Here is a 228,154-nt window from a genome sequence, read left to right on the forward strand (position 1 = left end):
GGACTATGAGCGCCCGCGCCACTGGCTGGTGCTCGACGCCCTGCCCAAGAACCCCATGGGCAAGGTGCTGAAAACCGAGTTGCGCCAACGGTTCGAACCGGCTCCGGCGTGATGGACCAGACAGCCGCGCTCAGGCGCCGCGGAGGCTTCAACCCACGCGGTGGAAGAAGGCCCGCACTTCGGCGGCGGCCCGGTCCGGGTTCTCGTAATGGACGAAATGGCCGAGGCCCTCAGCCACCGAGGCCTCAAGATCGAGGAAATACTCCGGCAGCCGGTCCATCCATTCCGACCTGAGCACGGGATCGCGGTCGCCCCAGAACACCCGCGTGGGCACGGTGATGGGCGCCACCGGCGGGGCCTCCCCCTTCATGAGGGCGAGGCGGCCCGCGCGCATGCTCAAATACCAGTTGAAGCCGCCCTGCAGATTGCCCGGCTTCATGAAGTTGTCCACCCAGCGCTCCAGCACGTCGTCGAACGTGTGGGGATCGGCGGACCAGTGGCGTAGGAAGTGTGAGAAATACTGCCGGCAGGCCTCGCGCGATGACCCCACCATGGCCGCCGCCCACGGCAGGCAATGGAAGCTGTGGTACCAGATCTCGCGGATATGGTCGGGCTCCGCCCAGCGCCGGCCGATGCCCGGATAGGGGCAGTTGAAGAAGAACAGGCCGCGGAACCGCTCCGGATGGCTGCGCCCCAGGGACTGGCCCACCACGGCGCCCACATCGTGGGAGACGAGGCCCACCGGCCCCTCAAGCCCGAGCCCGTCGAGAAGGGCGATAAGGTCGGCGGCGAGCAGGTCCGCGCTCACCTTTTCGCTGGGGCCGGCATCGGGCTTCTGGGTATCTCCGAAGCCGCGCAGGTCCGGGGCGATGACGTCGAAATCGGGCGCGAGCCGCGCCATCAACGGCTCCCACACCCCGCTGAATTCCGGCCAGCCGTGCAGCAGGACGAGGGGCCGCCCCCGCCCGGCCCGAAGATAGTAGATATCCAGCCCGCCGGCCTGGATGCGATGGGAGGCGGGAGCATCAGGTTTCCGCATGGCCTCAGCCGGTCCGCGCGGCGCGCTCGGCCTGGATCGTCGCCACCGACTTTCCGGCGACGGCGAAGTCCGCATTGGCGAAATCCTGCACCATGATGCGCACCTGATCGGGCCGGCACTCCAGCGTGCGGCACAGGGCGTCGGTCACCTCCCGGTACATGTCGTCCTTCTGGGCCTGCGTCCGGCCTTCCAGCAAAACCACGTTGACGATGGGCATGGGGCACCTCCGCCCCGGAGTTCACCGTTTCCGGGCCCGCTCGAACAAGCCGGCTGCTGGTCTGGCGAGGAGACATCTCGCTCCTGCCCGAGCGTGCCGTTGCCCGCAGCGCAGGCGGAACCCGCACGCGGGAGGCGAAGTGGTCTTATCCGTGGCCCAGCCAATCCCTTGCCCGCCGGGCGCCACGTGACATCGTTGGCAAAAGACATGCGAGCCCCGGACGGCGCCAACCGCCGGAGCATCGCCACAAAACACGGTTCCACGTGTCATCATCCGGGAGGAAACCCATGCCCAGCGACGGACTTCGCCGCCCGCCTTCCTGTTCCCGCCGGGGACTTCTCGCCCTCGCCGCCGTGCTGTTCAGCGCCGGCACGGCACTGGCCCAGGCCCCCGCAGCGACGAGCGCACCAGCCACCATATCCATCGGCTGCGTGCTGCCGCTGTCGGGCGGCTCGGCCTCGGTGGGCAACCAGATCAAGGCCGGCACCCAGATCGCGGTGGACCAGATCAACCGCGAGGGCGGCATCAAGTCCATGGGCGGGGCAAAACTTGCGGTGCTGTTCGGCGACAGCCAGTCCAAGGCCGACATCGGCGTGACCGAGACCGAGCGCCTGATCACCCGCGAGAATGTCGCCGCGCTGTGCGGCGCCTTCAACTCGGCGGTCACGTTCCCGGCCACCGAGGTGGCGGAGCGCTACAAGACCCCCTGGGTGGTGCTCGGCGCGGTGAAGGACGAGATCACCGAGCGCAATTTCAAATATGTCTTCCGCATCAACAACAAGGCGAACTACGACGCGCGCGAGCAGGTCGACGCCATTGATTTGCTCGCGCAGGAGAGCGGCAAGAAGCCGAAGACCATCGCGCTCATCTATGAGGGCTCCGACTGGGGCCGCTCCCACGCCGCGAACATCAAGAAGTTCGCCGCCGAGTGCGGCTACGCCGTGGTGCTCGACGAAGCCGCGCCGCCCAACCAGGTCGACTTCTCCAACCAGTTGCTGAAGGTGCGCGCGAGCCGGCCCGACGTGCTCATCGTCGCCTTCTACACCCCCGATCACCTGATCCTGTCGCGCCAGCTGATGGACCAGCGGCTCGACATCCCCTTCGGCGTGCATTCGGTCGGCGGCGGCACCGAGGACCCGGCCTTCTACAAGGCCATCGCGCCCCGCGCCGTGGATTATTACTTCGTGCAGGAAGACTTCCAGATCGACATCGTCGAGGCCACCAAGGATCCGGCCATCCTCGATGCCGACAAGCGATCCAAGGAAATGCTGGGCTACGGCCTCACCGCCTATTCGGCCCAGGGCCTTGCCACCATCTATGTGATCCGGGATGCGCTGGAGCGCGCCGGCAGCGCCGACCGCGAGAAGCTGCGCGACGCCCTCGCCGCCACCGACATCGCCGCAGGTCCCGCCCTTGCCGCCGGCTACCAGCGCATCAAGTTCGATGCCCAGGGCCAGAACACCTTCGCCCACGGCGTGATCTCGGAGAACCTCGGCGGCAAGCGCCGCACCGTGTGGCCGAAAGACAACCGCCTGCCCGACACCAAGCCCGTGTGGCCGGTGCCGGAGTGGTCCAAGCGACCCAATTCCTGACTTCCGGGCTCCCTCGACGGCGCAGCCCGGACCAGGCCTCCGGTGCTGCGCCGCCCTTTTTCCCCCGCTCGGAGCGTCTCGCGTCCATGGATCCCCTCATCCTGTCTTTCGCCGTGGTCAACGGGCTGCTGCAGGGCGGCATCTACGGCGGCATCGCGCTGGGCCTCAGCCTGATCTTCGGCGTGCTGCGCGTCGTGAACTTCGCCCACGGCTCGTTCCTGATGCTGTCGCTTTATCTGTCGTTCTGGTGCTGGTCGCTCCTTGGAATGGACCCGTACCTGAGCGCGCTCGTCACCGTCCCCGCCATGTTCGCTCTCGGCTACCTGGTGCAGCGTCTCATCATCTCCCCGCTCATCGTGCGCGAGCGGGCGCTGGTGGTGGAGCCGCTGTCCGCGCTGCTGCTCACCTGCGGCATCTTCCTGGTGGTGGATAATCTTGCGCTCATGGCCTTCGGGCCGGACGTGCGCTCGGTTCAACTGTCCTATTACATGCCCTCTGTAATGCTGGGGCCGATCCCGGTGGACACGCCGCGGCTGATTGCGGCCGCCTCATCCATCGGCGTCGCGGTCGCGGTGTCGATGTGGCTGCGCTATTCCCATCTCGGCCGGGCCATCCGCGCCACGGCGCAGAACCGCGATGCCGCCGCCATGTCCGGCATCGACGTGCCGCAGGTCTATGCGGTCACCTTCGGCCTCGGCTGCGCCATCCTCGGCCTGTTCGGGGCGCTGATCGCGCCGTTCATCCCGGTCAATCCGCAGATCGGAGTCGCCTTCGGAATCAAGAGCTTCATCGTGGTGGTGCTGGGCGGCATGGGCTCGCTGCCGGGCTCCATCATCGGCGGGCTGGTAATCGGCGTGTTCGAGGCGGTCGCCTCGCAATTCGTCACTGCCACCTCGGCCGCCATCTTCTCCCTCGGCCTCTTCATCCTCGTCCTGCTGGTGCGCCCGGCGGGCATCATGGGCAGAGCATGAGCGTCACCCCCCATCCCCATCCCGTTCCCCTCACCCGGACGACATCCCCCATGGGCTTCTCCCGCGGCGGCATCGCCCTCGCAGTGCTGAGCGGCGCCGCGGCCCTGCTGCCGCTGGTGACGGCCGACAGCTTCCTCATCCACTCCGCCATCATGGTGCTGTTCTTCGCCTACATGGCCACGTCCTGGAACTTCCTGTGTGGCTATGTGGGACAATTATCCCTCGGCCACGCCATGTTCAGTGGCGTGGGCGGCTATGTCTCGGTGCTGCTGTTCACCACCTACGGCGTGTCGCCGTGGATCGGCATGCTGGTGGGCGGGCTGGTGGCAGCCGCGCTCTCGGTGCTCATCGGCTATCCCACCTTCCGCCTCAAGGGGCCGTATTTCGCGCTAACCACCATCGCCTTTGCCGAGATCGTGCGCATCTGGGTGGAGAATACGGACAGCTTCCTCGGCTTCCGCATCAAGGGCGCGGAAGGCCTGGTGGTGCCCGGCGTCGGCGGCGACAGCTTCTGGGCATTCCAGTTCTCGGGCAAGACGGCTTATTACTACATCATCCTTGCCATGCTGGCGCTCGCCATCCTCGCCACCATGGTGATGGAGCGCTCCAAGCTCGGCTATTGCCTGAAGGCGATCCGCGGCGATCACGACGCGGCGGAGGCGCTGGGCATCTCGCCCACCCGCTACACCCAGGCGGCCTTCGCCATCAGTGCCTTCATGACGGCGCTGGGCGGCAGCTTCTATGCGCAGTTCTTCCGCTACATCAATCCGGAGCGGAACATGGGGCTCGAACTGTCCATCGACATGGCGCTCATGAGCATCATCGGCGGCCAGGGCACCCCCTTCGGGCCACTGGTCGGCGCGCTGCTGCTGATGCCGCTGGGCGAGATCAGCCGCGGCTATCTGGGAGGCCAGTTCCTGGGACTTCACCTCGTCATCTACGGCGTCGTCCTGATGATTACAGTGCTTTACTTCCCCAAGGGCCTGATTGCCCCCATCACCGCGCTGGCGAACCGCCTGTTCGGACGCGGGGGCCGCCCATGAACGCGCCCCTGCTCTCGGTGGAGGCCATCTCCAAGCGCTTCGGCGGCCTGCAGGCAGTCAAGGACCTGTCGTTCCGGCTGGAGGAGGGCGAGATCCTCGGCCTGCTCGGCCCCAACGGTGCCGGCAAGACCACAGCCTTCAACATGATCGCCGGCTTCTTCCGGCCGGACGAGGGGCGCGTCCTCTTGGCCGGAAGAAATGTCGCCGGGCTCAAGCCCTGGGACATCTGCAAGGCCGGCATCGGGCGCACCTTCCAGCTCTCCAAGCCCTTCGGCGACCTCAGCGTGGTGGAGAATTTGATGGTGGGGGGCTTTGCCCGCTCCTCCGACCGCCGCCGCATCCGCACCAAGGCGGAGGAGATCGCGGTCTTCCTCGGCCTCGAAGCCAAGGCGGAGACCGAAGCCCACAACCTCACCGCCTTCGACCGGCGCAAGCTGGAGCTGGGGCGGGCACTGTCCACCGAACCGCGCCTGCTGCTCATGGACGAGGTGGTGGCCGGCGCCACGCCGAGCGAGGCGGTGGAGATGGTTGCACTGGTGCGCCGCGTGCGCGAGCGCGGCGTCAGCGTGCTCATCGTGGAGCACGTCATGAAGGTCATCATGGCCCTGTCCGACCGCGTGCTGGTGATGGATCGCGGCGCGCTCATCGCCGACGGGCGGCCGCAGGAGGTGGTGACGTCGCCGGACGTGCTCAAGGCCTATTTCGGAGAGCGCTATGTCGTCCCCCTCGCTTAAGGTCAAAGGCCTGCATTCAGGTTATGGCGACATCCGGGTGCTGCGCGGCGTGGACATCGAGCTGCCACCGGGCGCCGTGGTGGCGCTCATCGGCGCCAACGGGGCCGGCAAGACCACCCTGCTGCGAACCATCTCCGGCCTCGTGCCGGTGTCCGCCGGCAGCGTGGAGATCGGCGGCACGCCCATCACCGCTTTGCCCTCGCACCGGGTGGTGGAGGCCGGCTTCGTGCAGTCACCGGAAGGCAAGCAGCTGTTCTCCGGCATGAGCGTGATGGAGAACCTCATGGTCGGCGCCCACGGACGCCGGGCCCATGCGCGGCGCCACGAGACGCTGGAGGAGGTGTTCGACCTCTTCCCCATCCTCAAGGAGCGGCGCAGCCAGATCGCCTCCACATTGTCGGGCGGCCAGCAGCAGATGGTGGCGGTGGGCCGCGCGCTCATGGCCCTGCCGAGGGTGCTGGCGCTGGATGAGCCGTCGCTGGGCCTTGCGCCGATCATGGTGGATCGCCTGTTCGAGAGCATCGCCCGCATCAAGGCGCGCGACCTCTCCATCCTCATCATCGAGCAGAACGTGTTCCAGGTGCTGGAGATGGCCGACTACGGCTATGTGCTTGAAAACGGACAGATCTCCCTGTCCGGCACCGGCCCGGACCTGCTCGCCGACGCGCACCTGCGCGCCACCTATCTCGGACTGTGAGCGAGGCGTTTCCATGAGCATCGAGAACGGCCACCAGGACGGCCACAGGGGCAAGGTGGCGGTGGTGACGGGGGGCGGCTCCGGGCTTGGGCTCGCCTGCGCGCGGCGCCTCGCCAGCCAGGGCTTCCGCGTCCATGCCCTCGGCAAGGATCTGGAGATCGACCTGGAGACGGAGCCGGCGGCCGCAGGCAACGATGCCGCCTTCAGCTTCACCGATTTCGACGTGACGGACGAAGCCGGCGTCCTCGCCTTCGCCTCGCGGCTCGATGGCGTGGACGTGCTCATCAACGCCGCGGGCATCATCCTGCACGACATGGCGGAATATGCCCCGGCGGGCTTTCGCCGGGTGATCGACGTGAACCTCAACGGCAGCCAGCTGATGGCCTGGTCGCTGCACGATCACCTCAAAGCCCGCAAGGGCTGCGTGGTGAACTTCGCCTCCATGTGGTCCACCTTCGGATCAGGCCGCAACCCGGCCTATTCGGCGAGCAAGGGCGCGGTGCTCCAGCTCACCCGGTCGCTGGCGGTGGGCTGGGCGGCGGATGGCATCCGCGTCAACGCGGTGGCGCCGGGCTGGATCAAGACTCGCATGTCGGTGAACGCCATGAGCGATCCCGTCCGCGCCGAGCCCATCATGCGCCGCATCCCGCTCGGCCAGTGGGGCGAGCCGGAGGACATCGCGGCGGCGGTCAGCTTCCTCGTCTCCCCCGAGGCCCGCTACGTCACCGGCGCCATGCTTCCGGTGGACGGCGGCTATTCCATCTCCTGAAAAATCCGCGAGAAGCCCGCCATGCCATCGCCCAATGAAACGCCGTCCTTCTCCCATCTGCGGGACAAAGCCCTGCAGCTGCGCCGCAACATGCTGATCCAGGCCGCCGGCAAGGGGCAGGGTTATCTCGGACAGGGGTTCGGCCTCGCCGAATTCTTTGCCGCCCTGTATTTCCACGAACTGAACTTCGATCCCAAGTACCCGCAGGCGCCGGACCGCGACCGTTTCTACATGTCCACCGGCCATTACTCGATCGCCCTGTGGGCGGTGTTCGCCGAGATCGGCCTCATCCCGAAGGACACGCTCACCACCTACGGCGCCGACGAGAGCCCGCTGGAAATGAGCACCATCGAAGGCCACGTGCCGGGGGTGGAGATGACCGGCGGGTCCCTCGGCCACGGCCTCGGCATCGCGGCGGGGGCGGCGCTGGGCCTGCGGATCCAGCACAATCCGGCGCGGGTGTTCGTGGAGATTTCCGACGGCGAATTGCAGGAAGGCTCCACCTGGGAAGCCGCCACGGCGGCCAGCGCCTTCCGCCTCGATAACCTCGTCTGCTTCAACGACTGCAACGGCATCCAGGCCGACGGCGCGCTGGTGGTGCCCATGGAGCCGGTGGCCGACAAATGGCGCGCCTTCGGCTGGGACGTGCAGGAGGTGGACGGCAACGCGCTGGAGGAACTCATCGGAGCCATGCACTGGGCCCGCGCCCGCCGCGGCAAGCCGAAAGTCATCGTCATGCGCACCCGGCCGGGCCGGGGCATCGCCCGCCTCGAAGCCCGCGAGCAGGCCCATTTCATCCGGGTCGAAGGCAACGAATGGGACACGCTCGGGCGTGAACTGGAGCTTGAAAATGCTTAAGGGCCGCACTCTGGGCATGGGTGAGCTGGAAGCGGTGGAGAACCGCGCTTCAAAGCTCGCCCCCTTCGCCACCGGCGCCATCGCCGCCCAGGAGGCGCACGGCGACGTGGTGGTGCTCACCGCCGATCTCGGCAAATACACCGACACCTACCCGTTCCGCGACCGCTTTCCGGATCGCTTCTACAATGTGGGCATGGCGGAGCAGGCTTTGGTGATGGTGGCGGCAGGGCTCGCCCGTACCGGGCTTTCGGCCTATTGCACCACCTATGGCGCCTTCGCGACGCGGCGCGCCCACGATTTCCTCGCCATCGCCTGCGCCCATGGCGGGGCGAACGTGAAGATGTTCGCCGGCAATCCCGGCCTCACCACCGGCTATGGCGGCACCCACCAGGCCATCGAGGACCTCGCCCTCATGCGGGCGGTGCCCGACATGACGGTGATCGACCCGTGCGATGCCACCGAGATGCAGCAGATCGCCGAGCAGGCCCGCGAGATGGAGGGCACGGTCTATTGCCGCCTGCTGCGCGGCAACGTGCCGGTGGTGTTCGATCCCGCCACCCACCGCTTCGAGCTGGGCAAGGCGAAGCGCATCGGCTCCGGCACGGATATCGGCTTCATCTCCACCGGCTTCATGACCGAGCGCTGCCTCGACGCCGCCGCCAGCCTCGCGGAGCTGGGCATCAAGGCCTCCGTCCTGCACTGCGCCACCATCAAGCCGTTCGACACCGAGGCCGTGGCCGCCTTCGCCGCCTCGGTGGACAAGGTGGTGACCGCCGAGAACCATGTGCTCGTGGGCGGGCTTGCCTCCCTGGTGCTCGATGCCCTCTACGCCAACGGGGTGATGAAGCCCCTGCTCAAGATCGGCATTCCCGACCGCTTCATCGAATGCGGGTCCATCCCCTATCTGCAGACCCGCTATGGCCTCACCGCCGCGCGGGTGCGCGAGCAGGTGGCGCAGTGGCTCGGCGCCGGCGCGCAGGCGGCGGAGTAGCACCATGCGCGAACTCAAGGTGTTCGGCGCCCCCGGCCTCTATGTGCAGGGCCCCGGCGCGCTGCGCGAACTCGGCCGCCTCATTGCCCCGGTGGGCTCCCGCGCTTTGCTGGTGTCGGACCGCATCATGAGCGGCATGCTCGCGCCGCGCATCGCCCCGCTGCTGGAGGCGGAGGGCATCGCCTTCGCCGCCACCGGCTTCGACGGCGATGTCACCCACGCCAATGTCGATCGGATGGTGGCGGACGGCACGCCGCTGGCGCCGGACGTGGTCATCGCTGCCGGCGGCGGCAAGGGCATGGATGCGGGCAAGGCGGTGTGCCGCGCCTTCGGCGCCCGGCTGGTGAGCCTGCCCACCGCCGCCTCCAACGACGGCCCCACCAGCCGCAACTTCGTGTTCTATGACGACCATCACAAGCTGCTCTCGGTGGAGAAGCTGGTCCGCAATCCGGACCTGGTGCTGGTGGATACCGACCTCATCATCAAGGCGCCGGCCGCCCTGCTGGTCTCTGGCATCGGCGATGCGCTGGTGAAGCGCTTTGAGGCCGAGCAGGCGGTGGGCGCCGATGGCCCCAACATGTTCGGAGCACGGGCGACGCTCGCCTCCCTCACCCTCGCGCAGCGCTGCGACGAGGTGCTGCGGGCGGACGCCGTGGCGGCCCTCGCCGCCGTGCGCTCAAACCGGCCGGGACCGGAATTCGAGCGGGTGATCGAGGCCTGCTTCCTGCTGGCCGGCCTCGGCTTCGAGGGGTCGGGCCTGTCCATCGCCCACGCCATGACGCGCGGCCTCTCCGCGATCCCGGCCACGGCGGCGACCCTGCACGGCTGCCAGGTCGCCTATGCCCTGCTGGTGCAGCTCATGCTGGAGCGCCGGCCGCCCGAATTCATGGCCGAGCAGTTCGCCTTCTACCGGTCGGTGGGCCTACCCGTCAGCCTGCGCGACCTCGGGCTGGCATCCGCCGCCCGTGCCGACCTGGAGGTGATCGCCGAGCTGAGCCACCGGGCGCCGCACACGAAGAACTTCGAGCGCGCCCTCACCCCCGCCGACTTCGTGGATGCGATGGAGCAGCTGGAGGCCATTGGTCTTATGTGATCGCCCCCAATCAATCGCGACGGGGATGTCCCGTTGCCGCGGTGCCGGCGAGGTCCGGCGGGAACAGGCCGGCCTGGAAGCAGGTGCTCATGTGCTCCACCTTGGCGATGGCCCGCGCCGCCGCCACCGGCTCCAGCACGTGGGTCGCGGTGTCCTTGAACAGGGCGACCCAGCGCACGAAGTGCTCGGGCTTGAGCTGCAGTGGAATGTGCGCCGCGAACGGCATGCCGGAATAGCGCGTGGTGCCGAGCAGTGTTCGCGACCAGAAATTCTGCACGATCTGGTAGTGGCCTTCCCAATCCGGGATGGCACGAGCGAAGACCGGCCCCAGCACCGGATCGGCCGAGGCTTTGGAATAGAACGTCTTCACCAGGCGCATGAGGTCATCCTCGGACACCCTCATGTCGGCGCCGGGCTGCTCGCCATGGCCTGAAAAGCCTTCGGCCCGGTCGGCGACGAGGGCCGCGATCTCGGGCGCGGCCTGGGCGGTGCGGTTCTCCACATTGAGCGGCGGATTGAACCGGCCGACGATGTCGCTCAGCGTATGGGCGCGCACCCTCGCCAGTGCGCGTTCCATGACGAACAGCGTGTCGACCAGCGCGGCCTCGTCCGGGTTGGCGGCACGGAACGCGGCGACCGCCTCGGCCAGGTCCGCCCCCTCGCCGGCATAGACCGGATAGAGACTGGCACCGACGCGCTTCGTCAGGATGAAAAGGCCGGGCCTGCCGGGTGCCGCATCAACCGCCACGAAGGCATAGCCGCCGAAATCGGCCGTGCCGGCGCCTGCGGCCGGAAGCTTCAGCGCGGAAACCATGTCGGGACGGCTGCCGGCTTTCTGGCCGGCGGATGGCAGGGGTGCCGAGGCAGTCATGGGGACGGATCCTCTTGAAGGGTGTGCATCGCAACGCCGTCACGACAGGACGCCGTTGCGCGGGCGCGCGTCATTGCACAGGCCATCTGCCGCGCGCTCCGGCTTGAGCCACCCAGAGACGGGCGCGCGACACGGGCAGGCGATCTTGCTCAGGCCTTGTCCTCGCCGTCGGATGGCTTGGGCGCTTCCTTGGACGCTTCCATGGGCGTTTCAACGGGCGTTTCAACGACGCGCAGCTTCGGGCCTCCGGGGCGCGCCAAAGCGGAGGGGCGCTGCGACCCCGTCTTCTGCCATGGCGGACGGATGCGAATGGTGGTTCTGGGAACGATGCGCGCCATGATCGGCGTATTGCCTTTGTCCCACTTCATGCAAGCGCCTCACGAGCAGGGCCTTGGAACGGCGCCGCGCGGTCTCGCTACCCCATATCGGGCCGGACGCTGTCGTCGTCGCCATAGGAATACAGCTATATCCCAAGGGTACGAACGCTATCGGTCTATTGCAAGGTTGAACGCGGCCACAAGACGCTCAATCTTTAGCCTTGTCTACATTTTCAGCATAGTTGATCCACGCCCATGCCCCATGGAGCGACGGCGCCATGGGAGCCGACAATTGTTCGGCGGCGCCTTGATGAACATCATGGATGGCAGGTCTTCGAGAGGCCAGCTCAGCGCAATCTCGATCATCCGCGTCAGCTCGCCGCCGGCTGGCTGTAATCCGCCGCCGTCCGATCATGGCCGAATGGCCGCCGCCGACGTTTCGGCGCCCCTTGGCCCGCTGAATTCGATGCCCACGTCGGTCCGGCCGTGACGGGGCTGCTGCCGAAAGACACCACGGCCGCCAAAGTCGCTCCACCTCGCCACCCGGCTCAGGGTGCGCCCCGAGCCGGGTCTATGCCGTCTCGGGCCACCCTCACATGGCGGGGATGATGGCGATGTCGCTCACCGTGCCATCGAGGCCGGACACCTTCCCCGCGCTCGTCGCCTTGCCGGTGGCGAGATCCACGCGGTACAGCATGGTCCCGGCCATCAGCCAGCCTTCATTGGCACCGGCGTCCGCCGCCACGATGTCGAAGGCGTAGCCTTTGCCTTCCACGCCGATCGCGCCCACCGTGTTGAGGATGCCGTCATTGGGCGGCGCCTGCTTCACCAGCAGGCCCAGCTTGCCGTCGATGTCGTAGAGCGCGGTTTCCTTCACGCCCTTCATGGAATTGGTGTAGGCGCCGGCCACGATGGCCGCCGGCTTGCCCGTGTGCTTGTCGGCATCGGCGAACTTCAGCATGCCGTCGCGCACCACCTTGCCGTCGTCCACATTGGCCCGCAGGTTGGTGCCGTCGGTGCCGATGACGCGCAGGCGGTCGGCGACCGGGTTGAAGTCCACGGTCGCGGCGGTGCCTGAAGGCAGCATGGTCTCCAGCTTCGCCTTCACCGTGGCGGTGCCGCTCACCGGGTCGATGGTGGCCACCGTGCCGTCCTCGAACAGGCCGTAGAGCTTGCCATCCGCCGGGCGTACGTCGATGCCCAGCAGCTTGCCGGAGACGCCGGACACCTTCATCGGAGCGGCGGCCTTCAGCGCCTTGGCGTCCACCACGGCGATGCGGTTGCCATTCATCAGCGCCACCATGGACTGGGCCGAGGCGGCCGCGGGCGCCGTCATCGCGCCGGCGAGGGCGACCATCATGAGCGTGCTCTTCATCTCGTTCTCCTGCTGTCGCTCCGACCATCGCGGCCGGGTCGGAGCGGCTACACGCGGGCCTGCCGAACGGATGCAGCGATGTTGAGAATTATTTCATCAGACGCATCCGCCGTTCCTCGAGCGCCGTAACGGAAGGCAGGTCCACAGCAACGCGGAAGGCTGAGCAGGCGATGGCGGCGATGACATCGAGCGCCACGCGGATCGATCCGGATGCGCTGGCGCGTGCGCTGGAGGGCTGCGCGCGCGGCGACCATGCCTGCCTGCGGGAGATTTATGACAAGATCGCGCCGCAGATGACGGGCGTCGCGATCCGCCTGCTGCGCCGGCGCGATCTGGCCGAGGACGTGGTGCACGACACATTCGTGCGCATCTGGGAGAAGGCGGCGACGTTCGATCCCGCCCGCGGCAGCGCCGTCACCTGGATGTTCGCGATCCTGCGCCACCGCGCGCTCAACGTGCTGCGCGCCGAGGGCCGCACCGACCTCACCGACGATTTCGAGCCCCTGGCCCTTGCCAGCGATGCGCCCGACGCCGAGGCGGTGGTGTGCGCCCTGTCGGAGGCGGGCGCGCTGCGGCGCTGCCTGGAGCGGCTCGATCCGCCGCGCCGCGTCGCCATCGTGCTCGCCTATACGCGTGGCCTCAGCCATGGTGAACTGGCGGGCCGCATGGGCATTCCCCTCGGCACCGCCAAATCGTGGATCCGCAGGAGCCTGCTTGCGCTCAGGGAGTGCATGGCATGAGCGAGGATCTCGACGCCCGCGCCGGCGAATATGTGCTCGGGCTGCTCGACCATTCGGAAGCCGAGGCCTGCGCGGCACGCCTTGTGGCCGATCCCGCCTTCGCCAGGGCGGTGGAGCACTGGCGCGCCCGCCTCGCCGAATTCGATCTTTCCGCTCCCGCGCAGGTGCCCTCGGCCGCGGTCTGGGCGCGCATTGCTGCTGCCACCGCGCGGCCGGCCGCCGCCCCCTCGCCCGCCCGCACCGCGCAGCCGGCATCCGGCTGGCGCCTGGCGCTGGCCGCCGCGTGGGAGAGCCTGCCGGTGTGGCGCGGCATCGGCATGGGGGCCGCGGCGGCAACGCTGTTGCTCGCCATCGGCCTCGGCTTCCAGATGCGCGAGACGGCGCGCGCGCCGGTGCTGGTGGCCGTGCTGCTGTCCGATGACAACCGGCCGGCCGCGGTGGTCAATACCTTCAGGGACGGCCACGCCGAGCTGGTGCCGCTCGCCGCTCTGCGGGCGCCGGAGGGCAAGGCGCTCCAGGTCTGGACCCTGTGGGATCGGGCGCGCGGTCCAGTGTCGGTGGGCTTGGTGGACGCCCTGCGCAGCCTCGACCTGCAACTGAAGGGCCTGCCCACGGCGGTGCCGGAGCAGCTCTTCGAGGTGACGCTGGAACCAGCCGGCGGCTCCCCCACCGGCCGCCCCACCGGCCCCATCCTGATGAAAGGCACCGCCAGCCGCGCGCTGTAAGGGGCCGGCGGCTGCCTTCGCCTGTCGCTTGGCATCTCAGGGGGAGAAAGTTCGCCATCGAGGGGCGGGCCTGTCCGCCGGGCGCCTGCATTTGCCGGCTGTGCGGGTCGCGAACCAGTTTATGACCGAGGCGGCGCGCCTAGACGATGCAATGTGCCGGGATATCAATCCCACCTACACGCGAACGCCCGTCGAATTCGCTGGAATTGGCCGCTCAGCGTCAATCGTGAAAGACGCTACCAGACTCGTCAAATCATCAAATCGCCGCCCACAGCCTTCTTACGCGATTGGGGCGCGGGAATTTCTTGACTTGGGAGGAGAGCTATGCGAGCGTGACAGTAGAGAGCAAATCTCTCTATAGAAAAACCGAGGCCTTGCAGGGCCTCGGCTTCTATGATCCGCAACTGCCTACGAAGCCTTGCGGAAGGTCGTGTTCACACGCGCAATCATGCGCATTCGCGCCCTTTTGTCAAGCTTCGTAGGCCTCTTTAAAAGAGGTTTAAAATGAAGAGTGACCCCCGCAGCCCCTCCCCAAAACTCACGTTCGAAGATGCCGTGCGCATTTGGCCCCGGCATTGGAAGGGTGAATTTCAGAACCGAATCGCATCCGATTTCGACGTGAACCCCGGTCGCGTTAACGAAGTGCTCAAGGAGCGCAAGTTCATCGGAAGCAAGGAAGAGGCGCTGAAGCGCTTCGGCAAGCCTTCCTGATATCAGGAAGCTCAGAAAAGCCCGGCTTAGGCCGGGCTTTTTTGGTTCGCAGCCTTCGTTCCGGCCGGGAACCATCGTAACTCGGTCGGCCCTGGCGCCACCTTGTCCCAGACGAACCATGCATAGGCTACGGTGCCGGATCCGGCTTGCACGGCACCTTTAGGGTAAAACGTGATCCGCTCGGAAAAAACCCACACACGCGTCGGCGGCGTCGTGGCGAAAAGCGAACGCTGACGAGCGGCGCCCTCAAGAAAGGCGAGACGGAGTAGAAGGCAAACCTTCTGGCTAGCCAACTCCAAGCCGCGTGCAGCGAACCCTTCGGCGCTGTGATAGGGTGGATTTGTAATGATGTTTGCGGCTCGCTGCGATGCCGTAAGGAAATCAATACCTGGCGCGCCATAGCCACGGTCTACGATATCGCTGCTCACCACATCGCGGCCGGTCTCTGCCAGCACCTCCGACATGGCGCCATCGCCGCAGGCAGGCTCCCAAATATTGCCCTCAAACACCTCATGCCTGATCAGCGCACGCGTTGCCCAAGCAGGCGTTGGATAGAAATCGGGGCCGTCCAGATCAACGCGACGTTTCATCGTCGGCTGCGCGGTGCGGTTCAAGTGATAAGTCGCATCCATCGCTAATCCATACTCTAAATTCGCTAATTCGGATGGGCCGGACCGTTCACCAAATCGCTGCATACGGCTCATGATGCTTGTTCGCCCCCTACGCGCGAGGCGATAGCGGGTGCGGTCCACCGACCGACAAAAGGTGGACACCGGGGAGGATTGAAATCGATGCACCACGGTCAACATATTGAAAATAAATGTAAATTTCAGAAAGAATGGTGCGGGCGGTCGGACTCGAACCGACATATCCGTAAGGACGGCGGATTTTGAGTCCGCTGCGTCTACCAGTTCCGCCACGCCCGCAGGGCGGCCCCGCGAAGGCTCAGGCGCCTTCGCGGCAGGCTTCGCCGCTTGCGTTGCTATAGCGGCAAGGCGCTCGGCCGGCAACCGGGCGCCGGGGGCCATCTACCGCCGGCTCACGCCCCCCGTGGCACGAAATCGGAGCGCCAGGCGCCGGGCAGGCGCACCACGCTGCGGATGGCCGCCCGCGGCAGGCTCAATCCGCGCCGCTCCACCGTCGCGGCTTCCGGCGCCAGCGCGGCGAGATAGTCCGCCGCCCAGCGGTCGATGTCGCGAGCCTCCAGCACCTGCATCATCCGGGCATAGCGCTCGCGCCGCTCCGCCAGCGGCATCTCCAGCGCCCGGCGCAGGGCATTGGCCATGCCTTCCGTGTCGTGCGGGTTCACGATGAGCGCGCCCGTGCCCATCTCGGCCGCCGCCCCGGCGAACTGGGACAGGATGAGCACGCCGGGATCGGCGGGGTCCTGCGCCGCCACAAACTCCTTGGCGACAAGGTTCATGCCGTCGCGCAGCGGCGTCACCATGGCCACGTGGGCGGCCCGGTAGAAGCCCGCGAGCGCCGAGCGCGAATAGGTGCGGTTCACATAGCGCAGCGGGGTCCAGGACACGTCGGAATAGGCGCCGTTGATCTGCCCGGCCTTGTGGGAGACGTAGCGGTCCATCTCCTGATATTCCGGCACGTCGGTGCGGCTCTTGGGGGTGATCTGCACGAAGGTGACGCGCTCGTGCCAGTCGGGCTGGGTCTTCAGGAAATGCTCATAGGCCTCCAGCCGGTTGGGGATGCCCTTGGAATAATCCAGCCGGTCCACGCCGATGATGAGCTTCTTGCCCACGAGACTGTCGCGGAACGATTTCACGAAGGCGGCGCGGCTGGCGTGCCGCGCCCGCCGGGCAAAGGCCGCGGTCTCGATGCCCACCGGGAAGGTGCCGAGCCTGACCCGCCGCCCGCCGATATCGACGCCGGTGCCGTCGGGCGTCAGCTGGCCGCCGCGGATCTCCAGGTAATGGGCGAAATTGTCCCGGTCGCCCTCGGTCTGGAAGCCGACGAGATCGTAATAGGCCAGCGCGCCCACGGTCTCGCCGTGCTGCGGCAGGGCCTGGACGATGTCCGACGGCGGCATGGGAATGTGCAGGAAGAAGCCGATGCGGTTCTTGTGGCCGCGCTCGCGCAGATATTTGGCGAGCGGCATCATGTGATAGTCGTGGATCCACAGGATGTCGTCGGGGCGGATGATCTTCTCCAGGTGATCCGCGAACATGCGGTTCACCCGGATGTAGCCCGACAGATCCGAGCGGAAGAATTCGGAGAGATCCACCCGGTAGTGCAGCACCGGCCACAGCACCCGGTTGGCGAAACCGTTGTAATATTCCTGATGGTCCTCGGCCTTCAGGTCCACCACCGCATAGGTGATGCCGGCCTTGCGCGTCACTTCCGGGATTTCCGACGGTTCCGGGCAGATGCGCCCGCTCCAGCCGAACCAGATCCCGCCCTTGTCCTTGAGCGCGGCGTTGACCGCCACCGCCAGTCCGCCGGCCGTGACCCCCGAGCGCTGGGGGACCGCCACACGATTGGATACGACCACGATGCGAGACACGAGGGTCACCTCCGTCGTTGCTGCGGCACCGCCGCGAGGTGGGTGAGGAAAGCCCGGACCGACCGGGGATCGGCAAGCATCCCCTGGGTGCCCGGTCGCGGCGAACCGACCGCAAGGGCAAGGCCCCCGCGCGCGGCGACGGCGCTAAAGCCGGCCTCGTCGGTGACATCGTCGCCGATGAAAACGGGTATGCGCCCGGCAAACGGGGCGCGGGCCATGAAATCCGCCACTGCCGTGCCCTTGTCGAGGCTGGCGGGCTTCACCTCGAACACGCAGTGGCCAGGCATCAGACGCACATCCTGCCGCGCGCCGAGGAGCTCCAGCAGCGCGCGCTTGAGAGATGGCGCAGCATCGGGCGCGGCGCGGTAATGAACCGCGATGGCGGTGCCCTTGTCCTCGGCGAACACGCCGTCGAACCCGTCCGCCACCTCTTTCACCGCGTCGGCAAGTGCGGTGTCCAGCGCCGGCGCGGAGAGGATCCTGCCGTCGGGCGCAAGCCGCATCTGGGCGCCATGGCTGCCCGCAGCGGCGAAGCCGAACGGGTACAGCAGAATGTCGAGGGCCTGGATGGTCCGCCCGCTGACGAGGGCCAGCGCGCCGTCGGCCTGCTCCGCCAGCGCGGCCAGAAGCTGCGGGAGATCCTCGGGAACCTCCACGGCGTCGGGGTGGTCCGCGATGTCGATCAGGCTGCCGTCCACGTCGAGGAAGAAAGCATGGGTGTCGGCGCGTACGCCCGCGCAGGCCGCCGGGAACGGCGCGTCGGGCCGGTGCCCCTCGAACGCCTGTCCGGCCGAAGCTTCACGGGTCGCGGACGGGTGCAGTTGGGTCAGCACAAACCATCTCCTTATCCCATTACAGTCATCTCAACGCTCAAGCCCTCGCCATGGTTCCCCCGCATGTTTGACGCAATGCCGCCATGCCTGCGCAAACTGCGGCAGAACATCGGAACCGGAACCGTCGCAGGGCGTTCGATACACGGTTCAGGAGAACGCTCGATGCTCGGATGGCACAGGCAGACGACCGCTGAAAAGATCAGCAGCCGGATCGCGGCGCTGAAGGACGAACTGGATGATCTCCAGGACGCCCTGTGGCCCAGAGCGGGCGGATTGCAGCGGATGGCGTCGGAGGCCCAGGACTGGATTTCCGAACGGGCTGACGATTTGCGGGACGATTTGAAAAAGGTGCATCTGCCCAGGGTACGACTTCCCGACGTGCAGCTGCCCGCTGTCGATATGACCCGGATGGGTTTGCCCGACGTGCGGCGGCAGATGCCGACCTCATCCTCGGTGGCGGTGATCGCCGCTGCCGTGGTAGTGGGCGCTGGCGTGGGCTGCGTGCTATATGCCCTAACGTCGAGCGGCAAACGCCGCCCGGCATCCTTCGCGCCGAAGGGCACCTCTCGCTCGGCGTCGCAGGTGGTAAAGTGATTTGGACCGAGACCCGGCCTGATGCCGGGATCAGGCAAGGGAGAACATGATGAAAGCGGCTCTCATTGTGTGCGCGCTGGCGCTGGGGCTGGCCGGCTGCAGCGAATATTCGCGGCAGGACCGGGCCGTGGGTGGCGCGGCGATCGGCGCCGGCACGGGCGCGCTCATCGGCGCCGCGGCGACGGGCACGGGCACGGGCGCCCTGGTGGGCGGCCTGATCGGCGCCGGCACCGGCGCCATCATCGGCGCCGAGACCACCCCGCGGGCCTGCTGGGCGCGTGACGCCTACGGCAACCGCTACCGGGTGCAGTGCCCCTGAGACGGGGGTCCGTCCGCATGATGAAAGGGGCGCTTCGAGCGCCCCTTTTTTCGTATTGGGCCAGCCGGCGACTGTGGACGAGGGCGGCGGATCAACGCGGCATTTACCTTAAGGCGCCACAAAGAAGGCACTCCAAGCAACTTTAGGGCGGGCCCGCAGCAGCGGACCCGCCCTTTCTTTTCACTGTTCGAAGGTCGGCGAAGGCGCCTTTATCAGGACGTGCGCCCCCGGCGCATCAGGCCCGCCACGGCGGAAATCACGAACAGCACGATCGCCACGAAGAAGATGATCTTCGCAATTTCGATGGCCGTTCCGGCAATACCGCCAAAGCCAAGAACCGCCGCGATCAGTGCGACGACGAGGAATGTAACCGCCCAGCTCAGCATTTCAGTTCTCCATGTCTGGTGAGATCGCCCTGTGGGCGGTCCCGCGACGAAGATAAGCAAAGAACCAACCGGATCTTGTCCTGTCCTTGCCCTGTCTTCGTGCGCCACTTGCCTCAAGCACTTGCACATCCAACGGCAGAGCTGGGCAATGGGTTCCCGTCCGGACGCGAAAGTGAGGCCGCGACCTGCTGGAACCAAAGGCGCGATGGCGCGTTTCAGGACAGACCGAGAGACATGAGTGGAGGAGCGGCATGAGCGATCCGCAGAACAGCTGGCCTGCCAGCGCGGCACCCCACGGCTATGACCGAACCGAGTTCCGCCCCGGCGAAAGTCGCAGGGATTATCCGCGCCGGCCCCACGTGCTGGATGAGGAAACCCGCCTGTTGCGTGAGGCCGAAGCGGCCCTGGAGGGTGACGATCGCCGGCTCGACATCGACATCGACCTGGCGGGAAGTGACGGCGAAGGCGACCGGACGCCGGACGGCAAGGAACGCCCCTCCCGCCTCTATCGGGAATAGGCAGGCCGGAGCTACCCGGCCTGCGGCCGCGCGGCCGGCTTCGACCATCCATTCTAATCAATTGTCATATTGCAACGCACGCGGGCGGATGTCAGATGTGGAAACCGCCCGCGTCTGTCCAGAAGAACCGCCATGCGAACGGCACGCCCTGAAGGCCCCCTCGATACCCCCATGACGACGCACCACCAGAAAGAGGCCAGCGGCATGCGAACGCCTCACCGTCGCGACATCTCCGCACGGCAGGACCTGTTGGGCCGTGAGCTTCGCCAATTGTTCGACGACTACACCCAGGAAGACATGCCCGACGACCTGAAGAAGCTCGCCGAGCAGCTTCAGGCCGCGTTCGAAGGGCGCGGCGACGACGAGCCCGAGCCGGTTGAGAACGGCAAGGACGAAGCCGAGGCCGCTGCCGGCACGCCCGGTACCGACGGCGCCAACGATGGCGCCAAGCGCTAAAGGCACGGCTTTCGTCCCGAACGGGTCATGCTGGCTGCCGCGATGACGAACCCGGGGAACGCCCGGGTTCGATTGGGCTTAAGGCCATCGGGAAACGAGGCGCCGCCTCCCCGATCCTCGCGGCGCATCGCGTCCCCCCTTCCTGCCCCCTGACGCAATCCAGCTCACGTCCAGCTGAAACGCAGTTCCAGCCCCTCCCGCTGGGCTCGCGCCCTGACGCGCCCCGTAAATCGGGCTGACGGCGCGGCAGTGCCGCTGGGGCATGGCGCGCGCGCGCCCCATCCCATCGCGGATTTCACCCCTACTTTCTCAATCGCTGCGGCGCACTTTAACCCGTTCGCAACGCAGCCCTCGGCAAGGTGCGGCGCATGTCGCGCGTTTCCTTGTGGTTCCTTTTGCCTGCGCTGCTCCTCGCAGTCGCGCTCACCGGCTGCCGTTTCGGGCTCGAAACGCGCGATCCCTGGCGCGTGGAGGCCGAGGAGCAATGCATCGCCCAGAAGGGCGTCATTCCCTCCGCTTTCATGGAGCCCATCCCGGCCATCGACGGGCCGGGCATGTGCGGCATGGAGCATCCCTTCCGCGTCACCGCCCTCGCCGAGGGCAATGTGGTGCTGGAACCCGCCGGCAAGCTCGCCTGCCCGGTGATCCACCAGGTGGACATGTGGGTGCAGGACGTGGTCCAGCCCGCCGCACTGGCCTGGTTCGGCCAGCCGGTGGTGGCGATCAGCCAGATGTCGGCCTATTCCTGCCGCGGCATGAACGGGCAGGCCGGCGCCAAGATTTCCGAGCACGCCTTCGGCAACGCCCTGGACGTGGGCGCCTTCCGCATCGCCGACGGGCGTTGGGTCACCGTGAAGAACGGCTGGAAGGGCACCCAGGAGGAGCGCGGCTTCCTGCTCCAGGTGCAGGCCGGGGCCTGCGAGCGCTTCACCACCGTGCTGGCGCCGGGCTCCAACGTCTTCCATTACGACCACATCCATGTGGACCTGATGCGCCACGAGAAGGGCCGCACCATCTGCAAGCCAGCGCCCCGGCCCATGCCGGCGCCGCTCATCGCCAAGGCGCCGCCGATGGGCGCGCCGCAGCCCGAGTTCGCCCCGGCCAGCGCCCCGGCGGAGGCGCCGTCCTATACCCCGGCAGTCTACACGCCCCAGCCGCAGGCCGCCCCGCCGCCGCCCGCGCCGGAGCCGCAGCCCTCGTTCCTGTCCAACCTGTTCGGACCGCGCCCGGCCCCCGCCCCGGTGGCGGAGCCGCCGCCGCCACCGCCGCCGGCTGCGACCCTGCAGCGGCCGGCCGGTGTCATCACCTCGTCGCCGCTGCCGCCACCGCCATCCTCCCTGCCGCCCGCAACGGTGTCCTCGGGCCGGGCGCCGCAGCCCTATCCCGCTGCGCAGCAGCCTCCATCGCCGCAGGGCGTGCCCCCCGGCTGGCAGGTGGGTCCGCAGGGCGTGCCCATGTCCTATGCGCCGTCCAGCAACCCCGAGACCGGCTCGGTGAAGCGCAAATATTACACCGCGCCGATCCCCCAGGCCTCCACCCTGCCCCTGCCCAAGGCAAAGGCGGGAGAGGATTGAGGTGACGCCCGCCCTGCCGTTCGCCGGCATCGACGGATGCCGCGGCGGCTGGATCGTGGCGCGATGGGACGGGGCGGGCACCCTGCACCTGACCCGCGTCACGACCATCGCACCCCTGTTCGAGGTGCCGGACGCACCGCACATCGCCGCCATCGACATGCCCATCGGCCTGCCCGAACGCGTTGGCGCCGGCGGGCGTGCACCCGAGCGGCTGGTTCGCCCGCTGCTGGGCATGCGGCAATCCTCCGTCTTCTCGGTACCGGCGCGGGCGGCGGTGATGGCGGGCGTGGGGCCGGGCGACGAGACCACGCGCTACCGCGCCGCCTGCGCCGCCGCCCTTGCCTCATCCGATCCGCCGCGGGCGGTGGCCAAGCAATGCTTCCACCTGTTCCCCAAGATCGCCGAGGTGGACCATCTGCAGCGCAGCCGGCCGGAGCTGCGCACCCGGCTGGTGGAGTGCCATCCCGAGGTCGCCTTCTGGGCCATGAACGGACAGGCCGCCCTTGCCGAGCCCAAGAAAGTGAAGAACCGACCGTATCCGCCGGGCCTCGACCTTCGGCTTACGCTGTTGGCCGCATCGGGCGTGCCGGTTGATCTGCTGGATGCGCAGAACGCCCGTGCGCTCGGCGCAGGGCTGGACGACCTGATCGATGCCGCCGCCTGCGCCGTCACCGCCAAAAGAGTGGCCGAGGGCAAGGCCTTGCGCTTTCCGGACCCTGCGGAAGCGGACGCCTTCGGCCTGCCGGTGGTCATCGTCGCGTGATAGAGGTTTTCTCTTAAGTCGAATTCCAGCCATAGGCTGCCTCTCGCTATGCGCGATGGGATGGGCTCATGACAGGGACGGCCTCTCCATGCCTCACGCGCGTATCCGCCTCTCTTCCCTCGCCGATAAAATCGTCTCCGCCGAGGAAGCGGCCGCCCACATCCAGGACGGGATGATCGTGGGCATGAGCGGGTTCACCCGCGCCGGCGAGGCCAAAGCGGTGCCCATGGCGCTCGCCGCCCGCGCCAAGGAAGCCCACGCCGCCGGCCAGCCCCTGAAGATCACGCTCATCACCGGCGCCTCGCTGGGCAACGACCTCGACAAGCAGATGGCGGAAGCCCACCTGCTCTCGCGCCGCATCCCGTTCCAGTCCGACCCAGCGCTGCGCAAGGCCATCAATGCCGGCGAGGTCATGTTCGTGGACCAGCACCTGTCGGAGACGGTGGAGCACCTGCGCACCAACCAGCTTGGCCCGGTGGATGTGGCGGTGATCGAGGCGGTGGGCATCACCGCGCAGGGCGGCATCATTCCCACCACCTCGGTGGGCAATTCGGCCACCTTCGCCATCCTCGCCAAGAAGGTGATCGTCGAGATCAATCTCACCCAGCCCATGGAGCTGGAGGGGCTGCACGATATCTACATCCCCACCCGCCGGCCGTTCCGCGAGCCGATCCCGGTGGTGGCGCCGGAGAGCCGGGTGGGACTGCCCTTCATCCCGATTCCGGCGGAGAAGATCGCGGCCATCGTCATCACCCAGAAGCTGGACAGCGCCTCCAACGTGCTGCCGCCGGACCACGAGACGGCGGCCATCGCCTCCCACCTCATGGAGTTCCTGAAGCACGAGGTGAAGATCGGCCGGCTCACCAACCGTCTGCAGCCGCTGCAGGCGGGCATCGGCACCATCGCCAACGCGGTGATGCACGGCTTCATCGAGAGCCCGTTCTCAGACCTCACCATGTATTCGGAGGTGCTGCAGGATTCCACCTTCGACCTGTTCGACGCCGGCAAGCTGAACTTCGCCTCGGGCTCGTCCGTCACCCTGTCCAAGGCCAAGCACGACCAGGTGATGCCGCGCATCGCCGACTATAAATCCCGGCTCATCCTGCGCCCGCAGGAAATCTCCAACCATCCGGAGATCATCCGCCGGCTCGGCCTCATCGGCATCAACACGGCGCTGGAATTCGACATCTTCGGCAATGTGAACTCCACCCATGTGGGCGGCACCGGCATGATGAACGGCATCGGTGGCTCGGGGGATTTCGCCCGCAACGCCTATCTGTCGGTGTTCGTCACCAAGTCCATCGCCAAGGGCGGCGCCCTCTCCTCGGTGGTGCCCATGGTGAGCCATGTGGACCACACCGAGCACGACGTGGACATCCTCGTCACCGAGCAGGGCCTCGCCGACCTGCGCGAGCTGGCACCGCGCGAGCGGGCGCGGGTGATCATCGACAATTGCGTCCACCCGCTCTATCGCGACGCCCTGGACGACTATTTCGCGCGGGGTTGCGCGCGGGGCGGCCACACCCCGCACATCATCGAGGAAGCCCTTTCCTGGCATGTGAAGGCGCGCGAGACCGGCTCCATGCTGCCCGGGCAGGACCTGAAGATCGCCTGAGCGCCTGCCTGGAAATTCAGAAGAGCATAACCGCAATCATCCCCGGTCATGCCCGGCCTTGCGCCGGGCATCCACGCCGAGCCGCTTGCGACGACCTGCGAAACGCCTCCGAGCCTCACAGCGTCATGGCCGGAACCCGTATGTTTGCGGGTTCCGCTTCTCGGAGGCGGAAGTCGGCAACAGCCGACGTCCGGGACACGCCCGTCCATGACGCTGGCAAAGCGGCCGCGCCCGGCTACTTCAACCGGAAGAAGCGGGACGGGTGCTCGTCACAGGGAAATTGCACCGCGGTCTGGTTGAGCCCCGTCGATCCGCCCGCGATGGTCAGGCACAGCCCGCTGTTGACATTGACCAGCCGGAACAGGCCGCCGTCAAACGGTGCGTAGAGCCAGCGGCGGGACGGGTGGTCGTCGCAGCTATATTGCACTGAAGGCGTATTGCGATCGCTGTTCCCGCCCGCGACCGTCAGGCAGAGATTGCTGTTGACGTTCCGGATCTTGACGATGTTTCCCTCGACCGGCTCGAAGACCCAGGCCCGCGAGGGGTGGGTATCGCAATGGTACTGAACGGTCTGCTCGTTCTGATTGCCGGTCCCGCCGGCAGGGCTCAGGCACAGGTCGCTGTTCGCGTTGGCGATCTGGACCCGACCGGAGGGCGGTGGCGCCGCCACGGCCGGGACGGTGAACGCGGCCATGCAAACGACGATGGTGCAAACGGAAGCGGCGCCCCTGAAGGCGCCATGCCAGTTGAGCATCGTGCCATTCCTTCTGCTCAGCCAAGAATGACCCCCATGGGTGTCTTCTAAACATGGCAACCGGCAAGGGCGCATCCGCCGTTTGAGGGACGAAACGATCCCAATACCTTTAGCGAGGAAGAAGAGGAGCGGGCGTTGCTCCCCCTCCTCGACGGCCTCCTGCGCGCGGCGTGCAAGGTCTCGCGACGCTGTCTCACCACGCCCTCCCGCCATGCCGCCCCTCCATACCCCTCATGCCCCCACCGGGGGCCTGCCGGCTGGCTCTGGCAGCCCAATGGTGATAGGCGAGCGGCAATCTCATCACCGGAGCCGCTCCATGACCGCCGATATCCGTCCCGTGACCCGCGCCCTCCTCTCGGTGTCGGACAAGACGGGTCTCGTGCCGTTCGCGACAGCCCTCGTTGCCCATGGGGTTGAGCTGGTCTCCACCGGCGGCACCGCCAAGGCCATCGCCGACGCCGGCCTGCCGGTGAAGGACGTGTCCGAGCTCACCGGCTTCCCGGAGATGATGGACGGCCGGGTGAAGACCCTGCATCCCAAGGTGCACGGCGGCATCCTCGCCATCCGCGCCGACAAGGGCCACCAGGCGTCCCTCGCCGAGCACGCCATCGCCCCCATAGACCTCGTGGTGGTGAACCTCTATCCGTTCGAGGCGACCGTCGCCCGCAAGGCGGATTTCGAGGAGACCATCGAGAACATCGACATCGGTGGCCCCTCCATGATCCGCGGCGCCGCCAAGAACCACAATGACGTGGCCGTGGTGGTGGAAGCCGCCGACTATGAGGCGGTGCTGAAAGAGATCGCCGAGCACGGCGGCACCACCCTGCCCCTGCGCCGCAAGCTCGCCCAGAAGGCCTATGCCCGCACCGCCGCCTATGACGCGGCCATCTCCAACTGGTTCGCCCGCGAGCTGAAGGAGGAGGCCCCGGCCTTCCGCGCCTTCGGCGGCAAGCTCATCGAGGCCCTGCGGTACGGCGAGAACCCGCACCAGTCCGCTGCCTTCTACGCCTCGGACGAGATCCGTCCCGGCGTCGCCACGGCGCGGCAGGTGCAGGGCAAGCAGCTGTCCTACAACAACATCAACGACACCGACGCCGCCTTCGAGGCCGTGGCCGAATTCCACCCCGCCCGCACCGCCGCGGTGGTGATCGTGAAGCACGCCAATCCCTGCGGCGTGGCCGAAGGCGCCTCGCTGGAGGAGGCCTATGCCAAGGCGCTGGCCTGCGATCCGGTGTCGGCCTTCGGCGGCATCATCGCGGTCAACCGCAAGCTGGATGCGGCCTCCGCCCGCGCCATGGTGGAGATCTTCACCGAGGTGATCGTCGCCCCCGACGCCACCGAGGAGGCCATCGCCGTGGTGGCGGCGAAGAAGAACCTGCGCCTGCTGCTCACCGGCGGCCTGCCCGACCCGCGCGCGGGAGGCCTCACGGTGAAGACGGTGGCCGGCGGCCTTCTGGTACAGGGCCGCGACAATGCCAGCGCCGACGACCTCGACCTGAAGGTGGTCACCAAGCGCGCGCCCACCGACCGCGAGCTGACCGACCTGCGCTTCGCCTTCCGCGTGGCCAAGCATGTGAAGTCCAACACCATCATCTATGCGAAGGACCTCGCCACGGTGGGCATCGGCGCCGGGCAGATGAGCCGGGTGGACAGTGCCCGCATCGCCGCCCGCAAGGCGCTGGACGCGGCCGAGGCCCTGGGCCTCAAGGAGCCGCTGACCAAGGGCTCGGTGGTGGCCTCCGATGCCTTCTTCCCCTTCGCCGATGGCCTGCTGGCGGCGGTGGAGGCGGGCGCCACGGCGGTGATCCAGCCCGGCGGCTCCATGCGCGACAACGAGGTGATCGCGGCGGCGGATGCGGCCGGCCTCGCCATGGTCTTCACCGGCGTGCGCCACTTCCGCCACTGAGAAGCGGCGCGGAAAGCCCAGACAACATTACCTCGTCATGCCCGGCCTTATGCCGGGCATCCACGCCGATCCGCTGGGGCCCACGCGCGAAAGGACTTCCCGGTCGTTCCACGTGGATGGCCGGGACAAGCCCGGCCATGACGGTGTAAAAGTACCGGATCCGACTGCGGGCGCGAGGCCCAGCAGCCGGGACAAGGGCGCCCGCCCCTACCCCGCCAGCAGCTTGCGCACCAGCAGGCGGTCCACATAATGCGGGCCGTCGAACACGAACACCTCGAAGCCCGCGTAGGCCCGCAGCTGGGGCAGCAGCTCGGCGACCGTTGCTGCGCGCAGCAGGTCGCCGCCGGCCGGGCGGAAGGCCTCGGCGATCAGCCTGAAGCGCCCGCGTCCCAGCCGCTGCGACAGTTCCTGCGCATAGGAGCGGGCCGCCTCCGGGCTGCGGCTATAGACGCCCACCCCGTCCTGGAAGAACAGGCCCACGTCCCTGGGCAGCCAGCCCTCGACCCAGTCGGCGAATGCCTTGGCCCCCACGTTGGAATTGTCATAGGCGCTCACCCAGAGCGGCCGGGGAATGTCGGCGATCGCCGACGCCATCTGGCCCACCCCGGTCCAGGTCGGGTCCGCCTCCACCGGGAAATAGAAGCCTGACGGCGTGAACGGCAATCTCTGCCGCGCAACCCGCGCCGACAGCGCGCCGAGCGCCAGCACGTCGCGCCGGGCGTCCGGTTCCTTGAAGCGGCCGGCAAGGCCGGCGATGATGGACTGCGCCCACGGCTCGCGGGCGATGCGGCTCCAGTTGGGCGCATCGGCGATCAGCGGCAGGCCGAGGTCGGGCAGCGGCACGAAGGCGGTGCCGTCGGCCACCAGCCATTGCACCAGCAGGCTGCGGGCGCCGATCTCGTTCCAGTCGCCCCGCGGATCCAGCAGGCCGCCGTGCACCTGCCAGACGATGCCCTCCATCAGCCGCGGCGCGCGCCCAAGCCGCCGCACCGCCAGGTCGAGCCCCACAAGCCCGGCCCCGGCCACAGCCGTGGCGCCGAGGACGAGCGCAGCGCGGCGGCTCAGCCCGGTCATGGCTTGCGCCGACTGGCGCCGGCCCAGGCTGGCTGAAACAGGCCGGCGCGCCGGCTCACAGGGCGGCGACGGCGAGCCGGCGCTCCTGTTCGCGCACCGTGGCCTCGATGGCTTCTTCCTTCACGATGCCGCAGCGCACGAGATATTCGCCGATGCGCCCGTCCACGTCGGGACGGTAAAGCTCCATGGCCGCCTCGAACGCCTCGCGCTGCATCAGGCCCTTTTCCAGCAGCAGCTCGCCCAAAAGCGGCGGCGCCCGGTGGCCCTCGATGCCGGGGGTGACGCCGCGCAAGAGGCGCAGGCCGCCGTTGATCTCGCTCTCGCGGGCGATGCGCTGGACCGGCACGTCGCCCACCGCCTCGCGCACATCCTCGAGCGCCTTGTCCCCAAGGGGAGAGGGCACCGCCACCACCAGCCGACCGGTCTCGTCGCGGCCCACGGGCAGCAGCCGCCGGCGCACCATCAGGTCGAGGGGCAAAAGGTCGTGGAACTGGCGCACCATCTGCTCGGTCACATGGGTGCGCGGCAGGCCGGACTGGAAGGCGATGGCCTCGGCCAGCGTCTCCTCATCGAGCCAGCCGCGGGAGACGAGGATGCGGCCGAGGGGCTGCTGGCGCTCGTCCTGCGCCGCCAGCGCCGCATCCACATGCTCCGGCAGCACCGCCTGCCAGGTGAGCAGCAGTTCGCCGAGGCGCTGGCGCTGCTGGCCCAGCTCCGCCTGGTCGGGAAAGTCGTGCATCGTCTTGTCCCAGACGATACGGCGACCGAACAAGGCGTTGGCAAGGAACAGCCGCCACGCCCGCACGGTGGCAGCGAAATTGACGAAATTGCCCATCACCACCCGCGGCACGGACATGAGCCCCTGCTCCCAACCATAGACGCGGGCGACGAAATAGAAGCGCTGGATCAGCCGCAGCGCGAAGGCCACCGCATTGGCGGTCAGCACCGCCAGCAGCCAGCCTTCGGTGGCGAAGATGGACGGGTAGCGGGCCGGCAGCCAGCCGAGCTTTTCGGCGGCAAGGAAGATGAGGAAGTGCGCCGCCACCACATAGGCCAGCACCGCCACGATGGAGGTGACGATGCCCTTGCGGTCGCGGAACAGGAAATACTTGGTGGCAAGGCTGCCGCGCCAGCCCATGGAACCCCAGCCCTGGAACGCGATGCCCAGACCCCAGCGCGCCTTCTGCCGATAGGAGGTGCGGAAGGTGTCGGGGAAGAATTCGCGCACGCACAGGGGCATGCGGATGACGTGCTCGATCTGCGACCCGAAGCCGAAGAAAGTCTCGCGCGTCACCCGGTAGTCCACCGGCAGGCGGGCGATGATGGACTGCATGCGCGCCTCGGCCAGGCGCGCGCTGATATCATAATCCTCGGTGAGGCTGCCGGTGTTGAACACCTCGCCATTGCCGTCGGCGAGAAGATGCAGCATGGCCTTGCGCGAGAAGCAGGTGCCCACCCCGGCGGAGGGCACGGAGCCGGCGATGCTCTCGCGCACCACCAGGTCCTTGGCGTGCCACTCGGCGAACTCGTCCATGTAGATGCCGGCCACCAGCTCCGACCAGTGGCGCTCCAGCGACAGGACCGGGATCTGGATCAGGTCCTTGCGCGGCAGGAGATAGTTGAAGAAGCGCAGCTCGAGGGGGTGCAGCACATCTTCGGCGTCGTGCAGCACGAGACCGGCGAACTCGGTGCCGGTCATCTCCTCGTGCTGGAAGATGGCGCGCACCACCGCGTTGAGGCAGTCCGCCTTGTTGGTGGGTCCGGGATTCTTCACCTCCACCCGCACCAGCTGCTTGTAGCGCCGGCGCATGCGCTCCACCTCGGCGATGGTGTCGGGATCGTTGGGATAGGTACCCACGAAGATCACGTAGCGCCGGTAGTCCAGCACGCTGACCATGTTCTCGATCATGGCCGCGATCACGCCGGATTCGAGCCAGGCGGGAATCATGATGGCGAGCGGCTGCTCGTCCCGCTGGTAGAGGGCAGCAGGGGTGAGCGGGCGGATGAACGGCTCGATGACGAAGCGGCGGTAGATCCGCCGCCCCCAGTACCAGGCATCGACGAACAAATCGTCGAGGGAGGAGATCAGGATGATCACCGCCACCACCGCCGCAGCGTATTCCACCACGCGGATGTAATCGGCCAGGAGGAATGGCCAATAAAGGGACAGCCCGTCGAGGGACAGCGCGGTGGACATGGCGGTGATCTTTCCGGCGTCAGCTACCGCGACGGCGCACGTAGGAGGCGCGGATCAGCAGCAGGAAGAACAGGGCGGCGGCGCCGATGCCGAGCGGCAGGCCCCAGTCCGACGATTTCTGCCACAGCCGCTGAAGGGTGCCGGCCGGCCCGTCGGTGTCGGCGACCCGCACCGTGCCCGGCGCGGCGCCCGAGGCGCTGAGCTCGGTGAGCGTGCCATCCACCCCCACCAGGGCCACGTCGCCCCGGGAGAGGCGCACCGGCTTCTCCGGCGTCATCGCCACCGGGCCGATGCTCTGCCAGACGATGCCACGGGCGTCGTCCGCGCGCAGGGCCTGCACCAGCGCCACGTTCTTCAGGCCGGAGATGTCGAGCAGGCGCGCCTTGTCGTCGGTGCCGACGATGAGCCGGTCACCTTCCACCCGCGCCTTGGGAGTGATGCCCTGCACCGGCACGTCAAGGGCGAGGAAGGCCCCGGCGGCGCGGAAGGAGGCACCGGGACCGGCCACCTCGAAGCTGCTGGAGCGGGCCGGGACGCCGGCCGCCGCCGCCGCCCGGACCACGCGGGGCAGGCTCGCCTTGGCGCTGGCGAGATAGGCGTCGGGCACCACCAGGTGACCGCCGGAGGCCATGGCCGCAATCACCCCGAGGAAATCGCCGCCGGGAGCAGCCCCGCCCAATTCGAAATGGCTGGTGGGCAGCACCGAGACCGGGAACGCCTGGGGCGTCTCGCGGCAGCGGTCGCTCACCGGCTGGCGCTGGAAGGTCACGCGCAGCACGTTGCGGGCGGCCAGGGCATAGGGCGGCACGGCGGCGGTGAGATGCTCGGGATGGCCGGTGGCGTCGAGGCGCTTGGCGGCCAGCAGCACGTCGTTGAGGAACACCGCCACCACCGGCTCGGAGGTGGAGGCGCCGGGGGCGGCGGCCACGTCGAGATTGAGCCGGCTCGGCAGGGAATGACCGCCGGTGGCGGCGGCGAGATCGAAGCTCACCACGAAATCGCCGCGGGCCAGCACGTCGAGGTTGCCCTCCGCCGGGCCGAGGCTGGCGAGGGAGACCGCCGACGGCTTCAGCGGCGCCGCATCCACCGCGCGGATGGTCACCGCGCCGGACGCCAGCGAGGTGCGCCAGAAGCTGTCGAACAGCGCCGTCGCCTTGCCGCCGGCAGCGCCGCCCACTGCGATCACCGGCCGGCCGGCGAGGGACTGCAGGCTCACCTCATCCGCCGCCACGGTGGCCGCGCCGAGGCTCGCCGCCTTGGTGCGCCACTCAGTGAAGGCGGCCGAGGCCGGGCCGAGCCGGGCGCCGAGCGCGTCCAGCGCGCTCTTCATGGAGGTGAGGAGGCCAGCGTCGGCCACCGCCACGTCGGCGCCCAGCGGCGAGCCCGGCAGCACGAGGAGGGCGCCGAGATCGGCCGCGTCCTTGATGCGATATGTGCCGATACCGACGAAGTTCGAGAACGGTGCCACCACGCGCAGCGAAGCCGGAACCTCGAGGCCGGAGAGGTCCACCTCGTCGCCGATGGCGGGCAGGGTCTTCACCACGAGGCGCTTGCCGGCGGCTTCCAGTGCCAGCCCGAGCCGCCAGGCGGTGTCATAGGTGTCCTTGGTCAGCGTCCCGCCCGCCACCAGCAGGCTGCCCGATCCGGGCATGCCGCTCCAGGCGGTGGCCAGGTCGCGCACGGCGCCGGCCTCATAGGAATAGGTGAAGCGGCTTTTCGGGCTGATTTTCAACACGTTGCCGATGCCGCGCTCGTCCGCGCACAGATACTCGCCGATCACCGACGACCATGCGGTGCCCAAGCGCACGAAGCCGGTGGGGCGCGGCTTGCCGTCCACGGCGATGGCGGCGGAGGCGCTGCCGCTGTCGCCTTCCAGCCGGCGGGAATAGACCGGGGTGCCATCCACCGAAAGCACCAGCGTGGTGCGCCCGCCGTCCCCGCGCAGATACTCGCCGTCGAGGGCGATGGCCGCATCGCTCAGCGGCACGCCGGCCGGCACCGGAAGATAAAGGTCGCGGCGCGCATCCATGCCCTGGAGCACCACCGGCCCGTCGATACCGAGATCAGACAGGGTGTAGGAGCGCGTCACCCGCGTGTCCGCCGCCCGCTCCTGAATGGCCGAGACGATCGGGTCCGCCGTCTGCGCCATCGCGGGAGCCGCGCCGAACAGGCCGGCCATAAGGCCGGCCGGCAGCAGGGCCGCCGCAAGCCGGACGGCGAGGGTCCGGGAGGCCCCTTTGCCAGTCCTGGCGCGGCCGCACGCCGGGAGCACGGCGGGCGGGAGAGCCGGCGCGAAAGCGGGATGGTGTCTCATGTCAGTCTCTCACGGGCATGGCGGCAAGGCCGGCCGGACGCCGGGGCGCAGGCGCAGCGGAAGGGAAGGCGGGGGAGGAGAATGCAGGGGCAGCGGACAGCGGGGCGAATTCATCCACCGGCCGTCCGCAGAGGCAGTCGAGGATGCGGCGACAGGCCTGCCCGTCGCCATAAGGATTGATGCGGCCGCTATAGGCGGCATAGGCGTCGGGATCATCGAGCAGCCGCGTGACGGCGGCGACGATGGCGGCGCGGGCGGTGCCGACCAGTTCCACCGTACCCGCCTCCACCGCTTCCGGCCGCTCGGTCACCTCGCGCATGACCAGCACCGGCTTGCCCAGCGCCGGCGCCTCCTCCTGCACGCCGCCGGAATCGGTGAGCACCAGGTGGGCGCGCTGCAGCAGCCGCTGGAACGGCAGGTAATCGAGAGGCGGCACCAGATGGATGTTGGCCCGTCCGGCCAGTTCCTCGGTGACAGGGCCGCGCACATTGGGGTTGAGATGCACGGGATAGACGATCTCCACGTCGGACCGGCCGGCGATCTGTGCCAGTGCCGCACAGATGGAGCGGAAGCCCTCGCCGAAATTCTCGCGGCGGTGGCCGGTGACGAGCAGGATGCGCTTGGCGGGATCAAGGTCCGGCAGCGCGCGATCGAGGGTCGCGGCGAGGTCCGGGTCGCCATCGATCCGCGCCTGCGTCGCCTGGAGGGCGTCGATCACGGTATTGCCGGTGACCACCACCCGGCCGGCGAGCCGCTCGGCGGCAAGGTTCGCCCCGGCGCCGGCGGTGGGCGCGAACAGAAGGTCCGCGACCAGATCCACCACCCGGCGGTTCATCTCCTCCGGGAAGGGCTGGGCGAGATCATAGGTGCGCAGGCCCGCTTCCACATGCCCCACCGGGATGCGACGATGGAAGGCGGCCAGCGCCGCCGCCATGGCGGTGGTGGTGTCGCCATGGACCAGCACGCGATCGGGCTGGACCTGCGCCAGCACCTGATCAAGGCCGGTGAGCGCGCCGGCGGCAAGGCCGCTGAGCCCCTGGTTGTGGGCCATGAGGCCGAGGTCGAAATCGGGGCGGATGTCGAACAGGCGCAGCACCGGGTCCAGCATCTCGCGGTGCTGGCCGGTGACGCAGACCACGGACACGACCTCAGGCGCCCCCGCGAGGGTACGGACCAGCGGCGCCATCTTGATGGCCTCCGGGCGCGTGCCGAAGATCGACAGAATTCTCAAGGCGCGTCCCCGGCGATTCGATTTTGGAAAAAACACGAACCATTGTTGTCAAGGTCAAGTTTTTAGCACTGACGGAACGTGGAACGCAATTTACCGTTGGACGTGGTTTCCTCGGGCAGACTTGCGGGCATGCGGAGACCGCGTGCCGCCTCCCCTTCCATGGTCACGCACTGTGAACAGAGAAGGTTGAGCGACACTTAAGCCCAAAATCCTTATTTCGCAAAATGCGAAATTCACGCCTACATGGTGTTACCGCACCGGCGATGTGCTCGCGCCGGTCCCGAGCGCCGCGCGGACCAGAGCCTCAGCCTCGGCACCGCCCCATTCGGCGGGTCCCGCTAGGTAACCCATCTCGCAGCCGTCACGGTCCACGATGACCGTCGTGGGCAGGCCGAACCCCCGTCCAACCCCGCGCAGGGCCTGGAAAGTCTTCGTTGCCGGGTCGGCATAGAAGGCAAGGCGCTTCACCCCGATCTCGTCGAGGAAAGCCCGGGGCTTGTCGGGATCGCGGGTGTCGAGATTGACCGCCACCACCTCGAAATCCGGCCCGCCCAGGCTGCCCTGAAGCCGGTCGAGGTCCGGCATCTCCTTTCGGCAGGGCACGCACCAGGTCGCCCAGAGATTGAGCAACACCACCCGGCCCTTGAAGTCGGCCAGCGTGACCTCCTTGCCATTGGCGCCGGTAAAGGCGAGGGGCGGCAGGCGGCGCGGCTCGGTGGCCGGGGAGAAGGCGGCAAGGCCGCCCTTGGCCAGCGGCACGAACGCCCGCGCGCGCTCCACGGTGCCCTGGCAGGCGGCATCCGACACCTTGAACGCAGCCGGCTCCGCGGCCGGCGCGGAGGTGACCTGAGGCGCCTGTGCATTGCCGGGGAGGCGGTTCATCCCGTATAGGGCGAGCGCGCCGGCAACGGCGCCCGCCAGCGTCGCCAGCGCGACGAGACCGACGGTCCGCACGCCGGAGCCGCGCCGCCCCTTGGGAGGCGTCATTGCCGGCCCGGTCGCCGTCTCGTCTGTTTCGGTCGCGCGGGGCTGGTCGGCTTCGGTCATCACGAGGGGATCCGTCATGAGCAACAAGATGTGGGGCGGGCGCTTTACCTCCGCCCCCGACGCCATCATGGAGGAGATCAACGCCTCCATCGGCTTCGACCAGCGTCTTTATGCGCAGGACATCGCCGGATCCAAGGCCCACGCAAAGATGCTCGCGGCCCAGGGCATCGTGGCGGCGCAAGATGCCGACAGGATCGCGAAGGGTCTAGACACGATCCTGTCAGAGATCGAGGCCGGCAATTTCACCTTCAAGCGCGAGCTGGAGGACATCCACATGAACGTGGAGAGCCGCCTCGCCGAGCTGATCGGGGCCTCCGCCGGCCGCCTCCACACCGCCCGCTCGCGCAACGACCAGGTGGCCACCGACTTCCGCCTCTATGTGCGCGACACATTGGACGCCCTCGACGCCCAGCTCGCCGACCTGCAGCGGGCTCTGGCCGAGAAGGCGCTGGCCCACGCCGCCACCGTCATGCCCGGCTTCACCCATTTGCAGACCGCCCAGCCGGTGACCTTCGGCCACCACCTGATGGCCTATGTGGAGATGGTGGCGCGCGACCGCGGCCGCCTCGCCGATGCGCGCAAGCGCCTGAACGAGTGCCCGCTCGGCTCGGCGGCGCTGGCCGGCACCTCCTTCCCCATCGACAGGGACGCGACCGCGAAAGCGCTCGGCTTCGACCGGCCCACCGCCAATTCGCTGGACGCCGTCTCCGACCGCGACTTCGTCATGGAGACGCTTTCCGCCGCCTCCATCTGCGCGGTGCATCTCTCGCGCTTCGCCGAGGAGGTGGTGATCTGGACCTCGCCGTCCTTCGCCCTGGTGAAGCTCTCGGACAAGTTCACCACCGGCTCGTCCATCATGCCGCAGAAGCGCAACCCGGACGCGGCCGAGCTGGTGCGGGCCAAGGCCGGGCGCATCATCGGCGCGCTCACCGGCATCCTGGTGGTGATGAAGGGCCTGCCGCTGGCCTATGCCAAGGACATGCAGGAGGACAAGGAAGGCGCCTTCGACGCCTTCTCGGCTCTGTCCCTGGTGGTGGCGGCCTCGGCCGGCATGGTGCGCGACATCGTCCCGGACGAGAAGCGCATGGAGAAGGCGGCGGGCCAGGGCTATTCCACCGCCACCGACCTTGCCGACTGGCTGGTGCGCGCCCTCAACATCCCGTTCCGGGAGGCCCACCACATCACCGGGCGCATCGTCGGGCTCGCCTCCGACCGCGGCATTGCGCTGCATAAGCTGTCCCTCGACGACATGCAGGGGGTGGATGCGCGGATCACCCAGGACGTGTTCTCGGTGCTGTCCGTGGTGCGCTCCGTGCGCAGCCGGGTGAGCTATGGCGGCACCGCGCCGACCCGGGTGCGGGCCCAGGCCAAGCGCTGGCTCAAGAAGCTCGGGGTCCCGGCGTGACGCACCCTGCTCCATCACCCATCCTGCAGCGCGGGAGGCGGGGGCTCGCCTTTGGCGCGGCGCGGGCTATAGTGGCGGCCACCTTTTCCGGAACGGCCCCAACCGCCATGCGCCCTCTTCTCGTCCCCCTCGCCCTCTGCGGCACCCTCGCCCTCGCGGCGTGTGGCGTGAAGGGACCGCTTGAGCCGCCGCCCGGCGCCCATGCCACGCCCGAGGCCACCAAGCCGGCGGTCCAGCAGGCGGCGGTGACCTCGGCCAAGCCGGGCACGAAGCCGGGCGCGGCAGCCGATGCCCCCTATATCGCCCCCGCTTCGGATGGCGAGATCCTCGAAAGCGCCACCCCCCACGCGGAGTGGCAGAAAAAGAAAGCGGCCCCCGGCGCCACCACCGGCGAATCGCCGCTGCTGAAGGGTGTTACCAAGCCCGACCAGCCCTTCATCCTCGACAGCCTGCTCTGAAAGCAGGACCCAAGAGGTAAAGCTTCGCGCCCGGCGGACGGGCCCCGACCGTCCCGGCCCGAACGACAGCGCGCACGGACCGCCCCCTCTCCATGCACCATTTCGACTACCGCAACGGCCGCCTCTTCGCCGAGGACGTGGACATCACCCCCCTCGCCGCCGAGGTGCGCACCCCCTTCTATTGCTATTCCAGCGCCACCCTGGAACGTCACTACCAGGTGTTCATGGAGGCGTTCAGCGGCCGCGACGTGCTGCTGTGCTACGCTCTGAAGGCCAATTCCAACCAGTCGGTCATCGCAACGCTGGCCCGGCTCGGCGCGGGGGCGGACATCGTCTCCGCCGGCGAGCTGGCGCGCGCCCGTGCCGCCGGCGTGCCGGCGGAGCGCATCGTCTTCTCCGGCGTGGGCAAGACCCGCGAGGAGATGGCGGCGGCGCTGGACGGCGGCATCCTGTGCTTCAACGTGGAGAGCGAGCCCGAGCTTGCGGCCCTCTCCGAGGTGGCGACCGCCATGGGGGTGAGCGCCCCGGTCTCCATCCGCGTCAACCCGGACGTGGACGCCAAGACCCACAAGAAGATCTCCACCGGCAAGTCCGCCACCAAGTTCGGCATTCCCATCTCGCGGGCCCGCGAGGTCTACGACTATGCCGCCCGCCTGCCCGGCCTCGCCATCACCGGCGTGGACATGCATATCGGCAGCCAGATCACCGACATGGCGCCCTTCGACAATGCGGTGACATTGCTGGCGGAACTGGCGCGCGACCTGCTCGCGGCGGGCCACAGGCTGCACCACATGGATCTCGGCGGCGGGCTCGGCGTGCCCTACGCCGCCTCCGACCCGGTGCCGCCGCCACCCAGCGCCTATGCTGAGGTGGTCAGCCGCGCCCTCGGCGACCTGAAGCTGCCGCTGGTGTTCGAGATGGGCCGCATGCTGGTGGCCAATGCCGGCATCCTCGTCACCAGGGTGATCTATGTGAAGGAGGGCGAGGGCAAGACCTTCGTGGTGGTGGACGCCGCCATGAACGACCTCATCCGCCCCACCCTCTACGAGGCGCACCACGACATCATTCCCGTGGTCGAGCCGGCGGCCGATGCACCGCTGGTGGTGGCGGACGTGGTGGGACCGGTGTGCGAGACCGGCGATTTCCTCGCCCTCGACCGTCCGCTGCCGCGCCTGAAGGCCGGCGACCTGCTGGCGGTGATGACGGCCGGCGCCTATGGCGCGGTGCAGGCGGGCACATACAATACCCGTCCGCTGGTGCCGGAAGTGCTGGTGCGCGGCGCGGCGGCGGCCGTGGTGCGGCCGCGCCTGGAGGTGGCCGACCTCATCGCCCTCGACCGCCCCGCGCCCTGGCTGGCCTGAGTCTGGAGGGCGTTATCCGCCTGTCCTCGTCCGCCTGCCCTCGATGACGCTGCACGCAGGCCGGACCGGGCCGGCGCTCAGCTCGCCAGCCGGCGGTCGGCGATAAAGGCGAGCAACGCCTCTTCGGTCATGGGATGGCCGAGGAAGAAGCCCTGGACCTCGTCGCAGGAATCGGCCCTGAGAATGGCGAGCTGGCTCTCCGTCTCCACCCCTTCCGCCACCACCTGCATGCCGAGCGCGCGCCCAAGGCCCAGGATCGCCTGCACGATGGCAAGCGCGCCCTTGGAATTGTCCAGGTCGCCGACAAAGCGCCGATCGATCTTCAGGGCGTCGAACGGGAAGGTCCGCAGATAGCCCAGCGATGAATAGCCGGTGCCGAAATCGTCCATGGACAGGCGCACGCCCAGGTTTTTCAGGCCCTCCAGCACCTCAAGCGCCTTCTCGGCATTCTCGATCAGTACGCTCTCGGTGATTTCGAGCTCAAGCCGCTCCGGCGCCACGCGGGTGCTTTTGAGCACCGCATCCACCGTGTTGACGAGCGCATCATTGCGGAACTGCACCACCGAGACGTTGACGGAGACGTTCAGCTCCGGCAGGCGGGAGATGGTGTCGCACGCCTTGCGCAGCACCCATTCGCCGATGGGAATGACGAGGCCGCTCTTCTCGGCGATGGGGACGAACGCGTCGGGGGTCAGCAACCCCAGCTGGGGATGGTCCCAGCGGATCAGGGCCTCCACCCCGAGCAGCTTCAGCGTCCGCGCATCGCAGCGCGGCTGGAACAGCAGCACGAACTCGTCGGATACGATGGCCCGCCTGAGGTCGCCTTCCAGCGTCCGCCGTCCGCTCATCTCCTCGTTCACATCGTCGGCGAAGTAGGAACAGGTGCCGGGACCGTCGGCCTTGGCCTGCTCCAGCGCCAACTCGGCGCAGCGCACGAGACCCTCGGCATCCTCCGCATCGAGCGGGGCGAGGGCGATGCCCATGTTGACCAGCGGGTAGGCCACCGCGCCGGACGACATGCCGATGGGCGCGTTCAGGGCCGACTGAAGCCGTCGGGTCAGGCCGTCCACCGCCTTCGCATCCCCGACACCGGTGGCGACGATGATGAAGGTGTCGGCATCCACCCGCGCCACCAGGTCATGGTCGCGCACGCACCGGCGGATCCGCCGCGCGGTCTCGGCGAGGATGAGGTCACCCGCGTCCAGGCCGAACATCTCGTTGAAATGGCGGAAATTATCGAGGTCGATGCAGAAAACGGCCAACATCCGCCGGGTTTCCTGCGGCGAGCTGAGCGCGCCGGCGAGGAACTCGGTCATCAAGAGGCGATTGGGCAGGCTGGTCACCGGGTCGTGCAGGGCAAGATATTCCGATTTCCAGGGTCCACGCGCTCCATCGTCGGCGTCGCTCACAAATCACCCAATGCCGATCGTTGCGATGGCCCGCCGGCGACCGGGACGCCCCAGAAGGTCGGCCCCTTCGACGATTGGCACATCCCCTCGTCCCCCGGCCCTGCCCCGATCATCGTCCCTATCGGGTAGCTACCGTCTGCGCCCGACATGGTGACCCCCGCCCGGCCGGGTTGCAAGAGCGATATCGCCGCCAAGCTCTCTCCCGTCAAGGTAGCGCTTTGCGTCAGGACCGAAAACTCCGGACGCAGCGCCGGCTCGAAGCCGGCGGCGATGATTGAATACGTTAATACCGCATCCGCCTACGGTGCCTCTGGCAGGCGCGCGCTAGAGCCCGGCACCGGCACCCGCGCCAGCCGGCGCGGGGGTGGCGCTGAGGTCGAGGACCACCCGCATCACCGTGGGATCCTCGCTGCCGGCCGTGACCTTGAACCCCAGGTCCTCGGCCAGGTGCAGCATGGGCCCATTCTCGCGCAGCACGTCGCCGAACACCGTCTTCAGGCCGCGTTTGCGCGCATGGGCGAGGATCTCGGTCATCAGCTGGTAGCCGAGGCCTTTGCCCTTCATGTCCGAGCGCACCATGATGGCGTATTCGGCCGCCTCGTTGTCGGGATCGGAGATGATGCGCACCACGCCGCAGGTATCGCCGTTCGGCTCGATGGCCACGAACGCCATCTCCCGGTCGTAGTCGATCTGGGACAGGCGGGCCGCCATGAGGTGGGGAAAATCCTTCACCGAGCCCAGGAAGCGCATGCGCACGTCCTGCGGGTCGGAGCGGTGAACGAGATCCACGAGGGCCGGCTCGTCCTCGGGTCGGATCGGCCGGAGCGCCACCTTGGACCCGTCGGTCAGCGCCAGTTCGAACACCTCGCTGGAGGGATAGGGCTTGATGGCGAAGCGGTCGGTGCCCTCCACCCGCGTCTCATGCACCACGATGCGGGCGTCGAGGGCGATGACGCCGTTCTCGTCGGCGAGCAGGGGGTTGATGTCCAGTTCGGCGATCTGCGGCAGGTCGGCGAGCAGCTCCGCGAGCTTCACCAGGGTCCCGGCCACCGCGCCCATGTCGGCGGGCGGATGGTCGCGGTAGCCAGCGAGCAGCTTGGCGACGCGGGTGCGCTCGATCATCTCGCGGGCGAGGACGCCGTTGAGCGGCGGCAGGGCTACGGCGCGGTCGCCGATCACCTCCACCGCGGTACCGCCCTGGCCGAATAGCACCACCGGGCCGAAGGTCTTGTCATAGGCGATGCCGGCGATCAGCTCCTGGGCGTTCGGCCGGCGCACCATAGCCTGCACCGTGAAGCCGGCGATGTGCGCTCCGGGCCGCTTCTCGGCCACCGAGGCGATAATGGCGCGGCAGGCGTCCTCCACCGCGGCGGAGCTGCGCAGGTCGAGCCGAACGCCGCCCACGTCGGACTTGTGGGTGAGGTCGTGGGACAGCACCTTCACCACCACCGGCCAGCCGATCTCGGCGGCGCAGCGGCCGGCATCCTCCGGCGTCGCGGCCACCCGCGTCTCCACCACCGGAATGTCGTAGGCGCAGAGCACCGTCTTCGCCTCCACTTCAGAGAGGGCGCTGCGGCCTTCGCCCAGCACCTTCTCCACCAGTTCGCGCGCCTTGGCCCGGTCGGGGTCCTCGAAGGTGCGCGCCGGGGGCGTCTCCATGAGCTGGGTCTGGTTGCGCTGGTAGGAGACCAGGTGGCCGAAGGCGCGCACCGCCTCGTCCGGGGTCTCGTAGGTGGGGATCCGCCGGGCGGCGAAGCGGCGCCGGGCGCCGGCCGCCGCCGTTTCGCCGAGCCAGCAGGTAAGGACCGGCGCGCGCATGCGCGTCTCCAGTACCGTGATCACCGCGTCGGCGGCCTGACCACTGTCGGCCACCGAAGATGGACAATTAAGCACCAGAACCGCATCCGCCCCCTTGTCGGCGAGCAGCACCTTCAGGGCGGCGCCGTAGCGGGCGCCGTCGGCGTCGTCCACGATGTCCACCGGGTTGGCGCGCGCCCACGACACCGGAATGATCTTGTCGAGCGCCTCCACCGTCTCCGGCTTCAGGACGCCGAGGCGGCCGGGAATGCCCTCCACCGCATCCACCGCCACCACGCCCGCGCCGCCGCCATTGGTAAGGATGGTGAGGCGGTCGCCGGTGAGCTTGATACCCGCCGCGAGGGTGGACACCGCCTCGAACAGCTCGCGCAGCTCGTGCACGCGCAGCATGCCGGCGCGGCGGAAGGCCGCGTCATAGACGAGGTCGCTGCCGGCCAACACCCCGGTGTGGGACTGCGCCGCCCGGGCGCCGGCGGCGCCACGCCCGGCCTTGATGACGATGACCGGCTTGGACCGCGCCGCGATGCGCCCCGCCGACATGAACTTGCGGGCATCCTTCACGTGCTCGACATAGAGCAGGATGGCGCGGGTGGTGTTGTCGAGGGCGAGATAGTCGAGCATGTCGCCGAAATCCACGTCCGCGCTCTCGCCCAGCGAGACGACGTGGGAGAAGCCGAAGCCGCGGGTGTGGGCCCAGTCCAGCACCGCCGAGGTCATCGCCCCGGACTGGCTGACGAAGGCCACGTCGCCCTTGGCCGGCATCAGGTGGGCGATGCTCGCGTTGATGTGGGGTCGGGTGGAGATGAAGCCGAGCCCGTTCGGCCCCAGCACACGCAGGAGGTAAGGCCGCGCCGCATCCAGCATCGCCTGCCGCTGTTGCGCGGTCTCGATCTGCTCGCCCGGGCCGTAGCCGGCGCGCAGCACCACCGCGGCGCGGCACCCCTTCTCGCCCAGCTGGGTGATGATCGCGGGCACGGTATCCGGCGGGGCGGCCACCACGGCGAGGTCCACCGCAATGGGCAGGTCCGCCACCGAGGCATAGTTGAGGGAGGAGCGGATGGCGCGCTCCTTCGGATTGACCGTAAGGATCGGCCCCTCGAACCCGGCCTCGAACAGGTTGCGCGCGATCACCGCTCCGATGCTGCCGGGTCGGTTGCTGGCGCCCACGAGGGCGATGGCGCGGGGGTGGAACAGGGCGTCAAGATTGCGCGTGGTCATGAACGGCCTCGCTGCTGGTGCCCGGCGGCCTTCAGGATCAGGCCGATCGTGTCCGTAACCGGGACAGGTTACGCACGGGAACACCAAAAGAGTACGTCCCAATCATATCGCACTGCAACATGATCGGCAAAACGGTCTCTTTTTTGAGGTTTGAAGCCGGATTCACCGATGGGGTTTGGTCAACCGAACCGGACCCGGCTCCGGGGAGAGGCAGGCAGAGCGGAGCGAACCGTGTTCAGCACCGGCCCGAACGCGCGAAACTGTCGCGCACGGCCTCGCTGAGCTGGTTGCCAAGGAGGGGTTTCTCGATGATGGCCACGCCCTGGGCGGTGGCGCGGCTGCGCACATGCAGTGCGGGATTGCTGGTGATGAGGAAGGCCGGAAGATGCACGTCGCGCCGATCCAGCTCGCGCAGCAGGTCGAGGCCGTTCAGGCCGGGCAGATTGTAGTCCACGATCATGCAGCCGCCGTGGGACAGCTCGGCCGCGAGCACATCCGCCGAACCGGCATAGGTCCGCACGTTGAAGCCATCGACTTCAAGCGCGAACTTCAGCGAGTTGCAAACCGCCGGATCGTCATCCACCACATGGACGACGAAGCCAGGCGCCTCGTTGGACACGATCATTTCCCCGGTCCTTCCCACGACCACCTCGCGGGTCCACGCGGCCGAGCAGGGCGCAGCAGCACACATGGGCAATTGGCTTTTAGCCTACTTTGGGAGGAGGCGTCCGGCGTTGCGCTAGATCAAGCGGCGGCACGATAGTGCTACACCCCATGATGCTACCCCTATGCCGCCTTGGGCGAGATGCCCGCCAGCAGCGCCATGCGCACCAGCTCGGACAGGCTCTGCGCCTTCATCTTGGTCATCACGTTGGCGCGATAGACTTCCACCGTGCGAGGGCTGATGCCCAGCTCGTAGGCGATGGTCTTGTTGGCCTGGCCCACCACAAGGCATTCCAGCACCTGGCGCTCGCGCTGGGACAAGGCGGCGATGCGCTCCGAGACCTGCTCGCGCAGCGCATCATGCTGGTAGGCCTTCTCGCGCCGCGCCAGCGCGGACTTCACCGTATCGAGGATGGCCACATCGTCGAACGGCTTCTCCAGGAAGTCGGCGGCACCGAGCTTCATGGCCTCCACCGCCAGCGGCACGTCGCCATGGCCGGTGACGACGATCACCGGCACGGTGGAGCCCTTCTCCTGCAAATGCTGCAGCAAGTCGATGCCGGTCATGTCCGGCATGCGCACGTCGGTGATGATGCAGCTCATGGACGGGTCGGCGGCCGGCATGCCGGCGTCCAGGAAATGCCGGGCCGAGGCGTGGGTGTGCACCGTGTGGCCGGCGGTGGCGAGAAGGAAAGCCAGCGACTCGCGCACGGCCTCGTCGTCATCGATGACATGGATCACCGCAGACATCCGTGCATCAGTCATGAAGCGCCGCCTCCTCGCCAACGGCGCGCAGGGTGAAGCGGAACACCGCGCCGCCCTCCGGGTTGGGCTCGGCCCAGATGCGGCCGCCATGGCCCTCGATGATGGTGCGGGAAATGGATAGCCCCACCCCCATCCCGTGCTTCTTGGTGGTGACAAAGGGTGTGAACAGCTGCGGTGCAACCTCGGTCGAGATGCCGAGGCCCGTATCCGAGACGCTGATCATCACCATATCGTCCTCCGCCGCCTCGGTCTTCACCAGAAGCTGGCGCCGCGGCGCCTCCATCATTGCCTCCAGGGCGTTGCGCATCAAGTTCAGCAATACCTGCTGGACCTGCACTTTGTCGGCAAGCACGAGGTCGCACCTGGGATCATAGTGAAAGCGCACCTGGATACCGTGTTCCTTGGCGCCGACCAGGGCGAGGGCACTCGCCTCCTCGACCAGCTTGGACAGGCTCTCCACCCGCCGCTCGCTCTCCCCGCGCGAGACGAAGTCGCGCAGGCGGCGGATGATCTGGCCGGCGCGCAAGGCCTGCTCCCCGGCCTTTTCCAGCGCCCCCTGCAGCATCTCCACCTTGACGGTGCCGGCATCCAAAAGGCGCCGCGAGCCCTTGATATAGTTGGCGATGGCGGAAAGCGGCTGGTTCAGCTCGTGGGCGAGCGTGGACGCCATCTCGCCCATGGCGGTGAGGCGGGAGATGTGGACCAGCTCGGCCTGCAGTTCCTGCAGGCGCGCCTCGGTCTCCTGCCGCTCGGTCAGGTCGCGGATGAAACCGGTGAAGAAGCGCTCGCTGGCGGAGCGCATCTCGCCCACCGCCAGCTCCATGGGAAAGGTGGAGCCATCCTTGCGCTCGCCCACCACCACCCGGCCGACGCCGATGATGCGACGCTCCCCGGTGGTGTGGTAGCGCGCGAGATAGCCGTCGTGGGCCTCCCGATGGGGCGTGGGCATGAGGATCGAGACGTTCTGCCCCACCGCCTCCGCCGCCGTGTAGCCGAACAGGCGCTCGGCCGCGCTGGAGAAGGAGCGCATGATGCCGCGCTCGTCGATCACCACCATGGCGTCGGGCACGGTGTCGAGGATGGAGGAGAGGTGCGCCTCGCGGGCCAACAGGTCGCGGTTGCGGGCGGCGGCATCGAGCCTCGTGCGGCGCAGCCGCTCGCCGAGCACGGCGATGCCCAGCCCCACAGCGATGAACAGGGCCAGTGTCGCCGGATCGAAGGCGCCACCGGAGTTTCGCGCTCCGGTGACGAGAGCGAGCGCACCCCCGCCCGCGATGGCCACCGCCAGCGCGCTGCCGCCGGCGACCAGCCCCCGCCCGCTCACCAGCATCACGCCGGCGAGCTGGAGCATCAGCCCCTCGGCCCGGAACGGCGGGAAGCCGACCACCACGTCGAGCCCGAGGACGAGAAGCGCCACCGCGCCGCCGACCAGGGCATCAGGCCATGCGGCGCGCCCTGCCGGGCGCCTTGCGGCCGTATCGCTCACCACGCTGTCCATCGCGCCTGTCACGCCGTCCCTTGCCAAAACATCTTTGCGACCCTGCCCCTTCAGCCGGTTCCGGCCTCCGTAAAACTACTTAAGGGCACCGACTTAAGTGTTCGATCCGAATTTTGCGATGCGTCAATGCCGGTTATCCCTTTCTGCAACGTGATGGAAGGGTAAACCGATGCCGAGCCCCGCTGCAGCGATCGCCCAGAAGGCTTACGCTCATCCCATGACCGCTCCGCGCTGGGGCGACGAGGCCGAGAGCCGCTCCCCCATCGATGTGGTGGCCCGCCTCGGTATCGTGGCTTCATATGCCCGCAACGCTGAGATCTTCGGCGAAGATCAGCCCGCCGACCATCTCTACATCGTTCTGTCGGGCGCCGTGCGCATCTGCAAGCTGCTCGGCGACGGCCGCCGCCAGATCGAGACCTTCTGCCTCGCCGGCGACGTGTTCGGCTGGGAGATGGAGCCCCGCCACCGCTTCTCTGCCGAGGCCGTGAGCGAATGCAAGGTGGTGCGCGTCAAGCGGAGCATCCTGTTCTCCCGCGCCGCCGATGACGCCGAGCTGGCCCATGCCCTGTGGGCGCTGACCGCCTCCGAGCTTGGCCGGGCGCAGTCCCATCTTCTGGTGCTCGGCCGCAAGACCGCGCAGGAGCGGGTCGCCACCTTCCTGCTCGACATGGCGGCGCGCGCCGGCTCCGGCCAGGGCACGAGCGGAATCGAGGTGACGCTGCCCATGTCGCGTCAGGACATCGCCGACTTCCTCGGCCTCACCATCGAGACGGTGTCGCGGACCCTGACCCATCTCGAGGAGATTTCGGCCATCGCCCTTCCCTCTTCCCGCCGCGTCGTGTTGCGCGACGGAGCAGCGCTGCGGCGCCTGAATTCCTGACCGGTTTCCCCCGGCGTGCCGCATCATCTGCGGCATACCTCCTTCGGCACGCGCTTCCGGGCGCGTGCCTTTTCTTTTTTGGGGTGAAGTAAGGCGAGCCGCCACGCGGCTCGCTCATGGCGACGCCGTCAGACCGCCGCGGCGTGGCGCTTCTGCTCCGGGGCCGCGGCCCGGCTTGCCACCAGACGCGCGTCGAACACGGCGCAGACCACGCGGGTGAAGGGGCGGCTCGCCTCCGGCACCTCCACCACCGCGCCGTGGCGCCATGCGAGGCCATCGGCGATCAGCGGCTCCAGGGCGTGAATCTCGTCGGCGAAGAAGCCGCGCGGGAAGCCGTGCTGCATGCAGGCCTCATCCAGATCCACCGCGAGGTCGCACATCAGCCGCTCGATGACGTGGCGGCGCAGCCGGTCCTCGTCGGTCAGCGCGATGCCGCGCGCGATGGGAAGGGCGCCGGCCTCCACCGCCTTGTGCCACTGGGGCGTGGCGGGCAGGTTCTGCACATAGCCCTGCGGCAGCGCGCCGATGGCGGACGCGCCGAAGCCGATCAGCACCGGGGCGTCATCGGTGGTGTAGCCCTGAAAATTGCGCTTCAGCGTCCCTGCCGCCGCCCGTTCCGCCATGGCGTCCGAGGCGCGGGCGAAATGGTCGAGCCCCACCGGCACGTAGCCATGGGCGGCGAGCACGTCCGCCACCAGTTCCGCCTGCGCCAGGCGCGCGCCGGCGCCGGGCAACGCGTCTTCCGGGATCAGGGCCTGATGCTTCTTCATCCACGGCACATGGGCATAGCCGAACACGGCGATCCGATCCGGGTCGAGGCCGAGAGCCGCCTCCACCGTGCGGCGGACGGAAGCTTCGTCCTGATGGGGCAGACCGTACATGAGGTCGAGGTTGAGGGCGGCGATGCCGGCGGCGCGCAGGGCATCCGCCACCGCCTGCGTCTCCTCGCACGACTGGTGGCGGCCGATGGCCTGCTGCACGGCGGGATCGAAATCCTGCACGCCGAGGCTGGCGCGGTTGAAGCCCTCTCGGGCCAGCGTCGCCACCTTGTCCGCATCCATCACGCGGGGGTCGATCTCGATAGCGATCTCGGCGTCCGGGGCGAACACGAAGGTCTCGCGCAGCGCGCCCAGAATGGCGGCAAAGTCCTCATCCGCGAGCATGGTGGGCGTGCCGCCGCCGAAATGCAGGTGCGACAGCCTCAATTGACCCGGCAGGTGACGGGCCGCAAGGCCGATCTCCTCCACCAGGCGCTCCGCATAAGCCTTCACCGGCGCGCGGCTGCGGGCCACCGCCGTCTGGCAGCCGCAATAGAGGCACAGCTCGGCGCAGAACGGCACATGCACATAGGCCGACACGCGTGCATCCCCCGGCACGGCAGCGAGCCACGAGGCATAGGTCGCGGCATCGACGGCGGGGGAGAAATGGGGGGCGGTGGGGTAGCTCGTATAGCGCGGCACCGGCTGCCCGTAGCGGGCAAGGAGGGATGCGGCATCAAGCTTGGGGGCGGGGCAGGAGGAAGCTTGGGTCATGGCCGCGACCTTGCGGCGCCGGCCCTTGCGGCGCCTTGATGTGGCGCAAGGGGGCGGGCGCTGCGGCCACCCCCTTGAATGCCCCTTTGTCGCACCCGCTCAGACCAATGACGCGTGAGCTTCGCTCATGGGTCATTGGTCAAGCCCGCGCGGCGCCCGGCTCCGGCCATTGCCGGATCCGGCTTTGACATCCACAACTCGGGAACACCCGAGTTGTGGCGCGTACCCACTTGGCATCGGTCAACGACCGAGGCCGATGGTATTAATAGGACAGGAAGGCCCCGGCAAAGATGCCCTCGGCGCGATCGTCCCCCGCCAGCTTGAAGCGATATTGCAGCGTCAGGTCGAGGTAGGAGCGGGGCGCCGTGTATTCGTCCTCGTTGAACCAGTAGCGCAGGGTCGCACCCGGACCCGCGCCGAGGGCAAACGGCGTGGCATAGCCGGTGTCATAGCCGCCGCCGATGGCGAGATAGGGCCACAGCACCAGGTGGTCGGAGAGGGCGTCGAGCCGCCAGGCATGGCCGTAGCGCGCCTCGAAGGTGGCCACCGTCTGCGGCGTCATTAGGAAATAATTGTAGTCGGCATAGATCTGCCACGCCCGCCAATTGTCCACGTCAACCCGCAGATCGGTGCCCTCGCTCTTGGAATAGGCGGCGCGCAGCAGCACGTCGTCGCGGGCATACTGGCCCACCGGGAACAGGTACGACACCTCCAGCACCAGGTTCTCGCTCTTGAACGGCTTCCACCGCGCGCCGGCGCCGCCCTGGATCGTGTCGAAGCCGGTGGGTCCGCCGGCATCGCTGTAGAGCGTGCCGAAGCCGCGCACGAACAGCTCGAAGATGGATCCGTCGCGATAGCCGATGCCCGGCGGGCGCCAGTAGATCTCGCCGCCCGCGCCGATGGTGTGGTTGGCGCCCGGCGAGGGCGGGGCCAGGTAGGAGCCGGGGGCGACGCCCACCGCGCCGTAGCTCACCGAGGCATAGGCGCCCCAGGTCCGCGACAGCTCCGCCACCTCGCGCCGGAGGCCGAAGAGATATTGCGGATCAAGCTGGAGCTTGCCCTCGCGGGCCTCGTCGATGGCGGACTTGAAGTAATCCACCGCTTCCGCGTTGTGATAGGTGTGCCGCGCCGCATAGCCGGCATTGATCAGGTTGGTGCCGCGCAATTGCCAGCGGCTGTTGGCCTCGGAGAAGTATTCGTAGGCGAGATCATCTTCGCCCGCCTGGCTCGCCAGCACCGCGAGGTCCACCGCCTTCATACCGCGCAGGGCACCGGAATTGTAGGCGGAGAGGAACAGCTGGCGCGCCTCCTCCTTGCGCCCGAGCTGGGACAAGACGCCGATGCGCGCCGTGAGCATGGCCATGCGCTCCTGCCCGCTGCGCGCGCCGGCGGCGGCCAGGGTGAAGGCTTCAAGCGCCCCTTCCTTGTCGTCGAGGGCGAGCGCGGCGAAGCCGACCCGCGCCTGCACCTCGTAGCTCGCCTCGCCCCGGTAGGGCGCGAGGGCGTCAAGGGCGATGGCCGGCTGCTTGGCCGAAAGGCCGGCGTCGGCAAGGCTCAGACGCACCTGCCGCACCTGTCCGGCCGGCAGGCGGCCGGAGGCGAGGGCGGCGCGGAAATCCTGGATGGCGCCGGTGAAATCCCGCGCCCGCATGCGCAGATTGCCCCGCTGCACCAGCAGCGTCACATCGCGCGGGTTGCCGGCAAGCAGGCGGTTCGCCACCGCCTCGGCCTCCTGGTAGCGGCCCGCCGAGGTGAGGGCGTTGAGCAGGAGCACCTGGTAGGACGTATTGCCCGGCTCGGCGTCCACGGCGCGACGCGCCTCGGCAATGGCAGTTGAATAGTCGCGCCTGCCGAAGGCGGCATAGGCGGCACTGGCGGCGGCATAGCCCGGCGCGGCCGGGTTCAGGCCGGCCCCCGCCACCTGCATGGACTGGCCGGCGAACACCGAGCAGATGATGCCGTAGGACGTGGGCTGGCACAGCACCACCGGCTGCACTAGGGCCGGACGCGGGCCGCCCGGTGCCTTCACCAGTGCCTCCGCCTGCTTGTGTAGCGGCACGATTTCCTTGTTCTTGCCTGCGTCGAGGGGCTCCAGAAGCTTCAGCGCTTCGGCCGCCTGCCCGGCGGCCAGCGCCGCATTGGCGGCGATGAGGCGGAAATTGAGGTCTTCGAGATCGGTCAGCACCGGACTGGCGAGCGCCGTGTCGAATTCCTTGACCGCCTCGTCGCGCTGGCCGAGCTTCTGCACCAGATAGCCGCGCAGCACGTGGGGCAGCGGCTCGCGGGGATTGTCGGCGACCGCGCCGGCAGCGGCGGCCTCGGCTTCCTTGAGCTGACCTGCCGCCATCAGAGCGTTGATGAGCACGATGCGGAACACCAGCGCGTCCGGCGCCCGCTCCACCGCCTGCCGCGCGAGGGTGACGGCGGCCTGCGCCTTGCCGCGCGCCAGCTCCTTGATGGCCTGTTCCGCCAGCGGTTCGGCGAGGCGCTTCTCGTTGGCGGCGCGCAGGGCGAGCAGGGTCGGATCGGTGTCGCCCTGGGCGATGGCGTCGCGGATGGCGACGTCCAGATCCTTGAACTTCCTGGCGCGCTCCAGCGTGTCCACCAGCAGGCGGCGCCAGGTGGGATTGCCGGGATTGTCCTTCAGCGCCTCGCGGATGCGGGTCTCGGCCAACGCATCGTTGCCGTCGCGATAGGCGTTGAAGGCTTCGAGCGCAGCATCGTAGCCGGGCGTGTCGGAGACCCCGCCGCCGGGGGGCGTGGTGGCGGGCACGAGGCTGCACGAAGGACCGTAGGGCGTGTCGACACACTTCTGGTAGGGCACGGGCAGGCTCTGGAACGCCTTGTCCGGCACCAGATTCGGGTTCTTCTCCTGGGCCCGGGCCACACGCAGGCGCCCGGCGATGGCGGCATCCTGCGGCTGCACCTGCTCCAGCAGCTTGATCGCGCGCTGGGGGTGGCCGGCGGCGATGGCGGCATCGGCCATCACCAGGCGCACGTCGCGCGCGGTGGCCCCGCTCAGCACCTCGTCCTTGAGCGCGGTGTCGAAATCCTGCTCGGCCTCGGCGATGCGGCCGAGCCGCTCTCGCAGATAGCCGCGCAGGGTGCGGGGCAGGAAGGATTGGGGATCCACCTCCACCGCCTCGCCGGCGGCCTTCTCCGCCGCCTCGATCTGGCCGTCGGCGATGAGCGCGTAGACCAGCAGCATGCGGTAGCTGAGATCGTCCGGAACCAGCGCGATGGCCTTCTTCGCTGCCTCCACCGCCGCCTTCGGATTGGAGGCCTCCAGCGCCTTGTTGGCGGCGAGCGAGGGCGCCTGTGCCAAAATCTTGCTCTGCGCCCGTACCCGCGCCACCAGCGTCTGGTCGGTGATGCCGGCGGCGATGGCCTGGTTGCCGGCGGCCACCGCCTCGGCGGTCTTGCCCTGGGCCTCTAGCGCATCCATCAGCAGCAGCCACAGGCGCGGCACGTCGGGCCGCAGCTTCAGGGCCTCGCGGGCATAGGTGACCGTCTCCGAATATTTCTTGTCGCGCTGGGCGGCATAGGCCCGGTCGGCCGCGGCCCAGGCCGCGCCGGTCAGCTCGGGCGGCTCGGCGCGGGCCGGCATCGCCCCGGCGAGCAAGCCCACCGCCACCGAGGTGGACAGCATCAGGCCGAAGGCCGTGCGCTTGAGGCCCCTCGGGCGACGGGGCGACGGGGACGGAAGAGCCGTGCGGAGAGGATTCGCGGTGGTCATGGCGCCACCCTCTCAGGGATTATTTAAGCCATGGTTAACCTTAAGAAATACGGTGAATGGAATACTTCGATAAATACTTTGTTTACCATATCATCCGGCGCGAACCCGCAGGCGCGCACAAGAAACGCGCCATCTCCTTCACCGTGGAGGCGCGCCGGACCTCTCTTCTTAACTTGCTGTTTACTTCCCGATGGCCGCACGCATCCGCTCGCGCCAGGTCTCACCGCTCATGAGGGAGGGCGCATCCCACTGGTCGGCGGCGTGTGGGCCGCTGTGGAACGGCCCCTCGTTGAACTGCCACACCAGCACCTGCGGCGGCGCCTTGGCGAAGTCCGGCGTGCCCACGGCCTGGAGGAAGGTGACCCATGGCCCCACGTTGCCGGGGTTCCAGGTGAGAGAGACCGGCCGGTCGAGCCCATTGGAAAGCTTCTGCGGGAAGCCGAGATAGGGCTGCACGAAGCTGTTGCCCACCACATGGACGGGCGCCGGGCCGCCATCGAGAAGGGACGCCTTGGCGGCGGGCGGGGTGCGCACGGTGTAGAGGTCGGGGCCCACCTGCTTCTGCTGGTCGGGCGGCAGGAAGCGCTCGGCAAGGTCGCCCAGATGGCGCTGGGTGACCCACTCCCCCAGCTTGTCGCCGCCCGGCGAGCCCGCGAGCTTGGGCACTTTGGTCTTGATGAAGGCGGCCACGGCGTCCGCCGCCGCCTCGGACGACCAGGCGGTCCAGTGGTAGTCGGCCCGGTAGAAGCTGGTCTGCCGTCCGGTCTCCACCGATTTCAATGCGGGCCGCAAGTCCAGCGTGTCGATGCCGGCCTTCTTCAGCTCATCGAGGATGAAGTCGTATTGCCCCGCCACGTCCGCCGACAGGCTGGTGCCCTCGGGCAGGCGCGCCGCAGAGAAGCGCGCCTTCAGCGGCACCACGAGCGTGACGAGGGTGACGCCCCTCGCGGCAAGTGCCGCCTTGGCGTCCTTGATCAACGCCACATTGGCGGTGATGCCGGCCCGGTCCAGGACGGTGAGGCTCTCCCAGCCGGGAAACAGCCAGCCGTCCTTGCCGATGATGAGGGTGGTGCCGCCGGACGGGCCCTGCGCAGCCGCCGGAGCCGCCATCCCCGCGACGGCGAGCGCCGAGGCGAGGGCGACGCCGGCCAAAAGCCGGCGGCGGGTGAGGGCGTGACGCGTCATGTCGGATCTCCCAGAAATCGGCGTTCGGTCTCCGTCAGCGGGCGGGTGAGCGCACGCATGGGAAACTCCCACACGATGAGCCGTGTCTGCGCGAGACTTTCGGGCTCGTTCATCAGAAACTCCAGAAGCTGGCCGGCAAATCCGCTGCCGTCAGCGCTCTTCTGCGCCACCTCATAGCCCGAGGCCGCCTGCAGATAATCCAGAAAGCCGGAATTGCGCGAGAAGGAGGAGCCCGCCAGCACCACCGCGGGGGCGGGCACGTCGTCGAGCAGGCCGCCGCTGCGGGCGATGGCGACGGACACGTCCGGCACCTGATCGGGCTCGGGACCCGACCACGGCCAGGAGCGCTCCAGCCCGGCAAGGCGCATGAGGTCGCCCACGCGCGCATGCGGCGCGCTTTCCTTCAGCGTCACCTTCTGGGTCCCGGCGCCGATCTTGCGCGCCACATGCTCGGCCACACGCGTGGCGGCAAGGCGCGCGCCCAGAGGGTTCCAATGGGTGTCGGTGCGCAGGAAACCGTCCGCGCCGGGAAAGCCCGGCGCGATCTCCACCTGGTCGAGGCCGAGGCCACGGCTGCCCTCCCACCACGCGGCGGAACGCTTGGCCGCCAGATCCGCCACCGGCAGGCCGCAAAGCCTGTCTGCCGCCAGCAAGGCCTTGTCGGGCACCGGCAGCACCACAAGGTCAATGTTCTGCGCGGCGAGATGATCGCGGATCTTCGCGGCGAGCCGGATGCGCTCGGCCACAGGGGCCTCCCGCTCGCGCGGCTCGACGATCTCGTCGGCATAGAACAGCCAGCCCGGGCACCCGGCGCGCACCAGCGGCCCGGCATCGCCGAGAAGGCGATAGGCAAGGCCCGAAGCCATGTCGTCGAGCGCCGTCAGCTTGGGCAAGGCGGCCACCACCTGCTTGTCCAGCACGGCGGTGAAGCGGCCTTCGAGGAAGTCGGCCGGGCCGGCAACGGCCGCAAGCGCCTCCCGGCTTTCGGAGCCCGAGAGCCGCGCCGCGACGAAGCCGAGACCGGCGAGCATCAGCGCCAGGAAGGCCAGGGTGGCGAGGGTGCGGGCGAGGCGCGTCATGGCGCGTCAGAACTGGAAATAGAGGAAGGGCACGACAATCCGCCCTTGCAGCACGAACACCGCGAACAGGAACAGGGGCAGCGCCGTCCACGCTCGCAGCGCGTGGCCGGGATTGGGCGCGGAAGGGTCAATGCGCATCAGCTTCGGCAGATAGATGAGGCCGATGCCGAGGGCGAGGGTGACCAGCTCCAGCGGCCGGAGCGCCGCCCCCATGGCGGGCGAAAGCGAAAGCCCGTGGGCGCCGGCGAGGCCGGAGAAGATGCGCCCCGCCTCATCCCAACTCGCGGCGCGGAACAGCGCCCAGCCGACCATGACGAAGGCGAGGGTGAGCACATGGCCAAGAAGCGCGCGTCCTGGCAGCGCACCGGTGCCGGGCAGGCGCGCGGCCCTCCACACCCGCCCCACCATCAGGCCGAAGCCGTGCCACAGGCCCCAGATGAGGAAGGTCCAGCTCGCTCCGTGCCACAGGCCGCCGAGACCCATGGTGACCAGCAAATTCATGGAGACGCGGCCGGTGGATCCCCGGTTGCCGCCGAGCGGAATGTAGAGATAGTCGCGCAGCCAGCTGGACAGGGAAATGTGCCAGCGCCGCCAGAACTCGGAAAGCGAAATGGCGAGATAGGGATTGTCGAAATTCTCCGGGAATTTCAGCCCCACCATCAGCCCGAGGCCGATGGCCATGGCGCTGTAGCCGGAAAAATCGAAATAGAGCTGCAGCGTATAGCCTGCCACCGCCAAGAGCACGTCCGCCGTGGTCGGCTCGGCGAGGGCGTAGCCCGCGTCCACCATGGGGGCGAGCGTGTCGGCGATGAGCACCTTCTGGGCGAAGCCGAGCATGAAGCGCTCCACCGCGAACATGAACTCGGCGCGGTGAAAGGTGCGCGCCTTCAGCCGCTGCGCCACCCATTCGTAGCGCACCACGGGGCCGGCCACGAGGTGGCCGAACATGGACTGGTAGGTGGCGTAGTTCACGAACGAGGGCTCGGCCGCGACCGTGCCGCGGAACACGTCGGTGGAATAGGAGATGGCGCCGAACACGAAGAAGCTGAGGCCGATGGGCAAAAGTACGTCCTGCCAGCCCCAGACCGAGGCCCCGAGCGCCCCGGCCGAATGCACGAACATGTTGGCGTATTTGAACCAGACGAGGGAGGCCAGCGGCCACGCGATCCCCACCATCAGCGCCCGCCGCCGTCCTGCGCCGTCCGTCCGCGCGATCCACAGGCCCGTGGCCCAGGACCACACGGCGATGGAGACGATGAGCGGCAGGAAGTCCGCCCGCCACCACGCATAGAACAGCCAGGAGAAGGCGAGGATGGCAAGGTTTCGCGCCGCCCCCGGCGTCAGCGCGTAGACGATGAGGAACACCGGCAGGAACAGGAACAGGAAGCTGTCGGAGGCGAAGACCATGGACCCCGCCCGGCTAGTTGGCGGCGCCGCGATAGGGCTCCGTCTCGTCGCGCTGGCCGGTGAGCACCGGGCCGGAGGCGCCCGGCAGCAGGAACAGGCTGTAATGGTCCCCCGCCTTCAAGGGCGGCAGGGTGAGGGGGCCAGAGGCCGCCGCCCCGCAGGTCGCCGCAAGGATCGCCTCGATGGGATTGATGGCGCGCTGGCGGGTGGCGTTGGGCGCCACCGCCTCGAACACGGTGGGGCCGCCATCGGCCACGGTCACCGCGCCGTCGCAGCCGGGCACGAGATTGTAGAAGCGCAGCTGGGCCTTCAGGTCGTTGCGGCCCTCGGTGGAATCGGCGACGACCACAGCCGGGCCGCCCGCAGGCACCACCACGGTGGAGAAGGCGTCCGCCGCCGGCACGATCTCCCCGGCCACCGGCCGGCCATCGATGCTGAGGGCGAGCGGCGCCCCACCCTTCACCACGCGATAGATCGTGGCCGTGTCGTCCTGTGGCACCGGTGCCGCAGGACCCGATCCGAAGGCGATGGGCGCGCCGCTGCGGGACAGGTCGATCACCCGCACATAGGCCGAGCCGGCCGGGGGCTTGGGCGCATAGAGCCGGGTCAGCTCCTGCGCCTGTGCGCCGATGCCTCCCAGGGCGAGCGCAAGCGCGCCGAGGCCAACGGCGATCCGGCTTGCGGCGGCTCGCGTGACACGATGGAAAACAGGCATGCGCGGACCCCTGACCAGCCTGAAGACGGCTCAAGCCTTCGGCGTGGCCCCAAGATCAGATCCGGGGGTCGCGCCTCGCTCGAACGCTAGACAGTTAGGCCCTGCGCCGGCCGCAGACAACCGAGCCGCCCAACCATCGCCGCCTATGGTTACGCATGGTGACCGAGGTCGGCGCGCCCGGCTCAACCTTCGTACTTCTCCAGGAACGCCTCGATGGGGAGCGCGCGGAAGTCCGGCAGGGCCGTCCGAAGCTGCTCATGGCTCCAATCCCACCACCCCAGCGCCTGGAGGCGCGCGGCGATGTCCGCCGGGAAGCGCTCCTTCACCACCCGCGCCGGCACCCCGGCAACGATGGCGTAGGCCGGCACATCCCTGGCCACCACCGCCCCTGCCGCCACCACCGCGCCGGTGCCCACGCTGCGTCCGGCGAGCACCACGGCCCCATGGCCAATCCACACGTCATGGCCGAGGGTCAGGCGCTGGTCGCGGCGCCACTGGAAGAACTCCGCCTCGTCCTCCTCGCCGGGAAAATAGGCGGAGGCGCGATAGGTGAAATGGGCCTGCGAGGCCCGCCAGGTGGGGTGGTTGCCCGGGTTGAGGCGCGTCATGGCGGCGATGGAGCAGAACTTGCCGATGCGCGCATAGGCGATGTCGGCGTCGTTCACCACGTAGGAATAGTCACCCATCTCCACTTCGAGCAGCTTGGTGCGGGCGCCCACCTCGGTATAGCGGCCGAGGGTGGAGGCCTTCACCTGCGCGGTGGGATCGATGAGGGGGGTCTCCCCCAGCGCCTTCACAGGAGGCCCCCGCAAGGCTCACCCCCGAATGGCAGGCGCGTGAGGATGCGGAAGCGCGCGGCGGGCGTGTCCTGCACATAAAGGGCGATATCGCCAATGTTCACCGGCACCTCCGCGCCGCTGGCCCGGTAGGCGTCGGCAAGGGCGTTCATGGCGTGGCTGCGCTCGCCCTCGGCCAGCGGGCCGGTGAGCGTCATGTGGAAGCGGAACTCGTCCAGCACATAGGGATAGCCGTAGGTTTCAAGATAGCCCATCTGCCGCGCCGACAGGCGATCCGGCTTGCGCCGCGCCATGTCCGCCGGCGAAAGCTGTGCCCGCATGCCCTCCAGCTCCAGCACGCAGGAGGCGGCGAGGTGATCGAGCTTGGGCGCCGCCACCGCAGGCACCAGCGCCACGAACGGGCCGATGGCGCGGACCTCCAGAGGCGGCATCTCGAACGGATGGTGGCCGGCGGCGCAGGCGGCGGCCGCATCCACGAGGTCCTGTTCCGTCTTCCCCTCCGCAAGGCGGAACGGCGCCTTCAGCGTGCCGTGGAAGCCGTAGCGCCGGGGCTCGGCGGTGGCCACATGCCAGGCCTCGGCATCGAATCCGGGCAGATCGGGGCAGGTCGGCTCGCCGCCGGTCTGCGCATCGTAGCCGAGCACGCACGAGCCGAAGCGCCACAGGGCGCTCTCGGCGGACGGCGCGAGATAAAGGGCATAGCGCGGGGCGGTCACGGTGGCAGCGCCTCCTTGCGCGTCACGGGCGGAAGATCAACGCGGCAGAAACGGGTTGTGGGCCTTTTCGTCGCCGATGCTGGTGACAGGGCCATGACCGGGCAGGCAGACCACATTGTCCCCCAGCGGCAGCAGCTTGCCGACGATGCCCGCGATCAGCAGGTCCGGATCGCCATAGGGAAAGTCGGTACGCCCCACCGAGCCGCGGAACAGGGTGTCGCCCACGATGGCGATGCCGACGCCCTTGTGCACGAAGACGAGATGGCCCGGCGTGTGCCCGGGCACGTGCAGGATATCGAGGGTGAGATCGCCCACGCTCACCGTTTCACCCTCGCTGAGATAGCGGTCGGGCGTCACCGCGCGGGCATTGGGGATGCCATATTTGGCGGCCGTGGCGGGGATGTCGTCCATGATGAACTGGTCAGCCTCCCCCGGCCCCTCCACCTTCACGCCGAGGGTTTCGGCCAGCTCGGCGGCGCCGGCGGCGTGGTCCACATGGCCGTGGGTCAGAAGGATCTTGTCCACGCTGATCCCGGTCTCGGCGATGGCCGAGCGGATCTTGTCGAGATCGCCGCCGGGATCGATCACCACGCCCTTCATGGTCCTGGTGCACCACAACAGCGAGCAGTTCTGCTCGAACGGCGTAACGGGGACGACGGCGATCTGGATCGGCTGCATGAAGGGCTCCGCGAGAGCGCATTTGGAGCCGGCGGCGGGCGTGGCCCGTCTCCGGTAAGGTTGCAAAGGGTCCGGCAGGATGGGCGCGGACGCAAGATGGCCGATGGTCCGCGATGGGCGAAAGGCCTCCGGCGTCAGTCGCTGTCGCCGTGGGACCGGCGGATTCGCCGCACCACCGACCACACGCCGAGCACCGCCAACGGCACTGCGATCGCCGTCGCGAGACCCACGTCCAGATGGATGCCGAGGGTCCGCACGTCGATCCCGCTCTCGTGGATGCCCTCGGCCAGGTGGTGGAACAGACTGACCACATAATAGGAGATGGCCGCCACCGAGAGGCCTTCCACCGTGCGCTGCAGGCGCAGTTGCAGGCGGGTGCGCTCGTTCATGGAGGTGAGCAGGTCGCGGTTCTGCTGCTCCAGCTCCACGTCCACGCGGGTACGCAGCAGATCGGCGGCGTTGGAGAGCTTGCGGGCGATCTTCTCCTGCCGCTCCTCCACCGCGAAGCAGGTGCGCATGGCCGGCTGCATGCGGCGATCGAGGAATTGCTGCCAGGTGGGAAAGCCCGTCACCGGCACCTCACGGATGGTGGCAAGGCGCAGCCGCACGATCTCCATATAGGCCCGACTGGCGCCGAAGCGGAACAGGGCGCCGGCCGCCCCCGCCTCCAGCTCGGCCGCAAGGCCGACCAGCTGGTTCAGGAGGTTGTTGTTGTCCACCAGGCCTTTAGCTGAGGTCATGGCGGTCGCCGCGGTGGCGAGGCGCGCCTCGATGCGCGCCACCTCCGGCGACAGGCGCTGCGCCTCCGGCAGGCCGAGGAGCGCCAGCGTGCGGTAGGTCTCGATCTCCAGCAGGCGCTGCACCAGCGCACCAGCTGATTCCGCCCCGAGGCCTCGGTTGCGCACCAGGATGCGCACAAAGCCGGAGGGGTCAGGCATGAAGTCGGTGGCAATCTCGGCCAGGCCATCGTTCACGTCGGAGCGGGCAAGGCTGGAGCGGTCGAACACCTGGTCGAGAAAGAAATCCTCGGCGGTGTCGGGGACGAGATGGAGATCCACCGCCACCAGCAGCGGGCCGGGCTGCGGCACCTCTCCGAACGGGCTCGCCAGAGTTGCCGCCGGCGGCTGGAATGGCAGGCCGCCGGGCTGGATGCCGCTCGAGGGCAGGTCCCAGGTGTAGGTGCAGAATTCGGCGTGGCTCTCCCAGCGCAACTCGGCGCCGCCGAACGAGACGTGATGATACTTGGCGCTCGATGCCGGCGTGGGAAGCCCGCGCGCGTGACAAAGGGCCGCCACGGCGGCACGGTCGGCCTGGGCCGTGGTCGCATCCAGCAGGAAGGCGGCGTGAAGCATGCGCCTCGGCGCCTGCACCGGCGCGAACGGGCGCGCATGCAGCTCGCGCAAGACCTGCGCGCGCAAGGGATGGGCGTGCAGCGCCCGCCCTTCGCCGATGACGAGATCGGCCTCGCCGCCCGAGCGCCCATTGGCCATTGCGTCCGCTCCCCTATGTGTTTTCTCCGTGCTGGCACGGCAGCGGCGCGCGATCAAGGCGCATGGCCCGTCACAAGCGTCGCACCGGACCGGAGGGCAGAGGCGGAGGCGATCGGGAAGGGCTCAGCCCTCCCCCTCACAGATGCCGCAGCACCCGCGCCGGCGGCACCGAAAGTGCCCGCAGGGTTCCGGCCAACCCGACGCCCACGGTGACCACCAGCGCGCCGATGACCGCGCCAGCGGCGGCCGGCATCGAGAAGCTGAAGCCGATGTCCATCACCTGCGTCACCACCGCGAAGGCGGCAAGGCTGCCCGCCGCCACCGCCACCAGCGCGGTGGCGAGCCCGAGCCCCGCATATTCGAGGCCATAGGCGAACATGAGCCGGCCCCGCGTCGCCCCCAACGTCTTCAGGATCACCGCATCATAGATGCGGCCCTCGCGGCCCGCCGCCAGCGCGCCGGCCAGCACCAGCACCGAGGTGATGAGGGTGACGAGGCTCGCCGCGCGGATGCCCAGCGACAGGTTGTCCAGCATGCGCTGGGCCTCCTCCAGCGTCTCCTTCACCCGCACCGTGGTGATGGCCGGGAACCGCCCCGCCACTGCCTTCAGCAGGGCCACCTCCCGCGCGGTGTCGCCGCCATCGGGAAAGGTGAGGGTGGCGAGCACGGTGTGCGGCGCCCCGGCGAAGGTGGCCGGCGAGAACACCATGACGAAATTGATGCCGAGCCGCTCCCACTTCACCTCCCGCAGATTGGCGATGCGCGCGGTGATGGAGCGGCCGAGCACGTTGACGGTCACGCTGTCCCCCAGCGCGAGGCCGAGGCCCTTGGCCAGCTCCGCGTCGAAGGAAACCAGGGGCTCGGTCTCGTCGCCGGTCCACCATTGGCCTGCCACCACCCGCGAGCCCTCGGGCACCTCGGCGGCACTGGAGATGCCGCGATCGCTCTGCAGCACCCAGGCGGCGTCGGCGCGTGGCTTCACCTCCTCGGCGGGGGTGTCCTTCACCCTGGTGATACGACCGCGCAGCATGGGCACCGCCTTCACCTCGGCGCCGGGGGCGGTTGCCGCCAGGAAGGCGCGGAACTCCGCTTCCTCGCCGCTCGGCACATCCACGAAGAAGAAGCTCGGCGCCGCCTGCCGCAGCGGGCCGGCCAGTTCACGGCTCAGGCTCGCATCGATGAGGGCGATGCCCACCATCAGCGACAGGCCGAGCCCCAGGGACAGCACCACGGACGGCGTGAGCGCCCCCGGCCGGTACACATTGGCCAGCGCAAGGCGCACCATGGCATCCTTGGGCCGGGGCGACCGGCGGGCCAGCGCCATCAGGCCGGCGGCGACCCCGCGCAGCAGCAGGAAGACCAAAGCCGCCGCGCCAAGGAAGACGGCGGCGGCGCGCCGGTCCTCGGACGTCGCCATCGCCAGCACCACCAGCGCCGCGCCCACCCCCGCCACCGCGAGAAAAGTGCCGACGCCGACCTTCGCCGCCGGCTCGCCGATGCCGTCGCGGAACAGGGCGGAAACCCGCGCCTGCTGCGCCCGCGCCAGCGGCAGCAATGAGAACAGGGCCGACACCAGCACACCATAGAGCGCTGCCAGCGCCAGCGCCGCCGGATCGATGCGCGGCTCCAGCGGAAACGGCACCAAAGCGCCGATGGCCGCACTCGCCGCGAACGGCAGCGCCGCCCCCAGCACAAGACCAATACCGATGCCCAGAGCCGCGATGAGCCCGATCTCGGCGGCATAGATGAGGAAGATGTCCCGCCGCGTCGCCCCCACCGCCTTCAGGGTGGCGATGACCTCGCGCTTGGCCGCCAGATGGCTCGACACTGCATTGGCGACCCCCACCCCGCCCACCATGAGCGCGGTGAGCGCCACCAGCGCCAGGAACTGGCTGATGCGCCGCACATTGCGGGCGAGTTGCGGGGTGGCGCCGTCGCGGGTGCGCATCTCGAAGCCCGCCGCGCCGAAGCGCTCGCGGGTGGCATCCATGAAGGCGGTGAGGGCCGCCGGCGCGGGATCGGCCAGCGCCACGCGATGGCTCCAGCGCACCAGGCTTCCCGGCTGGATCAGCCGGGTCTGCGGCAGCACCGCCTGCGACACCAGGAGCCGCGCGCCGAAGCCGATGCCCGAGGAGAGCTTGTCCGGCTCGCTGTCGAGCACGGCCCGCACCTCCACCATGGCATCGCCCAAAAGCAGGCGGTCGCCCACCTTCAGGCCGAGCCGGCCGAGCAGCACCGGGTCCGCCGCCGCGCCATAGAAGCCGCCCTTTTCCCCCAGCACCTCGGCGATCGGCGCGGGCGGGCTGAGTGCCACCTGCCCCACCAGGGGATAGCGACCGTCCACCGCCTTCACCTCGGCCAGTGCCGCATCACCTCCGGCGGTGCGGGCCATGACCCGCAGCAGGGCGGTGGTGCCGAGCGTGCCGGCGCTTTCGAGCACGGCGCGCTCGTCGGCGCTCGCCTCGCGCTGCACCAGGGTGAAGGCGGCATCGCCGCCGAGGATAGCGCGACCCTCCCGCTCCAGCCCCTGGGTGAGCGCGCCGGCAAAGGAGCCGATGCCGGCAATGGCCATCACGCCCAGCACCAGGCAACCGAGGAACACGCCGAAGCCCCGCCGCGCCCCGCGCAATTCACGCAAGGCGAAGCGCAGGGACCGGGGCAATCGGGGAGCGGCGGCGACGAACGCCGCCATCACAGCGCCTCCGCGCCGGCGCGCGGCGCCATCGCGCTGTCGTCCTTCACCACGCCGGAATGCAGGGACAGCACCCGCTGGCAGCGCCGCGCCAAAGCCGTGTCGTGGGTGACCAGCACCAAGGTGGTGCCGCGCGCCCGGTGGACGGAAAAGATGAGGTCCATGATCTGCCGGCCGGTGGCCTCGTCCAGATTGCCGGTGGGCTCATCGGCGACGAGGATGGGCGGCTCGGGGGCGAGCGCGCGGGCGAGCGCCACCCGCTGCTGCTCGCCGCCGGAGAGCTGTCCAGGATAATGCTGCGCGCGGGCGGAAAGCCCCACCGCCTCCAGCTCCTGCGCCGCGCGGGCGAAGGCGTCGGTGCGACCCATCAGCTCCAGCGGGACGGCCACATTTTCCAGCGCCGTCATGGTGGGGATGAGGTGGAAGGACTGGAACACAATGCCGATGTGCCGGCCGCGAAACCGCGCCAGCGCATCCTCCCCGAGCCTTGTGATGTCGGTGCCGGCGACTGTCACGCGGCCCTTGTCCGCGCGCTCGAGGCCCGCCATCACCATGAGCAGCGTGGACTTGCCGGAACCCGAGGGCCCCACCAGCCCGACGGCCTGCCCCGCCCCGATCTCGACAGAGATGTCCTTCAGGACATGAACCCGGGCCGCCCCGGTTCCCAGGGAGAGATCCACGTGCGACAGCGCAATGGTGGAACGCGGAGAGGACACATCATCCATGCCTGAAAATGCCGTGGCTCGAAAAAAGGGATCTGCGACGATCGCCACCGGAGAACGCCGGCGCGCTCACCTATGGGAGACGGCATTTAAGGCACTGGCGGGGCTGATGGCCGCGCTCGGCCTGTTCACGTTCGCGTCAGGCCTTCCTGGGCCGGGAGCCGCCTCGGCGGCCGAGGCCCGGACGGTACGCATCGTCGCCTTCGGCGACAGCCTCACCGCCGGCTACGGACTGCCCGCCAGCGCTGCCTTCCCGGTCCAGCTGGAGGCGGCGCTGAAGGCCAAGGGGCTCGACGTGAGCGTGGAGAATGTCGGTGTCTCCGGCGAGACCGCGTCCCAGGGCCTCGCCCGGCTCGACTGGTCCATCCGCGAGGGCACCGACGCGGTGATCGTGGAGCTGGGCGCCAACGACATGCTGCGCGGCCTCAACCCCGCCACCACGCGCAAGGCGCTGACCGAGATCGTCCAGCGGCTGAAGGGGCGCGGCATCACCGTGCTGCTGGCCGGCATGAAGGCCGCGCCCAACCTGGGCAGGCCCTATCAGGAGACGTTCGACGCTATCTTCCCGGAACTCGCCGCGGCGGAAGGAGTGCTGCTCTATCCCTTCTTCCTCGACGGCGTGGCCGGCGAGCGCGCGCTGGTGCAGCCGGACGGCCTCCATCCCACGGCCGAGGGCGTCAGGCGCATCGTCTCCGGCATCCTGCCCAAGGCGGAGGAGCTGGTGGCGCAGGTTCAAGCCAAGGGAAAATAGGCGGGCGTGGGCGATAGGCCAGCCTTTCTGACTAATTTTTCAGCATTTTTGGCACCAGCCATCAGCACTTGACCAATCCATAATCATTCATCTAAATTCCGCCGCTTTCCGGGAGGGATCGCCCTGCCCCATTCGTTGCGTTTGCGTCCCCATTTGCTTGAAACAACAGTGAGAATGACAATGGTTCGGGAATTCGAGTATCAGGGCGAGACCTTCCGTGTCACCGCCCACGGCGTTCATGGCCACGAAGAGATTTTCATCGTGCATATTGAAGAAGACGGCGTGGAGGGCGCGGAAATCTCCATCGACCGCATGACCGAAGAGAACGACACCAGCGCGCCCATCGAGGCCATCCTGGTGATGCTCTGCGACAAGCTCATCCCCCAGAGCGAGATCAAGGTGCAGAACCCCGCCGCCCCCTTCGCGTGGCGCGAGGGCAATGTGGTGTTCCAGGTCCACGACGGCCTCCAGGACACCAAGCACGACTGATCGGCGATCGGGCGCCGGCGGCGCCCACCCCCTTGAAACGAAAGCGGCCGTCCCGGAGCCTCCGGGACGGCCGTTTCATGTGAAACATCGTTAACGGAACCTTGCGCCGCGGCTCAAATCCGAGCCGCGGCGGCGCGGTCCTACTTCTTCTTGGCGGGTGCCGGCGCAGCGGCGGGCGCGGGCACAGGGGCCGCCGGCTTGGTTGGAACCTCCACCACCACCTTGCGCGGCGGCAGCAGCTGCAACGCCTGCACCGCCTGTCCGGCGAAGCCGTTCAAGAGCTCGTTCTGGTCCGCCACCGTGGTGTTGGGCTCGGCCACCACCACCCGGCAATAGGCCGCGATCAGCGCATTGGCCACGTCGGCGGGGGGCGCCTTGGGTTTCTGCTGGTACAGCGTCGTGGCGAGGGTGGAGATGGCATCCCCCGCCATCGGCGGCTTGGGCGTGCCCAGCAGCTTGGTGGCGGCGGCGGACAGGTCAGCGGGCACCGCCTTGCCGTCATCGGCCGGGCAGGCGAGCTTGCCCACGAGGCTCTTCGGCTCCTTCAGGACGAGACCGGGCCCCACCGGCAGCGCCCAGGCGATGGGCTGGCTGTCCACCGGGCCGGTGATGGTCCGCCGCGACACCTCCAGCGCCGTCTGCAGGGTGAAGCGGCGCAGCTCCGCATATTTCTGCCAGGTCGGCGCGTCGCTCTTGGCCACCACCGGGCAATAGGCGGCGGTGAGCGCATCCACCACCGTGCCGCTGCCAGCACTGCCCGAGGCGGCCTTGTAGGCGTCCACCATCATGGGAATGGAGTGCTGACCGCCGGCCATCATGGCGGAGAGCGCCGCCACCGCCTTCGGGTCCGGCCCGTCCGAGCCGGGGGCGCCGCCCACGTCGGGGCAGGTGAAGGCGTCCGCCGCCTGCGTGCCATAGTCCGGCACATGGGTGGTGGCGCGCCAGGAGGCGACCATGGAAGCGGTCACGTTCGGCGCCGCGGTGTTGCCCCAGGAGGTGCGCACATAATTGGCGAGATCGGCGATCTGCTGGTCGTCGAGCCGGCCGGCGAAGGAGGGCATGGCGCCGTAGGTGCCGCCGGTGGGCAGGCCGCCGAGCACGGCCATGATGATGTTGTAGGGCTCCACCGCCACCACCGCCGGATTGCCGGCCAGCGCCGGCACCGTGTCGCCGCGGCCGGCGCCCTTGTCCATGTGGCAGACGGCGCAATTGTCCACATAAAGCGCGGAGGCGCGGGTGTAGACGGCGGCCGGCAGCGGCGAGGCCGCCTGTGGCGCCGGCACGTCCGCCGGCCGGGGTGAATCGAACAGATAGGTGACGATGGCGGCACGGTCGGCATCGGTGAGGAAGCCAAGGGAGTCATGCACCACCTCGGCCATGGGGCCGAACACCGAGGTCTTGGCGGGCGCCGAGCCGGTCTTGAGGAACACCGAGAGGGTGTCCACCGTCCAGCCATCCTTCATCAGCGCATCGGTGGCGATGTCCGGCGCCCAGAAGCCATCCACGTCGGCGCCGAGGAAATGGGCCTTGCCCTTGGTGGCGCCCATGATGTTGCGCGGGGTGTGGCAGTCCGAGCAATGGCCCAGCGCATTCACCAGATAGGCGCCGCGATTCCATTCCGCGCTCTTGGCTGCGTTGGGGACGAAGCGGGCGTTCTGGAAGAACAGCTCGCGCCACGCCAGCATGCCGAGGCGCACGTTGAAGGGGAATTCCAGCCCGTTGGCCGGCGGAGTGTTGGGAATGGGCGGAATGCGCCTCACGAAGGCCCACAGGGCCTTCATGTCGTCGTCGCTGATTTCCGTATAGGCGTCGAACGGCATGGCGGGATAGAGGTAGGCGCCGTCCTTGCGGATGCCGTTGCGCACCGCGTTCACGAACTGATCATAGGTCCAAAGGCCGATGCCGGTGGAGCGGTCCGAGGTGATGTTGGGCGAATAGATCATGCCGAACGGGGTGTTCAGCCCCAAGCCGCCGGCGAAGGGCTTGGCCTTGTCGCCGGTGTGGCAGGGTATGCAGTCCGCCGCCTTGGCGAGATATTCGCCGCGCGCCACGAGGTCGGCGTCCTTGGCCGCGTCGGCCACCGGATAGGTGGCGATCTGCGCCACCGCCGGCGCGCCGGCGCTCAGGAAGGTGGCGGCCGCCAGCGCGGCGATCCTGCGGGAAAATCCTGAAGCCCTGACCATTCTGCCCCCCGTCGAATCTTGTTCCGTTGCTCTAGCTTGGACATCTTACAAGATAGAGACATTGATGCAGCCCGGTCTTTCCCGAATGCACCCACCGGCGCGGCCGGCGAGTTGCCCAGAGGGGCGGGCTTTGCCAGAAAGGGGCGCCAGAGAGTGAGCGCGACCGATCCGACGGATCGCGCCCGTTGGGGACCCCCATGACCGCGCCCAAATCGCCCGCGCCCGCTTCGACCGCCGCCACCTTCCGCGCCATCCCGGTCGACGACCTCTCCCCGGCCGAGGCCGCGAGCGAGCACAAGGCTCTGGCGCAGGAGATCACCGGCCACGACGCCGCCTATTACCGCGAGGACGCCCCTGTCGTCTCGGACGCCGAATACGACGCCCTGCGCCGCCGCTATGAGGCCATCGAGGAGCGTTTTCCGGGATTGAGGGGCGAGGACAGCCTGTCGGAAAAGGTGGGCGCGGCGCCGTCGGAGAAGTTCGGCAAGGTTGCCCACAAGGTTCCCATGCTGTCGCTGGCCAACTGCTTCTCCGATGAAGAGGTGGTGGAGTTCGTGGCGCGGGTGAAGCGCTTCCTCAATCTCGGGCCGGACGACGAGGTGGCCTTCACCTGCGAGCCCAAGATCGACGGCCTGTCTTGCTCCCTGCACTATGAGAACGGGCGCCTCACCGTGGCCGCCACCCGGGGCGACGGCAGCCAGGGCGAGGACGTGACGCAGAATGTGCGCACCATCGCCGACATCCCCGAGCGCCTCGCTGGAAAGGGCGTGCCGCAGACCATCGACGTCCGCGGCGAGGTCTACATGGCCAAGGCAGACTTCGAGGCGCTGAACGCCCGGCAGGCGGCGGCGGAGGAGAAGGTGTTCGCCAATCCGCGCAACGCCGCCGCCGGCTCCCTGCGCCAGCTCGACCCGTCCATCACCGCGTCCCGGCCGCTGAAATTCTTTGCCTATGCCTGGGGCGAGGCCTCGGACCTTCCCGCCGAGACCCAGTTCGGCGTGGTGGAGGCGTTCGCCCGCTGGGGCTTCACCACCAACCCGCTCATGGTGGTGGCGAAGGACGCCGCGGGGCTCATCGCCCATTATCGTTCCATCGAGGCGCAGCGAGCGCTGCTGGGCTACGACATCGACGGCGTGGTCTACAAGGTGAACAGCCTGGAGCTGCAGCGCCGGCTCGGCTTCGTTTCCCGCTCACCGCGCTGGGCCATCGCCCACAAGTTCCCGGCCGAGCAGGCCACCACCCTGCTGGAGGATATCGAGATCCAGGTGGGCCGCACCGGCGCTCTCACCCCGGTGGCCAAGCTGACGCCGGTGACGGTGGGCGGCGTGGTGGTGTCTTCCGCCACCCTGCACAACGAGGACGAGATCGCCCGCAAGGACGTGCGCATCGGCGACACGGTGGTGGTGCAGCGCGCCGGCGACGTGATCCCCCAGGTGGTGCGGGTGATCGAGGACAAGCGGCCGGCCGGATCGAAGCCGTATGAGTTTCCCACGCACTGCCCCGCCTGCGGCTCCCATGCCGTGCGCGAGGTGGACACAAAGAGCGGCAAGGTGGACGCGGTGCGCCGCTGCACCGGCGGGCTCATCTGCCCGGCGCAGATGGTGGAGCGCCTGCGCCATTTCGTGTCGCGCAACGCCTTCGACATCGAGGGGCTGGGCGAGAAGCAGGTGCGCGCCTTCTATGAGTGGGGGCTGATCGCCTCCCCCGCCGACATCTTCACCCTGGAGACGCGCAACGCCCGTTCGCTGCAGCGGCTGGAGAACCGCGACGGCTGGGGCAAGACCTCCGCCGCCAACCTGTTCGCCGCCATTGCCGAGCGGCGCACCGTGGCGGTGGATCGCTTCGTCTTCGCGCTGGGCATCCGCCATGTGGGCGAGACCAACGCCAAGCGCCTCATGCGCCACTACGGCACCGTGGAAGCGCTGGAAGCCGGAGCGCTGGCGGCGGTCATCCCCGGTGAGGAGCATCCCAAGGGCAACGAGGCCTGGCAGGAGATGATCGGCATCGACGGCATCGGCGACGTGGTGGCGGAGGCCGTCATCGAATTCTTCGGCGAGCCCCGCAACCGCGAGGTGGTGACCGCCCTGCTGAAGGAGGTCACGCCCGAGCCCATGGAGCAGGTGGCGGCGGCAAGCCCCGTCTCCGGCAAGACCGTGGTGTTCACCGGATCGCTGGAGAAGATGACCCGCGATGAGGCGAAAGCCATGGCGGAGCGCCTCGGCGCCAAGGTGGCCGGCTCGGTGTCGGCCAAGACCAACCTGGTGGTGGCCGGCTCCGGCGCCGGCTCCAAGCTGGAGAAGGCGCAGGCGCTTGGGGTTCAGGTGATCACCGAGGACGAATGGTTCGAGCTGGTGGGGTGAATGCCCCGGCCCCTTGACGCGTCCGCTGCCAGCGCCCATTGCTCCCCCACCAGCCGGCCGGGCGGCCGCGGTGTGGGACCTTGCGTCCGCATCGAGGAAAGTCCGGGCTCCACTCAGACACGGTGCCGGATAACGTCCGGCGGGGGTGACCCTAGGGAAAGTGCCACAGAAAACAAACCACCTGCGAAGGACTTTCGGGTCCGCGTGGGCCAGGGTGAAACGGTGGGGTAAGAGCCCACCGCGCGACCGGCAACGGGAGCGGCACGGCAAACCCCACCGGGAGCAAAGTCGAATAGGGACGGCACGGGAAACCACCCCCTGTCTGCGGGGCGCCGTCCGGGTTGACTGCTAGAGGCGCCGGGCAACCGGCGTCCCAGAGGAATGGTCGCCACGCGGGTGCAAGCCCGCCGTACAGAACCCGGCTTACAGGCCGGCTGGTGCATACCCCTCCCCAAGGTGATGGGTCATGCCGTCACCCTTCAGCAGCCATGCATCTGGCGCATGGCAAGCGCCGGGGCTCCGGGGGGAAAACGGGTTGGCGTTCCGCCGAGCTGCGGCCATAAGGCTTCAATCCCACCGTTTTGGTGTTGATTACCCCTGCCCCGCACTGCCCCGCCCATGACCAAGCCGCCCCCCGTTCCCCTCACCTTGCACGGCATGCTGCACGGCGCGCGCGAGACCCTTCCGCTGATGCCGGGGCTCGCCGCCTTCGGCATGGCGTTCGGCGCCGCCTCGGTGCAGAAGGGCTTCTCCATGCTGGAGTCCGTGCTGTCCAGCGGCCTCATCTTTGCCGGCCTCGCCCAGATGGTGGCGCTCGAAGGGTGGCGGGAGCAGTGGACGCCGGCGGCGCTCCTCGCCCTCGGCCTGCTGACCATGACCGTCAACATGCGCCATGTGCTCATGGGAGCGTCCATGCGGCCCTGGCTGTGGTCCATGCCCGCCTGGAAGACCTACCCCTCCCTGCTGCTGATGGCGGACAACAACTGGGCCGCCGCCATGCGCTATCATCAGGAGGGCGGCAACGACGCCGGCTACTTCGTCGGGTCGGGGCTCGTCACCTGGATGCTGTGGGTGGTCTCCACCGCGGCCGGGCACGCCATCGGCGGCGGCATTCCCGATCCCAAGGCGGTGGGCATCGACTTGGTGGTGCCGGCCTTCTTCGTGGCCATGCTGCTGCCCAACTGGAAGGGCCGGCGCGAGGCGGTGGGCTGGGGCGTGGCGGCCGCGGTCTCCATCGCGGTGTCGTTCGTGCTGGCGGGGTGGTGGTTCATCGTCATCGGCGCTCTGGCCGGCGCGTTCGCAGGCGGGTTCACCGACGATGAGCGTTGATCCGCAAACCCTCGCCGCTATCTGCGTGATGGCGCTCGCCACCGCCTTCAACCGGTCGGCAGGCTTCTTCCTGATGCGCCTCATTCCGGTGACGCCGCGGGTGCGGCGGGTGCTGGACTGCCTGCCGGGGGCGGTGCTGGTGGCGCTGCTGGCGCCCGGCGCGGTCCACGGCGACGCCGCCATGCTGGCGGGCCTTGGCGCCGCCTTCCTCGCCGCCAAGCTCACGCGCAGCGACCTGCTCGCCGTGGTGGCCGCCATGGCGACGGCGGCTGGCCTGCGCGCCTTGGGGATCTGACCCCCAAACAAAACGCCGGCGCGGCGAGGAGCCGGCCGGCGTGTTGCGTCTTCGAAATCGGTTATCCGAAAACCAGTCCCCCGAACCGGGCTCAGCCCGGGGCGCCGGGCCGGGCCGCGGCCTGGGTGCCGGGCACGGACGGGTCGGCAGCGGGGGCGGGCGCGGCAGGCGCCGCGGGAGCCGCGGGAGCCGCAGGCTTGGGCTTCGGCTTCGGCTTGTTGGTGATGGACCGCACCTGGGCCATGACCTCCTCGTGCAGCCGGGGCGACTTCTCGATGTTGAAATGATCGATGGAGCCGATGGCGTCGAGGTTGCGGTTCACGATGTTGCCGCGGAAGCCGCGAGCGGCGGTCAGGCGCTTACCGTAGCCGTTGTTGGACTGGTAGTAATTGACGAAATAGCCGAGCGACGGCCCCACTTGGGTCACGCCCACCGGATCAAAAGTCACCACCAGCTTGGGCGGCACGCCGAGGGCGGTGAGACGCTCGGCCATCTCGATGGCAGCGTCGGCACCCAGCGAATGGCCGACGATGACGATGGGCGAATTGCCGGTGGCCCGGCTCTCGGCGGCCGCCGCATCGGCGAGCTGCTGCCACTGGCCGTATTCATGCACCGTGGCGGGGATGCCACGCGCATTCATCTTCGCGGCGAGATCGTCCATGCCCAGCGAAAAGACGTTGGCGAGGCCGCGCAGCAGATAGACGTGACCGCGATTCTGCTGGGCCAGCGCTGGCTGGGCGACACAGAATACGATGATCGCTGCGAGCAGCGCCTGAGCGAAGCGCAAGCCAGACTTCATGATGGCACCGTCCTTGATGGTGACCGAGTTCTGCCGCCAAAATACGAGGCGAGCAACTGCGGATCGGTTATCCGGCGCACAACCTCGGGCAAGGGCTGCACTTTTCGCCACTTGCGTGGCCCGCCTGCATCAGCAGCGCGCGACATGGGACGTTGGGTAAATTTGAATGTAGGTACGGATGCACCCCCATCCACCCATGTAGGTTGTATACCTTCGATCTTCGACCTAAAACGTCTCGCGGTGAGGACAAGAGCGTGAACGCACATCTCACAGGCTTGATCGTACACCGCGATGGGCGCGGTTTTCCTCCTGACCTTCAGGTTCTCGCGAACCTGCGGCTGGATACCGAGCTGAAGCGCGAGCGTCTGGCGCGGCGGCCGGAACCGGAAGCGCCCGATTCGCGCCCCCCAGGCAGCGTGCTGATCGTAGCCGCCTTGTCGGCCATCTCCGGCGCGGTGATGGGCCTCGTCTTCGGCGGGCATTTCACTATCGCGACCGCCGTTCTCGTCAGCGTCCCCGTCGGGGTCGCTGTGGGCATGTGGGTGCGGGGGCTCGCGGGCTGAGCCGTTTCAGCGGCAGCTCGTCGGATCCGTTCTGAAAAACTTCTCTAGAAGAGTGGGCTAGCGCACAGCTCGCAGGCTTGAGTTCGCGAGATGTGCCTGCGGCCTGGCGGCCCGCGTTTCCCCGATCTCCGGCGTCAGGCGCGGCCCACCAGCAGAACATGCAGGCTGCGCGGACCGTGGGCGCCCAGCAGCAGCGTCTGCTCGATGTCGGCGGAGCGCGACGGCCCGGTGATCCAGTTCACCGTGCGCGGCATCTCCCCCTGCCCGAAGCACTCGCGCACGCGTGTCCACACGCTCTCATAATCGCTAGCCACGTCGGCGGCATCCACCACCACCAGGTGATGATCCGGCAGAAGGTTCAGCGTGCTCGGATTGTCCGGACCCGACAGCATCACCAGCGTGCCGGATTCCGCCACCCCGGCGAAGGCGTGGGAGAGGCCGGCGAGCTGGCGCCCGTCGGAGGCTCCGATCCACACGTCGAGATTGGGCTCGCGTTCCCACGGCAGCGACGCCAGCCGGGCATCGCCGCCGCGCAGGATGGTGGGCGGCAGGTTGCGACCGCGCAGATAGGCCGCAACCGCGCCGGGCACATCTTCCGCGCTCGGCAGATGATCGATGCTGGCGGCAGCCGCCACCACCATGTCCTTGAACAGGGCGAGGCGCTCGGCCGGTGGAAGCTGGGCGCGGGCGGGCACAAGGCCGCGCGGATGGCCGGCGAGCCGCCCGTCCACCTCCTGCCGACGCGGCGCCTCCTGCGAGGTGACGCCCAGCGCGCGGCGGACCGAGGCGAAGACCGTGTCGCGGGAAGAGGTCATGAATGGGTGTCCCTGTTGGCGTCCCTGTTGGCCTGCCGGGTCGTGCGCGCGGCCCGCTGGGCGCGCCACTGGGCCTGGAAGGTGCCGCCCTCGGGCGCGGGGAAATCGCGATGGCCGGTCCAGCCGCCGGCGAGTGGCAGCGCGGCGAAGCGCCCCTTCTTGCGGCCGAGGACGGAAAGTAGCTTCATGGCAAGGCCCGTCGCCGGCCGGTAAAGCCAGCCGCGCCGCGCGAAGAAGCCCCACACCGCAAGCCCGTAGCGCTGGGGCGCGGGCGTGAGGTGCCGCTCGAACTCCTTCTCCCGCCAATGTCGCATCAGCTTGGGCAGCGGGATGCGCACCGGGCACACCTCCTCGCAGCGGCCGCAGAAGGTGGAGGCGTTGGGCAGGTTCGCGCCCTTCTCGATGCCGATGAGCGCGGGGGTCAAAACCGATCCCATGGGGCCGGGATAGACCCAGCCATACGCATGCCCGCCCACCGCATGGTAGACCGGGCAATGGTTCATGCAGGCGCCGCAGCGGATGCAGCGCAGCATCTCCTTCAGCGGGCCGCCGAGCATGCCGGAGCGCCCGTTGTCGAGAATCACCACGTGATATTCGCCCGGCCCGTCCGGGTCACCGGGACGGCGGGGGCCGGTGGAGAAGGTGGTGTAGACGCTCATCTCCTGACCGGTGGCCGAGCGGGCCAGCACGCGCAGCAGCTGGCTCACGTCCTCCAGCGTCGGCACCAGCTTTTCCAGCGAGGCGAGCACGACGTGGGCCTTGGGCAGGGTCTGGGTGAGGTCGCCGTTGCCCTCGTTGGTGACGATGATGGAGGTGCCGGTCTCCGCCACCAGGAAATTGGCGCCGGTGATGCCCACGTCCGCCACCAGGAACTTCTGGCGCAGCTCGCCCCGCGCCTCGGCGAGCAGGGCCGTGGGCTCGGAGAGATTGCGCTCGGGGGCGAGGTGCGCGTGGACGCGGCGGAAATCCTCCTCCACCTGCTCCTTGTTGAGGTGGATGGCGGGGGCGATGATGTGGGACGGCGCCTCGCCCCGGATCTGGATGAGATATTCGCCGAGATCCGTCTCCACCGGCTCGATGCCGGCGGCGGAGAGGTGATCGTTGAGGCCGATCTCCTCCGAGATCATGCTCTTGCCCTTGGTCACTGTCCTGGCGCCGAGGTCGCGGCAGATTTTCGTGACGACGTCCCGGGCCTCGGCCGCGTCTACGGCGAAGTGCACGTGGCCGCCGGCCGCCTTCACCTTCTCCTCGAAGCGTTCCAGATAGAGATCAAGATGGGCCAGCGTGTGGTTCTTGATGTCCCGCGCGCTGTCGCGCAGGGCGTCGAACTCGGGCAGCTTTTCCGCCGCCGCCGTCCGCTTGCCGATGAACCCGGGGCCGACCTTGGACAGCGCCGCCTGCAGCGGCACGTCGGCCAGGGCGTGCTTCGCGTTGTCCTTGAAGCGGGGCGAGGTGATCTCGACGCTCATCGGGTTTTCTCCGCAGCCGGCTCGCCGAGGGCGGGGGCGTCGCCCATGCCCGCGAGCACCTCGGCCACATGGCGCGCCACCACGGGACGGCCCTGGCGCTGGAGCTTGCCCGCCATGTTCATGAGGCAGCCCAGATCCCCCGCCAGAAGCGTGTCCGCCCCCGAGGCGGCGATGTTGGCCGCCTTCTTCTCCACGATGGCGTTGGAGACATCCGGATATTTCACGCAGAAGGTGCCGCCGAAGCCGCAGCAGGTGTCGGCGTCCGCCATCTCGGACAAGGTCAACCCCTCCACCGAGGCGAGCAGCGCGCGCGGCTGGTCCTTCACCCCCAGCTCGCGCAGGCCGGAGCAGCTGTCGTGATAGGTGACGGTGCCGTCATAGGCGGCCTCCACCCGCGTCACCCCGCGCACGTCCACCAGGAACGACACCAGCTCGTGGACCTTGGCGCAGAAGCGATCCACCCGCGAGGTCCAGTCCGGCTCGCCGGCGAACAGCTCGGGATAATGGGCCTTGATCATGCCGGCGCAGGAGCCGGACGGGGCGACCACATAATCGAAATTCTCGAACGCCGCGATCACCTGCTCGGCCAGCGCGCGGGCGGTGGCACGGTCGCCGGAATTGAAGGCGGGCTGGCCGCAGCAGGTCTGCGCCGGAACGTCCACGTCGCAGCCGGCATCCTCCAGCAGCTTGGCCGCTGCGAACCCGATGGAGGGCCGAATCATGTCCACGAGGCAAGTGCAGAACAGGCCGACCCGCGGCGGCGACAGGTCCGCATGGCGTGGCGAAGAGGAGGGCATGGCATCCCTGGCGTTGTGGGGTGTGCGCGCGGCGCGGTGAAGCAGACGCGCATTTTAGAACGATTCATATAGCACCCAGTCCGACGCCCCGGAAAGGCGCGAGCAGGCCGGCGCCGTGTCTCGGTTTGAAAGAAATGCACCGACCTGCTCCCTCCCCCGCATGCGGGAGAAGGGTGGGGAGGAGGCACGGCACCGGAGCAGAACACAGGGTGGGGGCAGTCAAAGCAGCCGATTTCAAAACTGAGACGCCGCCGCCCCTCACGCCTCGATGACCATCCGGGATGCACGGGACAGCCGGGCCAGCAGGCGCAGCATATCGGCTCGCCTCAAGGCCACGCAGCCCTCGGTGGGCCGGAAGCCGGGACGGGCCAGATGGACGAACACTGCCGAGCCCCGCCCCGCCACCCGCGGGCGGGTGTTGTGATCGAGCACCATCACCAGGTCGTAGAGCCCATCGTCCCGCCACATGCGCTCATGGGAAACCTTGCGGGAACCGCCCATGGGCAGCGTGACGGGCTGGTTGTAGCGACGGTCGGCGGCCTCGTCGCACCAGCCGTCGCTCGGCTTCAGCGCGCGGCAAGGCAGGCGCGTGACCGGGCGTGGGCCGTGGTCAGGCCGGTAGAGGAGACGCAGGATCCGCCACCGCCCGGCGGGGGTCCGCCCGTCGCCCTCGCGCTTGTCGAAGGCCATGCCGGAGCGGCCAAGCGCCACCGGAAGGGCGAGGCTGCCGCAGCGCAAAATGCCCTCATGGCGGGTGCCGGGGCGTCGCCTGACGCTGACTTGGGAGATGCCCACAGGATATCGCTCCCTCATGACGTAGTGTAATACCCCCCGACGCCCGTCCATGGATGGAAATTTGCGTCAAGCCATGGGCATGCTCTACTTGCGCGATTCGCGCGCCTGCAAGGGCGCAGGAGGAATTGAATGCCCAATGCGTGGAAAATCCTGGTGGTCGAAGACGACCCGGAGCTGCGCGACGCCCTGATCGAACAGCTCGCGCTCCAGGACGAGTTCGAACCGGTGCCCGCCGAGACCGCCGCCGGCGCCATGGAACTGGCGAAGAACGGCGCCATCGATCTCGTCATCATGGATGTGGGCCTGCCCGACATGGACGGGCGCGAGGCGGTGCGCCTGATGCGGCGCTCGGGCTTCAAGGCGCCCATTCTCATGCTCACCGGGCACGACACCGACAGCGACACCATCCTGGGCCTCGAGGCCGGGGCCAACGACTATATCATCAAACCGTTCCGCTTCGCCGTGCTGCTGGCGCGCCTGCGAGCGCAGATGCGCTCCCACGAGGCGAGCGAAGACGCGGTGTTCGCCATCGGCCCCTATTCCTTCCGGCCCGGCGCCAAGCTGCTGCTGACCGATCGCGGCTCCAAGATCCGCCTGACCGAGAAGGAGACGGCGATCCTGCGCTATCTCTACCGCGCCGGGAAGACGCCGGTGCCCCGCGAGACCCTGCTGCAGGAAGTGTGGGGTTATAATTCCGGGGTCACCACCCATACTCTGGAAACCCACATCTACCGCCTGCGCCAGAAGATCGAGCCCGATCCCTCCAACCCCACCCTGCTCGCAACCCAGGCCGGCGGCTACAAGCTGGTGCCCTGAGCCCTGGGGATGCGCGTCCAGCATCCCTGCGGCCCCAATGAAGTGAGGAAACCCCGTCGGTGAGCATTGAGAGGGACATCGCGCTGCTTCGGTCAGTCGCCACCTTCGACATGCTGAACAGCGAGGCGCTGCGCCTGCTGGCGGCCGACGCACGCACCGAGACCCTGGCCAAGGGCACCACCCTGTTCCGCATGGGCGAGATCGCCGAATGCGCCTATGTGGTGGTCTCCGGCCGCATCCGCCTGGTGGACGACCGCAAGGCGGACGCGCCGCGCCTCCTGAAAGAGGTCGGCCCTGGCACCCTCATCGGCGAGACCGCCCTCATCGTGCCGACGCCCCGCCCGGTCACCGCGGTGGCCGAGGACGAGGTCCAGCTGCTGAAGATCCCGCGCACCGCCTTCGTCGCCATGCTGGAACGCTTCCCGGACGCCACCGCCAAGATCCGGCGCGCCATCGCCAAGCGTCTGGAAGACACCATCCGCGCCCTCGACACGGTACGCCTGAAGCTCGAGGACCAGCGCGCGCGCCAGCGCCGTCGCCGCTGAGCGGACCTCAGACCTCGGCCCCGGTCTTCAGTTGGTGCCAAGTTGGTCACGCTCCCCAACTTGGGGCTCCCGAATTGCAGATCTTGAATCCGGTCCGGCAATGGCCGGAGCCGGGCGCCACTCGGGCTTGAACAAAGGTCCATGAGCAAAGCTCACTGGCCTTCGGATCGGATCAGGCGAGCAGGACCCCGGCACCCGCGAGCAGCACCACCACCGCCAGCGGCGGCACGCGCCACACCGTGAGCAGCAGGAAGCCGGCCACCGCCGCCACGAAATCCGGCGCATCGAACACGGCGCCGGTGAACACCGGGCTGTAGAGCGCCGCCCCGATGAGGCCCACCACCGCCGCATTGGCGCCGCGCATGGCGGCCTGGGCGCCGGTTCGCCGCCGCAGCTGGTCCCAGAACGGCAGCATGCCGGTCACCAACAGCAGGCCCGGCAGGAAGATGGCGACGAGCGCGACGGCAGCTCCCGCGATGCCGTTGGGCTCAGGCCCCATGGCCGCACCGAGATAGGCGGCGAATGTGAAGAGCGGGCCGGGTACCGCCTGCGCAAGGCCATAGCCGGCAAGGAAGGTGGAGGCGGAAACCCAGCCGGGCGCCACCACCTCGGCCTGGAGCAGCGGCAGCACCACGTGGCCGCCGCCGAACACCAGCGCGCCGGAGCGATAGAAGGCATCGAACAGGGCCAGGGCCTGCACGTGGCTCGCCGCCGCGATCACCGGTGGCACCACCAGCAGCACCGCGAACAGCGCCAGCAGGAGGGCGCCGGTGCGCCGCGTCAGCGGCACCGACAGGGTCGGCTCGGGACCCGATACACTCCCGCGCACGGGCGGCGCCTCGGCGCACAGGACGAGTCCGGCGAGGGCGCCCAGCGCGATGGCCACCACCTGCCCCAGGGCACTGCCGGCGAACACCACGAGGGCGAGGGCGGCAAGGGCGATGCCGGCGCGGTCGCGATCCGGCGTCAGGGTCCGGGTCATCCCCCAAACCGCCTGCGCCACCACGGCCACGGCCACCAGCTTGAGGCCGTGCAGCACGCCGTCGGTGCCGGCAAGGCTCGCCGCGCCCAGCGCGCAGCCTGTCAACGCGATGGCAGAGGGCAGGGTGAAGCCGGCCCAGGCGGCCAGCCCGCCGACCAGCCCGCCGCCGCGCAGCAGGCCGAGCGTGAAGCCGAGCTGGCTGGAGGCGGGGCCGGGCAGGAACTGGCACAGGGCGACGAGATCGCCATAGGCGGCATCGTCCATCCAGCGACGGCGCAGCACCAGCTCGTCGCGGAAATAGCCGAGATGGGCGACAGGGCCGCCGAAGGAGGTGAGGCCGAGCTTGAGGAAGGCACCGAATACTTCGCCGGGCGAGCCGGGGGGTGCACCTGTCCGGTGTTCGCCCGTCTCCTGCGCGCCCGTCTCCTGCGCGCGTGGCGCGCCCTGCTCCGTCATGACGTGCGGCCCCATTCTGTCGGAGCCTTCGATGTCACCGGCGCCCGTCAGCCGTCAAGGCGGCGCATGCGCATGCCGTCCGCAAACAGAAACCGCCTCCCCTGAGGGGAGGCGGCGACGGACCTTGCGGTCCTGATCCGGCGGGCCCCCGCCCGCCTCTCCGCGGAGAGGCGGAGCCCGCCAGATGTCATCAGGGCCTGCTCACTCGGCCGCGATGGCCGGGGTGCCGGTGGTCTCCAGCTCGTCCTCGAGGGAGAAGTGCTCGCCGTTGAGGGCGCGGCTGAGCTGGTCCTTGTTCAGCTCGCCTTCCCAGCGGGCGACGACGATGGTGGCCACCGCATTGCCGATGAAGTTGGTGATGGCCCGGCACTCGGACATGAAGCGGTCGATGCCGAGGATGAGGGCGAGGCCCGCCACCGGCACGCTCGGCACCACCGAGAGGGTGGCGGCGAGGGTGATGAAGCCGGCGCCGGTGATGCCCGCCGCGCCCTTGGACGAGAGCATGGCCACCAGAAGCAGCAGGATCTGTTCCTCGAACGACAGGTGGATGCCGGTGGCCTGCGCGATGAACAGGGCCGCCAGCGTCATGTAGATGTTGGTGCCGTCGAGGTTGAACGAGTAGCCCGTGGGGATCACAAGGCCCACCACCGACTTGGCGCAGCCGGCGCGTTCCATCTTCAGCATCAGGCCCGGCAGGGCGGCTTCAGAGGAGGAGGTGCCGAGCACGAGGAGCAGTTCCTCGCGGATATACTTCAACAGCTTCCACAGGGAGAAGCCATTGTAGCGCGCCACCAGGCCCAGCACCACGAAGATGAACAGCGCCGCGGTGATGTAGAAGGTGACGATCAGCATGGCGAGGTTCGCCACCGAGCCGATGCCGTATTTGCCGATAGTGAAGGCCATGGCGCCGAACGCGCCGAGGGGGGCCGCCTTCATCAGGATCGCCACCAGCCGGAACATGGCCGCCGAGGCCGAGTTCAGGATCTTCATCACCGGCTCGCCGGCCTCGCCGACGCCGCCCAGGGCGATGCCGAACAGCACGGCGAAGAACAGCACCTGCAGGATGTCGCCCGAGGCGAGCGCCGAGATGGGCGTCGTCGGGATGATGTTCATCAGGAAGCCGATGATGGTGGAATCATGGGCCTGCGCCGCATAGCCGGCCACCGCCTTGGGATCCAGCGACTTGGGATCGATGTTGAGGCCCGAGCCGGGCTGTACCACGTTCGCCACCACGAGGCCGATCAGCAGCGCCAGTGTGGAGAAGGTGATGAAGTAGATCATGGCCTTGCCGGCCACGCGCCCGACCTTGGCGAGGTCCCGCATGCCGGCAATGCCGGTGACCACGGTGAGGAAGATGACCGGGGCGATCACCATCTTGACGAGCTTGATGAAGGCGTCGCCGAGCGGCTTCAGGCTGGCGCCCACATCCGGGTAGAAATGGCCGAGCAGGATGCCCGCGATAATGGCGATGATGACCTGGAAATACAGGTGGTGGTAGAATTTGCGAGGATGCGCCGGCACCGCCGCGGCGGGAATTGCATGGGCCATTGGAGAGTTCCTCCGCCGGGGCCGGGTGCCTCTTGCGATGGGCACTGCGGACGCCGGATGCTTCGTTGACAGGATGGCGCAGGACGCCGGGTACGTCCCCTCTTGCGCAAGCTGCATGCCAGTCCTGCGTTACACGCACATCTTTGTTAGGCCATTGCGAACCATCGATAATTTCTCTGAGGTCGGGAATCGGGCTCGACTCGGCGTGCGGATGGATGCACTCTCGCCCTCAATCACGTGTGGAAAATCGCACACATCGAGATGAGGAAACGGGAGTGGACGCGTCTCCCAGCGCGGATCGTCCGGCGCGCCGGCGGCCCATCCTCGTGGCGGCGGGGGTGGTGGCGGCCATCGCCCTCACTCTGCTGGGCCTCGACCGGGTGGCCGACTATGCCGCGCGCCGCTGGGCCCTCGCCCAGGTGGAGTCGAGCGCGGCCACCGCCGCCGCCCTGCGCGTGGCGGTGCTGCGCTCCGAGATCGAGAAGCAGCGCTCCCTGCCCCTCGCCCTGGCCCAGGACCCGGACGTGCGCCGGGCGCTGGAGATCGGCAACGCGGCGCGCATCGACGCCCTGAACACGCGGTTCGAGCATCTGGCCGCCAGCATCCGCACCGGCGTCATCTACCTCATCGATGCCGACGGCCACACCATCGTGGCGAGCAACTACCGCACCCCCGAGAGCTTCCTGAACAGCGACTACGGCTTCCGCCCCTATTTCCGCCTCGCCCTCGCGCAGGGCCGGGCTGAGCATTTCGCCTTCGGCACCGTCAGCCGCCGTCCGGGCCTCTATCTCGCCCAGCGGGTGGAGGCGGACGGCGTGCCCATCGGCGTGCTGGTTCTGAAGGCCGAGTTCGACGCGCTGGAGGACGAGTGGCGGCGCTTCGCCGAGCCCACCTTCGTCACTGATGCCCGCCACATCGTGCTCATCTCCAGCGTGCCCGGCTTCCGCTTCCGCACCACCCGCCCCCTCGACAAGGTGGAGCGTGAGGCCATCCGCGAAAGCCTCCAGTTCGGCGACTCGCCCCTCGAACTGCTCGACCTCGACCCCACCGCCGCCGATCCGGCGGTGAAGCGGGTGCGGTTGCCCGGCCAGGCCAAGCGGGAGGATTTCCTCGAATCCTCCCTGCCCGTGCCCACCACCGACTGGACCCTGTCGGTGCTCGCACCCACCGCCGCCACCACCAACCTCGCCGGCACTGCGGCGCGCACCTCCGCCGCCCTGCTCGGGGTGGTCGCCATCGGCTCGGCGGGGCTATGGCGCACCCGCCGTCGCCGCCGCGCCCGCGCCGAGGCGCAGGAGGCGGAAGCCCGGCGCGAGCTGGAGGCCCGGGTCGCCGACCGCACCACCGAGCTGAGCGCCGCCAACGCCCAGCTGCGCACGGAGATGGAGGAGCGCCGCCGCTCCCGCCTTGCCATCGATGCCCTGCAAGACGAACTGGTGCAGGCCTCCAAGCTCGCGGTGCTGGGCCAGATCGCGGCCGGCGTCGCCCATGAGGTGAACCAGCCGGTGGCGGCCATCCGCACCTTCGCCGAGAATTCCCGCGCCTTCCTGGCGCAAGGCCAAACCGGTCCGGCGGTGGAGAATCTCGCGACCATCGCCGCACTCACCGAGCGCATCGGCGCCATCACCGGCGAATTGCGCGCCTTCGCCCGCAAATCCGCCGCGCGCCTCGAACCGGTGGGGCTGGGCACCGTGGTGGACGGGGCGCTGCTGCTGCTGCGCTATCGGCTGCTGCAGAACGACATCACCCTGAAGGTCGACCTCGACGTGCCGGAAGTGCAGGTGACGGGCGACCGCGTCCGGCTGGAGCAGGTGTTCGTCAACCTCATCCAGAATGCCGCGGAAGCCCTCGACACCCGCCGCGACGGCGAGATCCGCATCGCCTCCGCCACGGGCGCGGAAAAGGTGGTGGTCACGGTGGCCGACAACGGCCCCGGACTGCCGCCGGAAGTGCTGGGGGCGCTGTTCCTGCCCTTCACCACCACCAAGACGCAGGGGCTGGGGCTGGGCCTCGTCATCTCCAAGGACATCATCACCGAATCGGGCGGTACGCTGGCCGTGGCCAATGCGGGCGGCGCCGTCTTCACCATCACCTTACCAAGGGCATCCGAGGCAACCTCATGAGCGATGTCGCCTTCATCGACGATGACGACCTGCTGCGCGCCGCCAATGTGCAGGCGCTGATGCTGGCCGACCTCACCGTCACCGGCTACGGCTCGGCGCTGGCCGCGCTGGAGGAGATCGGCGCCGACTTTCCCGGCGTCGTGGTCAGCGACGTGCGCATGCCGGGGATCGACGGGCTGGAATTGTTCCGGCGGCTGCGGCGGGTTGATCCCGACCTGCCGGTCATCCTCATCACCGGCCACGGCGACATCGCCATGGCGGTGGATGCCATGCGCGAAGGCGCCTACGATTTCCTCGCCAAGCCCTATGCCAACGACCGCCTCCTCACCAGCGTGCGCCACGCCCTCGACCGCCGGCGCCTGGTGCTGGAAAACCGCGACCTGAAGCGCTCGGTGGAGGCGGCAAGCGAGGACATGCCCCTTTTGGGCACCACCCCGGTGATGGCGCGCATGCGCCAGATGCTACGCCAGATCGCCGATGCCGACGTAGACGTGCTGGTGGAGGGCGAGACCGGCTCCGGCAAGGAGGTGGTGGCGAATGCGCTCCACCGCTGGAGCCGCCGCGCCGCACGGCCGTTCGTCGCGGTCAATTGCGGCGCGCTGCCGGAAACGGTCATCGAGAGCGAACTGTTCGGCTACGAGGCCGGCGCCTTCACCGGCGCGCTCAAGAAGCGGGTCGGGCGCATCGAGCACGCCAATGGCGGCACCCTCTTTCTCGACGAGATCGAGGCCATGTCGCCAGCCTTGCAGGTGAAGCTGCTGCGGGTTCTGGAAGCCCGCGAGATCGCGCCGCTCGGCACCAACGACACCCGGCGCGTGGACATCCGCGTGGTAGCCGCCTCCAAGGTGGACCTGCCGGCGCTGGTGCGCCAGGGCGCCTTCCGGGAGGACCTCTATTATCGCCTGCACGTGGCCGGCGTGCGGATTCCCGCCCTGCGCGAGCGGCGGGCGGACGTGCCGCTGCTGTTCGGCCATTTCCTCGCCCGCGCGGCCGAGCGCTTCAACCGGCCGCCGCCGGAGCTCGACGCCGCCGTGCGCAAGCATCTGGCCGAGCACGACTGGCCCGGCAACGTGCGCGAGCTGGTGCATTATGCCGAGCGGGTGGCACTGGGGCTGGTGGACGACCTCACGGCGGACGTCGGGGCGGATCTGGGCGCGCCGGGCGGGCTGACGGACGGCACGCTTCCGGAGCGGGTGGACCGTTTCGAGGCCGGCGAGATCCGCGCCGCGCTGGAAGCCAACCAGGGCGACATCCAGGCCACGGTGGCGGCCCTCGGCATTCCGCGCAAGACCTTCTACGACAAGCTGCGCCGCCACGGCATCGACCAGTCCGCCTACCGCCCCACCCGCCAGACCGCGCGGTGAGGGTGGCCGCCTTCAGGAGCTAACGCCCCCCTCTCCCGCGTGCGAGGGGGGTTCCCACCGTCCCTCGGCGAGATGACGACCTCAAAGCCCCAGGTCCCCTTCAGCTGCCTCCGCCCGGAAAGGTGCGGGTGAAGACCCTGCCTTCGGTATCCTCGGCGCGGACGCTCACCTGATCCGATGAGGGCGTGTAGCTGAAGCGGAAGGTGGGGTCCTCGCTGATGGAGATGCCGCCCTCCATGGCGAAGATCAGCTTCTCGCCCTGCTTCACCTCCACCTCGCGCACGAACCAGGCCGGGGTGTAGCCGCGCGTCTCCGGATCGATCTGGAGGCCGGAGAAGTTGGGATGGCGGATCTGCACCTGGGCTTCAGGCCGGCCGGTGGCGGCGAACGAGCGGAAGCGCATCTCGCCCACATGGGCGATGGAATCCGCCGTATCCTTGGTGGCGGGCGCAGAGCAGCCGCCCGCCGCCTTCACATAGGCCTTGGTCATCAGCAAGGCGCCGTCGCTGGTCTCCGCGACTGCGCGGACGAAGGAATAGGAATTCACCCGCACCCGCAGCGACAGGGAGAAGTCCCGCGTGCCCTCGGCCAGGGTGAAGCGGCCGGCCATGGGCGCGGGGTTCTCGTCCACCACGAGCGTCACCGCCTTAAGCGTGCGCGGATCGCCCGCGGGCAAGGCGAGCTGGATGGTGATGGGGACGAGGGCGGCATCCTCCGCCCGGCCCGGCGCGTCGAGCTGGACGATGGCGCCAGCGTCAACGATGGCCTTGCCCGGGAAAAGATCGGGCCGGATGGAGGCCCAGGTGGCCTCCCGAGCGGCTGCCTCGCGGTTCGGTTCAGTGGCAGCCCCCTGGGCGGCTTCGGGCGCCTGCGCCAGGGCCGGGCCGGCACCGGGCAGCACGGCGCACAGCGCCAGCGCGACAAGGCCCGCCCGGCCGGCGGTGCGGGATGGAGAGCGACGCATCATGGCGGTTCCTCCTTATGCCGGATCAAGGGTGCCGGATCAGGGACGGGGCGTTGCGGGCACGAGCGGAAGGCCTGCCTGTGACCAGCCGTCGGTTCCTTCCGGAAACCAGGCGACGTTGCGATAGCCGTCTTCCAGCGCCCGCTTCGCCGCGTTCCACGACATCCAGCACTGACGCTGGCAGAAGATGACGAGGGGTGCGTTCACATCGCCGCGACTGGCGGCGTCCAGCCCGGCGCGGAAATAGGCCTCGGTGTCAGCGTTGAGGGCGCCGAAGCCCACGTTGGGCAGCCACATGGCGCCGGGAATGCTGTCATGGGGCGGATCGCGCCACACCGTCCCGGCGGGCAGGCCGGCGGGCCTGGGCGGGCGCGGCAGCACGTCGATGAAGGCGGCGGTGCCGGCGCGCCAGAGTTCGGCGGCGGCGTCCGTGTCCAGCACCTTGGCGCCGGCGAGGGTGGCCGGCGTCGGCGCGCGATAGGCATCGAGCCGATAGTCCGCCGGCTCCGGCGGCGCCTCCTCGGCGGCGGCGATGGAAATGGAAAGGCACGCCACGACGCAGAAGGCCGCCAACGCGGCACGGGCAATTCCGCCGACGGCAGCCGTTGCCGCGCCCCCGGGTGTCACTGGCCGATCCTCGTGTCCCCGGCCGGCGCTGCGGCGGTGATGAGCGCGCCGTCGTCATCGACGAGGGGCACATGGGCGGCGAGCAGCACCTTCTCGATGTCCGCGGCGCGCTTGCGCAGCACGGTGTTGAGGGTCTGCTTCCAGGCATGATCGGTGGGCCGCACGCCCATGGTGATGCGATAGGTCATGGCCGGCCGCTCAGCTTCCTTCAGCAGCGGCACCACCTTGAGCGGCGTCGGCGACTGCGCGGCGAAGGCGCCGGCGGTGGGGCCCCACAGCAGCGCGCCGTCGATCTCGCCTTTGGCGAGGTCGTCCAGCATGTCCTGCGCGGGCGAGGCGAAGCGGCGGTCCACCAGAAGCGAATAGGTCCGCGCCTTGGGCAGCAGGCCATATTCGAGCATGTGGTCCGCCGGTGGGGTCGCCGCCATGACGCCGAGCCGGGCCTCCTTGAGGCGCGGATCGGACAATTGCTCGACACCGTCGAAGCGGCCCCCGGCCTTCACCACCAGCACATAGACCGACTGGTAATAGGGATTGGTATGCAGCACCGGGTCGGCCCCGGCGGCATAGCCGATGACCACGTCGCACAGCCGCCGGCCGAGGGTGTTGCGCACGAAGCCGGGACCCTGCGGCATGAAATAGGTGCGCACCGGGACCTTCAGCTCGTCCGCCACGATGGCGGCGATCTTATTCTCGAACCCCTCTCCCGCCATGTTGGAATAAGGCATGTTCGCCGGGTCGGCGCAGACCCTGAGCGCGTCCCCCGACACCTGGTCGGGGATCTGCTGGCCGCGCGCCCCCGAGGCGCTCAGCAGCAGGATCGCGGCGAGCGCACCGGTGGCGAAGGAGGCGAGGAGCGCGGCGAAACGCTCCTTGGTCGCCGGGGCCCGGCTACTCGCCGAGGCAGGCTTTTTCCGCATCGGTGGTTCCCTGCGTCTTGTCATCCCGCTTCGCGGGACGCACGCGGCCCAGTGCATCGTTCGAACGGGCGCGCAAGTAGACGTAGATGTCGTCCAGGTAGCACATCACATTCTTGTTCAGGCCGAAGGACGGCATGACCTTGTCATTGCCGCTGCTGATGTTCTGCCGGCCGCCCACCACCACTTCGCTGAACTGGTCGAAGTTCATGGCCTTGACCGAGTCGATAAGGGCCGGCGCATAGGTGGAGCCCATGCCGTCGGGGCCATGGCAGACATGGCATTCGGCGTGATAGCGCCGGTAGCCGGAATAGGTGAACCAATCCACCGTGCCGTCAGGCTTGACGTTGTAGGTGGGAGCGCCGGAGGCATCGAAATATTTGCCGTCCTCTTCCTTCACCGGCTTCGGGTCACCCGGAGGGGTGAATTCCGCGAACGCGGGCAGGCTGGCGCCGACCACTTGAAAGCTGAACGCGGCGAAGAAGAAAACGCCGGCGCGCTTCAGATTGACTGTTGAAACCACACGATCTCTCCAAAAGGGCAGACGAAGGGCTAGAGCCGGCGCCGCAGCGGCGTTCCGTCCCTCGCTCTCCAATGCAAAGGCGCCAAAGCACGCGCGAGGAGGTGCATCGGCGCGCCCGAGCACGCGCCGATCCGCCTGCACCGCAAGCCGATCGGAAAACGCGTTCTCGTTTCTCAGAGTTAGAGGGCGATTCACTGATCAGATTGTTTCATCTGATCAGATCACGCTCTAACGCGTCCGACTGGGTTCCAACCTTGAATGCGGTGCCGATTTCGGGACCGGCACGCCGCCTGTATCGAGGGGCGTGCCGGTCCTTCTGGGGACGCGCCGGAGATCCTGTCATCCGGAACGCGTCAGTCGCGCTTCAGGCCGTCCGTCCCGTCAGGGGACGGCGAACACCGTGAGCTGGCCGCCGAGAGCAGTGTAGTTGCTCAGGGCCGCATAGCCACCCACAGCGCCGAGGCCGGCGTTGGGGTCGTTGAGGCCGGCCGCGAGGCCGATGCCGGCCCAGCCGCCGACGCCCGAGAGCACGGCCACATACTGCTTGCCCTGGTGGGTGTAGGTCATCACGTTGCCGATGATGCCGGACGGGGTCTTGAACTTGTAGAGTTCCTTGCCCGTCTTGGCGTCAACCGCCTTCAGGTAGCCTTCGAGGGTGCCGTAGAAGACCACGCCGCCAGCGGTGGCGAGCGCACCGGACCACACGGAGAACTGCTCCTTGTTGGACCACACGATCTTGCCCTGGCGGGCATCCCACGCGATGAAGTTGCCCATGCCACCGTGGCTGTTCGGCGCCGGGAACATGGAGAGCGTGGCGCCCACGAAGGGCTGGCCCGGGGTGTAGCTCACGCGGAACGGCTCGTAGTCCATGCACACGTGGTTGGTGGGCACGTAGAACAGGCCGGTGTCAGGCGAGAAGGCCGCGGGCTGCTGGTCCTTGGTGCCAAGCGCCGCCGGGCAGATGCCGGTGGTGTTGGTGTCCTCGCCGCCCTTCTCGGTGGAGTAGCGGCCCACAACCAGCGGACGACCGTAGGTCGGGCTGTTGCGGTCCATGTCCACCTTGGTGGCCCAGTTCACGGCGGGGTCGTACTTTTCGGCCACCAGCAGTTCGCCGGTCTTGCGGTCCAGCGTGTAGCCGAAGCCGTTGCGGTCGAAATGGACGAGGAGCGAGCGATCCTTGTTGTCGATCTTCTGATCGACCAGGATCATCTCGTTGACGCCGTCATAGTCCCACTCGTCGTGGGGGGTCATCTGGTACACCCACTTGGCGACGCCCGTGTCGGCATCGCGGGCGAACACGGTCATGGACCACTTGTTGTCGCCGGGACGCTGCTTGGGGTTCCAGGTGGAGGGGTTGCCGGAGCCGTAATAGACGAGGTTGGTCTGGGGATCGTAGGAATACCAGCCCCAGGTGCAGCCGCCACCAGTCTTCCACTGGTCGCCCTGCCAGGTCTTCAGCGAAGAATCCTTGCCGACCGGCTTGCCCAGTTCCGTGGTCTTCTCGGGATCGACGAGGATGTCGCTGTCCGGACCGATGGAATAGGCGCGCCAGATCTGCTTGCCGCTGTTCAGGTCATACGCCGTCATGTGGCAGCGCACGCCGAACTCGCCGCCGGAGATGCCGACGAGGAGCTTGTCCTTCACCGGGATCACGGTCGCGGTATTGGTCTCACCCTTCTTGGGATCGCCGTTCACCGCCGACCACAGCACCTTGCCGTTCTGGGCGTCGAGGGCCACCACCTTGGTGTCGGCCTGATGCAGGAACACCTTGCCGTCAGCATAGGCGAGACCGCGATTGACCGTATCGCAGCACATCACCGGGATCACGTTGGGATCCTGCTTGGGCTCATACTTCCAGATGATCTTGCCCTCGTTCTTCAGATCGAGCGCATAGACGATGTTCGGGAAGGGCGTGTGCACGTACATCACGTCGCCCACCACGAGCGGCGAGCCTTCATGGCCGCGCAGCACGCCGGTGGAGAAGGACCAGGCAACCTGGAGCTTGCCAACGTTGTCCGCAGTGATCTGCTTCAGCTTGGAAAAACGCGTGTTGGCGTAATCCCCGGTCTGGAGCGCCCACTGGTTGGGATCTTGAGTGAGTTTCAGAACACTATCATTGGCGCGTGCTGGCGCGCCGGCAAATGCCGTGACCACCGCCGCGGCGGTCAGAACCAAAAGACGTCTCATCCGGGCTTCCTCCGATGGATGCGCGCCCGCCTCCACCCACGTGGATCGGGTAACGCACTGAGCGCGTTGTTTTCGCCTTGGGGGACTCCATCTACTTCGGCAGCGTGTCACGACCGGCGTGATGCCATGAAGCCATGCGGTGACTGGCGTCCCGCAGGCCTGCGAACCAACCCCGCGTTCCCCGCACGGAGTTGTTGAAGCCGAAGCTGAGAGGAACGTAAGCAATGTTCTCTCCGGACGCAATACGCCAAATGTCTGCCGCACCCGGAGTTTTGTTCTGCACCTGCGAAGTAACCATACGTAGATTTTGCACTGCAAAAATGGCTGCGCTGCCACAGGAAAAATTTATTCCCACTCCATCTCGTGGAACGCGGTGGTGGCATTGCGGGCGTTGAAATCGTCGAACAGCTGCCAGTTTCCAGCCTCGCTTTGCCCCGCCTCCCGCGCCGCCTGCGAGAGGGTGCGCCCCTCCTGCACCATGGCACGCACATCGGCCACCAGCCGCTTGAGATAGCGCTCCGTGGGCTCCGCCGCCTGCGGCCACGCCACCGAAGCCGGGCCGTGTCCGGGCACCGCGCGCGCGGCGGGACGGCGCTTCAGCTCTTCGATCAGCGCGATCCATCCCGCCGCCTTGCCGTCCAGCGCCGGCACATGACCGAGGAACAGGAGATCGCCGAGGAACCAGGTTCCGGTGGTCATATCGAGCACGGTGAGGTCGGTGGCGGTGTGGGCGGTGGGCCAGGCTTCCAGACGCAGCATCCGGTCGCCGAGGTCGATGTCACGCACGTCGGCCACGGTCTCGTCGGGCAGCACCACGCGGGTGCCGGCCGCTGCCGGCCCCACCAGCCGCTCGGTGGCGGACACATAGGCCTCGGCGCGGGCGGCCAGCGCCTCCGGCAGGTTCCTGTGGCCGATGAAAGTCACGCCGGGGCCGACAAACGCGGCATTGCCGAGCACGTGGTCGGGATGCATGTGGGTGTTGATGACATAACGCACCGGCAGCGCCGTTTTCTGCCGGATCGCGGCCTTCAATTGCTCCCCCGCCTCAAGGCTGCCACCGGTGTCGATCACCGCCACGCCGTCGCGCCCGATGATGAAGCCGGCATTGCCGACGAAGCCGAGATTGCGCGGCAGAGCCAGCGCATAGGGCGCCTGATGCACGAACACGCCGGGCGCCACCTCGCTCACCGTGAACGGCTCCGTCTCCGGTTGCGCCGCAGCATGAACAGGCACGGCGAAGAGCAGGAGTGCGGCGAGCCGCCGCAAGGGGCGAAAGGTCAACCGCAGGGCCATGAGCCGTCTCCCGGAGCGCGTGCGTTGTTTCTCAATCTGCGTGGGATGTGTTGGACTTAAACTTCGCTCAGGACCGGAAAGCGGGCGGCGAGGGCGGCACGCTCCGCCTCGATCCAGTCCGGCGAACGGGCCGCGCGCGGCACGCCAAGGCGCACCTCCTCAAGGATATAGGTGGGGCGCGGCGCGAGCAGCACCAGACGGTCGGCGAGCTGCAGCGCCTCGCGCACATTGTGCGTCACCATCAATACGCCCATTCGGCCAGCCGCGCCCGTGTGTTCGCGCTCGGCGGCCAGCATCACGCAGCGTCGCAGCTCCACCGCCGCCTGGGCATCAAGGGAGACGAAGGGCTCGTCCAGCACCAGGAGATCGGGCTCCACCGCCAGTGCGCGTGCCAGCGACACCCGCCGCGCCAGCCCCAGCGACAGCTCGCCGGGATAGCGGGCGCGATGCACCGCCAGACCGAAGCTCTCCAAAAGCCCGCTGAGATCCATGCCACGCCGCGCCGGCGGCAGGACGATGCGGATATTCTCCTCCACCGTCCGCCACGGCAGGAGCCGGGGCTCCTGAAAGGCGATGCCGATGGCAAGCTGCGCCGGATCGGGCGCCAGCGTGCCTTCAAAATCCCGGTCGAGGCCGCAGAGGATGCGCAGCGTGGTGGTCTTGCCGCACCCGGAGGGGCCGATGAGGCATACGAACTCCCCGCGCGCGAGGCTGAGGGAGAGGCCGCGCACCGCTTCCATGGCGACGCCATCGGGCCGCCGGTAGGTCTTCCCCGTGATGCGGGCCTCAAGGAGGCTTTCGGCGGCGCTCACCTGTGGCACCTCATGTCAGCGGGCCTCAAGGCGCCAGCGCCGGGCGTGGGCTTCGAAGGGTTGCAGCACGCCATATTCGATGGCCAGCATGACGGCCATGAAGGCCAGCGCATAGCCCAGCACGGCGGCCACATCGAACAGCTGGAAATAGACGGAGATGGCATAGCCTACCCCGTTGGGCCGCCCCAGCAATTCCACCACCAGCACGATCTTCCACACCAGGGCGAGCCCGGAGCGCGCCGCCCCTGCAAGGTGCGGCTCAAGCTGCGGCAGCACCACATGGCGCATGCGGTCGAGGAAGGACAGGCGGAAGGCCCCCGCCATCTCGTCCAGCTCCGGCGACAGGGCCCGCGCGCCCTCCCGCAGCAGCACGGCGACGGTGGGGATCTTGTTGAGCGCCACCGCCAGCACTGCCGCCGTCTCGGTGAGGCCGAGCCAGATGTAGCAGAGCACGGTGATGACCAGGGCCGGCGTGTTCAGCAGCACCACCAGCCAGGTGTCGAACACCCGGTCGAGCCGCCGCATACGGCCGAAGGCGACCCCGATCACCGTTCCGATCGCCATGGCCACCACGAAGGACACCGCCACCCGCGCCAGCGTCACCGCAAGGTTGGAAAACAGGTCTCCCGACGCCGCCTCCTTCGACAGGAAGGCAAGCACCGCCTCGGGGGTGGGCAGGGCGCGGCTGTGGGCCAGGCTCGCCGCCGCCTGCCACAGCGCCAGCAGAGCCGTGAGCGAGCCGACACGCACCAGGGCACCGGACCAGGGGAGCCTCATGAACCGCGTCTCATCAAAGGCATCTCATCGAACGCATCTCATGGCGCCACCCGCTCCGCCGCGAAGAAGAGGCCGGGCGGCAAGGTGGCCGCCGGCCCCACCAGGCGCTCGCCGCCCAGCTTTGCCAGCACCGCATAAAGCTGCGCCGCCGCCGCTTCGTCCTCTACCGGCGACAGGCGCGGCACGCCGGCGATGAAGCCGGCCTTGAGGGCAGCGAAAGTGGCTTCGTCCGGCGCCTGCATCTCCCGTCGCGCCGCGGCCCATGCGGCCTCGGTCCGAGCCGGATCGGCGCCGGCGAGCGCCGCCTTGGTGGCGCGGGAGGCGCGGGCAAAGGCGGCCACGGTCTGGGGGTTGGCGCGGGCGAAGGCGCCGTCGAACACATAGCCCACCAGGGTCGGCTCATGCGGCACGCCGAAGCCGCGCACCAGTTCCTCCACGCTGATGAGCGGGCGGAAGCCCTTGGGCGCGAGCCGTGCGCAGAAGGTCCAATAAAGTAGCGCGGCGTCGAGATTGCCCTGCTCCAGCTCGGCCGCCAGCAAGGGCGGGGCGGCGAACACCGGCTGCGCGGCGGTCTGGAGATCGAGGCCGGCCTGCGCCTGCGCATGGGCCTTCAGCATCAGCCAGCTCTTGTCGAGGGCGCCACCCGACACCCCCAGCCGCTTGCCGGCGAGGTCCGCCACGGTCCTGAGGGGCGAATCAGAGCGCACCATCACCGCGCCCTCGGCGGAGGAGAAGGGCAGGTAGACGAGGTCACGCCCCTCCGCCTTCACCCGGGCGGCCCACAGAAGGTCCGAGAGGAAGGCATCCACCGCGCCGGCCTGGAAGGCAATGCGGCCCGCATCATTGGAGGCGAAGCGCTGCGGGGCGAGGGCGACGCCGTAGGCCGCATCGAGCCCCAGCGCCGTCATGGCGGCGATCTCCCACGCCCCGGTGCCGAATTGCAGCAGGCCGAGGCGCAGCACGGGAGCCGCGCCGGTGGCTGCCCGCACGGGCAGCATCGGGGGCACGGCGGCACCCGACAGCACGCCCGCGGTGAGCGCGAGCATGCGGCGGCGGGTCAGCATCCCCTATCCTCCCTTGTCTCCTGCGGGGTGGTCGAAACCGCAGGCTTGATTGGGACGCAGTCTGGAGAAGTTCCAGTTTGCTGTCCACGACAACCCGATGCGCCGCCAATTCTGAGAGAAAAATGAGAGATCAGCTGCCGTCTTGGCACCTGCACTTGGCCCATGACAGCGCATGTTGCCCAGAATTGCACGTCGATCGTTCTCAAATATCTCTAAAGATTTGAGGAGATTGACGGAACATCTGAAATCACTATCCTGCCACAATCAAGAGACGGCGGTGATACTGCTGCACACTCACCGGAGCGCAGGTTCTGCGTCTGGATAGAAAAGCAGGGGACGGGGCGATGAGGGCGGAAACTTCCTGGCGGGCCATTGCCGTCGCACTCGGCCTTTCGGGCGCCACCCTGCCGGCAATGCCGTTCGTAGCGGGCCCGGCGCTGGCTCAGTCGGCACAAACCCAAGCAGCCCCGGAGGCCGGCGGCGCGATCGAGCTGCCCACGGTGGAGGTGGTCGCCACCACGCCGCTCTCCGGCACCGGCATCGATGCAGACCGGGTGCCCGGCGCGGTCACCACCATCTCGGCGGAGGAGTTCAACCGGCTGCAGTCCTTCTCCACCATCGACGCTTTGGTCCAGTACACGCCCAGCGCCACCTCCACCGACGTGCAGGGCAACGCCTTCTTCCAGGACTTCCGCTTCCGCGGCTTTGCCGCCTCGCCGCTGCAGGGCACGCCGCAGGGCATCGCGGTCTACCAGAACGGCATCCGCGTCAACGAGGCGTTCGGCGACACGGTGAACTGGGACCTCATTCCCGAGGTCGCCATCGACCGCGCCGAGGTGTTCTCCAACAATCCGGCGTTCGGCCTCAACGCGCTCGGCGGCGCCGTCTCCATCCAGATGAAGAACGGTTTCACCTATCACGGCTTCGAGGGCTCGGTGCAGGGCGGCTCGTTCGGCCAGATCGGCGGCTCGATCCAGTATGGCGGCGAGAAGGACGGCGTCGGCCTCTACATCGCCGCCGACGCGGTGCGCGACGACGGCTGGCGCAGCCATTCCCCCTCCGAGCTGGCGCGCTTCTACGGCGACCTCGGCTGGAAAGGCGACAAGGGCGAGCTGCACCTCGTGGCGAGCGCCGCCAGCAATTCGCTCGGCGTGGTGGGTCCCACCCCGGTGGAGATGCTCGCGGCCGACTACAACTCGGTCTACACGTGGCCACAGACCACCCAGAACGACATGGGCATGCTGGCCCTCAACGGCCGCTACGACCTCTCCGACACCTGGCAGCTGCAGAGCAATCTTTACGTCCGCCGCTTCAAGCAGTCCCACGTGGACGGCAATGACGCCGATCTCGAGAATTGCAGCAACAAGTGGAACCCCGGCGTCGGCAACACCAAGATGTGCCTGGAGGAGGACCAGTTCACCGGTCCCACGGGCGGCGGCAACCCCCTCTCCAATCCGCAATACGCCGCCTTCCGCAGCCAGATGGTGCTCTACGACCAGAACGGCAACACCATCCCGTTCAACGAGCTGGCCTCCAACCAGCTCTATGGTGTCATCAACCGCACCTGGACCGACACCACCACCTATGGCGGCTCGGTGCAGGCGGTGAGCACCGACAAGCTGATCGGCCACGACAATTATTTCGTGGTGGGCGGCAGCGTCGACTACAGCACGGTCAACTTCAAATCGACCACCGAGCTGGGCATCACCGACATCAACACCCTGGGCGTGGCCGGCACCGGCATCTACCTGCAGAACAGGCCGAATTATTCGCTGCCGGAAGAATACCAGGTGTTCTACCTGCCGGTGAACCTCGACGCCACCACCACCTATTACGGCCTCTACGCCACCAACGCCTTCGACATGACCGACCGCGCCACCCTGACCATGGGCGCGCGGCTCAACATCGCGAAGATCAGCATGCAGGACGCCAGCGGCATCAGCCCGCAGCTGAATGGCGACTACACCTTCGCACGCATCAACCCCATCATCGGCCTCACCTACAAGATCACCTCCGATGTCACCGCCTATGGCGGCTATTCGGAATCCAACCGCGCGCCGACCCCGCTGGAGCTGAACTGCGCCGACCCCAACCGGCCGTGCCTCTTGGAAAATTCCCTGGTGGCCGATCCGCCGCTGGAACAGGTGGTGTCGCACACCTACGAGGCCGGCCTGCGCGGCGCCAGCGCGCTGTTCGGCGGCAACATGAGCTGGAAGCTCGGCCTCTACCGGGTGGACAGCGACAACGACATCATCGCCCTCGCCAGCGAGCAGACCGGCTACGGCTATTACACCAACGTGCCCGCCACCCGCCGGCAGGGCTTCGAGGCCGGGCTGCAATATGTCAACGGGCCGTGGAAGCTCTATGCCAACTACGCCTATATCGACGCCACCTTCCAGTTCTCGGGGACGCTGGCCTCACCCAACAATCCGCTGGCCACCGACGGCGAGATCTTCGTAACCCCGGGCGACCATATCCCCGCCATCCCGGCCCAGACCCTGAAGTTCGGCCTCGACTACATGGTGACAGACAAGTGGAAGGTCGGCGGCGATGTCATCGCTGTGTCGAGCCAGTATTATGCGGGCGACGAATCCAACATCAACCCGATGCTGCCGGGCTATTGGGTGGCCAATGTGCGCACCAGCTACCAGATCACGCCCAACATCCAGGTGTTCGGCCTGATCAACAATCTCTTCAACCAGAAATATGCCTCCTACGGCACCTTCTTCGATACCGGTTATCTCGGCCTCAGCAACGCGCAGATGCAGACCCCCGGCCAGCCTTTGTCCGCCTACGCCGGGATGAAGGCGACCTTCTGAGGGTGAACTTGAAGAGGCGGGGGTGAGCGTCTGCGGCCCTCGCAGGCGCTTTACCATGATCATTCCCGGCCTTCCGCGCTCGCGTCCTTAGCGTAAGACCCCGGACGCCCCGTCCCGCCAGTGCACCGCAGCATACTGCGGTGTTTTCCTACTGTTATTGACCGTCTGTTTTTTCGCAGTGCAAGGAAAAGGTATCCTGCGGCAAAGACACGCCAAGGATAGCTTCAAACGCTCTTGCGCGGCGCGCGGCGTTGGTTCAAGAGTCATACCCGTTCGACTGCGTGCGGGGAAACAACCGCCGAGTTCCGGAGCGATCCGGGGCGAAGCCACCCGCTAATGTTTCCCTCGACACGGAGCTGCGCCATGGCGGAATCCGCCCCCATTCTCCACATCATCACGCCCCTGAACCACGTCAGCCCGTTCGACGTGAACATGGCGGTAGATGCCGGCTACACCACCATCGCCCCCTATTCCCGCGTCGCGCTGAGCGAGGTGCGGGACCTGACGCAGGACATGATGTTCTCCCGCGCGCCCCAGTCGGCGCCGCGCACCGGCCTATTCATCGGCGGCAAGGATGCCGCCCTTGCCCTCGACATGGCGGCGGAGGCAAAGGCCTCCATCTTCCCGCCCTTCGAGATTTCCATCTTTCCCGATCCCGCCGGCTCCTTCACCACCGCCGCCGCCATGATCGCCAAGGTGGAGCAGGCCCTGCTGAAGACCCGGCCCAAGGGCCTGGAGGGGGTCGCCGTGCAGGTCTATGGCGCCACCGGCGTGGTGGGCTCCATCGCCGCCGTCATCGCCGCGCAGGCGGGGGCGCTCGTCACCCTCGTCAGCCATCGCGAGGTCGCCGCGGTGGACGAGAAGGCGAAGGACCTCAAGGCCCGCTTCGGCGTGGAGCTGGCCACCACCGCCGCCGTCACCGACGCGGAAAAGGCGAAGCTGGTTCCCGAGGCGGAAGTGGTGCTCGCCGCCGGCAAGGCCGGCGTGGAAATCCTCACCGCCGCGCACCTTCAGGCCGCCACCCGGCTGCTGGTGGCAGCGGACGTGAACGCCGTGCCGCCCGCCGGCATCGCCGGCATCGGCGCCCATGACGCGGCGGCCGTGCTGCCCCACGGCATCGGCATCGGCGCGCTGGCCATCGGCAATCTCAAATACGCCGTGCAGCACACCCTGCTGAAGCAGATGTGCGTCACCGACACGCCGCTGTTCTTCGATCTTCCCGCCATCTTCAAGCTCGCCCGCGAGCTGGACGCGTAGGAAGCCGCCATGCAGATCAGCACGTCCTCCCCCGCCCGGCCCCGCGCCCGCCGCGCGGGGCTCGCCCGCGTTCGCCCGCTCCGGGAGACCCGGCCATGACCTCGCCTGCCCTTGTCACCCCAGTGGATGCCGCCCCCGCCATCAGCCTCGCCACCTGTGTGGCGCCGCTGGTGGACGCCCTCATCCGCGACGCCGACGCGCTGCGCCTCAAGGTGTCGCGCGGCCCCCGCGATGCCCTCATCGTGGATGCCGGCATCACCGCCGCCGGTGGACTGGAAGCCGGCCGCCGCATCGCCGAGATCTGCCTCGGCGGCCTCGGCCGGGTGGCGCTGGTTCCCGCCGGCCGCTTCTCGCCCTGGGATACGCTGGCGAGCGTCTCCACCTCCGATCCGGTGCTGGCCTGCCTCGGCAGCCAGTATGCCGGCTGGAGCCTTGCTGCTGGCGATTTCTTCGCGCTGGGCTCCGGCCCCGGCCGCGCCATCGCGGCGGTGGAGACCCTTTATGGGGAGCTCGGCTACCGCGACCGCGGCGAGAAGGTCACCCTGGTACTGGAAACCGGCGTGGTGCCCCCGGCCGAGGTGGTGGACGAGATCGCCGCGCGGTGCGCCGTGGCGCCGTCCGACATCACCTTGATCCTCACCCCCACCAGCTCGCTCGCGGGCACGGTGCAGATCGTGGCGCGGGTGCTGGAAGTGGCGCTGCACAAGGCCCACGCCCTGCATTTCCCGCTGGAGCACATCGCCGACGGCGTGGGCTCGGCGCCCATCTGCCCGCCCTCCCCCGATTTCCTCACCGCCATGGGCCGCACCAACGATGCGGTGCTCTATGGCGGCGACGTGCACCTCTTCGTCCACGGCCCGGCGGAGGCGGCGAAAGACCTCGCCACGCGGCTGCCCTCCCTCGCCTCCCGCGACTATGGCCGGCCGTTCGGGGAGATTTTCGCGGGCTATGACTGCGACTTCTACAAAGTGGACCCGCTGCTGTTCTCCCCGGCGCGGGTGACGGTGACCGCCATCGACCATGGCGAGAGCTTCACCGCCGGCGGCTTCGATCCCATCCTCATCGCCCGGTCGTTCGGGGGCTGAGGTGGCGGGCCTCGTCCTCTTCGCCGAGCGGGTGGACTGGCACAGCCGCTCGCTCCTCGCCGCCATCAAGGCCCGCGGGCACACCGCGCGTGTCATCTCGCTGAAAGCCTGCGGCTTCGCCGTGGGGGAGACCGCCCACGGCCTGCTGCTGCCGGGCTTTGCAGACGACCTGCCGGACGCCTGCTTCGTGCGCTCGGTGCCCGCCGGTACGCTGGAGCAGGTCACCGCCCGGCTTGGCGTGCTCCATGCCCTGCGCGAGATGGGGGTGCGGGTGATGAACGACGCCCGCGCCATCGAGCGCTGCGTGGACAAGAGCGCCACCACCTTCCTTTTGGCCCGCGCCGGCCTCCCCACTCCCCGCACTTTGGTGCTGGAAGACCGCGCGGCGGCGCAGATGATCATCGACGCTGCCCCCGGCGACAGCGTGCTCAAGCCCATGTTCGGCGCCCAGGGCCGCGGCCTCATGCGCCTCGCACCCAAGGCCCGCCTGCCGGAAGCCGAGGAGGTGGGCGGGGTCTATTACCTGCAGGATTTCGTTTCCGCGCCATCCGGCACCGGACCCTCCGGGACCCATGAGGATTTCCGCGTGTTCGTGGTGGGCGGACAGGCCGTGGCCGCCATGGCGCGGCGGGGCACCTCCTGGATCACCAACATCCACCAGGGCGCCACCGGCGTGGAAGTCGCCGCCGAGGGCCAGCTCGCCGACCTCGCCGTGCGCGCGGCGGCGGCGGTGGGGGCATCCTATGCGGGGGTGGACCTCATTGCCGATGCTGAAGGGCGCCTCACCGTGCTGGAGGTGAATTCCATGCCGGCCTGGCGCGGCCTTCATGACGCCACCGGCCGCAACATGGCCGAGCCGCTGGCCGCCCACCTCGTCGCCGAGCCCGTGGCGGCGTAGGCTCCGGGCCGTCCTTTCGGCATTCAAGGAAAACCTGCGCATGCGCGTCTTCGTCTGCGAGTTCGTCACCGGCGGCGGCCTGCGCGACGCGGCACTGCCGGACAGCCTCGCGCGGGAAGCCGCCCTCATCCGCGATGCCATGCGCCACGACCTCGCCGCCTTGCCACAGGTGAGCGAGATCCTCCTCGCGACCGACGACCGCCTGCCGCTGCCCGGCGCCGTTCCGGTGACGGCGGGCGCGGATGCCCGGGCCATCTGGCGCGCCCTCGCCCGGCGCGCCGACGTGGTGTGGCCGGTGGCGCCGGAGACCGACGGCGTGCTCGCCCGGCTGGTGGAGATGCTGCGCGAGAACTGCCCCCGCATCCTCGCCTGCGATCCCGAGGCCATCGCCATCGCCACCAGCAAGCTGGAGACCGCGCGCCGCCTCGCCGCCGCCGGCGTGCCGCACATTCCCACCTTCCCGCTGGCGCAGGTGCCCGGCCTGCCCGGCCCGCGCATCACCAAACCGGACGATGGCGCCGGCTGCGAGGACACCCTGTTCTGGCCAGACGGGGTGCAGGCGACCCCGGCGCCGCGCGATGGATTGGTGATCCAGCCGTTCGTGGCGGGGGAGGCGGCGAGCCTCACCGTGCTCAACGGCGCCGAAGGGGTGCGGCTCCTCGCCGTGAACCGCCAGCACATTGCCATTGAGGACGGCCGCGTCGTCCTCGCCAGGCTTTCAGTGGGCGCGCTGGATGACGCAGGCGGGCGCCTTGAAACGCTGGCGCGGGACGTAGTGCGCGCCATCCCCGGCCTTGAAGGCATCTTCGGCATCGACATCCTGTTGACGGAGACCGGGCCGGTGGTCGTGGAGGTCAACCCGCGCCTCACCACCGCCTATGCCGGCCTCGGCGCGGCCCTCGGCCTCAATCCGGCGACGCTGCTGGCGCCCTTCGCGGGCGTCGGCACAGCGCTCCGCCCAGGCATCCGCACCCCGGTGGAGCTGGCGCTGGCATGAGCACTCAGGGCGATCTCATCCTCGGCTGGGACGTGGGCGGCGCCCATCTCAAGCGCGCCGTGCTGGCGCCGGACGGCACCCTGCTGTCCGTGGAAATGGCCGCCTGCCCCCTGTGGCAAGGCATCGACAAGCTCGACGACGCCATGGCTGCGCTCTCCCCCGCCACCGGGCGCTCGGTGGTGACCATGACCGGCGAGCTGACCGACCTGTGGCCCGACCGCGCCACCGGCGTCGCCGGCCTCTCCCGGGCGCTGGTGGAACGGCTGGGGGCGGACACGGGCATCTATGCCGGCCGCGCCGGCTTCGTCCCGGCCACCGACGCACCGGATTACGCGGCGGACGTTGCCTCCGCCAACTGGCACGCCACCACTGCGGCACTGGCCCGCCTATGCGGCGACGGCGTTCTGGTGGATATTGGCTCGACGACCACGGACATCATCAAGTTTGCCGGCACACAAGTTTGTTTTGCCGGCTATAGTGATGCTGAGCGCATGGAATCCGGCGAGCTGGTCTATAGCGGCGCCGCGCGGACGCCGGTAATGGCGCTAGCCCCCACCCTGCCCTTCCGGGGCCGGCAGGTGCCGCTCATGGCGGAACATTTCGCAACCACCGCCGACATCCATCGCCTCACCGGAGACCTGCCCGAAGGCGCCGACCTGCACCCGGCAGCGGATTGCGGTGAAAAGACCCCTGAAGCCAGCGCGCGTCGGCTGTTGCGCATGGTGGGGCGCGACCTTGGCCCCTGCACCCTGGCCGAAGCGGAAGCGCTGGCCGCCTTCGCCGCAGAGGTGCAACTGCACCGGCTGCATGTGGCGCTCGCACAGGTGCTTTCAGCGGGGGGCGTGGCGGCAGATGCGTCGCTGGTCGGGGCGGGCGTGGGCCGGTTTCTGGCCCAACGCCTCGCCGCCCGAGCCGGCCGGTTCTACCGCGATGCGGGGGATGTGCTGGCCGGCGACCCCGCCCTCGCCGCTGCCGCGGCGGACTGCGCGCCGGCGGTCGCCGTGGCGCGGCTGGCGACCCATTAGCCGGCGCAGTTCAGCGGCGCCAGCTTCTGTCTCCCCTCTGTCCGGGAGATCATCGCGCCCAGACGGAGAGGCGGATGCCCCGGTCACGCCGGGGCATGACGATGGTGCGGCTTCGTGCGCCCCGCTTCATGGAGGCCCTGCCTCTGCGGAGCAGAGCCGAACGGTCCTGCCCTCGCCGATTACTTCTTGCTGCCGTCGGCGTTGAACTGGGCGAGGAAGGCGATGAGGTCCTTGCGCTCGTCGTCGTTCTTGACGCCGGCGAAGGCCATCTTGCCCTTGGGGGCGAGCACCTTGGGGTTGCTGATGTAATTGTCCAACGTCGCCTCGTCCCACACCTTGCCGGCGGCGGCGCCGTCCTTGATGTCGGCGGAATAGGCATAGCCCTCGAAGTGGGCCCACTTGGCGCCGACGATCCCGTTCAGGGGCGGGCCGACCTTCACCTTGGCGTCGGGGCCGATGGCATGGCACGCCATGCACTTCTTGAAGGTGGTCTCGCCCTTGGCCACGTCCGGGTCCGCGAGCGCGGAGCCGGTGGCGGCGGCCAGGAGCAGGGCGGAAACGAATGCGGCGCGAATCATCAGGCGTTCCTCTCGTTGATCTTGTGTCTACGGAGGGCGGGCCGTCCCGGCCCACCTCCTTTTGGCCACTCACTGAAGGACGAGAATCTCGCCCGTGCCGCCAGCAATGCGGTTGCCCACCAGCCGCTCGGCCCGGCCCGAGAGACCCCCGAACAGGCCGGCAAGCTCCGGCACGCGGCGGGCCAGCAGGGCCAGCATCACCAGATCATGAGGTCCGGTGGAGACGAAGCCCGGCGCCGGCGCATCCGGCGCTGAGGCAACCAGGATGGTGCCCCGCTTCATGCCGCGCCCGGCACCGGCGGCAAGGCGCCCGGCCACCGCCAGCGTGCCGGCGATGAGGCCGTCCGCCGCGCGCGGTCCGGCATCGCCGCCCACGAGAATCAGCCCGCCACGCATGCGGGCGCCAAGACTCGGCCCCACCGAACCGGCCACGGCCACGATACCGCCCGTCATGCCCTGCCGATCGCCGGTGAGGGCACCGCCCACCCCGGCGCCGGCCGAGCCGGTGACCTCAATGCGCCCGCCCTCAAGGCCCGCCGCAAGGCCGTCGCCGGCATCGCCACGGATGGTGAGACAGCCGCCGACCATGCCCGAGCCGGCGAGGACGCCCACCGGGCCGTCCACCTCGATGGCGCCTTCGGCCATCTGCGCGCCCACGAAATCAAGGCGTGGATCGCCACCAATGAGAAGGGCGCCGCCTTCCACCTCCGACACCTCGAACAGGTCGCCGAGCTGAACCGCGCCATTGCCATAGGGCAAGGTGAGCCAGCCCACCGCCTGGGCGGACAGGCCGGCAAGCGTCGCCGGATTGATGCCGGAAAGGTCCGCCCGCGCGGTGAGCGGCGCGCGCAGGGTCAGGCGATAGGCGCTCATACCACTGTCTCCCCAGCGACAGGAGCCATCAACTGGCGCAGCTTGAAATGGAAGGGGCCGAGATTGCCGCCATAATTGCCGGCATCCACCGCCACCACCCCGGCGGCGGCGCCAAGGCCGCAGACGGCGGTTATGCCCGCCTGCATGCTGGCGGCCACGTCTTGCTCGCTCAGCCCGTCGATGACGATTTCGAGCACGCTTTCCACCTCCGGCGGCAGGGCGCTCTGAGAGACGCCGCGCAGGGTCGGGCAATAGGCGTCGTTGGTGGAGGCGATCATGCCCGCATATTTGGCGCCCACCTTGGAGCCGGAGCGCACCACGCCGCCGGGAAACGGCATGATGGCGCCGCGCACCTGCCCCATGGCCTCCACCGCCGCTTCCGCGGCAGCGAGGGCGGCGGGGCGCGAGCGGGCGAGGATGAGGAAGTTGCCGCCGCCCACGGCCGCGGTGGTGGAGCCCACCACCTCGTCGCAGACGAACTCGCCCTCCATCACCGGGATGCGCCAGAAGCGGCGCCCGTCGATGGACTTGGCGATCTGGTAGCCGTCGCCGAAATAGCGCAGCGCCCGGCCCAGCGCGATGGCGGCCCCGCCCTCCAGCCCCGAATAGCAGGCGGAGGTGGGCGAGGTGAGCACGCATTGCCCGGCCCGCAGCGGCACCACCTTCTTCAGATCCTTCAGGGACATGGCGAAGATGAGCACGGCATAGCCCGGCCGGCCGTCCGGGGTCTCGTCGGGGGCAAGCTGCCGCTCGATGGCCGCCTCGCAGCCGCAGCCGATGACCGAGGTCGCAAAGCCGGTGAGGCTCGCGGCGGCGGTATGCGCCCAGCGCGGCGTATCGGCGGTGATGATGAGGCGCGTTCCCGCCATGGGAAACGCCTCGGCGAAGCTGTCGCGGATCTCGACGCCGTTGATGATCATGGGGGCTTGGGAAGTCATGGCGTCAGCTCCACGATTTCGGGGCCCTGGCCGTCGCGGATCTCGCCGTCGGCGATCTTGTAGTGGCTGGCCTTCAGGCCCACCGCCTCGTCGAACCAGCGCTCCAGCCGCTTGTCCATGAGCGGATCCGATGGCGGATGCACCGCATAGGTCCGGCCCTGCGTGAGGGCCACCACCTCGCCGTTCACCACCACCACCTCGCCGTCCTTCATGACGAGGCGCGGGGCGGCGAACATGGCCTCGCGGTCGGCCTGCTCCTCGTAGAGCACCACGTCCGCGCGGGCGCCGGGGCCGAGATGGCCACGATCCTTCAGGCCCAGAGTGCGGGCCGGGGCAGCGCGGGTCACCACCGCGATCTCCTCCAGCGTGTATTCGCGGGAAATCTCGGCAAGTCTGGTGTGCGCGCGCGCCGCCTTGTGGATGCGGGAGAGATGGTCGTCGCGGAACGGCTTGTCCATCAGCAGGCGGATGAGGTGCGGGTAGGAGGTGAAGGGACCGCCATTGGGATGGTCGGTGGTCAGATACACCCGCCACGGGTCCTCGATGAGCAGGAACAATTCCAGCCCGATGGCCCATTGCAGCGCGTTGACGAAGGAGGTGTCGCGATAATTGAACGGCACCACCCCGCAGGCGGCATCCATCTCGATGTCCATGCCGATCCACTTCTTGGGATCGGCAATGCCGTGGTTGCGATACTGGGACATGAGGTCGGCCGAGGCGGTCACCGTCTGGCCGAACATGATCTGGCCCACGTCCACCGAAATGTGCGGATTGGCGTTCACCGCCTCCGCGATCTCGGCCGAGCCGGAGGAGAAGTGCCGGTCGCCCTCGGTGCCATAGGAGTGGAACTGGATGTGGGTGAGGTGGAGCGGGAAGCCCTCGGTCGCGCCGATGGTGGCAAGCGTCGTCTTGACGTTGCCGGGCACCCCGAGGTTGCAGCCATGGAGGTGGATGGGGTGCGGCACCCCCAATTCCGATACGGCGCGCTGAAGTGTGTTCAGAACCCGGCGCGGGGTGAGGCCGTAAAACGGCCCGGTCTCGTCAAGATCGAGGGCACGCCCGTTGAACTTGAAGGCGTTGATGCCGCCCGGGTTCACGATCTTGATGGCGCAGCACTGGGTGGCCTTGAGCATCCAGGCCACATAGTCGTTGATGGCCTGCTGGCCCTCGCCCTGGGCGATGAGGCGCAACAGGAAATCATCATTCCCCAGCACCAGGAAGCCGCCGGTGTCGATGTTGGGGATGTCCGCCATCTCAAGGTGGGCGTGGCGGGCATTGGCCCCCACGACCGCCGGCTCGAACACGGCGGTGTAGCCCATTTGCGAGTAGCGGCAACCGGTTGCGTGGGTGGTGGGCGCCGCCCGCCCGCCGCCGCAGCCGCAGAAATCGCCGAACGGCTCGGGATAGAGCGCCCGGTCCTCGTTCATCAGCAGGCGGCCCAGATTGACCTTGCCGCCGGCGATATGGCTATGCAGGTCGATGCCGCCCGCAAGCACGATTGTGCCCTTCGCATCAACGACTTGCTCACCATTGGCCGGCGGCGCGTCGGCGATGATGCGGCCGTCCTCCAAGAGGATGTCGCGAACCTGGTCGATGACATTGTTGGCGGGGTCGAACACGCGCCCACCGGTGATGCGCGTCCTCATGCACCCCTCCCGAACGACACAAGAATGGCCGCCGCCGCTTCGGCGACGCTGGGCAGTTCGGCAGGCCTAAGGGACTGAAGCGGAAGGCAAACCACCGAATCCATGCGGAAGACGTGGCCGCCGTAATCCACCCCCGGCGTGCCCACCGGGATGAACACCTCCGGCTCCCGCGCGAACACGGTGTCGGGATGGGCGATGGCGATCACCGGCCCGCGGTCGAAATCGGGCGGCGCATCGGGGCGGAAGGCACTGGTGTGGAGCAGCAGGTCGGCATCGTAAAGCGCTGCCGCCGTTGAATAAAGCTCCGGCACATGGCGGGATGTTCCCGCCCCCACCGCCGTGCGCAGGGGATAGCCGAAGCGCCACAGGGCGAGCTGGTGCGCGCCGGTCACATTGTCCCGGCCGCCCAAGGGAAACACCGCCGCGCGGGTGGTGACGGAGAGCAGATCCACCGCCTCCGACGCCGCTCCGGCAACCACCGGCGCATCCGCCGCCGGCAGGCTGGCGGCGTTCCAGGTGAAGACGGCGTAGCGCGCCGCCTTGAGCTGTTCCGCCAGCGCGGCGAGCGCCGCGACGGTCTCGTCCGGAAGGCCGGCGAGTCCGTCCACCCCACGCCCGGCGACCAGCGCCGTCAGCACGGAAGCGGCAGTGGCAACATCCTGTTCGGCAACGGCAATTTCCGTCACCTCATGGGCGGCCAGCACCCGGCGCGACGCCTCCGACAGCGGCCCGCCGACGACGGCGATCTGCCGCCGGCCGGGGGCGGTGACGAAGAGCGGCGCGGCATCGCCATCCGCCCCCTCCCCGCGCGCCGGGACGGCGCGGGAGAAGAAGCGGCTGAAGGCAGAGGCCGGGTCATCGCCGAACACCACCAGCACGTCGCAGCGGTTGCGCACCTCGGCGAGGGTGGCGGCGATCCAGCCCTTGCGGGCAAGGCGTTCCAGATTGGCGAACAGGCCGCCGGACGCCGCATGATCGAGGCTGGCGCCAGAGGCCATGGCGAGGTCGTACAGCCGGCGCAGGCCTTCGAGGTCCGCGCCCAGGCCGCTGAAGGCGGCGGAACGGGCGGCCTTGAGGTGCGTCGCGACGGCGGCCGCGGCTTCCTCGAAACTGGCCGCGACGCCATTGACGCGCGGCGACGGCGGCGGCGCGTCGCTGCGGGTCAGGAGCCGTGCAGCTTCAGGGCATGCGGTGCGCGGCGTGATGGCACGGCCGGCGACCGTCACCTCCAGGTCATCGCAGCCGAGGCCGCAGAAGCCGCAGACGATGTCTCGGACGGTGCGCGGGGCACCGCCGGTGATCAAATCTCCCGATGTCATCGGCGTCACCCGAAGGCGATGGTGGCGGGGCGCGCAGTGCCGGGCCCACGCAACAGCGTGCAGTTGGCGCCGACTGTGGCCCGCGGAGGTGAAAATGGGACGAAATGGACAGACGCAGAGCGTTGGGATGCCATGGCTTTGCCTTGGGGGTTGAAGGTCCCGATCAAGACGCCGCGGCGGTTGCCCGCTTGTCGTTGCAGTGCGCTTCGGAAAACTCCGTGCGCCATGCGTCTGTTCTTGGGGAGGAAGCTAACATAGCCGCACGGGGCAGAAAACCCGTCATCTATGCGGCAGATGCGAGCAGCTGTGGTGCGGCGCGGTATCGGATTCTACTTGAAGCAGCGGACCTCCGCTTCCGCCTGGGCGCGGCGCAATTCCGCAATGTTGTCCTCGTATTGGGGGGTGTTGCGGAAAATGCTCGCCGCCTGCCCCACCCCCTGCCGCATGGACAGGATGGTCTCTGCCGCCACGTAGCGGTCATAGGGCAGGATGGAGGCCAGCGTATCTACCGAGCAGGAACAGCGGGTCATGGCCTCGCGCGACTGCCCGTTCGCCGCCATGCAGGCGATGACATAGTCAACGCGCGCGGTGGTCGGATAGTCGTTTTCGACGCCGGTGGCGGCAAGCGCCGCTCCGGCCGACAGAAGCAGCAGCCCCGCCGCCTCAAGAACCTTTCGGATCATAGGCGATCGTCTCCTCCCAGAGCCGGCCGCCGGGGGCTTCGGCCGCGATCTCGATGCGCGCGATTTCCCCCGGCAGGTCCGGTGCCACGTCGAATGTGTAGGTCAGGGTTTCCAGCCCCCGCATGCGGGCGGCATTGGCGTCGCCCTCGAAGGGCTTCACCGTGATGCGCCAGCCCTTGAGGGTGCGGCCGTCAACCGTGATGTCGGCCGCCTCCACCCGCGCCCGGTCGCGCAGGGCGGAGCGGATGGCGTTCTTGAGATAGCGCGGGTTGCCCTTGAGCCGCCCGGACAGGTCGACCAGGTGATTCTCCAGGAACAGCATCAGCACCGGATTGGTGGTGACCCCCTCGAACGGACCAGCAGCATGGTGGCGCTCGGGCGAGAAGAAATCGACTCGCACGTCGCGGGCATCCGCGCCCGGACCCGGTTCGAGCATCAGGCGGATGCGGTCGTCGAAGGAGGGGCCAAGTTCGGCGTCGGTCACCTTGCGCGTGTAGGCATAGGAGAGCGTGTCGCCGGGCTTGGTGCCGGCGAGCTGATGGCGCTCGAACAGGATGTCGGCCGCTTCCGGCGGCGCGATTTCGGTGGCGGCCTGCGCCTCGGCGGCGCGGGCGGGCAGCGGCTCCACCAGGAAGCCGGCGGCGAACAGCGCCGCTGTGAGCACGAGACAAAGGCCGATGATCCTGCGGGCGCTCACTTTTCTGCTCCTTCCCGCCGTCCCGCCGGCATCCCGCCGATGGTGCGGTAGATGAAATCGGGGGCGATGCCCGCCGCCTCGGCGGTGGCCAGCGCCTCCACCCGGGCATGGAACGGGGATTTCGAGCAGGCCGGATCGGTCAGGCTGGCGTCGCCTGCCAGCGCCATGGCCTGGCAGCGGCAGCCGCCGAAATCCATCTCCCGCCGGTCGCAGCTGCGGCACGGCTCGGCCATCCAGTCGGTGCCGCGATAGGCGTTGAAGGCCGGCGAGGCGCGCCAGATGTCGCCCAGCGCATGGTCGCGCACCGACCAGAATTCGAGGCCCGGAATGCTCTCTGCCGCATGGCAGGGCAGCACCCGCCCGGTGGGCGTCACATTCAGCGTGCGCCGGCCCCAGCCGCCGGAACAGGGCTTGGGATAGCGGGCGTAATAGTCGGGAATCACCATGTCGATGACCAGCACGCCTTCGAGCCGCTTGCGCGCCTCTTCCACGATGGCGACGGAGCGGTCCACATCGGGGCGCGCCGGCATCAGCGCGGCGCGGTTGGCATAGGCCCAGCCGTAGTACTGCGTGTGCGCCACCTCCAGCCGCCGCGCCTTCAGCGCGATGGCCAGCTCGATCATGTCCTCCACCTCGTGGATATTGGCGCGATGGAACACCGCGTTCACGGTCAGCGGCAGGCCGAGGTCGGTCACCTGCGCGGCGAAGGCGAGCTTGGCCGCATGGCCGCCCGCATATCCACCGACCCGATCGGTGGTCTCGGCCTTGGCGCCCTGGAAGGAGAGCTGCACATGGTCCAGCCCCGCCTCGGACAAGGCGGGAAGCATGGCCCCGGCACGGCCGACGCCGGAGGTGATGAGATTGGTGTAGAGCCCTTCCGCCGCGCAATGGGCCGTCAGCTCGACGAGGTCCGCCCGCGCCGTTGGCTCGCCGCCGGAGAGGTGGACATGCAGCACGCCGAGGGCCGCCGCCTCGCTCAGCACGCGCTTCCAGGTGGCTGTGTCCAGCTCCGCCTCGCGGCGCTCCAGCTCCAGCGGATTGGAGCAATAGGGACAGCGCAGGGGACAGCGATGGGTCAGCTCGGCGAGGATGCCGATGGGATGGCCGACCGGGTGCACCGCCGCCGGACGGGGCGCCGTCTCCAGATTCAGCTCGGCCGTGGCATTGGTCATCGTTCGATCACCCGCCGCGCAATGAGATCGCCGATCATGTCGCGCACGTCGTCGGCGATCACCTCGCGCTTTTCATCGAAGCGCAGCGCCAAGGCATCCACGATCTGGCCGCAGGTGCGCTGGCCGTCCACCAGCTCCAGTACCGCAGCGGCGGTCTCGTCGATGTCGAACGCCCGCTCCGGCGCGAGCAGCACGTGGCGCTCGCGGACCTGATCATACTTCAGTTTCACCCCGCGCGGCAGGCGCGGCACGTCGGTCTCTTCCGCCCGCATGGCTCAGCCGGCCTCGACCAAGGCGATGCCCGGACGCCACGCGCCGGGCGCCGGCCAGCCCGGCTCCACATAAGCGAAGTAAAGCGCATCGAGCTGCGCCCACAGAACTTCGGTCTTGAAGGTCAAGGCGCGGATGACGGCGCGCTGCTCGGCCACCGTGCGCGCGCTCTTCTTCACATAATCGAGGGCGAAGTCCGCATCCTTCGGCGCCTGATCGAGCCGGCGGCGGAAATAGGTGACGACGCGCTCGTTGATGAAGTCGTAATTGGCCAGCATGCCCGAGATGCGCTCGGCATGGATGCCCGGGGCGAACAGCTCGGTGAGGGAGGAGGCCACCGCCTCCAGCAGCGAATGGTCGGCGACGAAGCGCACATAGGCTTCCACCGCGAATTTGGTGGCGGGCAGCGCGCCCTCCTTGGACACCACATAGTCGCGGTCGAGGCCGAGGCCGTCGGTGAGCACCAGCCAACGCTCGATGCCACCGGTGTCGCCCTCGAACCCGTCGTGGTCGGTGATGCGGTGGAGCCATTCGCGGCGCAGCTCCCGGTCGTCGCATCGACTCATGAGCGCCGCGTCCTTGCGGGGAATGGCCGACTGGTAACAATAGCGGTTGAGGGCCCAGGCGCGCACCTGGTCGCGACTGAGCTTGCCGGAGTGCAGCAGCTTATGGAACGGGTGGAGGTTGTGATAGCGCGTGGCTCCCACCTCCCGCAGCGCCGCTTCCAGCCCTTCGGGTGACAGCGGCTCGGACGGCGCGGGCAGGGGCGGGAAGACCAGCGGCTCGGCAAGGGCGAGGAAGGTCATAACGAGAACTCCATTCCGTCGCGGGCCACCGTCCAGCCGGCCTGCTCCACGGCGTGGCGCTCCTGCGAGCCATCCACCAGCGCCGGGTTGGTGTTGTTGATGTGGATGAAGACACGCCGCGCCACCGGCACGTCCTTGAGCAGCGCCACGGTGCCGCCGTCGCCCGACATGGAGAGGTGCCCCATGCGCGCGCCGGTCTTGGTGCCGACGCCGGCCTCGATCATCTCGTCGTCGCGATAGAGCGTGCCGTCGAAGAACAGCAGATCGGCCCCGACGATGCGCTCGCGCACCGCCGGCGTCACCGCCGCGCAGCCGGGAATATAGACGAGGCGCTTGTCGGCGCAGGTGATGGTGACACCCACGGTGGAGCCGGTCTCCTCGCCGATGACGAGGCTGGCGTCCTCCCGCCACAGCGGCACCTTTCCGGGCACGGTGAAGAATTCCATGGTCAGCCCCGGCGCCGGAGAAAAGGGACGACCGAACTCGGCGGCGGTGCGACTGACGAAGGCTGGCGCCACCACGTCGAACACCTGGTTCTCCTTCAGCAGCCCCAGCGTCTCGGCCGTGCCGAAGAGGGCGAAAGGCTGGGATTCCCGGAGCGAGAGCAGGCCGGCGATGTGGTCCACGTCCCCGTTGGTGAGGACGACCGCGCGAATGGGGCTGTCGCGCTCGCCTATGCGCGGCTTGAGCGCGGGCGTAGCTGAAATCTGCGCCCGAAGGTCGGGCGAGGCGTTGAGCAGGACCCAATCGCCGCCGTCAGCGGAGACGGCGATGCTGGACTGGGTGCGCGGCGTGACGCGGGGGTCTCCCGACCAGGCCATGCGGCACACCGGACAGCGGCAATTCCATTGGGGAACGCCGCCGCCGGCCGCCGAACCGAGAACGATCACCTGCATGATGCGTCGAACGCTCCTGCCTTATCGCTCCCGGCCACCGACCTCATTCGGATCAGAAATCGGCCGGCAGATAAGCGGTGACTTCCATGCCCACGCAGACTTCGCAGACCTGAGGCTTGTTCCAACGCATGTTGCTTCCTCCGGTTATGTGCTCCAGATCTTTCTAAGAAGATCATAAGAACACGCTGCAATGATGAAGTTCATCGCATTGAGATCAAATATTGGCGTTCAATTTGGTTCCCGCAAGCAAAATGTGATGCTGCGCCGCAACAGATCATTGGGCGGCGGCGGGCGCCGAGAGGTCCAGCATGAAGCCGCGGCCGCGCACCGTGGACACCTGCGGCCCGCCGGCGCGGCTCACCGGCGCCAGCTTGGTGCGCAGGTAGCCCACATAGACATCCACCACGTTCAACGAGGCACCGCCCTGGTTGGCCCAGAGCCGGTCAAAGATTTCGCCGCGCGGCACCGGCCGGTTGGGGGTCGCCATCAGCAGCGCCAGAAGCTCCGCCTCCCGTTCCGTCAGGCGGGCGTGGATCTCGCCGAACAGCACGGTGCGGGTGGACTGGTCCAGCACCAGGCGCCCTGCGACAATCCGGCCCGCATGGTTGTCACCGAGGCGGTGCAGCAAATGGGCGCGCAGCCGCGCCACCAGCTCGGCGAACTCGAACGGCTTCACGATGTAGTCGTCAGCCCCGGCGCCAAGGCCCTCGGCCCGGTCGCGCACCTCGTCCTTGGCGGACAGGAACAGGATGGGGCCCGAGTGCCCGGCCTCGCGCAGCGCGCGGCACACCTCGATCCCCGAGCCATCGGGCAGCATGATGTCGAGCACCACCGCGCAGGGATTGTACTGGCGCGCTGCCTCCAGCGCCTCGTCGGCGCGGCCCACCACGGTCACGTCAAAGCCTTCGGCCGAGAGCCCGCGGCTCAGCATCGCGCCGATGTCGCTGTCATCCTCGACCACCAGAATGTTCATGTATCCTCCTCGCCCGGCGGGTCCGCTCAGGCGCCCTGCGTCGCAACCACCTCTGGATGGGCCTGCGGACGGGGCAGCGCGATGACCACGCGGGTACCGCCCCCTTCTCCCTCTTCCAGTGTGATCCGTCCACCGTGCCGCGTCACCACCCATTCCGCCAGCGCGAGACCCAGGCCGAATCCCGCCCCGTCGCCGAACCGCTCGCCGCGCTCGAAGCGCTTGAAGAGCGCGGCACGCGCCTCCGGCGGGATGCCGCGGCCGTCGTCGCTCACCGTGATCTCATCCACAACCGCTCCGCCGGCACCGGCCGCGGTGGCGACCGCGAGGGTGATGCGCGTCACCTTGCCGCCATGGCGCAGGGCATTGTCGATGAGGCCCTCCACCACCTGCCGCAGCCACTCGCGATCGGCATGGACGAGAGGGCCGGGCGGGTCGACCTCCAGCGTGAGGCTCACCCCCTGCCGGCGCGCCACGGTCTCGAAGCCGGCAACGGCATCAGCCAGGAGCGGCAGCAGCGGCACGTCCTGGAACACCAGCTCGATCTCCCCGCTTTCCGAGCGGGCGACGCGCAGCAGATCTTCGATCCGCCGGTGCAGGCGCCCGGCCCGCTTGCGAATCGTGGCGAGCACCGTGCGGCTCAGCTCCTCGGGAATAGCGGGGGCGCGCTGGGTCACGTCGCATTCGCCGATGATGACGGTGAGCGGCGTGCGCAGTTCGTGGCTCACATCGGTGAAGAAACGCCGGCGGGAGGCGTCGATAGCGGCCAGCCGGGCATTGGCCGCCGTGAGGTCGGCGGTGCGCTCTGAAATGGTCTTCTCCAGCACGGCGCGGTCCTCGACCACCTGCCGCTCGCGGCGGCCGAGGCGCGCGGCCATGCGATTGAAGCGCGCCGTCAGCACGCCCAACTCGTCGCGCGGGCCGATGCTGAGGCGGGTGTCGAGGTCACCGCGGCCGATGGCGGCGGCGGCGCGATCCATCTCCCGGAGCCGTGTCAGCAGCGGCCGCGCCAGCGCGCGATAGAGGATCACTGCCGCGACCAGCACGAGAGCTGCGAGCGCCACAGCGCCCACCCGCAGGCGGAAGGAGAGGTCCAACGCCTCCTCCCGCGCGCTCGTCACGGCGCGGCGCTCGCTGTCCACCAGCAGCGAGAGGGTGGGACCGGCGGAGGCGGCAAAACCGTTGAGCGCGCCGCGCACGCGATCACCGCGGCTGCGGGCGTCGGCATCGGCCACGGCGCCGGAAATCTGGCGGTCAAGCACGGTGAAATCGGCCCGCAGGTGAGCCAGCATGCGCTCACGCGGGCGCGCCCCGGTCTCAAGGGCGGGAGCGGTTTCCGCCGCCCGCAGGGTCGCCGCCTCCAGCACCGCTGCGACGCGGGCGCCGGCTTCCTCCATGCGTCCCAAGTCCGCACGTCCCATCTCCGCGCCGGGGCTTTCGGCGACGGCCACGGCGGCAAGGCCGAAATCGGACAGGCGGGCGGAGATTTCGGTGAGCAGATCCAGCCGCTGCTGGGCCGAGACCGTCGCCTCCAGAGCGCGATCCGCCGCCCCGGCCGCAAGGAGCACCCCTGCGGCGGCCAGGATGGCAAAGGATGCCGCCGCCCCGCTCAAGGCGGCGAGCTTGAAGCGGATGGATCGCATGGCCCGCGCCGGTCTTCCTCCCGGGACACCCGGTGGTTCTGGTTATCCGCCCTTATACCATCGGCCTCGGACTTCTTCCGATGCCAACTGGGTCCGCTCAAACGCCGCGCGGGCTCGGTATGAGATACACGAAAACAGCGGGCACCAAAGAAAACGCCGCCGAACGCACAAGGCATCCGGCGGCGTCCTGTCGGTCAGGGTCGCGTCAGCGCTCAGGCCTGGATGCGCTGGCCTTCCTGCTGCATGCGCTGCTGGAACAGCGCGGCGAAATCCACAGGATCGATCATCAGGGGCGGGAAGCCGCCGTTACGAACCGCATCGGCGATGATCTGCCGGGCGAAGGGGAAGAGCAGGCGCGGGCACTCGATCAGCGCCACCGGCTGCAGGCTCTCTTCCGGCACGTTCAGGATCCGGAACACGCCGGCATAGACCAGCTCGAAGGCGAACAGGGTGTTGCCCTCGATGCTGGCGCCGCCGTCGATCTTCAGCTCCACCTCGAACTCGCCATTGCCGCCGGGGCGGGCGTTGACGTGGATCTGGATGTTCACATCGGGCTGGCTGGGCGGAGCGGCGAGGGAGCGCGGCGCGTTGGGATTCTCGAAGGAGAAATCCTTGATGTACTGCGCGAGCACGTTCAGCGACGGCGCCGCATTCTGGGTGGGGCCGCCATTCTGCGTGGCCATGCGCATCTCCATCTCAAGGGTTGATTGCCGGCACCCGTCCGGATGCCCTAAAAGCGCGGCGCTGCTACCATGCTTTGCGCTTCAGGCGCAAGGATGGGCCGGGCGACGGGCACGGCGTGCAACCCCGCCGCGACAGGCCAGGAGACCGAAAAATGTCCGATGAAACCCCGGCGGCGCCGCGCAAGCCCTTGAGCGAGGCCGCGAAACGCGCACTCGCCGAGGCCGAGGCCCGCCGCGCCGCGATCGACGCTGCCACCAAGGCGCGGCCGAAGGAGATCAACGGCCGCGACGGGCCGGAGCCGGTGCGCTACGGCGACTGGGAGGTGGGGGGCATCGCCTCCGATTTCTGAGCGGCGATACCTCTTCCGTTAGGTGAGAGAGCGCCCCTCAGCCCACCACCGCGAGGCCGATGAGCCCGGCGACGCCGACGATGATGCGCCACCAGCCGAACGGCGCATAACCGTGCTTGGCGACGAAATCGAGCAGGGTCCGCACCACCAGCACCGCCGCGCAGAAGGCGGCGATGAAGCCGATGACGATGAGCAGGCCATCGTCGAAGGACAGATTGTTGCGGTTCTTGAACAGGTCGTAGGCGAACGCCCCGGCCATGGTGGGCAGGGCCAGGAAGAACGAGAATTCCGCCGCCGCCCGCTTGTCCACGCCCATCAGCATGGCGCCGACGATGGTCGAGCCCGAGCGCGACATGCCGGGGATCATGGCCAGGCACTGGAAGAAGCCGATCTTCAGCGCCAGCAGCAGCGGCAGGCCCATGGCGTTGTTGTAGCGCGGCTCCGGCACCACCTTGTCGATGAACAAAAGCACGATGCCGCCCAGGATCAGCGTCACGCAGATCAGGGCCGGCGTCTCGAACAGCACGCTCTTGATGAAACCGTGAGCCAGCGCCCCGATGACCGCCGCCGGCAGGAAGGCGACGAGGATGCCGATCACGAAGCGCCGCGCGCCCGGATTGCTGGGCAGCTGCTGCGCCACCCGAAGGAAGCGCTGGAAATAGACGGTGAGAATGGCAAGCACCGCGCCAAGCTGGATCAGCACCTCGAAAGTGTGGCCGGCGCTTTCAAACCTCAGGAAATGCCCCAGGAGCAGGATGTGGGCGGTGGAGGAGACGGGAATGAACTCCGTCAGCCCCTCCACAAGGCCGAGAACGAGGGCTTCGAGCATGGCGCCGAGGGTCATGAGTGAGGTCATCCGGAAGGCGGTGAGAATGGCGCATCCTGTTCCGTCCCCTTCGCAGGTGCAATCGTGCGTCCACGACCGGAGCCGCTGGGGACCCTGCCGCCGCGTCATTTCCTCACGGCATGTGGCTCGCTCGCCACAGGCCAGATTGCCGCTGCGTTAATCTCTATCCCTTGAATTGCCGATAAAATCCGCTTCCGGCGTGCCGAGCACGTTCGTATTTTGTTAACCATGTTTGGCCGGCTGCCCGGCTGCATCATGCCCATCGCAAAATGCTGCACTGCGGTGGAACCAATCGGAAAGAATCGCGCTCTAAAACTAGTGGAAGCCGGTGACTGGCCTTCTCCCCACCTGACCCCCGGCGAAAATTGCATCATGTATCTGCATCACCATCCGTTTTGCCCACACTCCCGGTTTGTCCGCCTCCTGCTTGCCGAATACGGGCTCGAACCGGAGCTCGTCGAAGAGCGGGTATGGGAACGCCGGCCCGGTTTCCTCGCCCTCAACCCGTCCGGCGAAACGCCGGTGATCGTTGAGGAAATGGCGGCTTCGGTGCCCGGCGCCAGCATCATCGCCGAATGGCTCGACGAGACGCGGGGCCTTGCCCTCGGCGACCATCGCCTGCTGCCGGATTCCCCGGCGGCGCGGGTCGAGGTGCGCCGGCTGACCCAATGGTTCAACGAGAAGATGTATGTGGAGGCCACCGAGCCCCTGGTGCGCGAGCGCATCCACAAGCGCTACATGACGCGCGAGCAGGGCGGCGGCTCGCCGGATGCCACGTCCCTGCGCATGGGCCGCAGCAATCTGCGCTATCATCTCAAATATATCGGCTGGCTGGCCAAGGCGCGCAAATGGCTCGCCGGGGAGAAGCTGAGCCAGGCCGACCTTGCCGCCGCAGCCCATCTCTCGGTGGCCGACTATCTGGGCGACGTGCCGTGGGACGAGGACGATCACGCGAGGGACTGGTACGCGCGGATCAAGTCGCGCCCGACCTTCCGCGCCCTGCTGAACGAGAGCATTCCGGGCATGCCGCCGTCCAAGACCTACGCGGACCTCGACTTCTGACCGAGACGGCCGGCGCGCCCCTCGAGGAGATCATCGCCGGCCTCGCCCGCACGGAAGGCTTCGATACCGTCGGCATCACCCGTGCCGATGCCATCCCTCAGGCCGGCGCCCGGCTGAAGGATTGGGTGGCCGGCGGCGCCCATGGCGACATGGGCTGGATGGCCGAGACGCTGGAGCGCCGGGCAGATCCTGCCGTACTGTGGCCGGCCATGCGCTCCGTAATCATGCTGGGGCTCAATTACGGCCCGGCGGACGACCCCCGCGCGGTGCTGGCCCAACGCTCGGCCGGCGCCATCTCCGTCTATGCGCGGGCGGAGGATTACCACGACATCATCAAGCCCAAGCTGAAGCGCGTCGCCCGAGCCCTGCTGGCCGAGGCGCAGCGACGCGGGCTGGACGGCGACGTGAAAGTGTTCGTGGATACTGCCCCGCTCATGGAGAAGCCGCTGGCGGCGGCGGCTGGGCTGGGCTGGCAGGGCCGGCACACCAACCTGGTCTCGCGGGATTTCGGCTCCTGGCTGTTCCTGGGCGCCATCGCCACCACGCTGGAGCTGAAGCCCTCCGCCCCGGAACAGGATCATTGCGGCTCCTGCCGCGCCTGTCTCGACGCCTGCCCAACGGCGGCCTTTCCCGCCCCTTACGTCATCGATGCGCGGCGCTGCGTGTCCTACCTCACCATCGAGCACAAGGGGCCGATCCCGCGCGAGCTGCGTCCACTTATGGGCAACCGCATCTATGGCTGCGACGATTGCCTCTCCGCCTGCCCGTGGAACAAGTTCGCGGAACTCGGGCGCGAAATGAAGCTCGCGGCGCGGGCGGAGAATAACGCCCCGCCCTTGGCCGAACTGGTTGCGCTGGACGATGCCGCCTTCCGCGCCCGCTTCCCGAAAAGCCCCATCAAGCGGGTGGGGCGCGACCGTTTTGTGCGCAACGTGCTGGTAGTCATGGGAAATTCTGGGGATGCGGCACTATTGCCCCAGGTGGAGGCGCGGCTTGGCGATGCCTCGGCGCTGGTGCGCGGGGCGGCGGTGTGGGCGCTGGGGCAGCTAGCTGATCCAGATACCGTCTCCCGCCGCGCCCGTGAGGCCCTGCCACAGGAAGACGACGCAGTGGTGCGGGCGGAATGGGCCGCCGCATCGGTGGAACAGCCCTAAGTTCCGCAGCTGGTCGCGCCGGCGCTGTTTCCAACCGGCGCGTTTGCCGGTAGGATTGCCACCTCACGAACCATGAAGGGGGCGACAAGAGCTGGCGTCACGATCGCGTCGCGCCCACGCGCGATGATCGACGGCGACAGAACAGGCAACATGCACGAGCCCCGCAAGCTTTATGTGAAGTCATTCGGCTGCCAGATGAACGTCTACGATTCCCATCGTATGGCGGACACGCTGGCACGCGAGGGCTTCGTGGAGACGCAGGACCCGGCCGAGGCCGATCTTGTCATCCTGAACACCTGCCATATCCGCGAGAAGGCCGCCGAGAAGGTCTATTCGGAGCTGGGACGCCTGCGCAAACAGAAGCAGGAAGCCGGTTCCGACACCATGATCGCGGTGGCAGGCTGCGTTGCCCAGGCCGAAGGCGCCGAGATCATGCGCCGCGCGCCGGTGGTGGATCTGGTGGTCGGCCCCCAGAGCTACCACCGCCTGCCCGAGCTTCTGGCCGAGGCCAAGGCTGGCAAGCGGGTGGTGGACACCGAATTTCCCGCCGAGGACAAGTTCGACCACCTGCCCGCCCCGACGCGGGCGGCCACACGTTCACGCGGGCCGGCGGCCTTCGTCACCGTGCAGGAAGGCTGCGACAAGTTCTGCACCTTCTGCGTGGTGCCCTATACCCGCGGCGCCGAAGTCTCCCGCCCGGTCGCGAAGATCATGGACGAGGCGGCGCGGCTGGTGGACCAGGGGGTCCGCGAGATCAGCCTCATCGGCCAGAACGTCAACGCCTTCCATGGCGCGGGACCGGACGGCACGACCTGGAGCCTCGCCCGACTCATGGAGCACATGGCGCGCCTCGATGGCCTTGCCCGGCTGCGCTACACTACCTCCCATCCCCGCGACATGGACGACGACCTCATCGCCGCTCACCGCGACCTGCCGCAGCTGATGCCCTACCTGCACCTGCCGGTGCAGTCGGGCTCCGACCGCGTCCTCGCCGCCATGAACCGCAAGCACGGCCGGGACGACTTCTTCGCCATCATCGAGAAGATACGGCAGGCGCGGCCGGACATGGCCCTGTCGTCCGACTTCATCGTCGGCTTCCCCGGCGAGAGCGAGAAGGATTTCGAGGACACCCTCGACCTGGTGCGCCAGGTGGGCTTCGCCAGCGCCTATTCGTTCAAGTACAGCCCCCGGCCCGGTACGCCTGCGGCCGACCATGACGCGCAGGTGCCGGAGGAGGTGAAGGCCGAGCGCCTCGCCGAGCTTCAGCGGCTGCTGGAAGCCTCCAAGGCCGCCTTTGACGAGAGCTGCCGCGGCCGCACCTTCGATATCCTGCTGGAAAAGCCCGGCCGCCAGGCCGGCCAGCTCATCGGCCGCTCGCCCTATCTGCAAAGCGTGGTGGTGAACGATCCGCCCGCCGCCATCGGCGACCTCCTCACCGTGACCATCACCGATGTGGGGCCCAACAGCCTCGCGGGCGTGCCCGCCGAGGCGAGCGAACCTTCCGTTTCCCAGTCCCCAGTGTCTTCCGCCCGATCCCGGCCGCTTGCGGCCATGGAGGCTTGAGCTTGCGCAGATCCGGCAGCGACCGCGACCGTCCCCTCGAACGTTCCTCGGAACGCCCCTCCGAACGCCCGTTGCCGCCCTCCGGCCCGGCCCGCGCGGCGGTGACGGCGCCGTGGGCGAGCCTCGATGACGAAGGCCCCGCCCATGTGGTGCTGGCCTTCGACGACAACCGGCTCGCCACACTGCTGTTCGGCCATTACGGGCGCAACCTGGCGGTGATCGAGCGCAAGCTCGGGGTGAAGGCCGATTCGCGCGGCAACCACGTGACACTGGAAGGCGCGCGCGACGCCTGCGAGCAGGCCCGCGCCGTGCTGGAGCACCTCTACGAGGCCCTGCGCAAGGGCCGTGACATCGGCCAGGGTGACGTGGACGGGGCCATCCGCGAGGTCACCTCGCAGGGCTCCCTGTTCGATTTCGATCCGGCCGAGAACCGCCAGTCGTTCGACGAGATCCAGCTGCGCCGCCGCCCGGTGCGGGCGCGCACCGCTGCCCAGGACGCCTATATCCGGGCGCTGAAGCGGCACACCCTGGTGTTCGGCTCGGGCCCCGCAGGCACCGGCAAGACCTGGCTCGCGGTGGCCTATGCGGTGCACCTGCTGGAACGGCGCATGGTGGACCGCATCATCCTGTCGCGGCCGGCGGTGGAAGCGGGCGAGCGGCTCGGCTTCCTGCCGGGCGACATGAAGGACAAGGTGGACCCCTACCTGCGCCCCATCTACGACGCCCTCTATGACCTCATGGACCGGCCCTTCGTGGAGCGGGCGCTGCAATCGGGCGAGATCGAGATCGCCCCGCTGGCCTTCATGCGCGGGCGCACCCTCTCCAACGCCGCGGTGATCCTGGACGAGGCGCAGAACGCCACCTCCATGCAGATGAAGATGTTCCTTACCCGCCTGGGCGAGAACTCGCACATGATCGTCACCGGCGACGCCAGCCAGACCGACCTGCCCCAGGGCCAGATTTCCGGCCTCGCCGAGGCGGTGCGGCTGCTGGAAGGCATCGAGGGGGTGGGCGTGTGCGTCTTCAAGGCCGAGGACGTGGTGCGCCACGAGATGGTCGGGCGCATCGTCGCGGCCTACGAGAAGCTCGACGCGGCCAAGCTCGAGGCCGCGTCCGCCCGCCTCGGCAAGGCCGGAGCCTGATCTGATGGCCGCCCTGAAGCTAGTCGCCACGAGCGCCCCCCCCGAGGAGGACCCCGTCGCCATCGACGTGCTGGTGGAGGCGGACGGCTGGTCCGCCCTGCCCGACGCCGAGGCGATCTGTGTGCGGGCTGCGCAAGCAGCGCTCGCGGCCTGCGGCGACGAGGTGCCGGAGCCCTGCGAGGTCGCCATCACCCTCACCGACGACGCCCGCATCCGCGTGCTGAACCGGGAGTGGCGCGGCAAGGACAAGGCCACCAACGTGCTGTCCTTCCCCCAGCCGGACCTCCCCGACGACGTGGACGCGCCCCAGCCGCTGGGCGACATCATCGTCGCGCTGGAAACCCTCACCGGCGAAGCCCGGGCAGAAGACAAGACGGCGGGGCACCACCTCGCCCATCTGGTGGTGCACGGCACCCTGCATCTTCTAGGCTACGACCACATAGACGACACCGAAGCAGAGGAAATGGAGGCGCTGGAACGGCGGATCCTTGCGGGGCTCGGGATCGACGATCCCTATGCCCTGCCCCAGGACTGACGTTCCAAGGCGAAGATCAGGCCATGTCCAACATCGACCAGCCAACGACCGAGACCAGCGCGGAACCGCAAAGTTTTCTCGATCGATTGCGTGCCCTCCTCGGCACGTTCCGCCCGCACGGCTCGCTCCGCACTGACCTCGTGGAGGTGCTGGACGCGGCGGAAGCACCCGAGGAGGAAGGGGAATTCACCCCGTCCGAGCGCAAGATGCTGCGCAACATCCTCCACCTCAAGGAGGTGGGCATCGGCGACATCATGGTGCCCCGCGCCGAGATCGTCGCCGTGCGCAAGGATGTTTCGCTGGGCGAGTTGCTGAAGCTGTTCGTCGGCGTCGGCCATTCGCGCCTCGTGGTCTATGACGACACGCTGGACGACCCCGTGGGCATGGTCCACATCCGCGACCTCATCGCCTTCCTCGCCGGCGACCTGACCAGCCAGCCGGGCAACAAGCTCGACCTCGGCGCGGTCAATCTCGACGGTTCGCTGGAGGATGCCGGGCTCATCCGCCGCATCCTCTATGTGCCGCCCTCCATGCCGGCGGTGGACCTGCTGGTCGCCATGCAGGCGGCGCGCACCCATCTCGCCCTCGTCATCGACGAATATGGCGGCACCGACGGCCTCGTTTCCATCGAGGACGTGGTGGAGGAGATCGTCGGCGAGATCGAGGACGAGCACGACGAGGCGGCCGAGACCCTGCTCATCCGCCAGCCGGACGGCAGCTTCCTCGCCGATGCGCGCACGCCGCTGGAAGCCGCCGTCGAAGTGCTCGGCCCCACATTTGCGTCCGAGGAGGCCATGGAAGAGGTGGACAGCCTGGGCGGCCTCCTGGTCATGGTGGCCTCGCGGGTGCCCAAGCAGGGGGAAGTGATCGCCCTGCCCGGCGGCTTCGAGGTGGAGGTGCTGGAGGCGGATCCGCGCCGGGTGAAGAAGCTGCGCGTCATTCCCCCGCGGGAAGACGCGCCGGTGCCCGCCACCGAATCCAGCACATCCGACCTGTAGCGCCCCCGCGTGCTCCCACCCTCCTCCCCGACCGCGCGGCTGCGCGGGCGCCTGCTGGCGCTGCGCTTCCTCTCCGGCTGGCGCCGGCGCGGCGTCGCCTTCGTTGCCGGCGCCATCGGCGCCCTGGCCATGCCGCCGTTCGGCCTGTGGCCGGTTCTGGTGCTGAGCTTCGGCGTGCTGGTTCTGCTGATCGACGGTTGCAGGGGTGGGCTGAAACGCCGCCTGTGGAGCGCGGCGGGCGTCGGCTGGTGGTTCGGCTTCGGTTATTTCCTCGCCTCCCTGTGGTGGATCGGCGATGCCTTCCTAGTGGAGGCGGACGTGTTCGGCTGGCTGCTGCCCTTCGCGGTGCTGGCCATGCCCACGGGGCTCGCCCTGTTCCCTGCGATCGGCGCGGTGCTGGCGCGCCTCCTGTGGTCGAAGGGCGGCTGGCGCCTGTTCGCCCTCGCCTTCGGCCTCACCGTGTCGGAATGGCTACGCGGCCATGTGCTGACCGGCTTTCCCTGGAACACCTTCGGCTATGCCTTCGCGCAGTCCGACCTGCTGATGCAGAGCGCCGCGCTGGTGGGCATCTGGGGCCTCACCTTCTTCGCCGTGCTGCTGCTGTCGAGCCCGGTGCTGCTCCTGGTGCCGGACCGACGCAATCTGGCCGCCGTCGCCTGTGCGGCACTGCTGCTGGCCGGCGCGGCGGGCTGGGGCGGCTGGCGGCTGGCGGCAACGCCGCTTGAGGTGGTTCCGGGCGTCCACCTGCGGGTGATGCAGCCCAACCTGCCGCAGGACAAGAAATTCGCCTATGACCGCCGGCGCGAGATCCTGGCCGACTATCTCGCCCTGAGCGCGCGCCCGAGCCCCACCTACCCGGCGGGCCTCCCCGACGTGACGCTGCTCATCTGGCCCGAATCAGCCTTCCCCTTCATCTACGAGCGCGAGCCCTGGGCGGCGGAGGACATCGCCGCCACCCTGCCGCCCAACGTGACGCTGGTGACCGGAGCGGTGCGCATCGACCTGCCCCCGCCGGGCCAGCATTCGCCGTTCTTCAATGCGATCCGCGTCATCGACGCGAAGGGCCACGTGCTGCGCAATACCGACAAGGTGCACCTCGTGCCGTTCGGGGAATACTTGCCGTTCCAGTCATTCCTCGAGTCTATCGGAATCGAGCAATTGACGCGGGTGAGGGGCGGCTTCGCATCCGGCAGCGCGTTCAGCGGGCTCGAAGTGCCCGGCGCCGGCCTTGCCGCACCGCTGGTATGTTATGAAGTTATCTTTTCTGGAAAGGTAATTCCGGGTGGACCCCGCCCCACCTGGCTCCTCAACCTTACCAATGACGCCTGGTTCGGAACCACACCCGGGCCCTACCAGCACTTTGTGCAGGCTCGCTTGCGCGCCATCGAGGAAGGCCTTCCCCTGGTGCGTGCAGCCAATACGGGCATTTCGGCGATCATTGATCCTATGGGTCGTATTGTCGCAGGATCGCGCCTCGGCGAATCGAGCCTCGTCGATGGTCCCTTGCCGAAGCCGCTTGAAACGGTTCCGCTTGCGGCGCGTTTCAACCTTGCACTGCTTGCCGGCTTGCTGATGGGTTCATTGCTACTTGCGATAGCGCCTTCAAGCCGCTGGATTACACGCAAAGGTTGATCGACGCTCGTAGATTGTATGCCTATGTTCGCCGGCAATCAGGGCAGCCTTCGCACCGCGAAGTAATGATTAATCTTTTCCGACATAGCCGGAGAGACCATGGCCAAGAAGGCGCCGAACCCTATTGACAAGCACGTCGGCTCGCGCGTCCGCATGCGGCGGATGATGGTCAGCATGAGCCAAGAGAAGCTCGGCGAGCATCTCGGGATTACCTTTCAACAAATCCAAAAATATGAAAAGGGCACAAATCGCATAGGAGCGAGCCGGCTCCAGCAGATCTCGACCGTGCTCGGCGTACCGGTGGCGTTCTTCTTCGAAGGCGCTCCGACGGTCGGGCCCGAGGGAGAGGGCTTCTCCGAAGACCAGTCGCCCGCCTACGTCTCCGACTTCCTCGCGACCTCGGACGGGCTGACGCTCACCCGCAACTTCATGCGTATCACCGACCCGAAGGTTCGCCGGCGGATCGTGGAACTGGTTATCGCCATCGCCGGAGAAGCCGAGACGCCGACCTGACCCGTTCGTTTTGACGAACGATTTCGCGCTACCGACCTTGACCGCTCGCTGCCGCGTTGCCACAAGAAGAGACCGCAACGCGGCGCGGGCGCAAGAGGGTCGGAGAAGAGGGTCGAAGACATGGCGCGTCAGTCCTATCTGTTCACCAGTGAGTCGGTTTCCGAAGGCCACCCTGACAAGGTCTGCGACCGCATTTCCGACGAAGTGGTGGATACCTTTTTCCGAACGGCCGAAGTCGAGGGCTGGGACCCCAGCCAGATCCGTGTGGCGTGCGAGACGCTCGCCACCACCAACAAGGTGGTGATCGCCGGCGAGACCCGCGGCCCCTCTTCCATCACCCGCGACCTGCTGTCCCATGCTGCCCGCCTTGCCATCAAGTCGATTGGCTATGAGCAGCAAGGCTTCCACTGGGAAACGGCGGACATCGATGTCCTGCTGCATGCCCAGTCGGCCGACATTGCCCAGGGCGTCGACATCGCCGGCAACAAGGACGAAGGCGCCGGCGACCAGGGCATCATGTTCGGCTATGCCGTGCGCGAAACGCCGGAGCTGATGCCTGCCCCGATCTATTACGCGCACAAGATCCTCAAGACCCTGGCCGAAGCCCGCCATTCCGGCGAGACTCACGCCCTCGGCCCCGACGCCAAGAGCCAGGTCACCGTTCGCTACGAGGGCGGCAAGCCGGTTGGCGTCACCCAGATCGTGCTGTCCACCCAGCACCTGGATGAGAACCTGTCGTCCCACGACGTGAAGTCCATCGTTGAGCCCTATATCAGCGCCACGCTGCCCGAGGGCTGGATCTCCAAGGACACGGTCTGGCACGTCAATCCCACCGGCAAGTTCGTGATCGGCGGGCCGGACGGCGACTGCGGCCTTACCGGGCGCAAGATCATCGTGGACACCTACGGCGGCGCGGCTCCCCACGGCGGTGGCGCCTTCTCCGGCAAGGATCCCACCAAGGTGGACCGCTCCGCGGCCTATGCCGCGCGCTACCTCGCCAAGAACGTGGTTGCGGCTGGCCTCGCGGACCGCGCCACCATCCAGCTGGCCTATGCCATCGGCGTGTCCGACCCGCTGGCGGTCTATGTGGACCTGCACGGCACCGGCAACGTGGACGAGGCCAAGCTCGAGACCGTGCTGCGGGAAGTGATGAACCTGCGTCCCCGCGGCATTCGCGAGCATCTGGGCCTGACCAAGCCCATCTATGCCCGCACCGCCGCCTATGGCCATTTCGGCCGCGCGCCGGAAGCGGATGGCGGCTTCTCCTGGGAGAAGACCGACCTCGTGGACGCCCTCAAGTCGGCGGTCGCCTGACGCCAGACCCCGCGGTCGCCCGCCCGGACCTCCGGGCGGCGCGCTGGATGGAACTGCGCTGTGACGGAGCGAAGGGATCCCGGATGCTACCGCATCGCCGGGATCCGTCATGACATGCAGGACATGACCGAAGAAACGGAACGTCACGGCGCTTTCTATGGCCGGCGCATCGGCAAGTCGCTGCGTGGCGCCCAGCAGGACGCCATGGTGCGCCTCCTGCCCATCTGGCGCTTCGCCGCCGAGGACGCACGCACCCCGGCCTCCCTGTTCCCGCACGACATCAGTGGCCTGTGGCTGGAGATCGGCTTCGGCGGCGGGGAGCATCTCATCTCCCATGCCACGCGCCGGCCCGACATGGGCTTCATCGGCGCCGAGCCGTTCGTGAACGGCATGGCGCGCATGCTGGTGGACTTGGAGAAGGCCGGGCTTTCCAACATCCGCCTGTTCGGCGAGGACGCGGCATTGCTGCTGGATCGCCTGCCGGAGGCGAGCCTCGACGGCGCCGACCTGTTTTATCCCGACCCCTGGCCCAAGCGCCGCCACTGGAAGCGCCGGTTCGTCCGGCCGGACAATCTGGACCGCCTCGCCCGCGCCATCCGCCCGGGCGGCGTGTTCCGCTTCGCATCCGACGTGCCGCACTATGTGGGCTGGACCCTGGCCGAAGTGCACGCCCACGGTGCCTTCCGCTGGACCGCCGAGCGGGCCGACGACTGGCGCCAGCCCTATCCGCACTGGCCCGGCACCCGCTACGAGGCGAAGGCCCTGGAGGAAGGGCGCAGCCCGACCTACCTGACCTTCGAGCGGATCTGATCCGGTCGCTTCAGGCCGCGCCAGACCCCTCAGGCGCCGGAATCGTAAAGCGCCTTAAGGCCCTCACGATAGGTGGGATAGGCGAGGCTCACCCCCAGTTCGGACTTGAGCCTATGGTTGGCCACCCGCTTGTTGGCAGCCCAGAAGGTCAGCGCCATGGGGCTCATGTCCCGTGCCGCCTCATCGAACGGGATGGCCGGCGGCACCGGCAGGCCGAGAAGCCCCGCTGCATAGGCGATGGGATCGCCGGGCGGCGCGGGCAGGTCGTCGGTGACATTCAGGATGCCGTCGAAGCGCCGGTCCACCACCGCGCGGATGGTGCGGGCGATGTCCGCCACATGGATGCGGTTGAACACCTGGCCCGGCTTGTCGATACGCCGCGCCTCGCCCGCCCTGAGCTGCTCCAGCGCATTGCGGCCGGGCCCGTAGATGCCCGCAAGGCGCAGCACAGAGACCGGAATGCCGCGCTTCTGCCCGAAGGCGAACCACTCGTGTTCCGCTGCAAGCCGCCGTTCCAGGCGCGGGCTGCCGGCGCGCGGGGGTGTGGCCTCATCCACCCAGTCGCCCCCATGGTCGCCATAGACGCCGAGGGTAGTGAGATAAACCACCTGGCGCAGTTGGCCGGCCTCCAGCACCGTGCCGGCGCAACGCAAAATCGGGTCGCCCCGCGCATCCGGAGGCGCTGACGCAATGATCAGGTCGGTGCCGGCGAGGGCATCGGCCAGAACGGCGGACAGGCTTTCCCCATCGAACAGGACGGGCTCCACCCCGGCGGGCAGCACGGCAAGGCGCTCGGCCGTCCGGGCAGTGCCGACGACACGGGAAAAGGCCGCGGGCTCACCCGCCACCAGATGATGCACGCAATAGCCGAAGCCCAGAGCCGCAAGGGTCGTCATGAAACAGGGGACACCAGAACCGGAGCAACGTGAGATTCATCCTCGCCCGTGTCGGGCGGGCGGCCGGTGAGAGCTTCCACGCTCATGAGCCGCACCGCCTCCTCGCACTGGCGGGTGACGGTCTTGCGGTCGTGGGCCTCGTCGAGCCGCACCGGCTCGCCGAAGGAGACCTCCACGTCGATGGAGCCGTGGCACAGCACCTCCAGCAGGTGCGGCACCAGATCCATGTCGCCATACCAGGCGGCGATGTGACGGTGAAGGCGCCCCATGGGCAGGCCCTGAAGACGCACATAGGACACCGCGAGGGGCTGCACCGTCACCTCGGCGCCATCAGCGATGGCTTCGCGCACCGCACCCACCAGCGCCGTGCGGAACGGCAGCACGCGGTTGCCGTCGCTGGAAGTACCCTCGGCGAACAGCACCACCGGGTCGCCGTCCTGGAGGCGCTCGGCGATGGTGCGGTTGACTTCGCCGGTGGCGTGCCGGCGCTGCCGATCCACGAACACCGTGCGCTGGAACTTCGCCAGAAGTCCGATGAGCGGCCAGCGCCCCACCTCGCTCTTCGCCACGAAGACGAGGGGCGTAAGCGACCCTATCACCGGAATATCGATCCAGGAGCAATGGTTGGCGAGGATGAGCAACGGCCGGTCGGCCGCCGGCGCCCCCTTCACCGTCACCCGCACTCCGATGAACTTGAGGAGGATGCGGTGGTAAAGCTGCGGGATGCTGCGGCGCGTGGGCAGGGAGAGCTTGAGCGACAGCCATTGCAGGGGAATGCCGACCGCCGTCACCACTGCCACCGGGACCAGCACAGCCGCCGCCCTCAGGCGATCGAGAAACCGCGAGACCGCCGGCTGCTCTGGCCCCAGGGGCTCAAGGCCGCCGAATTCAAGGGGCAGGCGCGTAGCCTCGCCCGCCGGCTCGCGGGCCGGCGTCACGATTTCTCATCCTCTTCGAGGGGCACGGCATAGAGCTCGAGGCGATGGCCGCGCAGCTTGTAGCCGAGGCGGCGGGCGATGGCCTCCTGCAGCGCCTCGATCTCCTCGGAGCGGAATTCGATCACGTGGCCGGATCTCAGGTCGATGAGATGATCATGGTGCTCGTCCGGCATCTGCTCGTAACGGGCGCGACCGTCGCCGAAATCATGGCGCTCGATGATGCCGGCATCCTCCAGCATCTTCACCGTGCGATAGACCGTGGAGATGGAGATGTTGTCGTCGATGGCGACGGCGCGGCGGTGCAGTTCCTCCACGTCAGGATGGTCCTGCGCGCCGGAAAGCACGCGGGCGATGATCCGGCGCTGCTCCGTCATCCTCATGCCCTTGGCAAGGCACGCTTCCTCGATGACGCTCATGTTGCTGCCGCTCAAGCGGGACCTCCGCGATCCAACGGGACAGACGCCTTATCGCCCTCCGGCCCGATCCCTGCAAGGGGGCGGACGTCCCTCAAAAATCCCGCCGCAGCAGCAGGGCGTCCGCGCCGCCGGCATAATAGCCCCGCCGGCGCCCCACTTCCCGGTAACCCAGATGCTCGTAAAGGGTGCGTGCGGCCAGATTACCTTCTTCCACCTCCAGGAACGAGGTGGAAACCCCCTCGGCGGCGAGGCGCGCCAGATGGTGGGATACGAGAGCCCGGCCGATGCCCCGGCGGCGGCGGTCCGTCACCACGGCAACGGTGAGCACCTCGGCTTCCGGCGGCACCACGTGGGATAGGATGAAACCCACCGGCGGGCGCCGGGCGCCAGGCGTCGCCACATGGGCGCGCACCGCCCGGTCGGACAACAGCCGTTCGAACTCGTCCGTCCCCCAGCCGCGGGCGAAAGCCCGGGCGTGGATGGCGGCCAGATGCGGCATGTCGGCGGCAACCGCGTCGCGCAGCAGCGGCGGGCGGGGGGGAAAGAAGCGCTCGAGAAGGCCGATCATCGGCGGGCGACGCGCGCCTTGTCCTGCGGCTTGGCGTCGGGCGAGCGCAGATAGAGCGGGCGGGGCTCGGCGGCTTCCGGATCGGCCACGGCGCCGAGCCGGGCCACCCAGGCCACATCCGGGGCAACAGTGTCGTCCACCAGCAAAGGCGGCTGCTCCGCCGGAGGCCAGGCCTCCGCCACCAGGGCCGCGCCCGAGCCCACGAGGCGCACCGCCCCGATGGCCACCGACCGCGCCGCCTCGCGCACGCTGGTGACGCGCGGGGCGATCAGGGTGCGGGCGCCGACGCCGAACATCTGCAGGAAGACATGGCCGTGGCGGGCATCGATGGCGGTCACCACGGGAACCGCATCGTCCTGGGCGAGATAGGGGGCGGCAAGCGCCGCCAGCGTCGTCACCCCCACCACCGGCCGATTGGAGGTCAGCCCGAAGCCACGGGCTGCCGAAAGCCCCACCCGAAGCCCGGTGAAGCTGCCGGGCCCGATGGTGACGGCGATGCGCGCAAGGTGTTCAAAATCAAGGCCCGCCGCCGCCATGACCTGCTCCACGAGCGGGATCAGCGTCTCGGCGTGACCGCGCTCCATGAGCAGCGAATCACCGGCGACAATGCTGTCCGTCTCGGTGTCGAGCACCGCGGCGGAGCAGGCGGCGAGCGCCGTATCGATGGCTAGAACGAACATGAAACCGGGTGCCCCACTCCTCGCCACGATCAACCGAAACCGTGGCGAGGGGAAGCGACCCCGAACGCTCACCTTACAGAAAGGTTAATGGCGAGCGACCCTCAGACCGCCTGAACCTCGGTCACCTCCGGCACGAAGTGCTTGAGAAGGTTTTCGATTCCGTTCTTCAGCGTCGCCGTGGACGAGGGGCAGCCGGAGCACGAGCCCTTCATGTTCAGGAACACGATACCGTCCTTGAAGCCGCGGAAGGTGATGTCGCCGCCGTCATTGGCCACCGCCGGGCGCACCCGCGTGTCCAGAAGCTCCTTGATGGTGGCGACGATTTCGGCGTCCTTCGCCTCGTAGAACTCGTCGGCATCGGCGACTTCGGGTTTCACGCCGTCGGACAGCACCGGGGCGCCGGACATGAAGTGTTCCATGATCGCGCCGAGGATGGCCGGCTTGATCTGCGGCCATTCCGCCTCCGCCTTGGTGACGGTGACGAAATCCGACCCCAGGAACACCGCTGCCACGCCGCGCACGTCAAACAGGCGCTGGGCGAGGGGGGAGAGGTCGGCGTCGTCATGGGAGCGCAGGTCGAGGGTGCCTTCCCCCAGCACCGAACGGCCGGGCAGGAACTTCAGGGTCGCCGGATTCGGTGTGGTTTCGGTCTGAATGAACATGGCTCAATCCTCAAAAGAAAAGCAGCAGGCGAACCTGCGCGTTTTCTTGAAGATAGGGGCTCACCCGCCAAACGCAAAGGGCGCCTCGGGAAAGGTCCTGAATTGACACAGGCCGCGGCCCATGGGGAACGCGGCCGGAACGGACCGGGCGCGAATCGCGTGAGGTGGCAGGTTGCGTGTGTATTCCTCGCGAGGGCAGGTCATCCCTTTTCGGGACAAGCCTCCGCCAACCCGCGAACAGCCCCGGAACACAAGCGGGGCGAATCGGCCGAACCGCCCTGTTGGCGCTTTGTTCAGGTACCTGAAACAGCACAGCCGCCACGCCCAAAAGGCGCGACGGCTGAATCTTGCACCACCGTGGAGGACGCGGGCGCCCTCAGGTGTTCATGGAATCGAAGAAGTCCGCATTGGTCTTGGTCTGGCGCAGCTTGTCGAGCAGGAACTCGATGGCGTCCACCGTACCCATGGGATTGAGGATGCGGCGCAGCACGTACATCTTCTTGAGCGTGTCGGCCGGCACCAGAAGCTCTTCCTTGCGGGTACCCGAGCGGGTGATGTCGATGGCCGGGAACACGCGCTTGTCGGAGACCTTGCGGTCGAGGATGACTTCCGAGTTACCGGTGCCCTTGAACTCCTCGAAGATCACCTCGTCCATGCGCGAGCCGGTCTCGATGAGCGCGGTGGCGATGATGGTGAGGGAACCGCCTTCCTCGATGTTACGCGCCGCGCCGAAGAAGCGCTTGGGACGCTGCAGGGCGTTGGCGTCCACGCCGCCGGTGAGCACCTTGCCGGAGGACGGCACCACCGTGTTGTAGGCGCGGCCGAGACGGGTGATGGAATCCAGCAGGATCACCACGTCGCGCCCGTGCTCCACCAAGCGCTTGGCCTTCTCGATCACCATCTCGGCGACCTGCACATGGCGGGTGGCCGGCTCGTCGAAGGTGGAGGACACCACCTCGCCCTTCACCGAGCGCTGCATGTCCGTGACTTCTTCCGGCCGCTCGTCGATGAGCAGCACGATGAGGAAGCATTCGGGATGGTTGGCGGTGATGGACTTGGCGATGTTCTGCAGCAGCACCGTCTTGCCGGTGCGGGGCGGGGCCACGATGAGGCCGCGCTGGCCCTTGCCGATGGGCGCCACGATATCGATGATTCGCGGCGAGAAGTCCTTCTTCCCAACGGTTTCCTCATGCTCCAGCTTGAGGCGCTCGTCGGGATAGAGCGGCGTCAGATTGTCGAAGTTGATCTTGTGGCGCGTCTTCTCGGGGTCTTCGAAATTGATCGTATTGACCTTGAGAAGCGCGAAATAGCGCTCGCCTTCCTTCGGCGAGCGGATCTGTCCTTCCACCGTGTCGCCGGTGCGCAGGCCGAAGCGCCGGATCTGGGAGGGGGAGACATAGATGTCGTCCGGTCCCGGCAGATAGTTCGCCTCAGGCGAGCGCAGGAAGCCGAAGCCGTCCTGGAGCACCTCGACGACGCCTTCGCCGATGATCTCGGTTTCGGTGGCCGCCAGCTGCTTCAGAATGGCGAACATGAGCTCCTGCTTGCGCAGGGTGCTGGCGTTTTCCACCTGGCTCTCCTCGGCAAAGGCGAGGAGCTCCACGGGGGTCTTGGACTTAAGGTCTTGAAGTTTCACTTCCCGCATAAGGGAAAGCCTCGATGAATCTTGAGTACGCCAAGGCCGATCGCAGCGATCAGGCATGGGCGGCGGGGGAGGGACGGGGTCGCAGGTCTTCAGGGGAAGCCGGGGGCACGCAGCTCGCCGCCTGACGCGCCGGCCGGGCCAATGACAGCACCGGACTGAAGGAAGCGCGTTTGCCTGCGTTTAGGAAAGCGCCCCCAAGATAGGCGGGCACGGAAGGCGGCGCAAGTCCTCCTTCCGGACAAGGCAATATCAAAACGGTTTGACCACCACAAGAATGACGATGCCGACCATCAGCAGCGTCGGCACCTCGTTGGCGATGCGATAAAAACGGGCCGGACGGGAATTTTTGTCCTCACCGAAGTCGCGCACCCAGCGCGACAGGGCACCATGGAAGCCCGACAGCGCCAAGACCAGCACGAACTTGGCGTGGAACCAGCCGGCCAAATACCAGCCGCCGGCATAGGCCAGATAAAGCCCGGCCAGCCAGGTGACGATCATGGCGGGGTTGATGATGGCCTTCAGCAGCCGGCGTTCCATTACCTTGAAGGTTTCGGACTGCACCGAGCCGGCCTCGGCGGCGCAGTGATAGACCATGAGGCGCGGCAGATACAGCATCCCCGCCATCCAGGAGATCACGGCGATGACATGCAGAGCCTTGATCCAGCTATAGAAATCGTGAGCCATCAGGGTCCTGACCTCGACGAGGATCAGCGCGCGCGGCGCACCGCTTCCACCAGCTTTTCCACATGGTCGAGCGGGGTTTCGGGGCGGATGCCGTGGCCGAGATTGAAGATGTGCCGCGCACCCGAGAAATCGTCGCGAATGCGCGCCACTTCGTCCTCCAGCGCCGCACCGCCGGCAATGAGCCGCAGCGGATCCAGATTGCCCTGCAGCGCCACACGGCCGGACAGCCGCCGCCGCGCAGCCTGCCGATCCGCCGACCAGTCGAGGCCAATGGCGTTGATGCCGGTGTCGGCCAGCCGCTCCAGCGCCTCCAGCGTCGCGCCCTTGGGGAAGGCGATCACCCGAACATGGGGGTGCAGCGCCTTCAATCCCGCGACGATACGGCGCAGCGGCTCGGCGCACCAGCGCTCGAACGAGGAGGGATCGAGCACCCCGGCCCAGGTGTCGAAGATCTGCACCACGTCGGCGCCGGCCGCCACCTGTCCCGCCAGATGGACGATGGAGGCTTCCACCAGCCGGTCGATGAGGCTCTGGAACAAAGCTTCGTCGCGCAGCGCCAGCATGCGGGCGGGGGCCTGGTCGTCGGTGCCGTGGCCCGCCACCATGTAGGTGGCCACCGTCCAGGGCGCGCCGCAGAAGCCGATCAGGGCCACCTCGGCCGGAAGGCTCGCCCGCACCGAGGCGATGGCCTCGTAGACAGGGTCCACCTTGTCGGGGTCCAGCCGATCCGTGAGGGCCGCGACGCCGGCCTGATCCGTCACCGGGGTCAGCCGCGGACCCTCGCCGGCCTCGAAGGTGAGGCCGACGCCAAGGGCGTGGGGCACCACCAGGATGTCGGAAAAGATGATGGCCGCATCAAAGCCGTAACGGCGGATGGGCTGGAGCGTCACCTCGGCGGCGAGCTTCGGCGTGTAGCACAAGGTAAGGAAATCGCCCGCTTCCGCCCGCACCGCGCGATATTCGGGCAGATAGCGCCCGGCCTGCCGCATCATCCAGAGTGGCGGGGGATCGAGCGGGGTGCCGTCGAGCACCCGCAGGAAGGGGGATCGTGTCTCGAGCGCGGCGGTCATCCCGGTCCTTCAATCTAACTAGAATCTTTTAAAGAGAGAGAGTCTTTGGAGTCTTAACGGTTGATTAACGATGTGCGCCGCCCTCGACAACCGATCCACAGGCATCCCCAATCCCGAAGGCTCACTTGCCGCAGCTGCGAAGCCGGCGAAAGGCCGGTTAACAAAGGATTAACGCGGGGGTCGGCAGAAGGTGTCCACATGGACGCACAGGGGGTGCCCGGATTCTGTCCCGGACCGGTTGGGTGTGGATGGATTTCAGGGTTATCCCAAGCCCGCCCTTGCACCACGGCACCGGGCGTGCCTTTTTCAACAGTGTTCCACAGGAGCGGTGGATAATTGTGAATCTCAAGACGCCCGGCGAGAGTTACTTCCACCTGCACCTCGTGTCCGATGCCACGGGAGAGACCCTCATCAATGTGGGGCGGGCGGCCTGCGCGCAGTATGCGAACGTGCTGCCCATCGAGCATGTCTATCCGCTCATCCGCTCCATGAAGCAGCTGGAGCGGGTGCTCAACGAGGTCGAGAGCAATCCCGGCATCGTGCTCTACACGCTGGTGGACAAGGAGATCCGCGAGCGGCTGAAGGAGCGCTGCCGTGAACTCGGCGTGCCCTACATGTCGGTGCTGGCGCCGGTGGTGCAGCTGTTCCAGTCCTATCTCGGCGGCAGCCCGACCCCGCGCGTGGGCGGGCAGCACTCGCTGGATGCCAATTATTTCAAGCGCATCGACGCGCTGAACTACACCGTCATGCACGACGACGGGCACATGACCGACGACCTCGAAAGCGCCGACGTGGTGCTGCTCGGGGTGTCGCGCACCTCCAAGACGCCCACCTCCATCTATCTCGCCAATCGCGGCATCAAGACCGCCAATATCCCGCTGGTGCCCAGCGTGCCCCTGCCACCCGGCGTCGAGAAGCTGAAGAAGCCGCTGGTGGTCGGCCTGGTGGCAAGCCCGGAGCGCATTGTGGAGATCCGCCAGAACCGCCTCCTGGGGCTCAATGCCGCGGATCTCGGCGCGTCCTACATTGATCGGGAGGCGGTGAACGAGGAGATCATCCTGTCGCGGCGCCTGTGCGCCCGCAACGGCTGGCCCCTCATCGACGTTACCCGCCGCTCGGTGGAAGAGACCGCCGCCACCATCTACGCGCTCTACAGCGAGCGCCGGCGCCGGGCCATCGCCGAGACGTAAGGACCGTCAGCCTGGGTCAACGACCGAGGCCAAGTGGGTCGCGCCACAACTCGGGTGTTCCCGAGTTGTGGATGTTAAAGCCGGATCCGGCAATGGCCGGAGCCGGGCGCCGCGCGGGCTTGACCAATGGCTTTGAGCAAAGCTCATGCGTCATTGCTATGAGACGACAGCACAGCTTGCACCCCGGCCGCCTTTGGGGGAAACCCAAACAGGCATCGGTTCCAGCCGGCGCGGCGCAGCAGAGGAGAGAGCTTGTGTGGCGTGATGAACAGCCGCTCGTCCTGGCATCGAAGAGCGCGACGCGCCTGACCCTTCTCGTCCATGCCGGCGTGCCTGTGGAAACCGTGGCCGCCGAGGTCGACGAACGCTCCATTCAGGCCGACGCGGGCGCGGTGGATCCCGCCGGCATCGCCGTGATCCTGGCCCGTGCGAAGGCCCTTGCCGGATCGCACGCGGCGCCGGGGCGGCTGGTGCTGGGGGCGGACCAGACCCTGGCGCTGGGGCCGAAGATCTACCACAAGCCAGTGAGCCTCGAGGCGGCGCGGCTGCAGCTCCAGGAGCTGGCCGGCCAGACCCATGCCCTGCATTCGGCGGTGGCGGTGGCCCGGGACGGTGCGATCCTGTTCGAGACGGTGGTCAGCGCCTTTCTCACCATGCGGCCTTTGAGCGACGAGGCGCTGAACACCTACATCACCGCCGCCGGGCCGCGGGTGCTGACCTCGGTGGGCGCCTATCAGCTGGAATCGGTGGGGGTGCACCTGTTCACCCGGGTGGATGGGGACCATTTCACCATCCTCGGCCTGCCGCTGCTCCAGCTGCTGCCCTTCTTCCGGGAACAGGGGTTGCTGCCGTGACCGTGCGGGTGTGCATCACGGGCTCGCCGGTCAGCTATTCTCGGTCGCCTCTGCTCCACGGCTATTGGCTGAAGGCCTACGGCATCGACGGCGACTATGGCCGGGAGGAAGTTCCTCCGGCGCAAGCGGCGGATTTCTACCGCAGCCTCGCGGCGCGCGGCTATGCCGGCTGCAATGTCACCGCCCCCAACAAGGAAATCGCCTTCTCGGTTCTGGACGAGGCGGATGAGAGCGCGGCGGCGCTGGGCTCCGCCAACACCCTGTGGCTGGAGAACGGCCGGCTGTGCGGCGCCAGCACCGACGGTTACGGCTTCATCGCCAATCTGGATGCGACAGTGCCGGGCTGGGATGGGGCGCGCCAGCTGGCGCTGGTGCTGGGCGCGGGCGGTGCCTCGCGGGCCATCGTGCATGCAATGGTTGAGCGTGGGTTCGAGCGGATCGTGCTGGCCAATCGAACGCTGGAGCGGGCCGAGGCCATCGCGGCGGCGTTCGGCAAAACGGTCGTTCCGCTAGCCTTCGACAAGGCGGGCGAGGTGATGGCGGATGCCGACATCCTGGTGAATTGCACCTCGCTTGGCATGAAGGGCGCAGCCGCGCTCACCGTGGACCTGTCGCGCCTCCGGCCCGAGGCGGTGGTGAGCGATATCGTCTATGTGCCGCTCCTCACTCCCTTGTTGACCGAGGCAGCGGCGCGCGGACTGCGTACCGTGGACGGCCTCGGCATGCTGCTGCATCAGGGGGTGCCCGGCTTCGAGCGCTGGTTCGGGGTGCGGCCGGAGGTGACCCCCGAATTGCGCGAGCTGTTGATCGCGGATCTTCGGGCCAAGGGCCAGCTGGCGGCCTGACCCATGTGGATCCTCGGCCTCACCGGTTCCATCGGCATGGGCAAGTCGGCCACGGCGGGGCTGTTCCGCGCCATGGGGGTGCCGGTGCATGACGCAGATGCCTCCGTGCATGCACTCTATCGTGGACGGGCGGTGGCTCCGGTGGAGGCGGCCTTTCCCGGCGTGACGCGGGACGGCGCCATCGACCGGGCCGCACTCGGCGCCCGCGTGCTGGCGGATCCCGAGGCCATGAAGCGGCTGGAAGCCATCGTCCATCCCCTGGTCCGCGCCGAGGAGGAGGCTTTCCTCGCGAAGGCCCGGACCGCGGGGGCGCGGCTGGTGGTGCTGGATATCCCGTTGCTGTTCGAAACCGGAGGTCGCGGGCGCGTGGATGCGGTGGCTGTGGTCAGCGCGTCGAAAGCTGTGCAGCGCGCCCGCGTGCTGGCGCGGCCCGGCATGACGGACGAAAAATTCGAGACCATTGTGGCCAAGCAGATGCCGGACGCGGAAAAGCGTCGCCGCGCCCATTTCGTCATCGACACCGGCCGGGGCTTTCCGGCGGCAGCCCATCAGGTGGCCGGCATCGTGCGGGCGCTTTCGGGTCCGGGGCGCCGGGCAGCCGGCTGAGGGAGAAGACCCATGCGCGAGATCGTGCTCGACACCGAGACCACCGGCCTTGAAGCCTATGGCGGCGACCGCCTCGTGGAGATCGGCTGCGTGGAGATGGTCAACCGCATTCTCACCGGCACGGTGTTCCACGTCTATATCAACCCCGAGCGCGATATGCCGGTGGAGGCGTTCAACGTCCATGGCCTGTCAGCCGAATTCTTGTCCGATAAGCCGAAATTCAAGGACGTTGCCGACGAATTCCTGAATTTCATCGCCGAAGATACTTTGGTGATCCACAATGCGGCGTTCGACATCGGCTTCCTGAATGCGGAGCTGGAGCGCCTCGGTCGCCCCACCATCGCCCGTGACCGGGTGGTGGACACCCTTGCGCTGGCGCGACGCAAGCATCCCGGCGGCGGCAACCGCCTCGACGATCTGATGAACCGCTACGGCATCGACAGCTCACGCCGTGTGAAGCACGGGGCGTTGCTGGATGCCGAGCTTCTGGCCGAGGTCTATGGCGAGCTGCTCGGCGGCAAGCAGGCCAGCCTCATCGGCCTGGTGGAGGACACGAGCGAGGCTCCCCGTCTTGTGGTCGCCGCAGCCGCGGCCCATCCCCGCCCCGTCCCACTCGCCCCGCGCCTGACTGCTGCCGAAGCGGAAGCCCATGCGGCCTTCATCGCCAGCATGGGCGAGAAGGCGCTCTGGCTGAAATATGCCGACGTGCCCGAGGCGGAGAAGACGGGCAGCTGAGTGGGCTGGAACTACTCGTTTTGCGGTTTTACAACTTTAAATCAACCGAAGGTTGATCGATTGGGAAGGCCGTGGACGGCAAAATGGCTAGTGGTTCGATCCATTCTTCATCTGTAGAAAACCTCCCGTAGGAGGCTTTCTGACGCGATCTGAAGAGCGGTCTCTCCCGCCGCCCGGAAAAACTCCCCCTCAAGAGAGCATTTCGCCTACCACCGCCGCGATCTGGGCCGGATCGCTCACCGGCAGCGAACAGCGCTCCCCGACGCAGACAAAAGCCGCCCCTTCCGCTGGCGCAGATGCGATGCGGGCCGCCATCACGCTGCCGGATGCCACCCCATCACCCGCACGCGCCACCACCCGAAGCGGGAATGGCACCTTGAGCGCGGCTGCAGCCAGCGCCTCGCGGTTGGCGCCGACCGCCACCATCTCGGCGAGGCCGAGGCGGGTGTCGATGGCGTTCAGGGTGGCGCCATGGGCCAGCACATTCTTCGCCGTTGCACCGGAAACGCCGGTCAGCACCCGGTCAGCGCGGGCCCTCAGCGCGTCGTTTCCGGTAAGCGCGGCGAGGCGGATGAGGGCATCGGCGGCCACCGCATTGGCGTTGGGCACCGCCTCGTCATGGGTCGCCAACGGCCGCAGGATGAGGCTGTCGCCATCGTCCGCCGTGAGGAAATAGGCGCCGGTCTCGGGGTCGCGATGGTGGGTTTCCAGCACCTCAAGGAAGTGCGCGGCCTGGGCCAGCGGCTCGGATGCGCCCGTCGCCTCATGGAGCGCGATGCCGGCGCGGGCCATGGCGGCGAGGTCGGAGGCAAGGCCCGGCAGCACGATCTTGGTGCCGCACCAGGAATGGGCAAGGCGCCCCTCCACCACCATGTGGCTCACCACGGCATCGAACGCGCGCTGGGCCAGGGCCACCCATTCCGCCTCGCCGAGGAAGCCGCCGGCCCGCGCCAGCGCCGCGATCATCAGGCCATTCCAGTCCGCCAGCACCTTGTCGTCCCGGCCCGGCCGCACCCGTTTTTCCCGTGCGAGAAGCAGCTTTTCGCGCAGGGGCGCAAGGCGGGCCTCGTCGTCCGCGCTCACCACGCCGGCCTCGGTGCGGTTGAGGATGTTGCCCACCTCCCAGTTTCCGGCCCGGCTCACATCATAGAAGCGGTTGAAGAAGGCGGCGTCCTCCGCCCCCAGCACGGCCGTGATCTCGGCCTCGCTCCACACATAGAAGCGGCCTTCGTGGCCCTCGGTGTCCGCATCGAGGCTTGCGGCGAAGGCGCCTTCTGGGGTCAGCATCTCGCGCTTCAGCCAGCCCACCGTCTCCCGCGCGCGGGTGAGGAAGAGCGCATCGCCGGTGTCGGAATAGGCCAGCGCCAGCAGTTCCAGGAGCAGCGCGTTGTCGTAGAGCATCTTCTCGAAGTGCGGGACGAACCAGATCTCGTCCACCGAATAGCGGGCAAAGCCCCCGCCCAGATGGTCATAGATCCCGCCCTCGCACATGCGGTTGAGGGTAAGGGCGACGATGGCCTTCAGCGCGTCGTTCTTGCGCCGCGTGCCCACCCGCCACAGGAATTCCAAAAGCCCCGACTGGGGGAATTTCGGCGCCCCCTTCAGCCCGCCATGGACCGGATCGAACATGGCTGGCAGGCGCGCGGCGGCGTCATCCAGATCCTCCCGGCCGATGGCGGCGCCGGCCACGGGGGTCGCGGCCTTCTTCAGCCGGGCGAGGATGGTGGCGGTGTTCTTCTCCACCTTGTCCTTGTTCTGGGTGAAGACGGTGGAGACCTGCTGCAGCACGTCGGTGAAGCCGGGGCGGCCGTAGCTCGCGGCGGGGGGGAAATAGGTGCCGCCCCAGAACGGCTTTCCCTCCGGATCGAGGAACATGGTGAGCGGCCAGCCGCCGCTCTGGCCCAGCTGCTGGAGCGCGGACATGTAGATCTGGTCCACGTCCGGCCGCTCTTCCCGGTCCACCTTGATGTTCACGAAAAGGGCGTTCATCAGCCCCGCCACATCCGCATTCTCGAAGCTCTCGTGGGCCATCACATGGCACCAGTGGCACGCCGCATAGCCGACCGAGAGGAGGATGGGCTTGCCGGTGGCCTGCGCCTCCGCGAACGCCTCCGGCCCCCACGCCCACCAGTGCACCGGATTGTCCTTGTGCTGGAGCAGATAGGGGCTGGTCTCGCGGGAGAGGCGGTTCTCGCTCATGATCTGAAAATCCCTCGGCTGACGCCGGCTTTGGTGGCAATGGAGATGGCGACGAAAAATTCAGGCAATGAAGGACGCATGGTCCGCCATCTGCCGATGCCGTGCAAATCCGTCGCCAGTTTGGGAAACGACGCCATGACCGACACCCTCTTCGCCCTCTCGTCGGGCCGCCTGCCGGCCGGCGTGGCGGTGCTGCGCATCAGCGGTCCCGAGGCGGCGGCGGCCGTATTGGCCCTGTGTGGCGTGCTGCCCCCGCCCCGCGTCGCCCGCTACGGCGCGCTCAGCGATCCACGGACCGGAGAGACGCTGGACCGCGGCCTCATCCTGTTCTTCCCCGGCCCCGCCAGCGCCACGGGGGAGGATGTGGCCGAGCTTCATCTCCATGGCGGGCGCGCCGTGGTGGCGGCGGTGCTGCGGGCCTTGTCCGCCCTGCCCGGCCTGCGCCCGGCCGAGGCTGGCGAATTCACCCGTAGAGCCCACGCCAACGGCAAGCTGGACCTGGCGGAGGTGGAGGGCCTGGCCGATCTCGTCGCGGCGGAGAGCGAGGCGCAGCGCAAGCAGGCCTTGGCGCTGGCCTCCGGCGCCCTCTCCCGTCGGGTGGAGGAGTGGCGCGTGGGGCTGGTCTCTGCCCTTGCCTTGATCGAGGCCGGCATCGATTTCTCGGACGAGAGCGATGTGTCCGGAGAGGTGACGACAGATGCCGTCGCCCGCCTCGCCCGGCTGAAGGAGGAATTGCTTGCCGCTCTCTCCGATGCGGCGCGGGGCGAGCGGGTGCGCGACGGCCTGGTGGTGGCCATTTCCGGCCCGCCCAATGCCGGAAAATCCACCCTTTTGAACCGCCTTGCCGGTCGCGAGGCGGCCATCGTCTCCGCCCTTCCCGGCACCACCCGCGACGTGCTGGAGGTGCATCTGGAACTGGCCGGGCAGGCCGTGACCCTGCTGGACACCGCCGGCCTGCGCGAGACCTCCGACCTTGTGGAAGCCGAAGGCGTGCGTCGCGCCCTGGCGCGGGCGGAAGGTGCGGACGTGGTGCTCTGGCTCTGCGATACCGGGTCCGAGCCGCCCCCTGCCCTTGCCCATGCCGTGAAGGTGCGCACCAAGATCGACCGGGATGCCGCCATTCTCGAAGGCTGGATGGGCATTTCCGCCGCCTCTGGTGCTGGCGTGGACGCCCTCATCAGCCGACTGGAACAGGAGGTGGACCGCCTCGGGGGGCGCGAGCCGGCGCTCATTACCCGCGAGCGGCAGCGGCGGGCGCTGGAGGTGGCCACGCTGCATCTGGAGCGGGCGCTGGGCGACTTCGGCGGCCATGAGGAATTGCGGTCCGAGGACGTACGCCTCGCGGTGCGGGCTCTGGACCAGCTCATCGGCCGGGTGGATGTGGAGGATGTGCTGGACGCCCTGTTCAGCACCTTCTGCATCGGCAAATAGGCGCCACCCGCGCCCGCAGGATGTTTCACGTGAAACATTGCCGGCTGCGGCCTTGACGGCGCCGGAAAGAGGGCGTTTCCAGAAGGGGCGGCACGGACCGCCTTTCTGCCCCGGATGAGAATGACCGAAACCCTTTCAGCAAATGCCTTCGACGTGATCGTGGTGGGCGGTGGCCATGCGGGATGCGAGGCCGCCGCTGCGTCTGCGCGCACCGGCGCGCGCACGGCGCTGCTGACCCATTCCCGTTCAACCATCGGCGCCATGTCCTGCAATCCCGCCATCGGGGGGCTCGGCAAGGGCCATCTGGTGCGCGAGATCGATGCGCTGGACGGCCTCATGGGCCGGGTGGCGGACCAGGGCGGCATCCAGTTCCGCGTGCTCAATCGCCGCAAGGGTCCTGCCGTGCGGGGCCCCCGCGCCCAGGCCGACCGCAAGCTCTACGCCCGCGCCATGCAGGCGGCGCTGGCCGCGCAGGGTGGTCTCACCATCGTCGAGGGCGAGGCGGACGATCTGCTGGTCGCCGGCGGCCGCATCGCCGGCGTGCGTCTCGCCGATGGGCGCGATCTGTCCTGCGGCGCCGTGGTGCTCACCACCGGCACCTTTCTCAACGGGCTCATCCATATGGGCGAGGTGAGCTATCCCGCCGGGCGCATGGGCGAGAAGCCGGCGCTGGGCCTCTCCCCTGCCCTCGCCCGCCTCGGCTTCTCTTTGGGTCGGCTTAAGACCGGCACGCCCGCGCGCCTCGATGGCCGGACCATCGATTGGGCGAGCCTGGAGATGCAGCCCGGCGATGATCGGCCCGAGCCGTTCTCGGCCCTCACCACTTTTCTGCCCAACCGCCAGGTGGAATGCGGCATCACCCGCACCACGGATGCGACCCACGAACTGATCCGGGCCAACCTTAACCGCTCTGCCATGTATTCCGGCCGGATCGAGAGCAGCGGCCCGCGCTATTGCCCGTCCATCGAGGACAAGATCGTCCGCTTCGGCGATCGCGACGGCCACCAGATCTTCCTGGAGCCGGAGGGGCTGGACGATCCCACAATCTATCCAAACGGCCTGTCCACCTCCCTGCCCGCCGAGGTGCAGACCGCCTTCCTGCGCACCATTCCGGGGTTGGAACAGGTGGCGGTGCTGCGGCCGGGCTATGCCATCGAATACGACCACGTGGACCCGCGCGAGCTTGCCCCCACGCTGGAAGCCAAGCGCGTGGCCGGGCTGTTCCTCGCCGGCCAGATCAACGGCACTACCGGCTATGAGGAAGCCGCGGCCCAGGGGCTGCTCGCTGGCCTCAATGCGGCGCGGCGCGCCGGCGGGGCGGACGGGACGGTGTTCGATCGGGCGGAAGCCTATCTTGGGGTGATGGTGGACGATCTCGTCACCCGCGGGGTGAGCGAGCCCTACCGCATGTTCACCTCCCGCGCCGAATATCGCCTGACCCTTCGCGCCGACAATGCGGACCAGCGCCTCACCCGGCACGGCGAAGCGCTCGGCCTCGTGGGCGCCGAGCGGTCCGCCCATTTCGCCCGGCGCAGCGCGGCGTTGGAAGAGGCGCGGGCGCTGGCGGAAAGCCTCAGCCTGACGCCCACGGAAGGCGCGCGGCACGGCCTCAGCGTCAATCGCGACGGCCAGCGTAGGACGGCCTTCGATCTTCTCGCTTATCCGGACATCGACATGACCCGCCTCGGTGCCATCTGGCCGCAACTGGCGGGGCTCGATCCGGCGGTGGCGGAGCAGGTGGAGATCGACGCCAAATACGCCGTCTATCTCCACCGGCAGGCGGCGGACATTTCCATGCTGCGTCGGGACGAGCAATTGAGCCTGCCGGAAGACCTGCCCTATGCCGACCTGCCGGGGCTCTCCAACGAGCTGAAGCAGAAGCTCGCCCGCATCCGCCCGCGCACGGTGGGACAGGCCGGGCGCATGGAGGGCATGACCCCGGCCGCCCTCGCCCTGCTCGCCGCCCATGCTCGGCGGGCCGGGGCGGGCTGTTGATGGCGTGCCTGTGGATCATGGGGATGATGGCCCTGCCGGAGCGAGGGACCCGATGAAGGGCGGCAAGCGGGAGAACGGGAGCGCCGGACGCGAGGCCATCGCGGCGGTGGTTTCACGTGAAACACTGGGCCGGCTCACCACCATCGCCGATCTGCTGGTGAAGTGGCAGAAGACCATCAATCTCGTCGCCCCTGCCACCCTGCCCGACCTGTGGGCGCGGCACGTGGGTGATTCGCTCCAGCTCGTTCACCATGTGCCGCAGACCCCCTTGCGCTGGGTGGATCTGGGGTCCGGCGGCGGTTTTCCCGGCCTTGTGGTGGCCGCTGTGCTGGCGGAGCGCGACGGCGCCCACATGCATCTTGTGGAAAGCGACACCCGCAAGGCCGCCTTCCTGCGGGAGGCGGCCCGGCTGGCGCAACTGCCTGTCACCGTTCACGCCGCGCGCATCGAGCAGGTGGCGCAAGCGCTGGCACCGGGGACCCATGTGGTCTCCGCCCGCGCCCTGGCGCCTTTGCCGAAGCTGCTGGATCTGGCCGCGCCATTCCTCGCCGCAGGGGCCATTGGCCTATTTCCCAAGGGCCGGGATGCGGAACGCGAATTGACCGACGCGGCAAGAAGCTGGACACTCGACTGTGACCTGCGCCCCAGTACGAGCGATCCCGAAGGCCGGATCCTCCTGGTAAGGGGTGCCAGGCGCGGGACCGACACCATCGAACCCCAGTCCGGCGCGCGCTCCCCCGGGGAGCCGGACGCCGGTGGCGGGCCGCCCGAAGCGACGCGTCGAGGATGAAGGCGCCATGATCGATCAAGAGACCCCGTCCCCCGCTGGTGGCACCCCCGCCGCGCCGCGCGTGCTTGCCCTCGCCAACCAGAAGGGCGGTGTGGGCAAGACCACCACGGCCATCAATCTGGGCACGGCGCTCGCCGCCATCGGCGAGACGGTGCTGGTGGTGGATCTCGACCCGCAGGGTAATGCCTCCACGGGCCTCGGCATCGAGCGGCGCGCGCGCAATCTCTCCACCTATGACGTGCTGACCGGCGAGGCCAGCATGCGCGAGACGGTGATGGAAACCGGCGTGCCGCAGCTTTATGTGGCGCCTTCCACCCTCGACCTGTCGGGCCTCGAATTGGAGATCGCGGCCGAGCGCGACCGCGCCTTCCGCCTGCGCAGCGCGCTCAAGGCGCTGGCGGCGGACAGCCTGGCGCCCCGCTTCACCTATGTGCTGGTGGACTGCCCGCCCTCGCTCTCCCTGCTCACGGTGAACGCCATGGCGGCGGCCGACGCCATCGTGGTGCCGCTGCAGTGCGAGTTCTTCGCTCTGGAGGGCCTGTCGCAGTTGCTGAAGACGGTGGAGCAGGTGCGGGTCAGCCTCAATCCGGCGCTCACCATCCACGGCATCGTGCTGACCATGTATGACGGCCGCAACAACCTCTCCGAGCAGGTGGTGCAGGATGTGCGGCAATTCATGGGCGACAAGGTCTATGAGACGGTGATCCCGCGCAACGTGCGGGTGTCGGAGGCGCCATCCTATGGCAAGCCGGTGCTGCTCTACGATCTCAAGTGTGTGGGATCACAGGCTTATCTGCGCCTCGCCTCGGAGGTGATCCAGCGCGAGCGCGCGGCGCGGGCGGATGCGGCGGCCTGATAGCGGACAAGGGACGGGACACGGTCATGGCGGATGAACAGCGCTCGCGGCTCGGCCGCGGACTTGCGGCGCTCATCGGGGAGATGGAGCCTCAGACGACACCGGCGGCGCGATCGGGGGCAGGGCGCGGCGGTCCGCGCCGCGTGCCCATCGAGCATGTGCGGCCCAATCCGCGCAACCCGCGCCGCACCTTCCTGGAAGAGGGGCTGGACGATCTCACCGCCTCGATCCGCGAGAAGGGCATTATCCAGCCCATTGTGGTGCGCCAGCTGAACGGCAGCGACAGCTTCGAGATCGTCGCTGGCGAGCGGCGCTGGCGCGCAGCCCAGCGCGCGGCGCTGCACGAGGTGCCGGTGGTGGTGCTGGAACTGTCCGACCGGGAGGCGCTGGAAGTCGCCATCATCGAGAATGTGCAGCGCGCCGACCTCAACCCGGTGGAAGAGGCCCAAGGCTACGAATCCCTCATGGGGGAATTCGACTATAATCAGAATGATTTGGCCCGCATCATCGGCAAGAGCCGCAGCCATATCGCCAACACCCTGCGCCTGCTGAAGTTGCCGGCGGGGGTGAAGACCTATCTCGCCGACGGCCGCCTGAGCGCCGGCCATGCCCGCGCGCTGCTCGCCTGCGCCGATCCTGAGCGCATGGCGAAGGACGTGGTGGAGAAGGGGCTGACCGTGCGCGACGTTGAGGCCTTGTCCAAGGCCCGTACCGCGCTCACCACAGCGCCGGCGAAGGGCCAGGCGGCGCCGGCCGGGAAAGCGAGCAAGGGCGGCGCGCCGGAGCACAAGAGCGCGGACAGCCGGGCACTGGAAAAGCGCCTCTCCGACGCGCTCGGTCTCAGCGTGGGGATCGAGGGCAAGGGCGAGGCGGGCGAATTGCGCATCCGCTACAAGAGCCTCGATCAACTCGACGAAGTCTGTCGACGCCTCGGGCTCGACTGAGTTTTTCACTCGAATATAGAAATAGGACAGCAAAAAGGTGCTGTCCGCCAGTAAAGGGCCGCGCCGGGATGACCCCGGGCGCGGCCGCTTTTTGGATCAGGCCGCGGCCTTGGCGCGGCGGGCGGGCTTCTTGGCCGGGGCGACGGGCGCCTTCTTGCGGGTCTGGCCGAGGCCCATGTTCTTGGCCAGCTCGGAGCGGGCGGCAGCATAGGCCGGGGCCACCATGGGATAGTCCTTCGGCAGGCCCCACTTCTCGCGGTAGACTTCGGGGGTCATGCCGTAGCTGGTGCGCAGGTGGCGCTTCAGCGACTTGAACTTCTTCCCGTCTTCCAGGCAGACGATGTATTCGGGGGTCACCGACTTCTTCACCGGCACGGCGGGCTTCTGCTCTTCCACCACGGGCGCGGCCGGGGTGCCAAGCTGGCCAAGGGCGCGGTAGACGGATTCGATGAGAGCCGGCAGCTCGGTCGCCGAAACACTGTTGTTGCTCACATAGGCGGCGACAATTTCAGTGGCGAAGTCGATATAGCTCGGCGATGTGGAATTGGAGTCGGAGTCGCTCACGGGGTAGTCCCTTTCTGTTTGTTCGTGGCGATGGGCGTTGCGGGAGCGCCGGCCTCGGGTCAGAGCGCGATCCGATCAGAGTTTCCTCGTCTGATCGGATCGCGCTCCAACTTAAGAAGCGAGAACGCGTTCTCCGGCCCGCCTGCTGTGCAAGCGGATCGGTGCGTGCTCGAGCACCACATCGGCTTCTGAACTTTTCGCAAATAATCTATAGCACCAGCCGGAAGAAATACAATCCTGCCCGTGAAAACTCTTGAAGATCGAGCAATAATGCGGGTTTGCGCGTGCCATCGGGCGTCACGTGAGGCACGGAAAGGCCGCATTTGATCCTTGTGACATCAGCGAATCGCGCCCTTCTCAGTTGAAAACATCGGGGCGGGGAAGTGTTGGCGTCCGGCAGCGGCGTCGCGCGTTGGAGCGGCCGCTCGCGAGATGGTGCTCAGGCCTTCCATACGGCGCTTCTTCTTGTTTCCTGTAAGGAAGTACAGAGCCTGACGGTACGCAACTTTCGGTCGCAATGCCATGTGTGTAAGCCTTCATGCGGGCATGACATGCCGAGATCCGGCCGTAAAGAAGAGGCGCCCAAGGCAAAGCTGTGGCCCACGCATTGCGTGATGCCTGTGCGGTACAGGTCTGCATGGCGCGTTGCACTGGTGCATACCCGCGCGCCGCCTGACCTCATCGGCGGCCGTGTTGGCCTTCGGCTGCGCCTCGGCATATTTCCGGTCTTGTGGCGGCACAGGCGCGGCAGGGGCGGGGATATGTTCCGGCGCTGCGGAAGCACTTATACTATCGGTTGCGGTGTTCGACCGATGACGTGCGTTTCGCTCCATCGTCGCGCGGCCGGGGCCGTGCCGAAAGCGGTCCCGTCCGGCCGGCCTGTGTCGTCGTGTCTTTGTTCGGGGCGCGCCAAGTCTGTAGTAGACCGGCGCCAGCAACTTGTCGCAAGAGAGCGGTCGGCCGCCCTATTGCGATCCGAACTGTTCCAGGAGACCTCATGCCCCGCGCCGTCGCCGGCCCCGAGATCGAGCGCCTGATCCAGCTCATCGCCCGCCTTCCGGGGCTGGGGCCGCGTTCGGCGCGCCGGGTGGCGCTGCACCTCATCAAGAAGCGCGAGGCGCTGATGGCGCCGCTGGCCGACGCCATGACCGACGCGCTGGGCAAGATCGTGGAATGCCGGCGTTGCGGCAATGTGGACGTGTGCGACCCCTGCACCATCTGCACGGACACGTCGCGCGACCGGCGCACCCTGGTGGTGGTGGCGGACGTGGGCGACCTGTGGGCGCTGGAACGGGCGGGCGTGCTGAACGCCCCCTATCACGTGCTCGGCGGCGTGCTCTCGCCCCTCGACGGGGTGGGGCCGGAGGATCTCAACCTGGCGAAACTGGTCACGCGGGTGCATGAGGACGAGGTCGGCGAGGTCATCCTCGCCCTCGGCGCCACCGTAGACGGGCAGACCACCGCCCATTACATCACCGATCTGCTGCGGGAGGCCCATGTGCGGGTCACCCGTCTCGCGCAGGGCGTGCCGGTGGGCGGCGAGCTCGATTATCTGGACGAGGGCACCCTGTCCGCCGCCATCCGCGCCCGCACGCAGATGTGAGCGGTGAACCGGCCCCGCAGCCTCTGTTACTGAAGCATCCGCTCGAAATTGATCACGAACAGCTTCGGGTCGGGCTTCTTGTTCACCTGCACGTTGCTGAGGGTCACCTGGGTATCATAGCCCTGCGGATCGGTGATGATCCATTGCTTCAGGGCCGAGGTCTTGGCATCGAACAGGATCAGCAGGCGATACGTGCCCATCATGGGCACCTGCTCCTGGATGATCACCGAGATGAATTTGTCGTCCTGGAACACGCCCGCCACATGCTGGTCGGTGGCAAGGTCGATCCGCTCGGCCAGAAGGAAGCGCAGGGGCGTCTGCGACAGCGGGGTGATGTCCTGGGTGTTCAGCTTGCGGTCGCGCACTGCCACCGACTGGCCGTTGGCGATCAGCTCCACCGGGCTCGGCGCATCATATTCGAAGCGCACGCGGCCGGGCTTCTGCATGTAGACATCGCCGGTGCGGCGGGTGCCGTCCGGGTCGATCTGGGTGAAGTTGCCGGTCAGCGACTGGACCGAATTGTAGTAATTGGTGACCCGATCGACGGTGGCGCGGGGTGCCCGTCCGTCCGGATTGGCGGCGGCCGCCTGAACCTGCGGCCCCGCCGCCTGGGCGACCGTGAAGGAGGGCGCGCCGGGCTTCTGCGGCGGCAAGGGGGCAGCGTTGGGAGCGCTCTGCCTCTGCGGCGGCTTCATCAGGTCGCCGGGGGGCTGAATGGTCTGGGCCGAGGCAGCGGCGCCCGACAGTACGGCAAAGGTCGCGGCCAAGGTCGCGGCAAGGCATCCGGCGCCGGCGAGGCTGCGCGCGAGCGGCGACAGGCAGCGGCGGACGCGGGACGAGGCGGGTGGGCGGCTCGGCATCATTGAGGGTCTCTGGCGCGCGGCGTTCGGGACGGGAAGTGCGTAACCCTGGAACTGGTTCCGACCCCGCCCCGGCGCAGGCTGATCGGAAGTACATAATATCAATATAGACCCTGCCCAAGGCGTATGGCGATCCTGTGGCCTGGCCGTCGGCGAATGGACTGCTTCCGGCGAATACCGTTGCAGGTACCGGGCGCAGGGTGGGGGGATTTATTCCAGCGGCCCCGATCTTTGACCGGGGCCGGGAGGGTTTTACTCCGCTGCCTCTTCCGGCATCAGGATCTCGCGCTTGCCGGCATGGTTGGGGGCAGCGACGAGGCCTTCTTTCTCCATGCGCTCCACCAGCGAAGCGGCGCGGTTGTAGCCGATCTGCAGCCGGCGCTGGATATAGGAGGTGGAGCACTTGCGGTCGCGCATGACAACGGCGACCGCCTGCGAATAGAGGTCCTGCCCCTCCTCGCCGAAGCTGCCCTTGTCGAAGACCGCGCCGCCTTCGTCCTCGTCCTCGGTCTCGGCGGTCACCGCATCCACATAGGAGGGCACGCCCTGGGCCTTGAGGTGCTTCACCACGCTCTCCACCTCCTCGTCGGAGACGAAGGGGCCGTGCACGCGGGAGATGCGGCCGCCGCCGGCCATGTAGAGCATGTCGCCCTGGCCGAGCAGCTGCTCGGCGCCCATCTCGCCGAGGATGGTGCGGCTGTCGATCTTGGAGGTGACCTGGAACGAGATGCGGGTGGGGAAATTGGCCTTGATGGTGCCGGTGATCACATCCACGGATGGGCGCTGGGTGGCCATCACCAGGTGGATGCCGGCGGCGCGCGCCATCTGGGCGAGGCGCTGGATGGCGCCTTCGATGTCCTTGCCGGCCACCAGCATCAGATCGGCCATCTCATCGACGATGACGACGATATAGGGCAGGGGCTCGAGGTTCATTTCCTCGCGCTCGTAGATGGCCTCGCCGGTATCGTGGTCGAAGCCGGTCTGCACCGTGCGGGCCAAAGTCTCGCCCTTGTCGGTGGAATCCTTCACCCGCGCGTTGAAGCCGTCGATGTTGCGCACGCCCAGCTTCGACATCTTCTTGTAGCGGTCTTCCATCTCCTTCACCGCCCACTTCAGGGCAACCACCGCCTTCTTGGGATCGGTGACCACGGGGGCGAGCAGGTGCGGGATGCCGTCATAGACGGACAGCTCCAGCATCTTGGGGTCCACCATGATGAGGCGGCACTGCTCCGGCTTCAGCCGGTAGAGCAGGGAGAGGATCATGGTATTGATGGCCACCGACTTTCCCGAGCCGGTGGTGCCGGCCACCAGCAGGTGGGGCATGCGGGCGAGGTCCACGATCACCGGATCGCCGCCGATGGTCTTGCCCAGGGCGATGGCGAGCTTGTGGCCCGAATCGCCGAAATCCTTGGTGGCGAGCAGCTCGCGCAGCAGCACCTTCTCGCGCTTCTGGTTGGGCAGCTCGATGCCGATGGCGTTGCGTCCGGGAACCACCGCCACGCGCGCCGACACCGCGCTCATGGAGCGGGCGATGTCGTCGGCCAGCCCGATGACGCGGGACGACTTGATGCCCGGCGCCGGCTCCAGCTCGTAGAGGGTGACCACCGGGCCGGGGCGCACCTGGCCGATCTCGCCGCGCACGCCGAAATCCTCCAGCGTGCCCTTCAGCTCCTTCGCGGTGTCGGCAAGCGCCTCCGGGCTCATGGCCGGGGCCTTGGTCTGCACCGCGGGGGTCAGCAGGTCGAGGGCCGGATGCTGGTAGCCGGCGCGGCGGGATCCGCGCCGTCCGCCGGCATCGCGCTTTGCGGCGCGACCGCGGGGCTCGCCGCTGCCGAGATCCTGGCCGGCCTCGGCCCGCGGCTCCACCGCCGGACCGCCGCCGATGCGCGGTTCCATGCGCTCGCCGCCACGCCGGGCCGTGGGGCCGGCGGCGTCCGCGCCGCGGGGCGCCGCGTCGCGCTTGGACCCGAGGAGGCCGGCGACGTTCAGGCGGGCTTTCCACGACAGAAGGGTGTGGGTGAGGGCGCCGAGGGACACGGCGGCGCCATCGTCCTCCTCATCCTCGTCGCCCATCTCGCCGGGCAGTTCGGTGTCGGGCGCGACCCTCAGCGGCGTGCGTCGTCCGCCGCTCACCGCGAAGAACAGGCCGGTGGTGCCGAAGGCAAGGCCCGCCGCGCCGATCACCAGGGCATCGACGAGGGAGGCCGCGGAGCCGCGCACCACGCCCAGCGCCCGGGGAAACAGATCGCCCAGCGCTCCGCCCATGCCGGTGAGGCAGGGCCAGGTGTCGGGCCGGGGCAGGGCGCCGAGGAAGGCGGTCATTCCCAGAACGCCGATGAGCCAGCAGGTGGTGCGCATGCGCTCGCGGCTGAAGGGGCGATGGGTCACCAGCCGCCAGCCATAATAGAGCGGCGGCAGCAGCACCGCGAGAGCGGCGAGGCCGAACAGCTGCACCAGCAGGTCCGCCACCACCGCGCCGGGCCAGCCCAGAAGGTTGGTGACCGGGGCATGGGTGGCATTGGACAGACTCGGGTCCGAGGCCGACCAGGAGCCCAGCGCGACGAAGGAGGTCAGGGTCGCAATGATGAGGCTGGTGCCGACGATCTCGCGGCCGCGCCGCCGCACGGCAAGCCGCACGCCCTCGGGGATGAGGTCGAAGCGCGGGGCGGCGGGCGGCATGCGCGTGTTCAGCACGGCATCGGCGGTGGAGGAACGGCTTCTGGCCCTCGGCATCGGCGCGGCTCTCCTTCAGGTGAGGGCGGCGACGAGGCGGGTCAGCACCTCCTCGCAGGTGGGAAGATCCTGGACCAAAGCGACGCGCAGGAAGTTTGCGGCGGGGTTGGCGCCGGTGAGGTCGCGGCGGGCGAGATAGCCGCCGGGCACCGTGCGCAGGCCCTGCTCGCGCCACAGCTTCACCGCCGCCGCCTCGCCGCCCGACAGGGTGTCGGAGGCCAGATGCGACACGTCGAGCCACAGGAAGAAGCCGCCGCCGGGCCGCTCATAGCCGAGGCGACCCTCCAGCATGCGGTCAGCGAGGTCGAACTTGGCGCGATAGAGGTCGCGGGAGATGGTCACATGGGCCTCGTCCTCCAGCGCCGCCACCGCCACTGCCTGCAACGGCTCGGGCACCTGCGGCGCCGCCACCCAGCGGAAGGCGAGGAAATCCTTCAGGAAGGCCGGGTCGCCGGCGCAGAAGCCGCAGCGCAGGCCGGGCAAAGACGAGCGCTTGGACAGGGAGTTGAACGCCACCGCTCGGCTGAAGTCGCCCCCGGCCACCTCCAGGATGCCGGCAGGCTTTTCCGCGCCGAGGTAGATTTCCGAATAGCACTCGTCCGAGAACAGGAAGGCCCCGTGCCGGCGGGCCAGCTCCAGCGCCCGCCCGAGATAGGCGGCGGAGGCGATGGAGCCCTGCGGATTGGCGGGGGAGGCGATGTAGAGCGCCACCGTGCGTTCCAGCAGCGCGGGGTCGAGGGCGTCGAGATCGGGCAGCCAGCCGCTCTCGCGGGAGGTGGGCACCACCACCGCCTCGCAGCCTGCCGCCTCGGCACCGGCAGCGTACGCAGCATAGAAGGGGTTGGGCAGCAGCATGGCGGGGCGGCCCTTGGCGCCCTTCTTCGGATCGGTCAGCCGCCGCGCCACGATGGCGGCGGAGAACAGGCCCTCGCGCGAGCCGTTGAGCGCCAGCACCTCGCGGTCGGCATCGATGGGGCGGGCGAGGGCATAGCGCTGCGCCAGCCAGCGGGCGGCGGCGGCGCGGAAGGTGGGGGTGCCCTCGGCGCGCGGATAGCGGCCGAAGCCGGGCAGCGCCTGCGCCAGCACCGGGCCGACGAAATCCGGCATGGCATGCTGCGGCTCGCCCACGGCCGCGCTCAGGGGCTGGCGGCCGGGATCGATCCCCGCCAACAGGTCGGCGAGGCGGATGAAGGGCGAGCGGCGGTCCTCGGGAGGCGCGACGGGGGAAGCTGGCACGGCGGAGCGGTCTTTTCTCGCGGCGATCATGGTTGCCGCGAGAATGGGGCCGCGTCGGTTAAGGTGCGGCTAACTCAGATCGCAGGGATGCGTGACCGGGATCAAACCTTGGCGAGAACCTCGCGGGCCTGCCGCGCATCGGCCGCGATCTGGGCGACGAGGGCGTCGATACCGTCGAATTTCAGCTCCGGCCGCAGGTAGGCGTGGAATTCCACTTCCAGCGTCGCGCCGTAGAGATCGCCGGAAAAGTCGAACAGGTGCACCTCGAGAAGGGGGCGTCCATTGTCGAAGGTGGGACGGCGGCCGTAATTGGCGACCCCGTCGAAGCGCCCGAGCGGCGTTGCCGCGCGCACCGCATAGATGCCGAAGGCGAGGTCCATGTCCTCGGCGAGGGCGAGGTTGGCGGTGGGAAAGCCGATGGTGCGGCCGCGCTTGTCGCCGTGAAGCACCTCGGCCGCCACCGCGAACGGCCGGCCCAGCATGTGCGCCGCATGGCCCACCTGTCCCGATGCCAGCGCGCTGCGGATGGCGGTGGAGGAGATGGCGTCGTCCTCGTCGCGCATGGGGGGCACCACGGTGACCTTGAAGCCGTGCCGCCGTCCCGCATCCTCAAGGAAAGCCGGGGAGCCCGCGCGGGCGCGGCCGAAATGGAAGTCGAAGCCCACCGACACGCCGGTGACATTGTAGCGGCCCACCAGGACCTCGCGCACGAAATCCTCCGCCTCCATGGCGGCGAGCTGGGCGTCGAAGGGCAGCACGACGGCGCCCTGCAGCCCGCTTTCGGCGATGTGGCGCAGCTTGCGCGCCTCGGGGGTCAGGCGGAACGGCGCCGAAGCGGGATTGAAGAAGGTGCGCGGATGGGGCTCGAATGTGACGGCGATGGCCGGCACGCCGGCCTCGGCGGCCATGGCGCGGGCGGTGTCGAACACGGCCCGGTGGCCGCGATGCACCCCGTCGAAATTGCCGATGGCCACCACCGGCCGCGCCAGGGCGGGCGGAAGCTGTGCGTGGCCGCGCACCAGGAGGAAGTTGGAGGAGAGATCACCTGTCATCGGCGGGCTGCGGCCTTGCCTTGTCTTTTCGTCACTCGGCGAAACCGGGCGGCACCCGGCGCGCCAGCGGCGACGGTGATACGTGCTCTAGGCGCCGGGAGGCGTCAAGGGCGCCCTACCAGGCGAGGCGAGGCATGACGCCTCGCGGATGGGCATGGCCGGTGAACAGATCGGCGAGGCTTTCGGTGTCCGGGATGGCGCCGTCGACCGACTTCAGCTCCTGGGCATGGATGCCGCCGGAGATGAACAGGCTATCGAAGCCGGCATCATTGGCCCCGGCGATGTCGGTGCGCAGGGCATCGCCGATGCCGAGCACGCGGGTGCGGTCGATGACGGCGCCACGGATCACCTCGGCATGGGCGAAGGCGGTGTCGTAGATGGGTCGGTGGGGCTTGCCACACCAGAAGGCCTTGCCGCCCAGCTCCTCATAGGCCTTGGCGATGGCGCCGGAGCAGAAGATGAGCTGGTCGCCGCGCTCCACCACCAGGTCGGGATTTGCGCAGATCATCGGCAGGTCGCGGGCCTTCATGGCCTTGAGCGCGTCCGCGTAATCGTCCGGGGTTTCCACGTCGTCGTTGAACAGGCCGGTGACCACCACGAGGTCGGCATCGGCAAGGTCGGTCAGCGTGAGGCCGAGCCCGTCGAACAGGCTCAGGTCGCGCGCGGGGCCCAGGTGATAGGTGCGCGCGCCGCTGCGGGCGGCCAGCATCTCGCGGGTGACATCGCCGGAGGTGACGATGCCGTCATAGGCGGTGCGCGGCACGCCGAAGCCGTCCAGCATCTCCATGACGAAGCGGTTGGGCCGCGGCGCGTTGGAGACGAGAATCACGCTGGCCCCGCCGGCACGGGCGCGGGTCAGGGCGTCATGGGCACTCTCGAAGGCGATGACGCCATTATGCAGCACGCCCCACACGTCGCAGAGAATGAGATCGTACTGGCCCGCATAGGCGGACAGGCCGGACACCATGGGCGGTGCGTGGGGGTGTGCCCTGTGCGTGCTGTCGGAGCGCTCGGCCATAAGTCGTCTTTCTCGGGTCGTCTTTCTCTTGTGCGGCGCACAAGTGCCACGACGAAAGGCGGACGACAAGGGCGGCGCGTGGGGAGCGTCTCGGGCAGGACACGGATCGCCGCTCGCGCCGGAAAGAGCGGCTGCCCTCTCCCGAGTGTGGAAGAGGGCAGGGCGGGGGCACGGCACCGGGCGCAAGCGCGGCCGGCGAGACGCCGTGGCCTTTCGCCGGAAGGCGTCCCCTCAAACCCCGATCAGGGATGCCCCTTGCCGGGATGGCCGCCGCCATGGGGATTACCCATGCCATGCGGATGGCCGCCGCCGTGCCCGCCACCCATGCCGTGGGGCGCGCCGCCCGGATGCCCCCCCTTCGGCTGCTCCTTCTGGGCTGCCGGCGTGGTGGAGCGGGTGCGCGCCTCCACCCCCGGCACCTGTTTCACCAGTTCACGGAAGGCGTCGCCGCGCACCTCGAAATTGGGGAACTGATCGAAGCTGGCGCAGGCTGGCGACAGCAACACCACCGGATCCTTCAGCCCGGAGGCCTCGGCATCCCGCGCGGCGGCGGCCACCGCCTTGTCGAGGGTGCCGACGATCTCGTGGGCGACGGTGCCGCCGAGGGTCGCGGCGAAATCTTCAGCCGCCTCGCCGATGAGGTAGGCCTTCGCCACGCGATCGAAGAACGGCGCGAGCGGGGCGATGCCGCCGGTCTTGGGCTTGCCGCCGGCGATCCAGAAGATGTTGGTGAAGCTCGCCAGCGCCCGCTCAGCGGCGTCCGCGTTGGTGGCCTTGGAATCGTTGACGAACAGCACCGCGCCCTTGTTGCCCACCTCTTCCATGCGGTGGGCAAGGCCGGGGAAGCGCTTCATGGCGATGGTGATGATCTCGGGCGCGACCCCCACGCCGCGGCAGGCGGCAAAGGCGGCGGCGGCGTTCTGCGCATTGTGCGTGCCGCGCAGGGAGCCGATGCCGGCGAGCGGCAGGCGGAAGCGCTCGGCCCCGCCCTCGGACACCACCAGCGTCTCGCCGTCGAGCCAGATGCCGTCCGGCAGCGCGTGCTTCACCGAGATGCGCACGACGTGCTTGCCCGCCTCGACGGCCCGGTCCGCCATGGCGGCGGAGAAATCGTCATCCACGCCCACCACGGCGGTGCCGCCGCCCTCGACGCCGGCGACGAGCCGCTCCTTGACCGCCGCGTAGTGCTCGATGGTGCCGTGGCGGTCGAGATGATCGGGGGTGATGTTCAGCATCACGCCAACGGAGGGGTCGAGGCTGGGGGCGAGGTCCACCTGGTAGGACGAGCACTCCACCACATGCACCCGGCCCGGCTTGGGCGGGGCGAGGGAGAGGATGGCGGTGCCGATATTGCCGCCCATCTGCACGTCGCGTCCGGCCACCCGCAGGATGTGGGTGATGAGCGCCGTGGTGGTGGACTTGCCGTTGGTGCCGGTGATGGCGATGAAGGGCGAGCGCCGGGCGATGGCGTGCCGCTCGCGGCAGAACAGCTCGATGTCGCCGATCACCTCCGCGCCGGCGTCGCGCGCCAGCTTCACCGACCAGTGCGGCTCGGGATGGGTGAGCGGCACGCCGGGGGAGAGCACGAGCGCGGCCACGATGGTCCAGTCGATGGACCTTAAGTCCTGGACCAGGATGCCGGCCTCGCCGGCCTTGCGGCGGGAGGCCTCGGCATCGTCATAGGCGATCACATGGGCGCCGCCGGCCTTGAGCGCTTCGGCGGTGGCGAGCCCGGAGCCGCCGAGCCCGAAAAGGGCGACGGTCCGGTCCTTGAAGACGGTGACGGGGATCATGGCTTTGCGAAAATTCCGGTGCGGCAATGGTCGTCTCATTTCCGTCTAGAGCAAGACGGGCAAAAGTGCGAATGCCTTTCGCAACCACAGAAGCCTTACGGGAAATCCCGTGGTTGACCGCCGACAACATTCGGAACATTGAATGTTGAACGAGGGGAGCCGGACCAGTTCGGGAGGATCTGCCGGAACGGCAAATCCGTATCTCTCATCATTAAGCGAGACCGTGCTGCCGGCCCGATGGCGATGCCATTGCGGCGGAGCCGGCTCGGGGCAGAGGAGGTGAGCATGGCCAATGTGGGTGGTTTGGATCGCGTGCTGCGGTTCGTCTTCGGAGTGGTGCTGATCCTGGTGCCGTTCGTGGCGCCCTCGATGCCGGCGCTGGCGGGGCTTGGCAACTGGGGCTGGCTCATCGGGGCCATGGGCGTGGTGATGCTGCTCACCGCGATCTTCCGCTTTTGTCCGGCCTATGTGCCGTTCGGGATCAGGACCTGCGAGCGGGAGTGAGGCTTTCAGGCCTCCAAGCATGAAAAAGGCCCGGGGAGAGCATCCCGCGGGCCTTTTTTGTCGGATTGAGCCGCCCCTCAGCGCAGCTTCAATGTCGCGAGGCCCGCCAGCGCCAGTACCACGGCGACGATCCAGAAGCGGATCACCACCTGCGGCTCGGTCCAGCCGAGCTGTTCGAAATGGTGGTGGATGGGCGCCATCTTGAACACCCGCTTGCCGGTGAGCTTGAACGACACCACCTGCACGATCACCGACACCGCCTCCAGCACGAACAGGCCGCCGATGACCGCCAGCACGATCTCGTGCTTTGTCGCCACCGCCACCGTGCCGAGCAGTCCGCCCAGGGCGAGCGAGCCGGTGTCGCCCATGAACACCTGGGCCGGCGGCGCGTTGAACCACAGGAAGCCGAGGCCCGCCCCCATCAGCGCCCCGCAGATCACCGCCAGCTCGCCGACGCCGGCCACATAGTGGATCTGCAGATAGTCGGCGAACACCACGTTGCCGGCGAGATAGGCGATGAAGCCGAACGAGCCCGCCGCGATCATCACCGGCACGATGGCGAGGCCGTCGAGCCCGTCGGTGAGGTTCACCGCATTGCCCGCCGCCACGATGACGAACATGCCGAAGATGGCGAAGAACATGCCGAGGTTCAGCAGCAGGTCCTTGAAGAAGGGGAAGGCCACCGAGGTGGACAGCCCCGGCTTGCCCACGCTCATGACGATGACCACCGCGACCCCGGCGATCACCGCCTCGATGGCGAGGCGCGCCTTGCCGGACAGGCCATTGTGGGTCTGCTTGGTCACCTTCAGATAGTCGTCGTAGAAGCCGATGAGGCCGAAGCCCAGCGTCACCCCCAGCACCACCCAGACATAGGGGTTGGAGAGGTTCGCCCACAGCAGGGTGGCGACCACGATGCCCGACAGGATCATGAGCCCGCCCATGGTGGGCGTGCCCTTCTTGGTGAGCAGGTGCGACTGCGGCCCGTCGGTGCGGATGGGCTGGCCCTTGCCCTGCTTCAGGCGGAGCGTGGAGATCATGCCCGGCCCGAACAGGAACACGAACAACAGTGCCGTCACCACCGCCCCGCCGGTGCGAAAGGTGATGTAGCGGAACACGTTGAAGGCGGGGAACGACGCGTGGAATTCGGCAAGCCACTGGAGCATTGAAAAATTATCCTTCGAGCAGCGCGTCCTCGCCGGCGCGGAAGCGCTCGGCGAGCTTCTTGACCAGGGGTCCCATGCGGCTGCCGTTGGATCCCTTCACCATGAGCGTGTCGCCGACGCGGATGGCGGCGGCCACCATGGGTTCAAGGTGGGTGGCGTGGATGGCATAGCCGCCCCGCCGTTCCGAGGGGAGCGCCTGCCACAGGGCGTGCATCTGGGGTCCGCAGCAATAGACCTGATCGATCTTCGCCGCGACGATGGCCTCAGCGAGGCCGGCGTGGTGCGCCTCCCCGTCCGGACCCAGTTCCAGCATGTCGCCCAGCACCGCGATGCGCCGGCCGCGCGGCCCCACCGGGGTGCGGCTGAGCACGTCGAGGGCGGCGCGCATGGAGGCGGGATTGGCGTTGTAGCTCTCGTCCAGCAGGGTGGCCTGGCCGCCCTTCAGCTGGAGCTGGAGCGGCACGCCGCGCCCCGGCGGCGGCTTGAGGTGCGACAGGGCGAGGGCGGCGAGCGCCATGTCGGCGCCGGCGAGCTTGGCGGCGGCGAGCACCGCCAGCATGTTCTGCACGATGTGGCGGCCGGGCATGCCCACCTTGAAGGTGACCGGCGTGCCCATCACGTCCGCCACCGCCACCGAGCAATAGGATTTCAGCGCGGCATCCTTCAGCCGCACGTCGGCGCCTTCGCCGGAGCCGAAGCTGACAATGCGGGAGATGCCGCGCGCGCCGGCCGCCGCCTTCAGGCGGTCGAACAGGGGATTGTCGAGGTTCAGCACCGCTGCCCCGCCCGGCTCCACCCCGTCGAAGATCTCCGCCTTGGCGTCGGCGATCTCCTCGATGGACGAGAACTGGGCGATGTGCACCGGCTCCACCGTGGTGACGATGGCCACATGCGGGCGCACCAGCCGCACCAAAGGCGTGATCTCGCCCGGATGATTCATGCCGATCTCGAACACGCCGTAGCGCGCCTCCCGCGGGAAGCGGGCCAGCGACAGGGGCACGCCCCAGTGATTGTTGTAGGAGGCGGCGGAGGCGTGGGTCTCCCCATCGGCGCCCAGCGCGATGCGCAGGGCCTCCTTGGTGGTGGTCTTGCCCACCGATCCGGTTACCGCCACGATCTGCGCCTTTGAGCGCGCGCGGGCGGCGCGGGCCACGTCGGTGAGGGCGGCGAGCACGTCGTCCACCACCAGCAGCGGCGCGTCGTCGGGGAAGGCATCGGCCCGGTCGCGGGCGACGACGCAGAGGGCCGCGCCGGCGCCCAGCGCCTTCTCCACATAGGCGTGGCCGTCACTGTTCTCGCCGGTGATGGCGAAGAAGGCATCGCCGGGGACGAGCGTGCGGCTGTCGATGGAGATGCCGGTGACGTCGTGGGGCGCCCCGCGCACGGCGGCGCCCGTGGCCTCCACCATTTCGGCAACTGTGTGCAGGACCCGACCGCTCATGCCAGCGCTCATGTTCATGCCGCTACCTCCTGCGAAGCCCGCGCCCATCGTTCCGCTCCGCGCGACGATGGGATGACGCGTGCTCTTACCCCAAATTGAGAGACGGACTCCCGGAACCCGACTCAAGAGCGGCACGGACTTCCGCCGCGTCCGAGAACGGATATGTCCGGTCGCCGATGATTTGGCCGGTTTCGTGACCCTTGCCGGCAACAATGAGCGCATCCCCAGGCTGAAGCAGCGCCACGGCCGCCTTGATGGCCTCCGCCCGGTCGCCGATTTCCCTGGCGCCGTGGGCGCCTTCCAGGATTTCGGCGCGGATGGCGGCGGGGTCCTCGCTGCGGGGATTGTCGTCGGTGACGATCACCACGTCCGCCTTGGAGGCGGCGATGGCGCCCATGAGGGGGCGCTTGCCCTTGTCCCGGTCGCCGCCGCAGCCGAACACCACCATGAGACGCCCCGGCACCGCCGCGCGCAGGGTGTCGAGCACGGTGGCCAGCGCCTCCGGCTTGTGGGCGTAGTCCACGAACACGGGCCGGCGCGGATCGTCGCCGATGCGCTCCAGCCGGCCGGGCACGCCGGTCAGATATGCGAGGGCCTCCAGCGCCGCCGCCCGCTCCGCCCCGCAGGCAATGGCAAGGCCGGCGGCGAGCAAAGCGTTGTCGAGCTGGAAGCGGCCCACCAGCGGCACGATGGCATGACTGCCGTCGGCGAACATCACCTTCTGCCCGGTGCCGGACCCCGTGGTACCGAAGATGTCGAGACCGGTTGCCTGCCCCTCGCCGATGGGCAGCAGCTTCAGGCCGCGCGTCTCAGCCCAGGCCAGCGCATTGGCGGCGAATGGCGCGCCGGTCACCGCCACGGCGGTGGCGTCATCCGGCATCACCTGGGTGAAGAGGCGGAGCTTGGCCCGGAAATAGGCGTCGATGGTGGGATGGTAGTCCAGATGGTCGCGGCCGAGATTGGTGAAGCCGCCGGCGGTGAAGCGCACGCCGTCGAGCCGCTTCTGGTCCAGCCCGTGGGAGGAGGCCTCCAGCGCCATGTGGGTGACGCCCTCGCCGGCGAGGCGGTCGAGGGTGGCGTGCAGCTCCACCGGATCGGGAGTGGTGAGGCTGCCATAGGTGGAGCCGTCCGGCGCCACCAGGCCGATGGTGCCCAGATAGGCCGCCTTGTGGCCGAGCCGCTCCCAGATCTGCCGCAGGAAGAAGGCGACCGAGGTCTTGCCCGCCGTCCCCGTCACCGCCGCGATGGTGGCCGGCTGGCGCGGATAGAAGCGCGCCGCCGCCAGCGACAGGGAGCGCCGCACGTCGAGGGAGAAGGCAAGCGCCACCTGGGGCGGCAGCACCGGCCGGGGCGCGGCGGGCTCCATCAGCACCGCCGAAGCGCCGCGCGCCACCGCATCGGCGATGAAGCGGCTGCCGTCCGCATGGGTGCCGGGAATGGCGACGAAGAGGTCGCCGGGATTGATCCTGCGGCTGTCGGCGGAGAGGCCGAAGACGGGCTCGTCGCCCGCGCCGGCGGATAGGATACGGGCGTGGCCGTCGAGGAGCTGTCCGAGGGAAAGGCTGGTCATCGGACCTCTTTTGGCATCCACCCGCGCCGGTTGTCACCCTCGACCTGAGGTCGCGTCACGCGGGTGGTATCAATGTGCGGCCAAGGACGATTCCAAGAGCCGGCGCGCGTTTCTCACCGACCAAGGTCAAGCCCGCGCGGCGCTTGAGCGAGGGCTCTCAGTGGCGGTCGGCGACCTTGAGCGGCATGCGCAGCAGCTGTTCCGCATTGGGCAGGTTCTGCCGCGGCGCGATGTTCAGCAGGGGCGCGATGCGCTCCACGATCTTGCCGGCGGTGGGCGCCGCGTTCCAGCCCGAGGTGGCAAAGCCGTAGGTCTCCGAGGTGGCCTTGGGCTCATCCAGCATCACCAGGACCAGGTAGCGCGGCTTGTCCATGGGGAAGATCGCGGTGAAGGAGGTGAGCAGCTTGTTCTTGGCATAGCGCCCGTTCACCACCTTCTCGGCGGTGCCGGTCTTGCCGCCCACCAGATAGCCGGGAACCTCCGCCTTGGTGGCGGTGCCCTTCTCGGCGTTGAGGCGCATGATGTAGCGCATCTTGTCCGAGGTCTCGGGCTTCAGCACCCGCACTGCCACCTTCTGCGCCTCCTCGGGGGTGCGCTTGATGAAGGTGGGGGTGATGAGATAGCCGCCGTTCACCATGGAATTCACCGCCATCACCGCCTGCAGCGGGGCGACGGAGAGGCCGTGGCCGAAGGCGATGGTGGCGGAGTTCAGTTCGCCCCAGCGCTTGGGCACGATGGGCTCCGAGCTTTCCGGCAGCTCGGTGCGCAGCCGGTCGAGCTGGCCCATCTTCTTCAGGAACGCCTTGTGGGCCTCGACCCCGAGGGAGAGCACCATCTTCGCCGTGCCCACGTTGGACGACACGAGGAAGATCTCCGGCACCGTCAGCACCCGGTTCTCGGCGTGGTAGTCGGAGATCTTGAAGCGGCCGAAATGCATGGCGCCGCGGGCGTCGAACGAGGAGTTCAGCCCGATCTTGCCGGAATCCAGCGCCATGGCGAAGGACAGGGCCTTGAAGGTGGAGCCCATCTCGAACACGCCGGTGGTGAGCCGGTTGAGATAGGCGTCGTCCTTCGGGTTGCCGGGCACGTTGGGGTCGAAGTCCGGCAGCGACACCATGGAGATGATCTCGCCGGTGTTGACATCGGTCACCACCGCCATGGCGTGGAGGGCGGAGAACTTGTTCTTGGCCCGGATCAGCTCGTCACGCACGGCGTGCTGGACCCGCATGTCCATGGACAGCTCCACCGGCTCCTGCTGGAGGTCGGTGGCAAAGCCCGCGAGGTGCAGCTCGGCGAGGCCCCGGCCGTCGATGTATTTTTCGAGGCCCGAGATGCCCTGGTTGTCCACGTTCACGCCGCCCATGACATGGGACAGGATGGGCCCGTCCGGATAGATGCGGCGGTTTTCCTTCAGGAAGCCGATGCCGGGCAGGCCGAGGCGGTGGATGGCGCGCATCTGCGCCGGGGTGATCTCCCGCTTCAGCCAGGCGAAGCCCTTGCCGGAATTCAGCCGCTTGCGGCTTTCCTCCACGTCGAGGTCGGGCAGCACCTTCAGCAGGCCCTCCAGCGCCTCGTCGGGATCGATGAGGCGGCGCGGCTCGGCGAACAGGGACGGCGACTTCACGTCGATGGCAATGATGTCGCCGTTGCGGTCGATGATATCCGGGCGCGCCGAGCTCACCGCGTCCGTGCTGCGGCCGCGGGTGGCGCCGGGATCGGAGATGATGGCGAGGTGCGACAGCTGCGTCGCGATGGCGACGAACACCGCGCAGAAGGCGAACATGATCAGCTTGATGCGTCCGCGCGCCACCGTGTCCGCATCGCCCCGGTCGAGGCCGAACAAGCCGCGCACCATATGCCGGCCTGCGCGCCAGGCGAGGTGGCCGAGGCGCACCGCGAGCGCCGAGGCGATGTTCCAGGTGGCGATGGCGGCGCGGCGCAGGGCGCGCAGCACGGCGCGGCCGGCGGCGGCGGCATAGCGGCCGACGGTGTCCAGCAGCACCGCGCAGGCGGCGTCGGCCTTCTGGATCTCCGGACCCAGGGCGGCCGCCGTGTCGGCGGCGAAACGGGCGATGCGGGCGGAAAAGGGCGTCTTCTCGACCATGGCGACCTCTTCAGCGTTGCCCGGAGAACAGGCGCTTGAGCCCTTCGATGAGGTCCGGCCCCGGATCGGGACGGGCCTCGGGGGCGGCAGGCGGCGCAGCGGGGGCATTCTGGACAATGGGGGCGGCGCTCGGGCGGGGCGGCCGGGGCGGGCTCGCCGACGCGGTGCTCGCGGGCGGCTTGGGCGGCGTGGCGGGGCGCAGGGCCGAGGTGGCCGGCACCGAGGCGCCACCGGAGCTGGTGGGTGCGGTGGGCGAGCCCGACGGCTTCGACGACGTGGAGGAGGTGACCAGCGGCGCGTCCACCAGCGCTTCGAGCAGGCCGCCGATGCCGTCCGCGCTGTTGGCGGGCTTCTCCGGCAGGTCGTCGAGGCTGGAGATGGAATCGATGTCCAGCCGCTTCATGTCGAGGTGTCGCTCGGCAAGGCCCTGGATGTAGATGGGCGAGGTGCGGCGCGCCCATTCGGCCCGCATCAGGGAGATGGAATCGCGTTCCTTGCGGATTTGCGTGCGCAGGGTGGCGAGGCGTTCGGCTTCGGCGGTGGACGCGTATTTCAGCTGGTAGACCACCGCGGCGGTCACCAGAAGCGCGACGACCATCACGACATTGGCGACCCGGAACATGTCTTCTAGCGTCTCCGCCCGTGGCGTTGCTGTGGTGGAGCTGGCAACAGCCCCATCAGGTCACCGCCCGGATGCGCCGGGGCGTTCGTGCGTTCGGCCGCGCGAAGTTTCGCGGACCTTGCGCGCGGATTGCCTGCCACTTCGTCGGGACCGGGTTCCACCACGCCTTTCGCCACGAGGCGGAAGGCAGGCTCCGGACCCTCCGCCTGCGGCAGGTGGCGCGACGCGGACGGTGCCTTTGCCCGGTTTGACAGAAAAGTCTTAACGATCCTGTCCTCTAGGGAATGGAAGGTGACAACCACCAGCCGCCCGCCCGGAGCCAGCGCCCGTTCGGCGGCCACAAGAGCTTGCACCAGCTCGGATAACTCCTCGTTCACGGCGATGCGCAGGGCCTGGAAGGTGCGGGTCGCCGGGTGCATCTCGCCGGGCTTCTGCCAGACGATGCGCGACACGATCTCGGCCAGTTGGGCGGTGCGGGTGATGGGCGATTCGTCCCGCGCCTTCACGATGGCGCGGGCGATGGGCCGCGAGTGCCGCTCTTCCCCGAGGCTCCAGATGAGATGGGCGAGCTGCACCTCGTCCAGCGTCGCCACGAGGTCGGCGGCGGAAGGGCCGGTGTCGCTCATGCGCATGTCGAGGGGGCCGTCGCGGCGGAACGAGAAGCCCCGCTCGGCCTGGTCGAGCTGCATGGAGGAGACGCCGATGTCCAGCACCACGCCGTCGAGGGGCGTGAAATCGTGCTCCTGCGCCACCGCGTCGAGCCTGGAAAAGCGGTCGTTGACCAAAGTGAGCCGCCCGGCGGCCTCGGCCACGAGGTCGGCGCCGGCGGCGATGGCGGTGGGGTCGCGGTCGATGGCCAGCACCCGGCAATCGGCGGCATTCAGGATGCCCCGCGTGTAACCTCCCGCGCCGAAGGTGCCGTCCACATAGCGGCCGGCGTCCTTCGGCGCGAGGTGCGCGAGAACCTCGGCGAGCATCACAGGCAGGTGACGGGCCGGTCCGCCAGCGGCGTCGGCGGGGCCGACCCCGTGGCCCGTCGTCATGCCTTGGTGCTCCTCGGGTTCTCCGCTCGGGAGCCGATGGCCTGGCGCAGCTCGCGCACCCGTTGGGTGGCCTCCGCGAGATGCGCCTTCAACCGCTCCGGTTCCCAGATCCGGAATTTGTGCCCCAGCCCCACGAACGCCACCTGGTCGGTGATCGCCGCATGGGCCTTCAAGGTATCGCTCAGCACCACCCGGCCTTCCGGGTCGATGCGCAAGGTCTCGCTGGTGCCGTAGAGGGCGGCGGCCAGCTCCTCGCGCGCCTCGGAATAGGGCGGGTAGCTCTCGATCAGCGCGTCGATCTCGCCGACGAGCCGGTTTCCGCCCGCGTCCAGCGCGGGTTCGGCAAGGCTCGGATGGCAGTAGAGGCCGTCCGCGCCGTCCTTGGCCAGCACCGTGCGGAAGGGCGCGGGGATGGAAACCCGGCCCTTGGCGTCGAGCCGCATCGTGTAGGTGGACACGAAGCGGTCCATGGCGCCCGGGTGCCCCTCTCTTCCGGCAGGCCGCGGTCAAGGCCGCCTGCGCGACGGCGAAGGCCGTCCAACGTGTTCATGGGTAATAATGGGCTAACATGGGATTTCATGGGCGTCAACGGAATGGCATGGGCGCGGGCATGGTGGGGCGCGCCCTGTCCTGCGCTGAGGCCGCATGTTTGCGGCCTCAGGCGGAAGAGGGTTCACGCTGGTGCAGGCTGGAAACGGTCGGTGCCACAGACGCACGCCGGCTCCCTCTCCCGCGTGCGGGGAGGGTTCTGGAGGGGGGCAGGGACGTGGGAGGAGGAGATCGCGCGGGTTAGCGGCGCGTCTCGTTGAAGTGACTGCCGCGTTCTGGTGGAGCGGACGCCCCCTCTACCCCGCCTTGGCGGCCAGCGCCTGTGCGACCTTGGAGGCCGGCGTGCGGCCCAGCGCGGCGGTGATGGCGCGGCCGGCGCGCGCGAGGGCGTCGAGATCCACACCGGTGTCCACGCCGAGGCCGTCCAGCATGTAGACGAGATCCTCGGTGGCGAGATTCCCAGAGGCACCCTTGGCATAGGGGCAGCCGCCGAGGCCGGCCACCGCCGCATCCACGCTGGCGATGCCCAGCTCCAGGCAGGCCAGCACATTGGCCAGCGCCTGCCCGTAGGTGTCGTGGAAATGCAGGGCGGTGCGCTCCACGCCGATCACGCCAGCCACCGCCTGCGCCATGGCCTTCGCCTTGTCCGGGGTGCCGACGCCGATGGTGTCGCCCAGCGAAACCTCGTAGCAGCCCATGGCGATGAGGCGTTCGGACACCTCCACCACCTTGGTCACTGGCACCTCGCCCTGATAGGGGCAGCCGAGCACGCAGCTCACATAGCCGCGCACCGCCACCCCCTGCGCCTTCGCGAGGTCGAGCACGGGCGCGAAGCGCTCCAGGCTCTCGGCGATGGTGCAATTGATGTTCTTCTGGCTGAAGGCCTCGGACGCAGCGGCGAACACCGCCACCTCCTCCACGCCGGAGGCCAGCGCCAGCTCCAGCCCCTTCAGGTTGGGAGTGAGCACCGGGTAGCGCACGCCGTCGCGCCGGTCGATCTCAGCTAACACCTGCGCGGTGTCCGCCATCTGCGGCACCCATTTGGGGGAGACGAAGGAGCCGCTCTCGATCATCGTCAGCCCGGCTTCGGCCAGCGCATTGATGAGTGCCACCTTGGCGGCGAGCGGGACGACGCCCGGTTCGTTCTGCAGCCCGTCGCGCGGGCCGACCTCGACGATGCGCACCGACGGGGGGCGGGCCATCACGCGTCCTCCAGAACCAGAAGCTCGGCACCCTCGTCCACGAGGTCACCCACCGCGAACTTCAGCGTCTTCACCTTGCCGTCGCGGGGCGCGGCGACGGTGTGCTCCATCTTCATGGCCTCTACCACCACGAGGGCGGCGCCCTTCGCCACCTCCTGGCCTTCCTCCACCGCGATGCGGATGATGGTGCCGGGCATGGGGGCCACCAGCCGGCCGGCGGTGCCGGTGGCGGCCTGGGAGGCAAGGCGGGGGTCGATGAACTCAAGGCCATATTCCCCGCCGCGCACGAACACGGTGAGGTGCGCGGCGGTGCGGATCACCCGCGCCGACAGGGCGACGCCGTCGAGCCGGGCGCGCAGGGTGCCGTCGGCCTCCGCGTCGCCTTCCACGCTCATGTCGCCGCCGGGCAGCGAGAGGATGAAGCCGGAGGGCCGGAAATGGGCCCGCACGGCGATGCGCCGGTCGCGGTCGGCGAAGGTCAGGTCCACATGGGCGTCGCGGTTCAGCCGCCAGCCCGGCGCGAGGCCCCAGGGCGACCAGGGGTCGGACGCGTCCACCGCCTCGGCGGACTGCCGCGCCTCCTCCTTGAGGACGAAGAGGGCGGCCAGCGCCAGCACCGTGTCGTCCACCGGCTGGGACGGGGGCAAAAGCTGGTCCTGGTGGCGGGCGATGAAGTTGGTGTCCAGCTCCGCAGCGGCGAAGGCAGGATGGGTGGCGATGGCCTTGAGGAACACCCGGTTGGTGGCAAGGCCCACCACTTCCGTGGCCGCGAGGGCGGCATCCAGCCGGCGCACCGCCTCGGTGCGGTCGGCACCGGAGACGATGATCTTGGCGATCATGGGATCGTAATGGATGGACACCGTGTCGCCGGCGCGCACGCCCGTATCCACCCGCGTGCCATTGAGGTGGAAGGGCAGCACCAGATGGTCGAGCCGGCCCACCTGCGGCAGGAAATCCCGCGCCGGGTCCTCGGCATAGAGCCGCACCTCGATGGCGTGGCCGTGAAGCGGGATGTCGGCCTGGGCGAGGGGCAGCTTTTCGCCCTGCGCCACCTTGATCTGCCACTCCACCAGATCTTGCCCGGTGATGCTCTCGGTGACCGGATGCTCCACCTGGAGGCGGGTGTTCATCTCCATGAAATAGAAGTTTTCGCCCTCGGCGATGAATTCCACCGTGCCGGCGCCCACATAGCCCACTGCCTTGGCGGCATCCACGGCGGCCTTGCCCATGGCGGCGCGGCGCTCCGGCGTCATGCCGGGGGCGGGGGCCTCCTCCACCACCTTCTGGTGGCGGCGCTGGATGGAGCAGTCGCGCTCGTGAAGATAGACCGCATTGCCGTGGCTGTCGGCGAACACCTGCACCTCGATATGGCGGGGGGTGGTGAGATATTTCTCCACCAGCACCCGGTCGTCGCCGAAGGCGCTTTTGGCCTCGCGCTGGGCCGAGGCGAGGGCATCCGGAAATTCGGCGGCTGAGCGCACCACCTTCATGCCCTTGCCGCCGCCGCCGGCGGACGCCTTGATGAGCACGGGAAATCCGATGCGCTCCGCCTCGCGGGCGAGCAGGCCCGCGTCCTGGTCCTCGCCGTGATAGCCGGGCACCAGCGGCACGCCGGCCTTCTCCATCAGTGCCTTGGCGGCGCTCTTGGAGCCCATGGCGCGGATGGCGGAGGCCGGCGGGCCGACGAAGACGATGCCCGCCTTCTCGCACGCCGCGGCGAAGGCGGCGTTTTCCGACAGGAAGCCGTAGCCGGGATGGATGGCATCGGCCCCGCTCTTTCTCGCGGCGTCGAGAATGGCGTCGATGCGCAGGTAGCTCTCGCGGGCCGGCGCCGGGCCGATGGGATAGGCCTCGTCGGCGCTCGCCACGTGCAGCGCGTTGGCGTCCGCCTGCGAATAGACGGCGACGGTGCGGATGCCCATGGCCTTGGCGGTGCGCATCACGCGCACGGCGATCTCGCCGCGATTGGCGACGAGCAGGGTGCGGATCGCTCGGGTCATGCGGCCCCCCATGTGGGTTTTCTTTTTTCGAGGAAGGCGGAAACACCCTCGCGTCCGTCGGCGCTCACGCGCTGGTCGGCGATGCGGCGGGCGGTGTCCTGCAGCACGGTCTGGTCGAAGGGCCGGTCCACGGCGGCGATCAGAGCCTTTGTGGCGGCCATGGCGCCGGGGCTCGCGGCCTTCAGCGCCTTGAGGTGCCGGACGATGGCGGCGTCCAGCTCCTCGGCGTCCACCACCTCGTGCACCAGGCCGAGGGTGCGCGCGGTTTCAGCGGAAAAGCGCTCGGCGGTAAGGCAATAGCGCCGCGCCTGCCGCGCCCCCATGGCCCGCACCAGGTAGGGGCTGATGACCGAGGGGATGAGGCCGATGCGCACCTCGGTGACGGCGAATTCCGCCTCCGGCACCGCGACGACGATGTCGCTGGCGGCGATCAGCCCGGTGGCGCCGGCGAAGGCCGAGCCGTGCACCCGCACCAGGGTGGGCTTGGGGCACAGGTCGATGGTGCGCATGAGCGTCGCCAGCGCCATGGCGTCGGCGAGGTTCTCCTGCCGGCTATAGGCCGCCATGCGACGCATCCAGTTGAGGTCCGCCCCGGCACAAAAGGTGGGGCCATTGGCCTTCAGCAGGACGGCGTAGACCTGTGGATCGACGGCGGCGGCATCATAGGCGCGGGTCAGCGCGAGAATGAGCGCATCGTCGAAGGCATTGCGCACCTCCGGGCGATCCAGGGTGATGACGGCGACGCCATCCTCGACGGTGGTGTTGAGGCCGGTGGTGTTGAGGCTCATGGGATGGTGCTCCGGACTTGGCCGTCAACGCGCGCCATCACATGCGGAACACGCCGAAGCGCGTCTCCTGCTCGGGGGCGTTGAGCGCGGCGGAGAGGGCGAGGGCCAGCACCATGCGGGTGTCGGCGGGGTCGATGACGCCATCGTCCCACAGCCGCGCGGAGGAATAATAGGGATGGCCCTGCACCTCGTACTGGGCGCGGATGGGGGCCTTGAAGGCCTCCTCTTCCTCCGCGGACCAGGTGCCGCCGCGGGCCTCGATGCCGTCGCGCTTCACCTGGCCGAGCACGCCGGCCGCCTGCTCGCCGCCCATCACCGAGATGCGGGCATTGGGCCACATCCACAAAAAGCGCGGATCGAAGGCGCGCCCGCACATGCCGTAATTGCCGGCGCCGAAGGAGTTGCCGATCACCACGGTGAACTTCGGGACAGACGCGCACGACACGGCGGTGACGAACTTCGCCCCGTCCTTGGCGATGCCGCCCGCCTCATACTTCCGCCCCACCATGAAGCCGGTGATGTTCTGCAGGAACACGAGGGGAATATTGCGCTGGCAGCACAATTCCACGAAGTGCGCGCCCTTCAGCGCGCTCTCGGAGAACAGGATGCCGTTGTTGGCGATGATGCCCACCGGATAGCCGAAGATGCGGGCAAAGCCGGTCACCAGCGTGGGGCCATAAAGCGGCTTGAACTCGTCGAATTCGGACCCGTCCACGATGCGGGCGATGATCTGCCTCACGTCGAAGGGCTGCTTGGGGTCGGCCGAGACGATGCCGTAAATGTCCTTCGTGTCGTAGAGCGGCGCGCGGGGCTCGCGGATGTCGAGGGAATGGGCCTTGGTGGCGTTGAGATCGGCGACGATGGAGCGGGCGATGCCCAGCGCGTGGGCGTCGTTCTCCGCCATGTGGTCGGCGACGCCGGAGGTGCGGGTGTGCACGTCCGCCCCGCCCAGTTCCTCGGCGGTGACCACCTCGCCGGTGGCGGCCTTTACCAGCGGCGGGCCGCCAAGGAAGATGGTGGCCTGGTTCTTCACCATGATGGACTGGTCGGCCATGGCTGGCACATAGGCGCCGCCCGCCGTGCACGAGCCCATGACCACGGCGATCTGCGGGATGCCTTCCGCCGACATGTTGGCCTGGTTGAAGAAGATCCGGCCGAAATGCTCGCGGTCGGGAAACACCTCGTCCTGGTTCGGCAGGTTGGCGCCGCCGGAATCCACCAGATAGATGCAGGGCAAATGGTTTTCCCGCGCGATGGCCTGGGCCCGCAGGTGCTTCTTCACCGTGATGGGATAATAAGTGCCGCCCTTCACGGTGGCGTCGTTGGCGACGATGACGCATTCGCGGCCCGAGACGCGGCCGATGCCGGTGATGATGCCGGCGGCGGGCACCTCGTCGCCATACATGCCGTGGGCGGCAAGCTGCGACAGTTCGAGGAAGGGCGAGCCGGTGTCGAGCAGGGTGCGGATGCGGTCCCGCGGCAGCAGCTTGCCGCGCTTCAGGTGTCGCTCGCGCGCCACTTCCCCGCCGCCCTCGGCGACGCGCTCCACCGTGGTGCGCAAGTCGGCGACGGAGGCTTCCAGGGCCTGACTGTTGCGGCGGAAGGTGTCGGAGCGGCGGTCCACCGCGTCCTCAATGATCGCCATGAGCGCTCTCGCCCCCGAAAAGACGGGCCGATGAAAGCGGCCCAACTGCCATTGACCGAACGGAGACTGACGCGCGCCCGTCGCCTCAATGGGCGGGCGGCAGGTGGGCGCGTCATCCTCCGGTGCCGGTCATTGCCGGCTTGGAAACGATCGTACGTTTTTTTCTGGGCCGCGCAAGGGCCATGGCAGCGGGAAGGGGGCTTTTACGCGCGCGCCGTCTTGGGCCGGGCAACGCGGGGCTTGGCGCGCGCGCCGCTGTCGCGCGGCTGGGCGGCGGCGGCCTCAAGCGGTTTGGCGCGGGCGGCGGTTGCCGGGCCGGGCCCGGTGGCGCCGTCCACCACGAGACCGGTGTAGATGTCCACCAGTTCGTCCTGGGAGAGGCGCCCGCCGGGTCGGTACCACATGCAGATGCCGGTGAGCATGGAGATGATGGCGTAGGTGGCGACCTTGGGCTCACTCACCTGGAACACGCCTTCCTGCGCGCCCTGCCGCAGGATCTCCTCCAGCAGGCCCTCGTAGCGCCGGCGCAGGGCGACCACCACGGCACGGTGCTCGTCCTCCAGGCTGCGGATCTCCATGTTGGCGATGAAGACATGGGCCATGCGCGTCATGTGATAGCGCAGGTGAAAGGCGGAGAAGGTCTTCAGCCGCGCCAGCGGGTCGGTGATGCCCTCCAGGTCCGCCTCGGCCTTGCCGAGCAGGTCCTCCATGTGGTCGCGCACGATGTCGAACAGCAGGTTCTGCTTGTTCTCAAAATATTTGTAGAGCGAGCCGGACTGCAGCCCCACCTCGGCGGCGAGCTGGCGCAGGCTCATGGCCTCGTAGCCGTGCTTGTAGATGAGCTTGACGCCCGCCTGGCGGATGGCTTCGGCGGTACGGGCGCCGTTGGAACCGATGGTGCGCGCCATGGCCTTCCGGAACTCTGTGCGCCCGGCCACGGGGTCGGGAGCGGGTGGGACATGCGGATCGAGGATCCGGCCGGAGGGGCGACTTTAGTCTGACGCGCGCCGCCCCCGTTTGGCAATGGCATCCTGCGACAAGAATTGCCGCTTGACCACAATAAAAAAGAACGCTTGATTGTTTATTGAACCCGGCGAAACGACCGGGCACGCGCCAGGCCAGCCGCATGAGCGGGGCGCAAAGAACGCAGGGAGACGACGACATGGCGACCGACAGGGCGCGATATCAATCCGTGTGCATCGAGATGGCGTGGGATGCCTGTCCGCTGTAGTGGACGCAGCCGTCGGCATCCATGTGCCCGGTATCCCCGATGATGTAATAGGCGCTTCCGAACCTGAATCTGGCTTTCGTCGCGACCTCGTCCTTGCTGTAGGCGCGAAACCAGAAAAGCGGCGAGCGCCGGACGTGGATCGCCAGTATTCCTTCGGCGCCCACGCCCAGTTCTGCGCCCTTGTCGTCGAGGACGACGAGGGAAAAGCCGGGCGCGACCCGGCCGACGGAAACCCGGTTCAGGGAGCGTGGATCGTGCGGGTCATGCTTCATGCCTATGATCATCCCCGCTTCGCGGTGTCCGTACTGGTTGATCAGGGGCACGCCGAGCTTCTGCGTCACCCAGGCGATGATATCCCGGGGCAGCGGCTCGCCGCCGACGGTCACCACGCGCAGCGCGAGCTGGTGCGAGACCGCGCTGGGATCGCCGCGCCGCCAGGCCTTGATCTGGGAGGGGGCGGCGGTGAGGTTGGTGACACGGAATTTCGACAGGACGCGATAGCCCTGCGAGACATCGTAGGGTCCATCGCAGAACAGGATGGACGTGCCGATCAGGAGCGGGCCGACGAGACCGTAGAAGATCCCGTATTCCCAGCCCTGGTCCGTCATGTTCCAGAACACGTCCTCGTCCCGGACATCAAGCCCGAGACGCATGTATTGCTCGATTGCGGCCAGGGCGCGGACAGGGGTGAACAGTCCGTACCTGGGTTCGACCGTCTTCGTTGAATAGGTCATGAGGAAAGGGTCGTCTGCCGCATAGGTCGCGGCCTCGGCCAACGGCTCGGCCTCGTAGATCGATGACCAGAACTGGGTGACCCGGCCTTCTATGCGGTTGATGTGGTCTCCTTCCACGAGAAAGACCGGCGTTGATGGCTTGATGTATTTGCGGGCGCGCTCCACCAGCACCCGATTTGCAACGATGGCTTTTACGTCGCTCGACTCCAGGCGGGCGTTCACCGCCGAGGCGGAATAGGTGGAGAACAGCGGCATGTAGACGGCGCCAACCCGCCAGATGGCGAGCGCGGCGATGATCAGTTCGACGCCCTTCGGCAGCATGACGGCAACGCAATCGCCTTTCCTGATGCCGATGGTCGCCAATACACGGGCAAAGCGAGATGAATAGTCGGCAAGCCTGCCAAAGCTCAGTTCCGATGTCTGGCCCGAGACGGATTCATGGATCATGGCCGGATGCGAGCGCTTGCCGGGCAGGTGCCGGTCGCACAGCAGATGAGCGAGGGGAATGGCGTCGCCACGATATTCCGGCCGTTGGTACAGGCTCGGAACCGATGCGGCATCGCTTTCCGTCGCGGCCTCCGCCGGCATCGCGCTCGCACGGCGGCCGAGGCTCAGGCAGAAGGCGCCGAGAGTGTAGAGGCGGGACGCCGGGTCATAGGCGAGCAGGCCCTCGTGAACCAGCGTCGCCGCCAGGCGGTGGGTCGTGGGCTTCGACAGGCCGGTGTGCGCCATAAGATCGGCAAGCCGCGCGCCCTGGGTCGGCGCGTCGACCACCGCCCGCAGAACGGCAACGGCGCGGGACAAGCTTTGAGCCCCCTTGGGGGAGGTAGAGTCTGGATCCAAAGGCGCAGTCATGTCTCACAATGTGAGACTAACAGGGGGAGTTGGCAATATTTTTTCGAAGTTGTCCGGATGCTCTTGAAACATCTGAGATGACGCTAGATAATGATGATCAATATCGTCTCATAATATGAGACATGGCTCAGAGAAGCCGCCCCGTGTACGGGAATGAGGGAGGGGAATATGGCGCTACCCGCAGCTTCGGCTGGGGCTGATCCGGGCACGGCTGCCCTCTTGAGCATCGAGGCGATCTCGCTCCGGTTCGGCGGCCTCAAGGCGCTGAGCGATGTGAGCTTCCATGTGCGCAATGGCGAGCTGTTCTCCATCATCGGGCCGAACGGCGCCGGCAAGACCTCCATGCTCAACTGCATCTCCGGGCGCTATACGCCGAGCGAGGGGCGGGTGGTGTTCGACGGCGAGGATGTGACCCGGCTGAAGCCCAACCGCCGCGCCGCCATCGGCATCGGCCGCACCTTCCAGAATCTGGCCCTGTTCAGCCACATGAGCGTGCTCGACAACATCATGGTCGGCCGCCACCATCTGTTGAAGAACAACTTCCTTACCGGTGCGCTCTACTGGATCGGCGGCGCACAGAAGGAAGAGCTGGAGCATCGCCGCAAGGTGGAGGAGGTGATCGACTTCCTCGACATCCAGCACGTGCGCAAGGCCGCCGCCGGCACTCTGTCCTACGGCCTCAGGAAGCGGGTGGAGCTGGCCCGCGCGGTGGCGCTGGAGCCCAAGCTCATCCTCCTCGACGAGCCCATGGCGGGCATGAACCTGGAAGAGAAGGAGGACATGGCCCGCTACATCGTCGATCTCAACGAGGAGTGGGGCATGACCATCATCATGATCGAGCACGACATGGGTGTGGTGATGGATATTTCCCACCGCGTCATGGTGCTGGATTTCGGCCGGAAACTGGTGGAGGGCGAGCCTGCCGAGGTGCTGGCCGATCCCCATGTGCGCAAGGCCTATCTGGGCGAGGACGATCTCGACGAAGCGGCCCCCGCCGCCATGACTGCGTGAGGTCCGCCATGGCCGAAATCACCGCGACCTATCCGGACATCACCGTCCACGACACCATGCCGAAGCTGCTGGCGCTCAACGCCCGCACCCACCCCAACGACACCTGGCTGCGCGAGAAGGACCTCGGCATCTGGATTTCCTACACTTGGGGTGAGGTGGCCGAGCGGGTGCGCAATATCACCCTCGGCTTCACCACGCTGGGGGTGGCCCGTGGCGACGTGGTGGGCCTGCTCGGCGACAACCGCCCCGAATGGCTGATGGGGGAGATCGCCACCCACGCGCTGGGCGGCATGAGCCTTGGCATCTATCGCGATGCGCTGGCCGACGAGGTGGCCTATCTCGTCACCTACGCGGACGTGGCGGTGGTTTTCGCCGAGGACGAGGAGCAGGTGGACAAGCTGCTCTCCCTCGAGGAGAAGATCCCCACCGTCCGCCACATCGTCTATGCCGACCCGCGCGGCATCCGCAAATACGACGACCCGCGCCTCATCTCCCTGAAGGAGCTGGAAGCGCGCGGCGCGGTGGAGGCAGCGCGCGATTCCGGGGCCTATGACCGGCTGGTGGCCCAGGGCAAGGCCGAGGACGTGGCCATCCTGTGCACCACCTCGGGCACCACCTCCCACCCCAAGCTCGCCATGCTCACCGGCGGCGCGCTGCTGCGCCACTGCCGCGCCTATCTGGAGATGGACCCGCGCACCAGCGCCGACGAATATGTCAGCGTGCTGCAGATGCCGTGGATCATGGAACAGATCTACGCCTTCGGTCAGGCGCTCATCTCCCGCATGAAGGTGAACTTCGTGGAGGAGCAGGAAACGCTCATGGCCGACATGCGCGAGATCGGCCCCTCCTTCGTGCTGTTCGCCCCGCGCGTATGGGAGCAGATCGCCGCCGACGTGCGCTCGCGCATGATGGATTCCTCGGCGCTCAAGCGCGGCATGTTCGAGCTGGGCATGAAGCTCGGGCTGAAGGCGCTGGAGCAGGGCCGCCGCTCGCCGTTGGCGGACTTCATCCTGTTCCGCGCCCTGCGCGACCGGCTCGGTTTTTCGCACCTGAAATCCGCCGCCACCGGCGGGGCGGCGCTGGGGCCGGACACCTTCCGCTTCTTCCTGGCGCTGGGCGTGCCCATGCGCCAGCTCTACGGCCAGACCGAGCTGCTCGGCGCCTACACGCTGCACAAGGCGCAGGACGTGGATTTCGACACCGTGGGCGTGCCCTTCGACGGCGTCGAGATCCGCATCGACGATCCCGATCCCAATGGCCTTGGCGAGGTGGTGACGCGCCACGGCAATGCCTTCACCGGCTATTTCCGCAATGACGAGGAAACCGCGAAATCCTTCGTGGACGGCGGCTGGATGCGCACCGGCGATGCCGGCTTCTTCAACGATCGCGGCCACCTCGTGGTCATCGACCGCATCCGCGACATGGCGCGGACCGAGCACGGCGATCGCTTCTCGCCGCAATACATCGAGAACAAGCTGAAATTCTCGCCCTATGTGGCCGAGGCGGTGGTGCTGGGCGACGGGCGCGACAGCCTCGCCGCGCTCATCTGCATCCGCTTCTCCATTGTCTCCAAATGGGCGGAGAAGAACCGCATTTCCTTCACCACCTATACGGACCTGTCGGCCCGGCCCGAAGTCATCGCGCTACTGCGCAAGGAAGTGGAGGCGGTGAACCGCACCCTGCCGGAGAAGCAGCGCATCGGCCGCTTCCTGCTGCTCTACAAGGAGCTGGATGCCGACGACGGCGAGCTGACGCGTACCCGCAAGGTGCGCAGGGGCGTCATCAACGAGCGCTACGGCACCATCATCGACGCCATGTATGCGGGCGAGAAGGTGATCGACGTGGACACCACCATCACCTTCCAGGACGGCACCCGCCAGCGCATCAAGACCACACTGGACGTGATCGACCTCGGCGCACCCCCGCGCCGGGACGACGATACAAGGCGGAGGGCGGCGTGATGGGGCTGAGCGCTCAAACCAAGGCTGCGCCATCCCGGATCACGGCCGCCGGCATCTGTCTTCACCATCCCTTCCCCCTCCCAACCCTCCCCCGCAAGCGGGAGAGGGCCTTTGAAGGGAGCCTCTGATGCAATCCCAGCTCCTGCTCCAGCTCATCATCAACGGGCTCATCATCGGCACGCTCTATGGCGTGGTCGGCATGTGCTTCGTGCTCATCTACAAGGCCTCGCAGGTGGTGAACTTCGCCCAGGGCGAGTTCCTGCTGATCGGCGCCTGGACCTGCTGGTGGCTGCTCACGGCGTGGAACATCCCCTTCTTCTGGGGCTTCCTCATCGCCGTGTGCTTCATGATGGTGTTCGGCATCGTGGTGCAGATGGTGGTGCTGCGCCCGCTCATCGGCGAGCCGATCATCTCGGTGATCATGGTCACCATCGGAATGTCCATCTTCTTCCAGGCGCTGATGAAGTGGATGTTCGGCACCTTCGCCCAGCCGTTCCCGCCCATCTTCAGCGTGGACAAGGTGAACATCATGGGCCTGCAGGTGCAGACGGCCTATCTCATGTCCACCGGCGTGAGTTTGGCCATCATGGCGGGGTTCGCCTGGTTCTTTAAGTATTCGCGCCTCGGCCTTGCCATGCGCGCCACCGCCTTCTCCCAGCAGGTGGCGCAGTCGCTCGGCATCTCGGTGCGCCAGGTGTTCGCCCTGTCCTGGGGCATCTCGGCGGCGGTGTCGGCGGTGGCCGGCGTGGTGGTGGGCATCGTGAACGGGGTGTCCTCGGCGCTGTCCTACTTTGGCATCAAGGTGTTCCCGGCGGTGATCCTCGGCGGCCTCGACAGCGTGTTCGGGGCGGTGGTGGGCGGCCTCATCATGGGCCTGCTCGAAAACCTCGCCCAGTTCTTCGACAGCCAGTACCTGAAGTGGGGCAACCTCTACGAGATTGTCCCGTTCTACGCGCTCATCATCATCCTGATGATCAAGCCCTACGGGCTGTTCGGCACCCGCGACATCGAGAGGGTCTGATCCATGGCCATCGACACCCTTCGCCCGTGCGGCGACTACCGCACCAGCTACAAGGCCGACCAGACCATCTTCGCGACCCGGCTCACCATGCTGTTCTGCGTGGCGGGCGTGGTGCTGGCCTGCTTCGCGCCGTTCTTCTTCTCGCGCTACATCCTGAGCCTGATGATCCAGATCGGTTATCTGGGCATCGCCGCGCTGGGGCTGAACATCCTCGTCGGCTTCTCCGGGCAGATCTCGGTGGGCCATGCGGTGTTCTTCGGCTTCGGCGGATTCGCCTCCGCCTTCCTCGCCGACAAGGGCGTGCCGGTGCCGCTGGCCATCGTGCTCGCGGGACTGTGGACCACGGCGGTGGGCCTGTTGTTCGGACTGCCCGCCGCGCGGGTGAAGGGGCTGTATCTCGCCATCGCGACGCTGGCCGCCCAGTTCATCCTGCAGGATTTCTTCGTGCGGGCGGAATGGTTCACCGGCGGCACCCACGGCGCCATGGCCGCGCCCTTCACCCTGTTCGGCTATGATCTCTCCGGCGACGACCGCTATTTCTACGTGGTGCTGTTCTTCGTGGTGGTCATGTATCTGGGCGCCGCCAACCTGATGCGCAGCCGCGACGGCCGGGCGCTGATCGCGGTGCGCGACCATTATCTCTCGGCGGAGATGATGGGGGTGAACCTCACCAAGTATCGCACCATGGCGTTCGGCATCTCCTCCTTCTATGCCGGCATCGGCGGCGCGCTCTATGCCCATTATGTGGGGTTCATGTCAGTGGAGGGGCTGGATATCCTGTTCTCCATCCAGTTCCTGGGCATGATCATCATCGGCGGGCTCGGCTCCATCATGGGCTCGCTCATGGGCACCATCTTCATGGTGCTTTTGCCCGAGGCCACCGGCTGGCTCGCCTCCGCCCTGTCGGGTAGCGTCATCGACCAGGTGCTGCACCTGAAGGACGGCCTCACCTACATGCGCGAGATGCTGATCGGCCTCACCATCATCCTGTTCCTGATCTTCGAGCCGGACGGCCTCGCCCACCGCTGGCGCCTCATCAAGGCCTATTGGAAGCTCTATCCCTTCTCTTACTGATCAAAAGGACAGAGGCCACGCAGAACGGCCCGTCCAAAACGGAAACCCAAGGAGAGAACAAGATGAAGAAGCTCACCCTGTCCCTCGTCTCGGCGCTGGCGCTCACGGCCGCAGCGCCCGCTCTGGCCCAGTCCATCAACATCGGCCATCTTGCCGATTATTCCGGCGGCACCTCGGACGTGGGCCAGCCCTACGGGCAGGCCATCCAGGACACCATCGCCTGGATCAACGCCAATGGCGGCGTCAACGGCAAGAAGATCGATTCCGACTTCAACGAATACGGCTACCAGGTGCCCCGCGCGCTCGCCGCCTTCAAGAAGTGGGTGGGCACCAACAAGGTGGTGGCCATCCAGGGCTGGGGCACGGCGGACACCGAGGCCCTCGTGGGCATGGTGACCAAGGAAGAGATTCCCTATTATTCCGGCTCCTACTCCGCCTCCCTCACCGACCCGAAGGGCAAGGTGAACGAGAAGAGCGAGCGCGCTGCGCCGTTCAACTTCTTCTACGGCCCGTCCTATTCGGATGCCGCCCGCGCCATGGTGAAGTGGGCGGCCGACGACTGGAAGGCCAAGGGCAAGCCCGGCAAGCCCAAGTGGGTGCACATGGGCGCCAACCACCCCTTCCCCAACTCGCCCAAGGCGGCGGCCGAGGCCTATGCCAAGGAGCTGGGCTTCGAGGTGCTGGACCCCATCACCTTCGCCCTCACGCCGGGTGACTACACCCCCCAGTGCCTGACGCTGAAGCAGTCGGGCGCCAACTACGCCTATCTCGGCAACACCGCCGGCTCCAACATCTCGGTGCTGAAGGCCTGCAAGACGGCGGGCGTGGACGTACAGTTCTTCGGCAACGTGTGGGGCATGGACGAGAACGCCGCCAAGGCCGCCGGCGAGGCGGCGAACGGCGTCGTCTTCCCGGTGCGCACCGGCGTCACCTGGGCCGGCAGCGCGCCGGGCATGGCGACCATGAAGGAGATCTCCAAGATCTCCGATCCCTCGGGCACGGCCTATCGTCCGGTGCACTACCTCGCCGCCGTCTGCACCGCCCTCTACATGAAGGAGGCCATGGAGTGGGCGGACAAGAACGGCGGCGTGACCGGCGTGAAGATCCGCGACGGCATGTACCAGAAGAGCGACTGGGTGCCGAAGGGCACCGAGGGCGTGTGCAATCCCTCCACCTGGACCGCCACCGACCACCGCCCCACCACCCGCGTCGACCTCTACCGCTCGGTGGTGAACGGCGCCACCGACGCTTCCGTTGCGGACCTGGTGAAGAGCGGCGTCATCAAGCTGGAGAAGGTTGCCACCATCGACCTGCCCCGCAAGACGGAACTGCAGGGCTGGTGAGGCCCGCCGGGCGGCAGGCGCGGCTGGTGACGGCGGCGCCCGTTTCCTGCGCCCGCCTCCCGAACGAACCGTCATCCCCCGGCCTGACCGGGGGATCCACCCTTGCGTTCGGCGGGTGCCGAACATCCGGGAGCTGACCCGGCCCTGCCATGGATCCCCCGGTCAGGCCGGGGGATGACGCCGGTGCGGCAGGGCCGATCGGGGCCGCTCCACCGGGATGCTGGCAAGACATATGAGGCAAACGCCATGGCAGAGGCCGCACTGAAGTTCGAACCATCCGCCGAGACCGCGTCGCCGCTGCTGGCGGTGGACAATATCGAGGTGGTCTACAACGACGTCATCCTGGTGCTGCGCGGGCTTTCGCTGAAGGTGCCCAAGGGCCAGATCGTCGCCCTGCTCGGCTCCAATGGCGCCGGCAAGTCCACCACGCTGAAGGCCATCTCCGGCCTGCTCAGGACCGAGGACGGCGAGATCACGCGCGGCGACGTCACCTTCCTCGGCGAGCGGATCAACGGCATCGAGCCGGACAAGATCGTGCGGCGCGGCATCTTCCAGGTGATGGAGGGCCGCCGCATCATCGCCGACATGACGTGCCTGGAAAACCTGCGCCTTGGCGCCTACACCCGGCGCGACAACGAGGTGAAGAGCGACATCGAGCGGGTCTACGAATACTTCCCGCGGCTGAAGGAGCGCACCGGGCTCGCCGGCTATCTGTCCGGTGGCGAACAGCAGATGCTGGCCATCGGCCGCGCCGTGATGGCCCGTCCCAAGCTCATCCTCATGGACGAGCCTTCCATGGGCCTGTCGCCGCTGCTGGTGAAGGAGGTGTTCGCCATCATCAAGAAGCTCAACGAGGATCTGGGCGTGACCATCCTCCTGGTGGAGCAGAATGCGCGGGTGGCGCTCTCGGTGGCGGACTACGGCTACATCATGGAGCAGGGCAAGATCGTGCTCGACGGCACGGCCGACATGCTGCGCTCCAACGAGGACGTGAAGGAATTCTACCTCGGACAGGGCGGTGGCGAGGAGCGCAAGTCGTTCAAGAACCTCAAGAGTTTCAAGCGCCGCAAACGGTGGTTGTGACGGCTTGAACATGGCTTTCGGCTCCGCCCCCTCCCAACCCTCGCCCGCGAGCGGGAGAGGGCTTTTCCCGCTCTCTCCGCCATGGCCCCCTCGCCCGCTTGCGGGGTGGGCTGGGGAGGGGGAAGGGGCGTCCGGATTCTGGCAATAGAGACTGTCACATGACCGATCCGAACCGCCATTACGATGCGTGCGAGACCCGCGATCCCGAAGCCCGCGAACAGGCGCTGATGGCGGCGCTTGCCGCCCAGGTCGCTCACGCCAAGGCGAAGGCGCCCTATTTCGCGCGCCTCTTCAAGGACGTGGACCCGCAGGCGGTGACCACCCGCGCGGCGCTGGCGAAGCTCCCCGTCACCCGCAAGTCGGACCTTTTGGAGATCCAGCCGAAGAGCTATCCCTTCGGCGGCCTCAATGCGACGGCGCCGGGCAAGCTGGCGCGCATCTTCATGTCGCCGGGGCCGATCTATGATCCGGAAGGCCATGGCGCCGACTTCTGGCGCTTCGCCCGCGGCCTGTTCGCGGCCGGCTTCCGGGCCGGCGACATCGTCCACAACTGCTTTTCCTATCACCTCACCCCGGCCGGCTCGATGATCGAGAGCGGCGCCCATGCGCTCGGCTGCGCGGTGGTTCCGGCGGGGGTCGGCCAGACCGACCTGCAATTGCGCGCCATCGCCGACATCCGCCCACAGGGCTATGGCGGCACGCCGTCCTTCCTGAAGATCCTGGTGGATAAGGCGCGGGAGACCGGCACCGACATTTCCTCCCTCAAGAAGGCTCTGGTGACGGGGGAGGCCTTCCTGCCCGCCCATCGCGCCGAGCTGAAGGCCGCGGGCATTGCCGCCCGGCAGTGCTATGGCTCCGCCGACCTCGGCCTCGTCGCTTACGAGAGCGAGGCGGAAGAGGGCATGATCGTGGACGAGGGCTGCCTCGTGGAAATCCTGCGCCCCGGCACCGGCGATCCGGTGGAAGCCGATGGTGAGGTCGGCGAGGTGGTCGTCACCCTGTTCGAGCCCGACTATCCCCTGGTGCGCTTCGCCACCGGCGATCTTTCAGCGGTGCTGCCGGGCTTCAGCCCCTGCGGGCGCACCAACGTCCGCCTCAAGGGCTGGATGGGCCGGGCCGACCAGGTGACCAAGATCCGCGGCATGTTCGTGCACCCGGTGCAGGTGAGCGCGGCGGTGAAGAAGCATCCGGCCGTGGCGAAGGCCCGCCTCGTGGTGGATCGCATCGGCGATGCCGACGACATGCTGCTGGAGGTGGAAGTTCAGGACGCCGCAGCGCTGTCGCAGGAGGCGCTGCTGGACGACCTGCGCGCCACCACCAAGCTGCGCGGCCGCGTGGCCCTGCTGGTGCCGGGTACGCTGCCGGCTGACGCCAAGACCATCGAGGACCGCCGGCCAGTGTGAGGCCGGTGCCGCATCGGGCGCAGCCGGTAACGACTCAGCGCGCGGCCAGGACCGCCGACTTCAACGCGTGGGCGGCCTGTTCGGGGTCGCTCGCGGCGCAGATGGAGGAGACCACCGCCACCCCATCAGCCCCGGCGCGGATCACGTCTGCCACGTCTGCCGTAGCAAGGCCGCCGATGCCCACGAGGGGAAGGCGCGTCAGCGCCCGCACGGCGGCGACACCCGCCGCGCCGATGGCGCTGCCGGCATCGGCCTTGGTGCCGGTGGCCTTCACCGGACCGACACCGAGATAATCCACGCCGGAAAGATCCGACGCGGCATATTCGGCCGGATTGCCCACCGACAGGCCGAGGATGCGCTCCGGCCCCAGCACGGCGCGGGCGTCGGCGGGGGTCATGTCGTCCTGGCCCAGATGCACCCCGTCCGCATCTGCCGCCACCGCCACGTCCACCCGGTCATTGATGATGAGCGGGATGCCGAGCGGGGCGAGCAGCGCCTTCAGCGCGCGGGCCTGTTCCACCAGCGCCCGGCCATGGGCGTCGGGATCGCGCAGCTGGACGATGGTGGCGCCGCCCTTCACCGCCGCGTCCACCGTCGCCAGCAGGCCGTGTGCCGCAACCAGGCGCGGGTCAGTGACGAGATAGAGGGTGAGGTCGAAGGGCTTGGGCATCTTGGGTCCTGCGGGGGAGGGGAAAATCATGCCAGCGGTCGGGGATCGATGGTGACCCCCTCACGCTGCAGTCTTACGGGGCAGTCTCACGCCGCCTTCGCGGTTCCGGAAATCCCCGCCGGCGCCGGGCCGCCCGTGGCCCAGTCCAACAGTTCCACCGTGTGCGCCACCGGCACGTCGGTGCCGGAACCGATCTGCGCCATGCAGCCGATGTTGCCGGCGGCGATGATGTCGGGCGAGAGCGCCTCCAGCGTCCCCACCTTCTTCGCCTTGAGCTGGTCGGCGATCTCGCTCTGGAGCATGTTGTAGGTGCCCGCCGAGCCGCAGCACAAATGCGGGTCGAATGGCTCGGCCACCTCGAAGCCCACGGCGCGCAGCAGCTCCACCGGCGGCCCCTTCACCTTCTGCCCGTGCTGGAGCGAGCAGGCGGAGTGATAGGCCACCCGCCGGCCCAGCGGCGCGTCGGCCTTGGGCAGGTCGAGTGTCACCAGGAATTCGCTGATGTCGCGGGTGATGGCCGAGACCCGCGCCGCCTTGTCCTTGTAGGCGGCATCAAGGCGCAGCATGTGGCCGTAATCCTTGATGGGCGTGCCGCAGCCCGAAGTGGTGACGAGGATGGCGTCGAGGCCCGGCCCGTCCATCTCGCGGGTCCAGGCATCCACATTGTTGCGGGCGAAGGCGTGGGCCTCCTCTTCCCGCCCCATGTGGTGGACCAGGGCGCCGCAGCAGCCCTCGCCCTCCACCCGCACCACCTCCACCCCGAGGCGGGTGAGCAGGCGGATGGCGGCGTCGTCGATGGAGGGGCGCAGCACCGGCTGGGCGCAGCCGCGCAGCAGGGCCACCCGCGCCCGTCGCGTGCCCTGGGCCGGGAAGGTGCCGGGCGCCTCGTGGTGGGCGCGGCCATTGGGCATGCCGGGCGACAGCCGGAGCATGGCGGCCAGCGGCTTCAGCCCAGGGATCTTTGCCAGCAGAGGCGCGAACGGCTTTCCCACCATGGCGCCCATGAGGGCGAGGCGGAAGCGGTCCGGATAGGGCAGCACCTTGGCGAGCATGGCCCGCATGAGCCGGTCCTGGGGCGGCCGCACATAGGTCTTCTCGATGTGGACGCGGGCCTGATCCACCAAGTGCATGTAGTTCACGCCGGAGGGGCAGGTGGTCATGCAGGACAGGCAGGAGAGGCAGCGGTCGATATGCTTGACCTCCTGCTCGGTCGCAGGCCGGTCGTTCTCCAGCATGTCCTTGATGAGATAGATGCGCCCGCGCGGGGAATCCAGCTCGTCGCCGAGCAGCACATAGGTGGGACAGGTGGCGGTGCAGAACCCGCAATGCACGCAGGTGCGCAGGATCTTTTCCGCCTCCGCCACATGGGGTTCGGCGAGCTGGGCGAGGGAGAAATGGGTCTGCATGGGCGCTCAGCCGTGAAAAGGAGGCAGGGGGCGGGAAGGATGTCGACGGAAAGGACGCGGACGGCTTGCCATCTCACATCCCCGCATGCATGCGGCCGGGGTTCAGCACCAGGCCGGGGTCGAAGCTTTCCTTGACCCTTTTGGTCAGGGCCGCCAATGCGGTGTCGAGGGGTTGGAACACCGAGGTGCGGGCCCGTTCGGCGGCGGTGGCGCGGATCAGGGTCGCATGGCCGCCGTGGGGGGCGAGCGCGGCGCGCACCTCATCCCCGTGGGCACTCTCGCCGGGCAGGCACAGCCAGATCAGGCCGCCGGCCCAGTCGCAAAACGCCTCGCCGCCGAGATCCGCCGCAAGGCGCGTGGCCAGGGCCGGGCCGGCCACCGGCTCGGTGGAAATGCGCCACACCGCCCGCTCGCCGAGGCCGCAGAAGGGGGCCACATCGCGCACACCCAGCCACAGGGCGCGGGAGGCTTCGGTTTCCAGCACCTCCGCCGCGCCGAAGGGGGCGAGCACGGCGCGCAGCATGGTCCGCCGCGCGCTCACCGACGGTGCGACGCCCTCGAGGCGCAGCGCCACCACGGTGGGCGATCCCGACAGGCCCGGCAGGCGGCCGGCCACGCCCTCGGGCAGGAAGGTGGCGCCGGACACCTCGCATGACGAGCCCATGGCGGCGGACAGCGCGGCCGCCGCCGCCTCGGGCGAGGCGACCTTCGCCACGAGCGTCTCTTCCATGGGCGGGCGGGGCAGTACCTTCAGCGTGATCTCGGTGGCGATGCACAGGGTGCCGAAGGCGCCGGCCATGAGGCGCGGCAGGTCGTAGCCGGTGACGTTCTTCACCACCCGGCCGCCGGACTTGAACGGCTCGCCGCGCCCGGACACCGCCTTGATGCCCAGCGCGTGGTCGCGCACGGCGCCGTGGCTGATGCGGCGGGGGCCCGAAAGATTGACCGCGAACAAGCCTCCGAGGGTGCCGGCCCCGGCCGCGCTGCCGAGGAGGGGGGCAGGATCCATGGGCTCGAAGGCGAGCATCTGGCCGCTCGCCGCCAGCATGTCCTCGATGTCCGCGCGCGGGGTGGCGGCGCGGGCGGAGAGCACCAGCTCTTCCGGCTCGTAGAGGGTGACGCCGGTGAGGGCGGACAGGTCGAGGGTGAGATCGGTCTGGCTCGGGCGGCCGACGGCGCGCTTGGAGCCGTGCCCGCGGATCTCAAGCGTCTTGCCGGCGGAAAGCGCGGTGCGGACCGCGTCCGCGACCTCGCCGTCGTCGCGCGCTGCGATGATGTCGCTCATCGGATGGCCTTAGGCTGTTGGGCACGCGCCTTAGAAGCGCGGCAGGTCCGGGAAGGGCAGGGCGCCGCCGCTCACATGCATGCGGCCGAATTCGGCGCAGCGGTGGAGGGTGGGGAACACCTTGCCGGGATTGAGCAGGCTCTTGTCGTCGAACGCGCATTTCATGCGCTGCTGCTGGGCGAGATCGACCTCGTTGAACATGGTGTCCATGAGGTCGCGCTTCTCCACCCCCACGCCGTGCTCGCCGGTGAGCACGCCGCCCACCTCCACGCACAGGCGCAGGATGTCGGCGCCGAAGCTCTCGGCCGCGTGCAGTTCACCGGGCGCGTTCGCGTCATAGAGGATGAGCGGGTGCAGGTTGCCGTCGCCGGCATGGAACACGTTGGCGCAGCGCAGGCCGTATTTCGCCCCCAGCTCGCGCATGCGGGCCAGCACGAAGGGCAATTGCCGGCGCGGGATGGTGCCGTCCATGCACAGATAGTCGGGCGACAGGCGCCCCACCGCCGGGAAGGCGGCCTTGCGCCCGGCCCAGAAGCCGAGCCGTTCGGCCTCGCTGGTGGAGACCCGCAGGGTGACCGAATTACAGGCCTGCGCGATGCGGGTCACCTCTTCCAGCAGATGGGCGCACTCCGCCTCCGGCCCGTCCAGCTCGACGATGAGCAGGGCTTCCACGTCGAGGGGATAGCCCACGTTCACGAAGGCCTCGGCGGCGGCGATGGCGTCCTTGTCCATCATCTCGATGCCGGCCGGGATGATGCCGGCCGCGATGATCCGCGCCACGCATTCGCCGGCGTCTTCCGAAGTGGGGAAGCCCACCAGCACGGCGCGGGCGGTGTCCGGCTTCTTCAGCAGGCGCACGGTGACTTCCGTCACCACCCCCAGCAGCCCCTCCGAGCCGATGACGACGGAGAGCAAATCGAGCCCGCCGGCGTCGAGGTGCTTGCCGCCCAGGCGCACGATCTCGCCGGTGATGAGCACCAGCTCGGCGCCCAGCACATTGTTGGTGGTGAGGCCGTATTTCAGGCAGTGCACGCCGCCGGAATTCTCCGCCACATTGCCGCCGATGGTGCAGGCGATCTGGGAGGAGGGGTCGGGCGCGTAATAGAAGCCGAGATGGTCCACCGCCTTGGAGATGCCGAGGTTGGTCACCCCCGGCTGCACCACGGCGCAGCGGTTGGGGGTGTCGATCTCCAGGATCTTGTTGAACTTGCCCAGGCCGAGCAGCACCGCATCTTCCAGCGGCAGCGCGCCGCCGGAGAGCGAGGTTCCGGCGCCACGGGGCACCACGCGGATCTCGTTGTCGTGGCAATATTTGAGCACGGCCGCCACCTGCGCGGTGGTGGAGGGCAGCACCACCACGAGGGGCAATTGCTTGTAGGCGGTGAGGGCGTCCGATTCGTAAGGGCGCATCTCCCGTTCATGGGCGATGACGCCCTCGCCGGGGACGATGGCCTTGAGATCGGCGATGATGTCATCGCGGCGGGCGAGCACCCGCGCGTCTGCGTCCGGCATCCTGAGGCCCGGAGCTGTTCCCGTCATGTGGCGGTCCCTCGTTGAGCCCGTTCTCTTTAGGGGAACTATAATCGGTTCACCGGGAAAAAACGTCGCAGATTGTTTCCGTGGCGGATAAAGTCGTCCGCGCGATCCAAAACAATCGGTCCCTCAGGCGGACGGAGGCGGGCCGGCGCATGATCGGCAATCTGGGTGATCTGGAAATCTTCGCGCGCATCGTGACTGCGGGCAGCCTGTCGGCGGCCGGGCGGGAGATGGGCCTGTCGCCGCCGGTGGTGTCCAAGAGGGTGCAGCGGCTGGAGGAGCGGCTCGGCGCGCGGCTGTTCCAGCGCACCACCCGCAAGGTGACCCTCACCGAGGCCGGGCAGGGCTTCTACGATCGGGTGGTGGCCATCCTCGCCTCCATCGAGGAGGCGGAGAGCCAGCTCGCCCGCAAGTCGTCGGAGGCGCGGGGGCTGTTGCGGGTCTCGGCGCCCACCTCGTTCGGGCGGCTGCATATCGCGCCCCACCTGCGCCCGCTGCTCGACGCCAATCCGGGCCTCACCATCGATCTTGAGCTGTCGGATTCCTTCGTGGACATCGTGGGCGAGGGCTTCGACGTGGCGGTGCGCATCGCCGACCTCGATGATTCAAGCCTCGTCGCCCGCCGCCTCGCCTCGGTCCACCGGGTGCTGTGCGCGACGCCGGATTATCTGGCGCGGGTGGGTGAGCCCGGGCACATTTCCGACCTCTCCGGCCACGTGCTGCTGGCCACCCACGGGCAGGACCCGTGGCGGCTGGAGGGGCCGGACGGGCCGGTGACGCTGCGGGTGCATTCCCAATTGCGCACCAATTCCAACGAGGTGGTGCGCGAGGCGGTGCTGGCCTCGGTGGGCATCGCCCTGCGTTCCACCTGGGATGTGGGGCCGGAACTGCGCTCCGGCGCGCTGAAGGTAGTGCTGCCGCGCTGGCGGGCCTCCCACCGGGTGGGATTGTTCGCGGTCTATCCCTCGCGCCGCTTCCTGCCGCAGAAGGTGCGGGTGTTCATCGACCACCTCGCCGCCCTCTACGGCCAGGTGCCGCCCTGGGACGAGGGCCTCGACCAGCTTCTGGAGCAGCAGGCGGCTTGACGCGTCCCCTTCCGCATTCCTCCGGAATGTCGCGGAACCGGTCCCTATGGTACCCGGATCGCTTCACGCGAGGCGGTGAGAGCCATGAAGATTGCGATTCCCACCGGGGACTGGGCCTCTGTGGCCGGCCACGCCGGCAAGGCGCGGCGCTGGTTCATCTATGATCTGGACGGCGTTGTCGCCGGCGATGCCCTGCCGGCGCCGGCGCGGGTGGAACTTGGCAAGGAGGAAATCCTCCACCATTTCACCGACGATCGCCCGCATCCCCTCGACGGGGTGGCCCTGGTGGTGGCGGGCAGCGCAGGCGACGGCTTCCTGCGTCACATGAAGAAGCGGGGCACCGACGTGCTGCTGACCGGAGAGAGCGATCCAGCCACCGCGCTGGCGAAGATCCTCGCCGGCGAGGCGCTGCCGGACCAGCGCTTCGATGTCACCACCACCCTGTGCAAGGTGCGCGACCTGTTCTCGCGGCATTAAGGCGCCCAGCGGGGCGCCTTACCCGGATCACACATCCACGCTGGCGCGCAGGGCGTTTTCCTGGATGAACTCGCGGCGCGGCTCCACCGTGTCGCCCATGAGGCGGTTGAACAGGTCGTCGGCGGCATCCACTTCCTTCACCCGCACCTGCAGCAGGGAGCGGGCGTTGACGTCCAGCGTGGTTTCCCAGAGCTGCTCCGGGTTCATCTCGCCCAGGCCTTTGTAGCGCTGCAGCGAGAGGCCCTTGCGGCCGGTGTCGGTGACCGCGTCGAACAGGTCCACGGCACCGAACAGCACCTGCTCGTCATTCTTGCGCTTGAGCACGCAGGCGGCGGTGAACACGCCCTCGAGGTCCCGTGCCAGATTGTCGAGCCGCCGCGCCTCAGGGGAGGCGACGAAAGCGTGGTCGATGCGCGCCACCTCGGCGACGCCGCGCACGGTGCGGGAGAAGGTGTAACCGGCGTCGTCGAACAGGCCGGTCCAGCCCCGCTCGGTCTCGTCCGCCAGGGCGTCGAGCCGCAGCGCCACCTCGGCGGCGGCGGCGATGCCGGCGGCTTCATCCTGCAGCGTCCGGGCGCCGAATGCGCCGGCGAGCGCCGCCTGCTCCGCCACCGCACGGTTGTAGCGCGGGTGCATGGCACCGAGCGCCGCGCGCATCTGGCGCGACACCTCCACCACATGGGCGAGGTCCGAGCCGGTGCGCACCTCGCCGGAGGCCAGATGCAGGGAGGCCTCGTCGAGGCCGGCGGTGATGAGGTAGTCCTCCAGCGCCTTCTCGTCCTTGAGATAGGTCTCGGACTTGCCGCGCGTCACCTTGTAGAGCGGCGGCTGGGCGATGAAGAGGTGGCCCGCGTCCACCAGCTCCGGCATCTGCCGGAAGAAGAAGGTGAGCAGCAGGGTGCGGATATGGGCGCCGTCCACGTCGGCGTCGGTCATGATGATGATCTTGTGGTAGCGCAGCTTGGCGAGGTCGAAGCCGCCCGAATGGCCGTCGTCCCGGCCGATGCCGGTGCCGAGCGCGGTAATCAGGGTGCCGATCTGCTCGGACGACAGCATCTTGTCGAAGCGCGCGCGCTCCACGTTCAGGATCTTGCCCCGCAACGGCAGAACCGCCTGGAAGGCGCGGTCGCGGCCCTGCTTGGCGGAGCCGCCGGCCGAGTCACCCTCGACGATGAAGATCTCGGACTTGGCCGGGTCTCGCTCCTGGCAGTCGGCTAGCTTGCCGGGCAGGGAGGCAACGTCCAGAGGGCTCTTGCGCCGGGTGAGGTCGCGGGCCTTGCGCGCGGCCTCGCGGGCGGCGGCGGCTTCCACCACCTTGCCGATGACGTTCTTGGCTTCCGCCGGGTTCTCCTCGAACCACACCGACAGCGCCTCGCTCACCAGGGATTCCACCACCGGGCGGACCTCGGAGGACACCAGCTTGTCCTTGGTCTGGGACGAGAACTTGGGGTCCGGCACCTTCACCGAGAGCACGGCGGTCAGGCCTTCGCGGCAATCCTCGCCGGTGGGGTCCACCTTCTCCTTCTTGGCGATGCCGGAGGTGTTGGCATAGCCGATCACTTGCCGGGTCAGCGCCGCCGCGAACCCGGTGAAGTGGGTGCCGCGATCCCGCTGGGGAATGTTGTTGGTGAAGCACAGGATATTTTCGTGGTAGCCGTCGTTCCACGACAGGGCGGCTTCCACGGTCATGCCGTCCTTCTCGGCGCGGATCACCACCGGCTTCTGCAGCAAGGCGGACTTGGAGCGGTCGAGGTACTTCACGAAGGCTTCCACGCCGCCCTCGTAATGCAGCTCCTCGCGCTTCACGTCGGCGGTGCGCGCGTCGGTGAGGATGATGAGCACGCCGGAATTCAGGAACGCCAGCTCGCGCAGCCGGTGCTCCAGCGTGGCGTAGTCGAAATCGATCTTGGTGAAGGTCTCGGGGCTGGGGGTGAAGGTCACCCGGGTGCCGCGCTTGTCGCCGGGGGCGTCGCCCACCACCTTCAGCGGGGCTTCCGCGTCGCCGTGGCGGAAGCGCATGAAGTGCTCTTTGCCATCGCGCCAGATGGTCAGGTCCAGGGTGGTGGACAGGGCGTTCACCACCGAGACGCCAACCCCGTGCAGGCCGCCGGAGACCTTGTACGAGTTCTGGTTGAACTTACCGCCCGCGTGCAGCTGGGTCATGATGACCTCGGCCGCCGAGACACCCTCTTCCTTGTGGATGTCGGTGGGGATGCCGCGCCCGTCGTCGGTCACCGTCACCGAGCCGTCGGCGTTCAGGGTGACCGTGACTTCCTTGGCCCAGCCGGCCAGCGCCTCGTCGATGGCGTTGTCCACCACCTCGTAGACCATGTGGTGGAGGCCCGAGCCGTCATCCGTATCGCCGATATACATGCCGGGTCGCTTGCGCACGGCATCGAGGCCCTTGAGGACCTGGATGGACTGGGCGCCGTAATCGTCGGGGGACGCGGCAGGCACGGGTTCGGCCATGATTGATCTCGAATCGTTGAGCGACTTGTTGCAAATCTAGCGCAAAGTGGCGGTTATTTGGTGGCGGCCGCGCGTCTTTCCACGCCTTGGCCGGCGCGGTAGCGTGCAAAGCCATCCGCGCGCAACTTGCAGGCGGGGCATTCACCGCAGCCGTAGCCCCAGGGATGGCGCTTGCCACGCTCGCCCAGGTAGCAGGTGTGGGTGTCCTCAACGATCAGGTCCACGAGGGCGGTGCCTCCGAGCCGTTCCGCGAGGCCCCAGGTCTCGGCCTTGTCGATCCACATGAGCGGGGTGTGGAGGACGAAGCGCTTCTCCATGCCGAGGTTCAGCGCCACCTGCATGGCCTTGACGGTGTCGTCCCGGCAGTCGGGGTAGCCGGAAAAATCGGTCTCGCACATGCCGCCGATGATGTGCCTGAGGCCCCGCCGGTAGGCCAGCGCCGCCGCGAAGGTGAGGAACACCAGGTTGCGGCCGGGCACGAAGGTGTTGGGCAGGCCGCCTTCCGCCATTTCCACTGCCACGTCGCGGGTGAGGGCGGTCTCGGAGATCTGGCCCAGCACCGGCATGTCCAGCATGTGGTCGGCACCGAGTCGTGAGGCCCACGCGGGCTTCAGGGTGGCGAAGGCATCGCGCAGCACCGGGCGGCGCTCCAGCTCCACCGCATGGCGCTGGCCGTAATGGAAGCCGAGGGTCTCCACCCGCCCGAAGCGCTCCAGCGCATAGGCAAGGCAGGTGGCCGAATCCTGCCCGCCGGAGAAGAGCACCAGCGCGCCCTCCTCCGCATGGGCCTGTGCCTCAGTCATTCAGGAAGGGTCCCCGATGCTGCGCCCGCACGCATTCGCCTGGCTCATTCACCCGGGGCCTTGGCCTCGATGGCGATGGCGTGCAGGCCCTTGGCGATCTCGCCCTGGAGCAGGCCGTTGACGATGCGGTGGCGCTCGATGCGGCTCTTGCCGGTGAAGTCGGTGGCGACGACCCGCACGCGCAGGTGCGTCACTCCGCCATCCTCGCGGTGCTCGGCGCCCTTGAGCTGGTGGCTCACGCCGGCATGGCCGGCATGCTTGTGGCTCTCGTCCTCGAGCTCGAGAAACACAGGCGTCAGGCCCTGTTCGAGGGTCTGGCGGATGGCGGAAAGGGAGGTCTGCGACATGGAAAATCCAATGGCTGAAATGGAACCGGTGAAAGGCGGGGCGCCCAAGTGGCGCTTCGCCGGAGCGCACATTATATGGGGATTGTCGCGGCCCGCCTAATCCACACGCGGGCAGGGGGTCAAGGCTCAGCCGATGCCCGCGACGATGCACCTGTTACCACCCCTTCCCTGGGTCATCTCCACCACGTTTCTTGCCGCGCCGCGGGACGGCGCTCATAATCGCTGCGCCATGAAATTGAATTCCCCCCTCTTCGACCGAATCCGGGTGAAACCCGCGGAGGACCGGCGCACCCGCCGGTTCCTCCAGGGCTGCCAATGGCCCGGCTGTACGGCGGAGGGGACCCACAAGGCGCCCAAGGGTCGGCACCAGGAGGGCCAGTACTGGCACTACTGCATCGACCACGTGAAGGCCTACAACCAGTCGTACAATTATTTCGCCGGCATGTCCGACGACGCCGTCTACGCCTACCAGAAGGACGCGCTGACCGGCCATCGCCCCACCTGGAAGATGGGTGCGAAGGGCGACGGCCAGCCCGGCGCCTCCGCCCATGGCGCCCCCGATCCGGACGGCATGCGCGACCCCTTCGGCTTCACCGCCGAAATGGGCGGCGCCTTCCGCGCCGACCGGCCGGAGCCCGACGGGCGCATCGTGCGCACCACCGAGCGCCGGGCGCTGGAGCTGATGGGGCTGGAGATGTCCGCCGAGCCGGCGGAGATCAAGGCCCGATACAAGGCGCTGGTGAAGCTGCACCACCCGGACGCCAATGGCGGCGATCGCTCGTCCGAGGACCGGCTGCGCAGCGTCATTCAGGCTTATAACAGCCTCAAGCAGGCAGGTTTCTGCTGACCGATCCGAAGGATGGCCGGCTTCACGCGGCTGCGGACCGAAACGGCCCCGCACCGGAACGAACACAGGGAAGAGGCGCGCCCCGCGCGTCGACGGAGGAGTTATGAGCGTCACGGAGACCATTGCCCCGACCCCGGACATGAAGGTGTCGGTTCGCCAGACGTTCGGCATCGACATCGACATGGAAGTTCCGGCCTTCTCCGAGGCGGACCCCCACGTGCCGGAGCTCGACCCCGACTATCTGTTCGATCGGCCCACCACCCTTGCCATCCTTGCCGGTTTTGCCCGCAACCGTCGTGTGATGGTTACTGGATACCATGGTACGGGCAAGTCCACCCATATCGAGCAGGTGGCGGCGCGGCTGAACTGGCCGTGCGTGCGTATCAACCTCGACAGCCACATCTCGCGCATCGACCTCATCGGCAAGGATGCGATCGTGGTGAAGGACGGCCTGCAGGTCACTGAATTCCGCGACGGCATCCTGCCCTGGGCCTACCAGAACAATGTCGCCCTGGTGTTCGACGAATATGACGCCGGCCGCCCGGACGTGATGTTCGTGATCCAGCGCGTGCTGGAATCCTCCGGCCGCCTGACCCTGCTCGACCAGAGCCGGGTGATCCGCCCCCATCCCGCGTTCCGGCTGTTCGCCACCGCCAACACCATCGGCCTCGGCGACACCACCGGCCTGTATCACGGCACCCAGCAGATCAACCAGGCGCAGATGGACCGCTGGTCCATCGTCACCTCGCTGAACTATCTCGCCCACGACAAGGAAGTGGACATCGTGCTCGCCAAGGCGAAGCACTTCCAGAACGCCGAGGGGCGCGACACGGTGAACCGCATGGTGCGCCTCGCCGACCTCACCCGGCAGGCCTTCATGAACGGCGACCTCTCCACCGTCATGAGCCCGCGCACGGTGATCACCTGGGCGGAGAATGCGGACATCTTCCGCGATATCGCGTTCGCGCTCCGGGTCACCTTCCTCAACAAGTGCGACGAGCTGGAGCGGCCGCTGGTGGCCGAGTTCTTCCAGCGCTGCTTCGGCCAGGAGCTGACCGAGAGCACCGTGAACGTCGCCTTGTCCTGAGCCGGGATCTCCCGGCTCCCTTCTCCTGACTTGCGAGACGCCGCCATGGCCCCGACCAACCGCACTCCCGGAAAGGCGCCGAAGGAAGCCCCCGCCGAGCCCTTCAAGCGGGCGGTGGCGGGTTGCTTCAAGGCCATCGCCGGCGTCTCCGAGTTCGAGGTGACCTTCGCCTCGGAGCGGCCGGCGCTGGCGCCCGACCGGGTCCGCCTGCCCGAACCGCCCCGCCGCTTCACCCTGCAGGACGCGGCCATCGTGCGCGGCCATGCGGACAGCCTCGCCCTGCGCCGGGCGTGCCACGACCCCAAGGTCCATCGCAAGATGCTGCCCCAGGGCGAGGTCGCCCGCGCCGTGTTCGAGGCGGTGGAGCAGGCCCGGGTGGAGGCCATCGGCGGCATCCGCATGCCGGGGGTGAAGCGCAACCTCGCGGCCATGCTGCAGGACCGCTACCACCGCGGCAGCTTCGCCGACATCACCGAGCGCTCGGAAGCGCCCATCGAGGACGCCATCGCCCTCCTGGTGCGCGAGCGCCTCACCGGCGAGCCGCCGCCGCCGGACGCGCGCAAGATCGTGGAGCTTTGGCGCTCCTATATCGAGGACCGCGGCTCCGCCGATCTCGCCCGCCTGTCCGACAGCATCGAGAACCAGAAGCGCTTCGGCGAAATCGCCCGCGACCTGCTCGCCTCCCTGGACATGGGCGAGGAGAGCGGCCTCGACACCGAGCAGGAGCCCGACGATTCCGACGCCGAGGGCGGCACGCAGGAGGAGGGCGGCGAGAGCGGCGACGCCAAGGAGGACGAGAGCCAGCAGGGCGCTACCGAAGTCGAGGCCGAACTGTCCGAGGAGGACATGCCCGACAGCGCCGCCGAAAGCGATGCCGCCCCGCCCGCCGAGGCGCCGGACGGCACCGAATTGGGCGACAGCGAGGAGCCGGCCGAGCCCTGGCAGCCGCGCCCGCCCGTCACCCACGACAATCGCGGGCCGGAATACCACGCCTTCACCACCAAGTTCGATGAGGAGACCACGGCGGAGGACCTGTGCGACCCCGAGGAGCTGACGCGGCTGCGGTCCTATCTGGACAAGCAGCTCGCCCATCTCCAGGGGGTGGTGGCGCGCCTCGCCAACCGCTTGCAGCGGCGCCTGATGGCGCAGCAGAACCGAGCCTGGGAGTTCGACCTGGAAGAGGGCGTGCTCGATCCGGCGCGGCTTGCCCGCGTCATCATGGATCCCACCGCCGCCCTGTCCTTCAAGCGCGAGCGCGACACTGACTTCCGCGACACGGTGGTGACGCTGCTCATCGACAATTCCGGCTCCATGCGCGGCCGGCCCATCACGGTGGCCGCCACCTGCGCCGACATCCTCGCCCGCACGCTGGAGCGCTGCGGCGTGAAGGTGGAGGTGCTGGGCTTCACCACCAAGGCGTGGAAGGGCGGCCAATCCCGCGAGGGGTGGCTAGCCGCCGGCAAGCCGGTGGGTCCCGGCCGGCTGAACGACCTGCGCCATATCATCTACAAGGCGGCCGACGCCCCATGGCGGCGGGCCCGGCGCAACCTCGGCCTGATGATGCGCGAGGGCCTGCTGAAGGAGAATATCGACGGCGAGGCGCTGGACTGGGCGCACAAGCGCCTGCTGGCCCGCACCGAATCCCGCCGCATCCTGATGATGATCTCCGACGGCGCTCCGGTGGACGACAGCACCCTCTCCGTGAATGCCGGCAACTATCTGGAGCGCCACCTGCGGCACATCATCTCCGAGATCGAGACCCGCTCGCCGGTGGAGCTGATCGCCATCGGCATCGGCCATGACGTGACGCGCTATTATCGCCGCGCCGTCACCATCGTGGATGCCGAGGAACTGGGCGGGGTGATGACCGAGAAGCTGGCCGAGCTGTTCGAGGACGAACCGAGGGCCGCCCCCAAGGCCGCGGCGCGCGGTCGGCTTCATTGAGGCGGCGCACCCGCTTCGCTTTCGGTTTCGCGGCGGCGGGGCTGGGCCTCGCCGCCGTGATCGCGGTGGCTACGTCCGCGCTCCTGGCCAAGCCGCTGGCGCTGCCGGTGACGCCGGAGGCGATCACGGTCGCCGCCCGGCCCATCGCCAGCTTCCGCTCGGGCGAGGACAAGAGTCGGTTCGGCGCCCTCGATTTCCGCGGCGGGCTGGTGCTGTCGTCCGATTTTGCCGGGTTTGGCGGCATTTCCGGCTTTTCGCTGGGGCCCGACGATCGCTTCATCGCCGTCACCGACGCCGGCCTGTTCCTCTCCGGCCGGCTCGACACCGACGGTGACCGCCCCACCGGCCTGTCCGACGTTCAGGCCGCCGCGCTGCTGGACGGGCAGGGCCGGGTGCAGGCCAGCCGTGGACGCGGCGACGTGGAGGCGGTGACGGTGGCGCCCGACGCCGTCTATGTGGCCATGGAGACCATCAACGAGATCTGGCGCTATCCGCGCGATCCCCTGGGCCAGAAGGGCACGCAGGTGCCGGCTCCCGCCATTCGCGGCCTGCGCATGAATCTCGGCGTGGAAAGCCTCGCCTATGTTCCGACCGGGGCGCTGAAGGGCACGCTGATCGCCATCGGCGAGCAGGGCGCCGACAAGGCCGCGGACCTTCCCGGCTTCCTCATCGGCGGACCGAAGCCCGGCACCTTCATCGTGGCGAAGAGCGGTCCCTTCAGCGCCACCGATCTCGCGCTCGGCTCCGAGGGCGAGATGTATCTGCTGGAGCGCCATTTCTCGCCCCTCACGGGCGTGAAGATGCAGATCCGCCGCTTTGCCCTCGCCGACGTGCAGCCGGGCGCGCGGCTGGAGGGCGAGGTGCTGGGCACCTTCGACATGAGCTTCGATATCGACAACATGGAAGGCCTCGCGGTGACCCGCAACGCCGCCGGCGAGACCCTGCTGACCTTGGTGTCCGACGACAATTTCAGCATGCTCCAGCGCACCATCCTGCTGCGTTTCGCCGTGGTCCGGGACTAAGGCGGCCTCGCGTCCCGAAACGGGACGGTGGCACTGCGGGGGCGGAACCAGCCGGGAACGAAAGGCGTGCGAATCGCGGCGCGGTGCGCAAACCGCCTTTGTTCCTCCGGTCCCGTTCCGGCACGGCTTTCGCGACCTTGCCGTCCAACGGCGGAACACATGGGGAACGGAGCCGGACCGAATCGGCTGCGGCCAGCAGATCTCGTTCGGTTCCGTGGCGGCCCGTCTGTTCCCGCCTGCGGTCCCGGTTCCCTTGCCGGGCCGGGCGCCCCATGCCCATATGTGCCCGGCCCCAAGGGCCGAACGAAAGGGCGTTCCATGCTGCTGACCGGACCGAACGTGTTCGTGCTCGTCCTGCTCGTGCTCGCAGTGGCGGTGGTGTTCTCCGGGGTGAAGACGGTGCCGCAGGGCTACCAGTACACGGTGGAGCGCTTCCGCCGGTACACCAAGACGCTGCAGCCGGGCCTCAACCTCATCGTCCCGTTCATCGACCGCATCGGCAACAAGGTGAACGTGATGGAGCAGGTGCTCCCGGTGCCGACCCAGGAGGTCATCACCAAGGACAACGCCACCGTGGCGGTGGACGGGGTCGCCTTCTACCAGGTGTTCGACGCGGCGCGCGCGTCCTACGAGGTGGCCCGGCTCGACACCGCCATCCTGGCCCTGACCATGACCAACATCCGCACCGTCATGGGCTCCATGGACCTCGACCAGCTGCTCTCCCACCGCGACGAGATCAACGTGCGCCTGCTGCGGGTGGTGGATGCCGCCGCCTCGCCCTGGGGCATCAAGATCACCCGCGTGGAGATCAAGGACATCGTGCCGCCGGCGGACCTCGTCAAAGCCATGGGTCGGCAGATGAAAGCGGAGCGCGAGAAACGCGCCATCATCCTGGAGGCCGAGGGCCAGCGCCAGTCCGAGATCCTGAAGGCGGAAGGCCAGAAGCAGGGCCAGATCCTCCAGGCCGAGGGCCGGCGCGAGGCCGCCTTCCGCGACGCCGAGGCGCGCGAGCGCCTGGCCGAGGCCGACGCCAAGGCCACCCAGATGCTCTCCGCCGCGGTGGAGAGCGGCGATCCGGCGGCGCTGAACTATTACATCGCCGAAAAATACGTGAAGGCGTTCGAGGCCATGGGCACCGCGCCCAACCAGAAGGTGGTGCTGGTGCCCTATGAGGGCACGGCGCTCCTGGGCTCGCTCACCGGCATAGGCGAGATCGCCCGCGCGGCGTTCGGCGGCGAGGGGCCGGCGAGTCCCCGTCCGCCCGTTCCCGGCAGCCGGCGGCCCACCGGGCCCGCGACGGTGCCGCCCCCGAGCCACGGCTGAGGCGCGCCATGCTCGCCGATCTCGGACCTCTTCTGGGACCCTGGGCCTGGTTCATCCTGGGCGGGGTGCTGCTGGTGGCGGAGATCGCCGCGCCGGGCGCCTTCCTGCTCTGGCTGGGCCTCGCGGCGCTCGTCACCGGCGCCCTGTCCTATGTGGTGGGCCTCACCTGGCAGAGCGAAGTGCTGGCCTTCGCGGCGCTGGCGGTGATCGCGGTGCTTATCGGCCGCAGGATCAGCCCGGCGCCGGGGCGCGCCTCGGACAGGCCGTTCCTCAACCGGCGGTCGGAAGGCTTCGTCGGGCGGGTGTTCACGCTGGACGAGCCCATCCTCGGCGGCGTCGGCCGGGTGCGGATCGACGACACGGTCTGGCGCATCGAAGGCCCGGACCTTGCCGCCGGCCGGGACGTGAAGGTGATCGCGGCCGATGGCGCCACCCTGAAGGTGGAAGCGGTGGAGGGCTGAGCGGCCTTGTGGAACGTCAAAGCGGCGCTGCCGCGCTGACCCCGTCATGGCCGAACCGCTTGCGACGCCGGACGAAACTCCTGCCCGGCCGCGCCGGCCAGCCCCAGCAGCCTCAGTTCAGCCCGCGCAGCAGGCGATCGAGATAGTCGAGTTCGAGCTGCGGGCGGGTCGGCTCCTCAAGGCGCCGGCGCAGTTCCTCCAGCACGCGGCGGGCGCGCTGGGCATCCACCTCGTCCGGCACCTTCACCGAGAAGTCGTCGCCATAATCCTGACTGCGTAGCGGCCGGCCCATGGGGTCGGTGCGCTGGGCGGCTTCCTCGCCGGGGCCGCCGGGACCCTGGCCGTCCTGGTTGCCGCGCTGGCCCTCGGCCATGGCCTGCGCGCCCTGGCGCAGGGCCTGGAGCGCCCGGCCCTCGGCATCGAGGGCGCCCTGGCCTTCGCCACGGCCCAGAGCCTCCTCGGCCTCGCGCATGGCGTCGCCCGCGCGGCCCAAAGCATCGCCGGCCCGGTCCATGGCCTCGTTGCCCTCGCCGTTCTGGCCCTGCTGGCCGGGGCCGCCTTGCTGGCCTTGCTGGCCCTGCTGCATGCGGCGCATCTCGTCCAGCATGCGGCCGAGGCGGCGGCGCAGCTCCTGCTGGTTCTGCTGGAGGTCGCCGAAGTCGTTCTCCCCCTGCTGACCTTGCTGACCTTGCTGCCCCTGCTGGCCGCGCTGTCCCTGTTGCCCCTGCTGTCCGTTCTGCTGGCCCTGCCGGTTCTGGCGCCAGGTGCGGTCGCGCAGGCGCTGCTGCTCCTGGATCATCTTGCCCAGCTCGTTCTGCTGCTGGTTCTGGCGCCCGGCCTGCTGGCGGCCGCCGGGCTTCATGTTCTCCATCATGGCCTGCATCTCGTCGAGCAGGGCCTTGGCCGCGTCGCGATTGCCGGAGCGGGCGAGGTTCTCGATGCGGTCCAGCATGCGCTGGAGGTCCTGCGGGCGCACGATCCGGGTGTTGGGATCGAGCGGGCGGGCATCGGTGTTGCCGTCGCGCTGCGCCTGCTCGGCGAGCTGGCGCATCATCTTGTCCATGGCGGCGCGCAGGTCCTGGGTGAGGCGCTTGATCTCCTCCTCGCTGGCGCCACGCTCCAGCGCCTCCCGCAGGGCCTCCTGCGCGGCTTTCAGCTCGCGCTCGGCCTCGGAGAGGGTGCCGTCCTCGATCAGCACTGCCACTTCCCACAGATAGTCCACAAGCGCGCGCAGATCGTCGTCGTTGCGGGCGGCCTTGGCCCGGGCGAGGGCGGTGGTGAGGCCGAGATATTCGCCTGCCGCCGGGGTGAACTGCTCGGGGGCGGTGGTGAGGGCATTGAGCACCGCCACCAGCCGTCGCCGGTTGGCGGGATCGAAGGCAAGGCGCCGCCGCTCGTCGATGAGGGCGCGGGCGAGCGGCTTGGAGAAGCTGCGCGCGGGCAGGCGCACGGTCTTGGTCTCGCTCACCCCTTCGTTGCCCGCCTCGTCGCGGGCCTTGAGGGTCACGCTCACCCGGGCGCCGGCCCAGGGATGGGCGACGAGGTCCTTGGAGGTCTGCGCCGCGCCGCTCTTGCCGCCCGCGGGCAGGGACAGCTTGAAGTTGGGCGCCGGCACCAGCGGCTGCGCCAGCTTGGGAGGTGTCGCGCCGGGCCGCGGGAACAAGGGCGGCTCGGGCGGCAGCGGGGTAAATACCGCTTCGGCCTCTTTCACCCCGTAGTCGTCCTCCATGCGGTAGGCCAGCACGAGGGCGTTGCGCGGCCCGGCCTGAGGGTCCTTGGCGAAGGCGATGGAGGGGGCGAGGTCCGGCAATGCCTTGAAATGCCACATGAGGCGGCGTTGGTCGGGACCGAGGAAGGTCACGTCCGCATCGGTCTTGATCACATAGCGCCGCTCGCCGCTGGCGGCGGGGGCATCGCCCTCGGGCTTCACTTCCGAGACGCCGCCTTCCAGCTTGAGGGAGGCGGCATCGATGCCGGCGCCGCGCACCACCAGCACGCTGCCCGTGGGCACCTGCAGCGCCGCGGCGTTCAGGGAGGAGGGATCATCCGAGCGCAGGCCCGGCAGCACCACGGGCGGGCGGCCGGTATAGCCGGGCGGATCGACCCAGGCATCCAGGCGATAGGGCGTGGGCGGGATCACGGCCTTCCAGTCGAAGGCGGCGCCGATGCGCGACAGGTGCGCGCCGGGCGCCATGAAGAAGGTCGCGAAGAGGCCCAGCACTGCCAGCGCCCGCACCGCGCGGGGATCGAGCCGGGCAAGGCCGGGTTCCGGCGGGCCGGCGCGCAGGGTGCGGGCGGCGGCCAGCGCCCGGGCGAGATGGGCGCGCCACAAGGCGGCGCCGACGGGATCGTCGGGCTTGGTGGCGAGACTGTCGGAAATGGCGGTGGCGGGCCGGTGGGCCAGCGCGCTCCTGCGGTCGAGGCGGGCGACACCGTCCTCCTCGCTGGGCCAGCGCAGGGTCAGGAGCGGGCGGGCGGCGAGCACCAGCAGGATGGCGAAGGCGACCACGCCGGCAATGCGCACCGCCACCGGAACCGACAGCCACAGGCCGGCGAAAGACAGGGCCAGGAAGGCGCTGATCACGATGCCCACGCGCGCGAGGCCCGGCCAGGCGCGTTCCCAGAACAGGGCAAGGCGAGCGCGGCTGACGGCGCGGGCCAGAAGGAAGCGCGCGTCACCTTCCGGCGTGCGCGGGAGCTTTCCGTCGCGAGGTGCGCTCACACTCTCTCCCTTCTTCCCGCCGGCGGCCGGACGCGGCACACGCAAAGCCAGCTTAAAAGCAGCCTAGCATGGCGCAAGGAGCGGGCCAGCGCACGCCCTTCGCGTCGGCTTCACAACTGGGTCATGCGCTGCAACATGGCGCTATGGACGCTTCGCGCCAGGTATTTTGGCGTCCCATTCCACCGCATCCGCCGCGCGGCCGATCTCGTCCGGTGAAAGGCCCAGCGACGAAAGCGTCTCGCAGATATGCGGCGGCAAAGGGGCGCTGGCCGCAACTGCCGGGCCGTTCGCCTTCAGCGGCACCACGATGCGGCGGGAATGCAGGTGCAGCGTCGGCCCGCCCGGCAGGCGGGAGGCGCCGCCATAGATGGCATCGCCGAAGATGGGGTGGCCGAGGTTGGACAGATGCGCCCGCAGCTGGTGGGTGCGGCCGGTGACCGGGCTGAGGGCCATCACGGCGAAGCCGCCGGCGCGGTGGAGCACGCGGTAGTCGGTGATCGCCTCCTGCGCGCCGGGTGTGCCCTTGGGCACCGCCTGCATCCACCAGCCGCGATGGGGCGATCGCTTGGCCAGAGGCTGGTCGATGCGGCCGGCATCCTCCGCCGGCGCACCCTGGGTCACCGCCACATAAGTCTTGCCCACGCTCCCGTTGGCAAACAGCTTCCCCAGCAATGCCAGAGCCTTGGCGTGGCGTCCCAGCACCAGGCAGCCGGAGGTGTCCTTGTCGAGCCGGTGGGCCAGCTCCGGCGCGCGGGGCAGGCCGAAGCGCAGGGCGTCGAGATGGTCGGCCAGCGTCTCCCCGCCCTTGGGGCCGGCATGAACCGGCAGGCCGTGGGGCTTGTCGATGATCAGCATCATGCCGTCGCGGTAAAGCACCGGCAGGTCGGGGGCGGGCTCAGGCGGACGGGGTGATGCCGTGGGCGCGGAAGGCGTCATGATGAAGGTCGGCGGCCTCTTGCGAAAAGCAGCAGAACACCACGCGGGTGACACTGCCGGGTGCCCCAAGATGGGCCAGCACGGCGCCGACCGCCAGCGGCGCCGCGAGATCGGCTGGAAATCCATAGATGCCGGTGGAGATCGCAGGGAAGGCGATGGAGGCAAGCCCCGCCCCATCCGCGAGCTTCAGGCTCTCGCGGTAGCAGGAGCCTAGAAGCCCCTCCTCGCCCGCGCCGCCGCCGTGCCATACCGGACCTACGGTGTGGATCACATGGGCCGCCGGCAGGCGAAAGCCCGGCGTCAGGCGTGCCTCGCCCGTGGGGCAGCCGCCGAGGGTACGGCAATAGGCGAGAAGCTCAGGCCCCGCCGCCCGGTGGATCGCTCCATCCACCCCGCCACCGCCGAGCAGGCTGGAATTGGCCGCGTTGACGATGGCATCGAGGGCGAGGCGGGTGATGTCGCCCACCACGATGTCGAGCCGCGCCTGCCGGGGGCCGGCAACCGCACCGGACGCGATGCGGAATTCGGGGGGCTGGGCCATGGCAAGGTCCCTCCGGGGCGGGCTGTTCCGGCATTACAGGTCCGCGATCACATGGGCGTCAACATCGTCGTATCTCCACGTTTTCTGAATATGCCGGCGGTCCCGTACAGAAGGACCAGCATCATGGCACATACGCGCAAGAACGAACGGCGGCTCCTGACTGGCGACGAAATGGAGTTCGTTGAGAAGGCCCGTCACCCGGTGCTGGGTGCGCTTTCCGATGACGATCTGCGCCACCTCGTCGGCTATCTCAGCGATCGCCGTGCGCGGGCGCTCACCATCGCCAACAACCAGCGACGGGCGTTGCGCGGCAAGGGCGGCAGGGGCGAGGTGACGTTCGAGAAGGCGGATTCCGGCAACCGTCAGAAGGCCGCCGTGCTCACCGACGCCCTCACCCGCGCCCGGCGCGAGGCGAACCGCCGGGCCACCGAGGTGGCGCGCGACGAGCTGATGGCCAATGCCCAGCGCGCTCTGGAGCTGAAGCGCGATTCCAAGCGCGCCAAGCGCCCGGCCAACCTGCCCCGTCCCAACCAGGGCATGCGCGCCAAGGCCCGGACCCGCGTCGATCCCATCGGCTCTGTGGGCGAGGCCGGCCGGGTCACCAAGTTCGTGGCGGTGGCGCAGGCCAAGAAGGATTCGCGCGGCTGAGCTTTGCGGAAAACCAGGTCTTGAGTGGGGGCAGGCCATCGGCCTGCCCTTTCAGGTTTGTGTCAGATGGTCCCGGTCAGTCCGCCAGCTCCAGCTTGAGGTCGAGGGTGGAGCGGCGGCCGAGATCGTCGAAATGGGCCTCCAGGAAAACCTCGGCGGCCTCACGGCCAAGGTCGCGCAGGTGCTGGAGGAAGGTCCATTCCGCATTCATCTTCGAGGTGGCGTCCAGCGTCATCATTTGGTCCTCGCCGCCGATGCGGTGCAGCCGCACCCGCCGGAAGCTCGATCCGCCCAGGGTCCAGCGGCTGAGCAGGCCCTGGTCGATGAGCTTGGCCGCATGGTCGATGGCGCGCAGCTGGGCCAGCAGCGAGGCGTTGAAGGTGATCTCGTTGATGCGGTTCTGGATTTCAGCCGCGGTGCGGGGCGTGGTCTCGCGCATCACCGGGTTGATCTGGACCAGGATGATATCGTCCGCGTCCGCCTTCTCGTAGAGCGGGAACAGCGGCGGGTTGCCCATGTAGCCGCCGTCCCAATAGGGCACGCCGTCGATCTCCACCGCCTGGAACAGGAACGGCAGGCAGGCCGAGGCCATCACCGCGTCCGCGCTCATCTCGTCGTGGCCGAAGATGCGGGCGCGGCCGGTGTGCACGTTGGTGGCGGAGATGAAGATCTTCACCTGCGAGCGGCGCAGGGCCTCGAAATCCACGTGCGCTTCCAGGATCTCGCGCAGCGGATTGATGTTCAGCGGGTTGAAGTCGTATGGCGAGAAGAAGCGCGAGGCCACCTCGAAGGCGAGATAGGCCGGGTTGCGCGCCAGCGACCAGTTGCCCATCACCCGGTCGAACGCCGTGCGCTGGAGCGGCGACATGCGCCCGTCACGGGACACGTCGCGCCAGAACTGGCTCAGGGCGTGGCGGGCCTCCTCCGGGTCGCCCTTGGCGAGGCCCGAGGCCAGCACCACCGCGTTCATGGCGCCGGCGCTGGTGCCGGTGATGCCGGAGACCTCCAGCCGGTCGTCCTGAAGCAGCCGGTCCAGCACGCCCCAGGTGAAGGCGCCATGGGCGCCTCCCCCCTGGAGCGCGAGGCTCACCGGCTTGGCGCCGTCGCGGCGACTCACGGTGTGTCTCCGGGTCGGGCCGCGCTCACGCAGCGGTCCAGCCGCCGTCGATCACCTGCATGGCGCCGGTGATGGAGCGGGCGTTGTCGGAGGCAAGGAACACCGCGTAGGCCGCGACCTCTTCCACCGTCACGAATTCCTTCGTGGGCTGGGCGGCGAGAATCACCTCCTTCTTCACCTGCTCCTCGGTCATGCCACGGGCCTTGGCGGTGTCGGGGATCTGCTTCTCGACGAGGGGCGTCCACACGTAGCCGGGGCAGATGGCGTTGACGGTGATGCCGAATTCCGCCGTCTCCAGCGCCGCGGTCTTGGTCAGGCCGGCGATGCCGTGCTTGGCCGAGACGTAGGCCGACTTGAAGGGCGAGGCCACCAGCGCATGGGCGGAGGCAGTGTTGATGATGCGGCCCCACTTGCGCGCCTTCATGCCGGGAATGGCCGCGCGCATGGCGAAGAAGGCCGCCGACAGGTTGATGGCGATGATGGTGTTCCAGGTGTCGATCGGGAACTCCTCGATGGGCGCCACATGCTGGATGCCCGCATTGTTCACGAGGATGTCGCAGGCGCCCAGCTCGGTCTCGGCCAGCTGCACCATGCCGGCGATTTCATCGGGCTTCAGCATGTTGGCGGGCGAATAGAGGCACTTCACGCCGAATTCGCTCTCGATCGCGGCGCGCTCCTTCTCGATGGCGGCGGCGTCACCGAGACCGTTGATCACGATGTTCGCGCCTTCCTTGGCGAAGGCCCGGGCATAGGCGAGCCCGATTCCGCTGGTGGATCCGGTGACGACGGCGACTTTACCCTTGAGCATGGCTGTTCCCCAACAAGGCGCAACGTGGCCCGGCCTGCGGCCGAGGCTCACGGTTTAGCGAAGCGGTGTGACGGTGCCGTCACGCGCACAGGCGAACCTGTGGCCGGCAGATTGCAACGCTCCTCCCCGTGGCGCAACGCGACGTTGGATTGGATGTTGCATACCCGCGGATGGCAGGACGTGCGGCGATGTACTAAATAGGAAGCGTGACCCATTCTGGCGACCATCCTAGTGATCATGATCACGGCCAATGCGTGGCCGGCGCCCTGGCGCGCATGGAGAAGTGCTGCGCGGAGAAAGGCCTGCGCCTGACGCCGCTGCGCCGTAGCGTCATGAAGGCGCTGGCCGAGACCCACGTGCCGCTCGGCGCCTACGAGATCGTGGAGCGCCTGGCCGCCGGCGGCGAGCCGACGCCGCCCATGTCGGTCTACCGGGTGCTGGATTTCCTGGTGGCCGAGGGGCTCGCCCACCGCATCGAGAGCCGCAACGCGTTCCTGGCCTGCGGCCATCCCCATGATGCCGAAGAGGTGGTGGTGTTCCTCATCTGCGAACGCTGCGGCCTGACCAAGGAAGTGGCCTCCCACGCGGTGGGGCGCGACCTTGCCTGGGCGGCGCGGGCCGCCGGCTTCGAGCCGCGCCAGCGGGTGCTGGAGGTGGCCGGCACCTGCGCCAGCTGCCGGGAAGCGGCGTCCGCAGCCGCGCCGGGAGCGGCCGAGACGGCCGGCGCTGGTTGACGCTCGTCGCCGCCGGGCCTACTCGAAACCCGTCCGCGCCCTGTCCGGCCCCGTATCAGGGCTGGACACGCCCCTTGACGTGTTGCCGCGCGGACGATCTGCCGAGGATGGAATGCCCATGACCACCCTTCAGTCCCCGAAGTCCCCCGATCTCCAGTCCGCCGCGACCACCCCAGTGGTCCCCGCCGAGCTGCTTGAGGCGGGTCCCGCCGCGCGGCGTCCGACGGTGGGCGTTCCGGTGGGCCGGGTGATGGTGGGCGGCGGCGCGCCGGTGGTGGTGCAGTCCATGACCAACACCGACACCGCCGACATCGAGGGCACCGTGCGCCAGGTGGCCGCGCTGGCCCGCGCCGGCTCGGAAATCGTGCGCATCACGGTGGACCGCAACGAGGCCGCCGCCGCCGTGCCGCACATCAAGGAAAAGCTGCTGGCGCAGGGCATCGACGTGCCGCTGGTGGGCGATTTCCATTACATCGGCCACAAGCTGCTGGCCGATTATCCGGCCTGCGCCGAGGCGCTCGACAAATACCGCATCAATCCCGGCAACGTGGGCTTCGGCGACAAGAAGGACCGGCAGTTCGCCGCCATCGTCGAGACCGCCATCCGCCATGACAAGCCGGTGCGCATCGGCGCCAACTGGGGCTCCCTCGATGGTGAGCTGCTGACCCGCCTGATGGACGAGAACGCCTTGCTGCCGCAGCCGGCGGAAGCCCGCGCCGTGACCCGCGAGGCGCTGGTGCGCTCGGCCCTTTTGTCGGCGGCACTGGCGGAGGAGATCGGCCTTCCCCGCAACCGCATCATCCTCTCGGCCAAGGTCTCGGCGGTGCAGGACCTCATCGCCGTCTATGGCGAGCTGTCCCGCCGCGCCGACTACGCGCTCCATCTCGGCCTGACCGAGGCGGGCATGGGCTCGAAGGGCATCGTCGCTTCCACGGCGGCCATGGGGGTGGTGCTGCAGGCCGGCATCGGCGACACCATCCGCGTCTCCCTGACCCCGGAGCCCAATGGCGACCGCACCCGCGAGGTCCAGGTGGCGCAGGAAATCCTGCAGACCATGGGCCTGCGCACCTTCGTGCCGCTGGTGGCCGCCTGCCCCGGCTGCGGGCGCACCACCTCCACCGTGTTCCAGGAGCTGGCGCAGAGCGTGCAGGAGATGATCCGCACCCGCATGCCGGTCTGGAAGGCGAAATTTCCCGGCGTCGAGACCCTGAACGTGGCGGTGATGGGCTGCATCGTGAACGGCCCGGGAGAGAGCAAGCATGCCGACATCGGCATCTCCCTGCCCGGCACCGGGGAGACCCCGTCCGCCCCGGTCTTCATCGACGGCAAGAAGGTGGCGACCCTGCGCGGCGCCAACATCCAGGACGAGTTCCGCCAGATGGTGGAGGCCTATGTGGAGCAGCGCTTCGGCGTCGGCGGCACGGCGTCGGCAGGGGCATCCCCGGCGGACGCGGCGGAGTAGGGCGAAGGAAGCCGTGAGCCGGCCCATGGGCCTTCGGCCAAGCCCGCGCGGCGCCTGAGCGTGACCCACCTGGCGCCGGTCGAAGACCGGGGCCGATGGTACAAGGCGCTTCCGCTACCTCTGCCGTTACCAAAATTTCATGGAGTTCCGCCCTTCCTGCGCCATGGCCGGCTGCTCATATGCGTCTCGTCCAACCCAGTGGAGACGGATATGACTCCCGAGGAACGTGCCCTGATCGACGGCCTGTTCGACCGCATGCGCGGTGTCGCGAACCAGCCGCGTGACGCGGAAGCCGAGGCGCTGATCGCGCGCCGCGTCGCTGAGGCACCCCATGCCACCTACGCCCTCGCGCAGAGCGTGCTGGTGCAGGAGCATGCGCTCCAGCAGTCCTATGCTCACATCCAGGATCTGGAAGCCCAGCTTCAGGACGCCCAGGCCCGCGCCGCGGAGGCGCAGTCGCGTCCGTCCGGCGGCGGCTTTCTCGGCGGCCTGTTCGGCGGCGGCTCCCGCAGTTCCGTGCCCTCGGCCGGCACGCGCACGGCCGATGCCCCCATGGGGGTTCCGCCCGGATACGCCCAGCAGGGCTACGGGCAGCAAGGCTATCCCCAACAGGGCGGTGGTTATCAGCAACAGGGTTACCCGCAGCAGGGCTATCCCCAGCAGGGCGGTTATCCCCAGCAGGGCTATCCCCAGCCGCAGCAGGGCGGCCCGTGGGGGCAGCAGCCCCCGCAGCAGCGCGGCGGCTTTGGTGGCGGCGGTGGTGGCTTCCTTCAGGGAGCGCTGGCGACGGCGGCCGGCGTGGCCGGTGGTGCGCTGCTGTTCGACGGCATCAAGGGCATGATGTCCGGCGGCTCCGGCCCCGTGGCCACTGCGGCGGCGGCCGAGTTCGGCAAGCCGGCGGTCGAGCCCGGCAGCGGTAATCTCGGCCACGACGCCCAGACCGCGCTGGGTGGACAGGATCCGAGCCAGGGTGCGGGACAGGACGACGGCTGGAATGCCGACCCCCAGGATGTCAACTTCGACGACGGTGGCGACTGGGGCAGCGACGACAGCTCGGACGACGGCTCCTGGACCTGAGGGACTGGCTCCGGCCCCACTTGATCAAGGTTTCGAACGGCGGTGCCCGGCACCGCCGTTTTCGTTTGGCGGCCTGCGTGTCCGGCGTCTCATGATCAGCCGGCTTTCGTTTCCCGCCCCGACATTCTAGCTTCTGCGCCAATGCCCCGATGCGCGGGGGCGGCAGGGACAGACGATGACGCCGTTCGGAAGGCGGGTGCGCGACCTGCGCGCCGCCCGCGACGTGACACTCACCGAAATGGCCCGCGCCATCGGGGTCTCGCCCACCTATCTGTCGGCGTTGGAAACCGGCAAGAGGGGCAAGCCCACCTGGGCGCTGGTGCAGCGGATCATCGCTTATTTCAACGTGATCTGGGACGAGGCGGAGGATCTTCAGCGCCTCGCCGAACTGTCCCAGCCCCGGGTGGTGGTGGACACAGCGGACCTGAGCCCGCAGGCCACTGAACTTGCCAACTTGCTGGCCCGCGAGATCAGCCACCTGCCGCCGGAGGCGGTGGCCGAACTGCTGGGGCGCCTCAAGATCCTGCGCCGGCGCGGCTGAATCCGAGCCCCCTTACCCTCTCGCCTTTACCAGGGCCTGCGTGGTCTCCTGCAGGCGAAAGGCGAGGTCGCGCAGCACCGAGCGGGCCAGCGACGGAGTCTTGTCCAAAAGGTTCAGGAACAGGTCGGTCTCCATGCGCAGCACGCTCATGGGCTCGCCGGCGCGCACCGTGGCGGTGCGCGGCTCGCCGGTGAGCACGCCCATCTCGCCCACCACCGTGTCGCGGCCGAGCCGCGCCACCTCATGCGCCGCGCCGCCCGCTGCCACCTCGATCACCGCGGTGCCCTCAAGCACCACATAGGCGGCGTCTGGCGCCTCGCCCTGGGTGAACAGAACGTCGCCCGGCGCCACATCGAGCCGCGCCGCCGAGAAGGCGAGCAGCCGCAGCTGGCTCGGTTCCAGGTCGCGGAACATGGGGATGCGGGCGAGCGTGCGGGCCTCGTCTTCGATACTCATGGGTCTATGATGCCCCCGTGCCTTGCGGGCACTTGCGGCATCCCTCCTGCAACGGGATCTCGCCCCCTGTGGGGCGCCCCGGATGTCCACACGTCCTGATGAAACGTGGAAACCTCCGGGCGGGCATTTTAGCGCGTTTTCGTTACGTGAAACTCTCTTCTTTTCAGGCTCATGCGCCCACGGCGGCCAGCCCCACCCCGGCCTCCACCCGCTCCACCTGTCCGTGGGCAAGCACGATCACCTGCGCGAACAGGTCGAGCGGCTCGCCGGCATCCAGCACCACCAGGGTGGTGCGCCCCGTCCGCCCCGCCAGCACCGAGCCGATGAGCTGGCTCTGCTCGGCCGGCGACAGGGGCACCAGCGCATCGTCGATAACAAGGATGGCGGGGTCGGCCAGAAGGCAGCGCGCCAGCGTGAGCTTGCCGCGCTCCGCCGCCGACAGGGGCAGGCCGCCTTCACCCACCGCCACGTCGAGGCTGAGGCGCTCCACCTGGCCGATCAGGGCATCCTGCGCCAGGCATTCGCGGACGATCTCGTCCACCACCGCCGCGGCGCCGGCGCGGTCGGCGGCGATGCGGCCGAACAGCAGATTGTCGCGCACCGTCAGTGCCCGGCAATAGCTGTCGGGCTGGTAGCGGGCGAGGGCGATGCCCGACACGTCCTTCAGGTGCGCAAGCTGGGCGCGGCCGGCCAGCGCCCGGTCCTGCCAGTCCTCGTCGATGAGGCCGAAGCGGTGGCGCGGCTCGCAATAGCGGCCGGCGATGCGCAGCAGCAGCCCCCGCTCGTCCGCCGAGGGGTCATCCTCGATCCGGGTGGCGAGCGCGCGGGCCTCGCCCATCTCCTCCGCGCGCAGCAGGCCCTTGGTGTCGATCCCGGCGAGGTCCTCGGGACCGCCGGCCAGCTCGGACAGGATGCGCAGGGCGGAACGGCCCAGCGCGATCAAGTCAGCCGCGAGCCCGGCCTTCTCCAGCAGCGGCAACAGCGCGGGCTCGGCCAGCAGGGAAGCGGCGCCACGGGTGTCGTTCAGCGGGGTGGCGAACAGGATGTTCTCGGCCAGCGTCATCCAGCGGTTGAATGCGGCGAAGCGGAACGGCTCGATCAGCATCCGCCCGCTCTGCGCCTGCCGCTGGGCGACGGCATCGGTGACCGCCGCGCGCAGGGACACGATGCGCTCCGCGAGCGCCGGGGCCTGGTCCGGATCAAGCCGCCGCTCCAGGCCGAGCCGCACCACGAGATCCCCCAGCCCGGCCCCGGCGAGGGCGGCAAGCGCCTTGCGGTCGAGCGCCGCCTCGTCGGCAAGGCCGAGGGCGGCGAGGTCCACGGCCTCCGTCAGGGCGCGGCCCGGCCGGCGCTCCAGCGCGAACAGAAGGTTGGTGCGCAGCGTGCCGGTGATGACGATGGGGTCGCCACCCGCATAGGCCACGTGCCGCCCGACGACGGCCTCCGGGACATGGGCGAGATCATGCCCGCCCATGCGCACGGTGCCGCTGTAGAGCGAGATGGCGCGGCCGCAGACACGCGCCACCGCATGCTTGCCGCCGGCATCGGGTCCCTTCAGCGCCACCGCCGTGCCGGGGGGCACCTCGAAACTCACGCCTTCCAGCAACAGGCTGCCGGCCGGGTCCACCACGCCGAGGTCCGCCACCTTGAGGCTGCCGTCGAAGGCCGGTTCCGGACCGGGCGGCAGCTCCTGCGAGCCCTGCGGCCAGACCTCCCGGGTTTCAAGGTAATAGCGGGCGAAATCGTAGCGCACCTGGGCGATCAGGCGCTTCTCGTCCCAGTCGATCAGCTCCTTCAGGGGCTCGGGGATCTGGCCATAGGCCGCCACCACCGCCACCAGCTGGCCGATGTTGATGGCCCCCGACAGGGCCAGCCAGCCGCCGACGGAGTAGAACACCAGGGTCGGCACGTCCGACATCAGCAGGTTCAGCACCCGGTCGGTGAAATTCTGCCGTTTGAGGTCGAGGCTGGCCTCGGAGACGACGCCAAGGCGGTGGTCCACCGCGCCGCGCTCGAACGGGCTGGTGGCGAAGCCGTGGACGAGGGGCAGGCGGTCGATGCCCGCCATCACCCGTTTGCCCAGCGCCACCGCCTCGCGCTGGTAGACCTGCAGCTTGCGGGCATTGTCCGCCCGCTGGATGCCCAAGAGCACGTAGTTGAGCGCCAGGATGCCGATGGCGAAGCCGCCCAGCACGGCGTTCTGGGTGAAGATGAGCAGCGTCGCCGAGCCGATCAGGCCGGCGGACTTCAGCGGCTGCGCGAAGGCCATGCCGGCGAAGGGGGAGATGGGCCCCACCTCGAACCGCATCATGTTGCCCACTTCCAGCGCCTTGCTCTTCATGGGCGCTTCGGGCCGCAGCCGCTGGATCACGTCGAACAGCTGCCGCCTGAGGCCGACGATGATGCGCTCGCCAAGCCGCGCCTTCGCCATCTCGATCAGGCGGGTGATGTGCTGCTGGATCAGCTGGAGCGCGAACAGCACCAGCGCGAGCCCGGCGAGCAGACCGAAGGCGCTCACCTCGAAGCCCTTCGAGCGGAACAGCACGAAGCCGCCCAGTGCGTCGGGCAGGCCGATGTCGAGCTCGAGCAGGCGCGGAACCGTGCCGCCGATGGCGTCGGTCACGCCGTTGACGATGAGGCGCGGCAGTTCCAGCGAGGCATAGTTGAAGGGCAGCAGCAGCAGGACGAGGGCGAACAGCTTGATATGGCTCGCCGGAGCCACTCTCCAGAGGTAGCTGAGCACGTCGCGGGGCAGGGCGCCATTGGATGCCGCGCCCTGCCGGGCCGGAGCGTGTGTCTTGCTGTCAGGAGGGGTGGAAGGCACGCCGCTCATGTAACCGTTTTGCTGACGCAACGGCCGCTTTGCAAGCGCGAAGCGGCCCAAGGATACGCTCTAGCTGATGCTTCCGGCAGGCGTCGGGGTGGTGGAGGCATTCGCGCACCTCTCGGCATAGAGCGTGTAGAAGCGCGACAGCCGCTCCGGGCCTTCGCTGGCGAGGGCCTCGGCCATGGGCCGGGCCTCGTCGAGCCGGCCGGCACCATAGGCCGACATGAGCGCCGCGTGGCGCCGCGCCAGTGCGCCGAAGCCATCGGAGCTGGCGAAGGCGGCGTCTCCTGCCAGCAGATAGAGCTGGCTTGCCCGCGACTTGCCCTTCAGCATCAGTAGGTCGGCTTCCAGGAACGGCAGGTCGGCCACGGCGGCGCGCGTCGCCTCGGAGACCAGGATGTCCACGCGCATGGACTTGGTCGCCCCCTCGATGCGCGAGGCGAGGTTCACGTCATCGCCGAGGCAGGAATATTCCAGCCGCTGGTCGGAGCCGAGGTTGCCCACGCAGCACGGCCCGGTGGCGAGCCCGATGCCGCAGCGCACCGGTGAGAACGGCCGGCCCGCCGCCTCCGCCTGCCGGCGCCATTCCACGTTCAGGGCATCGAGCCGGGCCGACATGGCCAGCGCGCACAGCGCCGCGTTGCGGGCGTGGGCCGGATCGTCCACGGGCGCGTTCCAGAACGCCATGATGGCGTCGCCGATATATTTGTCGATGGTGCCGCCATGGGCCAGCACCACCTGCGTCATGGGGGTGAGATAGGCATTCATGAAGCGGGTGAGCGCCTGCGCGTCCATGGTCTCCGACAGCGATGTGAAATCGCGCAGGTCGCAGAACAGGATGGTGATCTCCCGCGTCTCGCCGCCGAGCACCAGGCGCTCGGGATTTTCCGCCAGCTTCTCCACCACCTGGGGCGAGACGAAGCGGCCGAACACCGAGCGCACCCATTTCTTCTGCTGCTGCTCGTCGCGATAGAGCGCCAGCACTCCCATGAGATAGACGCCGAGCACCGCCCACCCCGGCCCCATGGGATCGAGCAGCAGGTCGAGCCGGGTGAAGGCGAACCATGCCCCCGCCGCCAGCGCCGCCAGCACCCCCAGCCCGGCCACCCCCGCCGCCAGCGCCGGGACGCGGGGCAGGATCAGGGCCAGCAGCAGGCCCAGCACTGCGGTGAGCACCATTTCCGCCCCGCGCGCCCAGTCCGGCCGCACCAGGTTGGCCCCGGTCACCATGTGCTCGATGAGCTGGGCCTGGATTTCCACCCCCGCCACCGCCGCGTCGATGGGGGTGGCGCGGGTGTCCATGAGGCCGGCGGCGCTGGTGCCCACCAGCACGATCCGCCCCTCCAGCTCCTCCTGCGGCACGGTGCCATCCAGCACGGCGGCGGCGGAGAGGAAGCGGCGCGGGTCGGTGGGGGTAAAGCGCACCCGCACTTCCCCCTGGGCGTCGGTGGGCACGTCGAGGGCACCGATCTTCACTGCGGTGATGCCGGACTTGGTGCCGAAGCCCTCGTCGCCGCTGGCGTTGGAGGCGCGCACCACATAGGTGGTCGCCCCCTGCGCCACCCTGAGCGCCTCGGCGCCGAGGCCGGGCACCAGCTTGCCGTCGAACGCGAGCAGCAGGGGCACGCGGCGCACCACCTGGTCGCGGTCGGGCAGCCAGTTCAGCGCGCCGATGCCTTTTGCCGCCGCCGCAAGGCCGGGCAGGGGCGCCACCGCGCCGGCGAAGCGCGGCACGAAAGCGAGCGGATCATCACCGGCGGCGGCAATGCCCCATTTCGCCGGATAGGTGGTGCCGGTACGCGTTCCCGTGAGCACCGCGCCCAGCACGGACGGGCTTTCCGCAAGCGCGCGGGCGAGGATCTCATCATTGCTCGCGCGGCCGGCCAAAGCGGTCTGGACCGGTGCGCGCACATCCTCGGGCAGCAGGCCCACCACGGCGGCGGGGTCGAGCCGGTCCGGTTCGGAGAACACCATGTCGAAGGCGATGGCGCCGGCGCCCGATGCGGCAAGCTTGTCCACCAGCCGGGCCACTGTGGCGCGGGGCCAGGGCCATTGGCCGATGCGGGCAAGCGAGGCCTCGTCCACATCCACCACGCGCACCGGCAGGTCCGGGTCGTAGGCACGGGGAGCGGCGCGCTGGTAGAGGTCGAACAGGCCGTTGCGCGCGTCCGCCAGCGGGCCGGGATCGGCGCCCATGACCAGGAGGCCGGCGGCGAGGGGGCCGCCCACGGCGAGCCAATAGAGGCGGGACCACATGCGGCCGGCGCGCTTTCGCTGGATCGAACGGGTGGATCGAACGGCGCAACCCTAGAGCAAATCGGCGGCGATCGGAATCGGGGGCGGGGTGTGGAGCCGGGCCGGGAGCCCTCTCCCGCGTGCAGGCAGAGTTGGGAGGGGGAAGCGGGCTTCTCAGATCCGGCTCAGCGGGACAAGGCCGTGTCCCATTCCAGAACACCCGCTGGCCCAAGGCCTGCACGCAGCGGGAACACAGCATGACCGAATCGGTCGCGGCCAGGTTTTCGCGGTTCGTTCCCAAGGCTCGCCGCGATCCTGGCGCCTTGTCTCCTCCCCTCCCGCGTGGGAGAGAGCCGGCGCTTCTCCACCCCGTCGCCCTCCGGCTTGACCGGAGGGTCCATCTCGCCGCTTTTCCAAACCTCGCCGCGTTGCCCCCGCCGTTCCGTGGGTCGTCCGGTCAAGCCGGACGGCGACGGTGCTCTCTCGTCCTAAGGCGCCGCCCCGCCCCATCCTCGGTGCTCGGCTGGGCGCAAACCCCAAATGGAGGCCGGTTGACCGCACGCGGGAGAGGGAGCTTGGCCGGCTCTCTCCGCAACCGGGCGCTCGCCCCGTGGCGGGGCGTCTCTCCCCTTTGGCGGCGATCGGTGCTATCCAGTCGCGATGATGCGTTCTCCGGCAAATAAAGTCCCGGCCGACGACGGGCCGCACGTGCATCCCGCCTCGGTGGTCTCCGCGCTTGCAACCCTCGATGCGGAAAAGGCGGGCCTCGCGGCCCTGGCGGAAGCCATGGCAGGCCCTTTGGGCGCGGCCTTCGACGTGGCGGTGGCCACCATCCAGAATTCCCACGGCCGGGTCATCGTCACCGGCATGGGCAAGAGCGGGCACGTGGCGCGCAAGATCGCCGCGACGCTGGCCTCCACCGGCACGCCGGCCCATTATGTCCACCCCGCCGAGGCCAGCCACGGCGACCTCGGCATGATCACCACCGACGACGTGATCGTGGCCCTCTCCTGGTCCGGCGAGACGGTGGAACTCCACGATATCGTGGACTATTCGCGCCGCTTCGACGTGCCGCTCATCGCCTTCACCTCCAACACCCAGAGTGCGCTGGCTTCCAGCGCCAGCGTGGTGCTGAGCCTGCCGGTGGCGCAGGAGGCCTGCCCCCACGGGCTCGCCCCCACCACCTCCACCCTCATGCAGCTGGCGCTGGGCGACGCGCTGGCGGTGGCGCTGCTGCAGAGCCGGGGCTTCACCGCCCTCGATTTCCGCCAGTTCCATCCCGGCGGCAAGCTGGGCGCGAGCCTGAAGTTCGTGCGCGACGTGATGCGCCAGGGCGATGCGGTGCCGGTGGTGGCGGCCGGCACCCTCATGGGCGCCGCGCTGGTGGAGATGAGCACCAAGGGCCTTGGCTGCGTGGGCGTCGTGGGGCCGGACGGCGCGCTGACCGGCATCGTCACCGACGGCGACCTGCGCCGCCACATGGCCAACGACCTGCCGACCCGCACGGTGGACGAGATCATGACCGCCGCGCCCAAGACGGTGCGGCCGGACCAGCTCGCCTCCGAGGCCCTCAACATCCTCAACAGCCGCAAGATCACGGCCCTGATGGTGGTGGAGGGCAAGGCGCCCGTGGGCGTGCTGCACATCCACGACCTGCTGCTGACCGGCATCGCCTGAGGCTCGGGCTCAGGCCACCTGCGGCGCATCCCCCGGCCGCGTGGCGATCAGGTCGCGCAGGGTGAGGATGGTGGCGGCGTCCGCCACCCCGTCCACCTTGGCGGGGCGGAAATGGCGCTGGAAGGCGGCGACCACATCGGCGGTTTCGGCATCGTAAGCGTCGGTCAGCTCGATGCCGTAGCCGTAGAGCGCGAGCATGGCCTTGAGCGCCGCCACCGGCTCCCCCGCATCCCCCAACATGAAGAAGCGCCCGCCCTCGACCCGCGACGGCGGCACCAGATGGCCGATGCCGGCAGCATGCAGGGCGCCCCAGGGAAAATTCTCCCCAGGATCGCGCTTGCGCCCCGGGGCCACGTCCGAATGGGCGAGCACCCGGTCGGCGCGGATGGCGTGGCGGGCGACGATGTCGGCCGATAGGGCGATCACCGCCGCGATCTGCACGGCGGGAAAGTCCGGCAGGCCGTAATCATGGCCGCCATTGACGATCTCGATGCCGATGGAACGGGAATTGGTGTCGGTGACGCCCTCCCAGGACGAGCGGCCCGCGTGCCACGCCCGCGCCGCCTCGGCCACCATCTGCACCACGCTCCCGTCCTCGCGCACGACATAGTGGCAGGACACCTCCGAGGCGGGGGTGCGCAGCAGCTCGATGGCGGCATCCGCACTCGCCATGCCGGTATAGTGCAGCAGCAGCATGTCCAGCTTCGCCCGGCGCGGCCCGAAATTGGGCGAGGGCGCAAGACTCTCCACGCACGGGCTGTCGGGGGCGGAGAGAAGCTCGGGCATGGGCGTTTCAGGCATGCTCATGCCAGCCTCCGCTGCCGGGTGATGAGGGAATAGGCGGCGTTCAGCGCCGCCACCCGGTCGTTGGCGAGCTTGATGGCGGCGGGTGGCAGGCCGCGCCCGGCGATCTTGTCGGGGTGGTGGCTGGCCACCAGCGCCCGCCAGCGCGCCTTCACCTCCTCGTCCGAGGCGCCCGGGTCGAGGTCGAGCACGGCATAGGGGTCGCCGGGCCGGCGCACGTGCCGCGCCTCGATGCGGGCATAGGCGGCACCGGTGAAGCCGAGGATGCGGGCGACCTCCTCCAGGAACATCAGTTCCTTCTCGTGCAGGGCATGATCGGCCTTGGCCACGTGGAACAGGGCGTCCAGCAGGTCCTCGCGGGTGTCGGGATCGTCGGCGAACATCTGCGCCACCTGCCGGGCGTAGGAGTCGAAGCCGGCAGTGTCCTGCTTGGCGAGATTGAACAGGCGGGCCACGGCGTCGAGGTCCTCGGGCGGGATGTCGAACACCTCGCGGAAGGCCTCAACCTCCGCCGGCACCACCACCCCGTCGGCCTTGGCCATCTTGGCGGAGAGCGCGATGAGCGCCACCGAGAAGGCGGCGGGCTTTTCCGCCGGCGCGAGCAGCAGCCGGTCAAGGGCGTGCCCCGCCAGCGCGCCGAGCAAGGCGCCGAGCGGCCCACCCAGCGCAAATCCCACACCCGCTCCCCCGATCAGACCGTAAGCCACGCGTCCCTCCGCCGTTGCCGCGTTGCAGCTAACGGGGCGGCGCGGCGCTCTCAAGGCGGATCAGCCCAATTCGAAGCTGGTGATGCCGAAAATCCGCGCGAGCGGCAGGTCCGGGGCCGGGCCGCGATACATGCGCGCGGTCTCGAACACCGGGGCAAGCCCCGCCGCCTCGGCGAGGGCGCGGGCGGCGGCATTCGGCTCGGGCACGTCGAGGAACACCGGCCCGCCCTGTGCGGTGGCCACCAGCGTGCCGAACAGGGCGGCGGCCGCCTCTGCGTCGTCGGCGAACAGGGGGCCGATCTTGTGGCCCTCGCGGCAGCGGCGGATGACGCCGTAGCCCTTAACCGCGCCCTCCGCGACGAACGCGCAGGCGCGGCCGAAGGGTGGGGCGAGCCAAGCCTTTAGGAAGTCGGGGCGGGCAAAGCCGAAGCAGGCGGCATCCAGCGCCGCCACGCCGTCGCGATGGGCCGGGGCGATGTCCACCACGCGGGGATCGCTCGCGCCGGCCTTCGCCGTTCCGCCATAGCGGATGTTGCGATGGGCGAGGACGAAGCCGGAACGGGCATAATTGTCCTGCTGCGCCAGCACGCCGTCGAGGCCCACCGTGCCCCGAAGGGAGGTGAAGGTGTCCTGCCACAGGGCATAGCCGAGCCCCCGGCCGCGCAGGTCCGGCCGGCAGATGTAGAACCCCACGAAGGTGAAGAGCTCTTGATAGGTCGTGGCGGAGATGACCGTCGCCAGCGCGCCGTCGCGGAACAGGCCGCGGAAGGCGGCTTTGTCCTGGGCGAGGAAGGCGTTCGCATCGGCAAGGCCGGGGTTCCAGCCCTCCCGGGCGGCCCAGTCCACGACGGTTTCCACCTCGGCGGGATCGAGGGTGCGGATGGTGGTGGTCATGGCTTCCCCTCTGCCTTCAAGGTGCCGTGTCCTTGCTCCTAATCCTGCTCGCTCACCGGCGGCGGGGCCGTCCGCGCAACGGTTTCGAGGAAGCCGGCGAGGTCCTCGGTGATGTGGTCCACATAGGCGTCCTCGCGGCCCTCGAACTCCCAGCTCTCGCGGGCGGCGATGGTCTCGTCCGGCGGTACCACCAGCACGGTGACCATGCCCAGCCGGTGCGGCACCTCCAGGTTGCGGGCGAGGTCCTCGAACATGGCCGAGCGGGTCGGGTCCACGCCATGGGCCCTCAGGAAGCGCAGATAGGCTTCCTCGGTGGGCTTGGGGTGGAATTCGGCGGCCACGATGTCGTGCACGGCGGCGAAATGGGCATCGATGCCTAGCTTTTCCAGCACGTTGCGGGCGTGGCGCTCCGAGCCGTTGGTGTAGACGATCTTCGCCCCCGGCAGCGCCTCGATGGCGGCGGCAAGGCGCGGCGAGGCGTCCAGCCCCGACAGGTCCACGTCATGCACGTGGGCGAGGAAGGCGTCCGGCTCCACCCCGTGCTCGATCATCAGGCCGCGCAGGGAGGTGCCGTAGCGGCGGTAATACTCCTTCTGGATGCGGAAGGCGTCGTCCGGCGGAATGCCCAAGAGGTCCGAGATGTAGCCCTTCATGCGGGCGTCGATCTGGAACCACAAATCGTGGTGGGCGGGGTAGAGGGTGTTGTCGAGGTCGAACACCCAGGTGTCCACCGCGTCGAAGGCTACGGAAGGCTTGCCGGGAAAAGGGCTCAGGAGAGGAATTGTCATGGGGTGCCGCGACTTGATCGTCTTCGAGCTGCGCGGATACACGCGCGGGCAGAAGACGCGTTGAAACGGACGAGGCGCCCCGCGACCGCGCGAAACACCCTCGTGGACGGATCGCCGCACCCGCTCGGCGGGCCACAGAATGCCTCAGAAGGGGCCGCGGGAATAGATCTCGCCCAGCGCGGCTTCCAACTGGGCGATCCGGCTCCTGTAGGCACCGGAGAGGCAGGAGCTATCGCCGCCGCAGGTGGAGCGCTGGGCCAGCCAGGCCCGCTGCGCGTCCTGGATCATGCCGCGCTGGCCCATGGCGACCAGCTTCGTGAGGACGCCGTAGAGGGTGGACATCTTCACATCGAGTTGGGCGAGGTCGCAGCTGTCGCAGACCGCCTTTTCGTCGGCCGCGCGGGCGGTGGCGCAGTCGAAGCTTGCCGCCCCGGCCGGGGCGAGCGCGAGGAATGTGGCGGCAAGCACTGCGGGGGCGACGGCGAGGGTGGAGGACAGGCGGACGGGCAGCAGTGACATGATGTTACCTCTCCTTGGAGGGGGCGCCTTGGACAATTCTTGCGGTGCATGAACCTGGGTCAGGCGAGGGCTACCGTGTCACCCACGGCCACCCGCCCGGAGCGCACCACCTTGGCATAGATGCCGCAATCCGTGTGGCCGTAGGCGGCCATCAGCCCCTTCACCACGTTGAGGTCGCGGGTGGCGGTCTCAGGGTTCACGTTCACCGCGGCGCAGCGCTCGGTGCGCTTGAGCACGGCGATCTCGGCCGCGCCCACCTTCAGGCGCTGGCCCGCGAGCGTCAGCTCCGCACCGGTGGGCCAACCCTCCAGATGCAGGTTCATACGGAAACGGCGGGGATCGAGCGTTGCGCCCATGCGGGCTTCCAGATCGCGCACACTGTCGAGGTTGAGCAGGGACAGGAAGCCCGAGCGCAGGGAATCGGTGAAGCGGAAGCCGTCCGGCGCGGTGAGCAGCCTCAGCGGCCCGCGCGCCTCCTCGCCCATGTAGAAGGTGAGGAAGGCTTCCACCTCCGCCCGGCCGTCCGCCGTGGAGAGGTCGGCGCGGACCGCCTCGTGGCCGTCGAGGGCGAGCGTGAGCGTCGCTGTTTCTGGCTCGTAGCGGGAGGCGAGGCCGGCAAGGCGGGCGTCGCGCATCAGCATGAGGAATGCGGTCTTGGGCCGGTAGGCGGGGGCGTCGGGGTCGAACCCACTGGCGCCGTTCTCCACCGCATAGAGCCGGTCGTGCGGGAAGAAGGCGCCGGCCTCCAGCGTCACCGCCTCAAGGGCTTCCGGCGACAGCCCCTTCACCGGATGACGGTAGATGGCCTTGAGGGTGGCGGTGGGCAGGGCCTGTGGTGACGCGGCATCGGCGGCGGGCGAGACGGGCGCTGGGGGCACAGGCGCGGGCATGGCGATCTCTCCGGTTCAGCGCCGCCCCTCCCATGCCGGGCAGCCATGGTCAAGGCCATGGAAATTTCGCCTGGATCAAGGCGGCCGGTGGAGATCGGTCCAAGCTGCCGGACAGCACGAAAGGGGGCTGAGCCTTGTCCACGCAGGATCCGTGCGAAATCAGCCGCAGACCCCTTCCGTTGCCGCCGGGCCACACCCACATGAGGCACGGCACAGGTTCGTTCCATCTGTGCAGCGGTAGCCGGGGATGCCGGGACCGTGTCCCACCGTGCCCCCTATGCTTCCTGAGAAGGTACCGGGCGCGAGAAGGAGGAGAGACATGAATTTTGAGATCTATACCGAGCGCGCGCGCGGCTTCGTCCAGTCGGCCCAGTCGCTGGCGACCCGGGAGGGTAACCAGCAGTTCACGCCCGAGCACCTGCTCAAGGTGCTGATGGACGATCCCGAAGGCCTGTGCTCGGGCCTGATCCAGCGCGCGGGCGGCAATCCCGTGCTGGTGCGGGCCGAGGTGGAAGCGGCGCTGAAGAAGCTGCCGAAGGTGGAAGGCGGCTCCGGCCAGGTCTATCTCAGCCAGCAGCTGGCCAAGGTGTTCGAGACCGCCGAGCAGGCAGCCAAGAAGGCGGGCGACGGCTATGTCACCGTCGAGCGCATGCTGCTCGCCCTGACCATCGAGAAGGACACCGAGGCGGGCCGTATCCTGGTGAAGGCCGGCGTGACGCCGCAGACCCTGAACGCGGCCATCGAGGCCCTGCGCAAGGGCCGCACCGCGGACAGCGCCACCGCCGAGAATGCCTATGACGCCCTGAAGAAATACGCCCGCGACCTCACCCAGGCCGTGCGGGACGGCAAGCTCGACCCGGTTATCGGCCGCGACGAGGAGATCCGCCGCACCATCCAGGTGCTGGCGCGCCGCACCAAGAACAATCCCGTGCTCATCGGCGAGCCCGGCGTCGGCAAGACCGCCATCGTGGAGGGCCTCGCCCGCCGCATCGTGGACGGCGACGTGCCGGAGAGCCTGAAGAACAAGAGCCTGCTGGCCCTCGACATGGGCTCCCTCATCGCCGGCGCGAAATATCGCGGCGAGTTCGAGGAGCGCCTGAAGAGCGTGCTCTCCGAGGTGGAGAGCGCGGAAGGCGGCATCATCCTGTTCATCGACGAGATGCACACCCTGGTCGGCGCCGGCAAGACCGACGGCGCCATGGATGCCTCCAACCTCTTGAAGCCGGCGCTGGCCCGCGGCGAGCTGCACTGCGTCGGCGCCACCACGCTGGATGAATATCGCAAGCACGTGGAGAAGGACGCGGCCCTGGCCCGTCGCTTCCAGCCCGTCTTCGTCTCCGAGCCCACGGTGGAGGATACCGTCTCCATCCTGCGCGGGCTGAAGGAGAAGTACGAGCTTCACCACGGCGTGCGCATCACCGATTCGGCGCTGGTGTCGGCGGCGGTCCTGTCCAACCGCTACATCACCGACCGCTTCCTGCCCGACAAGGCCATCGACCTGATGGACGAGGCGGCTTCCCGCCTGCGCATGCAGGTGGATTCGAAGCCCGAGGAGCTGGACAGCCTCGATCGCGAGATCATGCGCCGCAAGATCGAGCAGGAGGCCCTCAAGAAGGAGACCGACACCGCCTCCAAGGACCGCCTGAAGCGCTCCGAGAAGGAATTGGCCGACCTTGAGGAGAAGGCTTCCGTCCTCACCTCCAAGTGGAAGGCGGAGAAGGAGAAGCTGGGCGCCGCGACCACGCTGAAGTCGAAGCTCGATCAGGCGCGGGCGGATCTGGCCACCGCGCAGCGGCAGGGCGAATACCAGAAGGCTGGCGAGCTGACCTATTCGGTCATCCCCGAGCTTGAGAAGAAGCTCGCCGAGGTCGAGAAGGCGGGCGCAGCCGGGCAGATGGTGGAAGAGGCAGTGACGCCGAACCACATCGCCGGCGTCGTCTCGCGCTGGACCGGCGTGCCGGTGGACAAGATGCTGGAAGGCGAGCGCGAGAAGCTCCTGCGCATGGAGCTGGAGCTGGCCAAGCGCGTGGTGGGCCAGTCGGAGGCCGTGGCCGCCGTCTCCACCGCCGTGCGTCGCGCCCGCGCCGGCCTCCAGGACCCGAACCGGCCCATCGGCTCGTTCCTGTTCCTCGGCCCCACCGGCGTCGGCAAGACCGAGCTGACCAAGGCGCTCGCCGAATTCCTGTTCGACGACGAGACCGCCATGGTCCGCATCGACATGTCGGAATACATGGAGAAGCACTCCGTGAGCCGCCTCATCGGCGCGCCTCCCGGCTATGTGGGCTATGACGAGGGCGGTGCCCTCACCGAGGCGGTCCGCCGCCGGCCCTACCAGGTGGTGCTGTTCGACGAGGTGGAGAAGGCCCATCCGGACGTGTTCAATGTCCTCCTGCAGGTGCTCGACGACGGGTGCCTCACGGACGGGCAGGGGCGCACGGTGGACTTCCGCAACGTGCTTATCGTCATGACCTCCAACCTCGGCGCCGAATTCCTCGCCGACCCGCGCCAGCCCATGGGCTTCAAGGTGCCGGGCCACGAGGGAGAGACCGTGGTGTCGGACGAGGAGGCCTACGATATGGTGATGGGGGCGGTGCGGCGTCATTTCCGCCCTGAATTCATCAACCGCATCGACGAGATCGTCATGTTCCACCGCCTGAAGCGGGAGCAGATGGACTCCATCGTGGACATCCAGATGGGCCGGCTGCGCAAGCTGCTGGAGGATCGCAAGATCACCATCGAGCTGTCCCCCGAGGCGCGGGCCTTCCTCGCCGAGAAGGGTTACGACCCGGCCTATGGCGCGCGTCCCCTGAAGCGCACCATCCAGAAGCTGGTGCAGGACCCGCTGGCCGAGAAGATCCTCGCCGGCACCGTCCTGGACGGCGCAACGGTGAAGGTGGGCCTGGACAACGGCCAGCTTACCTTCGCGGGAGAGGCGGCGCCGGTGGACCAGGCCGCCTGAGGACGGTCCGGTCCCGAGCGGCTGAGAACAGAAAGGCCCTCCCCATCGGGAGGGCCTTTTTCATTCCTCCCGCAAGGTCTATGGCGTCCGCGCCGGACCGGGGAGCGAACGATGCCGATACCGATGGATCTCCAGCACGCCACCGAGGATTTCGAGCGCTTCCTCGCCGACGCGCGGGATACGGCGAGCCTTGGCACGCGCAATCAGGCCTACACCATGGTGGACGGGGTGTTGCGGGTGTTCCGGCGGCGCCTGTCGCTGGAAGACGCCATCCGCTTTGCCGGGGTGCTGCCGCCCGTGCTCCGGGCGATCTTCGTCGCGGATTGGGATCCAGCGGAGCCGCGGCGGACATTCACGGACCGGGCGGCGCTGACGGCCGAGGTGCAGGATTTGCGCCGGCACCACAATTTCGCGCCGGCCTCCGCCATCGCCGACGTGGCTGCGGCCTTGCGGCGGAACATGGAGGCGGAAAAGCTCGACCGCGTTCTTGCTATTTTACCCGAGGGCGCGGCCGGTTTCTGGGCGGTGTGATGGGCGTCGCAGGCTGAAGGCGCGGGCCGCGCGGGGATCGCGGCCGATCGATCAGTTGCCGCGCGCGGTCTGGAGCAGGGCTTCGGCACGCGCCACGGCGGCGGTGAAGAAAGGCTGGTTCTTGGCTTCCTTGGCGAAGCAGGTGCGATAGGCGGCGGAGCCTTCGTCCTCGGCCCGGGAGGCGTCGTCCCAGCGCGGATCGTCATCCTTCTTCGACTTCTGCGCGGCGGCGCGCAGCGTCTTGGCCTTGGCGGCATAGGTCTTCCAGACCTGGTCGCAGGCGGGAATGGACTTGATGGTCACCTTCGCCTCGCTGGTGCCGATGATCACGCGCCCGTTCGCGATGCGGGTGATGACGATGCTGTCGGGCACCTGGTTCGCCGCCACGTCCTGGCTGAAGAGGCCGAGGGCCGCGTAGGTTGTCTCGCCTTCGGTGGCCGCCACCGGCAATTGCGTATAGATGGCGAAGGCGGCGTCGCTGCTGATGGCGTAGGTGTAGAAGAGGTCTGTCGCCATGGCGGCCTTGATGCCGCCCGCCAGCTCCGGCGGCGCGTTCTCTTCCTTCGCGCGTGCGGCGAGCCACGCGGCGAACACCGGCTCGGGCGAGACCAGCAGGCGTGTGGTGAAGTCGGCGTCGGAAAACCGCAGGCCATCGGGCTCGCCCGATTCGATCTGGCCGTCCAGCAGCGTGCCCGGCGAAAAGGTGGGCGGGGCGTTGAGACCCTTGAACGTAAGCGGGCCAAGGAGTGCGGCCATGCGCTTCTGCAGTGTCGCGAGGGCCGCCTCGTCGCGCTTGTACAGATCGTCCGGATTCGCCCCGGCCTTCTCCGCAGCCGCGAGCGCCGCCACGGCCTTGTCGCGGGCGGCGATATAGTCGTCGTCCGCTTGTCCCGCCACCGCGGCAAGGGGCACGCTGGCGGCGAGAAGCACGACGCCGGCAGTCTGCAGGGCAAGGCGGCGGGCGAAGCGGATCATGAGCGGTGCTCGCAGTGGTCGAAAACAGGCGGCGCATACTGGCGCGGTCCCGACGGGACCGGAACATCCGCCGCTGTCGCAGGCGGGGCGGATTACGTGCCGGCCTGGCGGCATCGCAGGCCGGCCGGATGGCGCAGGGATCCGCCTTCAGGCCGGCCTGGCCTGAAGGCGCTCGGGACTGGCCCTCAGTTGCTGGCGGCCTTCTTGGCGCCGGCACTGGCGGCCGCGACGCGGGGCGGCACCGGCGCATGGCTCAGCAGCGCCTCGATACGCTCACGCTCGCGCTTGAACTCGGCGAGGAAGCGCCCGTCCAGCGCCCGGCCGCGCGGCAGCTTGATGCGCATGGGATCCACGAAATTGCCGTTGATCTTCACCTCGTAATGGAGGTGCGGGCCGGTCGAGAGGCCGGTGGTGCCGATATAGCCGATGAGCTGGCCCTGGCGCACCGTCATGCCCTCGCGGATGCCGCGGGCAAATCCCGATTGGTGGGAATAGGTGCTGACATAGCCGTTGGCGTGCTGGATCTCGGTGTGCTTGCCGTAGCCCGATTTCCAGTTGGCATAGATGATGGTGCCGTTGCCGGCCGCATAGATGGGGGTGCCGATGGCGTCGGCCCAGTCCACGCCAGTGTGCAGCTTGGAATAGCCGAGGATCGGATGGCGGCGATAGCCGAACGGCGAGCGCATGATGCCGCCGGCAAGCGGCTTTCTGACCAGGAACTTCTTCGCGCTCTTGCCGTCGTCGTCGTAATAATCGACCACGCCGTCGTCGGCGGTCTGGAAGCGGTAGTAGCGCCGGGTTTCCTTGTTCACCGTGAGCGCGGCGTAGAGCACGTCGTTCGACGCACCGGGATCGTCTGAGTACAGGATCTCGAAATTGTCACCCGGACGCACCCGGCGCTGGAAATCCACGTCGAAGGAATAGACGCGGATGATGTCGGCGATGACGGCGCGCGGCACTTCGTTGCGCAGGCAGGTCTCGTAGACGCTCTCATAGAGGCGGATGCCGGGCCCGCTGTCGTCGTCGTCCGTATCCTCGGAGATGCCTGCGATCTCGGTTTCCGACGGCTCGGGTACGTTCACGAACTCGTCCTTGTCGGACAAGGCGACGGTGCCTTCGTGGCCAAGGTCGCTGAAGATCGACACCCGCAGCGGGCGGACCCGCTTGTTCTCTTCCTGGAGCAGCATGCGCATGCGCAGGCCGTCCTTCACCTGGCCGTCGCGGCCCCGGCCGAAGGCGGCGGCGGCGGCGCGCGCGTCCTCCTTGGAGACGCCGTTGTCGATGAGGATGGAGGCGATGGTATCGCCCTTCTTCACCACCACGGCCGTATCGGACCAATCGTTGCCGCCGGAGGTCTCGTCCGAGGTCTTGGGCACGAAGCTGATGTTGCCGGGCATGGCCTGCTGGGCCGGCAGGCCGGGGGCATGGGCGCCGGGCACCGCGCTTCCCG

At 68.5% G+C, this 228,154-nt stretch carries 206 protein-coding genes, 1 tRNA gene and 1 other RNA gene (2 of these 208 running past the window's edge); 88 read left to right on the forward strand and 120 right to left on the reverse strand.

The window, feature by feature from the left end:
- A protein-coding gene (locus V5F66_RS10245) for a class I adenylate-forming enzyme family protein (protein ID WP_394093791.1) crosses the window boundary here: on the forward strand, positions 1-112 show its end. It extends 1,484 nt beyond the left edge of the window; 112 of the gene's 1,596 nt are visible here — the last part of the coding sequence; the start codon falls outside the window, past its left edge; its stop codon occupies positions 110-112.
- A gap of 36 nt (positions 113-148) precedes the next feature.
- On the opposite strand, the gene V5F66_RS10250 is transcribed toward V5F66_RS10245, so the two are convergent.
- Both V5F66_RS10250 and V5F66_RS10255 read right to left on the reverse strand, forming a co-directional pair.
- Positions 149-1,039, reverse strand: coding sequence for an alpha/beta fold hydrolase (locus V5F66_RS10250; protein ID WP_394093792.1), 891 nt, complete (start codon positions 1,037-1,039; stop codon positions 149-151).
- A 4-nt stretch (positions 1,040-1,043) separates the two neighbouring features.
- Complete coding sequence (locus V5F66_RS10255; protein ID WP_394008739.1) at positions 1,044-1,256, reverse strand: tautomerase family protein; 213 nt, start codon at positions 1,254-1,256, stop codon at positions 1,044-1,046.
- 287 nt (positions 1,257-1,543) lie between these two features.
- Between V5F66_RS10255 and V5F66_RS10260 the strand changes: the two genes are divergently transcribed.
- The 9 genes from V5F66_RS10260 to V5F66_RS10300 all read left to right on the forward strand — a co-directional run bounded on the left by V5F66_RS10260 (position 1,544) and on the right by V5F66_RS10300 (position 10,004).
- Positions 1,544-2,848, forward strand: coding sequence for an ABC transporter substrate-binding protein (locus V5F66_RS10260; protein ID WP_394093793.1), 1,305 nt, complete (start codon positions 1,544-1,546; stop codon positions 2,846-2,848).
- A gap of 86 nt (positions 2,849-2,934) precedes the next feature.
- Positions 2,935-3,819, forward strand: a complete 885-nt coding sequence (locus V5F66_RS10265) for a branched-chain amino acid ABC transporter permease (protein WP_394000888.1) — start codon at positions 2,935-2,937, stop codon at positions 3,817-3,819.
- Positions 3,816-4,862 carry a branched-chain amino acid ABC transporter permease gene (locus V5F66_RS10270; protein WP_394093794.1) on the forward strand — a complete coding sequence of 349 codons (1,047 nt, stop codon included), beginning with the start codon at positions 3,816-3,818 and terminating at the stop codon, positions 4,860-4,862. The genes V5F66_RS10265 and V5F66_RS10270 overlap by 4 nt, the downstream gene beginning before the upstream one ends.
- Entirely contained in the window at positions 4,859-5,596 is a 738-nt protein-coding gene (locus V5F66_RS10275; protein WP_394093795.1) for an ABC transporter ATP-binding protein, read from the forward strand. Before V5F66_RS10270 ends, V5F66_RS10275 begins: the two co-directional genes overlap by 4 nt.
- A complete protein-coding gene (locus tag V5F66_RS10280; protein ID WP_394093796.1) occupies positions 5,577-6,293 on the forward strand; it encodes an ABC transporter ATP-binding protein in 717 nt (238 codons plus the stop codon). The genes V5F66_RS10275 and V5F66_RS10280 overlap by 20 nt, the downstream gene beginning before the upstream one ends.
- A gap of 13 nt (positions 6,294-6,306) precedes the next feature.
- Entirely contained in the window at positions 6,307-7,062 is a 756-nt protein-coding gene (locus V5F66_RS10285; protein WP_394093797.1) for an SDR family NAD(P)-dependent oxidoreductase, read from the forward strand.
- A 21-nt stretch (positions 7,063-7,083) separates the two neighbouring features.
- On the forward strand, positions 7,084-7,920 hold the full coding sequence (locus V5F66_RS10290) for a transketolase (protein WP_394093798.1): 837 nt from the start codon (positions 7,084-7,086) through the stop codon (positions 7,918-7,920).
- Positions 7,913-8,911 carry a transketolase family protein gene (locus V5F66_RS10295; protein ID WP_394093799.1) on the forward strand — a complete coding sequence of 333 codons (999 nt, stop codon included), beginning with the start codon at positions 7,913-7,915 and terminating at the stop codon, positions 8,909-8,911. The genes V5F66_RS10290 and V5F66_RS10295 overlap by 8 nt, the downstream gene beginning before the upstream one ends.
- 4 nt (positions 8,912-8,915) lie before the next feature.
- Complete coding sequence (locus tag V5F66_RS10300) at positions 8,916-10,004, forward strand: glycerol dehydrogenase (protein WP_012113737.1); 1,089 nt, start codon at positions 8,916-8,918, stop codon at positions 10,002-10,004.
- A gap of 10 nt (positions 10,005-10,014) precedes the next feature.
- Here the strand turns inward: V5F66_RS10300 and V5F66_RS10305 are convergent, their stop codons facing one another.
- The 3 genes from V5F66_RS10305 to V5F66_RS10315 all read right to left on the reverse strand — a co-directional run bounded on the left by V5F66_RS10305 (position 10,015) and on the right by V5F66_RS10315 (position 12,567).
- Complete coding sequence (locus V5F66_RS10305; RefSeq protein WP_394093800.1) at positions 10,015-10,875, reverse strand: group III truncated hemoglobin; 861 nt, start codon at positions 10,873-10,875, stop codon at positions 10,015-10,017.
- 149 nt (positions 10,876-11,024) lie between these two features.
- The gene (locus tag V5F66_RS10310) at positions 11,025-11,243 is read right to left on the reverse strand and encodes a hypothetical protein (RefSeq protein WP_041575317.1); all 219 of its coding nucleotides are present in this window, start codon (positions 11,241-11,243) and stop codon (positions 11,025-11,027) included.
- Positions 11,244-11,784: 541 nt separating this feature from the next.
- Positions 11,785-12,567, reverse strand: a complete 783-nt coding sequence (locus V5F66_RS10315; protein ID WP_394008724.1) for a DUF4394 domain-containing protein — start codon at positions 12,565-12,567, stop codon at positions 11,785-11,787.
- A gap of 179 nt (positions 12,568-12,746) precedes the next feature.
- Here V5F66_RS10315 and V5F66_RS10320 point away from each other — a divergent pair, with 179 nt between their 5' ends.
- From V5F66_RS10320 to V5F66_RS10330, 3 genes are all read left to right on the forward strand, one after another.
- Positions 12,747-13,307, forward strand: coding sequence for a sigma-70 family RNA polymerase sigma factor (locus V5F66_RS10320; protein WP_041576595.1), 561 nt, complete (start codon positions 12,747-12,749; stop codon positions 13,305-13,307).
- Positions 13,304-14,032 carry an anti-sigma factor gene (locus V5F66_RS10325; protein WP_394093801.1) on the forward strand — a complete coding sequence of 243 codons (729 nt, stop codon included), beginning with the start codon at positions 13,304-13,306 and terminating at the stop codon, positions 14,030-14,032. Before V5F66_RS10320 ends, V5F66_RS10325 begins: the two co-directional genes overlap by 4 nt.
- Before the next feature lie 504 nt (positions 14,033-14,536).
- Positions 14,537-14,743 carry a hypothetical protein gene (locus V5F66_RS10330; protein ID WP_394093802.1) on the forward strand — a complete coding sequence of 69 codons (207 nt, stop codon included), beginning with the start codon at positions 14,537-14,539 and terminating at the stop codon, positions 14,741-14,743.
- Between the two features lie 26 nt (positions 14,744-14,769).
- On the opposite strand, the gene V5F66_RS10335 is transcribed toward V5F66_RS10330, so the two are convergent.
- From V5F66_RS10335 to otsB, 4 genes are all read right to left on the reverse strand, one after another.
- The gene (locus V5F66_RS10335; RefSeq protein ID WP_394093803.1) at positions 14,770-15,447 is read right to left on the reverse strand and encodes a hypothetical protein; all 678 of its coding nucleotides are present in this window, start codon (positions 15,445-15,447) and stop codon (positions 14,770-14,772) included.
- Positions 15,448-15,582: 135 nt separating this feature from the next.
- Positions 15,583-15,669 (reverse strand) — tRNA-Leu (locus V5F66_RS10340).
- Between the two features lie 113 nt (positions 15,670-15,782).
- Positions 15,783-17,261: an alpha,alpha-trehalose-phosphate synthase (UDP-forming) gene (gene otsA, locus V5F66_RS10345; protein ID WP_394053165.1), complete on the reverse strand. Its 1,479-nt coding sequence runs from the start codon at positions 17,259-17,261 to the stop codon at positions 15,783-15,785.
- 5 nt (positions 17,262-17,266) lie between these two features.
- Positions 17,267-18,094, reverse strand: a complete 828-nt coding sequence (gene otsB, locus V5F66_RS10350) for a trehalose-phosphatase (protein WP_394053167.1) — start codon at positions 18,092-18,094, stop codon at positions 17,267-17,269.
- Positions 18,095-18,256: 162 nt separating this feature from the next.
- On the opposite strand from otsB, the gene V5F66_RS10355 reads away from it, so the two are divergent.
- Positions 18,257-18,688 carry a hypothetical protein gene (locus V5F66_RS10355; RefSeq protein WP_394008715.1) on the forward strand — a complete coding sequence of 144 codons (432 nt, stop codon included), beginning with the start codon at positions 18,257-18,259 and terminating at the stop codon, positions 18,686-18,688.
- Positions 18,689-18,737: 49 nt separating this feature from the next.
- A complete protein-coding gene (locus V5F66_RS10360) occupies positions 18,738-19,007 on the forward strand; it encodes a YMGG-like glycine zipper-containing protein (RefSeq protein WP_012113747.1) in 270 nt (89 codons plus the stop codon).
- A 212-nt stretch (positions 19,008-19,219) separates the two neighbouring features.
- Here V5F66_RS10360 and V5F66_RS10365 read toward each other — a convergent pair whose 3' ends face one another.
- Complete coding sequence (locus V5F66_RS10365; RefSeq protein ID WP_394000914.1) at positions 19,220-19,393, reverse strand: DUF1328 domain-containing protein; 174 nt, start codon at positions 19,391-19,393, stop codon at positions 19,220-19,222.
- Positions 19,394-19,644: 251 nt separating this feature from the next.
- On the opposite strand from V5F66_RS10365, the gene V5F66_RS10370 reads away from it, so the two are divergent.
- The 5 genes from V5F66_RS10370 to V5F66_RS10390 all read left to right on the forward strand — a co-directional run bounded on the left by V5F66_RS10370 (position 19,645) and on the right by V5F66_RS10390 (position 24,319).
- Complete coding sequence (locus V5F66_RS10370; RefSeq protein WP_012113749.1) at positions 19,645-19,911, forward strand: hypothetical protein; 267 nt, start codon at positions 19,645-19,647, stop codon at positions 19,909-19,911.
- A 132-nt stretch (positions 19,912-20,043) separates the two neighbouring features.
- Positions 20,044-20,367 (forward strand): NepR family anti-sigma factor, encoded by a 324-nt coding sequence (locus V5F66_RS10375; protein ID WP_157048072.1) that lies wholly within the window; start codon positions 20,044-20,046, stop codon positions 20,365-20,367.
- Positions 20,368-20,735: 368 nt separating this feature from the next.
- On the forward strand, positions 20,736-21,941 hold the full coding sequence (locus V5F66_RS10380; protein ID WP_012113751.1) for an extensin-like domain-containing protein: 1,206 nt from the start codon (positions 20,736-20,738) through the stop codon (positions 21,939-21,941).
- 1 nt (position 21,942) lies between these two features.
- Positions 21,943-22,704, forward strand: a complete 762-nt coding sequence (locus tag V5F66_RS10385; RefSeq protein ID WP_394053170.1) for a DUF429 domain-containing protein — start codon at positions 21,943-21,945, stop codon at positions 22,702-22,704.
- An 88-nt stretch (positions 22,705-22,792) separates the two neighbouring features.
- Entirely contained in the window at positions 22,793-24,319 is a 1,527-nt protein-coding gene (locus tag V5F66_RS10390) for an acetyl-CoA hydrolase/transferase family protein (protein WP_012113753.1), read from the forward strand.
- Positions 24,320-24,554: 235 nt separating this feature from the next.
- Here V5F66_RS10390 and V5F66_RS10395 read toward each other — a convergent pair whose 3' ends face one another.
- Positions 24,555-25,073, reverse strand: coding sequence for an RICIN domain-containing protein (locus V5F66_RS10395; RefSeq protein WP_394000920.1), 519 nt, complete (start codon positions 25,071-25,073; stop codon positions 24,555-24,557).
- Between the two features lie 316 nt (positions 25,074-25,389).
- Here V5F66_RS10395 and purH point away from each other — a divergent pair, with 316 nt between their 5' ends.
- Positions 25,390-26,979, forward strand: coding sequence for a bifunctional phosphoribosylaminoimidazolecarboxamide formyltransferase/IMP cyclohydrolase (gene purH, locus V5F66_RS10400; RefSeq protein WP_394093804.1), 1,590 nt, complete (start codon positions 25,390-25,392; stop codon positions 26,977-26,979).
- 207 nt (positions 26,980-27,186) lie between these two features.
- On the opposite strand, the gene V5F66_RS10405 is transcribed toward purH, so the two are convergent.
- From V5F66_RS10405 to tlpA, 5 genes are all read right to left on the reverse strand, one after another.
- A complete protein-coding gene (locus tag V5F66_RS10405) occupies positions 27,187-28,053 on the reverse strand; it encodes an alpha-amylase family protein (protein WP_394093805.1) in 867 nt (288 codons plus the stop codon).
- A gap of 55 nt (positions 28,054-28,108) precedes the next feature.
- Positions 28,109-30,250 carry a glycosyl transferase family protein gene (locus V5F66_RS10410; RefSeq protein ID WP_394000926.1) on the reverse strand — a complete coding sequence of 714 codons (2,142 nt, stop codon included), beginning with the start codon at positions 30,248-30,250 and terminating at the stop codon, positions 28,109-28,111.
- A 19-nt stretch (positions 30,251-30,269) separates the two neighbouring features.
- On the reverse strand, positions 30,270-32,564 hold the full coding sequence (locus tag V5F66_RS10415) for a hypothetical protein (protein ID WP_394093806.1): 2,295 nt from the start codon (positions 32,562-32,564) through the stop codon (positions 30,270-30,272).
- Position 32,565: 1 nt separating this feature from the next.
- The gene (gene wecB, locus V5F66_RS10420) at positions 32,566-33,795 is read right to left on the reverse strand and encodes a non-hydrolyzing UDP-N-acetylglucosamine 2-epimerase (protein ID WP_394093807.1); all 1,230 of its coding nucleotides are present in this window, start codon (positions 33,793-33,795) and stop codon (positions 32,566-32,568) included.
- Positions 33,796-34,044: 249 nt separating this feature from the next.
- Positions 34,045-34,782 (reverse strand): thiol:disulfide interchange protein TlpA, encoded by a 738-nt coding sequence (gene tlpA, locus V5F66_RS10425; protein ID WP_394008838.1) that lies wholly within the window; start codon positions 34,780-34,782, stop codon positions 34,045-34,047.
- A 76-nt stretch (positions 34,783-34,858) separates the two neighbouring features.
- Here tlpA and argH point away from each other — a divergent pair, with 76 nt between their 5' ends.
- The 3 genes from argH (at position 34,859) to lysA (ending at position 38,066) form a co-directional block, all read left to right on the forward strand.
- Positions 34,859-36,247: an argininosuccinate lyase gene (gene argH, locus V5F66_RS10430; protein ID WP_394093808.1), complete on the forward strand. Its 1,389-nt coding sequence runs from the start codon at positions 34,859-34,861 to the stop codon at positions 36,245-36,247.
- Positions 36,248-36,354: 107 nt separating this feature from the next.
- A complete protein-coding gene (gene lptM / locus V5F66_RS10435; RefSeq protein ID WP_394053182.1) occupies positions 36,355-36,705 on the forward strand; it encodes an LPS translocon maturation chaperone LptM in 351 nt (116 codons plus the stop codon).
- A 92-nt stretch (positions 36,706-36,797) separates the two neighbouring features.
- Entirely contained in the window at positions 36,798-38,066 is a 1,269-nt protein-coding gene (gene lysA, locus V5F66_RS10440) for a diaminopimelate decarboxylase (RefSeq protein ID WP_394000935.1), read from the forward strand.
- A 77-nt stretch (positions 38,067-38,143) separates the two neighbouring features.
- On the opposite strand, the gene V5F66_RS10445 is transcribed toward lysA, so the two are convergent.
- The 5 genes from V5F66_RS10445 to V5F66_RS10465 form a co-directional block, all read right to left on the reverse strand.
- Positions 38,144-39,475, reverse strand: a complete 1,332-nt coding sequence (locus tag V5F66_RS10445; protein WP_394000937.1) for a putative bifunctional diguanylate cyclase/phosphodiesterase — start codon at positions 39,473-39,475, stop codon at positions 38,144-38,146.
- 324 nt (positions 39,476-39,799) lie between these two features.
- Positions 39,800-42,511 (reverse strand): bifunctional acetate--CoA ligase family protein/GNAT family N-acetyltransferase, encoded by a 2,712-nt coding sequence (locus tag V5F66_RS10450; RefSeq protein WP_012113765.1) that lies wholly within the window; start codon positions 42,509-42,511, stop codon positions 39,800-39,802.
- Between the two features lie 235 nt (positions 42,512-42,746).
- The gene (locus V5F66_RS10455; protein ID WP_012113766.1) at positions 42,747-43,136 is read right to left on the reverse strand and encodes a response regulator transcription factor; all 390 of its coding nucleotides are present in this window, start codon (positions 43,134-43,136) and stop codon (positions 42,747-42,749) included.
- Between the two features lie 161 nt (positions 43,137-43,297).
- Complete coding sequence (gene fixJ, locus V5F66_RS10460) at positions 43,298-43,939, reverse strand: response regulator FixJ (RefSeq protein ID WP_012113767.1); 642 nt, start codon at positions 43,937-43,939, stop codon at positions 43,298-43,300.
- Positions 43,932-45,437 carry a sensor histidine kinase gene (locus tag V5F66_RS10465; RefSeq protein WP_012113768.1) on the reverse strand — a complete coding sequence of 502 codons (1,506 nt, stop codon included), beginning with the start codon at positions 45,435-45,437 and terminating at the stop codon, positions 43,932-43,934. The genes fixJ and V5F66_RS10465 overlap by 8 nt, the downstream gene beginning before the upstream one ends.
- Positions 45,438-45,654: 217 nt before the next feature.
- On the opposite strand from V5F66_RS10465, the gene V5F66_RS10470 reads away from it, so the two are divergent.
- Positions 45,655-46,317, forward strand: a complete 663-nt coding sequence (locus V5F66_RS10470) for a helix-turn-helix domain-containing protein (protein ID WP_041575325.1) — start codon at positions 45,655-45,657, stop codon at positions 46,315-46,317.
- Positions 46,318-46,445: 128 nt separating this feature from the next.
- On the opposite strand, the gene hemN is transcribed toward V5F66_RS10470, so the two are convergent.
- The 12 genes from hemN to V5F66_RS10530 all read right to left on the reverse strand — a co-directional run bounded on the left by hemN (position 46,446) and on the right by V5F66_RS10530 (position 63,069).
- Positions 46,446-47,849 (reverse strand): oxygen-independent coproporphyrinogen III oxidase, encoded by a 1,404-nt coding sequence (gene hemN / locus V5F66_RS10475; RefSeq protein ID WP_394093809.1) that lies wholly within the window; start codon positions 47,847-47,849, stop codon positions 46,446-46,448.
- Between the two features lie 262 nt (positions 47,850-48,111).
- Complete coding sequence (locus V5F66_RS10480; protein WP_394093810.1) at positions 48,112-51,585, reverse strand: bacteriophage N4 adsorption protein A; 3,474 nt, start codon at positions 51,583-51,585, stop codon at positions 48,112-48,114.
- A 180-nt stretch (positions 51,586-51,765) separates the two neighbouring features.
- Positions 51,766-52,770, reverse strand: a complete 1,005-nt coding sequence (locus V5F66_RS10485; RefSeq protein ID WP_394000944.1) for an alginate O-acetyltransferase AlgX-related protein — start codon at positions 52,768-52,770, stop codon at positions 51,766-51,768.
- Positions 52,767-53,849, reverse strand: coding sequence for an alginate O-acetyltransferase AlgX-related protein (locus V5F66_RS10490; protein WP_394093811.1), 1,083 nt, complete (start codon positions 53,847-53,849; stop codon positions 52,767-52,769). The genes V5F66_RS10485 and V5F66_RS10490 overlap by 4 nt, the downstream gene beginning before the upstream one ends.
- Positions 53,850-53,855: 6 nt before the next feature.
- Positions 53,856-55,256, reverse strand: a complete 1,401-nt coding sequence (locus V5F66_RS10495; RefSeq protein WP_394093812.1) for an MBOAT family O-acyltransferase — start codon at positions 55,254-55,256, stop codon at positions 53,856-53,858.
- A 13-nt stretch (positions 55,257-55,269) separates the two neighbouring features.
- Complete coding sequence (locus V5F66_RS10500) at positions 55,270-55,971, reverse strand: alginate O-acetyltransferase AlgF (protein WP_394053194.1); 702 nt, start codon at positions 55,969-55,971, stop codon at positions 55,270-55,272.
- A 182-nt stretch (positions 55,972-56,153) separates the two neighbouring features.
- On the reverse strand, positions 56,154-56,783 hold the full coding sequence (locus V5F66_RS10505; protein WP_394093813.1) for an LbetaH domain-containing protein: 630 nt from the start codon (positions 56,781-56,783) through the stop codon (positions 56,154-56,156).
- A complete protein-coding gene (locus tag V5F66_RS10510; protein WP_394093814.1) occupies positions 56,765-57,484 on the reverse strand; it encodes a DUF1045 domain-containing protein in 720 nt (239 codons plus the stop codon). Before V5F66_RS10510 ends, V5F66_RS10505 begins: the two co-directional genes overlap by 19 nt.
- A gap of 36 nt (positions 57,485-57,520) precedes the next feature.
- Positions 57,521-58,162 (reverse strand): MBL fold metallo-hydrolase, encoded by a 642-nt coding sequence (locus V5F66_RS10515; RefSeq protein WP_041575329.1) that lies wholly within the window; start codon positions 58,160-58,162, stop codon positions 57,521-57,523.
- Positions 58,163-58,296: 134 nt separating this feature from the next.
- A complete protein-coding gene (locus tag V5F66_RS10520; protein ID WP_394000956.1) occupies positions 58,297-59,652 on the reverse strand; it encodes a DUF3422 family protein in 1,356 nt (451 codons plus the stop codon).
- A gap of 136 nt (positions 59,653-59,788) precedes the next feature.
- A complete protein-coding gene (locus tag V5F66_RS10525; RefSeq protein ID WP_394093815.1) occupies positions 59,789-62,344 on the reverse strand; it encodes an ABC transporter permease in 2,556 nt (851 codons plus the stop codon).
- Positions 62,344-63,069 carry an ABC transporter ATP-binding protein gene (locus tag V5F66_RS10530; protein WP_012113781.1) on the reverse strand — a complete coding sequence of 242 codons (726 nt, stop codon included), beginning with the start codon at positions 63,067-63,069 and terminating at the stop codon, positions 62,344-62,346. Before V5F66_RS10530 ends, V5F66_RS10525 begins: the two co-directional genes overlap by 1 nt.
- Before the next feature lie 106 nt (positions 63,070-63,175).
- Here V5F66_RS10530 and V5F66_RS10535 point away from each other — a divergent pair, with 106 nt between their 5' ends.
- Both V5F66_RS10535 and V5F66_RS10540 read left to right on the forward strand, forming a co-directional pair.
- Positions 63,176-63,817: an arylesterase gene (locus tag V5F66_RS10535; protein WP_394053202.1), complete on the forward strand. Its 642-nt coding sequence runs from the start codon at positions 63,176-63,178 to the stop codon at positions 63,815-63,817.
- A gap of 180 nt (positions 63,818-63,997) precedes the next feature.
- Complete coding sequence (locus V5F66_RS10540) at positions 63,998-64,306, forward strand: hypothetical protein (RefSeq protein WP_012113783.1); 309 nt, start codon at positions 63,998-64,000, stop codon at positions 64,304-64,306.
- 140 nt (positions 64,307-64,446) lie between these two features.
- On the opposite strand, the gene V5F66_RS10545 is transcribed toward V5F66_RS10540, so the two are convergent.
- Positions 64,447-66,489: a c-type cytochrome gene (locus V5F66_RS10545; protein WP_394093816.1), complete on the reverse strand. Its 2,043-nt coding sequence runs from the start codon at positions 66,487-66,489 to the stop codon at positions 64,447-64,449.
- A gap of 197 nt (positions 66,490-66,686) precedes the next feature.
- Here V5F66_RS10545 and ligA point away from each other — a divergent pair, with 197 nt between their 5' ends.
- The 4 genes from ligA (at position 66,687) to V5F66_RS10565 (ending at position 70,473) form a co-directional block, all read left to right on the forward strand.
- On the forward strand, positions 66,687-68,849 hold the full coding sequence (gene ligA / locus V5F66_RS10550; protein ID WP_394093817.1) for an NAD-dependent DNA ligase LigA: 2,163 nt from the start codon (positions 66,687-66,689) through the stop codon (positions 68,847-68,849).
- Between the two features lie 49 nt (positions 68,850-68,898).
- Positions 68,899-69,291, forward strand: an RNA gene (gene rnpB, locus V5F66_RS10555) — RNase P RNA component class A.
- A 176-nt stretch (positions 69,292-69,467) separates the two neighbouring features.
- Positions 69,468-70,178 carry an AzlC family ABC transporter permease gene (locus tag V5F66_RS10560; RefSeq protein WP_012113786.1) on the forward strand — a complete coding sequence of 237 codons (711 nt, stop codon included), beginning with the start codon at positions 69,468-69,470 and terminating at the stop codon, positions 70,176-70,178.
- Positions 70,168-70,473, forward strand: coding sequence for an AzlD family protein (locus V5F66_RS10565; protein ID WP_012113787.1), 306 nt, complete (start codon positions 70,168-70,170; stop codon positions 70,471-70,473). Before V5F66_RS10560 ends, V5F66_RS10565 begins: the two co-directional genes overlap by 11 nt.
- Before the next feature lie 91 nt (positions 70,474-70,564).
- Here the strand turns inward: V5F66_RS10565 and V5F66_RS10570 are convergent, their stop codons facing one another.
- Entirely contained in the window at positions 70,565-71,272 is a 708-nt protein-coding gene (locus tag V5F66_RS10570; RefSeq protein WP_394093818.1) for a thioesterase domain-containing protein, read from the reverse strand.
- A 254-nt stretch (positions 71,273-71,526) separates the two neighbouring features.
- Between V5F66_RS10570 and V5F66_RS10575 the strand changes: the two genes are divergently transcribed.
- Positions 71,527-71,835, forward strand: a complete 309-nt coding sequence (locus V5F66_RS10575; RefSeq protein WP_157048074.1) for a hypothetical protein — start codon at positions 71,527-71,529, stop codon at positions 71,833-71,835.
- 134 nt (positions 71,836-71,969) lie between these two features.
- On the opposite strand, the gene V5F66_RS10580 is transcribed toward V5F66_RS10575, so the two are convergent.
- The 4 genes from V5F66_RS10580 to V5F66_RS10595 form a co-directional block, all read right to left on the reverse strand.
- A complete protein-coding gene (locus V5F66_RS10580) occupies positions 71,970-72,650 on the reverse strand; it encodes a LutC/YkgG family protein (protein WP_394053208.1) in 681 nt (226 codons plus the stop codon).
- Positions 72,647-74,119 carry a lactate utilization protein B gene (locus tag V5F66_RS10585; protein ID WP_394053210.1) on the reverse strand — a complete coding sequence of 491 codons (1,473 nt, stop codon included), beginning with the start codon at positions 74,117-74,119 and terminating at the stop codon, positions 72,647-72,649. The genes V5F66_RS10580 and V5F66_RS10585 overlap by 4 nt, the downstream gene beginning before the upstream one ends.
- Complete coding sequence (locus tag V5F66_RS10590) at positions 74,116-74,916, reverse strand: (Fe-S)-binding protein (protein ID WP_394093819.1); 801 nt, start codon at positions 74,914-74,916, stop codon at positions 74,116-74,118. The genes V5F66_RS10585 and V5F66_RS10590 overlap by 4 nt, the downstream gene beginning before the upstream one ends.
- Before the next feature lie 258 nt (positions 74,917-75,174).
- Complete coding sequence (locus tag V5F66_RS10595; protein ID WP_394008668.1) at positions 75,175-75,711, reverse strand: L,D-transpeptidase family protein; 537 nt, start codon at positions 75,709-75,711, stop codon at positions 75,175-75,177.
- A gap of 129 nt (positions 75,712-75,840) precedes the next feature.
- On the opposite strand from V5F66_RS10595, the gene V5F66_RS10600 reads away from it, so the two are divergent.
- On the forward strand, positions 75,841-76,527 hold the full coding sequence (locus V5F66_RS10600; RefSeq protein ID WP_012113794.1) for a response regulator transcription factor: 687 nt from the start codon (positions 75,841-75,843) through the stop codon (positions 76,525-76,527).
- Between the two features lie 59 nt (positions 76,528-76,586).
- Positions 76,587-77,072, forward strand: coding sequence for a cyclic nucleotide-binding domain-containing protein (locus tag V5F66_RS10605; protein WP_012113795.1), 486 nt, complete (start codon positions 76,587-76,589; stop codon positions 77,070-77,072).
- Between the two features lie 172 nt (positions 77,073-77,244).
- Here V5F66_RS10605 and chrA read toward each other — a convergent pair whose 3' ends face one another.
- Together chrA and V5F66_RS10615 are read right to left on the reverse strand one after the other, a co-directional pair.
- Positions 77,245-78,510: a chromate efflux transporter gene (gene chrA / locus V5F66_RS10610; protein ID WP_394093820.1), complete on the reverse strand. Its 1,266-nt coding sequence runs from the start codon at positions 78,508-78,510 to the stop codon at positions 77,245-77,247.
- Between the two features lie 201 nt (positions 78,511-78,711).
- A complete protein-coding gene (locus tag V5F66_RS10615; protein WP_012113797.1) occupies positions 78,712-80,058 on the reverse strand; it encodes a dicarboxylate/amino acid:cation symporter in 1,347 nt (448 codons plus the stop codon).
- A 275-nt stretch (positions 80,059-80,333) separates the two neighbouring features.
- On the opposite strand from V5F66_RS10615, the gene V5F66_RS10620 reads away from it, so the two are divergent.
- Both V5F66_RS10620 and V5F66_RS10625 read left to right on the forward strand, forming a co-directional pair.
- On the forward strand, positions 80,334-82,181 hold the full coding sequence (locus V5F66_RS10620) for a sensor histidine kinase (RefSeq protein WP_394093821.1): 1,848 nt from the start codon (positions 80,334-80,336) through the stop codon (positions 82,179-82,181).
- Entirely contained in the window at positions 82,178-83,545 is a 1,368-nt protein-coding gene (locus V5F66_RS10625; RefSeq protein ID WP_394093822.1) for a sigma-54-dependent transcriptional regulator, read from the forward strand. Before V5F66_RS10620 ends, V5F66_RS10625 begins: the two co-directional genes overlap by 4 nt.
- 100 nt (positions 83,546-83,645) lie before the next feature.
- On the opposite strand, the gene V5F66_RS10630 is transcribed toward V5F66_RS10625, so the two are convergent.
- The 9 genes from V5F66_RS10630 to V5F66_RS10670 form a co-directional block, all read right to left on the reverse strand.
- The gene (locus V5F66_RS10630) at positions 83,646-84,512 is read right to left on the reverse strand and encodes a quinoprotein dehydrogenase-associated SoxYZ-like carrier (RefSeq protein WP_394093823.1); all 867 of its coding nucleotides are present in this window, start codon (positions 84,510-84,512) and stop codon (positions 83,646-83,648) included.
- 36 nt (positions 84,513-84,548) lie between these two features.
- Entirely contained in the window at positions 84,549-85,136 is a 588-nt protein-coding gene (locus V5F66_RS10635; RefSeq protein ID WP_394093824.1) for a PQQ-dependent catabolism-associated CXXCW motif protein, read from the reverse strand.
- On the reverse strand, positions 85,133-86,056 hold the full coding sequence (locus V5F66_RS10640; RefSeq protein ID WP_394093825.1) for a substrate-binding domain-containing protein: 924 nt from the start codon (positions 86,054-86,056) through the stop codon (positions 85,133-85,135). Before V5F66_RS10640 ends, V5F66_RS10635 begins: the two co-directional genes overlap by 4 nt.
- The gene (locus V5F66_RS10645; protein WP_041576611.1) at positions 86,028-86,498 is read right to left on the reverse strand and encodes a c-type cytochrome, methanol metabolism-related; all 471 of its coding nucleotides are present in this window, start codon (positions 86,496-86,498) and stop codon (positions 86,028-86,030) included. The genes V5F66_RS10640 and V5F66_RS10645 overlap by 29 nt, the downstream gene beginning before the upstream one ends.
- A gap of 459 nt (positions 86,499-86,957) precedes the next feature.
- Positions 86,958-88,763, reverse strand: a complete 1,806-nt coding sequence (gene xoxF5 / locus V5F66_RS10650; protein WP_012113804.1) for a lanthanide-dependent methanol dehydrogenase XoxF5 — start codon at positions 88,761-88,763, stop codon at positions 86,958-86,960.
- A 345-nt stretch (positions 88,764-89,108) separates the two neighbouring features.
- Positions 89,109-90,056 (reverse strand): quinoprotein relay system zinc metallohydrolase 2, encoded by a 948-nt coding sequence (locus V5F66_RS10655; RefSeq protein WP_394093826.1) that lies wholly within the window; start codon positions 90,054-90,056, stop codon positions 89,109-89,111.
- A 56-nt stretch (positions 90,057-90,112) separates the two neighbouring features.
- Entirely contained in the window at positions 90,113-90,868 is a 756-nt protein-coding gene (locus V5F66_RS10660; RefSeq protein ID WP_394093827.1) for an ABC transporter ATP-binding protein, read from the reverse strand.
- Positions 90,869-90,883: 15 nt separating this feature from the next.
- The gene (locus V5F66_RS10665) at positions 90,884-91,645 is read right to left on the reverse strand and encodes an ABC transporter permease (protein WP_394093828.1); all 762 of its coding nucleotides are present in this window, start codon (positions 91,643-91,645) and stop codon (positions 90,884-90,886) included.
- 38 nt (positions 91,646-91,683) lie between these two features.
- Positions 91,684-92,709 (reverse strand): ABC transporter substrate-binding protein, encoded by a 1,026-nt coding sequence (locus V5F66_RS10670; protein ID WP_394093829.1) that lies wholly within the window; start codon positions 92,707-92,709, stop codon positions 91,684-91,686.
- A gap of 344 nt (positions 92,710-93,053) precedes the next feature.
- Between V5F66_RS10670 and V5F66_RS10675 the strand changes: the two genes are divergently transcribed.
- The 6 genes from V5F66_RS10675 (at position 93,054) to V5F66_RS10700 (ending at position 100,790) form a co-directional block, all read left to right on the forward strand.
- Positions 93,054-95,528 carry a TonB-dependent receptor gene (locus tag V5F66_RS10675; RefSeq protein WP_394093830.1) on the forward strand — a complete coding sequence of 825 codons (2,475 nt, stop codon included), beginning with the start codon at positions 93,054-93,056 and terminating at the stop codon, positions 95,526-95,528.
- A 363-nt stretch (positions 95,529-95,891) separates the two neighbouring features.
- Positions 95,892-96,785: a methylene-tetrahydromethanopterin dehydrogenase N-terminal domain-containing protein gene (locus tag V5F66_RS10680; protein WP_012113810.1), complete on the forward strand. Its 894-nt coding sequence runs from the start codon at positions 95,892-95,894 to the stop codon at positions 96,783-96,785.
- A gap of 95 nt (positions 96,786-96,880) precedes the next feature.
- Positions 96,881-97,870, forward strand: a complete 990-nt coding sequence (mch, locus tag V5F66_RS10685; protein WP_394093831.1) for a methenyltetrahydromethanopterin cyclohydrolase — start codon at positions 96,881-96,883, stop codon at positions 97,868-97,870.
- Between the two features lies 1 nt (position 97,871).
- Positions 97,872-98,768 (forward strand): ATP-grasp domain-containing protein, encoded by an 897-nt coding sequence (locus tag V5F66_RS10690; RefSeq protein WP_394093832.1) that lies wholly within the window; start codon positions 97,872-97,874, stop codon positions 98,766-98,768.
- 40 nt (positions 98,769-98,808) lie between these two features.
- Positions 98,809-99,765 carry an ATP-grasp domain-containing protein gene (locus V5F66_RS10695; RefSeq protein ID WP_394093833.1) on the forward strand — a complete coding sequence of 319 codons (957 nt, stop codon included), beginning with the start codon at positions 98,809-98,811 and terminating at the stop codon, positions 99,763-99,765.
- Complete coding sequence (locus tag V5F66_RS10700) at positions 99,762-100,790, forward strand: hydantoinase/oxoprolinase family protein (protein ID WP_394093834.1); 1,029 nt, start codon at positions 99,762-99,764, stop codon at positions 100,788-100,790. Before V5F66_RS10695 ends, V5F66_RS10700 begins: the two co-directional genes overlap by 4 nt.
- 179 nt (positions 100,791-100,969) lie before the next feature.
- Here the strand turns inward: V5F66_RS10700 and V5F66_RS10705 are convergent, their stop codons facing one another.
- The 15 genes from V5F66_RS10705 to secB all read right to left on the reverse strand — a co-directional run bounded on the left by V5F66_RS10705 (position 100,970) and on the right by secB (position 113,964).
- A complete protein-coding gene (locus V5F66_RS10705) occupies positions 100,970-101,368 on the reverse strand; it encodes a c-type cytochrome (protein WP_012113815.1) in 399 nt (132 codons plus the stop codon).
- Between the two features lie 69 nt (positions 101,369-101,437).
- Positions 101,438-102,241, reverse strand: coding sequence for a formylmethanofuran dehydrogenase subunit C (locus V5F66_RS10710; protein ID WP_394093835.1), 804 nt, complete (start codon positions 102,239-102,241; stop codon positions 101,438-101,440).
- Positions 102,238-103,161 carry a formylmethanofuran--tetrahydromethanopterin N-formyltransferase gene (gene fhcD / locus V5F66_RS10715; protein WP_041575338.1) on the reverse strand — a complete coding sequence of 308 codons (924 nt, stop codon included), beginning with the start codon at positions 103,159-103,161 and terminating at the stop codon, positions 102,238-102,240. Before fhcD ends, V5F66_RS10710 begins: the two co-directional genes overlap by 4 nt.
- A 14-nt stretch (positions 103,162-103,175) precedes the next feature.
- On the reverse strand, positions 103,176-104,825 hold the full coding sequence (locus V5F66_RS10720) for a formylmethanofuran dehydrogenase subunit A (RefSeq protein ID WP_012113818.1): 1,650 nt from the start codon (positions 104,823-104,825) through the stop codon (positions 103,176-103,178).
- Entirely contained in the window at positions 104,822-106,144 is a 1,323-nt protein-coding gene (locus V5F66_RS10725) for a molybdopterin-binding domain-containing protein (protein ID WP_394053240.1), read from the reverse strand. The genes V5F66_RS10720 and V5F66_RS10725 overlap by 4 nt, the downstream gene beginning before the upstream one ends.
- A gap of 329 nt (positions 106,145-106,473) precedes the next feature.
- Positions 106,474-106,827, reverse strand: coding sequence for a hypothetical protein (locus V5F66_RS10730; RefSeq protein ID WP_012113820.1), 354 nt, complete (start codon positions 106,825-106,827; stop codon positions 106,474-106,476).
- Positions 106,808-107,524, reverse strand: coding sequence for a hypothetical protein (locus tag V5F66_RS10735; protein WP_394093836.1), 717 nt, complete (start codon positions 107,522-107,524; stop codon positions 106,808-106,810). The genes V5F66_RS10730 and V5F66_RS10735 overlap by 20 nt, the downstream gene beginning before the upstream one ends.
- On the reverse strand, positions 107,521-108,675 hold the full coding sequence (gene pqqE / locus V5F66_RS10740) for a pyrroloquinoline quinone biosynthesis protein PqqE (protein WP_394093875.1): 1,155 nt from the start codon (positions 108,673-108,675) through the stop codon (positions 107,521-107,523). The genes V5F66_RS10735 and pqqE overlap by 4 nt, the downstream gene beginning before the upstream one ends.
- Positions 108,676-108,692: 17 nt before the next feature.
- Positions 108,693-108,968 carry a pyrroloquinoline quinone biosynthesis peptide chaperone PqqD gene (pqqD, locus tag V5F66_RS10745; protein ID WP_012113823.1) on the reverse strand — a complete coding sequence of 92 codons (276 nt, stop codon included), beginning with the start codon at positions 108,966-108,968 and terminating at the stop codon, positions 108,693-108,695.
- A gap of 3 nt (positions 108,969-108,971) precedes the next feature.
- Positions 108,972-109,772, reverse strand: a complete 801-nt coding sequence (gene pqqC / locus V5F66_RS10750; RefSeq protein ID WP_394093837.1) for a pyrroloquinoline-quinone synthase PqqC — start codon at positions 109,770-109,772, stop codon at positions 108,972-108,974.
- Entirely contained in the window at positions 109,769-110,668 is a 900-nt protein-coding gene (gene pqqB / locus V5F66_RS10755) for a pyrroloquinoline quinone biosynthesis protein PqqB (RefSeq protein ID WP_394093838.1), read from the reverse strand. Before pqqB ends, pqqC begins: the two co-directional genes overlap by 4 nt.
- Positions 110,669-110,720: 52 nt before the next feature.
- Entirely contained in the window at positions 110,721-110,798 is a 78-nt protein-coding gene (gene pqqA, locus V5F66_RS10760; protein WP_081437156.1) for a pyrroloquinoline quinone precursor peptide PqqA, read from the reverse strand.
- Positions 110,799-110,942: 144 nt separating this feature from the next.
- On the reverse strand, positions 110,943-111,641 hold the full coding sequence (locus V5F66_RS10765) for a response regulator transcription factor (protein ID WP_012113826.1): 699 nt from the start codon (positions 111,639-111,641) through the stop codon (positions 110,943-110,945).
- Positions 111,642-111,667: 26 nt separating this feature from the next.
- A complete protein-coding gene (locus V5F66_RS10770) occupies positions 111,668-113,281 on the reverse strand; it encodes a sensor histidine kinase (RefSeq protein WP_394053246.1) in 1,614 nt (537 codons plus the stop codon).
- A 212-nt stretch (positions 113,282-113,493) separates the two neighbouring features.
- Positions 113,494-113,964: a protein-export chaperone SecB gene (gene secB / locus V5F66_RS10775; protein ID WP_012113828.1), complete on the reverse strand. Its 471-nt coding sequence runs from the start codon at positions 113,962-113,964 to the stop codon at positions 113,494-113,496.
- Between the two features lie 152 nt (positions 113,965-114,116).
- On the opposite strand from secB, the gene V5F66_RS10780 reads away from it, so the two are divergent.
- Complete coding sequence (locus V5F66_RS10780) at positions 114,117-114,314, forward strand: DUF1674 domain-containing protein (RefSeq protein WP_394053248.1); 198 nt, start codon at positions 114,117-114,119, stop codon at positions 114,312-114,314.
- Between the two features lie 37 nt (positions 114,315-114,351).
- Here the strand turns inward: V5F66_RS10780 and V5F66_RS10785 are convergent, their stop codons facing one another.
- A complete protein-coding gene (locus V5F66_RS10785) occupies positions 114,352-115,158 on the reverse strand; it encodes an undecaprenyl-diphosphate phosphatase (protein WP_041575340.1) in 807 nt (268 codons plus the stop codon).
- Positions 115,159-115,533: 375 nt separating this feature from the next.
- Between V5F66_RS10785 and V5F66_RS10790 the strand changes: the two genes are divergently transcribed.
- The 10 genes from V5F66_RS10790 (at position 115,534) to trmB (ending at position 125,884) form a co-directional block, all read left to right on the forward strand.
- Positions 115,534-116,223, forward strand: coding sequence for a glutathione S-transferase family protein (locus V5F66_RS10790; RefSeq protein ID WP_041576617.1), 690 nt, complete (start codon positions 115,534-115,536; stop codon positions 116,221-116,223).
- Complete coding sequence (queG, locus tag V5F66_RS10795) at positions 116,220-117,377, forward strand: tRNA epoxyqueuosine(34) reductase QueG (protein WP_394053346.1); 1,158 nt, start codon at positions 116,220-116,222, stop codon at positions 117,375-117,377. The genes V5F66_RS10790 and queG overlap by 4 nt, the downstream gene beginning before the upstream one ends.
- Positions 117,378-117,527: 150 nt before the next feature.
- Complete coding sequence (miaB, locus tag V5F66_RS10800; protein ID WP_394093839.1) at positions 117,528-118,940, forward strand: tRNA (N6-isopentenyl adenosine(37)-C2)-methylthiotransferase MiaB; 1,413 nt, start codon at positions 117,528-117,530, stop codon at positions 118,938-118,940.
- A gap of 101 nt (positions 118,941-119,041) precedes the next feature.
- A complete protein-coding gene (locus V5F66_RS10805) occupies positions 119,042-120,082 on the forward strand; it encodes a PhoH family protein (RefSeq protein ID WP_049776121.1) in 1,041 nt (346 codons plus the stop codon).
- A 4-nt stretch (positions 120,083-120,086) separates the two neighbouring features.
- Entirely contained in the window at positions 120,087-120,617 is a 531-nt protein-coding gene (gene ybeY / locus V5F66_RS10810) for an rRNA maturation RNase YbeY (RefSeq protein WP_394001028.1), read from the forward strand.
- A gap of 23 nt (positions 120,618-120,640) precedes the next feature.
- The gene (locus tag V5F66_RS10815) at positions 120,641-121,615 is read left to right on the forward strand and encodes a hemolysin family protein (RefSeq protein ID WP_394008630.1); all 975 of its coding nucleotides are present in this window, start codon (positions 120,641-120,643) and stop codon (positions 121,613-121,615) included.
- A 39-nt stretch (positions 121,616-121,654) separates the two neighbouring features.
- Positions 121,655-123,247 carry an apolipoprotein N-acyltransferase gene (lnt, locus tag V5F66_RS10820; protein ID WP_394093876.1) on the forward strand — a complete coding sequence of 531 codons (1,593 nt, stop codon included), beginning with the start codon at positions 121,655-121,657 and terminating at the stop codon, positions 123,245-123,247.
- A gap of 99 nt (positions 123,248-123,346) precedes the next feature.
- Complete coding sequence (locus tag V5F66_RS10825) at positions 123,347-123,760, forward strand: helix-turn-helix domain-containing protein (RefSeq protein ID WP_012113838.1); 414 nt, start codon at positions 123,347-123,349, stop codon at positions 123,758-123,760.
- A 120-nt stretch (positions 123,761-123,880) separates the two neighbouring features.
- The gene (gene metK, locus V5F66_RS10830) at positions 123,881-125,074 is read left to right on the forward strand and encodes a methionine adenosyltransferase (protein WP_012113839.1); all 1,194 of its coding nucleotides are present in this window, start codon (positions 123,881-123,883) and stop codon (positions 125,072-125,074) included.
- Between the two features lie 114 nt (positions 125,075-125,188).
- On the forward strand, positions 125,189-125,884 hold the full coding sequence (trmB, locus tag V5F66_RS10835; RefSeq protein ID WP_394008628.1) for a tRNA (guanine(46)-N(7))-methyltransferase TrmB: 696 nt from the start codon (positions 125,189-125,191) through the stop codon (positions 125,882-125,884).
- A 29-nt stretch (positions 125,885-125,913) separates the two neighbouring features.
- Here the strand turns inward: trmB and V5F66_RS10840 are convergent, their stop codons facing one another.
- The 9 genes from V5F66_RS10840 to hemE form a co-directional block, all read right to left on the reverse strand.
- The gene (locus V5F66_RS10840; RefSeq protein WP_012113841.1) at positions 125,914-126,780 is read right to left on the reverse strand and encodes an NAD-dependent epimerase/dehydratase family protein; all 867 of its coding nucleotides are present in this window, start codon (positions 126,778-126,780) and stop codon (positions 125,914-125,916) included.
- Positions 126,777-127,718 (reverse strand): lyso-ornithine lipid O-acyltransferase, encoded by a 942-nt coding sequence (olsA, locus tag V5F66_RS10845; RefSeq protein ID WP_394093840.1) that lies wholly within the window; start codon positions 127,716-127,718, stop codon positions 126,777-126,779. Before olsA ends, V5F66_RS10840 begins: the two co-directional genes overlap by 4 nt.
- On the reverse strand, positions 127,715-128,134 hold the full coding sequence (locus V5F66_RS10850; protein WP_041576625.1) for a Fur family transcriptional regulator: 420 nt from the start codon (positions 128,132-128,134) through the stop codon (positions 127,715-127,717). Before V5F66_RS10850 ends, olsA begins: the two co-directional genes overlap by 4 nt.
- Before the next feature lie 91 nt (positions 128,135-128,225).
- A complete protein-coding gene (locus tag V5F66_RS10855; protein ID WP_394053257.1) occupies positions 128,226-128,702 on the reverse strand; it encodes a GNAT family N-acetyltransferase in 477 nt (158 codons plus the stop codon).
- Positions 128,699-129,382 (reverse strand): tRNA (adenosine(37)-N6)-threonylcarbamoyltransferase complex dimerization subunit type 1 TsaB, encoded by a 684-nt coding sequence (gene tsaB, locus V5F66_RS10860; protein WP_394093841.1) that lies wholly within the window; start codon positions 129,380-129,382, stop codon positions 128,699-128,701. Before tsaB ends, V5F66_RS10855 begins: the two co-directional genes overlap by 4 nt.
- A gap of 101 nt (positions 129,383-129,483) precedes the next feature.
- A complete protein-coding gene (locus V5F66_RS10865) occupies positions 129,484-130,044 on the reverse strand; it encodes a NifU family protein (protein ID WP_012113846.1) in 561 nt (186 codons plus the stop codon).
- 376 nt (positions 130,045-130,420) lie between these two features.
- Positions 130,421-131,689 carry a transcription termination factor Rho gene (rho, locus tag V5F66_RS10870; RefSeq protein WP_012113847.1) on the reverse strand — a complete coding sequence of 423 codons (1,269 nt, stop codon included), beginning with the start codon at positions 131,687-131,689 and terminating at the stop codon, positions 130,421-130,423.
- A gap of 249 nt (positions 131,690-131,938) precedes the next feature.
- Positions 131,939-132,373: a protoporphyrinogen oxidase HemJ gene (hemJ, locus tag V5F66_RS10875; RefSeq protein ID WP_394001040.1), complete on the reverse strand. Its 435-nt coding sequence runs from the start codon at positions 132,371-132,373 to the stop codon at positions 131,939-131,941.
- 23 nt (positions 132,374-132,396) lie between these two features.
- The gene (gene hemE / locus V5F66_RS10880; RefSeq protein WP_394008624.1) at positions 132,397-133,443 is read right to left on the reverse strand and encodes a uroporphyrinogen decarboxylase; all 1,047 of its coding nucleotides are present in this window, start codon (positions 133,441-133,443) and stop codon (positions 132,397-132,399) included.
- 338 nt (positions 133,444-133,781) lie between these two features.
- Here hemE and V5F66_RS10885 point away from each other — a divergent pair, with 338 nt between their 5' ends.
- The 5 genes from V5F66_RS10885 (at position 133,782) to dnaQ (ending at position 137,673) form a co-directional block, all read left to right on the forward strand.
- Positions 133,782-134,633, forward strand: coding sequence for a pyruvate, water dikinase regulatory protein (locus V5F66_RS10885; RefSeq protein ID WP_012113850.1), 852 nt, complete (start codon positions 133,782-133,784; stop codon positions 134,631-134,633).
- 254 nt (positions 134,634-134,887) lie between these two features.
- On the forward strand, positions 134,888-135,487 hold the full coding sequence (locus tag V5F66_RS10890) for a Maf family protein (protein ID WP_012113851.1): 600 nt from the start codon (positions 134,888-134,890) through the stop codon (positions 135,485-135,487).
- Positions 135,484-136,332, forward strand: a complete 849-nt coding sequence (locus tag V5F66_RS10895; protein ID WP_394093842.1) for a shikimate dehydrogenase — start codon at positions 135,484-135,486, stop codon at positions 136,330-136,332. Before V5F66_RS10890 ends, V5F66_RS10895 begins: the two co-directional genes overlap by 4 nt.
- 3 nt (positions 136,333-136,335) lie before the next feature.
- Positions 136,336-136,938 (forward strand): dephospho-CoA kinase, encoded by a 603-nt coding sequence (coaE, locus tag V5F66_RS10900; protein ID WP_394001046.1) that lies wholly within the window; start codon positions 136,336-136,338, stop codon positions 136,936-136,938.
- A gap of 12 nt (positions 136,939-136,950) precedes the next feature.
- Positions 136,951-137,673 carry a DNA polymerase III subunit epsilon gene (gene dnaQ / locus V5F66_RS10905; protein ID WP_394001048.1) on the forward strand — a complete coding sequence of 241 codons (723 nt, stop codon included), beginning with the start codon at positions 136,951-136,953 and terminating at the stop codon, positions 137,671-137,673.
- Positions 137,674-137,862: 189 nt separating this feature from the next.
- On the opposite strand, the gene V5F66_RS10910 is transcribed toward dnaQ, so the two are convergent.
- Both V5F66_RS10910 and V5F66_RS10915 read right to left on the reverse strand, forming a co-directional pair.
- The gene (locus tag V5F66_RS10910; RefSeq protein ID WP_394093843.1) at positions 137,863-139,872 is read right to left on the reverse strand and encodes a thioredoxin domain-containing protein; all 2,010 of its coding nucleotides are present in this window, start codon (positions 139,870-139,872) and stop codon (positions 137,863-137,865) included.
- Positions 139,869-140,009 carry a hypothetical protein gene (locus V5F66_RS10915; RefSeq protein ID WP_157048076.1) on the reverse strand — a complete coding sequence of 47 codons (141 nt, stop codon included), beginning with the start codon at positions 140,007-140,009 and terminating at the stop codon, positions 139,869-139,871. The genes V5F66_RS10910 and V5F66_RS10915 overlap by 4 nt, the downstream gene beginning before the upstream one ends.
- On the opposite strand from V5F66_RS10915, the gene mnmE reads away from it, so the two are divergent.
- From mnmE to V5F66_RS10940, 5 genes are all read left to right on the forward strand, one after another.
- The gene (mnmE, locus tag V5F66_RS10920; RefSeq protein WP_394093844.1) at positions 140,008-141,303 is read left to right on the forward strand and encodes a tRNA uridine-5-carboxymethylaminomethyl(34) synthesis GTPase MnmE; all 1,296 of its coding nucleotides are present in this window, start codon (positions 140,008-140,010) and stop codon (positions 141,301-141,303) included. The two genes, V5F66_RS10915 and mnmE, sit on opposite strands and share 2 nt — an antisense overlap.
- 114 nt (positions 141,304-141,417) lie before the next feature.
- On the forward strand, positions 141,418-143,298 hold the full coding sequence (gene mnmG, locus V5F66_RS10925; protein WP_394093845.1) for a tRNA uridine-5-carboxymethylaminomethyl(34) synthesis enzyme MnmG: 1,881 nt from the start codon (positions 141,418-141,420) through the stop codon (positions 143,296-143,298).
- Between the two features lie 52 nt (positions 143,299-143,350).
- Positions 143,351-144,088 carry a 16S rRNA (guanine(527)-N(7))-methyltransferase RsmG gene (locus V5F66_RS10930; RefSeq protein ID WP_012113858.1) on the forward strand — a complete coding sequence of 246 codons (738 nt, stop codon included), beginning with the start codon at positions 143,351-143,353 and terminating at the stop codon, positions 144,086-144,088.
- Positions 144,089-144,095: 7 nt separating this feature from the next.
- Positions 144,096-144,944, forward strand: a complete 849-nt coding sequence (locus V5F66_RS10935) for a ParA family protein (RefSeq protein WP_012113859.1) — start codon at positions 144,096-144,098, stop codon at positions 144,942-144,944.
- Between the two features lie 26 nt (positions 144,945-144,970).
- Positions 144,971-145,888, forward strand: coding sequence for a ParB/RepB/Spo0J family partition protein (locus V5F66_RS10940; RefSeq protein WP_394053276.1), 918 nt, complete (start codon positions 144,971-144,973; stop codon positions 145,886-145,888).
- A 96-nt stretch (positions 145,889-145,984) separates the two neighbouring features.
- Here the strand turns inward: V5F66_RS10940 and V5F66_RS10945 are convergent, their stop codons facing one another.
- Entirely contained in the window at positions 145,985-146,452 is a 468-nt protein-coding gene (locus tag V5F66_RS10945) for a Ros/MucR family transcriptional regulator (protein WP_012113861.1), read from the reverse strand.
- Between the two features lie 997 nt (positions 146,453-147,449).
- Here V5F66_RS10945 and recR point away from each other — a divergent pair.
- The gene (gene recR / locus V5F66_RS10950; RefSeq protein WP_394093846.1) at positions 147,450-148,055 is read left to right on the forward strand and encodes a recombination mediator RecR; all 606 of its coding nucleotides are present in this window, start codon (positions 147,450-147,452) and stop codon (positions 148,053-148,055) included.
- A gap of 26 nt (positions 148,056-148,081) precedes the next feature.
- On the opposite strand, the gene V5F66_RS10955 is transcribed toward recR, so the two are convergent.
- The 6 genes from V5F66_RS10955 to murD form a co-directional block, all read right to left on the reverse strand.
- The gene (locus V5F66_RS10955; protein ID WP_394053278.1) at positions 148,082-148,918 is read right to left on the reverse strand and encodes an outer-membrane lipoprotein carrier protein LolA; all 837 of its coding nucleotides are present in this window, start codon (positions 148,916-148,918) and stop codon (positions 148,082-148,084) included.
- Positions 148,919-149,167: 249 nt separating this feature from the next.
- Positions 149,168-151,648, reverse strand: coding sequence for a DNA translocase FtsK (locus V5F66_RS10960; protein ID WP_394093847.1), 2,481 nt, complete (start codon positions 151,646-151,648; stop codon positions 149,168-149,170).
- Positions 151,649-151,663: 15 nt separating this feature from the next.
- Positions 151,664-152,914, reverse strand: a complete 1,251-nt coding sequence (locus tag V5F66_RS10965; protein WP_012113865.1) for an aminotransferase class I/II-fold pyridoxal phosphate-dependent enzyme — start codon at positions 152,912-152,914, stop codon at positions 151,664-151,666.
- Between the two features lie 71 nt (positions 152,915-152,985).
- Positions 152,986-153,936 (reverse strand): bifunctional riboflavin kinase/FAD synthetase, encoded by a 951-nt coding sequence (locus V5F66_RS10970; protein ID WP_394053282.1) that lies wholly within the window; start codon positions 153,934-153,936, stop codon positions 152,986-152,988.
- Positions 153,937-154,051: 115 nt separating this feature from the next.
- The gene (locus tag V5F66_RS10975; protein WP_394093848.1) at positions 154,052-154,954 is read right to left on the reverse strand and encodes a TIGR01459 family HAD-type hydrolase; all 903 of its coding nucleotides are present in this window, start codon (positions 154,952-154,954) and stop codon (positions 154,052-154,054) included.
- Between the two features lie 242 nt (positions 154,955-155,196).
- Positions 155,197-156,747 carry a UDP-N-acetylmuramoyl-L-alanine--D-glutamate ligase gene (gene murD, locus V5F66_RS10980; RefSeq protein ID WP_394093849.1) on the reverse strand — a complete coding sequence of 517 codons (1,551 nt, stop codon included), beginning with the start codon at positions 156,745-156,747 and terminating at the stop codon, positions 155,197-155,199.
- Positions 156,748-157,032: 285 nt separating this feature from the next.
- Between murD and V5F66_RS10985 the strand changes: the two genes are divergently transcribed.
- Positions 157,033-157,251 (forward strand): YgaP family membrane protein, encoded by a 219-nt coding sequence (locus V5F66_RS10985; RefSeq protein WP_012113869.1) that lies wholly within the window; start codon positions 157,033-157,035, stop codon positions 157,249-157,251.
- 77 nt (positions 157,252-157,328) lie between these two features.
- On the opposite strand, the gene mraY is transcribed toward V5F66_RS10985, so the two are convergent.
- The 13 genes from mraY to V5F66_RS11050 form a co-directional block, all read right to left on the reverse strand.
- The gene (gene mraY, locus V5F66_RS10990; protein WP_012113870.1) at positions 157,329-158,414 is read right to left on the reverse strand and encodes a phospho-N-acetylmuramoyl-pentapeptide-transferase; all 1,086 of its coding nucleotides are present in this window, start codon (positions 158,412-158,414) and stop codon (positions 157,329-157,331) included.
- A 7-nt stretch (positions 158,415-158,421) separates the two neighbouring features.
- Positions 158,422-159,873, reverse strand: a complete 1,452-nt coding sequence (locus tag V5F66_RS10995) for a UDP-N-acetylmuramoylalanyl-D-glutamyl-2,6-diaminopimelate--D-alanyl-D-alanine ligase (RefSeq protein ID WP_394001071.1) — start codon at positions 159,871-159,873, stop codon at positions 158,422-158,424.
- Positions 159,874-159,940: 67 nt separating this feature from the next.
- Positions 159,941-161,425 carry a UDP-N-acetylmuramoyl-L-alanyl-D-glutamate--2,6-diaminopimelate ligase gene (locus V5F66_RS11000; RefSeq protein WP_394053292.1) on the reverse strand — a complete coding sequence of 495 codons (1,485 nt, stop codon included), beginning with the start codon at positions 161,423-161,425 and terminating at the stop codon, positions 159,941-159,943.
- Between the two features lie 157 nt (positions 161,426-161,582).
- Positions 161,583-163,280, reverse strand: coding sequence for a peptidoglycan D,D-transpeptidase FtsI family protein (locus tag V5F66_RS11005; protein WP_394093877.1), 1,698 nt, complete (start codon positions 163,278-163,280; stop codon positions 161,583-161,585).
- A gap of 259 nt (positions 163,281-163,539) precedes the next feature.
- Positions 163,540-164,151, reverse strand: a complete 612-nt coding sequence (gene ftsL / locus V5F66_RS11010; RefSeq protein ID WP_012113874.1) for a cell division protein FtsL — start codon at positions 164,149-164,151, stop codon at positions 163,540-163,542.
- Between the two features lie 5 nt (positions 164,152-164,156).
- Entirely contained in the window at positions 164,157-165,194 is a 1,038-nt protein-coding gene (gene rsmH / locus V5F66_RS11015) for a 16S rRNA (cytosine(1402)-N(4))-methyltransferase RsmH (protein WP_394093850.1), read from the reverse strand.
- The gene (locus V5F66_RS11020) at positions 165,191-165,664 is read right to left on the reverse strand and encodes a division/cell wall cluster transcriptional repressor MraZ (RefSeq protein ID WP_012113876.1); all 474 of its coding nucleotides are present in this window, start codon (positions 165,662-165,664) and stop codon (positions 165,191-165,193) included. Before V5F66_RS11020 ends, rsmH begins: the two co-directional genes overlap by 4 nt.
- A 375-nt stretch (positions 165,665-166,039) precedes the next feature.
- A complete protein-coding gene (locus V5F66_RS11025) occupies positions 166,040-166,945 on the reverse strand; it encodes a hydroxymethylglutaryl-CoA lyase (RefSeq protein ID WP_394093851.1) in 906 nt (301 codons plus the stop codon).
- Entirely contained in the window at positions 166,945-168,945 is a 2,001-nt protein-coding gene (locus V5F66_RS11030) for an acetyl/propionyl/methylcrotonyl-CoA carboxylase subunit alpha (RefSeq protein ID WP_394093852.1), read from the reverse strand. Before V5F66_RS11030 ends, V5F66_RS11025 begins: the two co-directional genes overlap by 1 nt.
- Positions 168,942-169,733 (reverse strand): enoyl-CoA hydratase/isomerase family protein, encoded by a 792-nt coding sequence (locus V5F66_RS11035; protein WP_394053298.1) that lies wholly within the window; start codon positions 169,731-169,733, stop codon positions 168,942-168,944. The genes V5F66_RS11030 and V5F66_RS11035 overlap by 4 nt, the downstream gene beginning before the upstream one ends.
- Positions 169,734-169,770: 37 nt before the next feature.
- Positions 169,771-171,378: a carboxyl transferase domain-containing protein gene (locus V5F66_RS11040; protein ID WP_394053300.1), complete on the reverse strand. Its 1,608-nt coding sequence runs from the start codon at positions 171,376-171,378 to the stop codon at positions 169,771-169,773.
- Between the two features lie 203 nt (positions 171,379-171,581).
- Positions 171,582-172,286: a TetR/AcrR family transcriptional regulator gene (locus tag V5F66_RS11045; protein WP_012113881.1), complete on the reverse strand. Its 705-nt coding sequence runs from the start codon at positions 172,284-172,286 to the stop codon at positions 171,582-171,584.
- Between the two features lie 277 nt (positions 172,287-172,563).
- Positions 172,564-174,147: an AMP-binding protein gene (locus V5F66_RS11050; protein WP_394093853.1), complete on the reverse strand. Its 1,584-nt coding sequence runs from the start codon at positions 174,145-174,147 to the stop codon at positions 172,564-172,566.
- Positions 174,148-174,366: 219 nt separating this feature from the next.
- Here V5F66_RS11050 and V5F66_RS11055 point away from each other — a divergent pair, with 219 nt between their 5' ends.
- The 7 genes from V5F66_RS11055 to V5F66_RS11085 all read left to right on the forward strand — a co-directional run bounded on the left by V5F66_RS11055 (position 174,367) and on the right by V5F66_RS11085 (position 183,094).
- A complete protein-coding gene (locus V5F66_RS11055; RefSeq protein WP_394001086.1) occupies positions 174,367-175,209 on the forward strand; it encodes an ABC transporter ATP-binding protein in 843 nt (280 codons plus the stop codon).
- Between the two features lie 8 nt (positions 175,210-175,217).
- Entirely contained in the window at positions 175,218-177,170 is a 1,953-nt protein-coding gene (locus V5F66_RS11060; RefSeq protein ID WP_394093854.1) for a long-chain fatty acid--CoA ligase, read from the forward strand.
- Between the two features lie 127 nt (positions 177,171-177,297).
- Positions 177,298-178,191, forward strand: coding sequence for a branched-chain amino acid ABC transporter permease (locus tag V5F66_RS11065; protein ID WP_012113885.1), 894 nt, complete (start codon positions 177,298-177,300; stop codon positions 178,189-178,191).
- 3 nt (positions 178,192-178,194) lie between these two features.
- Positions 178,195-179,265 carry a branched-chain amino acid ABC transporter permease gene (locus V5F66_RS11070; protein ID WP_012113886.1) on the forward strand — a complete coding sequence of 357 codons (1,071 nt, stop codon included), beginning with the start codon at positions 178,195-178,197 and terminating at the stop codon, positions 179,263-179,265.
- 62 nt (positions 179,266-179,327) lie between these two features.
- A complete protein-coding gene (locus tag V5F66_RS11075; RefSeq protein ID WP_012113887.1) occupies positions 179,328-180,608 on the forward strand; it encodes an ABC transporter substrate-binding protein in 1,281 nt (426 codons plus the stop codon).
- A gap of 246 nt (positions 180,609-180,854) precedes the next feature.
- A complete protein-coding gene (locus V5F66_RS11080; RefSeq protein ID WP_394053303.1) occupies positions 180,855-181,691 on the forward strand; it encodes an ABC transporter ATP-binding protein in 837 nt (278 codons plus the stop codon).
- Between the two features lie 158 nt (positions 181,692-181,849).
- Entirely contained in the window at positions 181,850-183,094 is a 1,245-nt protein-coding gene (locus V5F66_RS11085) for a phenylacetate--CoA ligase family protein (RefSeq protein WP_041575352.1), read from the forward strand.
- Between the two features lie 34 nt (positions 183,095-183,128).
- Here the strand turns inward: V5F66_RS11085 and thiE are convergent, their stop codons facing one another.
- The 4 genes from thiE to V5F66_RS11105 form a co-directional block, all read right to left on the reverse strand.
- Entirely contained in the window at positions 183,129-183,764 is a 636-nt protein-coding gene (thiE, locus tag V5F66_RS11090) for a thiamine phosphate synthase (protein WP_394093855.1), read from the reverse strand.
- Positions 183,765-183,850: 86 nt separating this feature from the next.
- Entirely contained in the window at positions 183,851-185,170 is a 1,320-nt protein-coding gene (gene glcF, locus V5F66_RS11095; protein ID WP_394093856.1) for a glycolate oxidase subunit GlcF, read from the reverse strand.
- A 73-nt stretch (positions 185,171-185,243) separates the two neighbouring features.
- Entirely contained in the window at positions 185,244-186,455 is a 1,212-nt protein-coding gene (glcE, locus tag V5F66_RS11100; protein WP_394093857.1) for a glycolate oxidase subunit GlcE, read from the reverse strand.
- A 30-nt stretch (positions 186,456-186,485) separates the two neighbouring features.
- Positions 186,486-187,994 (reverse strand): FAD-linked oxidase C-terminal domain-containing protein, encoded by a 1,509-nt coding sequence (locus V5F66_RS11105; RefSeq protein ID WP_394001094.1) that lies wholly within the window; start codon positions 187,992-187,994, stop codon positions 186,486-186,488.
- A gap of 152 nt (positions 187,995-188,146) precedes the next feature.
- Here V5F66_RS11105 and V5F66_RS11110 point away from each other — a divergent pair, with 152 nt between their 5' ends.
- Together V5F66_RS11110 and V5F66_RS11115 are read left to right on the forward strand one after the other, a co-directional pair.
- Entirely contained in the window at positions 188,147-189,076 is a 930-nt protein-coding gene (locus V5F66_RS11110) for a LysR family transcriptional regulator (RefSeq protein ID WP_041576635.1), read from the forward strand.
- 84 nt (positions 189,077-189,160) lie between these two features.
- Positions 189,161-189,553 carry a NifB/NifX family molybdenum-iron cluster-binding protein gene (locus V5F66_RS11115; protein ID WP_394001096.1) on the forward strand — a complete coding sequence of 131 codons (393 nt, stop codon included), beginning with the start codon at positions 189,161-189,163 and terminating at the stop codon, positions 189,551-189,553.
- 27 nt (positions 189,554-189,580) lie between these two features.
- On the opposite strand, the gene gyrB is transcribed toward V5F66_RS11115, so the two are convergent.
- From gyrB to V5F66_RS11130, 3 genes are read right to left on the reverse strand one after another with little or no spacing between them, the layout of a single operon-like run.
- The gene (gene gyrB / locus V5F66_RS11120) at positions 189,581-192,022 is read right to left on the reverse strand and encodes a DNA topoisomerase (ATP-hydrolyzing) subunit B (RefSeq protein ID WP_394093858.1); all 2,442 of its coding nucleotides are present in this window, start codon (positions 192,020-192,022) and stop codon (positions 189,581-189,583) included.
- Between the two features lie 53 nt (positions 192,023-192,075).
- Entirely contained in the window at positions 192,076-192,825 is a 750-nt protein-coding gene (gene queC, locus V5F66_RS11125; protein WP_394093859.1) for a 7-cyano-7-deazaguanine synthase QueC, read from the reverse strand.
- 44 nt (positions 192,826-192,869) lie between these two features.
- A complete protein-coding gene (locus tag V5F66_RS11130; protein WP_041576636.1) occupies positions 192,870-193,172 on the reverse strand; it encodes a BolA family protein in 303 nt (100 codons plus the stop codon).
- 229 nt (positions 193,173-193,401) lie between these two features.
- Here V5F66_RS11130 and V5F66_RS11135 point away from each other — a divergent pair, with 229 nt between their 5' ends.
- The 6 genes from V5F66_RS11135 (at position 193,402) to V5F66_RS11160 (ending at position 199,856) form a co-directional block, all read left to right on the forward strand.
- Entirely contained in the window at positions 193,402-194,019 is a 618-nt protein-coding gene (locus tag V5F66_RS11135; protein WP_041575353.1) for a J domain-containing protein, read from the forward strand.
- A 103-nt stretch (positions 194,020-194,122) separates the two neighbouring features.
- Positions 194,123-195,106, forward strand: a complete 984-nt coding sequence (gene cobS, locus V5F66_RS11140; RefSeq protein WP_012113900.1) for a cobaltochelatase subunit CobS — start codon at positions 194,123-194,125, stop codon at positions 195,104-195,106.
- A 45-nt stretch (positions 195,107-195,151) separates the two neighbouring features.
- Positions 195,152-197,050 carry a cobaltochelatase subunit CobT gene (cobT, locus tag V5F66_RS11145; protein ID WP_394093860.1) on the forward strand — a complete coding sequence of 633 codons (1,899 nt, stop codon included), beginning with the start codon at positions 195,152-195,154 and terminating at the stop codon, positions 197,048-197,050.
- Positions 197,047-198,072, forward strand: coding sequence for an esterase-like activity of phytase family protein (locus tag V5F66_RS11150; protein WP_012113902.1), 1,026 nt, complete (start codon positions 197,047-197,049; stop codon positions 198,070-198,072). Before cobT ends, V5F66_RS11150 begins: the two co-directional genes overlap by 4 nt.
- A gap of 318 nt (positions 198,073-198,390) precedes the next feature.
- Positions 198,391-199,395 carry an SPFH domain-containing protein gene (locus V5F66_RS11155; protein WP_394053311.1) on the forward strand — a complete coding sequence of 335 codons (1,005 nt, stop codon included), beginning with the start codon at positions 198,391-198,393 and terminating at the stop codon, positions 199,393-199,395.
- An 8-nt stretch (positions 199,396-199,403) separates the two neighbouring features.
- Positions 199,404-199,856, forward strand: a complete 453-nt coding sequence (locus tag V5F66_RS11160; protein WP_012113904.1) for an NfeD family protein — start codon at positions 199,404-199,406, stop codon at positions 199,854-199,856.
- A 112-nt stretch (positions 199,857-199,968) separates the two neighbouring features.
- On the opposite strand, the gene V5F66_RS11165 is transcribed toward V5F66_RS11160, so the two are convergent.
- From V5F66_RS11165 to V5F66_RS11175, 3 genes are all read right to left on the reverse strand, one after another.
- The gene (locus V5F66_RS11165; protein WP_394093861.1) at positions 199,969-202,578 is read right to left on the reverse strand and encodes a TIGR02302 family protein; all 2,610 of its coding nucleotides are present in this window, start codon (positions 202,576-202,578) and stop codon (positions 199,969-199,971) included.
- Positions 202,579-202,719: 141 nt separating this feature from the next.
- On the reverse strand, positions 202,720-203,514 hold the full coding sequence (locus V5F66_RS11170; RefSeq protein ID WP_394004044.1) for an RluA family pseudouridine synthase: 795 nt from the start codon (positions 203,512-203,514) through the stop codon (positions 202,720-202,722).
- Positions 203,474-204,055, reverse strand: coding sequence for an O-acetyl-ADP-ribose deacetylase (locus V5F66_RS11175; protein ID WP_394004046.1), 582 nt, complete (start codon positions 204,053-204,055; stop codon positions 203,474-203,476). Before V5F66_RS11175 ends, V5F66_RS11170 begins: the two co-directional genes overlap by 41 nt.
- A 123-nt stretch (positions 204,056-204,178) precedes the next feature.
- Here V5F66_RS11175 and V5F66_RS11180 point away from each other — a divergent pair, with 123 nt between their 5' ends.
- On the forward strand, positions 204,179-204,703 hold the full coding sequence (locus V5F66_RS11180) for a hypothetical protein (protein WP_394093862.1): 525 nt from the start codon (positions 204,179-204,181) through the stop codon (positions 204,701-204,703).
- Positions 204,704-204,779: 76 nt separating this feature from the next.
- Here V5F66_RS11180 and V5F66_RS11185 read toward each other — a convergent pair whose 3' ends face one another.
- Together V5F66_RS11185 and V5F66_RS11190 are read right to left on the reverse strand one after the other, a co-directional pair.
- Positions 204,780-205,820, reverse strand: coding sequence for a patatin-like phospholipase family protein (locus V5F66_RS11185; RefSeq protein WP_012113909.1), 1,041 nt, complete (start codon positions 205,818-205,820; stop codon positions 204,780-204,782).
- A gap of 25 nt (positions 205,821-205,845) precedes the next feature.
- Positions 205,846-206,628, reverse strand: coding sequence for a 3-hydroxybutyrate dehydrogenase (locus tag V5F66_RS11190; RefSeq protein ID WP_012113910.1), 783 nt, complete (start codon positions 206,626-206,628; stop codon positions 205,846-205,848).
- Positions 206,629-206,834: 206 nt separating this feature from the next.
- Between V5F66_RS11190 and V5F66_RS11195 the strand changes: the two genes are divergently transcribed.
- From V5F66_RS11195 to V5F66_RS11210, 4 genes are all read left to right on the forward strand, one after another.
- The gene (locus tag V5F66_RS11195; RefSeq protein WP_012113911.1) at positions 206,835-207,362 is read left to right on the forward strand and encodes a Fur family transcriptional regulator; all 528 of its coding nucleotides are present in this window, start codon (positions 206,835-206,837) and stop codon (positions 207,360-207,362) included.
- A gap of 118 nt (positions 207,363-207,480) precedes the next feature.
- Positions 207,481-208,824, forward strand: a complete 1,344-nt coding sequence (gene ispG / locus V5F66_RS11200) for a flavodoxin-dependent (E)-4-hydroxy-3-methylbut-2-enyl-diphosphate synthase (protein ID WP_394093863.1) — start codon at positions 207,481-207,483, stop codon at positions 208,822-208,824.
- Positions 208,825-209,034: 210 nt separating this feature from the next.
- Positions 209,035-209,901: a DUF2076 domain-containing protein gene (locus tag V5F66_RS11205; protein ID WP_394093864.1), complete on the forward strand. Its 867-nt coding sequence runs from the start codon at positions 209,035-209,037 to the stop codon at positions 209,899-209,901.
- A gap of 175 nt (positions 209,902-210,076) precedes the next feature.
- Positions 210,077-210,442 (forward strand): helix-turn-helix domain-containing protein, encoded by a 366-nt coding sequence (locus tag V5F66_RS11210; RefSeq protein WP_394053321.1) that lies wholly within the window; start codon positions 210,077-210,079, stop codon positions 210,440-210,442.
- A gap of 12 nt (positions 210,443-210,454) precedes the next feature.
- On the opposite strand, the gene V5F66_RS11215 is transcribed toward V5F66_RS11210, so the two are convergent.
- The 3 genes from V5F66_RS11215 to V5F66_RS11225 form a co-directional block, all read right to left on the reverse strand.
- Positions 210,455-210,898, reverse strand: coding sequence for a Crp/Fnr family transcriptional regulator (locus V5F66_RS11215; protein ID WP_012113915.1), 444 nt, complete (start codon positions 210,896-210,898; stop codon positions 210,455-210,457).
- A gap of 169 nt (positions 210,899-211,067) precedes the next feature.
- Positions 211,068-213,731 (reverse strand): ABC transporter ATP-binding protein, encoded by a 2,664-nt coding sequence (locus V5F66_RS11220; protein ID WP_394093865.1) that lies wholly within the window; start codon positions 213,729-213,731, stop codon positions 211,068-211,070.
- 60 nt (positions 213,732-213,791) lie between these two features.
- Complete coding sequence (locus tag V5F66_RS11225) at positions 213,792-215,981, reverse strand: CHASE2 domain-containing protein (protein WP_394053325.1); 2,190 nt, start codon at positions 215,979-215,981, stop codon at positions 213,792-213,794.
- A gap of 642 nt (positions 215,982-216,623) precedes the next feature.
- Between V5F66_RS11225 and V5F66_RS11230 the strand changes: the two genes are divergently transcribed.
- Positions 216,624-217,637 carry a KpsF/GutQ family sugar-phosphate isomerase gene (locus V5F66_RS11230; RefSeq protein ID WP_394004062.1) on the forward strand — a complete coding sequence of 338 codons (1,014 nt, stop codon included), beginning with the start codon at positions 216,624-216,626 and terminating at the stop codon, positions 217,635-217,637.
- A 9-nt stretch (positions 217,638-217,646) separates the two neighbouring features.
- On the opposite strand, the gene V5F66_RS11235 is transcribed toward V5F66_RS11230, so the two are convergent.
- The 6 genes from V5F66_RS11235 to V5F66_RS11260 all read right to left on the reverse strand — a co-directional run bounded on the left by V5F66_RS11235 (position 217,647) and on the right by V5F66_RS11260 (position 222,239).
- The gene (locus tag V5F66_RS11235; RefSeq protein WP_394093866.1) at positions 217,647-218,444 is read right to left on the reverse strand and encodes an N-acetylmuramoyl-L-alanine amidase; all 798 of its coding nucleotides are present in this window, start codon (positions 218,442-218,444) and stop codon (positions 217,647-217,649) included.
- On the reverse strand, positions 218,441-219,148 hold the full coding sequence (locus V5F66_RS11240) for a TerB family tellurite resistance protein (protein ID WP_394093867.1): 708 nt from the start codon (positions 219,146-219,148) through the stop codon (positions 218,441-218,443). Before V5F66_RS11240 ends, V5F66_RS11235 begins: the two co-directional genes overlap by 4 nt.
- Positions 219,149-219,208: 60 nt before the next feature.
- Positions 219,209-220,042, reverse strand: a complete 834-nt coding sequence (locus tag V5F66_RS11245) for a GNAT family N-acetyltransferase (RefSeq protein ID WP_394093868.1) — start codon at positions 220,040-220,042, stop codon at positions 219,209-219,211.
- Between the two features lie 38 nt (positions 220,043-220,080).
- Positions 220,081-220,830 (reverse strand): pyrimidine 5'-nucleotidase, encoded by a 750-nt coding sequence (locus V5F66_RS11250; RefSeq protein ID WP_394093869.1) that lies wholly within the window; start codon positions 220,828-220,830, stop codon positions 220,081-220,083.
- Between the two features lie 144 nt (positions 220,831-220,974).
- Positions 220,975-221,349: a lysozyme inhibitor LprI family protein gene (locus tag V5F66_RS11255; RefSeq protein ID WP_394093870.1), complete on the reverse strand. Its 375-nt coding sequence runs from the start codon at positions 221,347-221,349 to the stop codon at positions 220,975-220,977.
- Positions 221,350-221,408: 59 nt separating this feature from the next.
- On the reverse strand, positions 221,409-222,239 hold the full coding sequence (locus V5F66_RS11260; protein ID WP_394093871.1) for an MOSC domain-containing protein: 831 nt from the start codon (positions 222,237-222,239) through the stop codon (positions 221,409-221,411).
- A 319-nt stretch (positions 222,240-222,558) separates the two neighbouring features.
- Between V5F66_RS11260 and clpB the strand changes: the two genes are divergently transcribed.
- Both clpB and V5F66_RS11270 read left to right on the forward strand, forming a co-directional pair.
- Positions 222,559-225,198, forward strand: coding sequence for an ATP-dependent chaperone ClpB (clpB, locus tag V5F66_RS11265; protein ID WP_394093872.1), 2,640 nt, complete (start codon positions 222,559-222,561; stop codon positions 225,196-225,198).
- Between the two features lie 111 nt (positions 225,199-225,309).
- The gene (locus tag V5F66_RS11270; protein ID WP_394093873.1) at positions 225,310-225,729 is read left to right on the forward strand and encodes a DUF2267 domain-containing protein; all 420 of its coding nucleotides are present in this window, start codon (positions 225,310-225,312) and stop codon (positions 225,727-225,729) included.
- Positions 225,730-225,780: 51 nt separating this feature from the next.
- On the opposite strand, the gene V5F66_RS11275 is transcribed toward V5F66_RS11270, so the two are convergent.
- Positions 225,781-226,704 carry a hypothetical protein gene (locus tag V5F66_RS11275; protein ID WP_394093874.1) on the reverse strand — a complete coding sequence of 308 codons (924 nt, stop codon included), beginning with the start codon at positions 226,702-226,704 and terminating at the stop codon, positions 225,781-225,783.
- Positions 226,705-226,889: 185 nt separating this feature from the next.
- Positions 226,890-228,154, reverse strand: partial view of a peptidoglycan DD-metalloendopeptidase family protein gene (locus V5F66_RS11280; protein ID WP_157048078.1) — the 3' portion only. Its footprint extends 709 nt past the window's final position; only the last 1,265 of its 1,974 coding nucleotides appear in the window; its start codon lies off the right edge, out of view; the stop codon is at positions 226,890-226,892.

The sequence above is a fragment of the Xanthobacter versatilis genome (assembly GCF_043193975.1).
GTDB classification, from domain to species: Bacteria; Pseudomonadota; Alphaproteobacteria; order Rhizobiales; family Xanthobacteraceae; genus Xanthobacter; species Xanthobacter autotrophicus_E.

Coding starts and splice junctions, on each gene's coding strand:
- V5F66_RS10250 (WP_394093792.1), bottom strand. CDS start 1,039: ATGCGGAAACCTGATGCTCCCGCCTCCCATCGCATCCAGGCCGGCGGG.
- V5F66_RS10255 (WP_394008739.1), bottom strand. CDS start 1,256: ATGCCCATCGTCAACGTGGTTTTGCTGGAAGGCCGGACGCAGGCCCAG.
- V5F66_RS10260 (WP_394093793.1), top strand. CDS start 1,544: ATGCCCAGCGACGGACTTCGCCGCCCGCCTTCCTGTTCCCGCCGGGGA.
- V5F66_RS10265 (WP_394000888.1), top strand. CDS start 2,935: ATGGATCCCCTCATCCTGTCTTTCGCCGTGGTCAACGGGCTGCTGCAG.
- V5F66_RS10270 (WP_394093794.1), top strand. CDS start 3,816: ATGAGCGTCACCCCCCATCCCCATCCCGTTCCCCTCACCCGGACGACA.
- V5F66_RS10275 (WP_394093795.1), top strand. CDS start 4,859: ATGAACGCGCCCCTGCTCTCGGTGGAGGCCATCTCCAAGCGCTTCGGC.
- V5F66_RS10280 (WP_394093796.1), top strand. CDS start 5,577: ATGTCGTCCCCCTCGCTTAAGGTCAAAGGCCTGCATTCAGGTTATGGC.
- V5F66_RS10285 (WP_394093797.1), top strand. CDS start 6,307: ATGAGCATCGAGAACGGCCACCAGGACGGCCACAGGGGCAAGGTGGCG.
- V5F66_RS10290 (WP_394093798.1), top strand. CDS start 7,084: ATGCCATCGCCCAATGAAACGCCGTCCTTCTCCCATCTGCGGGACAAA.
- V5F66_RS10295 (WP_394093799.1), top strand. CDS start 7,913: ATGCTTAAGGGCCGCACTCTGGGCATGGGTGAGCTGGAAGCGGTGGAG.
- V5F66_RS10300 (WP_012113737.1), top strand. CDS start 8,916: ATGCGCGAACTCAAGGTGTTCGGCGCCCCCGGCCTCTATGTGCAGGGC.
- V5F66_RS10305 (WP_394093800.1), bottom strand. CDS start 10,875: ATGACTGCCTCGGCACCCCTGCCATCCGCCGGCCAGAAAGCCGGCAGC.
- V5F66_RS10310 (WP_041575317.1), bottom strand. CDS start 11,243: ATGAAGTGGGACAAAGGCAATACGCCGATCATGGCGCGCATCGTTCCC.
- V5F66_RS10315 (WP_394008724.1), bottom strand. CDS start 12,567: ATGAAGAGCACGCTCATGATGGTCGCCCTCGCCGGCGCGATGACGGCG.
- V5F66_RS10320 (WP_041576595.1), top strand. CDS start 12,747: ATGACATCGAGCGCCACGCGGATCGATCCGGATGCGCTGGCGCGTGCG.
- V5F66_RS10325 (WP_394093801.1), top strand. CDS start 13,304: ATGAGCGAGGATCTCGACGCCCGCGCCGGCGAATATGTGCTCGGGCTG.
- V5F66_RS10330 (WP_394093802.1), top strand. CDS start 14,537: ATGAAGAGTGACCCCCGCAGCCCCTCCCCAAAACTCACGTTCGAAGAT.
- V5F66_RS10335 (WP_394093803.1), bottom strand. CDS start 15,447: ATGAGCCGTATGCAGCGATTTGGTGAACGGTCCGGCCCATCCGAATTA.
- V5F66_RS10355 (WP_394008715.1), top strand. CDS start 18,257: ATGCTCGGATGGCACAGGCAGACGACCGCTGAAAAGATCAGCAGCCGG.
- V5F66_RS10360 (WP_012113747.1), top strand. CDS start 18,738: ATGAAAGCGGCTCTCATTGTGTGCGCGCTGGCGCTGGGGCTGGCCGGC.
- V5F66_RS10365 (WP_394000914.1), bottom strand. CDS start 19,393: ATGCTGAGCTGGGCGGTTACATTCCTCGTCGTCGCACTGATCGCGGCG.
- V5F66_RS10370 (WP_012113749.1), top strand. CDS start 19,645: ATGAGCGATCCGCAGAACAGCTGGCCTGCCAGCGCGGCACCCCACGGC.
- V5F66_RS10375 (WP_157048072.1), top strand. CDS start 20,044: ATGCGAACGGCACGCCCTGAAGGCCCCCTCGATACCCCCATGACGACG.
- V5F66_RS10380 (WP_012113751.1), top strand. CDS start 20,736: ATGTCGCGCGTTTCCTTGTGGTTCCTTTTGCCTGCGCTGCTCCTCGCA.
- V5F66_RS10390 (WP_012113753.1), top strand. CDS start 22,793: ATGCCTCACGCGCGTATCCGCCTCTCTTCCCTCGCCGATAAAATCGTC.
- V5F66_RS10395 (WP_394000920.1), bottom strand. CDS start 25,073: ATGCTCAACTGGCATGGCGCCTTCAGGGGCGCCGCTTCCGTTTGCACC.
- purH (WP_394093804.1), top strand. CDS start 25,390: ATGACCGCCGATATCCGTCCCGTGACCCGCGCCCTCCTCTCGGTGTCG.
- V5F66_RS10405 (WP_394093805.1), bottom strand. CDS start 28,053: ATGACCGGGCTGAGCCGCCGCGCTGCGCTCGTCCTCGGCGCCACGGCT.
- V5F66_RS10410 (WP_394000926.1), bottom strand. CDS start 30,250: ATGTCCACCGCGCTGTCCCTCGACGGGCTGTCCCTTTATTGGCCATTC.
- V5F66_RS10415 (WP_394093806.1), bottom strand. CDS start 32,564: ATGAGACACCATCCCGCTTTCGCGCCGGCTCTCCCGCCCGCCGTGCTC.
- tlpA (WP_394008838.1), bottom strand. CDS start 34,782: ATGACGCCTCCCAAGGGGCGGCGCGGCTCCGGCGTGCGGACCGTCGGT.
- argH (WP_394093808.1), top strand. CDS start 34,859: ATGAGCAACAAGATGTGGGGCGGGCGCTTTACCTCCGCCCCCGACGCC.
- lptM (WP_394053182.1), top strand. CDS start 36,355: ATGCGCCCTCTTCTCGTCCCCCTCGCCCTCTGCGGCACCCTCGCCCTC.
- lysA (WP_394000935.1), top strand. CDS start 36,798: ATGCACCATTTCGACTACCGCAACGGCCGCCTCTTCGCCGAGGACGTG.
- V5F66_RS10450 (WP_012113765.1), bottom strand. CDS start 42,511: ATGACCACGCGCAATCTTGACGCCCTGTTCCACCCCCGCGCCATCGCC.
- V5F66_RS10455 (WP_012113766.1), bottom strand. CDS start 43,136: ATGATCGTGTCCAACGAGGCGCCTGGCTTCGTCGTCCATGTGGTGGAT.
- fixJ (WP_012113767.1), bottom strand. CDS start 43,939: ATGACTGATGCACGGATGTCTGCGGTGATCCATGTCATCGATGACGAC.
- V5F66_RS10465 (WP_012113768.1), bottom strand. CDS start 45,437: ATGGACAGCGTGGTGAGCGATACGGCCGCAAGGCGCCCGGCAGGGCGC.
- V5F66_RS10470 (WP_041575325.1), top strand. CDS start 45,655: ATGACCGCTCCGCGCTGGGGCGACGAGGCCGAGAGCCGCTCCCCCATC.
- hemN (WP_394093809.1), bottom strand. CDS start 47,849: ATGACCCAAGCTTCCTCCTGCCCCGCCCCCAAGCTTGATGCCGCATCC.
- V5F66_RS10480 (WP_394093810.1), bottom strand. CDS start 51,585: ATGACCACCGCGAATCCTCTCCGCACGGCTCTTCCGTCCCCGTCGCCC.
- V5F66_RS10485 (WP_394000944.1), bottom strand. CDS start 52,770: ATGACGCGTCACGCCCTCACCCGCCGCCGGCTTTTGGCCGGCGTCGCC.
- V5F66_RS10490 (WP_394093811.1), bottom strand. CDS start 53,849: ATGACGCGCCTCGCCCGCACCCTCGCCACCCTGGCCTTCCTGGCGCTG.
- V5F66_RS10495 (WP_394093812.1), bottom strand. CDS start 55,256: ATGGTCTTCGCCTCCGACAGCTTCCTGTTCCTGTTCCTGCCGGTGTTC.
- V5F66_RS10500 (WP_394053194.1), bottom strand. CDS start 55,971: ATGCCTGTTTTCCATCGTGTCACGCGAGCCGCCGCAAGCCGGATCGCC.
- V5F66_RS10515 (WP_041575329.1), bottom strand. CDS start 58,162: ATGCAGCCGATCCAGATCGCCGTCGTCCCCGTTACGCCGTTCGAGCAG.
- V5F66_RS10520 (WP_394000956.1), bottom strand. CDS start 59,652: ATGGCCAATGGGCGCTCGGGCGGCGAGGCCGATCTCGTCATCGGCGAA.
- V5F66_RS10525 (WP_394093815.1), bottom strand. CDS start 62,344: ATGGCGGCGTTCGTCGCCGCCGCTCCCCGATTGCCCCGGTCCCTGCGC.
- V5F66_RS10530 (WP_012113781.1), bottom strand. CDS start 63,069: ATGGATGATGTGTCCTCTCCGCGTTCCACCATTGCGCTGTCGCACGTG.
- V5F66_RS10535 (WP_394053202.1), top strand. CDS start 63,176: ATGGCCGCGCTCGGCCTGTTCACGTTCGCGTCAGGCCTTCCTGGGCCG.
- V5F66_RS10540 (WP_012113783.1), top strand. CDS start 63,998: ATGGTTCGGGAATTCGAGTATCAGGGCGAGACCTTCCGTGTCACCGCC.
- V5F66_RS10545 (WP_394093816.1), bottom strand. CDS start 66,489: ATGGTCAGGGCTTCAGGATTTTCCCGCAGGATCGCCGCGCTGGCGGCC.
- ligA (WP_394093817.1), top strand. CDS start 66,687: ATGACCGCGCCCAAATCGCCCGCGCCCGCTTCGACCGCCGCCACCTTC.
- V5F66_RS10560 (WP_012113786.1), top strand. CDS start 69,468: ATGACCAAGCCGCCCCCCGTTCCCCTCACCTTGCACGGCATGCTGCAC.
- V5F66_RS10565 (WP_012113787.1), top strand. CDS start 70,168: ATGAGCGTTGATCCGCAAACCCTCGCCGCTATCTGCGTGATGGCGCTC.
- V5F66_RS10570 (WP_394093818.1), bottom strand. CDS start 71,272: ATGAAGTCTGGCTTGCGCTTCGCTCAGGCGCTGCTCGCAGCGATCATC.
- V5F66_RS10580 (WP_394053208.1), bottom strand. CDS start 72,650: ATGACCTCTTCCCGCGACACGGTCTTCGCCTCGGTCCGCCGCGCGCTG.
- V5F66_RS10585 (WP_394053210.1), bottom strand. CDS start 74,119: ATGAGCGTCGAGATCACCTCGCCCCGCTTCAAGGACAACGCGAAGCAC.
- V5F66_RS10590 (WP_394093819.1), bottom strand. CDS start 74,916: ATGCCCTCCTCTTCGCCACGCCATGCGGACCTGTCGCCGCCGCGGGTC.
- V5F66_RS10600 (WP_012113794.1), top strand. CDS start 75,841: ATGCCCAATGCGTGGAAAATCCTGGTGGTCGAAGACGACCCGGAGCTG.
- chrA (WP_394093820.1), bottom strand. CDS start 78,510: ATGACGGAGCAGGGCGCGCCACGCGCGCAGGAGACGGGCGCGCAGGAG.
- V5F66_RS10615 (WP_012113797.1), bottom strand. CDS start 80,058: ATGGCCCATGCAATTCCCGCCGCGGCGGTGCCGGCGCATCCTCGCAAA.
- V5F66_RS10625 (WP_394093822.1), top strand. CDS start 82,178: ATGAGCGATGTCGCCTTCATCGACGATGACGACCTGCTGCGCGCCGCC.
- V5F66_RS10630 (WP_394093823.1), bottom strand. CDS start 84,512: ATGATGCGTCGCTCTCCATCCCGCACCGCCGGCCGGGCGGGCCTTGTC.
- V5F66_RS10640 (WP_394093825.1), bottom strand. CDS start 86,056: ATGCGGAAAAAGCCTGCCTCGGCGAGTAGCCGGGCCCCGGCGACCAAG.
- xoxF5 (WP_012113804.1), bottom strand. CDS start 88,763: ATGAGACGTCTTTTGGTTCTGACCGCCGCGGCGGTGGTCACGGCATTT.
- V5F66_RS10655 (WP_394093826.1), bottom strand. CDS start 90,056: ATGGCCCTGCGGTTGACCTTTCGCCCCTTGCGGCGGCTCGCCGCACTC.
- V5F66_RS10665 (WP_394093828.1), bottom strand. CDS start 91,645: ATGAGGCTCCCCTGGTCCGGTGCCCTGGTGCGTGTCGGCTCGCTCACG.
- V5F66_RS10670 (WP_394093829.1), bottom strand. CDS start 92,709: ATGCTGACCCGCCGCCGCATGCTCGCGCTCACCGCGGGCGTGCTGTCG.
- V5F66_RS10675 (WP_394093830.1), top strand. CDS start 93,054: ATGAGGGCGGAAACTTCCTGGCGGGCCATTGCCGTCGCACTCGGCCTT.
- V5F66_RS10680 (WP_012113810.1), top strand. CDS start 95,892: ATGGCGGAATCCGCCCCCATTCTCCACATCATCACGCCCCTGAACCAC.
- mch (WP_394093831.1), top strand. CDS start 96,881: ATGACCTCGCCTGCCCTTGTCACCCCAGTGGATGCCGCCCCCGCCATC.
- V5F66_RS10695 (WP_394093833.1), top strand. CDS start 98,809: ATGCGCGTCTTCGTCTGCGAGTTCGTCACCGGCGGCGGCCTGCGCGAC.
- V5F66_RS10700 (WP_394093834.1), top strand. CDS start 99,762: ATGAGCACTCAGGGCGATCTCATCCTCGGCTGGGACGTGGGCGGCGCC.
- V5F66_RS10705 (WP_012113815.1), bottom strand. CDS start 101,368: ATGATTCGCGCCGCATTCGTTTCCGCCCTGCTCCTGGCCGCCGCCACC.
- V5F66_RS10710 (WP_394093835.1), bottom strand. CDS start 102,241: ATGAGCGCCTATCGCCTGACCCTGCGCGCGCCGCTCACCGCGCGGGCG.
- fhcD (WP_041575338.1), bottom strand. CDS start 103,161: ATGATCATCAACGGCGTCGAGATCCGCGACAGCTTCGCCGAGGCGTTT.
- V5F66_RS10720 (WP_012113818.1), bottom strand. CDS start 104,825: ATGAGGACGCGCATCACCGGTGGGCGCGTGTTCGACCCCGCCAACAAT.
- V5F66_RS10725 (WP_394053240.1), bottom strand. CDS start 106,144: ATGACATCGGGAGATTTGATCACCGGCGGTGCCCCGCGCACCGTCCGA.
- V5F66_RS10730 (WP_012113820.1), bottom strand. CDS start 106,827: ATGATCCGAAAGGTTCTTGAGGCGGCGGGGCTGCTGCTTCTGTCGGCC.
- pqqD (WP_012113823.1), bottom strand. CDS start 108,968: ATGCGGGCGGAAGAGACCGACGTGCCGCGCCTGCCGCGCGGGGTGAAA.
- pqqC (WP_394093837.1), bottom strand. CDS start 109,772: ATGACCTTCCTCGCCCTTGCCGAGCCGCTGGTCTTCCCGCCCCTGCCC.
- pqqB (WP_394093838.1), bottom strand. CDS start 110,668: ATGCAGGTGATCGTTCTCGGTTCGGCGGCCGGCGGCGGCGTTCCCCAA.
- pqqA (WP_081437156.1), bottom strand. CDS start 110,798: ATGCGTTGGAACAAGCCTCAGGTCTGCGAAGTCTGCGTGGGCATGGAA.
- V5F66_RS10765 (WP_012113826.1), bottom strand. CDS start 111,641: ATGAACATTCTGGTGGTCGAGGATGACAGCGACATCGGCGCGATGCTG.
- V5F66_RS10770 (WP_394053246.1), bottom strand. CDS start 113,281: ATGCGATCCATCCGCTTCAAGCTCGCCGCCTTGAGCGGGGCGGCGGCA.
- secB (WP_012113828.1), bottom strand. CDS start 113,964: ATGGCCACGCAGAATGGCGGCCCCACCCAGAATGCGGCGCCGTCGCTG.
- V5F66_RS10780 (WP_394053248.1), top strand. CDS start 114,117: ATGTCCGATGAAACCCCGGCGGCGCCGCGCAAGCCCTTGAGCGAGGCC.
- V5F66_RS10785 (WP_041575340.1), bottom strand. CDS start 115,158: ATGACCCTCGGCGCCATGCTCGAAGCCCTCGTTCTCGGCCTTGTGGAG.
- V5F66_RS10790 (WP_041576617.1), top strand. CDS start 115,534: ATGTATCTGCATCACCATCCGTTTTGCCCACACTCCCGGTTTGTCCGC.
- miaB (WP_394093839.1), top strand. CDS start 117,528: ATGCACGAGCCCCGCAAGCTTTATGTGAAGTCATTCGGCTGCCAGATG.
- ybeY (WP_394001028.1), top strand. CDS start 120,087: ATGGCCGCCCTGAAGCTAGTCGCCACGAGCGCCCCCCCCGAGGAGGAC.
- V5F66_RS10815 (WP_394008630.1), top strand. CDS start 120,641: ATGTCCAACATCGACCAGCCAACGACCGAGACCAGCGCGGAACCGCAA.
- V5F66_RS10825 (WP_012113838.1), top strand. CDS start 123,347: ATGGCCAAGAAGGCGCCGAACCCTATTGACAAGCACGTCGGCTCGCGC.
- metK (WP_012113839.1), top strand. CDS start 123,881: ATGGCGCGTCAGTCCTATCTGTTCACCAGTGAGTCGGTTTCCGAAGGC.
- trmB (WP_394008628.1), top strand. CDS start 125,189: ATGCAGGACATGACCGAAGAAACGGAACGTCACGGCGCTTTCTATGGC.
- V5F66_RS10840 (WP_012113841.1), bottom strand. CDS start 126,780: ATGACGACCCTTGCGGCTCTGGGCTTCGGCTATTGCGTGCATCATCTG.
- V5F66_RS10850 (WP_041576625.1), bottom strand. CDS start 128,134: ATGAGCGTCATCGAGGAAGCGTGCCTTGCCAAGGGCATGAGGATGACG.
- V5F66_RS10855 (WP_394053257.1), bottom strand. CDS start 128,702: ATGATCGGCCTTCTCGAGCGCTTCTTTCCCCCCCGCCCGCCGCTGCTG.
- tsaB (WP_394093841.1), bottom strand. CDS start 129,382: ATGTTCGTTCTAGCCATCGATACGGCGCTCGCCGCCTGCTCCGCCGCG.
- V5F66_RS10865 (WP_012113846.1), bottom strand. CDS start 130,044: ATGTTCATTCAGACCGAAACCACACCGAATCCGGCGACCCTGAAGTTC.
- rho (WP_012113847.1), bottom strand. CDS start 131,689: ATGCGGGAAGTGAAACTTCAAGACCTTAAGTCCAAGACCCCCGTGGAG.
- hemJ (WP_394001040.1), bottom strand. CDS start 132,373: ATGGCTCACGATTTCTATAGCTGGATCAAGGCTCTGCATGTCATCGCC.
- hemE (WP_394008624.1), bottom strand. CDS start 133,443: ATGACCGCCGCGCTCGAGACACGATCCCCCTTCCTGCGGGTGCTCGAC.
- coaE (WP_394001046.1), top strand. CDS start 136,336: ATGTGGATCCTCGGCCTCACCGGTTCCATCGGCATGGGCAAGTCGGCC.
- dnaQ (WP_394001048.1), top strand. CDS start 136,951: ATGCGCGAGATCGTGCTCGACACCGAGACCACCGGCCTTGAAGCCTAT.
- V5F66_RS10910 (WP_394093843.1), bottom strand. CDS start 139,872: ATGAGCGAGAACCGCCTCTCCCGCGAGACCAGCCCCTATCTGCTCCAG.
- mnmE (WP_394093844.1), top strand. CDS start 140,008: ATGACCGACACCCTCTTCGCCCTCTCGTCGGGCCGCCTGCCGGCCGGC.
- V5F66_RS10915 (WP_157048076.1), bottom strand. CDS start 140,009: ATGGCGTCGTTTCCCAAACTGGCGACGGATTTGCACGGCATCGGCAGA.
- mnmG (WP_394093845.1), top strand. CDS start 141,418: ATGAGAATGACCGAAACCCTTTCAGCAAATGCCTTCGACGTGATCGTG.
- V5F66_RS10930 (WP_012113858.1), top strand. CDS start 143,351: ATGAAGGGCGGCAAGCGGGAGAACGGGAGCGCCGGACGCGAGGCCATC.
- V5F66_RS10935 (WP_012113859.1), top strand. CDS start 144,096: ATGATCGATCAAGAGACCCCGTCCCCCGCTGGTGGCACCCCCGCCGCG.
- V5F66_RS10940 (WP_394053276.1), top strand. CDS start 144,971: ATGGCGGATGAACAGCGCTCGCGGCTCGGCCGCGGACTTGCGGCGCTC.
- recR (WP_394093846.1), top strand. CDS start 147,450: ATGCCCCGCGCCGTCGCCGGCCCCGAGATCGAGCGCCTGATCCAGCTC.
- V5F66_RS10955 (WP_394053278.1), bottom strand. CDS start 148,918: ATGATGCCGAGCCGCCCACCCGCCTCGTCCCGCGTCCGCCGCTGCCTG.
- V5F66_RS10960 (WP_394093847.1), bottom strand. CDS start 151,648: ATGCCGAGGGCCAGAAGCCGTTCCTCCACCGCCGATGCCGTGCTGAAC.
- V5F66_RS10965 (WP_012113865.1), bottom strand. CDS start 152,914: ATGATCGCCGCGAGAAAAGACCGCTCCGCCGTGCCAGCTTCCCCCGTC.
- V5F66_RS10970 (WP_394053282.1), bottom strand. CDS start 153,936: ATGACAGGTGATCTCTCCTCCAACTTCCTCCTGGTGCGCGGCCACGCA.
- V5F66_RS10975 (WP_394093848.1), bottom strand. CDS start 154,954: ATGGCCGAGCGCTCCGACAGCACGCACAGGGCACACCCCCACGCACCG.
- murD (WP_394093849.1), bottom strand. CDS start 156,747: ATGATCCCCGTCACCGTCTTCAAGGACCGGACCGTCGCCCTTTTCGGG.
- V5F66_RS10985 (WP_012113869.1), top strand. CDS start 157,033: ATGGCCAATGTGGGTGGTTTGGATCGCGTGCTGCGGTTCGTCTTCGGA.
- mraY (WP_012113870.1), bottom strand. CDS start 158,414: ATGCTCCAGTGGCTTGCCGAATTCCACGCGTCGTTCCCCGCCTTCAAC.
- V5F66_RS10995 (WP_394001071.1), bottom strand. CDS start 159,873: ATGAACATGAGCGCTGGCATGAGCGGTCGGGTCCTGCACACAGTTGCC.
- V5F66_RS11000 (WP_394053292.1), bottom strand. CDS start 161,425: ATGACCAGCCTTTCCCTCGGACAGCTCCTCGACGGCCACGCCCGTATC.
- V5F66_RS11005 (WP_394093877.1), bottom strand. CDS start 163,280: ATGGTGCGCGGCTTGTTCGGCCTCGACCGGGGCGATGCGGACACGGTG.
- ftsL (WP_012113874.1), bottom strand. CDS start 164,151: ATGTTCCGGGTCGCCAATGTCGTGATGGTCGTCGCGCTTCTGGTGACC.
- rsmH (WP_394093850.1), bottom strand. CDS start 165,194: ATGACGACGGGCCACGGGGTCGGCCCCGCCGACGCCGCTGGCGGACCG.
- V5F66_RS11020 (WP_012113876.1), bottom strand. CDS start 165,664: ATGGACCGCTTCGTGTCCACCTACACGATGCGGCTCGACGCCAAGGGC.
- V5F66_RS11025 (WP_394093851.1), bottom strand. CDS start 166,945: ATGGCCCGCCCCCCGTCGGTGCGCATCGTCGAGGTCGGCCCGCGCGAC.
- V5F66_RS11030 (WP_394093852.1), bottom strand. CDS start 168,945: ATGACCCGAGCGATCCGCACCCTGCTCGTCGCCAATCGCGGCGAGATC.
- V5F66_RS11035 (WP_394053298.1), bottom strand. CDS start 169,733: ATGAGCCTCAACACCACCGGCCTCAACACCACCGTCGAGGATGGCGTC.
- V5F66_RS11040 (WP_394053300.1), bottom strand. CDS start 171,378: ATGGCGATCATTGAGGACGCGGTGGACCGCCGCTCCGACACCTTCCGC.
- V5F66_RS11045 (WP_012113881.1), bottom strand. CDS start 172,286: ATGGCGCGCACCATCGGTTCCAACGGCGCCCGTACCGCCGAAGCCATC.
- V5F66_RS11055 (WP_394001086.1), top strand. CDS start 174,367: ATGGCGCTACCCGCAGCTTCGGCTGGGGCTGATCCGGGCACGGCTGCC.
- V5F66_RS11060 (WP_394093854.1), top strand. CDS start 175,218: ATGGCCGAAATCACCGCGACCTATCCGGACATCACCGTCCACGACACC.
- V5F66_RS11065 (WP_012113885.1), top strand. CDS start 177,298: ATGCAATCCCAGCTCCTGCTCCAGCTCATCATCAACGGGCTCATCATC.
- V5F66_RS11070 (WP_012113886.1), top strand. CDS start 178,195: ATGGCCATCGACACCCTTCGCCCGTGCGGCGACTACCGCACCAGCTAC.
- V5F66_RS11075 (WP_012113887.1), top strand. CDS start 179,328: ATGAAGAAGCTCACCCTGTCCCTCGTCTCGGCGCTGGCGCTCACGGCC.
- V5F66_RS11080 (WP_394053303.1), top strand. CDS start 180,855: ATGGCAGAGGCCGCACTGAAGTTCGAACCATCCGCCGAGACCGCGTCG.
- V5F66_RS11085 (WP_041575352.1), top strand. CDS start 181,850: ATGACCGATCCGAACCGCCATTACGATGCGTGCGAGACCCGCGATCCC.
- thiE (WP_394093855.1), bottom strand. CDS start 183,764: ATGCCCAAGCCCTTCGACCTCACCCTCTATCTCGTCACTGACCCGCGC.
- glcF (WP_394093856.1), bottom strand. CDS start 185,170: ATGCAGACCCATTTCTCCCTCGCCCAGCTCGCCGAACCCCATGTGGCG.
- glcE (WP_394093857.1), bottom strand. CDS start 186,455: ATGAGCGACATCATCGCAGCGCGCGACGACGGCGAGGTCGCGGACGCG.
- V5F66_RS11105 (WP_394001094.1), bottom strand. CDS start 187,994: ATGACGGGAACAGCTCCGGGCCTCAGGATGCCGGACGCAGACGCGCGG.
- V5F66_RS11115 (WP_394001096.1), top strand. CDS start 189,161: ATGAAGATTGCGATTCCCACCGGGGACTGGGCCTCTGTGGCCGGCCAC.
- gyrB (WP_394093858.1), bottom strand. CDS start 192,022: ATGGCCGAACCCGTGCCTGCCGCGTCCCCCGACGATTACGGCGCCCAG.
- queC (WP_394093859.1), bottom strand. CDS start 192,825: ATGACTGAGGCACAGGCCCATGCGGAGGAGGGCGCGCTGGTGCTCTTC.
- V5F66_RS11130 (WP_041576636.1), bottom strand. CDS start 193,172: ATGTCGCAGACCTCCCTTTCCGCCATCCGCCAGACCCTCGAACAGGGC.
- V5F66_RS11135 (WP_041575353.1), top strand. CDS start 193,402: ATGAAATTGAATTCCCCCCTCTTCGACCGAATCCGGGTGAAACCCGCG.
- cobS (WP_012113900.1), top strand. CDS start 194,123: ATGAGCGTCACGGAGACCATTGCCCCGACCCCGGACATGAAGGTGTCG.
- cobT (WP_394093860.1), top strand. CDS start 195,152: ATGGCCCCGACCAACCGCACTCCCGGAAAGGCGCCGAAGGAAGCCCCC.
- V5F66_RS11155 (WP_394053311.1), top strand. CDS start 198,391: ATGCTGCTGACCGGACCGAACGTGTTCGTGCTCGTCCTGCTCGTGCTC.
- V5F66_RS11160 (WP_012113904.1), top strand. CDS start 199,404: ATGCTCGCCGATCTCGGACCTCTTCTGGGACCCTGGGCCTGGTTCATC.
- V5F66_RS11170 (WP_394004044.1), bottom strand. CDS start 203,514: ATGACGCCTTCCGCGCCCACGGCATCACCCCGTCCGCCTGAGCCCGCC.
- V5F66_RS11175 (WP_394004046.1), bottom strand. CDS start 204,055: ATGGCCCAGCCCCCCGAATTCCGCATCGCGTCCGGTGCGGTTGCCGGC.
- V5F66_RS11180 (WP_394093862.1), top strand. CDS start 204,179: ATGGCACATACGCGCAAGAACGAACGGCGGCTCCTGACTGGCGACGAA.
- V5F66_RS11190 (WP_012113910.1), bottom strand. CDS start 206,628: ATGCTCAAGGGTAAAGTCGCCGTCGTCACCGGATCCACCAGCGGAATC.
- ispG (WP_394093863.1), top strand. CDS start 207,481: ATGACCACCCTTCAGTCCCCGAAGTCCCCCGATCTCCAGTCCGCCGCG.
- V5F66_RS11205 (WP_394093864.1), top strand. CDS start 209,035: ATGACTCCCGAGGAACGTGCCCTGATCGACGGCCTGTTCGACCGCATG.
- V5F66_RS11210 (WP_394053321.1), top strand. CDS start 210,077: ATGACGCCGTTCGGAAGGCGGGTGCGCGACCTGCGCGCCGCCCGCGAC.
- V5F66_RS11215 (WP_012113915.1), bottom strand. CDS start 210,898: ATGAGTATCGAAGACGAGGCCCGCACGCTCGCCCGCATCCCCATGTTC.
- V5F66_RS11220 (WP_394093865.1), bottom strand. CDS start 213,731: ATGAGCGGCGTGCCTTCCACCCCTCCTGACAGCAAGACACACGCTCCG.
- V5F66_RS11225 (WP_394053325.1), bottom strand. CDS start 215,981: ATGTGGTCCCGCCTCTATTGGCTCGCCGTGGGCGGCCCCCTCGCCGCC.
- V5F66_RS11230 (WP_394004062.1), top strand. CDS start 216,624: ATGCGTTCTCCGGCAAATAAAGTCCCGGCCGACGACGGGCCGCACGTG.
- V5F66_RS11235 (WP_394093866.1), bottom strand. CDS start 218,444: ATGAGCATGCCTGAAACGCCCATGCCCGAGCTTCTCTCCGCCCCCGAC.
- V5F66_RS11245 (WP_394093868.1), bottom strand. CDS start 220,042: ATGACCACCACCATCCGCACCCTCGATCCCGCCGAGGTGGAAACCGTC.
- V5F66_RS11250 (WP_394093869.1), bottom strand. CDS start 220,830: ATGACAATTCCTCTCCTGAGCCCTTTTCCCGGCAAGCCTTCCGTAGCC.
- V5F66_RS11255 (WP_394093870.1), bottom strand. CDS start 221,349: ATGTCACTGCTGCCCGTCCGCCTGTCCTCCACCCTCGCCGTCGCCCCC.
- V5F66_RS11260 (WP_394093871.1), bottom strand. CDS start 222,239: ATGCCCGCGCCTGTGCCCCCAGCGCCCGTCTCGCCCGCCGCCGATGCC.
- clpB (WP_394093872.1), top strand. CDS start 222,559: ATGAATTTTGAGATCTATACCGAGCGCGCGCGCGGCTTCGTCCAGTCG.
- V5F66_RS11270 (WP_394093873.1), top strand. CDS start 225,310: ATGCCGATACCGATGGATCTCCAGCACGCCACCGAGGATTTCGAGCGC.
- V5F66_RS11275 (WP_394093874.1), bottom strand. CDS start 226,704: ATGATCCGCTTCGCCCGCCGCCTTGCCCTGCAGACTGCCGGCGTCGTG.